213 protein-coding genes, 1 tRNA gene and 1 pseudogene (2 of these 215 cut by a window edge) are annotated in these 227,230 nt (G+C 71.5%); 121 read left to right on the top strand and 94 right to left on the bottom strand.

Features of this window, described 5'->3' with window-relative positions; genetic code table 11:
• On the bottom strand, positions 1-570 hold the 5' end (the start) of the coding sequence (gene aroA / locus HJC40_RS16875; RefSeq protein ID WP_374271991.1) for a 3-phosphoshikimate 1-carboxyvinyltransferase. It extends 654 nt beyond the left edge of the window; only the first 570 of its 1,224 coding nucleotides appear in the window; the start codon lies at positions 568-570; its stop codon lies beyond the left edge, outside the window.
• A gap of 137 nt (positions 571-707) precedes the next feature.
• On the opposite strand from aroA, the gene HJC40_RS16870 reads away from it, so the two are divergent.
• From HJC40_RS16870 to rsrA, 5 genes are all read left to right on the top strand, one after another.
• The gene (locus tag HJC40_RS16870; RefSeq protein ID WP_250002024.1) at positions 708-1,406 is read left to right on the top strand and encodes an SOS response-associated peptidase; all 699 of its coding nucleotides are present in this window, start codon (positions 708-710) and stop codon (positions 1,404-1,406) included.
• Between the two features lie 1,141 nt (positions 1,407-2,547).
• The gene (locus tag HJC40_RS16865) at positions 2,548-2,943 is read left to right on the top strand and encodes a WhiB family transcriptional regulator (protein ID WP_250002023.1); all 396 of its coding nucleotides are present in this window, start codon (positions 2,548-2,550) and stop codon (positions 2,941-2,943) included.
• 349 nt (positions 2,944-3,292) lie between these two features.
• Positions 3,293-3,895: an alpha/beta family hydrolase gene (locus HJC40_RS16860; protein WP_250002022.1), complete on the top strand. Its 603-nt coding sequence runs from the start codon at positions 3,293-3,295 to the stop codon at positions 3,893-3,895.
• A gap of 67 nt (positions 3,896-3,962) precedes the next feature.
• Positions 3,963-4,760: a sigma-70 family RNA polymerase sigma factor gene (locus HJC40_RS16855; RefSeq protein ID WP_308200909.1), complete on the top strand. Its 798-nt coding sequence runs from the start codon at positions 3,963-3,965 to the stop codon at positions 4,758-4,760.
• A gap of 6 nt (positions 4,761-4,766) precedes the next feature.
• Positions 4,767-5,054, top strand: coding sequence for a mycothiol system anti-sigma-R factor (gene rsrA / locus HJC40_RS16850; RefSeq protein ID WP_250002020.1), 288 nt, complete (start codon positions 4,767-4,769; stop codon positions 5,052-5,054).
• A gap of 81 nt (positions 5,055-5,135) precedes the next feature.
• On the opposite strand, the gene HJC40_RS46610 is transcribed toward rsrA, so the two are convergent.
• Positions 5,136-5,210 (bottom strand): 50S ribosomal protein bL37, encoded by a 75-nt coding sequence (locus HJC40_RS46610; protein WP_370657623.1) that lies wholly within the window; start codon positions 5,208-5,210, stop codon positions 5,136-5,138.
• A gap of 131 nt (positions 5,211-5,341) precedes the next feature.
• Here HJC40_RS46610 and HJC40_RS16845 point away from each other — a divergent pair, with 131 nt between their 5' ends.
• A complete protein-coding gene (locus tag HJC40_RS16845; RefSeq protein ID WP_250002019.1) occupies positions 5,342-5,560 on the top strand; it encodes a biotin/lipoyl-binding carrier protein in 219 nt (72 codons plus the stop codon).
• A gap of 81 nt (positions 5,561-5,641) precedes the next feature.
• Here the strand turns inward: HJC40_RS16845 and HJC40_RS16840 are convergent, their stop codons facing one another.
• Entirely contained in the window at positions 5,642-7,162 is a 1,521-nt protein-coding gene (locus HJC40_RS16840) for a tetratricopeptide repeat protein (protein WP_374271989.1), read from the bottom strand.
• Positions 7,163-7,323: 161 nt separating this feature from the next.
• On the opposite strand from HJC40_RS16840, the gene HJC40_RS16835 reads away from it, so the two are divergent.
• The 5 genes from HJC40_RS16835 to HJC40_RS16815 all read left to right on the top strand — a co-directional run bounded on the left by HJC40_RS16835 (position 7,324) and on the right by HJC40_RS16815 (position 13,601).
• The gene (locus HJC40_RS16835; RefSeq protein WP_250002086.1) at positions 7,324-8,361 is read left to right on the top strand and encodes an SIS domain-containing protein; all 1,038 of its coding nucleotides are present in this window, start codon (positions 7,324-7,326) and stop codon (positions 8,359-8,361) included.
• A 56-nt stretch (positions 8,362-8,417) separates the two neighbouring features.
• The gene (locus HJC40_RS16830) at positions 8,418-9,965 is read left to right on the top strand and encodes a PAS domain-containing sensor histidine kinase (RefSeq protein WP_250002018.1); all 1,548 of its coding nucleotides are present in this window, start codon (positions 8,418-8,420) and stop codon (positions 9,963-9,965) included.
• Between the two features lie 306 nt (positions 9,966-10,271).
• A complete protein-coding gene (locus tag HJC40_RS16825; RefSeq protein ID WP_250002017.1) occupies positions 10,272-11,966 on the top strand; it encodes a nitrite/sulfite reductase in 1,695 nt (564 codons plus the stop codon).
• Between the two features lie 151 nt (positions 11,967-12,117).
• Positions 12,118-12,879: a phosphoadenylyl-sulfate reductase gene (locus HJC40_RS16820; RefSeq protein ID WP_250002016.1), complete on the top strand. Its 762-nt coding sequence runs from the start codon at positions 12,118-12,120 to the stop codon at positions 12,877-12,879.
• Positions 12,861-13,601: a sirohydrochlorin chelatase gene (locus tag HJC40_RS16815; RefSeq protein ID WP_250002015.1), complete on the top strand. Its 741-nt coding sequence runs from the start codon at positions 12,861-12,863 to the stop codon at positions 13,599-13,601. Before HJC40_RS16820 ends, HJC40_RS16815 begins: the two co-directional genes overlap by 19 nt.
• Before the next feature lie 304 nt (positions 13,602-13,905).
• On the opposite strand, the gene HJC40_RS16810 is transcribed toward HJC40_RS16815, so the two are convergent.
• Together HJC40_RS16810 and HJC40_RS16805 are read right to left on the bottom strand one after the other, a co-directional pair.
• Positions 13,906-14,160: a WhiB family transcriptional regulator gene (locus tag HJC40_RS16810; protein WP_020513708.1), complete on the bottom strand. Its 255-nt coding sequence runs from the start codon at positions 14,158-14,160 to the stop codon at positions 13,906-13,908.
• A gap of 405 nt (positions 14,161-14,565) precedes the next feature.
• Positions 14,566-15,516, bottom strand: a complete 951-nt coding sequence (locus HJC40_RS16805; protein WP_250002014.1) for a diacylglycerol kinase family protein — start codon at positions 15,514-15,516, stop codon at positions 14,566-14,568.
• 52 nt (positions 15,517-15,568) lie between these two features.
• On the opposite strand from HJC40_RS16805, the gene HJC40_RS16800 reads away from it, so the two are divergent.
• Positions 15,569-15,964: a hypothetical protein gene (locus tag HJC40_RS16800; RefSeq protein WP_250002013.1), complete on the top strand. Its 396-nt coding sequence runs from the start codon at positions 15,569-15,571 to the stop codon at positions 15,962-15,964.
• Positions 15,965-16,002: 38 nt separating this feature from the next.
• Positions 16,003-16,695, top strand: a complete 693-nt coding sequence (locus HJC40_RS16795) for a FadR/GntR family transcriptional regulator (RefSeq protein ID WP_250002012.1) — start codon at positions 16,003-16,005, stop codon at positions 16,693-16,695.
• Positions 16,696-16,705: 10 nt separating this feature from the next.
• Here HJC40_RS16795 and HJC40_RS16790 read toward each other — a convergent pair whose 3' ends face one another.
• Both HJC40_RS16790 and sodN read right to left on the bottom strand, forming a co-directional pair.
• The gene (locus HJC40_RS16790) at positions 16,706-17,065 is read right to left on the bottom strand and encodes a trypco2 family protein (protein ID WP_221376011.1); all 360 of its coding nucleotides are present in this window, start codon (positions 17,063-17,065) and stop codon (positions 16,706-16,708) included.
• Positions 17,066-17,211: 146 nt separating this feature from the next.
• Positions 17,212-17,616 (bottom strand): superoxide dismutase, Ni, encoded by a 405-nt coding sequence (gene sodN / locus HJC40_RS16785; RefSeq protein WP_250002011.1) that lies wholly within the window; start codon positions 17,614-17,616, stop codon positions 17,212-17,214.
• A gap of 86 nt (positions 17,617-17,702) precedes the next feature.
• Here sodN and HJC40_RS16780 point away from each other — a divergent pair, with 86 nt between their 5' ends.
• The 3 genes from HJC40_RS16780 to HJC40_RS16770 all read left to right on the top strand — a co-directional run bounded on the left by HJC40_RS16780 (position 17,703) and on the right by HJC40_RS16770 (position 20,808).
• Positions 17,703-18,011 carry a S26 family signal peptidase gene (locus HJC40_RS16780; RefSeq protein ID WP_250002010.1) on the top strand — a complete coding sequence of 103 codons (309 nt, stop codon included), beginning with the start codon at positions 17,703-17,705 and terminating at the stop codon, positions 18,009-18,011.
• Positions 18,012-18,149: 138 nt separating this feature from the next.
• Positions 18,150-19,388, top strand: coding sequence for an NADP-dependent malic enzyme (locus HJC40_RS16775; protein WP_374271964.1), 1,239 nt, complete (start codon positions 18,150-18,152; stop codon positions 19,386-19,388).
• Positions 19,389-19,857: 469 nt separating this feature from the next.
• Positions 19,858-20,808, top strand: a complete 951-nt coding sequence (locus HJC40_RS16770; RefSeq protein ID WP_284043204.1) for a zinc-binding dehydrogenase — start codon at positions 19,858-19,860, stop codon at positions 20,806-20,808.
• Positions 20,809-21,489: 681 nt separating this feature from the next.
• On the opposite strand, the gene HJC40_RS16765 is transcribed toward HJC40_RS16770, so the two are convergent.
• Entirely contained in the window at positions 21,490-22,467 is a 978-nt protein-coding gene (locus HJC40_RS16765) for a chlorophyllase (protein ID WP_374271961.1), read from the bottom strand.
• A 171-nt stretch (positions 22,468-22,638) separates the two neighbouring features.
• On the opposite strand from HJC40_RS16765, the gene HJC40_RS16760 reads away from it, so the two are divergent.
• Positions 22,639-22,803, top strand: a complete 165-nt coding sequence (locus HJC40_RS16760) for a hypothetical protein (RefSeq protein ID WP_250002006.1) — start codon at positions 22,639-22,641, stop codon at positions 22,801-22,803.
• Positions 22,804-22,912: 109 nt separating this feature from the next.
• On the opposite strand, the gene HJC40_RS16755 is transcribed toward HJC40_RS16760, so the two are convergent.
• From HJC40_RS16755 to HJC40_RS16725, 7 genes are all read right to left on the bottom strand, one after another.
• Positions 22,913-24,028 (bottom strand): acetate/propionate family kinase, encoded by a 1,116-nt coding sequence (locus HJC40_RS16755; protein ID WP_250002005.1) that lies wholly within the window; start codon positions 24,026-24,028, stop codon positions 22,913-22,915.
• The gene (pta, locus tag HJC40_RS16750; RefSeq protein WP_250002004.1) at positions 24,025-26,097 is read right to left on the bottom strand and encodes a phosphate acetyltransferase; all 2,073 of its coding nucleotides are present in this window, start codon (positions 26,095-26,097) and stop codon (positions 24,025-24,027) included. The genes HJC40_RS16755 and pta overlap by 4 nt, the downstream gene beginning before the upstream one ends.
• Positions 26,098-26,159: 62 nt before the next feature.
• Positions 26,160-26,894: an AAA family ATPase gene (locus tag HJC40_RS16745; protein WP_250002003.1), complete on the bottom strand. Its 735-nt coding sequence runs from the start codon at positions 26,892-26,894 to the stop codon at positions 26,160-26,162.
• A complete protein-coding gene (locus HJC40_RS16740; RefSeq protein WP_250002002.1) occupies positions 26,884-27,063 on the bottom strand; it encodes a DUF6104 family protein in 180 nt (59 codons plus the stop codon). The genes HJC40_RS16745 and HJC40_RS16740 overlap by 11 nt, the downstream gene beginning before the upstream one ends.
• A 55-nt stretch (positions 27,064-27,118) precedes the next feature.
• Positions 27,119-30,862 carry a multifunctional oxoglutarate decarboxylase/oxoglutarate dehydrogenase thiamine pyrophosphate-binding subunit/dihydrolipoyllysine-residue succinyltransferase subunit gene (locus HJC40_RS16735; RefSeq protein ID WP_250002001.1) on the bottom strand — a complete coding sequence of 1,248 codons (3,744 nt, stop codon included), beginning with the start codon at positions 30,860-30,862 and terminating at the stop codon, positions 27,119-27,121.
• 119 nt (positions 30,863-30,981) lie between these two features.
• Positions 30,982-31,806, bottom strand: a complete 825-nt coding sequence (locus HJC40_RS16730) for an ABC transporter permease subunit (RefSeq protein ID WP_250002000.1) — start codon at positions 31,804-31,806, stop codon at positions 30,982-30,984.
• Entirely contained in the window at positions 31,803-32,723 is a 921-nt protein-coding gene (locus HJC40_RS16725) for an ABC transporter ATP-binding protein (RefSeq protein ID WP_250001999.1), read from the bottom strand. Before HJC40_RS16725 ends, HJC40_RS16730 begins: the two co-directional genes overlap by 4 nt.
• 184 nt (positions 32,724-32,907) lie before the next feature.
• Here HJC40_RS16725 and HJC40_RS16720 point away from each other — a divergent pair, with 184 nt between their 5' ends.
• The 7 genes from HJC40_RS16720 to HJC40_RS16690 all read left to right on the top strand — a co-directional run bounded on the left by HJC40_RS16720 (position 32,908) and on the right by HJC40_RS16690 (position 42,084).
• Positions 32,908-33,669, top strand: coding sequence for a GNAT family N-acetyltransferase (locus tag HJC40_RS16720; RefSeq protein WP_250001998.1), 762 nt, complete (start codon positions 32,908-32,910; stop codon positions 33,667-33,669).
• Positions 33,666-34,436, top strand: coding sequence for a 1-acyl-sn-glycerol-3-phosphate acyltransferase (locus HJC40_RS16715; protein WP_250001997.1), 771 nt, complete (start codon positions 33,666-33,668; stop codon positions 34,434-34,436). Before HJC40_RS16720 ends, HJC40_RS16715 begins: the two co-directional genes overlap by 4 nt.
• Positions 34,437-34,503: 67 nt before the next feature.
• On the top strand, positions 34,504-35,217 hold the full coding sequence (locus HJC40_RS16710) for a response regulator transcription factor (protein ID WP_250001996.1): 714 nt from the start codon (positions 34,504-34,506) through the stop codon (positions 35,215-35,217).
• 43 nt (positions 35,218-35,260) lie between these two features.
• Entirely contained in the window at positions 35,261-36,811 is a 1,551-nt protein-coding gene (locus tag HJC40_RS16705; protein WP_250002085.1) for a cell wall metabolism sensor histidine kinase WalK, read from the top strand.
• Between the two features lie 38 nt (positions 36,812-36,849).
• Positions 36,850-38,451 (top strand): S1C family serine protease, encoded by a 1,602-nt coding sequence (locus HJC40_RS16700; protein WP_250001995.1) that lies wholly within the window; start codon positions 36,850-36,852, stop codon positions 38,449-38,451.
• A 195-nt stretch (positions 38,452-38,646) separates the two neighbouring features.
• Complete coding sequence (locus HJC40_RS16695; RefSeq protein WP_250001994.1) at positions 38,647-41,826, top strand: cyclic nucleotide-binding protein; 3,180 nt, start codon at positions 38,647-38,649, stop codon at positions 41,824-41,826.
• Positions 41,827-41,868: 42 nt separating this feature from the next.
• Entirely contained in the window at positions 41,869-42,084 is a 216-nt protein-coding gene (locus HJC40_RS16690) for a hypothetical protein (RefSeq protein WP_184955172.1), read from the top strand.
• Positions 42,085-42,101: 17 nt separating this feature from the next.
• Here HJC40_RS16690 and HJC40_RS16685 read toward each other — a convergent pair whose 3' ends face one another.
• Positions 42,102-42,362, bottom strand: a complete 261-nt coding sequence (locus HJC40_RS16685; RefSeq protein ID WP_250001993.1) for a GNAT family N-acetyltransferase — start codon at positions 42,360-42,362, stop codon at positions 42,102-42,104.
• A gap of 130 nt (positions 42,363-42,492) precedes the next feature.
• On the opposite strand from HJC40_RS16685, the gene HJC40_RS16680 reads away from it, so the two are divergent.
• The 3 genes from HJC40_RS16680 (at position 42,493) to HJC40_RS16670 (ending at position 46,214) form a co-directional block, all read left to right on the top strand.
• On the top strand, positions 42,493-43,908 hold the full coding sequence (locus tag HJC40_RS16680; protein WP_250001992.1) for a glycosyl hydrolase family 18 protein: 1,416 nt from the start codon (positions 42,493-42,495) through the stop codon (positions 43,906-43,908).
• A 390-nt stretch (positions 43,909-44,298) separates the two neighbouring features.
• A complete protein-coding gene (locus HJC40_RS16675; RefSeq protein WP_250002084.1) occupies positions 44,299-45,153 on the top strand; it encodes a patatin-like phospholipase family protein in 855 nt (284 codons plus the stop codon).
• Complete coding sequence (locus HJC40_RS16670) at positions 45,153-46,214, top strand: 1-acyl-sn-glycerol-3-phosphate acyltransferase (protein ID WP_250001991.1); 1,062 nt, start codon at positions 45,153-45,155, stop codon at positions 46,212-46,214. The genes HJC40_RS16675 and HJC40_RS16670 overlap by 1 nt, the downstream gene beginning before the upstream one ends.
• A gap of 60 nt (positions 46,215-46,274) precedes the next feature.
• Here HJC40_RS16670 and HJC40_RS16665 read toward each other — a convergent pair whose 3' ends face one another.
• Positions 46,275-47,090: a hypothetical protein gene (locus tag HJC40_RS16665; protein WP_250001990.1), complete on the bottom strand. Its 816-nt coding sequence runs from the start codon at positions 47,088-47,090 to the stop codon at positions 46,275-46,277.
• A gap of 191 nt (positions 47,091-47,281) precedes the next feature.
• Here HJC40_RS16665 and HJC40_RS16660 point away from each other — a divergent pair, with 191 nt between their 5' ends.
• Entirely contained in the window at positions 47,282-48,430 is a 1,149-nt protein-coding gene (locus HJC40_RS16660; protein ID WP_250001989.1) for an FHA domain-containing protein, read from the top strand.
• Positions 48,431-48,434: 4 nt separating this feature from the next.
• Here HJC40_RS16660 and rocD read toward each other — a convergent pair whose 3' ends face one another.
• The 4 genes from rocD to HJC40_RS16640 all read right to left on the bottom strand — a co-directional run bounded on the left by rocD (position 48,435) and on the right by HJC40_RS16640 (position 52,086).
• Positions 48,435-49,658 carry an ornithine--oxo-acid transaminase gene (gene rocD, locus HJC40_RS16655; RefSeq protein WP_250001988.1) on the bottom strand — a complete coding sequence of 408 codons (1,224 nt, stop codon included), beginning with the start codon at positions 49,656-49,658 and terminating at the stop codon, positions 48,435-48,437.
• Positions 49,655-50,461: a dimethylargininase gene (gene ddaH, locus HJC40_RS16650; protein WP_250001987.1), complete on the bottom strand. Its 807-nt coding sequence runs from the start codon at positions 50,459-50,461 to the stop codon at positions 49,655-49,657. Before ddaH ends, rocD begins: the two co-directional genes overlap by 4 nt.
• 257 nt (positions 50,462-50,718) lie before the next feature.
• Positions 50,719-51,342, bottom strand: coding sequence for a hypothetical protein (locus HJC40_RS16645; protein ID WP_250001986.1), 624 nt, complete (start codon positions 51,340-51,342; stop codon positions 50,719-50,721).
• 135 nt (positions 51,343-51,477) lie between these two features.
• Positions 51,478-52,086 (bottom strand): ATP-dependent Clp protease proteolytic subunit, encoded by a 609-nt coding sequence (locus HJC40_RS16640; RefSeq protein ID WP_250001985.1) that lies wholly within the window; start codon positions 52,084-52,086, stop codon positions 51,478-51,480.
• A gap of 197 nt (positions 52,087-52,283) precedes the next feature.
• On the opposite strand from HJC40_RS16640, the gene HJC40_RS16635 reads away from it, so the two are divergent.
• Entirely contained in the window at positions 52,284-53,096 is an 813-nt protein-coding gene (locus HJC40_RS16635) for a DNA-formamidopyrimidine glycosylase family protein (RefSeq protein ID WP_250001984.1), read from the top strand.
• A 37-nt stretch (positions 53,097-53,133) separates the two neighbouring features.
• Here the strand turns inward: HJC40_RS16635 and HJC40_RS16630 are convergent, their stop codons facing one another.
• From HJC40_RS16630 to HJC40_RS16620, 3 genes are all read right to left on the bottom strand, one after another.
• Positions 53,134-54,540 (bottom strand): polysaccharide deacetylase family protein, encoded by a 1,407-nt coding sequence (locus HJC40_RS16630; protein ID WP_250001983.1) that lies wholly within the window; start codon positions 54,538-54,540, stop codon positions 53,134-53,136.
• 113 nt (positions 54,541-54,653) lie between these two features.
• Positions 54,654-56,024: an FAD-dependent oxidoreductase gene (locus HJC40_RS16625; protein WP_308200907.1), complete on the bottom strand. Its 1,371-nt coding sequence runs from the start codon at positions 56,022-56,024 to the stop codon at positions 54,654-54,656.
• A 23-nt stretch (positions 56,025-56,047) separates the two neighbouring features.
• Positions 56,048-57,211 (bottom strand): glutamate--cysteine ligase, encoded by a 1,164-nt coding sequence (locus tag HJC40_RS16620; protein WP_250001982.1) that lies wholly within the window; start codon positions 57,209-57,211, stop codon positions 56,048-56,050.
• A gap of 153 nt (positions 57,212-57,364) precedes the next feature.
• Here HJC40_RS16620 and HJC40_RS16615 point away from each other — a divergent pair, with 153 nt between their 5' ends.
• The 3 genes from HJC40_RS16615 (at position 57,365) to HJC40_RS16605 (ending at position 61,385) form a co-directional block, all read left to right on the top strand.
• On the top strand, positions 57,365-58,756 hold the full coding sequence (locus HJC40_RS16615) for a carbohydrate-binding protein (RefSeq protein WP_250001981.1): 1,392 nt from the start codon (positions 57,365-57,367) through the stop codon (positions 58,754-58,756).
• Positions 58,757-58,877: 121 nt separating this feature from the next.
• Positions 58,878-60,140, top strand: coding sequence for a chitinase (locus HJC40_RS16610; RefSeq protein ID WP_250001980.1), 1,263 nt, complete (start codon positions 58,878-58,880; stop codon positions 60,138-60,140).
• 33 nt (positions 60,141-60,173) lie between these two features.
• Positions 60,174-61,385 (top strand): chitinase, encoded by a 1,212-nt coding sequence (locus HJC40_RS16605; protein WP_250001979.1) that lies wholly within the window; start codon positions 60,174-60,176, stop codon positions 61,383-61,385.
• Between the two features lie 5 nt (positions 61,386-61,390).
• On the opposite strand, the gene HJC40_RS16600 is transcribed toward HJC40_RS16605, so the two are convergent.
• Positions 61,391-62,059: a DedA family protein gene (locus HJC40_RS16600; protein ID WP_250001978.1), complete on the bottom strand. Its 669-nt coding sequence runs from the start codon at positions 62,057-62,059 to the stop codon at positions 61,391-61,393.
• A gap of 105 nt (positions 62,060-62,164) precedes the next feature.
• Here HJC40_RS16600 and HJC40_RS16595 point away from each other — a divergent pair, with 105 nt between their 5' ends.
• From HJC40_RS16595 to HJC40_RS16570, 6 genes are all read left to right on the top strand, one after another.
• Positions 62,165-62,497, top strand: coding sequence for a PadR family transcriptional regulator (locus HJC40_RS16595; protein WP_250001977.1), 333 nt, complete (start codon positions 62,165-62,167; stop codon positions 62,495-62,497).
• Entirely contained in the window at positions 62,494-63,396 is a 903-nt protein-coding gene (locus HJC40_RS16590; protein WP_250001976.1) for a hypothetical protein, read from the top strand. Before HJC40_RS16595 ends, HJC40_RS16590 begins: the two co-directional genes overlap by 4 nt.
• Before the next feature lie 127 nt (positions 63,397-63,523).
• Positions 63,524-65,170 carry an alpha-amylase family protein gene (locus HJC40_RS16585; RefSeq protein WP_250001975.1) on the top strand — a complete coding sequence of 549 codons (1,647 nt, stop codon included), beginning with the start codon at positions 63,524-63,526 and terminating at the stop codon, positions 65,168-65,170.
• A 49-nt stretch (positions 65,171-65,219) separates the two neighbouring features.
• Positions 65,220-65,984, top strand: coding sequence for a 3-oxoacyl-ACP reductase FabG (gene fabG / locus HJC40_RS16580; protein ID WP_250001974.1), 765 nt, complete (start codon positions 65,220-65,222; stop codon positions 65,982-65,984).
• A 49-nt stretch (positions 65,985-66,033) separates the two neighbouring features.
• The gene (locus HJC40_RS16575) at positions 66,034-66,438 is read left to right on the top strand and encodes a hypothetical protein (protein ID WP_250001973.1); all 405 of its coding nucleotides are present in this window, start codon (positions 66,034-66,036) and stop codon (positions 66,436-66,438) included.
• A 2-nt stretch (positions 66,439-66,440) separates the two neighbouring features.
• Positions 66,441-67,904 carry a glutathionylspermidine synthase family protein gene (locus HJC40_RS16570; RefSeq protein WP_250001972.1) on the top strand — a complete coding sequence of 488 codons (1,464 nt, stop codon included), beginning with the start codon at positions 66,441-66,443 and terminating at the stop codon, positions 67,902-67,904.
• Positions 67,905-68,027: 123 nt separating this feature from the next.
• Here the strand turns inward: HJC40_RS16570 and HJC40_RS16565 are convergent, their stop codons facing one another.
• Complete coding sequence (locus tag HJC40_RS16565; protein WP_250001971.1) at positions 68,028-68,462, bottom strand: hypothetical protein; 435 nt, start codon at positions 68,460-68,462, stop codon at positions 68,028-68,030.
• Positions 68,455-68,820 (bottom strand): hypothetical protein, encoded by a 366-nt coding sequence (locus HJC40_RS16560; protein WP_250001970.1) that lies wholly within the window; start codon positions 68,818-68,820, stop codon positions 68,455-68,457. Before HJC40_RS16560 ends, HJC40_RS16565 begins: the two co-directional genes overlap by 8 nt.
• Before the next feature lie 67 nt (positions 68,821-68,887).
• Between HJC40_RS16560 and HJC40_RS16555 the strand changes: the two genes are divergently transcribed.
• Positions 68,888-69,793, top strand: coding sequence for a Gfo/Idh/MocA family protein (locus tag HJC40_RS16555; RefSeq protein WP_250001969.1), 906 nt, complete (start codon positions 68,888-68,890; stop codon positions 69,791-69,793).
• Here HJC40_RS16555 and HJC40_RS16550 read toward each other — a convergent pair.
• Both HJC40_RS16550 and HJC40_RS16545 read right to left on the bottom strand, forming a co-directional pair.
• Entirely contained in the window at positions 69,774-71,003 is a 1,230-nt protein-coding gene (locus tag HJC40_RS16550; protein ID WP_250001968.1) for a hypothetical protein, read from the bottom strand. The two genes, HJC40_RS16555 and HJC40_RS16550, sit on opposite strands and share 20 nt — an antisense overlap.
• Positions 71,000-71,509, bottom strand: a complete 510-nt coding sequence (locus HJC40_RS16545; RefSeq protein WP_250001967.1) for a SigE family RNA polymerase sigma factor — start codon at positions 71,507-71,509, stop codon at positions 71,000-71,002. The genes HJC40_RS16550 and HJC40_RS16545 overlap by 4 nt, the downstream gene beginning before the upstream one ends.
• A gap of 143 nt (positions 71,510-71,652) precedes the next feature.
• Between HJC40_RS16545 and HJC40_RS16540 the strand changes: the two genes are divergently transcribed.
• The 4 genes from HJC40_RS16540 to HJC40_RS16525 all read left to right on the top strand — a co-directional run bounded on the left by HJC40_RS16540 (position 71,653) and on the right by HJC40_RS16525 (position 75,198).
• Positions 71,653-72,270, top strand: coding sequence for a sigma-70 family RNA polymerase sigma factor (locus HJC40_RS16540; protein ID WP_250001966.1), 618 nt, complete (start codon positions 71,653-71,655; stop codon positions 72,268-72,270).
• A complete protein-coding gene (locus HJC40_RS16535) occupies positions 72,267-73,004 on the top strand; it encodes an anti-sigma factor domain-containing protein (protein ID WP_250001965.1) in 738 nt (245 codons plus the stop codon). Before HJC40_RS16540 ends, HJC40_RS16535 begins: the two co-directional genes overlap by 4 nt.
• Positions 73,005-73,078: 74 nt before the next feature.
• Positions 73,079-73,720, top strand: coding sequence for a fasciclin domain-containing protein (locus tag HJC40_RS16530; protein ID WP_250001964.1), 642 nt, complete (start codon positions 73,079-73,081; stop codon positions 73,718-73,720).
• Complete coding sequence (locus HJC40_RS16525; protein ID WP_250001963.1) at positions 73,720-75,198, top strand: molybdopterin-dependent oxidoreductase; 1,479 nt, start codon at positions 73,720-73,722, stop codon at positions 75,196-75,198. The genes HJC40_RS16530 and HJC40_RS16525 overlap by 1 nt, the downstream gene beginning before the upstream one ends.
• Before the next feature lie 6 nt (positions 75,199-75,204).
• On the opposite strand, the gene HJC40_RS16520 is transcribed toward HJC40_RS16525, so the two are convergent.
• A complete protein-coding gene (locus HJC40_RS16520; protein WP_250001962.1) occupies positions 75,205-75,495 on the bottom strand; it encodes a hypothetical protein in 291 nt (96 codons plus the stop codon).
• A 364-nt stretch (positions 75,496-75,859) separates the two neighbouring features.
• On the opposite strand from HJC40_RS16520, the gene HJC40_RS16515 reads away from it, so the two are divergent.
• The gene (locus HJC40_RS16515) at positions 75,860-76,237 is read left to right on the top strand and encodes a hypothetical protein (RefSeq protein ID WP_250001961.1); all 378 of its coding nucleotides are present in this window, start codon (positions 75,860-75,862) and stop codon (positions 76,235-76,237) included.
• A 10-nt stretch (positions 76,238-76,247) separates the two neighbouring features.
• Here HJC40_RS16515 and HJC40_RS16510 read toward each other — a convergent pair whose 3' ends face one another.
• Positions 76,248-77,159, bottom strand: coding sequence for an AraC family transcriptional regulator (locus HJC40_RS16510; protein ID WP_250002082.1), 912 nt, complete (start codon positions 77,157-77,159; stop codon positions 76,248-76,250).
• Positions 77,160-77,539: 380 nt separating this feature from the next.
• On the opposite strand from HJC40_RS16510, the gene HJC40_RS16505 reads away from it, so the two are divergent.
• Positions 77,540-77,896 carry an STAS domain-containing protein gene (locus tag HJC40_RS16505; protein ID WP_250001960.1) on the top strand — a complete coding sequence of 119 codons (357 nt, stop codon included), beginning with the start codon at positions 77,540-77,542 and terminating at the stop codon, positions 77,894-77,896.
• 66 nt (positions 77,897-77,962) lie between these two features.
• Here the strand turns inward: HJC40_RS16505 and HJC40_RS16500 are convergent, their stop codons facing one another.
• From HJC40_RS16500 to HJC40_RS16485, 4 genes are all read right to left on the bottom strand, one after another.
• Entirely contained in the window at positions 77,963-79,498 is a 1,536-nt protein-coding gene (locus HJC40_RS16500; protein ID WP_250002081.1) for an MDR family MFS transporter, read from the bottom strand.
• Positions 79,499-79,641: 143 nt separating this feature from the next.
• Positions 79,642-80,274, bottom strand: coding sequence for a TetR family transcriptional regulator (locus HJC40_RS16495; protein WP_250001959.1), 633 nt, complete (start codon positions 80,272-80,274; stop codon positions 79,642-79,644).
• A gap of 73 nt (positions 80,275-80,347) precedes the next feature.
• Positions 80,348-80,917, bottom strand: coding sequence for a dienelactone hydrolase family protein (locus tag HJC40_RS16490; protein WP_250001958.1), 570 nt, complete (start codon positions 80,915-80,917; stop codon positions 80,348-80,350).
• Positions 80,918-80,937: 20 nt separating this feature from the next.
• On the bottom strand, positions 80,938-81,738 hold the full coding sequence (locus tag HJC40_RS16485; RefSeq protein ID WP_250001957.1) for an alpha/beta hydrolase: 801 nt from the start codon (positions 81,736-81,738) through the stop codon (positions 80,938-80,940).
• A gap of 72 nt (positions 81,739-81,810) precedes the next feature.
• Between HJC40_RS16485 and HJC40_RS16480 the strand changes: the two genes are divergently transcribed.
• On the top strand, positions 81,811-82,140 hold the full coding sequence (locus HJC40_RS16480; protein ID WP_250001956.1) for a helix-turn-helix domain-containing protein: 330 nt from the start codon (positions 81,811-81,813) through the stop codon (positions 82,138-82,140).
• Here HJC40_RS16480 and HJC40_RS16475 read toward each other — a convergent pair.
• Both HJC40_RS16475 and HJC40_RS16470 read right to left on the bottom strand, forming a co-directional pair.
• Entirely contained in the window at positions 82,137-82,508 is a 372-nt protein-coding gene (locus HJC40_RS16475) for a VOC family protein (protein WP_250001955.1), read from the bottom strand. The genes HJC40_RS16480 and HJC40_RS16475 overlap by 4 nt on opposite strands.
• Positions 82,509-82,542: 34 nt before the next feature.
• Complete coding sequence (locus HJC40_RS16470) at positions 82,543-83,013, bottom strand: hypothetical protein (RefSeq protein WP_250001954.1); 471 nt, start codon at positions 83,011-83,013, stop codon at positions 82,543-82,545.
• Between the two features lie 49 nt (positions 83,014-83,062).
• Between HJC40_RS16470 and HJC40_RS16465 the strand changes: the two genes are divergently transcribed.
• Both HJC40_RS16465 and HJC40_RS16460 read left to right on the top strand, forming a co-directional pair.
• Entirely contained in the window at positions 83,063-84,238 is a 1,176-nt protein-coding gene (locus tag HJC40_RS16465; protein ID WP_250001953.1) for a serine hydrolase, read from the top strand.
• A 53-nt stretch (positions 84,239-84,291) separates the two neighbouring features.
• The gene (locus HJC40_RS16460; protein WP_250001952.1) at positions 84,292-84,654 is read left to right on the top strand and encodes an SgcJ/EcaC family oxidoreductase; all 363 of its coding nucleotides are present in this window, start codon (positions 84,292-84,294) and stop codon (positions 84,652-84,654) included.
• Here the strand turns inward: HJC40_RS16460 and HJC40_RS16455 are convergent, their stop codons facing one another.
• Positions 84,655-86,355, bottom strand: coding sequence for a CocE/NonD family hydrolase (locus HJC40_RS16455; RefSeq protein ID WP_250001951.1), 1,701 nt, complete (start codon positions 86,353-86,355; stop codon positions 84,655-84,657).
• A gap of 141 nt (positions 86,356-86,496) precedes the next feature.
• Between HJC40_RS16455 and HJC40_RS16450 the strand changes: the two genes are divergently transcribed.
• Entirely contained in the window at positions 86,497-88,179 is a 1,683-nt protein-coding gene (locus HJC40_RS16450; RefSeq protein ID WP_250001950.1) for a serine/threonine protein kinase, read from the top strand.
• Between the two features lie 4 nt (positions 88,180-88,183).
• Here HJC40_RS16450 and HJC40_RS16445 read toward each other — a convergent pair whose 3' ends face one another.
• The gene (locus HJC40_RS16445) at positions 88,184-88,678 is read right to left on the bottom strand and encodes a helix-turn-helix transcriptional regulator (RefSeq protein WP_250001949.1); all 495 of its coding nucleotides are present in this window, start codon (positions 88,676-88,678) and stop codon (positions 88,184-88,186) included.
• 193 nt (positions 88,679-88,871) lie between these two features.
• Between HJC40_RS16445 and HJC40_RS16440 the strand changes: the two genes are divergently transcribed.
• Positions 88,872-89,186 (top strand): hypothetical protein, encoded by a 315-nt coding sequence (locus HJC40_RS16440; RefSeq protein WP_250001948.1) that lies wholly within the window; start codon positions 88,872-88,874, stop codon positions 89,184-89,186.
• On the opposite strand, the gene HJC40_RS16435 is transcribed toward HJC40_RS16440, so the two are convergent.
• On the bottom strand, positions 89,164-89,949 hold the full coding sequence (locus HJC40_RS16435; protein WP_250001947.1) for an isocitrate lyase/phosphoenolpyruvate mutase family protein: 786 nt from the start codon (positions 89,947-89,949) through the stop codon (positions 89,164-89,166). The two genes, HJC40_RS16440 and HJC40_RS16435, sit on opposite strands and share 23 nt — an antisense overlap.
• Positions 89,950-90,019: 70 nt before the next feature.
• On the opposite strand from HJC40_RS16435, the gene HJC40_RS16430 reads away from it, so the two are divergent.
• A complete protein-coding gene (locus HJC40_RS16430; protein WP_250001946.1) occupies positions 90,020-90,994 on the top strand; it encodes a helix-turn-helix domain-containing protein in 975 nt (324 codons plus the stop codon).
• On the opposite strand, the gene HJC40_RS16425 is transcribed toward HJC40_RS16430, so the two are convergent.
• Positions 90,978-91,706, bottom strand: a complete 729-nt coding sequence (locus HJC40_RS16425) for a GAF domain-containing protein (protein ID WP_250001945.1) — start codon at positions 91,704-91,706, stop codon at positions 90,978-90,980. The two genes, HJC40_RS16430 and HJC40_RS16425, sit on opposite strands and share 17 nt — an antisense overlap.
• Positions 91,707-91,810: 104 nt before the next feature.
• A complete protein-coding gene (locus HJC40_RS16420) occupies positions 91,811-92,161 on the bottom strand; it encodes an STAS domain-containing protein (protein ID WP_250001944.1) in 351 nt (116 codons plus the stop codon).
• Between the two features lie 375 nt (positions 92,162-92,536).
• On the opposite strand from HJC40_RS16420, the gene HJC40_RS16415 reads away from it, so the two are divergent.
• The gene (locus HJC40_RS16415) at positions 92,537-93,250 is read left to right on the top strand and encodes a GAF and ANTAR domain-containing protein (protein WP_250001943.1); all 714 of its coding nucleotides are present in this window, start codon (positions 92,537-92,539) and stop codon (positions 93,248-93,250) included.
• A gap of 133 nt (positions 93,251-93,383) precedes the next feature.
• Here the strand turns inward: HJC40_RS16415 and HJC40_RS16410 are convergent, their stop codons facing one another.
• The 5 genes from HJC40_RS16410 to HJC40_RS16390 all read right to left on the bottom strand — a co-directional run bounded on the left by HJC40_RS16410 (position 93,384) and on the right by HJC40_RS16390 (position 96,222).
• Positions 93,384-93,890, bottom strand: coding sequence for a GNAT family N-acetyltransferase (locus HJC40_RS16410; RefSeq protein WP_250001942.1), 507 nt, complete (start codon positions 93,888-93,890; stop codon positions 93,384-93,386).
• A 310-nt stretch (positions 93,891-94,200) separates the two neighbouring features.
• Positions 94,201-94,362, bottom strand: a complete 162-nt coding sequence (locus HJC40_RS16405; protein ID WP_250001941.1) for a hypothetical protein — start codon at positions 94,360-94,362, stop codon at positions 94,201-94,203.
• A 250-nt stretch (positions 94,363-94,612) separates the two neighbouring features.
• Positions 94,613-94,684: transfer RNA gene (locus HJC40_RS16400), tRNA-Arg, on the bottom strand.
• Positions 94,685-94,747: 63 nt separating this feature from the next.
• Positions 94,748-95,410 carry a DUF305 domain-containing protein gene (locus HJC40_RS16395; protein WP_250001940.1) on the bottom strand — a complete coding sequence of 221 codons (663 nt, stop codon included), beginning with the start codon at positions 95,408-95,410 and terminating at the stop codon, positions 94,748-94,750.
• Positions 95,410-96,222 carry a DUF3105 domain-containing protein gene (locus HJC40_RS16390; protein WP_250001939.1) on the bottom strand — a complete coding sequence of 271 codons (813 nt, stop codon included), beginning with the start codon at positions 96,220-96,222 and terminating at the stop codon, positions 95,410-95,412. Before HJC40_RS16390 ends, HJC40_RS16395 begins: the two co-directional genes overlap by 1 nt.
• A gap of 85 nt (positions 96,223-96,307) precedes the next feature.
• On the opposite strand from HJC40_RS16390, the gene argS reads away from it, so the two are divergent.
• The 4 genes from argS (at position 96,308) to thrC (ending at position 101,805) form a co-directional block, all read left to right on the top strand.
• Positions 96,308-97,978 carry an arginine--tRNA ligase gene (gene argS, locus HJC40_RS16385; RefSeq protein ID WP_250001938.1) on the top strand — a complete coding sequence of 557 codons (1,671 nt, stop codon included), beginning with the start codon at positions 96,308-96,310 and terminating at the stop codon, positions 97,976-97,978.
• A 2-nt stretch (positions 97,979-97,980) separates the two neighbouring features.
• Positions 97,981-99,366, top strand: a complete 1,386-nt coding sequence (gene lysA, locus HJC40_RS16380) for a diaminopimelate decarboxylase (RefSeq protein WP_250001937.1) — start codon at positions 97,981-97,983, stop codon at positions 99,364-99,366.
• Positions 99,363-100,670, top strand: a complete 1,308-nt coding sequence (locus HJC40_RS16375) for a homoserine dehydrogenase (protein ID WP_250001936.1) — start codon at positions 99,363-99,365, stop codon at positions 100,668-100,670. The genes lysA and HJC40_RS16375 overlap by 4 nt, the downstream gene beginning before the upstream one ends.
• Positions 100,671-100,755: 85 nt before the next feature.
• Positions 100,756-101,805 carry a threonine synthase gene (thrC, locus tag HJC40_RS16370; protein WP_250001935.1) on the top strand — a complete coding sequence of 350 codons (1,050 nt, stop codon included), beginning with the start codon at positions 100,756-100,758 and terminating at the stop codon, positions 101,803-101,805.
• On the opposite strand, the gene HJC40_RS16365 is transcribed toward thrC, so the two are convergent.
• On the bottom strand, positions 101,791-102,249 hold the full coding sequence (locus HJC40_RS16365; protein WP_250001934.1) for a MarR family transcriptional regulator: 459 nt from the start codon (positions 102,247-102,249) through the stop codon (positions 101,791-101,793). The two genes, thrC and HJC40_RS16365, sit on opposite strands and share 15 nt — an antisense overlap.
• Before the next feature lie 147 nt (positions 102,250-102,396).
• Between HJC40_RS16365 and HJC40_RS16360 the strand changes: the two genes are divergently transcribed.
• Complete coding sequence (locus HJC40_RS16360) at positions 102,397-105,612, top strand: efflux RND transporter permease subunit (protein ID WP_250001933.1); 3,216 nt, start codon at positions 102,397-102,399, stop codon at positions 105,610-105,612.
• 66 nt (positions 105,613-105,678) lie between these two features.
• The gene (locus HJC40_RS16355) at positions 105,679-106,911 is read left to right on the top strand and encodes an MFS transporter (protein WP_250001932.1); all 1,233 of its coding nucleotides are present in this window, start codon (positions 105,679-105,681) and stop codon (positions 106,909-106,911) included.
• Here HJC40_RS16355 and HJC40_RS16350 read toward each other — a convergent pair.
• Positions 106,891-107,235 carry a hypothetical protein gene (locus HJC40_RS16350; RefSeq protein ID WP_250001931.1) on the bottom strand — a complete coding sequence of 115 codons (345 nt, stop codon included), beginning with the start codon at positions 107,233-107,235 and terminating at the stop codon, positions 106,891-106,893. The two genes, HJC40_RS16355 and HJC40_RS16350, sit on opposite strands and share 21 nt — an antisense overlap.
• A 64-nt stretch (positions 107,236-107,299) precedes the next feature.
• On the opposite strand from HJC40_RS16350, the gene thrB reads away from it, so the two are divergent.
• The 3 genes from thrB (at position 107,300) to HJC40_RS16335 (ending at position 111,999) form a co-directional block, all read left to right on the top strand.
• The gene (gene thrB, locus HJC40_RS16345) at positions 107,300-108,202 is read left to right on the top strand and encodes a homoserine kinase (protein WP_250001930.1); all 903 of its coding nucleotides are present in this window, start codon (positions 107,300-107,302) and stop codon (positions 108,200-108,202) included.
• A gap of 341 nt (positions 108,203-108,543) precedes the next feature.
• On the top strand, positions 108,544-110,700 hold the full coding sequence (gene rho, locus HJC40_RS16340) for a transcription termination factor Rho (protein WP_250001929.1): 2,157 nt from the start codon (positions 108,544-108,546) through the stop codon (positions 110,698-110,700).
• Between the two features lie 132 nt (positions 110,701-110,832).
• Positions 110,833-111,999: a nitric oxide synthase oxygenase gene (locus HJC40_RS16335; protein ID WP_250001928.1), complete on the top strand. Its 1,167-nt coding sequence runs from the start codon at positions 110,833-110,835 to the stop codon at positions 111,997-111,999.
• Here the strand turns inward: HJC40_RS16335 and HJC40_RS16330 are convergent.
• Both HJC40_RS16330 and HJC40_RS16325 read right to left on the bottom strand, forming a co-directional pair.
• Positions 111,983-112,612, bottom strand: coding sequence for an RNA ligase family protein (locus tag HJC40_RS16330; RefSeq protein ID WP_250001927.1), 630 nt, complete (start codon positions 112,610-112,612; stop codon positions 111,983-111,985). The two genes, HJC40_RS16335 and HJC40_RS16330, sit on opposite strands and share 17 nt — an antisense overlap.
• Entirely contained in the window at positions 112,609-113,088 is a 480-nt protein-coding gene (locus tag HJC40_RS16325) for an AAA family ATPase (protein ID WP_250001926.1), read from the bottom strand. Before HJC40_RS16325 ends, HJC40_RS16330 begins: the two co-directional genes overlap by 4 nt.
• A 262-nt stretch (positions 113,089-113,350) precedes the next feature.
• On the opposite strand from HJC40_RS16325, the gene rpmE reads away from it, so the two are divergent.
• Complete coding sequence (gene rpmE, locus HJC40_RS16320; RefSeq protein WP_250001925.1) at positions 113,351-113,575, top strand: 50S ribosomal protein L31; 225 nt, start codon at positions 113,351-113,353, stop codon at positions 113,573-113,575.
• A gap of 84 nt (positions 113,576-113,659) precedes the next feature.
• Positions 113,660-114,751, top strand: a complete 1,092-nt coding sequence (gene prfA, locus HJC40_RS16315) for a peptide chain release factor 1 (RefSeq protein WP_250001924.1) — start codon at positions 113,660-113,662, stop codon at positions 114,749-114,751.
• 32 nt (positions 114,752-114,783) lie between these two features.
• Here prfA and HJC40_RS16310 read toward each other — a convergent pair whose 3' ends face one another.
• Together HJC40_RS16310 and HJC40_RS16305 are read right to left on the bottom strand one after the other, a co-directional pair.
• A complete protein-coding gene (locus tag HJC40_RS16310) occupies positions 114,784-116,127 on the bottom strand; it encodes a PQQ-binding-like beta-propeller repeat protein (protein WP_250001923.1) in 1,344 nt (447 codons plus the stop codon).
• A 7-nt stretch (positions 116,128-116,134) separates the two neighbouring features.
• Positions 116,135-117,658, bottom strand: a complete 1,524-nt coding sequence (locus HJC40_RS16305; RefSeq protein ID WP_250001922.1) for a GGDEF domain-containing protein — start codon at positions 117,656-117,658, stop codon at positions 116,135-116,137.
• Between the two features lie 79 nt (positions 117,659-117,737).
• On the opposite strand from HJC40_RS16305, the gene prmC reads away from it, so the two are divergent.
• The 4 genes from prmC to HJC40_RS16285 are packed head-to-tail and all read left to right on the top strand — an operon-like array spanning position 117,738 to position 120,834.
• Positions 117,738-118,610, top strand: coding sequence for a peptide chain release factor N(5)-glutamine methyltransferase (prmC, locus tag HJC40_RS16300; protein WP_250001921.1), 873 nt, complete (start codon positions 117,738-117,740; stop codon positions 118,608-118,610).
• Positions 118,611-118,647: 37 nt separating this feature from the next.
• A complete protein-coding gene (locus tag HJC40_RS16295) occupies positions 118,648-119,292 on the top strand; it encodes an L-threonylcarbamoyladenylate synthase (RefSeq protein ID WP_250002080.1) in 645 nt (214 codons plus the stop codon).
• A gap of 1 nt (position 119,293) precedes the next feature.
• On the top strand, positions 119,294-119,887 hold the full coding sequence (locus HJC40_RS16290; RefSeq protein ID WP_308200906.1) for a phosphotyrosine protein phosphatase: 594 nt from the start codon (positions 119,294-119,296) through the stop codon (positions 119,885-119,887).
• A complete protein-coding gene (locus tag HJC40_RS16285; RefSeq protein ID WP_250001920.1) occupies positions 119,884-120,834 on the top strand; it encodes an L-threonylcarbamoyladenylate synthase in 951 nt (316 codons plus the stop codon). Before HJC40_RS16290 ends, HJC40_RS16285 begins: the two co-directional genes overlap by 4 nt.
• Here HJC40_RS16285 and HJC40_RS16280 read toward each other — a convergent pair.
• A complete protein-coding gene (locus HJC40_RS16280; RefSeq protein WP_250001919.1) occupies positions 120,806-122,275 on the bottom strand; it encodes an SDR family oxidoreductase in 1,470 nt (489 codons plus the stop codon). The two genes, HJC40_RS16285 and HJC40_RS16280, sit on opposite strands and share 29 nt — an antisense overlap.
• A gap of 80 nt (positions 122,276-122,355) precedes the next feature.
• Here HJC40_RS16280 and glyA point away from each other — a divergent pair, with 80 nt between their 5' ends.
• The 15 genes from glyA to HJC40_RS45280 all read left to right on the top strand — a co-directional run bounded on the left by glyA (position 122,356) and on the right by HJC40_RS45280 (position 134,483).
• Complete coding sequence (gene glyA, locus HJC40_RS16275; protein ID WP_250001918.1) at positions 122,356-123,645, top strand: serine hydroxymethyltransferase; 1,290 nt, start codon at positions 122,356-122,358, stop codon at positions 123,643-123,645.
• 63 nt (positions 123,646-123,708) lie between these two features.
• Positions 123,709-124,215, top strand: coding sequence for a hypothetical protein (locus HJC40_RS16270; RefSeq protein WP_374271930.1), 507 nt, complete (start codon positions 123,709-123,711; stop codon positions 124,213-124,215).
• A 209-nt stretch (positions 124,216-124,424) separates the two neighbouring features.
• The gene (locus HJC40_RS16265) at positions 124,425-124,658 is read left to right on the top strand and encodes an AtpZ/AtpI family protein (protein WP_250001917.1); all 234 of its coding nucleotides are present in this window, start codon (positions 124,425-124,427) and stop codon (positions 124,656-124,658) included.
• A 15-nt stretch (positions 124,659-124,673) separates the two neighbouring features.
• On the top strand, positions 124,674-125,468 hold the full coding sequence (gene atpB, locus HJC40_RS16260) for a F0F1 ATP synthase subunit A (protein WP_250001916.1): 795 nt from the start codon (positions 124,674-124,676) through the stop codon (positions 125,466-125,468).
• A gap of 79 nt (positions 125,469-125,547) precedes the next feature.
• On the top strand, positions 125,548-125,781 hold the full coding sequence (locus HJC40_RS16255; RefSeq protein WP_250001915.1) for an ATP synthase F0 subunit C: 234 nt from the start codon (positions 125,548-125,550) through the stop codon (positions 125,779-125,781).
• A gap of 25 nt (positions 125,782-125,806) precedes the next feature.
• The gene (locus tag HJC40_RS16250; protein WP_250001914.1) at positions 125,807-126,370 is read left to right on the top strand and encodes a F0F1 ATP synthase subunit B; all 564 of its coding nucleotides are present in this window, start codon (positions 125,807-125,809) and stop codon (positions 126,368-126,370) included.
• Positions 126,370-127,191 carry a F0F1 ATP synthase subunit delta gene (locus HJC40_RS16245; RefSeq protein WP_250001913.1) on the top strand — a complete coding sequence of 274 codons (822 nt, stop codon included), beginning with the start codon at positions 126,370-126,372 and terminating at the stop codon, positions 127,189-127,191. Before HJC40_RS16250 ends, HJC40_RS16245 begins: the two co-directional genes overlap by 1 nt.
• Before the next feature lie 82 nt (positions 127,192-127,273).
• Positions 127,274-128,923 (top strand): F0F1 ATP synthase subunit alpha, encoded by a 1,650-nt coding sequence (gene atpA / locus HJC40_RS16240; protein ID WP_250001912.1) that lies wholly within the window; start codon positions 127,274-127,276, stop codon positions 128,921-128,923.
• 2 nt (positions 128,924-128,925) lie between these two features.
• Positions 128,926-129,855, top strand: coding sequence for a F0F1 ATP synthase subunit gamma (locus HJC40_RS16235; protein ID WP_250001911.1), 930 nt, complete (start codon positions 128,926-128,928; stop codon positions 129,853-129,855).
• A complete protein-coding gene (gene atpD, locus HJC40_RS16230; RefSeq protein WP_250001910.1) occupies positions 129,855-131,297 on the top strand; it encodes a F0F1 ATP synthase subunit beta in 1,443 nt (480 codons plus the stop codon). The genes HJC40_RS16235 and atpD overlap by 1 nt, the downstream gene beginning before the upstream one ends.
• 172 nt (positions 131,298-131,469) lie before the next feature.
• A complete protein-coding gene (locus HJC40_RS16225; RefSeq protein ID WP_250001909.1) occupies positions 131,470-132,585 on the top strand; it encodes an LCP family protein in 1,116 nt (371 codons plus the stop codon).
• A 92-nt stretch (positions 132,586-132,677) separates the two neighbouring features.
• A complete protein-coding gene (locus HJC40_RS16220) occupies positions 132,678-132,959 on the top strand; it encodes a F0F1 ATP synthase subunit epsilon (protein WP_203381246.1) in 282 nt (93 codons plus the stop codon).
• An 8-nt stretch (positions 132,960-132,967) separates the two neighbouring features.
• Complete coding sequence (locus tag HJC40_RS16215) at positions 132,968-133,435, top strand: DUF2550 domain-containing protein (protein WP_250001908.1); 468 nt, start codon at positions 132,968-132,970, stop codon at positions 133,433-133,435.
• Between the two features lie 59 nt (positions 133,436-133,494).
• Positions 133,495-134,313, top strand: a complete 819-nt coding sequence (locus tag HJC40_RS16210; RefSeq protein ID WP_250001907.1) for a PhzF family phenazine biosynthesis protein — start codon at positions 133,495-133,497, stop codon at positions 134,311-134,313.
• A gap of 35 nt (positions 134,314-134,348) precedes the next feature.
• The gene (locus tag HJC40_RS45280) at positions 134,349-134,483 is read left to right on the top strand and encodes a hypothetical protein (protein ID WP_284043201.1); all 135 of its coding nucleotides are present in this window, start codon (positions 134,349-134,351) and stop codon (positions 134,481-134,483) included.
• Between the two features lie 48 nt (positions 134,484-134,531).
• On the opposite strand, the gene HJC40_RS16205 is transcribed toward HJC40_RS45280, so the two are convergent.
• On the bottom strand, positions 134,532-134,921 hold the full coding sequence (locus HJC40_RS16205; protein WP_250001906.1) for a VOC family protein: 390 nt from the start codon (positions 134,919-134,921) through the stop codon (positions 134,532-134,534).
• Positions 134,921-135,496 carry a cob(I)yrinic acid a,c-diamide adenosyltransferase gene (locus HJC40_RS16200; RefSeq protein ID WP_250001905.1) on the bottom strand — a complete coding sequence of 192 codons (576 nt, stop codon included), beginning with the start codon at positions 135,494-135,496 and terminating at the stop codon, positions 134,921-134,923. Before HJC40_RS16200 ends, HJC40_RS16205 begins: the two co-directional genes overlap by 1 nt.
• Positions 135,497-135,599: 103 nt before the next feature.
• On the opposite strand from HJC40_RS16200, the gene murA reads away from it, so the two are divergent.
• The gene (gene murA, locus HJC40_RS16195; protein WP_250002077.1) at positions 135,600-136,886 is read left to right on the top strand and encodes a UDP-N-acetylglucosamine 1-carboxyvinyltransferase; all 1,287 of its coding nucleotides are present in this window, start codon (positions 135,600-135,602) and stop codon (positions 136,884-136,886) included.
• Positions 136,887-136,911: 25 nt separating this feature from the next.
• Here murA and HJC40_RS16190 read toward each other — a convergent pair whose 3' ends face one another.
• Positions 136,912-137,256 carry a hypothetical protein gene (locus HJC40_RS16190; RefSeq protein ID WP_250001904.1) on the bottom strand — a complete coding sequence of 115 codons (345 nt, stop codon included), beginning with the start codon at positions 137,254-137,256 and terminating at the stop codon, positions 136,912-136,914.
• 139 nt (positions 137,257-137,395) lie between these two features.
• Here HJC40_RS16190 and HJC40_RS16185 point away from each other — a divergent pair, with 139 nt between their 5' ends.
• Together HJC40_RS16185 and HJC40_RS16180 are read left to right on the top strand one after the other, a co-directional pair.
• Positions 137,396-138,244, top strand: a complete 849-nt coding sequence (locus tag HJC40_RS16185; RefSeq protein WP_250001903.1) for a 3-hydroxyacyl-CoA dehydrogenase family protein — start codon at positions 137,396-137,398, stop codon at positions 138,242-138,244.
• Between the two features lie 47 nt (positions 138,245-138,291).
• Positions 138,292-138,615, top strand: a complete 324-nt coding sequence (locus HJC40_RS16180; protein WP_250001902.1) for a hypothetical protein — start codon at positions 138,292-138,294, stop codon at positions 138,613-138,615.
• On the opposite strand, the gene HJC40_RS16175 is transcribed toward HJC40_RS16180, so the two are convergent.
• From HJC40_RS16175 to HJC40_RS16145, 7 genes are all read right to left on the bottom strand, one after another.
• Positions 138,612-139,907 (bottom strand): hemolysin family protein, encoded by a 1,296-nt coding sequence (locus HJC40_RS16175; protein WP_250001901.1) that lies wholly within the window; start codon positions 139,905-139,907, stop codon positions 138,612-138,614. The genes HJC40_RS16180 and HJC40_RS16175 overlap by 4 nt on opposite strands.
• Positions 139,908-139,979: 72 nt before the next feature.
• A complete protein-coding gene (locus HJC40_RS16170; RefSeq protein ID WP_250001900.1) occupies positions 139,980-140,765 on the bottom strand; it encodes an ABC transporter permease in 786 nt (261 codons plus the stop codon).
• Positions 140,762-141,601 carry an ABC transporter ATP-binding protein gene (locus tag HJC40_RS16165; RefSeq protein ID WP_250001899.1) on the bottom strand — a complete coding sequence of 280 codons (840 nt, stop codon included), beginning with the start codon at positions 141,599-141,601 and terminating at the stop codon, positions 140,762-140,764. Before HJC40_RS16165 ends, HJC40_RS16170 begins: the two co-directional genes overlap by 4 nt.
• A gap of 76 nt (positions 141,602-141,677) precedes the next feature.
• Positions 141,678-142,439 carry a hypothetical protein gene (locus HJC40_RS16160; protein WP_250001898.1) on the bottom strand — a complete coding sequence of 254 codons (762 nt, stop codon included), beginning with the start codon at positions 142,437-142,439 and terminating at the stop codon, positions 141,678-141,680.
• Positions 142,426-145,026, bottom strand: a complete 2,601-nt coding sequence (locus tag HJC40_RS16155; protein WP_250001897.1) for an FtsK/SpoIIIE domain-containing protein — start codon at positions 145,024-145,026, stop codon at positions 142,426-142,428. The genes HJC40_RS16160 and HJC40_RS16155 overlap by 14 nt, the downstream gene beginning before the upstream one ends.
• A 57-nt stretch (positions 145,027-145,083) precedes the next feature.
• A complete protein-coding gene (locus tag HJC40_RS16150; protein ID WP_250001896.1) occupies positions 145,084-146,451 on the bottom strand; it encodes a hypothetical protein in 1,368 nt (455 codons plus the stop codon).
• 8 nt (positions 146,452-146,459) lie between these two features.
• A complete protein-coding gene (locus tag HJC40_RS16145) occupies positions 146,460-147,074 on the bottom strand; it encodes a DUF4126 domain-containing protein (RefSeq protein ID WP_250001895.1) in 615 nt (204 codons plus the stop codon).
• A gap of 70 nt (positions 147,075-147,144) precedes the next feature.
• Between HJC40_RS16145 and nucS the strand changes: the two genes are divergently transcribed.
• Positions 147,145-147,804: an endonuclease NucS gene (gene nucS, locus HJC40_RS16140; RefSeq protein ID WP_250001894.1), complete on the top strand. Its 660-nt coding sequence runs from the start codon at positions 147,145-147,147 to the stop codon at positions 147,802-147,804.
• Positions 147,805-147,814: 10 nt separating this feature from the next.
• On the opposite strand, the gene HJC40_RS16135 is transcribed toward nucS, so the two are convergent.
• Genes HJC40_RS16135 through HJC40_RS16125 form a run of 3 tightly spaced genes read right to left on the bottom strand, consistent with a single transcriptional unit; the run spans position 147,815 to position 151,474 of the window.
• The gene (locus tag HJC40_RS16135) at positions 147,815-149,308 is read right to left on the bottom strand and encodes a DUF6297 family protein (protein ID WP_250001893.1); all 1,494 of its coding nucleotides are present in this window, start codon (positions 149,306-149,308) and stop codon (positions 147,815-147,817) included.
• Positions 149,305-149,952, bottom strand: a complete 648-nt coding sequence (locus tag HJC40_RS16130; RefSeq protein ID WP_250001892.1) for an ABC transporter ATP-binding protein — start codon at positions 149,950-149,952, stop codon at positions 149,305-149,307. The genes HJC40_RS16135 and HJC40_RS16130 overlap by 4 nt, the downstream gene beginning before the upstream one ends.
• A gap of 31 nt (positions 149,953-149,983) precedes the next feature.
• Positions 149,984-151,474, bottom strand: coding sequence for an aldehyde dehydrogenase family protein (locus HJC40_RS16125; RefSeq protein WP_250001891.1), 1,491 nt, complete (start codon positions 151,472-151,474; stop codon positions 149,984-149,986).
• 193 nt (positions 151,475-151,667) lie between these two features.
• Here HJC40_RS16125 and HJC40_RS16120 point away from each other — a divergent pair, with 193 nt between their 5' ends.
• Both HJC40_RS16120 and HJC40_RS16115 read left to right on the top strand, forming a co-directional pair.
• Positions 151,668-151,958: a hypothetical protein gene (locus tag HJC40_RS16120; RefSeq protein ID WP_250002076.1), complete on the top strand. Its 291-nt coding sequence runs from the start codon at positions 151,668-151,670 to the stop codon at positions 151,956-151,958.
• 27 nt (positions 151,959-151,985) lie between these two features.
• The gene (locus tag HJC40_RS16115) at positions 151,986-152,786 is read left to right on the top strand and encodes an alpha/beta hydrolase (protein ID WP_250001890.1); all 801 of its coding nucleotides are present in this window, start codon (positions 151,986-151,988) and stop codon (positions 152,784-152,786) included.
• On the opposite strand, the gene HJC40_RS16110 is transcribed toward HJC40_RS16115, so the two are convergent.
• From HJC40_RS16110 to mce, 4 genes are all read right to left on the bottom strand, one after another.
• Complete coding sequence (locus tag HJC40_RS16110) at positions 152,783-153,937, bottom strand: AI-2E family transporter (protein ID WP_374271919.1); 1,155 nt, start codon at positions 153,935-153,937, stop codon at positions 152,783-152,785. The genes HJC40_RS16115 and HJC40_RS16110 overlap by 4 nt on opposite strands.
• Before the next feature lie 92 nt (positions 153,938-154,029).
• On the bottom strand, positions 154,030-155,568 hold the full coding sequence (locus tag HJC40_RS16105) for a Laminin subunit beta-1 (RefSeq protein ID WP_250001889.1): 1,539 nt from the start codon (positions 155,566-155,568) through the stop codon (positions 154,030-154,032).
• Positions 155,569-155,797: 229 nt separating this feature from the next.
• Positions 155,798-157,093: a DivIVA domain-containing protein gene (locus HJC40_RS16100; RefSeq protein WP_250001888.1), complete on the bottom strand. Its 1,296-nt coding sequence runs from the start codon at positions 157,091-157,093 to the stop codon at positions 155,798-155,800.
• Between the two features lie 283 nt (positions 157,094-157,376).
• Positions 157,377-157,850: a methylmalonyl-CoA epimerase gene (gene mce / locus HJC40_RS16095; protein WP_250001887.1), complete on the bottom strand. Its 474-nt coding sequence runs from the start codon at positions 157,848-157,850 to the stop codon at positions 157,377-157,379.
• Positions 157,851-157,939: 89 nt separating this feature from the next.
• Between mce and HJC40_RS16090 the strand changes: the two genes are divergently transcribed.
• On the top strand, positions 157,940-159,124 hold the full coding sequence (locus HJC40_RS16090; RefSeq protein WP_308200904.1) for an acetyl-CoA C-acetyltransferase: 1,185 nt from the start codon (positions 157,940-157,942) through the stop codon (positions 159,122-159,124).
• On the top strand, positions 159,121-160,074 hold the full coding sequence (meaB, locus tag HJC40_RS16085; RefSeq protein ID WP_250001886.1) for a methylmalonyl Co-A mutase-associated GTPase MeaB: 954 nt from the start codon (positions 159,121-159,123) through the stop codon (positions 160,072-160,074). Before HJC40_RS16090 ends, meaB begins: the two co-directional genes overlap by 4 nt.
• Before the next feature lie 7 nt (positions 160,075-160,081).
• On the opposite strand, the gene HJC40_RS16080 is transcribed toward meaB, so the two are convergent.
• Both HJC40_RS16080 and HJC40_RS45275 read right to left on the bottom strand, forming a co-directional pair.
• Positions 160,082-160,555, bottom strand: coding sequence for a hypothetical protein (locus HJC40_RS16080; protein ID WP_250001885.1), 474 nt, complete (start codon positions 160,553-160,555; stop codon positions 160,082-160,084).
• A gap of 148 nt (positions 160,556-160,703) precedes the next feature.
• Entirely contained in the window at positions 160,704-160,838 is a 135-nt protein-coding gene (locus HJC40_RS45275) for a hypothetical protein (protein WP_284043199.1), read from the bottom strand.
• A 201-nt stretch (positions 160,839-161,039) separates the two neighbouring features.
• Between HJC40_RS45275 and HJC40_RS16075 the strand changes: the two genes are divergently transcribed.
• From HJC40_RS16075 to HJC40_RS16065, 3 genes and pseudogenes are all read left to right on the top strand, one after another.
• Positions 161,040-162,713 (top strand): methylmalonyl-CoA mutase, encoded by a 1,674-nt coding sequence (locus HJC40_RS16075; RefSeq protein WP_250001884.1) that lies wholly within the window; start codon positions 161,040-161,042, stop codon positions 162,711-162,713.
• A gap of 163 nt (positions 162,714-162,876) precedes the next feature.
• A complete protein-coding gene (locus tag HJC40_RS16070; RefSeq protein WP_250001883.1) occupies positions 162,877-163,824 on the top strand; it encodes a tetratricopeptide repeat protein in 948 nt (315 codons plus the stop codon).
• A gap of 15 nt (positions 163,825-163,839) precedes the next feature.
• Positions 163,840-164,733, top strand: a pseudogene (locus tag HJC40_RS16065) (arginase family protein); the annotation flags it as partial.
• 1,324 nt (positions 164,734-166,057) lie between these two features.
• Here HJC40_RS16065 and HJC40_RS16060 read toward each other — a convergent pair.
• Positions 166,058-168,004: a penicillin-binding transpeptidase domain-containing protein gene (locus HJC40_RS16060; protein ID WP_250001882.1), complete on the bottom strand. Its 1,947-nt coding sequence runs from the start codon at positions 168,002-168,004 to the stop codon at positions 166,058-166,060.
• Positions 168,005-168,212: 208 nt separating this feature from the next.
• On the opposite strand from HJC40_RS16060, the gene HJC40_RS16055 reads away from it, so the two are divergent.
• Positions 168,213-173,144 (top strand): NAD-glutamate dehydrogenase, encoded by a 4,932-nt coding sequence (locus HJC40_RS16055; RefSeq protein ID WP_250001881.1) that lies wholly within the window; start codon positions 168,213-168,215, stop codon positions 173,142-173,144.
• Positions 173,145-173,363: 219 nt separating this feature from the next.
• Positions 173,364-174,080: a VOC family protein gene (locus HJC40_RS16050; protein WP_250001880.1), complete on the top strand. Its 717-nt coding sequence runs from the start codon at positions 173,364-173,366 to the stop codon at positions 174,078-174,080.
• Positions 174,081-174,297: 217 nt separating this feature from the next.
• Here HJC40_RS16050 and HJC40_RS45270 read toward each other — a convergent pair whose 3' ends face one another.
• Positions 174,298-174,423 (bottom strand): hypothetical protein, encoded by a 126-nt coding sequence (locus tag HJC40_RS45270; RefSeq protein WP_284043198.1) that lies wholly within the window; start codon positions 174,421-174,423, stop codon positions 174,298-174,300.
• A gap of 192 nt (positions 174,424-174,615) precedes the next feature.
• Between HJC40_RS45270 and HJC40_RS16045 the strand changes: the two genes are divergently transcribed.
• Positions 174,616-176,784, top strand: a complete 2,169-nt coding sequence (locus tag HJC40_RS16045) for a cation-translocating P-type ATPase (RefSeq protein WP_250001879.1) — start codon at positions 174,616-174,618, stop codon at positions 176,782-176,784.
• A 417-nt stretch (positions 176,785-177,201) separates the two neighbouring features.
• On the opposite strand, the gene HJC40_RS16040 is transcribed toward HJC40_RS16045, so the two are convergent.
• The 4 genes from HJC40_RS16040 to HJC40_RS16025 all read right to left on the bottom strand — a co-directional run bounded on the left by HJC40_RS16040 (position 177,202) and on the right by HJC40_RS16025 (position 180,519).
• On the bottom strand, positions 177,202-177,948 hold the full coding sequence (locus tag HJC40_RS16040; RefSeq protein WP_374271912.1) for a TetR/AcrR family transcriptional regulator: 747 nt from the start codon (positions 177,946-177,948) through the stop codon (positions 177,202-177,204).
• Positions 177,929-178,417, bottom strand: coding sequence for a thiol-disulfide oxidoreductase DCC family protein (locus tag HJC40_RS16035; RefSeq protein WP_250001878.1), 489 nt, complete (start codon positions 178,415-178,417; stop codon positions 177,929-177,931). The genes HJC40_RS16040 and HJC40_RS16035 overlap by 20 nt, the downstream gene beginning before the upstream one ends.
• A complete protein-coding gene (locus HJC40_RS16030; protein WP_250001877.1) occupies positions 178,414-178,836 on the bottom strand; it encodes a hypothetical protein in 423 nt (140 codons plus the stop codon). The genes HJC40_RS16035 and HJC40_RS16030 overlap by 4 nt, the downstream gene beginning before the upstream one ends.
• 246 nt (positions 178,837-179,082) lie before the next feature.
• Positions 179,083-180,519 (bottom strand): glycoside hydrolase family 3 N-terminal domain-containing protein, encoded by a 1,437-nt coding sequence (locus HJC40_RS16025; protein ID WP_250001876.1) that lies wholly within the window; start codon positions 180,517-180,519, stop codon positions 179,083-179,085.
• A gap of 128 nt (positions 180,520-180,647) precedes the next feature.
• On the opposite strand from HJC40_RS16025, the gene HJC40_RS16020 reads away from it, so the two are divergent.
• From HJC40_RS16020 to HJC40_RS16010, 3 genes are all read left to right on the top strand, one after another.
• Entirely contained in the window at positions 180,648-181,838 is a 1,191-nt protein-coding gene (locus tag HJC40_RS16020) for an ROK family transcriptional regulator (RefSeq protein WP_250001875.1), read from the top strand.
• Between the two features lie 142 nt (positions 181,839-181,980).
• Complete coding sequence (locus HJC40_RS16015) at positions 181,981-182,778, top strand: ABC transporter ATP-binding protein (RefSeq protein ID WP_374271909.1); 798 nt, start codon at positions 181,981-181,983, stop codon at positions 182,776-182,778.
• Between the two features lie 4 nt (positions 182,779-182,782).
• A complete protein-coding gene (locus tag HJC40_RS16010) occupies positions 182,783-183,676 on the top strand; it encodes a ribokinase (RefSeq protein ID WP_250001874.1) in 894 nt (297 codons plus the stop codon).
• 21 nt (positions 183,677-183,697) lie between these two features.
• Here the strand turns inward: HJC40_RS16010 and HJC40_RS16005 are convergent, their stop codons facing one another.
• The 4 genes from HJC40_RS16005 to HJC40_RS15990 form a co-directional block, all read right to left on the bottom strand.
• On the bottom strand, positions 183,698-184,585 hold the full coding sequence (locus tag HJC40_RS16005; RefSeq protein ID WP_250001873.1) for a methyl-accepting chemotaxis protein: 888 nt from the start codon (positions 184,583-184,585) through the stop codon (positions 183,698-183,700).
• Positions 184,585-185,118, bottom strand: a complete 534-nt coding sequence (locus tag HJC40_RS16000; protein WP_250001872.1) for a PAS domain-containing protein — start codon at positions 185,116-185,118, stop codon at positions 184,585-184,587. The genes HJC40_RS16005 and HJC40_RS16000 overlap by 1 nt, the downstream gene beginning before the upstream one ends.
• A gap of 62 nt (positions 185,119-185,180) precedes the next feature.
• Positions 185,181-185,534 (bottom strand): hypothetical protein, encoded by a 354-nt coding sequence (locus HJC40_RS15995; protein WP_250001871.1) that lies wholly within the window; start codon positions 185,532-185,534, stop codon positions 185,181-185,183.
• Positions 185,535-185,544: 10 nt separating this feature from the next.
• The gene (locus tag HJC40_RS15990; RefSeq protein WP_250001870.1) at positions 185,545-186,006 is read right to left on the bottom strand and encodes a DUF6232 family protein; all 462 of its coding nucleotides are present in this window, start codon (positions 186,004-186,006) and stop codon (positions 185,545-185,547) included.
• 56 nt (positions 186,007-186,062) lie between these two features.
• Between HJC40_RS15990 and HJC40_RS15985 the strand changes: the two genes are divergently transcribed.
• From HJC40_RS15985 to HJC40_RS15970, 4 genes are all read left to right on the top strand, one after another.
• Positions 186,063-186,836, top strand: coding sequence for an enoyl-CoA hydratase/isomerase family protein (locus HJC40_RS15985; RefSeq protein ID WP_250001869.1), 774 nt, complete (start codon positions 186,063-186,065; stop codon positions 186,834-186,836).
• A 39-nt stretch (positions 186,837-186,875) separates the two neighbouring features.
• Positions 186,876-187,511: a hypothetical protein gene (locus HJC40_RS15980; RefSeq protein WP_250001868.1), complete on the top strand. Its 636-nt coding sequence runs from the start codon at positions 186,876-186,878 to the stop codon at positions 187,509-187,511.
• Positions 187,512-187,537: 26 nt separating this feature from the next.
• Positions 187,538-189,130 (top strand): Hsp70 family protein, encoded by a 1,593-nt coding sequence (locus HJC40_RS15975; RefSeq protein WP_250001867.1) that lies wholly within the window; start codon positions 187,538-187,540, stop codon positions 189,128-189,130.
• Between the two features lie 66 nt (positions 189,131-189,196).
• Complete coding sequence (locus HJC40_RS15970; RefSeq protein WP_250001866.1) at positions 189,197-190,819, top strand: acetolactate synthase; 1,623 nt, start codon at positions 189,197-189,199, stop codon at positions 190,817-190,819.
• 12 nt (positions 190,820-190,831) lie between these two features.
• Here HJC40_RS15970 and HJC40_RS15965 read toward each other — a convergent pair whose 3' ends face one another.
• From HJC40_RS15965 to HJC40_RS15955, 3 genes are read right to left on the bottom strand one after another with little or no spacing between them, the layout of a single operon-like run.
• Positions 190,832-191,179 carry a PLD nuclease N-terminal domain-containing protein gene (locus HJC40_RS15965; protein ID WP_250001865.1) on the bottom strand — a complete coding sequence of 116 codons (348 nt, stop codon included), beginning with the start codon at positions 191,177-191,179 and terminating at the stop codon, positions 190,832-190,834.
• Positions 191,180-191,217: 38 nt separating this feature from the next.
• The gene (locus tag HJC40_RS15960; protein ID WP_250001864.1) at positions 191,218-191,535 is read right to left on the bottom strand and encodes a DUF202 domain-containing protein; all 318 of its coding nucleotides are present in this window, start codon (positions 191,533-191,535) and stop codon (positions 191,218-191,220) included.
• A 7-nt stretch (positions 191,536-191,542) separates the two neighbouring features.
• Positions 191,543-191,917 carry a YidH family protein gene (locus HJC40_RS15955; protein ID WP_250001863.1) on the bottom strand — a complete coding sequence of 125 codons (375 nt, stop codon included), beginning with the start codon at positions 191,915-191,917 and terminating at the stop codon, positions 191,543-191,545.
• 267 nt (positions 191,918-192,184) lie between these two features.
• Between HJC40_RS15955 and HJC40_RS15950 the strand changes: the two genes are divergently transcribed.
• From HJC40_RS15950 to ligA, 6 genes are all read left to right on the top strand, one after another.
• Positions 192,185-192,964 carry an electron transfer flavoprotein subunit beta/FixA family protein gene (locus HJC40_RS15950; RefSeq protein ID WP_250001862.1) on the top strand — a complete coding sequence of 260 codons (780 nt, stop codon included), beginning with the start codon at positions 192,185-192,187 and terminating at the stop codon, positions 192,962-192,964.
• A gap of 15 nt (positions 192,965-192,979) precedes the next feature.
• Positions 192,980-193,930, top strand: coding sequence for an electron transfer flavoprotein subunit alpha/FixB family protein (locus HJC40_RS15945; RefSeq protein ID WP_250001861.1), 951 nt, complete (start codon positions 192,980-192,982; stop codon positions 193,928-193,930).
• Positions 193,931-194,011: 81 nt separating this feature from the next.
• Positions 194,012-195,187, top strand: a complete 1,176-nt coding sequence (locus tag HJC40_RS15940; protein ID WP_250001860.1) for a cysteine desulfurase family protein — start codon at positions 194,012-194,014, stop codon at positions 195,185-195,187.
• A 74-nt stretch (positions 195,188-195,261) separates the two neighbouring features.
• Complete coding sequence (mnmA, locus tag HJC40_RS15935; protein ID WP_250001859.1) at positions 195,262-196,362, top strand: tRNA 2-thiouridine(34) synthase MnmA; 1,101 nt, start codon at positions 195,262-195,264, stop codon at positions 196,360-196,362.
• On the top strand, positions 196,355-197,347 hold the full coding sequence (locus HJC40_RS15930; protein WP_250001858.1) for a methionine synthase: 993 nt from the start codon (positions 196,355-196,357) through the stop codon (positions 197,345-197,347). Before mnmA ends, HJC40_RS15930 begins: the two co-directional genes overlap by 8 nt.
• A gap of 120 nt (positions 197,348-197,467) precedes the next feature.
• The gene (gene ligA / locus HJC40_RS15925; protein WP_374271900.1) at positions 197,468-200,047 is read left to right on the top strand and encodes an NAD-dependent DNA ligase LigA; all 2,580 of its coding nucleotides are present in this window, start codon (positions 197,468-197,470) and stop codon (positions 200,045-200,047) included.
• Positions 200,048-200,381: 334 nt separating this feature from the next.
• Here ligA and HJC40_RS15920 read toward each other — a convergent pair whose 3' ends face one another.
• Positions 200,382-202,853 (bottom strand): putative bifunctional diguanylate cyclase/phosphodiesterase, encoded by a 2,472-nt coding sequence (locus HJC40_RS15920; RefSeq protein WP_374271898.1) that lies wholly within the window; start codon positions 202,851-202,853, stop codon positions 200,382-200,384.
• Positions 202,854-203,347: 494 nt separating this feature from the next.
• On the opposite strand from HJC40_RS15920, the gene gatC reads away from it, so the two are divergent.
• The 3 genes from gatC (at position 203,348) to gatB (ending at position 206,762) form a co-directional block, all read left to right on the top strand.
• A complete protein-coding gene (gene gatC, locus HJC40_RS15915; RefSeq protein WP_250001857.1) occupies positions 203,348-203,647 on the top strand; it encodes an Asp-tRNA(Asn)/Glu-tRNA(Gln) amidotransferase subunit GatC in 300 nt (99 codons plus the stop codon).
• Between the two features lie 4 nt (positions 203,648-203,651).
• A complete protein-coding gene (gene gatA / locus HJC40_RS15910; protein ID WP_250001856.1) occupies positions 203,652-205,115 on the top strand; it encodes an Asp-tRNA(Asn)/Glu-tRNA(Gln) amidotransferase subunit GatA in 1,464 nt (487 codons plus the stop codon).
• A gap of 153 nt (positions 205,116-205,268) precedes the next feature.
• A complete protein-coding gene (gene gatB, locus HJC40_RS15905) occupies positions 205,269-206,762 on the top strand; it encodes an Asp-tRNA(Asn)/Glu-tRNA(Gln) amidotransferase subunit GatB (protein WP_250001855.1) in 1,494 nt (497 codons plus the stop codon).
• A 167-nt stretch (positions 206,763-206,929) separates the two neighbouring features.
• Here the strand turns inward: gatB and HJC40_RS15900 are convergent, their stop codons facing one another.
• The 3 genes from HJC40_RS15900 to HJC40_RS15890 all read right to left on the bottom strand — a co-directional run bounded on the left by HJC40_RS15900 (position 206,930) and on the right by HJC40_RS15890 (position 210,222).
• On the bottom strand, positions 206,930-208,546 hold the full coding sequence (locus HJC40_RS15900) for a metallophosphoesterase (RefSeq protein ID WP_250001854.1): 1,617 nt from the start codon (positions 208,544-208,546) through the stop codon (positions 206,930-206,932).
• Between the two features lie 62 nt (positions 208,547-208,608).
• Complete coding sequence (locus tag HJC40_RS15895; protein ID WP_250001853.1) at positions 208,609-209,787, bottom strand: PQQ-dependent sugar dehydrogenase; 1,179 nt, start codon at positions 209,785-209,787, stop codon at positions 208,609-208,611.
• Between the two features lie 63 nt (positions 209,788-209,850).
• Complete coding sequence (locus HJC40_RS15890) at positions 209,851-210,222, bottom strand: PH domain-containing protein (protein ID WP_250001852.1); 372 nt, start codon at positions 210,220-210,222, stop codon at positions 209,851-209,853.
• 63 nt (positions 210,223-210,285) lie between these two features.
• Here HJC40_RS15890 and HJC40_RS15885 point away from each other — a divergent pair, with 63 nt between their 5' ends.
• From HJC40_RS15885 to HJC40_RS15875, 3 genes are all read left to right on the top strand, one after another.
• Positions 210,286-211,371 carry a sialidase family protein gene (locus tag HJC40_RS15885; protein ID WP_250001851.1) on the top strand — a complete coding sequence of 362 codons (1,086 nt, stop codon included), beginning with the start codon at positions 210,286-210,288 and terminating at the stop codon, positions 211,369-211,371.
• Positions 211,371-211,640 carry a MoaD/ThiS family protein gene (locus HJC40_RS15880; RefSeq protein WP_250001850.1) on the top strand — a complete coding sequence of 90 codons (270 nt, stop codon included), beginning with the start codon at positions 211,371-211,373 and terminating at the stop codon, positions 211,638-211,640. The genes HJC40_RS15885 and HJC40_RS15880 overlap by 1 nt, the downstream gene beginning before the upstream one ends.
• A gap of 172 nt (positions 211,641-211,812) precedes the next feature.
• Entirely contained in the window at positions 211,813-214,452 is a 2,640-nt protein-coding gene (locus HJC40_RS15875) for an EAL domain-containing protein (protein WP_250001849.1), read from the top strand.
• Between the two features lie 12 nt (positions 214,453-214,464).
• Here the strand turns inward: HJC40_RS15875 and HJC40_RS15870 are convergent, their stop codons facing one another.
• Complete coding sequence (locus HJC40_RS15870; protein ID WP_250001848.1) at positions 214,465-215,481, bottom strand: LacI family DNA-binding transcriptional regulator; 1,017 nt, start codon at positions 215,479-215,481, stop codon at positions 214,465-214,467.
• A 309-nt stretch (positions 215,482-215,790) separates the two neighbouring features.
• On the opposite strand from HJC40_RS15870, the gene HJC40_RS15865 reads away from it, so the two are divergent.
• The 5 genes from HJC40_RS15865 to HJC40_RS15845 all read left to right on the top strand — a co-directional run bounded on the left by HJC40_RS15865 (position 215,791) and on the right by HJC40_RS15845 (position 222,197).
• A complete protein-coding gene (locus HJC40_RS15865; protein WP_250001847.1) occupies positions 215,791-217,077 on the top strand; it encodes an extracellular solute-binding protein in 1,287 nt (428 codons plus the stop codon).
• Between the two features lie 60 nt (positions 217,078-217,137).
• On the top strand, positions 217,138-218,118 hold the full coding sequence (locus HJC40_RS15860) for a carbohydrate ABC transporter permease (RefSeq protein ID WP_250001846.1): 981 nt from the start codon (positions 217,138-217,140) through the stop codon (positions 218,116-218,118).
• Positions 218,115-218,972 carry a carbohydrate ABC transporter permease gene (locus HJC40_RS15855; protein ID WP_250001845.1) on the top strand — a complete coding sequence of 286 codons (858 nt, stop codon included), beginning with the start codon at positions 218,115-218,117 and terminating at the stop codon, positions 218,970-218,972. The genes HJC40_RS15860 and HJC40_RS15855 overlap by 4 nt, the downstream gene beginning before the upstream one ends.
• A gap of 53 nt (positions 218,973-219,025) precedes the next feature.
• The gene (locus HJC40_RS15850; RefSeq protein ID WP_250001844.1) at positions 219,026-221,482 is read left to right on the top strand and encodes a glycoside hydrolase family 2 protein; all 2,457 of its coding nucleotides are present in this window, start codon (positions 219,026-219,028) and stop codon (positions 221,480-221,482) included.
• 124 nt (positions 221,483-221,606) lie between these two features.
• Positions 221,607-222,197 (top strand): GNAT family N-acetyltransferase, encoded by a 591-nt coding sequence (locus tag HJC40_RS15845; protein ID WP_250001843.1) that lies wholly within the window; start codon positions 221,607-221,609, stop codon positions 222,195-222,197.
• Positions 222,198-222,216: 19 nt separating this feature from the next.
• On the opposite strand, the gene HJC40_RS15840 is transcribed toward HJC40_RS15845, so the two are convergent.
• The 3 genes from HJC40_RS15840 to ilvD all read right to left on the bottom strand — a co-directional run bounded on the left by HJC40_RS15840 (position 222,217) and on the right by ilvD (position 226,053).
• A complete protein-coding gene (locus tag HJC40_RS15840; RefSeq protein ID WP_250001842.1) occupies positions 222,217-223,086 on the bottom strand; it encodes an MBL fold metallo-hydrolase in 870 nt (289 codons plus the stop codon).
• 134 nt (positions 223,087-223,220) lie between these two features.
• Positions 223,221-224,042 (bottom strand): collagen binding domain-containing protein, encoded by an 822-nt coding sequence (locus HJC40_RS15835; RefSeq protein WP_250001841.1) that lies wholly within the window; start codon positions 224,040-224,042, stop codon positions 223,221-223,223.
• A gap of 163 nt (positions 224,043-224,205) precedes the next feature.
• Complete coding sequence (gene ilvD / locus HJC40_RS15830) at positions 224,206-226,053, bottom strand: dihydroxy-acid dehydratase (RefSeq protein ID WP_250001840.1); 1,848 nt, start codon at positions 226,051-226,053, stop codon at positions 224,206-224,208.
• Between the two features lie 134 nt (positions 226,054-226,187).
• Between ilvD and HJC40_RS15825 the strand changes: the two genes are divergently transcribed.
• Positions 226,188-227,230, top strand: partial view of a putative bifunctional diguanylate cyclase/phosphodiesterase gene (locus HJC40_RS15825; protein ID WP_374271890.1) — the start only. 1,288 nt of this gene lie beyond the right edge of the window; 1,043 of the gene's 2,331 nt are visible here — the first part of the coding sequence; it begins with the start codon at positions 226,188-226,190; its stop codon lies off the right edge, out of view.

Genomic DNA, 227,230 nt, shown 5'->3' with positions numbered 1-227,230 from the left:
CAGCATGTGGGTCGTCATGCGCAGATGCGGGGCGGACGGCACCGGCGGCCCCTCGTGGCGCAGCACCAGCCCGTTGGCGAACCGCGGCGCCGACAGCAGCAGCCCCGACACGAACTGGCTGGACGCCGACGCGTCGATCACCGCCTCGCCCCCCTCGACCAGGCCGGCGCCGCGCACGGTCAGCGGCAGCCCGCCGATCGCCGACGCGTCGATCGACACGCCGAGCGACCGCAGCGCCTCGACGATCGGGCGCAGCGGCCGGTTGCGCGCCTGCGGGTCGCCGTCGAACTCCACCGAGCCCTCGGCCAGCGCCGCGGCCGGCGGCAGGAACCGCATGATCGTGCCGGCCAGCCCCACGTCGACCCGGGCCGGACCGCGCAGGGGCGCAGGCTCGACCAGCCACCGCTCGTCGTCGCTCGCGTCGAGCCCGATGCCGAGCGCCCGCAGACCCGCGGCCATCAGCTCGGTGTCCCGGGCCCGCAGCGGCCGCTCGATCACCGAGGGCCCGGTGGCCAGCGCGGCCAGCACCAGGGCGCGGGCCGTCATCGACTTGGAGCCCGGCAGCCGCACCGAGGCGGTGACCGGACCGGACGCGGACGGGGCCGACCAGGGGCGGGGTTGTGCTGTCACCGGGCCATTGTGCCGGGCCGGGCCGACAAAATCGGGGAGCGTTCCCGCACCACGGGACGGGTGTACCGTTCGGGGGCATGTGCGGGCGGTACGCGACGACCAGGACCGAAGCGGATCTCGAGGACCTGTTCGAGGCCGTGAGCGTCGTCGAGCAGCTCGGCCCCAGCTGGAACGTGGCTCCCACCAGCCCCGTGCCGGTCGTCCGCAATTCGCACTCGCACGACGCCCGCGTGCTCGACACCGCCCGATGGGGCCTCGTGCCGCCGTGGGCCAAGGACCTGCGCGCCGGCGCCCGCATGATCAACGCCCGCTCCGAGACGGTGGCGACGTCGCCCGCCTTCGCGCCGTCCTTCGCGCGCCGCCGGTGCCTGGTGCCGGCCGACGGCTGGTTCGAGTGGGTCCGCGACGGCAAGCAGCGGCAGGCCTACTACATGACGCCGGCCGACGGCGCCCCGCTGGCCTTCGCCGGTGTGTGGACCGCCTGGGGCCCCGACGCGACGCTCACCTGCAGCGTCCTGACCACGGCGGCGCTGGGCGGTCTGGCTCACGTGCACGACCGCATGCCGCTGATCCTGCCGCGCGACCGGTGGCCGGCCTGGCTGGCCGGCGGCGGCGACCCGGGCGAGCTGCTGACGCCGCTGTCCCCGGCCGAGCTGGCGGCCATCGAGGTCCGTCCGGTACGCCCCGACGTCGGCAACGTCCGCAACAACGGCCCGCACCTGCTCGAGCCCCCGCAGCCCCCCACGCCCGATCCCGAGCCCGCAACCCTCTTCTGAGCACAGTTGCGCCGTGCGGGTTGCGCCGTGCGGGTTGTGCCGTGCGGGTTGTGCCGTGCGGGTTGTGCCGTGCGGGTTGTGCCGTGCGGGTTGTGCCGTGCGGGTTGTGCCGTGCGGGTTGTGCCGTCCGGGCTGTGCCCTTCTGGCACCGGCAGCACCGCCTTCCTCAGGCTTCGCCCACGCTGGGATCCGAGCCACGGCCGCACCGCGACCCTTCCTTGGCGCCACTGTGTTGGCCGTCGTGCATCGAGCAACCGCTGGCGTCGTTGCCGGGTCCCCGCCTCGTCTCGGTCCGGCTGACGCTACGCCCGTCGGCTGGACTTGCGGCCGGTTGTCCACAGAGGCCGTTGTGAGGTGATTTCTGTTTGTGGACAAGCTGAACGGCTCGTGGCCGGGCTGGCGATCGGGGCAGCGCGGCCATGGCAGCTCTGCTAGTTTCCTCGCGCCTGGCTCTCTGAGTCGCCACTCGCCGCGCTGTGCCTATGCCTCGGCCGAGCCGTCGTCGGCCGTCGGCGGTCGGCGGATGCTTGCTCGGTGCTCGGTGCTCGGTGCTCGGTGCTCGGTGCTCGGTGCTCGGTGCCCGGTGCCCGGTGCCCGGTGCCCGGTGCCCGGTGCCCGGTGCCCGGTGCCCGGTGCCCGGTGCTCACGGGCGGCGGGCGCTCATAGCTCACGGGCGGCGCGAGCGGCAGGCTCTCACGGGCAGTGGGCGCGGGCGTTCACGGCTCACGGGCAGTGGGCGCGGGCGTTCACGGCTCACGGGCGGCTGGCGCGGGCGTTCACGGCCACAGGCGGCTGGCGCGGGCCGCGGGCCGCGGGCGTGGGGCTTCAGGCCTGAGGCGGCAGGCGTCGAGCGGGGCGGCGAAGTCGCTTCGGCGAGGCGGATCGGTCCGCTGTGGGCGGTCGGGTTGTGTGGCGCGTTCGTGGTTGGCGCTCGCTGGCAATTTGCTGAGGGTAACGTGATCAACTTTCAGATTTGCTGAATTTTGTCCGCATTTTTTACTGGCAACTTTGTTTCAAGATAGATAAGCCCCTTGTTCTGATCTCCTACCCTGCGATACAAAACTGCGCCGGAGTGGTGCGGGTTCGCACGGTGCGCGCCCGTTGCCACACGCAGTACCGGTCCCACGGGGGAGGTGGGCTGATGACACGGGCTCGTATGCCGCGTCCACATGAAGTAGCCATCGCGCGACGCGATCCGCGGTTGCTCGAGGCCATTCGCGAGCGACGCAGCGACGAAGCTTGGCGGACCCGCGGCGCGTGCCGTGCGGTCGATCCGGAGACGTTCTTTCCGGCGCCGAACGAACCGTCCGAGGGCGCGGTCTCGCTCTGCGGCACGTGCACAGTGCAAGGGCCGTGCCTGGCCTGGGCATTGCAGGTAGGCGACTGCCACGGCGTCTGGGGCGGCACGACGCCCCGCGAACGCCGGGCGATGCTCGTCGCCTGGCGCGAACGCGTCGGCCCGGGTGGCGAGCCGATAGACGACGACACCGACGAGGAAGATCGCCGGTTGCTCGACCTCACGCCGGTCAGCCGCTGACCGCCGCTCGCTGATCGTCACGCTCCACGGCGCAGCCACTCGTTGATCGTCACGCTCACGACGCAGCTGGTCGTCGATCGTCACGCCTACGACGCGCCGCTCGCTTGCCCCTGCCGCCCACACGGTCGGCAGGGGCGGCGAGGGCGCGATCGGGCTGTGCGGCGCCCGGATGCTGTGCGGCGCCCGGATGCTGTGTGGTGCCCGGATGCTGTGTGGTGCCCGGATGCTGTGCGGTGCCCGGATGCTGTGCGGCGCCTGGTGGCGGTGGCGGTGGCGGTGGCGGTGGCGGTGGCGGTGAACTGAACGGTGGTGTGGGTCCGGGGGGCTTTGCGGGCTGATTACATAAGGCGTGGACGACATCGAGATCGAGACGCCGCGTGGCCCGGCCCGGGTGCGCTTCGGTGAGACCGACGGCCCGGCCCTCAGCCTCCTGGTCCTGGGTCACGGGGCCGGCGGCGGAGTGGACGCGCCCGACCTCAAAGCCGTCCATGACGCCGCGGTGTCCAGCAGCGTCCGGGTCGCGCTCGTCACCCAGCCCTACCGCGTCGCCGGTCGGCGTGCCCCGGCCCCCGCCGGGCAGCTCGACGAGGCCTGGACGACCGTGGTGCGGCAGATCGCCGTACCGGGAATGCCCCTCATCGTGGGTGGCCGGTCGAGTGGCGCCCGCGTGGCCTGCCGGACCGCGGCCGGCCTGGGGGCCTCGGGCGTGCTGGCGCTGGCGTTCCCGCTGCATCCTCCGGGTAAGCCGGATCGCAGCCGCGCCGGGGAACTGCCCACCGATGTGCCGACGCTCGTGCTCAACGGGGACCGGGACGCCTTCGGGGTGCCCGCCGGCTCTGGCCCGGTCGAGGTGATCGTGCGGCCGGGCGCCACCCATGACCTGCGCAAAGACGTTCGCGGCACAGCCGATCGGGCGGTCGCCTGGATGCGTACGCATGGGTGGGCCCGATAAGGAATGCAAGTTGCGCCTTCGTGGTTGTAGACCCCGGGAAGCATGAACGTCGGAAGGGGTTTGACAGGTGCGAGCCGCAACGGAGTACCTGGACCGCGACGACCGGAAGGTCGATCGGGTGCGGGACCTTTTGGGTTCCCCCGAGTGGCCCGCGGCCGAACAGCCGCTCACGCCATCGGTGAGTGTCAGCACACCGGCGGTTTTCCAGGCCGTAGAAGGGGCACTACCCGTATCCTCGGCGGGGCGGTCGAGGGGAGAGCTCAGGGTGGCCCAGACAGAACGGACCGAGGAGCGCAGGGCGCGCTTCGAGCGGGACGCGTTGCCTTTTGTGGACCAGCTTTACGCTGCCGGTCTGCGGATGACGCGTAACCCGGCCGACGCCGAGGACCTGGTGCAGGAGACGTACTTGAAGGCGTTCTCCGCGTTTCACCAGTTCGAAGAGGGTACGAACCTCAAGGCGTGGCTGTACCGCATTCTCACGAACACCTATATCAACTCGTATCGGCGCAAGCAGCGTCAGCCGGTGCAGGCTCCCACCGAGGAGATCACCGACTGGCAGCTCGCCTCGTCCGAGTCGCACACGTCGGCCGGCCTGAAGTCGGCCGAGACCGAGGCGCTCGACCGGCTGCCCGACAGTGACATCAAGGAAGCCCTGCAGGCTCTGCCCGAGGACTTCCGGCTGGCCGTCTACCTCGCTGATGTCGAGGGTTTCTCGTACAAGGAGATCGCCGACATCATGGGCACGCCGATCGGCACCGTCATGTCCCGTCTGCACCGTGGGCGGCGCAACCTGCGCAAGACCCTGGAGCAGTACGCCGTCGACCGGGGCATCACCCGGACCGCTTCGGAACCGCAGGAGGCGTGACGCGTCATGAGCGGGCTGAACGATGAGGGCCACGACGCCGATTGCGGCATCGTGCTCAGTGAGGTCTACCTCTACCTCGATCTGGAGTGCAGCGAGGACCGCCGGTCGTTGATCCAGAAGCATCTGGACGACTGCGACGGGTGCCTGCGCGAGTACGGCATCGAGCACGAGGTGAAGGCGCTGGTGTCCCGCTCCTGCGGCGACGAGAAGGCGCCCCAGGAGCTGCGCGAGCGGCTCCGGGTCAAGCTCGACCAGCTCGAGGTTCAGGTGGAGACCCGGGAGTTCCTCCTGTAGGTCTCGCCGAACCCGTATTTCACGTCGAACGAGAAAGCCCCGCGGCACGCGCCGCGGGGCTTTCTGCGTCTGAACCTGGGCTCAGCTGTTTGGCCGCTTGCCGTGGTTCGCGCTGCTCTTCTTCCGAGCCTTCTTCTTACGGGACTTCTTAGCCATGGGTGACTCCCTGTTCGTACCGTGTTCCCGCGCCGATGGTAGTCGGCGCGTCCGCGCGCGCCGGACTCGCCCGACCGGAATCCGTGGTTTGATGACCCGGACCGACAGGCGCAACGCAGGAGGATTCATCGATGGCCGACGAGATCCGGGCCGAGATGGTGGCCAACGTGTGGAAGGTCGTCGCGTCGAGCGGCGACACCGTCGCCGAGGGCGACACGCTGGTGATCCTCGAGTCGATGAAGATGGAGATCCCGGTGGTCGCCGAGACCGACGGCACGGTGGCCGAGGTCGCGGTGCACGAGGGCGACGTCGTCCAGGAGGGCGACCTGATCGCCATCATCCAGGCCTGATCAGACTTCAGCCAGGCCTGATCAAACTTCGGCCAGGCCTGATCAGACTTCAGCCAGGGCTGGGCAGGACCGCCGAGCCGATCAGCCGCGGCGCCAGCGCAGCAGCAGCCGGCTGCGCGCGCGCTGGCGCGGCACGGCCGGGGCGCGGGTCATCGCCGTGGCCAGCTGCCGGGTGGACTGGTCGAGATCGGGAGCGGCCAGCGCGAGCTCGGCCAGCGACCGGGCCCCGGGCCGCGAAGCCACCTCGGTGAGCCGGGCGGTGACCACCCGGGCGACGTCGGCCCGCGCGGCCGGGTCGACCCAGGCCGCCACGATCACCGCGAACAGGGCCGCCTCGGTCACCCGGTCGAGGCCGCCGTCGGTCAGGCCGAGCAGCATCCGCCGGCGTTCCGAGTCGAGCCAGGCCTCCTCGGAGCGGTGGTGCAGCAGTCCCAGGCAGGCCCAGATCTCCGGTGCGGCCACGTCGGCCGGCGGGTGGGCCAGCAGCGCCATCAGGTCGGCCGGGGACAGCAGGATCAGCGGGAGAGCGGCGTCGTACGCGGCCGGGGGGTGGGCCCACGAGAGCGAGGCGACCTGCCGGAGCCGGCGCACCGCCTCGGGCGAGGGCTCGTCGGAGGCCGGGGCGTTGCCGCGGGGCAGCGGCGCGGCCGCCGGGGCCCCGCTCAGCCAGGACGTGTCACGGCAGCAGTCGGCCAGGTCGGTGTGCTCGTGCGACTCGTCGGGGTGGTCGCGGATGTAGTCGGCCAGCCGCACCAGGTGCATGAGGTCGCCGTCGGCGCGGTGGCGCAGCCGGTGGGCGGTGTGCACGGCGCAGTCGTAGTCGGGGTCGCGCTCCAGCGCCCGGTCGACCCAGCTCAGGGCGTCGTCCAGGCGGTCGTTGTCGGCCAGGGTGCCGGCGATGTCGGCGTACACGGAGAGGTCGTCGGGGTCGTGCGCCACCGCGCGCCGCAGGGCCGCGAGCGCCTCGGGCAGGCGGCCGGCGCTGCGGTAGGCGTACCCGAGCCAGATCTCGCCGAGCTTGGACGGGCGGACCCGGGCGCCGCGGGAGGCCCAGTCGACGGCCAGCTCGTGCTCGCCGACCCGGCGGGCCAGCGCGGAGCCGGCGCCGAGCAGCATGGCGTGCTCGGGATAGGCGGACAGCGCGTGCCGCACGACGGACAGATAGGGGCGCAGGGTGGGCGGGGCGGGCTCGGCCACCCGGGTGCACAGCCGCATGAGCACCTGGGCCAGCAGGCCGGGCTCGATGCGGACGCCCAGGGTGGCCTCGGCGACCCAGGGCACGCCGGCCCAGTCGGCCGCGGGTGACTGGCCGCTGGCCGCCGCCAGCAGCGGCAGGCCGTCCTCGGGACGACCGGCTGCGGCGAGCAGATGAGCCCGCGCGGCGAGCTTGCCGGGGGAGGTGTGCGGCCCGGCCCGGAAGAGGTCGAGACCGCCGCCGGGGCGGGCGGCCAGCCGTCCGAGCATCTCGTGCACCTCGGGCAGGGTGGGAGCGTGGGCGAGTGCTCCCGCGAGGTGATCGGCGGCTTTTTCCGGCTGGTCTGTCGCCAGGGCCGATCTCGCCTGTTCGAGAGCGCGGTCGGCGGCGCGGCGTACTTCCACGATGCAAGACAGTAGGGGAAAGAACCCTTTATGTCAGCAGGGGATCCGCTGCGCGTTCATGCTCGAAACGTTGACTCTGTAAGCTCTTTCTTGCAAGACTGCGCAGCAAACGCGCGCCGGGATGCTCATCATGGGAGGAACACGTGACACAGCGAGGCCAGGGGATGGCCGCGGACATCGCGGAACAACCGGGCGGATTCGCTCGGCTGCTCGACAGTGAGCACACCGGCGTGATCGCCGGGGTGGCGGCCGAGGTGGCCCGCCGACGGCCGCGCAACGTCGTCTTCGTGGCCCGGGGCACCTCCGATCACGCCGCGCTCTACGGGGCCTACCTCACCGAGATCCGGCTGGGCCTGCCGGTGGCCAGCGCCTCGCCCAGTGCGATCACGCTCTTCGGCGCGCGGCCGGACTTCACCGACACGCTCGTCGTCGGGGTCAGCCAGAGCGGCGGCTCGCCCGACCTCACCGGCGTGCTGCAGGTGGCCCGCGAGACCGGCGGCCTGACTCTGGCCGTCACCAACAACCCGGACTCGCCGCTGGCCCGCGCGGCCGAGCTGTCGATCGACGTGGCGGCCGGGCACGAGCGGGCGGTCGCGGCCACCAAGACGTACACCGCGGAGCTTCTCGCCCTGCTGCTGCTGATCGAGGGCATCCGCTCGGGTGACGGCAGCCTGCCGGCCGAGGAGCGGGCCGCGCTGGACAAGCTGCCCCAGCTGGCCGACGACGCGCTGGCCGACCCTACGGCGGACGACCTCGCGCAGCGTTACCGGTTCGCCTCCCGGATGGTGACGACCGGGCGCGGGTACGCCTACCCGACCGCCCGCGAGGCCGCCCTCAAGCTGATGGAGACGTCGTACCTGCCGGCGCTCTCGTTCTCGGGTGCCGACCTGCTGCACGGGCCGCTGGCCATGACCGACCCGGACGTGCCGGTGCTCGCGGTCGTCGGCGACGGGCCGGGCGGCCGGTCGATGCGCGACGTGGTGACCCGGCTGGGCGAACGCCGGGCCGACGTGGTGACGATCGGCGCGACCGACGTGCCCGGGGCGGCCGGCCGGCTCTCCGTGCCCGCGGTGACCGACGAGCGTTACAGCGTGCTGCTCGACATCCTGCCGCTGCAGAAGCTCGCGCTCTCGCTGGCGCTGGCCCGGGGCGAGGATCCCGACGCGCCGCGGGGACTCAAGAAGGTCACCAGCACTCTGTAGTACACGAGGTAGTACACGAGCGCTCCGTGGTAACACCGGCGTGGCACGCTTGCTGCGTGTCAACGTTGCGTGATCTGGCCGAGGAGCACACCGGCCTCGAGCCGGCCGACATCGACCACCTGCACCGCATCGCCGGTGACTGGCAGCTGCTGTCCGACCTCTCCTTCGCCGACCTGCTGATGTGGGTGCCGGTGAAGCGGGCGGACGGGCAGCCGCGCGAGTATCTCTGCGTCGCGCAGGTGCGCCCGACGACGGCGCCGACGGCCTACCAGGACGACCAGGTCGGCAAGATCGTCGGCGGTCCCGAGGTGGCCCATCTCGACATCGCCCTCGCTCAGGAGCGCATCTGGCGGGAGGGCGACCCGGTCTGGTACGGCGACACGCCCGCGCGGCACGAGGCCATCCCGGTACGCCTGCGCGACCCGAACGATCACGAAGAGGGCTACAGCGAGGTCATCGCCGTGATCGGCCGCGACACCAACCTGTCCACCGCGCGGACGCCCAGCCAGCTCGAGCTCAACTATCTGACCACCGCCGACGACCTGGCCCAGATGGTCGCCGACGGCACCTTCCCGCCGCCGCGGCACCCGGGCGAGACCACGTCGGCGCCCCGGGTCGGCGACGGCCTGATCCGGCTCGACGCGGGTGGCAAGGTCACGTACGCGAGCCCGAACGCGCAGTCCGCGTACCGGCGGCTCGGCTTCAACGCCCACCTGGTCGGCGAGGAGCTGTCCGCGCTGACCAGCCGGCTGGCCGCCGACCCGCTCGAGGGCAACGACGCGGCCGAGCGCATCCTCTCGGCGCTGCGCGGCGAGTCCCCGCCCCGGCAGGAGATGGAGGCCCGCGGCGCGACCGTGCTGATCCGGGCGCTTCCGTTGCTGCCGGCCGGGGTGCCGATCGGCGCGCTGGTGCTGGTGCGCGACGTGACCGAGGTCCGGCGCCGCGACCGCGCCCTGATGACCAAGGACGCGACGATCCGCGAGATCCACCACCGGGTCAAGAACAACCTGCAGACCGTGGCCGCGCTGCTGCGCCTGCAGGCCCGCCGGGTCGACGCGCCCGAGGCCCGGCACGCGCTGCAGGAGTCGGTGCGCCGGGTCGCGTCGATCGCGCTGGTGCACGAGACGCTGTCGATGTCGAGCGACGAGGCGGTCGAGTTCGACGGCATCGTCGACCGGGTGGCCACCGCCGCCACCGAGGTCGCGGCGACCAGCATCCCGGTCACGATGCGCCGCGAGGGCACGTTCGGCGTGCTGCCCGCCGAGATCGCCACCTCGCTGGTCATGGTGCTGAACGAGCTGCTGATCAACGCGGTGGAGCACGGCTTCCCGGCCTCGGAGGACGACGACGCCCCGCCGCCGGCCGACGACGAGAGCGGCGAGGTGGTCGTCTCGGCCCATCGCTTCCGCAAGCAGCTGCACGTCACGGTGGCCGACAACGGGCAGGGGCTGCCGGAGGGCTTCCGGGCCGACGACACCCAGCGGCTCGGCCTGCAGATCGTGCGCGCGCTGGCCACCGGCGAGCTGCGCGGCAGCATCGAGTTGCGCAACCGGGCCGGGGGCGGCACCGAGGCTGTGCTCGTGGTCCCGCTGGGCAAGCGCTAGCGCAAACTTGTTACGCCGTGTTTGCCGGGTGGCCGGTACCACACTCCCGGAATCTGGACCAGCCTGGCCCAGAAGGCTCCGGCGTGAGAGGCTAGCCGCATGACCGCTGCTGTTGACCGCCGCTTCGTGGCTCGTCGCCACGTCGACTACGGCCGCGTCCGCAGCGCGATGTGTCCGGCTTCCTGACGCCGCCCGATTTATTTTTCGGGCGCGCGAGACGCGCCGGCCACTCCTGACACTGATGTCGCGAGCCTCCAAGAGCCGTGAGCGTCTGAACGCGCCCACGAATCCCGGAGGATCGCCGACATGGCGCCCAGCAACACCCCAGCAGGCCCGGCCGCTCGCCCCCGCAAGGCGCGTGGCGAGGGTCAGTGGGCGCTCGGACACCGCGAGCCGCTGAACCCCAACGAGCGGATCAAGAAGGACGACAACCCGCTCAACGTCCGCGCCCGCATCGAGAACATCTACGCGCACACCGGGTTCGCCTCGATCGACCCGCAGGACCTGCGCGGCCGGTTCCGCTGGTGGGGGCTCTACACCCAGCGCAAGGCCGGCATCGACGGTGGTCGCACCGCCGTCCTCGAGCCGCACGAGCTCGAGGACGAGTACTTCATGCTCCGCGTACGCATCGACGGCGGCGCGCTGAACCTGGCCCAGCTGCGCACGATCGCGCAGATCTCGGCGGAGTTCGGCCGCGACACCGCCGACATCACCGACCGGCAGAACATCCAGCTGCACTGGATCCGCATCGAGGACATGCCGGAGATCTGGCGGCGGCTCGAGGCGGTCGGCCTGCAGACCACCGAGGCCTGCGGCGACTGTCCCCGCGTGGTGCTCGGTTCGCCGGTCGCCGGGGTCTCGGCCGACGAGGTGCTCGACGGGACGCCCGCGATCGACGAGATCCTCCGGCGCTACATCGGCGACCCGCAGTACTCGAACCTGCCGCGCAAGTTCAAGTCGCAGATCTCCTGGCTGCCCGACGGTCCCTACGAGACGAACGACATCTCGTTCGTCGGCGTCGACCACCCGCAGCACGGCCCCGGTTTCGACCTGTGGATCGGCGGCGGCCTCTCGACCAACCCGCGGCTGGCCGAGCGGCTCGGCGTCTGGGTGCCCATCGACGACATCCCCGACGTGTGGGAGGGCGTGGTCGGCATCTTCCGCGACTACGGCTACCGGCGGCTGCGCAACCGCGCGCGGCTGAAGTTCCTGCTGGCCGACTGGGGCGTGGCCAAGTTCCGCGAGGTGCTCGAGAAGGAGTACCTGGGCCGCGCGCTGACCGACGGCCCGCCGCCCGAGCTGCCGGCCAAGCCGATCGACCACATCGGCGTCCACAAGCAGATCGACGGGCGCAACTACATCGGAGCGGCTCCCGTGGTCGGTCGCACGTCGGGCACCCAGCTCGGCAAGCTGGCCGATGTCGTCGAGCAGCACGGCTCCGACCGGGTGCGCCTCACCGCGTACCAGAAGCTCCTGGTCCTCGACATCGCCGACGACCGGGTCGAATCGCTGATCACCGGGCTGCGGGACATCGGGCTCGAGGCGCGCCCGTCGGCCTGGCGGCGCGGCACGATGGCCTGCACCGGCATCGAGTACTGCAAGCTCGCGATCGTCGAGACCAAGGCCCGCGGCGAGGAGCTGGTGGCCCGGCTCGAGGAGCGGCTGCGCGACTTCGACGCCGAGATCTCGATCCACATCAACGGTTGCCCCAACGCGTGCGCCCGCACCCAGGTCGCCGACATCGGCCTCAAGGGCCAGCTGGTGATGAACGAGCACGGCGAGCAGGTCGAGGGCTACCAGGTGCACCTCGGCGGCGGGCTGGGCATGGCCCAGGGGCAGACCTCCGGCTTCGGGCGCAAGCTGCGCGGGCTCAAGGCCACGGCCGAGGAGCTTCCCGGGTACGTCGAGAAGCTGGCTCGCCACTACCTCGACGGACGCACCTCGAAGGACGAGACCTTCGCCGACTGGGTGCTGCGGGCCGACGAGGCGCTCCTCAAATGAGCGACGCCCGGTCGGCCCCGCTGTACTGCCCCTATTGCGGCGAAGAGGACCTCTATCCCAACGAGGCCTCGCACGGCGCGTGGGAGTGCCACTCCTGCGCTCGAGTCTTCACGGTCAAGTTCAACGGCTTGCTTTCCAAGGGAGTCAACCGATGACGGTAGTGGCCGCAACTTCCCTCAACCTCGTCAACCTGGGCGGCCCCACCGCCCAGGACCCCAGCCGCCGTTCCCGCGACGAGCTCGAGGCGCTGGCCCGCGAGGCCGGCCGTGAGCTCGAGGGCGCGCCCGCCGAGGTGATCGCCAAGTGGGCGACCGACACCTTCGGCGACCGGTTCTGCGTCACCAGCTCGATGGCCGACGCGGTCGTCGCGCACGTCTTCTCCCGGGTCGCCTCGGGCGTCGACGTGGTGTTCCTCGACACCGGCCTGCACTTCCCCGAGACGCTCCGGGTGCGCGACATCGTGGCCGCCACCATGGACGTCAACGTCCGCTCGATCCGCCCGCGCAAGACGGTCGGCCAGCAGGACGGGGAGTACGGTCCCCGGTTGTTCGCCCGCAGCCCCGACGAGTGCTGCTTCCTGCGCAAGGTCGAGCCGCTCGAGCGCGCCCTGGCCGACTACGACGCCTGGGCCACCGGCCTGCGCCGCGACGAGTCGCCGACCCGGGCCAACACGCCGGTGGTCGCGTTCGACGCCAAGAAGGGCAAGGTCAAGGTCAACCCGATCGCGGCGTGGACCCAGGCCGAGGTGGACCGCTACGTCAGCCGGTGGAACGTGCCGGTCAACGAGCTGTTCAAGAAGGGCTACGGGTCGATCGGCTGCTGGCCCTGCACCCGGCGCACCAAGGCCGGCGAGGACCCGCGGGCGGGCCGCTGGGCGATGTTCGAGAAGACCGAATGCGGCCTGCACGTCTAGCCGTCGTCCTGGTGGCCCACGGGAGCCGTGACCCGCGGGCCGCGGCTTCGACCGAGGCGCTGGCCCGGGCGGTGCGGCGGGCCCACCCGTCGTGGGAGGTGCACGCGTCGTACCTCGACCACGCCGGGCCGCGCCCGCTCGACGTGCTGGCCTCCCTGCCGGGGCGGCAGGCCGTGCTCGTGCCGCTGCTGCTGACCGAGGCCTACCACGGGCGGGTCGACGTCCCGGCGATCGTGGCCGAGGCCGCCGGGCTGCCGGTGGACGTGACGCTGGCCGGCGTGCTCGGGCCGACGCCTTCGTCCCCGGTCGTGCCCCCGGCCCTGCTGGACGGTCTGGAGCGGCGTCTCCCGCACGCGGGGCTGGACGCGGTGGTGCTGGCCGCCGCGGGAACGCGCAACGCGGCCGCCCGGGAGACGATCTCGTGGGCGGCGGAAGCCCTCAGCGCCCGTCTGAGCGTCCCGTGTGTCGCGGCGTATGCCTCGGCCTCTCCGCCGGACGCCGGGGTCGCTGTGAGCCGCCTGCGGGCCGACGGCGCCCGCCGGATCGGGGTGGCCGCCTATTTCCTCGCCCCGGGCTTCCTGTACGACCTGGCCGTGCGCTCGGCTCGTGAGGCCGGCGCCGTGGTGGTCGCTGATCCGCTGGGCGACGCACCGGATCTCGTACGCCTCGTCGCCTCGCGAGTGCTGGCGGCCACCGGCCGTGCGCTGCCCGCAGCCGCGTGAGTGTCGCGTGCCACGACTGTCAGTGAGGGTGCCCTGCACGGCAACGCACCGTCACCAACCGTTGCGCGCCCGGAGCGCTCCGCCCACTGTCGACGCTCCGTACCGGGAATGTCGACCATTCGTCGCGGCCCGCAATTTCGAGATCATTTCGTGGAATCTCGATGAAACCGAACGTGATCGCAATAGCGCGTTCGGCGAACCTCTCGGGAAGCTCTCAGGATTCGGCGCGCACAGTAATCGATCGGAAACAGCAAGACGCCCCGGTGCCGAACGGCCCGGGGCGCAAATGCTGTGGGGGATTGGTTCAGGCGGTAGGAGCTCCGACACGGAGGCCGCCGCGACGCTTCACGGCGCGACGCTCGTCTTCGCTCATCCCGCCCCAGACGCCGGCATCCTGTCCCGACTCGAGTGCCCACGAAAGGCATTCCGAGGTCACGGGACACCGCCGGCACACGGCCTTGGCCTGCTCGACCTGCAGGAGCGCGGGGCCGGACGTCCCGATCGGGAAGAACAGCTCCGGGTCCTCGTCGCGGCAGATCGCATCGTGACGCCAGTCCATGGCGGCAACACTCCTTGTTTCTGGCTGGGGTAATAAATGGCGTTACTGGTTTACCTATGCGTTCGCGATGGCGGCTGACGTCTGAGTGCCCGTCTGCTCGCCGTGCGTAGCAAGCTTTTGTTGTTACTGGATGCTGCTCGGCGCTTCTGGATTGAGAAACGCGCGCAACCAGCAACCGGTTACTTCTTATCGCTTGTGAATGCTTTCACGAACTCTCGCGATGTCAAGGGTAGCGCCCGAAGTTTCTCCGGGCGGGTGAGCTGGCTCACGCCCTCTTTGTCCGGATCTGAGGCTTGCGCCAGAGCCCGGTGACCAACGCTCCCATCAATGTAGTACGGTCCCCGGCCCGATGCCGAGCTTTTGACCGTGTTTCTGTAACGGATCGTGAGGTTGGCTACCCACTCGTCAGCAGATCACACGTAGCGCTTCGGGAACGGACACGAAGTGCACCTTCTGGCGCTCGCCCAGATAGTCCCCGTCCAGCTGGAACGGCTGGGGGCGGGAAGCGACGACCGTGAACTCGTCCTGGTCGTGCAGATGCAGCACATGCTTGCCGTGCGGGTCGCCCTTGCGCGTCGCCAGCTGGGCCATCGTGCGCGCGGTGCCGGTGACGGCGAGCCCGCGCAGGGCCATGACGTCGAGGCCGCGATCGAACGAGGCGCCGGGACTCGGATTGATCGGGCGGTCGCCGACGTAGGTCCAGGGCGCGGTGTTCTGGATGATCACGGTGCCCAGATCGGGCTCGGCCGGCTCGCCGGGCCGCTCGATGGACAACGGCGGGGACTTGCGGTCCTCACCGGTGAGCACCTGGTTGAAGATCGATCGGAAGTAGAGGCTGGGCGTCGACGTGCGGCCGCGCAGCCGGGCCTGCTCGACCCGGCGCACCACGGCGGCGTCGAAGCCCATGCCGGCGGCGAAGGTGAAGTAGCGGTCGTCGGCGCGACCGAGACCGATCACCCGGTGACGTCCGTCGCGCAGCCCGTCGAGGATCACGCTGGTGCCCTCGACCCAGTCGCGGGGCAGCCCCAGCGCGCGGGCGAAGACGTTGGTCGAACCACCCGGCACCACGGCCAGCGCGGGCAGCACCCGGGCACGGGGGCCGGTCAGCCCGCTCAGCACGGCCTCGGCGGTCATCAGCCCGTTGACCGCCTCGTTGACCGTGCCGTCGCCGCCGAGCGTGACGACCACGTCCACCCCGCTCCCGGCGGCGGCACGGGCGAGCGTCGCGGCGTGACCGCGACGGGTCGTGTACTCCACCGACAGGTCGACCGCGCTGCGCAGGGCCCGGACCAGGACATCTCGGCTGCGCTCGCTGGTGGTCGTAGCCTTGGGGTTGACCAGCAGTAACGCTCGCATGCGCGGCACTGTACCCAAGAGCCGCCCGAAACACTGTCGGTATGGTGCTTCCGTGACCGGTGAGAAGTCAGTCGTTGACAAGCCCGCGACGCTGGTGTGGGCGGTGTGGCTGGTCTATCTGGAGTGCGCCGCCCTGGCCGGGCTCACCGTCTACCTCATCGTCCTCGATCTGACGAGTTCGCCGGTCGACGTCGTGCCGGCTGTGGCGCTCACGGTCTTCGCTGCCCTCGGCGTGGCGGCCGTGTTCTTCGTCGCGCGCGCTCTCGGCCGGCGCCGGCGTGGCGCGCGCGGCCCGGCGATCGTCATCCAGCTCTTCACCATCGCCGCCGGTGGATTCCTGCTGCAGGTCGGCCCGTCCTGGCTCGGCGTCGTGCTGATGGCCCTCGGCGTGCTGATCGGTGTGCTGATCGTGCTGCCGCCGAGCACGAGAGCGCTCGGCATCGATTAATCGCCTCGATTCGGCGGCTCAGGGCCTACGCTGGGGATGTGACCGGATCATCGGTGCGTCCGCCGGCCTATCAACTGCTGGCGGACGAGTTACGAGCGGACATCACCTCGGGTCGGCTACAGCCTGGCGAGCGGCTGCCACCCGAGCCGGAGCTGTGCGTCAAGACCGGCGTCAGCCGCAGCACGGTGCGCGAGGCCCTGCGCCTGCTGGCCAGTCAGCACCTGATCGTCACGACCCGGGGCGTCACCGGCGGCAGCTTCGTCGCCCATCCCGACGCCGAGCAACTCGCCGACGCGCTGACCACAGGTTTCACCCTGCTGACCAACTCGGCCGGCGTGGGTCTGGCCGATCTGCTGGAGCTGCGCCGGGCGCTCGAGGTGCCGGCCGCGGGGCTGGCCGCGCTCCGCCGCGACGACGATCAGCTGGCCGAGATCCGCGGCGCGTTCTTCGACCCGGCGGTCGACGACCTCGAGACGATGCTCGCGGCCCACGCGGCGTTTCACATGGCTGTGGCCAAGGCCACCATGAACCCGCTCTTCGAGCTGGTGGTGCGTCCGCTCTACCACGCCACGTTCGGCGAGGACGTCACCGAGAACCTGCCGGCGGGCTACTGGCGCCAGATCGACGCCGACCACCGGCTGATCCTGGACTGCCTGCTCATGCGGGACGCGGAATCGGCGACCCGGGCGGCGGCGCAGCACCTGGACTACATCACCACGGTGCTGCACTGAGACTGCTCGATCAGGCCCCGGTACGCCGGGTGACCAGCCGGATCGTGGCTCGCTGACCGGTGGCCTCGGCGGCCGCCGACGTGGTCAGGGCGGTCAGCACCTTCCACGCGAAGGACGACTCGGCCGGCAGCTTGGCGCCGCGGACGGTCGTCACGGTGACCTCGACCGTCAGGGCGTCCTCGGTGACGGCGAACCGGCAGTCGAGCTCGGCCCCGCGGGTGGCGATGGCCAGCAGCATCGCGCAGGCCTCGTCGACCGCGATGCGCAGATCCTCGATCTCGTCGAGCGCGAAATGCAGCCGGGCGGCCAGACCGGCCGTCGCCGTCCGGAGAACGCCCAGGTAGCCGCCGTCGGCGGGCACGGTCAGCATCACGACGTCGTCGCCGATAGCCGGATCCGGAATTCTGTCCCTCACCTGAGTCACCGATCTCCTCCCAACGCCCAGCAGACTCTAGTCCCGGAGCGGACACGGCCGGTACGCCCGGTGGGCGTACCGGCCGTGTCGCCGGGCGCAGATCAGGCCTGCTTCGTCTCCCAGAAGATCTTGGAGATCTCCTCGATCTTGCCGAGGAGCTGGTCGGCGACGGCGGGGTCGACCGAGCCCTTGGCGCCGGACGCGCCGGCGAGCTTGGTGGCCTCGTTGAACAGCTGGTGCAGGTTCGGGTACTTCTCGAAGTGCGGGGCCTTGAAGTAGTCGGTCCACAGCACCCACAGGTGGTGCTTGACCAGTTCGGCGCGCTGCTCCTTGATGAGGATGGCGCGCGTACGGAACTCGGGGTCCGTGTTCGCCTGGTACTTCTCAGCGATGGCCTTGACCGACTCGGCCTCGATCCGGGCCTGCGCCGGGTCGTAGATGCCACACGGAAGGTCGCAGTGGGCGGTGACCACGGTTCGAGGCGTGAGGAAACGCGGAAGTCGCATCAGGACTCCTCCATATGAGTTTGCGATGATCCGTGGTTGACACTACCCCTTACCACCCGGCGGTAAAGCGATGGAGGACTGATGCCGTGAGTTGGCAACTACCGCTGTTCGCGGTGCTCGTCCGCGGACCTTCGATGGTTCCCACGCTGCGCGACGGTGACGCCCTGCTCGTCCGTCGTGGCGGCCGGGTGCGCGCGGGCGACGTGGTGGTCGCCCGGTTCCGGACCAGACCCGACCTGCTGGTGGTCAAGCGCACGGTAAGGCCTCAGGACGGCGGGTGGTGGATACAGGGCGACAACCAGCTGATCGAGGACGACAGCCGGGCGTACGGGGTGGCGGATGTCATCGGCCGGGTGTTATTGCGCTACTACCCGCGGCTCGGTCGGCTAGGTTAATGTCGCAACACCGCGGCGCACACTCGCGCCTCGCGGTTGCTTTTCACGGGTGATCCCCGCATCGCGTTCCGGTCCGGCGCCCTACTCGCCGTCGCGACCGCCTCGCCGACCTACGTCCCGATGCCGGTTGGAGTCCCCGTGTCCTACTTCAGTTTCGAGCTCGACCCCGCCCTGGCCGCCGATCCCGTCTTCGAGCTGCACAGAAGCGGCAAGATGGAGATCAGCCTGACCGTCCCGCTGGCCAGCCGCGACCACCTCTCGCTGGCCTACACCCCCGGTGTCGCCCGGGTCTGCGAGGCCATCGCCGACGACCCGTCGCTCTACGCCGACTACACCTGGACGGCCAACACCGTCGCCGTGGTCACCGACGGCTCGGCCGTGCTCGGCCTGGGCAACATCGGCCCCCGGGCCGCGATGCCGGTCATGGAAGGCAAGTCGATCCTCTTCAAACAGTTCGGCGGCGTCGACTCGATCCCGATCTGCCTCGACACCCAGGACGTCGAAGGCATCATCACGGCGGTCAAGGCGATGGCCCCCAGCTTCGGCGGCATCAACCTCGAGGACATCAGCGCCCCGCGCTGCTTCGAGATCGAACGCCGGTTGGACGCCGAACTCGACATCCCGGTCTTCCACGACGACCAGCACGGCACCGCGGTGGTCACGCTGGCCGCATTGCGGAACGCGGCCAAGCTGCTCGGCCGCGACTTCGGCGACCTGCGGGTCGTCCTGAGCGGAGCCGGGGCGGCCGGGGTTGCGATCGCCCGCATGCTCATCACGGCCGGCGTGGACGGCGCCAACGTCATCATCTGCGACTCGCGCGGCATCATCCACGCCGACCGCGGCGACCTCACCCCGATCAAGGCCGAGCTGGCCGCGACGACCAACTTCTCCGGTCGTACGGGTGGGATCGCCGAAGCCCTCATCGGCGCCGACGTGCTGATCGGCGTCTCGGGCGGGCACATCGAGGAACGCGCGGTCGCCGGCATGGCCCCCGGCGGCATCATCTTCGCCATGGCCAACCCCACCCCCGAGGTGGCGCCCGACGTCGCGCACCGATACGCGGCCATCGTCGCCACCGGCCGCAGCGACTTCCCCAACCAGATCAACAACGTGCTGGCCTTCCCCGGCATCTTCCGCGGGGCGCTCGACGTCCGGGCCAGCACGATCACCGAGCGCATGAAGGTGGCTGCCGCTGAGGCGATCGCCGAGGTGGTCTCGGACGACCTGCGCGCGGACGCGATCGTGCCGTCGCCGCTCGACCCGCGGGTGGCGCCGGCGGTCGCGGCCGCGGTGGCCGCGGCGGCCGAGGTGGACGGGGTTGCTCGCCGGTCGGCGCCGGTGGCGCCGCCGCAGCGTTCGGCGCCGCTGCCCGGGTAGGCGGGCCGCGGCCCCGTTCACCTCTCGAGGGGTGGACCGAGGCTTCGCCGGCTGTGGCGGAGGCGCTGATTGCGGCCCGGTTTCACTTCTCGGCCGGTCGACCGCGGCATCACGGCTGTGGCGGAGGCGCTGATTGCGGCCCGGTTCACTTCTCGGCCGGTCGACCGCGGCATGGCTGCTGCGGCGGAGGCGCTGACCGCCGTCGTTGAGCATCGGGTCACGAAGTGGGCTGCCCGCCGCGGCTTGGCCGGTTACCGGATCGGGCTCTTCCTCACCGAGGGAGGGCCCACCGCGCCTGCTTAGTATTTCGAGCTGTCGTGATCGTCCGCAGATCAGAGCCCACCCTCCCTGGGGGAGGCCCCCGCTGTCATTATCTCGGAAATCGCCAGCTCCGGCTGACGGCCTGTGGACAGTCCGAGACTGTGGAAAACGGCCGGATGATCGCCATCGGCCACTATGGTCTGTGCCTATGCGCGCCGCCTACGCCATAGCCTCCGACCCGACGAACCCCCGCTCCGCCCTGCGCGTGGCCGACCGGCCCGACCTCAGCCCGCCCGACGGCTGGGTTACGGTCGAGGTGCGGGCGGCTTCGCTCAACCAGCACGACATCTGGTCGCTGCGCGGTGTCGGCCTGCCCGCCGACCGGCTGCCGATGATCCTGGGCTGCGACGCGGCCGGCGTCGACCAGGACGGCAACGAGGTCGTCGTCTACCCCGTGGTCCCCGACGAGGCCGACCCGCGGGGTCTTTCCCTGCTCTCCGAGCGGCACCCGGGCACGCTGGCCGAGCGGGTCGCGGTGCCGCCGGAAAACCTGATCCCCAAGCCGGCCGGCCTGTCGTTCCTCGACGCGGCCTGCCTGCCCACGGCCTGGCTGACCGCCTTCCACATGCTGACGACGCGGGGCCGGGCCGACGAATGCTCGGCCGTGCTGGTGCAGGGCGCCGGCGGCGGGGTGGCCACGGCCGCGGTCGCCCTCGCGGTCGCGATGGGCAAGCGGGTGTACGCCACCAGCCGCGACCCGGGGAAGCGGGAGCGCATCGCCGAGCTGGGGGCCATCGCCGTCGAGCCCGGCGCCCGGCTGCCCGAGCGGGTCAACCTGGTGATCGAGTCGGTCGGCGCCCCCACGTTCGACCACTCGATGAAGTGCTGCGCGCCGGGCGGCCGCATCGTGGTCTGCGGCGCGACGGGCGGTCATCTGGCCACAGTGGATCTGCGCCGGGTCTTCGCCATGCGGCTCGACATACTGGGCAGCACGATGGGCACCGCCGCCGAGCTGGCCGCCCTGCTCAGCTTCCTGGTCGAGAACGACGTCCGCCCGGTGATCGACTCCACCTACGGCTTCAGCGCTGTCGCAGACGCCTTCGCCCGGCTCGAGTCCGGCGACATCTTCGGCAAGGTGGCGATCGACTTCCTGCACTGACAAGACCACGCCTCCGTACCCTGGCCGCGCCTCACAGCGGTGACGGCGCTCGATCGTAGTAGCGCTCGGTCGTGGCGGCCGGCGGTTGCGGCGGTCGGTCGTGGCGGCTGGCGGTGGTGGCGGTCGGTCGTGGCGGCTGGCGGTGGTGGCGGTCGGTCGTGAGTGGCGCCCGGCGGTGGTGGCGGCTGGCGGTGGTGGCGGTCGGTCGTGGCGGCCGTGGTGGCGCCCGGCGGTGGTGGCGGTCGGTCGTGAGTGGCGGCCGGCGGTGGTGGCGGCCGGCGGTGATGCCGCTCGGTCGTGGTGGCGCTCGGCCGTGGTGGCGCTCGGCCGTGGTGGCGCTCGGCCGTGGTCGAGTCAGCCGTGGCGGCGCCTAGGTCGTCGCGTACAGCCGCCAGTGCGGCCGGCGTCACGGGTCCGGGCGCTGAGCGTGCGTACGTCCGTTGATCTCGGATCCGCTGGAGCCACTTCCACGTCGGTCTGGCGGCGTGCGGTTTGCGCGCGCGGCCGATCCCGCCCCCTGAGCCCCGCGGTGGATTCGCGTGCGGTGGGGATCGGTTGGCGGTGCCTCCCGGATGTGACGGGGCGCCTGGCAAGCCATGACTTGGCAGGCGCGGGTGGCGCCTGGGCGTGTCGACACGACGAACAGGACGCAGTGTTACGGGCCCGTGCCGGTCGCGGGAACTACAGGCGGTTGGTCAGGGTGGCCAGACCGCCTCGGGTCGCGTCTTTCTGCAGGCGGGTGCGGGCCCGGTCGTCGCCGTAGAGGCTCCAGCGCCAGAAGTCGGTGCTGGTGGTGGCTATGACGTCGAGGGAGCGGCCGGCTGCTACGTGGCCGCCTTGGGTGACGGTGAGGAAGGCCTTGGGCCACGTGACCGCGTCGTAGGCGGCGCGGCCGTCGGCGTAGGCCACCGTGGCGTCCTGGCGGCCGTGCACAAAGAACAGCGGCGCCTCCGGGCCGGTGAACGGCTGGGGGAGCACCTGGCGTCCGGCCAGGACGACGCCGGCGCGCAGGCGCTGGTCTCGGTTGCCGCTGAAGAGGCCCAGCGTGGTCACGCCGCCGGCTGAGTGGCCGGCCGCCGCCACCCGGTTCTGGTCGATCGTGTCGCTCAGTTCGCTCAGCGTCTCGGTGATCACGTAGCTGGCGTCGGCGGGCTGATTGAGTACGTCGAGGACGTTGAGTTCGGCTGCGGCCGCGGACGTGTGGGGGTAGGCCGGTGCCGCGACGACGAAGCCGGCCCGGGCCCAAGTAGTCAGGAGCTCGCGGTAATCGGACGGCTTGCCGCCGAGGCCGTGGCTGAAAAGGATCAGCGGGAACGGGCCGTTGCCCTGCGGCGACCAGACGGTGGTCGGTAGCGGACGGCTGCCGCGTTGGAGTTTCAGAGTGCGAGTTTCTACGGCGAACGACCGTGTCGGCGCGGCCGTGCCGGGTGCGGCTGTGCCGGGTGCGGCTGTGTCAGGTGCCGCCGTCCCGGGTGCGGTCGGGCGAGGCGCTGTCGTTGTCGGCCCAGCGGTGCCGGGCGCGGCCGGGATGCCGGCGGCCGGCGGAAGGGTGGACGGCTGAGCATCCGACGGGTGATCCGCCGAGCAGGCGACGAGCGTGGCCAACGGGACCGTGACGGCAAGGGCGAGAGCGGCGAGACGGCGATGCACCCGTCCCATTGTGCTTCGGCCTCGGTGAGCAACCTGAAGAACCGACCGGAACAGCCGCCCGTGCGGGTGCGCGCTCGGCGCTCCCACGATCGGATGAATTTGCCGTGCGGCGGCTGTTTGTCCTGGTAGGGCCCCGACCGAGGTCAGCGTGACGTGCATCGTTTCGCTATGGTCTTGGCCATGTCTGACAACAGCGTCGACCCGAGCGGCAACACCGAGGCTTTCCGTGCCTTTACCCACAATGCTCCGCAGGAGCCCGCGGCCCCCTCGAAGACCCCACTGATCATCGGCGCCGTCGCCGTCGCCGTGGTGCTTCTCGCGCTGATCGTCTGGCTCGTCGCCTGACGGATCCCGCCGCGGGGTGGTTGACGAACGCCGGCCGTGAAGTGACCGCCGGGCGCCGCCGACGAAGTCTGCTTGGTGCTGACGGACTAGCGGGGCAAGGCGGGCGGCTTCAGCGGGGCAGGGACAGCGCCGTCCGGGACTGGTCGGCTATCTCCAGTTCCTCGTCGGTGGGGATCACGCAGACGGGGATGTGGGCGCCGGGCGGGGAGATGATCTCTTCGCGGCGGTCGTTGCGGTCGGGGTCGATCTCGATGCCGAGCGGTTTCAGGCCGGCCAGCGAGGACGCGCGCACCGCGGCCGCGTTCTCTCCGACGCCCGCGGTGAACGTGATGGCGTCGACCCGGCCGAGCACGGCCAGATAGGCGCCGACGTATTCGCGGATGCGGCGGCAGTAGATGTCGAACGCCAGCGTCGCGTCCTCGTCGCCGGCCTCGCGCCGCTCCAGCACGGCCCGCAGGTCGTTCTCGCCGGTCAGCCCGAGCAGGCCGGCGTGGCGGGTCAGCGACTCCTCGATCTCGTCGAGCGGCAGGCCGGCCACCCGGTGCAGGTGGAAGATCACCGTCGGGTCGAGGTCGCCGCTGCGGGTGCCCATCACCAGGCCGGGCAACGGAGACATGCCCATCGAGGTGGCGACGCTGCGGCCGCCCTCGACCGCGCAGGCGCTCGCGCCGTTGCCGAGGTGCAGGGTGATCACGTTGGTGGACGCCGGGTCGCGGCCCAGCACCTGGGCTGTGCGGCGGGAGACGTACGCGTGGGAGGTGCCGTGGAAGCCGTAGCGCCGGATCTGCCACCGCTCGGCCAGCGACCGGTCGATGGCCCAGGTGACCCCCTCGGGCGGGATCGTGGCGTGGAACGCCGTGTCGAACACGGCCACCTGCGGCACGTCGGGCAGCAGCTTGCGGGCCACCTCGATGCCGGTCAGCGCGGCCGGGTTGTGCAGCGGCGCCAGCGGCACGAGCGCTCCGACCCGCTCGACCACCTCGTCGTCGATGACGGTCGGACCGGTGAAGTCGGGGCCGCCGTGCACCACCCGGTGGCCGACCACGGCCAGATCGGAGAGGTCGATCTCGTCCATGATCCCCTGCAGGGCCGCGCGGTGGTCGGCGACCTCGCCGCCGTTCTCGCCGATGCGTTCCACCAGGCCCTTGGCGACCGTGTCGGCGCCGTCGAAGAGCCGGTACTTCACCGAGGACGAGCCGCTGTTGAGAACGAGCACCCGGGTCATCGCACCGCCGCCTGAATCGCTGTGATCGCCACCGTGTTGACGATGTCCTTGACCGTGGCCCCGCGGGACAGGTCGTTGACCGGCCGTCGCAGACCCTGCATGACCGGGCCGACGGCGACCGCGCCGGCCGACCGCTGGACCGCCTTGTAGGTGTTGTTGCCGGTGTTGAGGTCGGGGAAGACGAACACCGTCGCCTTGCCGGCCACTGTGCTCTCGGGCAGCTTGGTCGCCGCCACGGCCGGGTCGATGGCCGCGTCGTACTGGATCGGGCCCTCGACCGGCAGATCGGGCCGGCGTTCGTGGACCAGCGCGGTGGCCGCGGCGACCTTTTCGACGTCGGCGCCCGAGCCCGACTTGCCGGTGGAGTAGGACAGCATCGCGACGCGCGGATCGATGCCGAAGGCTGCCGCCGTCCGCGCCGAGGAGAGCGCGATGTCGGCCAGCTGGGCGGCGTCCGGGTCGGGGTTGACCGCGCAGTCGCCGTAGACCAGCACACGATCGGCGAGCAGCATGAAGAACACGCTGGAGGCCACCGACACGTCGGGCACCGTCTTGATGATCTCGAAGGCGGGACGGATCGTGGCCGCCGTGGTGTGGTTGGCCCCGGAGACCATGCCGTCGGCCAGTCCCTCGGCCACCATCATCGTGCCGAAGTAGTTGACGTCGCGGACCACGTCGTAGGCCAGGTCGAGCGTCACGGCGCGGTGTTTGCGCAGCTCGGCATAGCGTTCCGCGAAGTCGTCACGCCACGGGCTGGTCTCGGGGTCGACCAGCCGGGCCGCGCCGATCTCGACGCCCAGCTCGCGGGCCCGCCGGGTGATCTCGGCCGGGTCGCCCAGCAGCGTGAGGTCGGCGACGCCGCGCCGCAGCAGCGTCTCGGTGGCTCGCAGGATGCGCTCGTCGGTGCCCTCGGGCAGCACGAGGTGGCGGCGCTCGGCCCGGGCCCGATCGATCAGATCGTTCTCGAACATGAGCGGGGTGACCCGGCTGGAGCGGGCCACGTCGAGCAGGCGGGTCAGCGCCGCGGTGTCCACATTTTCCTCGAACGCGCCCAGGGCGGCCTCGATCTTGCGCGGGGTGCCCGTGCTGAGACCCGCCTGAATGTGGGTGGCCGCGGCGATCGTGTGGTAACTGTCGGACGCGACGACCAGCATCGCCAGGCCGGTGTTGAGCCGCTCGACGACCCGGACCACGCGCGGGTCGGGGCGCTCGCCCAGGGTGAGCACCAGGCCGGAGAGCGTGACGTTGCCGGCGGCGTGGGCCGCGCTGGCCGCGAGCAGCAGGTCGGCCCGATCGCCCGGCGTGATCATGAGCGCGCCGTCGGTCAGATGCTCCAGAACGGTGGGCACATGCGCGGCGCCGACCACGTAGTCGAGCACGTCGCGGTCGAGGGCGCCCTCGCCGCCCGAGAGGACGGTCGCGTCGAGCGCCGCGGCCACCTCGGCCACGGTCGGGGCGGCGATCGTGGCGATCTCGGGGATCGACCACATCGGCACCGGCAGGTCGCCGCCGTCGAGGGAGACTCCCGCGGCGACCCGGTTGGCGATCACGGCGACGACCGTGGCGTCGAGGTCGGCCAGGGAGTGGTAGGCGCTGCGGGCCGCCGCGGTCAGCGACTCGGCCCCGCGATCCTCGCCGCTGATCACCGGGATCACGACGCTGCCGAACTCGGTCGCCAGGCGGGCGTTGAAGCCGAGCTCGCGGGGCATCTCGTCGCGTTCCCCGGCGGCCGGCGAGAAGTCGCTGCCGATCACCACGACCGAGCCGGCCTGCCGCTCGAGCTCGCGGTAGCGCTCGACGATGCGGGAGATCAGCTCCTCCCACTTGCCGTCGGCGACCAGCGCGCTGGCCTCGGCGGTCGTCACCCCGTAGGAGTCGGCGTAGGGCGCGACCACCGGGTAGCGCTTGGTCAGCAGGGTGAGCAGCGGGTCGTCGCCGGCGCCGGAGACCAGTGGGCGGAACACCCCGATCCGCGCGACCTGCCGGGACAGCAGCTCGACCAGGCCCAGCGCGACCGTGCCCTTGCCGACGCCGGGGCCGAGACCCGCCACATAGACGCTTCGTGCCACGGCCTCAACCTACCGGCCCCCAGGTGCCGCCGCCGGGTCGAAAGCCCCAACTGTGGATGACGTCAGACACCGAGGTGCCGCAGGAACGCCTCGGGCGAGGCCAGGAAGCCGCGCCAGCTCGCCACGATGTCCAGGTCGGCCCATTCCGTACGCCGGATGCCGTGCGCGCCCAGTTCGAGGATCGTGGCGCCGGGCAGGGCGGTGAGCAGCGGCGAGTGCGTGGCCACCACGACCTGGGCCCCGTCGGCGCGCAGGTCACCCAGGCGGCTGAGCAGCCCCAGCGTCGAGGTGAACGAGAGCGGCGCCTCGGGCTCGTCCATCAGATAGAACCCGTACCCCCGGAACTTGCGCTCCAGAAGCTCCAGGAAACCCTCACCGTGGCTCTGCTCGTGCAGGTTCAGGTCGGGGTTGTCGCCCGGCAGGCTTTCCAGATAGGTGTACAGGCCATGGGTGGTCTCGGCCCGCAGGAAGTACGCGTTGGCCCGGCGACCCGGCGTACGGATCACCCGCAGCGCCTGCCCCAGCGGTGACTCGGTGACGCGGGTGGAGTGCATCGCACCGCGCGAGCCGCCTTCCGGGTTCAGCCCGTGCGCCGCGGCCAGCGCCTCCACCAGCGTGGACTTGCCCGATCCGTTCTCGCCGACGAGGAACGTCACGCCGGCCGGGATGTTCAGCCCGTGGTCGAGCACGGCCCGTACCGCCGGGATGGTGGCCCACCAGGCGCCCCGGTCGACCTCGGCGCCGGCGTCGAGCTCGACCCGCCGGATCGGGCGCGACTCGGCCGCCCTACTCCTCATCCTCGTCGTCGCCCCGGGCCAGCCAGGTCGCGAAGCGCTCGATGGGGGTCTCGAACTCGGGGTTGACGTCGACGAAGGTCCGCAGCTGGGCGCCCAGCCACTCCAGCGTCACGGTCTCCTCGCCACGCCGGTCGACGAGTTCCTCGATGCCACGGTCGGTGAAGTACATGACCGGATAGTAAAAGGGGGCGCTCCGCCGCAGCGGAGCGCCCCCAGTTCGAGCCTTACGGGCGGGGCAGAGCGGCCTCGATCAGCGCGGCCTGCTCGGCCTCGTGCATCTTGGCCGAGCCGACCGCGGGAGCCGCGGCGGCCGGGCGGGAGATGCGCCGCAGCCGGACACCCTCGAGGTGCTCGAGCAGGTTGAGCGCGACGAACGACCAGGCGCCCTGGTTGGCCGGCTCCTCCTGCACCCAGACGAAGTCCTCGGCGTTCGGGAACTGCGCCAGGATCGCCTTGAGCTCGGCCACCGGGAGCGGGTAGATCTGCTCCATCCGCAGGATCGCGGTGTCGGTGATGCCACGCTCGGCGCGGGCCTGGAACAGGTCGTAGTAGACCTTGCCCGAGCAGAGCAGCACCCGCTTGACGCCGTTCGGGTCGAGCGGCGTGCCCTTGACCCCCGCGTCCCCGATCACCGGCTGGAACGTGCCCTCGGTGAAGTCGGCGACCGACGACACGGCGAGCTTGTGCCGCAGCAGCGACTTGGGCGAGAAGACCACCAGCGGCTTGCGCTTGGCCGACAGGGCCTGGCGGCGCAGCAGGTGGAAGTAGTTCGCCGGGGTCGTCGGGTTGGCCACCCGCATGTTGTCCTGGGCGCAGAGCTGCAGGAACCGCTCGGGACGGCCGGACGAGTGGTCGGGCCCCTGGCCCTCCTGGCCGTGCGGGAGCAGCAGCACCAGCGACGACTGCTGGCCCCACTTCACCTCGCCGGACGAGATGAACTCGTCCACGATCGACTGGGCGCCGTTGACGAAGTCGCCGAACTGCGCCTCCCAGAGCACCAGCGCCTCGGTGTTCTCGACCGAGTAGCCGTACTCGAAGCCCATCGCCGCGTATTCGCTGAGCAGCGAGTCGTGGACGAAGAAGCGCGCGGAGCCGGTGGTCAGCGTGGACAGCGGCAGGAAGTCCTTGCCGGTCTTGGCGTCGACGATCGAGGCGTGCCGCGAGACGAACGTGCCGCGACGCGAGTCTTGGCCGGCCAGGCGGACGGTGACGCCCTGCTGCAGCAGCGAGCCGAAGGCCACCAGTTCACCGAAGCCCCAGTCGATGCCGCCCTCGGCGGACATCTTGGCGCGCCGCTCGAGGAGCTGCTGGACCCGCTTGTGCGGGGTGAAGCCCTCGGGCAGCTCCACGTGCGCCTCACCGACCGCGCGCACCGAGGCCGCGTCGACCGCGGTCTCGACCTCGGGCTCGGGCTCCTCGGAGATGACCCGGGGGCGCGGTGGACGGCCGGCCGCGTCGCGGGTCGCCTTGAAGACCTGCTCGAGCTGGGACTGATAGTCGCGCAGCTGCTCCTGGGCGTCGTCCACGGTGATGTCGCCGCGGCCGATGAGCTCCTCGGTGTAGAGCTTGCGCACCGAGCGCTTGGTGTCGATGATCTCGTACATCCGCGGGTTGGTCATCGACGGGTCGTCGCCCTCGTTGTGACCGCGGCGGCGGTAGCAGACCAGGTCGATCACGACGTCCTTGTTGAACGCCTGGCGGTATTCGAAGGCGAGCTTCGCGACCCGCACGACGGCCTCGGGGTCGTCGCCGTTCACGTGGAAGATCGGCGCCTGGATCATCCGGGCCACGTCGGTCGAATACATCGACGAGCGGCTGTACTCGGGCGCGGTGGTGAAGCCGACCTGGTTGTTCACGATCACGTGGACCGTGCCGCCCGTGCGGTAGCCGCGCAGCTGGGAAAGGTTGAGTGTCTCGGCCACCACGCCCTGGCCGGCGAACGCCGCGTCGCCGTGCACCAGCAGCGGGAGCACCGTGTAGCCGTGCAGGCCGAGGTCGAGCCGGTCCTGCTTGGCCCGGACGATGCCCTCGAGGACGGGGTCGACCGCCTCGAGGTGGGACGGGTTGGCCACCACGCTGACCGTGGTCGCGTGCTCGCCGTCCGGCGTCGTGTATTTCCCGGTCTGGCCGAGGTGGTACTTGACGTCACCGGAGCCGTGAGCCGACTTCGGGTCCATCTGACCCTCGAACTCGTTGAAGATCTTCTCGTACGGCTTGGCGACGATGTTGGCCAGCACGTTGAGCCGGCCACGGTGGGCCATGCCGATGACCATCTCGTCGAGACCGGCCTCGGCCGACGACTCGAGAACGGCGTCGAGCAGCGGGATCAGCGACTCGCCACCCTCCAGCGAGAACCGCTTCTGCCCGACGAACTTGGTCTGCAGGAAGGTCTCGAAGGCCTCGGCGGCGTTCAGCCGGTTGAGGATGTGCTTCTGCTCGTCCGAGTCCGGCTTGGTGTACTTGATCTCGATGCGGTCCTGGATCCAGCGCCGCTCCTCGGGGCCCTGGATGTGCATGTACTCGATGCCGACCCGGCGGCAGTAGGTGTCGCGCAGGACGCCCAGCACCTCGCGGAGCTTCATCCGCTGCTTGCCGGCGAAACCGCCGACCGGGAACGAACGGTCGAGGTCCCACAGCGTCAAGCCGTGCTGCAGCACGTCGAGGTCGGGGTGGCGGCGGATCTCGAACTCGAGCGGATCGGTGTCGGCCATGAGGTGGCCACGGACCCGGTAGGCGTGGATGAGCTCGACCACCCGCGCGGCCTTGTCGATCTGGCCCTCGCTGGTGCGGGCGACGTCGCGCACCCAGCGGACCGGCTCGTACGGGATCCGCAGCGAGGTGAAGATCTCGTCGTAGAAGTCGTGCTCGCCGAGCAGGAACTCGTGCATGGCCTTGAGGAACTCGCCGGACTGCGCGCCCTGGATGACCCGGTGGTCATAGGTGCTGGTCAGCGTGGTGACCTTGCTGATGCCGTGCTCGGAGAGCGTCTCGTCGCTCATGCCGGCGTAGGGCGCGGGGTACTCCATCGCGCCGACGCCGATGATCGCGCTCTGGCCGGCCATCAGGCGCGGGATGGAGTGCACCGTGCCGATGCCGCCCGGGTTGGTGAGCGAGATCGTCGTGCCGTTGTAGTCGTCCATGGTCAGCTCGTTGCGGCGGGCCCGCCGGACCACGTCCTCGTACGCCTGCCAGAACTTGCGGAAGTCCATCGTCTCGCAGTTCTTGATCGACGGCACGACGAGCGCGCGGGAGCCGTCCTTCTTGGCGAGGTCGATGGCGATGCCGAGGTTGATGTGTTCGGGCGCCACCAGCGCGGGCTTGCCGTCCACCTCGGCGAACGAGTTGTTCATCTCGCGGTGCTGCACGACCGCGCGGACCAGCGCCCAGCCGATCAGGTGGGTGAAGCTGACCTTGCCACCCCGCCCGCGGGCGAGGTGGTTGTTGATCACGATACGGTTGTCGACCATGAGCTTGGCCGGGACGGCGCGCACCGAGGTGGCCGTCGGCACCTCGAGCGAGGCGTCCATGTTCTGCACGATGCGGGCGGCGACGCCCCGCAGCGTGGTGACCTTGGCGCCCTCGGGAGCCTTCCCGTTCCCGGAGGCGGCGGGCTTGGCGGCCGGCGCGGGCTTGGCCGGCGCCGGCGTCGGCGCCGGCTCGGTCTTGGCGGCAGGCTTGGCAGCGGGAGCGGCGGGCACCGTCGGCTTCACGGGCGCGACCGTGGTGGCCGCCGGGGCGTCCGTGCCCGCCTTGGCCGCGGAGGCGGTCGCGTTGGCGGCCTTCGCCTCGTCGGGCGTCACGATCGAACCGGTGGCCATCGCGGGCTTGTAGTCGGCGAAGAAATCGTGCCAGGCCGGGTCGACACTCGCGGGGTCGGCCAGGTAACGCTGGTACATCTCGTCGACGATCCACTCGTTGGGACCGAAATCCGCGAGCGGGTTCTCGTGCGAAGTCTGCTGGGTCGACACTTCCGTGTTCGCCTCTTTCACCTTTTGATCGGCGTCACATGGGACGGGAAGGATTCGCCGTCAAGGCTACGCCGTGTGTGAGAACGAACTCCTCCCGCGTCAGGTGATGGGGGCCCGCGTCAGCTGATGTCGCGCCGCTTCGTCAGCCAGGTGCCGAGGAAGCCGGTGACAACCGCGTACCCGATCAGGACCACGGCGCCGACCCAGCGCGGCGGCGAACCGGGCAGGTCGGTGCCCGAGATCATGAGCTGGGACGCGGTGGTCGGCACCAGCACCTGCAGATTGTTGATCCACTCGGCGACGTACTCGCTGAGCAGGAAGAAGATCACGCTGATGGCCGAGGTGCCGACGACATAGGTGATCGCCAGGACCAGCGTCGCGGCGATCTGGCTGCGGATCAGCACGCCGGCGCCGACCCCGAGGATCGCCCACAGCACGAAGGCCAGCCCGTTCAGCCCGATCGCGCGCCACACGGCCGGCTCGCCCAGCTGGCTGGACAGCCCCAGATTGCTCATGATCGGCGGTACCACGATCAGGTTGAGCACCGTCGTCAAGAGCCACACGATCAGGCCGATGACGACGGCCGCGCCGAACTTGGCCAGGATGACCGCCTCGCGCCGCGGCGTCGTGAGGAACGTCGTGGTCGCCGTGAGGTGGAAGAACTCACTGGTCACGATGATCGCCGACAGCAACAGCACGATCAGCACGCCCATGAACTGGCCGCTGGTGTAGAGGTTGGTGGCCACGTTGATCGGCTCGAGCGCGGCCTCGATCTGCTGGCTCTGGGTGTCGGAGACCCCGGCGTCCGCGTCCGGCGGGGTGACGTTGGCGTTGGCCCAGTTGATCAGCACAGTGACCGCATACAGCGGCACCAGGATGATTCCCATGATCCACCACAGCGAGGTCGTGCGGATCTTGAACAGCTCGGCGTTGACCAGACTCATCGGATGCCCGCCTTTCCGGCCGTCAGCTGCAGGAAGACCTGTTCGAGATCGCCGCGCTCGGTGGCCAGCTCGTGCAGCTCGACCCCCGCGGTGAAGGCCGCGTGCCCGATCGCGGCCGCCTCGGCCCCGTGCACCAGCAGGCTGCCGTCGGAACCCGGGGTCACGGTCGCGCTGAGCCCCGAGAGAGCGGCGGTCAGCGCCTCGGCCTGCGGGGTGCGCACCCGCACCTGCACGCCGCCGCTGAGGTCGCCCAGCACCTCGTCGACCGGGCCCTGCCGGATCAGCTTGCCGGCCGCCACGATCACGACGTCGTCCGCGAGCAGCTGCATCTCGCCCAGCAGGTGGCTGGAGACCAGCACCGTACGGCCCTGGGACGCAAGCGTCTTGAGCAGGTCACGCATCCACCGGATGCCCTCGGGGTCGAGGCCGTTGGCCGGCTCGTCGAGGATCAGCACCTTGGGATCGCCGAGCATGGCGGCGGCGATGCCCAGCCGCTGCTTCATGCCCAGCGAGTAGCCCTTGAACTTGCGGTTGGCCGCCGGGGTCAGCCCGACGATCTCGAGCACCTCGTCGGAACGGGTGTCGGGCAGCCCGGCCGCGCGGCAGATCATGCGCAGGTGGTTGCGCCCGGTGCGGCCGCGGTGGGCGCTGGACGCCTCGAGCACCGCGCCGACCTCACGGACCGGGTCGGGCAGGTCCACGTACCGCTGGTGGCCGAAGGTCGCCGTGCCGGCGGTCGGCGTGACCAGACCGAGCAGCATGCGCAGGGTGGTCGTCTTGCCCGCGCCGTTGGGGCCGAGGAAGCCGGTGACCCGCCCGGACCGTACCCGGAAGGACAGGTCGTCCACGGCGCGCAGCTTCTTGTATTGCTTAGTCAGGTGGTCGACGACGATCTCGTCGGTGCCGGGCGCACTCATCGACGCCGCTCCTTCCCCCGGGGTGAGAGAGGTCAACTTACTAGGTCGGCGCGATCCGCGTGGCCCGCGTCGCGGCCGATCCGGATCCGCCCCGCGCGGGTCCGCACAAGGCGTTCATTTCACGGCCATGAATCTCCTCCTGGCCCGACATTCCATCGGCAGGTCCCGCCCTTACACACATCACATGGCTGTTCTGCTGACTGCCGCCGCCCCCACCGGGACCAGCGGCTACACCCTGCTCCTGGCCGAGGACCCCGAGGACGTGGCCGCTGCCCAGCGGCTGCGGCACGACGTCTTCGCCGGTGAACTCGGCGCCACGTTGCCCGCCACCCCCGACGGGCGCGACGTCGACGAGTTCGACGACTTCTGCGACCACCTGATCGTTCGCGACGACGCGACCGGCGCGGTGGTCGGCACCTACCGGATGCTTCCTCCCAAGGCCGCCGAGCGGGCCGGCCGGCGCTACGGCGACGGCGAGTTCGACCTGAGCCCGCTGAGCGCGCTGCGCGACCAGCTGGTCGAGACCGGGCGCTCCTGCGTGCACCCCGACCACCGCAGCGGCTCGGTGATCAACCTGATGTGGGCCGGTATCGCCCGGTACCTGCACCTGAACAACCTGCGCTGGCTGGCCGGCTGCGCCTCGGTGCCGCTGGACGACGGCGGCGTGCTCGCGGCCGGCGTCTGGGCCCGGGTGCAGGCCAAGCACCTGGCCCCGCCGGCCATGCGGGTCAGGCCGCGGCGCAGCTGGCTGGCCGGCACCGATCTGGTCGGCGATCCCCGGACGCAGCCGCCCGCGCTGCTCAAGGGCTACTTGCGACTCGGCAGCTGGGTGTGCGGGGAGCCCGCGTACGACCCCGACTTCAACTGTGCCGACTTCTACGTGCTGTTCTCGATGGACCGGATGGACCCGCGGTACCGCCGGCACTTCCTGGGAGCCACCCGATGATCGCCGGGCTCTGGCAACCGGTCTCCGGTTGCGGCGACCACTGCCGGGACTCGGCCGGCCGGTCCGCCCTCCCGGGCGTCACCACGCTGCGGATGATCGCCCTGGGCGCGGTGCTCGTGGGCGGGCTGGTCCTCGCGCCGCTGCTGCGGGGGATCGCCCTGCGGGGAATCGCCCGCTCGATGCTCGCGGTGCTCGGCATCCGGCTCGTCCGGCGCGGCCCGGCGTTGCGGCCGGGCAGCCTGATGGTCGCCAACCACGTCTCCTGGCTCGACATCCTCGTGATCATGGCGGTCGCGCCGGTGCGGCTGGTGGCCAAGGGCGAGGTGGGCGCGTGGCCGGGCATCGGGGTGCTCGCCGGGCTGTCCGGCGCCATCTTCATCGACCGGTCGCGGCCCAAGGCGCTGCCCGAGACGGTGGCCGAGGTGGCCGAGGCGCTGCGTTCCGGCCGTACGGTCGCGGCGTTCCCCGAGGGCACGACGTTCTGCGGCACCAACCAGGGCCGCTTCCGGCCGGCGCTGTTCCAGGCCGCGGTCGACGCGGGCGCCCCGGTCGTCCCGGCCTCGATCCGCTACGACTCCACCGCGGCCGCCTTCATCGGCGAGGACACCCTCGTCGATTCCGTACGACGGGTCGCCGCGCTACGGTCGCTGACGGTGACCCTGGTGACCGCTCCCGCGCTCCGTCCCGAGCCCGGGGCCGACCGCCGCATGCTCGCCCGCGCCGCGCAGGCCTCGATGGGAGGATCCGCGTACCGCCTGGCCGCCTGAAGGTTCTTACAGAAAACTTTCAGGCAGCGTGCAGGCAAGGGACAGCGCGCTGATAAACAATGGGCTCATGGCCGCCCAGACCCAGCCCAAGCAGAGCGAGGCGAAACTGCTCGTCGTCGAGGACGACGCGAACATCCTCGAGCTGCTCTCCGCCAGCCTCCGGTTCGCCGGCTTCGACGTGAGCACCGCGACGAGCGGCAGCGCGGCGGTCAGCGCGGCGAAGAACGCCACTCCCGACCTCGTCGTCCTCGACGTGATGCTGCCCGACCTCGACGGCTTCGAGGTCATCCGGCTCATGCGCGAGGGCGGCCAGCGGACGCCGGTGGTCTTCCTGACCGCCCGCGACGGCACCGACGACAAGATCCGCGGCCTCACCCTGGGCGGCGACGACTACGTCACCAAGCCGTTCAGCCTCGAGGAGCTCACCGCCCGCATCCGGGCGGTGCTGCGCCGCACGACCCAGGGCGACGAGGAGCCGTCGCGGCTGGTCTTCGCCGATCTCGAGCTCGACGAGGAGACCCACGAGGTCTACCGGGCCGGCCAGCGTGTCCAGCTGTCGCCGACCGAGTTCAAGCTGCTGCGCTACCTGATGCTCAACGCCAACCGGGTGCTGTCCAAGGCGCAGATCCTCGACCACGTGTGGAAATACGACTTCCGCGGCGACGACAACATCGTCGAGTCCTACATCTCCTACCTGCGTCGCAAGGTCGACAACGTTCAGCCGCGCCTCATCCACACTCTGCGCGGCGTCGGCTACGTGCTGCGCAAACCCGCGGTCTGAGCCGGCCGTGACCGCGACGCTGACCGAGCGGGTCCGCAACTCGATGCCGCCGCAGCCCAGCCTGCGGAAGGTGTCGCTGCGCATCAAGCTGGTGGCGTCGGTCCTCGTCCTGGTGTTCGCCGCGCTCACCGCGATCAGCGCGGCCAGCACCTACGCGCTGCACAATTACCTGCTCGACCGGCTCGACACCTCGCTGCGGATCTACGCCGAGACGATCGCCAAGGCCCGGCCCGGCTCCCAGATCCCGGTGCCGGGCGACTTCTATGTGTCCACCTCGTCGGTCGGGGGTGTGCGCTCCGACGGTCCCTGGATCGGCGACCGTGAGCTCGACCCGGCCGACCTGCCGCCGCTGATCAAGGGGCTCGACGAGCTCAACGCGGTGCTCAACGAGCCCTACACGGTGCGCTCGCCCAGCGGCGAGGTGCACTGGCGGGTGGTCGTGATCATCGACGAGAACAGCCAGGTGGTGCAGGTCGCCGAGAAGCTGTCGGTGATCGGGCTGGCGGTCAACCAGATGGTCTGGGTCGATCTGCTGGTCGGCGTGGGCGTGCTGATCGCGCTGGCCTCGATCGGGGCCGCGATCGTGCGCCAGAGCCTCGTACCGCTGCTGCAGATCGAACGCACGGCCGCGGCCATCGCGGCCGGCGACCTCACCCAGCGGGTGCCCGATCCGGAGGCCCGTGACGGCGAGCCGACCACCGAGCTGGGCCGGCTGGCCAAGGCGCTCAACGCGATGCTGGCCCAGATCGAGGCCGCGTTCAGCGCCCGCGCCGAGAGCGAGGCGGCAGCCCGCGCGGCCGAGGCGTCCGCGGTCGAGGCGGCCGACGCCGCACTGCTCTCCGAGGCCCGCGCGGTGCGCTCCGAGGGCAAGATGCGGCAGTTCGTGGCCGATGCCTCGCACGAGTTGCGGACGCCGCTGACCACCATCCGGGGCTTCGCCGAGCTCTACCGCCAGGGCGCCGTGACCGACCCCGGCGACGTGGCGCGGCTGGTGCGCCGCATCGAGGACGAGGCCGCCCGCATGGGTCTGCTCGTCGAGGACCTGCTGCTGCTGGCCCGGCTCGACCGGGAGCGCCCGCTCAACCTCGGCCCGGTCGAGCTGCCCGTGCTGGCCCTCGACGCCGTGCAGGCGGCCGAGGCGATGGCGCCCGAGCGCACGATCGAGCTCGACATCCGCGACCAGCCCGAGCAACTCGTGGCCTGGGGCGACGACGGCCGGCTGCGCCAGGTGATCGGCAACCTGATGACCAACGCGCTGGTGCACACCCCGCCCGACGCGACCGTGACGCTGCGGCTCCACGCCGAGCCCGGCGATCACGCGGTGGTCGAGGTGTCGGACACCGGGCCGGGACTGTCGGAGAAGCAGAAGGCGCACGTCTTCGAGCGGTTCTACCGCGCCGACGAGGCTCGCACCCGGCACACCGACCGGGCCGCCACCGGCACGGGTCTGGGCCTGGCCATCGTCGCGGCGATCGTCCGGTCACACCAGGGAACCGTCGAGGTGATCAGCGAACCGGGGCAGGGAGCGACGTTCCGGGTCACGCTGCCTACGGTGAATGCGGACAAAGGGTTCTCAGAAAACATCCAGGGCTAGCACAGGTCAGTACGAGCCCGAAGGGGCAAGGTGGGGGCATGAACGAGAACGAGACCGACCCGCGACCCGCGGACGCCTCCTCCGAGAGCAGCAGCCCGCAGCGGGGACAGTCCGAGGAGCCGACGGCCGCGCAGCCCGCTGCACCCCAGCAGCCGGCGCCGCCGCACGCCCCGCAGTGGGGCCAGCCGGTGTCGAGCGCTCCTCATCCCGGCGCTCCCCAGTCAGGCGTTCCGCACTCCGGCGTCCCCCATTCCGGCGTCCCGCAGTCCGGTGCGCCCCAGTGGCAGCAGTCGCCCTGGCAGCAGCCCGCCGGCTATCCGCAGCCTCAGCAGCCCGGCTACGGTCCGCCGGCCCAGGGCGGCTATCCCCAGCAGCCCTACGGCCAGCAGCCCGGCTATGCCGCGGCCGGCGGCTGGGCGGCCGGCACGCAGACCCAGACGCAGCCGCTCCCCGGCAGTGAGGGTCAGGCCTGGGGCGAGGGCCAGGCCTGGACTCCGGGCTCCGAGGGCCAGCCGGTCTGGGCCGCGCCCGTCGACCAGCAGCAGCCCCGGGGCACCGGTCGCGGCCGCAAGGTCTTCGTGGCCGGCGCGGCGGCGGTGCTGATCGCCCTGGGCGCCGGTGGCGTCGGCGCGGCCACGGCGCTGGCCTTCGACGACGACGGCACGTCCCCCTCGGTGCAGACCGGCAACTCGTCGGTCACCCGGGTGGTCGACCGCTCGTCGCTGGCCCAGATCGCCGCCGCTGTGCAGGACAGCGTCGTCTCGATCACCACCGGCAGCGGTGAGGGCTCCGGTGTGGTGATCTCCACCGACGGCTACATCGTGACGAACAACCACGTCGTGGCCACCGCTTCGGGCGACACCGTCACCGTGATCTTCGCCGACGGCAAGAAGGCGAACGCCTCCGTCGTCGGCACCGACCCCCGCACCGACCTCGCGGTGGTCAAGACCTCCGGCCTGTCCGACCTCAAGGCGTCCACGTTCGGCAGCAGCGCCAAGATGCAGGTCGGCGACACCGTGCTGGCGATCGGCAGCCCGCTGGGCCTCGAGGGCTCGGTCACCGCCGGCATCATCAGCGCCAAGGACCGCACCATCCAGTCCAGCGGCGAGGGTGGCCAGCAGGAGAGCCCGTTCGGCGGCGGCCAGCAGCAACAGCAGCAGGGCGCCTCGACCACGATGTCCGGCCTGCTGCAGACCGACGCGCCGATCAACCCCGGCAACTCCGGCGGCGCCCTGGTCAACACCAACGGCGAGGTCATCGGCATCAACTCGGCCATCGCCACCTCGGGCAGCACCGGCAACATCGGCCTGGGCTTCGCGATCCCCAGCGACAAGGCCAAGCAGGTGGCCGACGACCTGATGGCCGGCAAGAAGGTCAGCCACCCGGCGCTGGGCGTCAGCGTGAGCGAGGCCGAGAACGGCGGCGCGCTGGTGAGCAACGTCACGGCGGGTAGCGCGGCGGCCACTGCCGGGCTGCAGCAGGGCGACGTGATCACCGCGGCCGACGGCAAGACCATCAGCGACTCGGACGACCTGGTCGCGGCGGTCCAGTCCGGAGCGGTCGGTCAGAAGATGACCCTCGACTACACCCGTGGTGGCGAGAAGAAGCAGATCACGGTGACGTTGACCGAGGCCAAGTAGAGCTTTGCCCTTCCGCTGCGGCGGGTGGTGTGACGAGGGGGTCGTCACACCACCCGCCGTATTTTTGGCCGAGCGCTAATCTCCGACTTCCGGAGGAATCGGGTCATTTCGGCGCGGAGGACTCGCCATCGTGCTTGCCGAGCGCCTAATCTGCCATTCGCCATCGCGGTTCCCCCAGGCAGTGAGAGGCACCAGTTGACGTACGTCGAGACCCGGATGAACGTCTGGGAGGCGCTGGCCGGGCGCGGCCCGGGTGAGCCGTCCGGCCCGGCGGATCCCGGGTTGTGGGGCGCGGTGGTCGACCGCCTCAACCCGACGAGCGCGCGGCCGGTGCTGCGCGCCGGGGTCGAGTACGTCCAGCTCACCGATGCCCGCGGCGGCGACTACATCATGCTCCGCTCGCCCGACGACGGTGAGCGGGCCAGCTATCTGCGGCTCACCTCGGAGGAGTGGGCGCTCGCGCTGCTGATGGACGGCGAGCACACGGTGGCCCGGCTGGTCGCCGAGTTCGCCCGCATCGCCGGCCGCCTCGCCCCCGACCAGGTGCGTCGCGTGGTCGCCGACCTGGCCGGCAACCGCATGCTCGACGAGCTGCCGATGGACGCCTTCCGTCCCCTGCAGGAGCTCGCCCGCCCGCTGTCGGAGCGGGTCGGCAACTCGCTGCTGGCCGCCGCCCGGGGCCGCCGGACCCTGCTGCCCAACGTCGACGGCCTGGTCACGGCGCTCTACCGGGCCGGTGGACGGTTCCTCTTCGGCAAAGCGGCCGGCATCGTCACCGCCCTGCTCGCCGTGGTCGGCTTCGGCTTGTTCACCGCCACCTGGTTGCGCGGCAGCCGTTCGCTGTTCCTCACCTCGGACTCGTACGTGATCGGCGCCCTCACCCTCGTGCTGCTCAACCTGGTCGTGGTCGGCGTGCGCGAGTACGCCCGGGCGATGGCCGCCAAGCATTCCGGGCGTGAAGTGCCGGCGGCCGGCATCCTCTGGTTCGGCCTGCCCTCGCTGTTCGTCGACACCAGCGACGTCTGGATGGCCGGCCGCCGCGCCCGCCTGCTCGTCTCGGCCGCCGGCCCGCTGAGCGCGCTGCTGCTCGGCGGGGTGGCGCAACTGGCCGGCCTGGCCCTGCCGCCGGTGGCCGACCTGGCCTTCAAGCTCGCCTTCCTCTGCTATCTGAGCGCCTTCGTGCACCTCAGCCCGCTGCTGCCGCTCGACGGGCAGTACCTGCTGATGAACTGGCTCGAGGTGCCGCAGGTGCGCAACCGGGCGCTGGCCTGGGTCAGCGGCCGGCTGCGGGGCCGTCCGCCGCGCTGGGGCACGCTCGACCGCGAGGGCCGGCTCATCGCGCTCTACGGTTTCCTGGCCGTCTGCTGGCTCGCCGTCGCCGTCAACCTGGCCGTCCGGCTGTGGGAGGACAGGATCTCGGGCCTGGCCACCGGGCTGCTGCACGGCGGGCCGTTCGGTGTCCTGCTGCTGCTGGCCATCGTGCTCGGTCTGGCCGCCCCGGGGGTGTATTTCCTGCTCGGCCGGTTCACCCGGTGGTGGGCGACCTCCAAACTGCGCCGGGCCGAGAACGACCGCGAGGCCGACAGCCCGCGCCGGCTGGCCGCGTTGCGCGCCTCCGACCTCGGTGGACTGCCCGAGCCGGCGCTGCAGGGCCTGGCCTCCCGCGCCCGCTGGGTGCACCCGCCGACCGGCCGTCAGATCGTCACGGCGGGCGGCGCTCAGCAGGCCGTCTACGTGGTTGTCGAGGGCGCTCTCGAGGCGCGCCGGCCCGGCGACCCGCCCGGCACCATCCGTCACCACGTCGGCCCCGGCGCCGTCGTCGGCCTGGTCAACGCGATCACCGGCCGGTCGACCCAGCTCGACTGGCACACCGCGGGCACCACGCTGCTCTCGATCCCGACCGCGACGGTCGCCACCGTGGTCGGGCCGCTGCCCGGGCCCCCGCCACAGGACCGGGCCGAGGCCGAGGCACTGTTCGCGGACACGCCGGCGCTGGCCGGGCTCGCGGTCGACCAGCGGCTCGCCCTGATCGCCTCGGCGCACCCGGTCGACCTCGACCCGGGCGCGCCGGTCATCCTGCCCGGGCCGACCCACGCCGTGGTCGTCGAGTCCGGCGTGATCGCGCTGCCCGACGGCGTCGAGCTCCGGCGGGGCACCCTGGTCGGTCCGGTCGGCGACGGCAGCCCCGGCATGGTGGCCCAGACCATCACCCCCGTACGTCTGTGGGTGGTGCCCGATGCCTCCGACCTGCCGCCGCTGGTCGGCGCGACCCACCGGCCCGGCTCGCCGATGCCGGTCGTCACCGCCAAGGGCGCGCTGCGGACCGGGTCGTCCGCCGGCGGCGCCTATCCGCCGCTCACCGTGCCGCCCGGTCCGCCCGACGGCCGCGGCGACCCCGAAGTGGACGGTCGCTTCGAGCGCGGCCTCACCTGGCTGGTCGTCGGGGTGCTGACCACGGCGTTGTTCCTCACCGGCATGTCGTTCCGCCCCGGGCCGGCGTGGGCCGAGATGCCCGCCGACCGGGTGCTGCTCTCGATCGACGAGGGACTGGTGACCGCCACTCTCGACGGCGCCCCGCAGGGCCTCGACGGCGGCGCCCGGCGCTACCTCGACCAGGGTGAGGTGATCGACGTGCCGCCGCGCGCCTCGGCCACGCTGACCTTCCCCGGCGGCGCCACCGCCCTGCTCTGCGCAAACACCAAGGTCGGCATCGGCACGATCAGCACCCGCGGCGGCCGCGACCAGGCCCCGAGGGCGACGATCTCGCTGAGCACCGGCCGGGTGCTCGCCGGCACCGGCAGCACCAGCGGCGCGTACCAGCCGTTGGCGCTCACCGTCGACCGCAGCGGAGGCCAGGTCGGCAGCACGGGCGCGGCCTGGTACGCGGTCGAGCCGGCGACCCTGACCGTCTCGCGCGGCACGGTCGCGGTCGACGGCACGCCCAGCCCGGCCACCGGCGGCCGGCTCGCGTGCGCCGACGGCGTCCCGGTCGAGGCCCCGCCGTCCAGCAGTCCCGAGCCGGAGGAGAGCCTCGAGCCCCTACCGTCCGATGAGGAATCGCTCAATCCGTCGATCGTCCCGAGCGCCACGCCGCCGACGACCGGTAGTGTAATCACACCGTCACAGACCGCTGATCCGACCGACGACGACGAGCCGGCCCCCGACCCGACGCGCACCTTCACGACCCGGCCGACGACCAATCCGCCGCCCCCGACGACCCGGCCGACCACGGCACCGACGACGCGTCCGCCGGCCACGACTCCGCCCACCACGTCGAAGCCCGCCCCGGCGCCCACGACGATTGCACCCACCCCGACGCCGCCGGCCACGACTCCGCCCGCCGATCCGGAGTCGAGCCCGACCGACGACGACTGACGCGGGGCGTCGTCGCGGCGGCGCTCTTCGTCAGGAGGTTCGATGCTCTGCTGGTTCTGTGCCGAGTCGGCCCGGGCGAGCTGCCGCTTCTGCGGCCGCGGCGTCTGCGCCGAACACGCCCGTTTCGGCCCCTACCTGCTGCAGGTCAGCCGGTCTGAGACACGGCGGCGGGCCGAGGCGCTGGTGGTGGACGACGCGGTGCAGTGCGGCACCTGCCGGCCGCGACCGCACGCCGTGGCGATGCCCGAGTTGGACTGAGGCCATCGGGGCCCGGCTCAACCCGCCCAGTCGACCGGTGTGACCGTCCTGCCGAGCCAGTCGCGCCGGAGAAGTCCGTACCCGATGGTGTCGTGCGGTTCGCCCTGCTTCCCGGGCCAGGCCTCGCGGTAGTGCGCCTCCTTGACGAAGCCGTTCGCGAGGAACACGGCCCGCATCGCCCGGTTGTCGGCTCGCGTGGTGCCCTCGATGCGGGTGATCGCGGGCAGCAGCTCGAAACGGTCACGGGGTCGACCGCCCCGCCGGCGTGGAAGGGCCACTCCTCGCCGGCCAGGAAGGCGGCGAACTCGGCGGCATCGCCGGGCCGCACCGGCTCGTACGCGATCTCCACGCAGGCAATCTACCGGCGCAGCTATTTACAAATAAACTTAACAGTATTAATACTTGGCTATGCGCCGATCGATGATCTTTACTATGGCCGCGGTTCTCGCGGCCGGCGGGGGCACCGTCTACCTCGCGTCCTCCGCCAGCGCCGCGGCCGCGTGCGCGCCGGCGTGGAGCGCCACCGCTGTCTATGTGAAAGACAACGTGGCCTCGCAGAGCGGCCGCAACTACACCGCGAAGTGGTGGACGCAGAACGAAGCGCCGTCCACCCACAGCGCCCAGTGGGACGTCTGGATCGACAACGGCGTCTGCGGTGGCACCACACCCCCGACAACCCCGCCCCCGACAACCCCGCCGCCGACCACCCCGCCCGTGACGACGCCGCCCCCGACGACGCCGCCCCCGACGACTCAACCGCCCACCACGCCGCCGACCACCCAGCCCCCGGTCACCGGCCTGCCCAAGCGCGCGCTCATCGGCTACCTGCACGCCAGCTTCGCCAACGGCGCCGGCTATCTGCGGATGGCCGACGTGCCGGCGAACTGGGACATCATCAACCTGTCGTTCGGTGAGCCGACCACGGTCACCTCGGGCGACATCCGGTTCAACCTCTGCCCGGTCGCGGAGTGCCCGAGTGTCGAGAGCGAGGCCGCCTTCATCGCGGCCATCCGGGCCAAGCGCACAGCCGGCAAGAAGGTGCTGCTCTCGATCGGCGGCCAGAACGGCCAGGTGCAGCTCACCACCACCGCCGCCCGGGACAAGTTCGTCAGCTCGGTCGGCGCGATCATCGACAAGTACGGCCTGGACGGCGTCGACATCGACTTCGAGGGCCACTCGCTGTCGCTGAACACCGGCGACACCGACTTCAAGAACCCGACCACGCCGGTCATCGTCAACCTGATCGCCGCGCTGAGGAGTCTCAAGGCCCGGTACGGAGCGAACTTCGTGCTGAGCATGGCGCCCGAGACGTTCTTCGTGCAGCTCGGCTACCAGTACTACGGTTCCGGGCCGTGGGGCGGGCAGGACCCGCGCGCCGGCTCGTACCTGCCGGTGATCCACGCCCTGCGCAACGACCTCACCGTGCTGCACGTCCAGGACTACAACTCCGGCTCGATCATGGGCCTGGACAACCAGTACCACTCGATGGGCGGCGCGGACTTCCACATCGCGATGACCGACATGCTGCTCGCCGGCTTCCCGGTCGCCGGCAACACCGCCAACGTGTTCCCGGCGCTGCGCGAGGACCAGGTCGCGTTCGGCGCCCCGAGCTCGGTCAGCGCCGGCAACGGCTACGTCGCCCCGGCCGCGATCCAGCAGGCGGTCGGTTGCCTGGTGCGCGGGACGAACTGCGGCTCGTACACCCCGCGCAGCGGCACCAACCCGAACTTCCGCGGGCTGATGACCTGGTCGATCAACTGGGACAAGTTCTACAACTACGAATTCCAAAACCAAAATGGGGCGTATCTGAAGTCGCTCACCTGAGAATCGGGCAAGGACTTCAAGGTCAAAGGCTGGATGTCGTAGCTCGGCGGGGGTTCGGACCGCTGCTCCCGCCGAGGGCCCGGCTGGGGTGAGCAGGGCGCTGGCGCGCCCAGAACGCTCACCCCAACCGGGCGACCTGCGTGAGTGGTCACGCTCAAAGCGCAAGAACGGCACCCGCCTCAAGCCGCTGCTCCGGCCACAATCGTCGTCGCGGTCGCGGTCGCGGTCGCGGTCGCGGTCGCGGTCGCGGTCGCGGTCGCGGTCGCGGTCGCGGTCGCCGGGCTCCTGCGACGGCGACGGCGGTGGCTACGGCTACGGTGGCGAGCGGCGCGGTGGGCGATCCGGGTGCGGTCCTCAGCCGGTGGGGGAGCCGCGTGCCACGATGAAGCCATGGTCAACGGTCCGGTGGCGTTCGTGCTCGGTGGGGGTGGCGTGCTCGGCGCCGTCGAGGTGGGCATGCTGCGTGCCCTGTTCCGGGCGGGATTCCGGCCCGACGCGGTGATCGGCACCTCGATCGGCGCGGTCAACGGCGCCCTGGTCGCCTCCGACCCGAACGAGGCGGTGACCGATCGGCTCGTCCGCCTCTGGACCTCGCCCGAGGCGGCCACCGTCTACGGCGACTCGATCGGCCGGCAGCTGCGCCGGTTCGCGGCCCGCACCCACCTGCACTCGCCGCTGCCGCTGCGCCGGCTGCTGGAGAGCGAGCTGGGCGAGTCGTCGACGTTCGCCGACCTCAAGGTGCCGTTCCACTGCTGCGCGGCCAGCATCGAACGGGCCGCCGAGCACTGGTTCGACAGCGGCCCCCTGGTCGACGCCGTCCTCGCCTCGTCGGCCGTGCCCGGGCTGCTGCCCCCGATGGAGATCGGCGGAGAGCACTATGTGGACGGTGGGATCGTCAACTCGATCCCGATCGGCGAGGCCGTGCGTGTCGGCGCCAAGCTGATCTTCGTCCTCCAGGTGGGCCGGGTCGAGCGTCCGCTGGCCGTTCCCCGCCGGCCGTGGGAGGTCGCCCAGGTGGCCTTCGAGATCGCCCGCCGACATCGGTTCGCCCGGGAGCTGGCGTCGCTGCCCGATGATGTACGAGTGCATGTGCTTCCCACCGGCGGCGGCGAGAGCCGGGACGACACCCCCTGGGCCTATCGCGACCTGGCCGCCGTGGGCCGCCGCATCAGCCGCGCCTACACCGCGTCCCGCCGCTACCTGGCGGCCAACGTGTTGTCGCAGCCCGAGCCGGACGCGTCCTGATGCCGCTTCCCCCGGTCTGGGTGCGCCGCCTGGTCATCGCGCCCGCCGTCGTGGTGCTCGCCCTCGTGCTGCTCACCACGCTCCCGGTCTGGCTGGTGCTGGCGCTGATCGCCTCGCCGCTGGTGCCCGGTCACCTGCGCGTGCCCCGGCTGGTGCTGACCATCGTGCTCTATCTGCTCTGGGACGCGGCCGCCCTGATCGTGCTGGCCGGGCTGTGGGTGGCGTCCGGCTTCGGCCACAACCTCCGCGGCCCGGCCTTCCAGCGTGCCCACTACGTGGTGACCGGCCGCTTCCTGGCCATCCTGTTCTGGTTCGCCAAGTGGGCGCTGCACCTGACCGTCGACGTGGTCGGCACCGACCCGGACACGGCCCTGCCGGGCCGCCCCGAGATCGTGGTGAGCCGGCACGCCGGGCCGGGCGACTCGTTCGTCCTGATCCACGCGCTGACCAACTGGTTCGACCGGGAGCCGCGCATCGTCCTCAAGGCCACCCTGCAGTGGGACCCGGCCGTCGACGTGCTGCTCAACCGCCTGCCCAACAGGTTCATCTCACCCGGCCGCACCGGCACGTCGACGCTCGAGCAGCAGATCGGCGACACCGCCACCGGGCTGGACGACAACGACGCCTTCGTCATCTTCCCCGAGGGCGGAAACTTCACGCCCCGCCGCCGCACCAGCGCCATCGCCCGGCTCAAGGCGCGCGGCCTGGCCGACGCGGCCGAACGGGCCGAAAATCTGCGGCACCTGCTGCCGCCCAAGCCCGGCGGCCTCTTCGCGGCCATCGACGCCGCGCCCGACGCCGGGGTCATCTTCGTGGCCCACACCGGCCTGGACAGGATGATCACGGTGGCCGACGTCTGGCAGGAGCTGCCGATGGACAAGCGCCTGGTGATGAAGTTCTGGAGTGTGCCGCCCGAGGAGATCCCGGCCGGCGAGGAGGAGCGGGTCGCCTGGCTTTACGACTGGTGGGCCCGGATCGACTCGTGGGTCGAGGAGAACCGCCCGGCATTCCGGCCGCTCAGCACCGACTGGACCGCCCGGCGGTCACCCGCGGACGTCTGAGAAGCGCAGCAGAAAGCCCGGCCGGAACATCGTCCCGACCGGGCCTGGTGCGGAGGAGCGTCAGCTGCCGAGCGACTTGTAGAGGCTGTCCGGAGCCTCGGTCACCTCGGCGGCGGCCGGCTTGGCCACGCTGACCGGGGTGCCGTAATCGCTGTAGACGACCTTGAGCGGCTGAGCCGCCTGGCCGTTGACCGCCGGGATCTCGACGGTCATCTCGGAGAGCCGGCCCTGGTCGTCGGTGGTCGCGGTGAACGGCACCTTCTGGGCCTGGGCGCCGGTCTGGTCGACGGTCACCTGCGAGACGCCGGCCAGGCCGACCGCGTTGGTCAGGTCGAGCGTCCCGGCGTACGCGTTGGGGCCGGTGGAACGCACGTCGGTGGACGAGCTGAGCAGCTTCGACGTGTTGACCGGGTCGAGCTGGCCCGGGCGCAGTCCCACGTTGACGCCCTCGGGCAGCCGGGAGACGTCGACGTGGGTCCAGGTGCCGGCCTTGGTGAAGCCGGGGACCTGCAGGTAGAGATCCTGGCCGGCCAGGAGCGTCTTGATGTTGAGCTGGGCGTTCGGGCCGGTCGCGCTGAGCTCGGCCGTGCCGACACCCTGCGCCGGGTCGACCGCGCCGGTCAGCTTGAAGCCCTCGCCCGAGGTCGCGTTCAGCTTGAAGCTCGTGGTGCCGAGCTGCGAGGTCGCCTTGGTCAGCGCCTCGACCGCGGCCGGGTCGGCCGCGCTCACCGAGGCCGAGGCCGGAGCCGAGACCGGGGCCGAAGCCGCGCCGGACGGGGCCGTGCCCGACGACGTGCCGGAGTCGCAGCCGGCGATCGCCATCGCGGCCGTCGCCATCGTCGCGATACCCAGCCCCGCGAGCCGTGGTGTCCGCATGTCCGTCCCTTCAGCCCGGCCGGCCCTCGGAATGGGACCGGCTCTCGTCACCGACATCAATTCCCGAACGCCCGGAACGGCAAACGGACACGACGGACAACCGGACCGTCACAGAGGGGTGTCATACCGCTTGCGGCAAGCGCACGGCATGATTGCCGTTGCACATCATCCGCAGACCACCGGGAGGACCCGTGAGATTCGAGGTCAGCAAGGTCCTCGACGCGATCGAGGCGCGGCTCACCACTGATCCGGCACTCGCCCGTGCGGTGGTGGACCTGTCGGAGATCGTGCGATACGCCGATCTGGACGGCGGCCGCCCCGCCAGCTCCGTGCGCCTCGGCCTCGTCGTCGACGCCCTGGGCCGGCGGGTCGCCGAGGAGAACGTGCCGGTCTTCGTGGTGGCGCCGCGGGGCCTGCTCTCCGACACCGACCTGACCTCGAACGAGCGAATGGTCATCCGTCGCTGGGCCGACGACGGCAAGGTCGAGGTCGTGCCCCAGCTCGACGACCGGGTGTTCGAGGTGGCCGAGCTGCTCGGCCTGCCGGTGCTCACCCGCACGCGCGGCAACAGCGAGCGGTACCCCTGGGTCGACGAGCCGGGCCGCCTGCTGGCCGCGGTGGCCGGCGAGGGCGGCAGCACCGTGCTGATGGCCCGGGTCGGCCGGGGGGAGCCCCCGCAGCAGGCCGAGCGGTCGCCGCTGGGCGAGCGGCTGCTGGCCCGGGTGTGGAGCTGCCCCGAGCCCAACTGCACGAGTTTCGGCTCCGGCGGCGACCCGGACAGCCCGTTCGCCGACATGCGCACGTACACCAGCCCGGTGTCCCAGCCCCCGCCGGCGCTGCGCGGCGGCGTGCCGACCTGCCCCCGGCACGGCGCCCAGCTGCGCGATGCCGGCCAGCGGGCGGCCGTCGAGGTTCTCTCCGTCCGCATCGACGGCGTCATCCGGCGCCGGTTCGTGGTGTCGACCGACGAGCCGGTCGTGGTGGGCCGGGCCCCCGAGGGCGGGAACGGCGTCATGCTCGGCCAGTGGCTGACCGACGACGCCCGCAAGTGGATCAGCCGCGGGCACGTGCAGTTCACGCTGCGCACCGACGGCAACCTGACGGTGCAGGACATCAGCACCAACGGCAGCGGCGTGCGGCTCAACGGCTCGGCCAACGACGACGAGCGGATCGCCCTGCACCGCAGCGAGAGCCGCACCCTGGCCCCGACCGACGTGGTCGAGCTCTACGCCGGCATCCACGTGGGCCGGGCCAAGATGTGGGCCACCGGCGGCGTCGTCCAACCCGAGTCGGTGATGGCCGAGGCGCCGACGATGGCCCTCCGGAAGTTCGAACGCTGAGACCCTAGGCTCCGGCCTCCACCATGATCGCTGCCAGCTGGTCGACCGCCTGGTCGATCTCCTCGGCCGTCACGACCAGCGGCGGCGCCAGGCGGATCGTCGAGCCGTGCGTGTCCTTGGCCAGCACGCCGCGCTCGGCCAGCCGCTCGCACGCCTGCCGGCCGGTCAGCAGCGCCGGGTCGATGTCGACGCCGGCCCACAGGCCGCGGCCGCGCACGGCGACCACGCCCTTGCCGATCAGCGCGCCCAGCCGGGCGTGCAGCCGCTCGCCGAGCTCGGCCGAGCGTCGCTGGAAGTCGCCGGTGGCCAGCAGGCGCACCACCTCGCCGCCGACCGCGCAGGCCAGCGGGTTGCCGCCGAACGTCGACCCGTGCTCGCCCGGCTTGAGCACGCCGAGCACGGCACGGTCGGCGGCCACCGCCGAGACCGGCACGATGCCGCCACCCAGCGCCTTGCCGAGCACGTACATGTCGGGGACGACGCCCTCGTGCTCGATGGCGAACGTGCGGCCGGTGCGGCCGAGGCCGGACTGGATCTCGTCGGCGACCATCAGCACGTTGTGCTCGTCGCAAAGCGCCCGGACGGCCGCGAAATAGCCGGTCGGCGGCACCAGGACGCCGGCCTCGCCCTGGATGGGCTCGAGCAGCACGGCCACCGTGTGCGGGGTGATCGCCTCCCGCAGCGCGGCCTCGTCGCCGTAGGGCACGACGACGAACCCGGGGGTGTACGGCCCGAAGTCGGCCTTGGCGTCGGAGTCGGTCGAGAAGCTGACGATCGTCGTCGTCCGCCCGTGGAAGTTGCCGGCGGCGACGATGATCTCGGCCCGGCCGTCCGGAACGCCCTTGACCTGGTAGCCCCACTTGCGGCTCACCTTGATCGCGGTCTCGACGGCCTCGGCGCCGGTGTTCATCGGGAGCACCAGGTCCTTGCCGCAGAGCTCGGCCAGCGACCGGCAGAACTCGGCGAACTGGTCGTGCACGAAGGCCCGGCTGGTCAGCGTGATCCGATCGAGCTGGGCGTGCGCCGCGGCGATCAGCCCGGGGTGCCGGTGCCCGAAGTTCAGCGCCGAGTAGCCGGCGAGGAAGTCGAGGTAGCGGCGGCCGTCCACGTCGGTGACCCAGGCGCCCTCGCCCTCGGTGATCACCACGGGAAGCGGGTGGTAGTTGTGGGCGGTGTAGCGCTCGGCCTCGTCGAGCTCGGCCGGCGTCCTCAGGTCGACACTGGTCATCCGCGCACCTCCAGCGTGCAGCACTTGGGTCCGCCGCCGGCCTTGCGCAGCTCGGAGACGTCGACCGGGACGGTCTGATAGCCCGCGGCCTGCAGCTCGGCCGCGAGGTGGGTCGCCTGGACCGGCAGGACCACCGTGCGGCCGTCGCTGACGGCGTTGAGGCCGAGCACGGCGGCGTCCTCCTCGTTCGCGATCACCGCGTGCGGGTACAGCTGCCGGAGAACGGCCTGCGAACCGGGCGAGAAGGCGGACGGCAGGTACGCGACGTTGGTGTCGTCGAGCACGCACAGCGCCGTGTCGAGGTGATAGTAGGCCGGATCGACGAGCTGCAGCGAGATCACCGGACGGTGCAGGGCCTCCTGTGTCTCGGCGTGCGAGGCGTGCGCGGTGCGGAAGCCGGTCCCGGCCAGCAGCACGTCGCCGGCCAGCAGGATGTCGCCCTCACCCTCGTTGGTGTGCTTGGGCTCGATCACCTCGAAGCCGCGCTCACGGAACCAGGAAGCGTACGCGGGAGCCTCGTCGGCCCGCTCGGCGTCGCGGAACTGCACAGCCAGCACGCGACCGTCGACCACCGTGGCGCCGTTCGCGGAGAACACCATGTCGGGCAGCCCGGGCAACGGCTCGATCAGCTCGACCGTGTGGCCCAGCTCCAGATAGGTCTGCCGCAGGGTCTCCCACTGGCGGACGGCGAGCGCGTTGTCATAGGGCGCCGTGGGATCCATCCACGGGTTGATGCGATAGGTCACCGCGAAATGGGTGGGCCGGCACATGAGGTAGCGGCGCGGCGAAGCCGTGGTCGTCATGGCTGAAACGCTAGGCGTGCCGGACCGGCGAAGACCCCAGCTCAACCCTGCAAGCTGCTTTCGATCATTGCGTGCTCGGGGCCGGCGGCGAAGATTCGTTGCGACAGACCTCGAGGGTGGCCTGAACCAGGCCACCCTCGACGTCGAAGAGGTTGCCGGCGAACCGCCGGGCTTTTCCGGGGCGGGTCCGGTGGAAGCCGGACCCGGTTCCGATCAGTGCCTCGGGCGCATCGCCGTCGGCGAATATCTGGTACCCGTCAGAATCGGTCGGCAAACCGTGCGTCGAGCCACTCGCGAAGATTGTTCACGGGCTGCACATCGGTGCCGAGCCAGGAGAGCGAGCCGGTCAGCGCCAGCACGCCGAGCACGATCGCGCCGAGCGAGAGAACCATGCCGAGCAGGGCGTCGGTCTTGCCCGCGACGTGCCGCTTGCCGGTGGCGTGGATGCCGCTCAGCGACAGGACCAGGGCCAGGCCGGCGACGCCCAGGCCGTAGCCCAGGAGCGGGCCGGAGAGCACCAGCAGCACCGACGCCACGCCCAGGATCAGACCGAGGGTGGCGAGCAGGCTGGCGCGGGGCTTGGGGCCGGCCGGGGCGGCGGTCTCGCGGTCGACGGCGGCGGAGCCGGTCGGCCGGGCGCCCTCGGGACGGAACGGCGTGGCCGGCGGGGGAGGAGGGGCGACGGTGCGGTCCGCGTGCTTCGGGGCGGGTGGCAGGTCGGTCAGCGTGTCGGCGTCGTCGCGACGAGCGTGCACGGGACCGGGGCGTACCTCGGTCGTGTTGTCGTCACGGGGCCGGGCCACCGAGCCGGCACCGGCCGGGTGCTCGGGGGTCTCCGTGGTATCGCTCGTGGACTGGCGGGAGAACGTCGGGAGCCTCACGTCAGCACCTCCTTGACAGATTCGGGGATGCCCTGGTGTTACCCCGAACCGCTCGGAACGACACAACGGGCGCGTGGGAGGCCCCACGCGCCCGTGCCGTACCGGATGTTCTTACTGCTCAGAGGGTTTGACTGCTCAGACCAGCGAGGTCGTGTTGGTGACCTGGTTGGCCCGGCTGATCACGTGGTCCACGAGGCCGTACTCGCGGGCCTGCTCGGCGGTGAACCAGCGGTCGCGGTCGGAGTCGGCCTCGATCTCCTCGGGGGTGTGGCCCGAGTGGAAGGCGATCCGCTCGTTCATCACGTTCTTGATGTGCAGCATGCTCTCGGCCTGGATGGCGATGTCGGCCGCGGTGCCGCCGATGCCGCCGGAGAGCTGGTGCATCATGATCCGTGCGTGGGGCAGCGCGTACCGCTTGCCGGGGGTGCCGGCGCAGAGCAGGAACTGGCCCATCGAAGCGGCCATGCCCATCGCGATCGTCGCCACGTCGTTCTTGATGTACTGCATCGTGTCGTACACCGCCATGCCGGCGCTGATGGAGCCGCCAGGCGAGTTGATGTAGAGCGCGATGTCCTTCTCGCTGTCGGCCGAGGCCAGCAGCAGCATCTGGGCGCAGATGCGGTTGGTCACCTCGTCGTTGACCTCACTGCCGAGGAAGATGATCCGCTCCCGGAGCAACCGCTCGAACACCTGGTCATCGAAGGATGCGCCACCGCCCCGCATCGTCAACTCGTCAACACTCATGACAACACCCTCTCGCATCCGCCGCGGGACCTGTCACCCGACCGGCCGTTCCACGCGATTAAGTCTCCCCAGCGGGAGCCCCAGCTCCCAGCGATTCCCCTGTAGGCGAATCCGCTCACGGCAGAACCACCGCGCCGAACCGTCCCGATGTGAAGAGCCGGGCGTGGATCCGGGCGACCTGGGTACCGTTGCTCCCCGTGCCAGAGGGACACACCATTCATCGGCTCGCGGCTCGGCACCGGGAGCTCTTCGCCGGTCAGGTGCTGCGGGTCGGCAGCCCTCAGGGGCGCTTCACGGGCGGCGCCGTGCTGGTCGACGGCCGGCGGCTGATCGACACCGAGGCGTACGGGAAGCATCTCTTCCATCACTACGAGGGCGACCTCAGCGTGCACGTCCACCTGGGGCTGTACGGGAAGTTCACCGACGGGACGCCGCCGGTGCCCGAGCCGGTCGGGCAGGTGCGCATGCGCCTGGTCGCCGACGCGCACTGGCTCGACCTGCGCGGGCCGACCGCCTGTGAGGTGTTCGACCCGGGCCGGGCGCAGCTGCTGCGCGACCGGCTGGGCGCCGACCCGCTGCGCGACGACGCGGACGCCCGGTGGGCCGGGGAGAGGGTGCGCGCGAGCACCAAGGCGATCTTCGCCCTGCTGCTCGACCAGTCGATCGTCGCCGGGTGCGGGCTGATCTACGCCAACGAGGTGCTGTTCCGGGCGGGGCTCGCGCCGGGCACGCCGGGGCGGTCGATCGGCGCGGAGTGCTGGGACGAGCTCTGGACGGACCTGCGCGCGCTGATGAAGGAGGGCGTGCTCCGCGGGCGCATCGACACCGTGCACACGCGGCACACGCCCGAGGCGATGCGGCGGGCGCCGCGCGTCGACCGGCACGGCGGCGAGGTGTACGTCTATCGCCGGGCGGGTCAGCCGTGCCTGGTCTGCGGCACCGAGGTGGCTCGCGGCCCGATGGCCGGGCGCAACCTGTACTGGTGTCCGACCTGCCAACCGGCAGGCTGAGTCGGCCTGATCGAGGCCGGCGGCCGCAAAAGCTTGGTCAGCGCCGGGTGGCCGCCGGCGCCTCGGTGCTGTCCGGCTCGGGCGTGCCGGTCGGTTCCGGGTCGTCGGCGGCGGGCGGGGCGTCGGCCCGGTCGGCCGTGCGGTCGGGGATGCCGATCGCGAAGTTCTCGGTCAGCCAGGGCAGGAGCTGCTCGTACGCGGTGATGGTGGCCGGCTGGTTGAAGTCGTGCGACAACACGATCGACCCGGGCCGCACCTGCTCGCGGATGTCGTCGATCACCCGCTTGATGTGCTGCGGCTCGGTCTCCTTGTCGGGGTGGTCCCAGTCGCGCGGGTCGACCTGCCAGTAGAGCGAGGTCATCCCCGAGTCACCGGCGACGCCGACGAGACGGTCGGTGAAGTTGCCACCCGGGGCCCGGAAGAACGGGATCTTCGCGGCCGGGTCGGCGGCCAGGATCGCGGCGTTCGTCCGGTCCAGGTCGGCCTTGATCTCGGCCGGCTTGTCCTTACCGATCGTGAGGCTGTGGTCCCACGTGTGGTTGCAGAGCGTGTGCCCGTCCGCGACGATCTGGCGGACGATCTCAGGGTGCCGCTCGACCTGCGCGCCGACCACGCAGAAGACGGCCTTGACCTGGTACCGGTCGAGCAGCCGGAGGATCCGCGGCGTCTGCACCGGGTCGGGTCCGTCGTCGAAGGTCAGCGCGACGGTCTCGTTGCCCGTGGTGCGCAGCGACTGTCCCGGTCCGGCGCTGGGCTTCTCCGGGCCGGCCGGACCGGCCGCGTCGGTCGCCTCGGCGGCCGGGGGCACGCCGGGGACGTCGGCGGTCGGCTTGGGCGCGGCCTTCTCCGGCGTGCCCTTCCCCGGTGAGGCCGAGTCCTTCGACGATTCCTTGTTCTCCTTGGCCGGGGCGGCGGGGGAGGCGGGAGCGGTTGGCGCCGGGGCTTTGGTCTGGACGCCCGCGACCGCCTGGGCGGCCGCGTTCACCGCATCGATGCTGTCGCGCCTCTGCTCGGCCGGCAGGGCCAGGAGCAGGACGCCGACCGCGACCAGCGACGCCAGCAGCGCGCCCTGCCGGGTCCGGCCCAGCAGCAGCCAGGACTCGATCGGCAGGGTGCCGGGCGCACGGTGGCTGCCGGTGGCCGGCGGGCGTCCCGCAGCGGCGCGCTCAGCGGCCGGGCCACCCGCGGGCGGGCGGGTGACCGCATGACGGCCGCCGCGCGCCGGGCGTTGGTGGCGGGCCGACCGGCGCGGTGGTTCGGCCGAGGAGCGCTGGAGAGGTGTGGCGTCGAGCGCGTTCATGGTGACGCGCGGTCCATTGCGGACGCTCACGTCGGCCAGCGACTCGGGCCGGCGGTGCCGTCCGGTGGAGGTGGCGTACGCCGCGTCGGCCGCCCCGCCCGAGGCGTGATCCTGCGTCGGAATTCGGGGCGATTGCGGCGACATGCTGCATGCCTACCGTGCCTCATGATCATGCGCGAGACCGAATTGGTGGTCGTCACGCTACGCCGCGTGATAGTCCCTGGCAGCGCTCCGTGACTCGGGAACCACAAATACGGTCAAAGGCTGGCGTGTACCGCCTCGGTGGCCTTTCGGGCAGCGATCAGGATCGGATCCCACACCGGGGCGAACGGCGGCGCGTAGCTGAGGTCGAGGGCCGTCATGTCCTCGACGGTCATCCTGTTCCAGGTCGCGACCGCGAGCGCGTCGATCCGCTTGGCCGCCTCGGCGCGGCCCACGATCTGCGCCCCGAGCAGCAGGCCGGTGCGGCGCTCGGCGATCAGCTTGACGGTCATCAGCTGGGCGCCGGGGTAGTAGCCGGCCCGGCTCGTCGAGTCGACCGTGGCGGTGACGAAGGCGTACCCGGCCGCCTCGGCCTCTTTGGACGTCAGGCCGGTGCGGGCCACCTCGAGGTCGCACACCTTGGTGACCGCGGTGCCGATCACTCCGGGGAAGGTGGCGTAGCCGCCGCCGATGTTGATGCCGGCGACCCGGCCCTGCTTGTTGGCGTGGGTGCCGAGCGGCACGTGCACGGGCCGGCCGGTGAGCAGGTGGCGCGTCTCGACGCAGTCCCCGGCCGCCCAGACCCCCTCCAGCCCCTCGACCCGCATGCGCAGGTCGGTGCGGACGCCCCCGGTCGGGCCCAGCGGCAGGGACCCCTCACGGGCCAGCGCGGTGTTCGGGCGTACGCCCAGGCCCAGCACCACCAGATCGGCCGGCAGCGAGCCGCCCGGGGTGACCACCGCCCGCACCCGGCCGCCCGCGGTCTCCAGGCCGTCGACGTGCGCGTCGGTCACGACCTCGATGTCCATGCCGCGCATGGCCTTCTGCACCAGCGCGCCCATGTCGGGGTCGACGGTCTTGCCCATCGGCTGGGGCGACTTGTCGAGCAGCGTGACGTGCAGCCCGCGGTGCACCATGGCCTCGGCCATCTCGACGCCGATGTAACCGCCGCCGATCACCACGGCGTTGCGCGGTTTCGGTTCGCGGTCGAGCCAGGCGTGGATGGCCTCGCCGTCGCCGAGCGTCTGCACCCCGAAGACGCCCTGGTCGCGCACCCGCGCCCACTCCGGCATGACCGGCACCGCGCCGGTGGCGTACACCAGGTGGTCGAACGGCTCGCGGACCTCGCCGCCGCCGTCGAGGTCGTGGGCCAGCACCTCGCGACGGTCGAGGTCGATGCCGACCACCTCGTGGCGCAGCCGCACGTCGATGCCGGCCTTGCGGTGCTCCTCGGGCGTCCGGGCGATCAGCGCGTCCCGCTCCGGGACGGCGCCGCCGATCCAGTACGGGATGCCGCAGGCCGAGTACGACGTGAAGGACCCCCGCTCGAACACGACGATGCCCAGATCGCTCTCGCCCAGGCGCTTGCGGGCCTGCGAGGCGGCCGACATGCCGGCAGCGTCACCGCCGATGACCACCAGCTTCACCGGCTCAGCCTACGTCCGCCGGATCACTTCTCCGCGGTGTCGCCGCGGGTGAGCCGGGCGAAACGGTCCACCACGTCGGAGACCGAGCCGCCCTGGGCCAGGATCGCCCGCTGGCGGGCGGCCCCGGTGCCGTGCGAGCGCAGCCGGCCCATCAGCGTGGTCGCCGTCTCGAGGTCGCCGTGGCGTTCGAGCTCGGGCCGCACGTAGTCGAACAGCTGGCGCATCAGCCGCCAGGCCGGGCGTGGCTCACGGGTGGCCATGTCGATGTTCAGCCCCTCGAGGCCGTCGTGCGCGGCCCGCCAGTGCGCGGCCATCAGCAGCGGATGCGGCACGTCGGGGGCGGGCCGGCCCTCGCGCACCTCGTTCATCAGGGTGGCCACCAGGGCCCGGGCCAGGGCGGCGAGCAGCACCGCGTCCTCGGCGGTGGGCATGACGTCGCCCATCCGGATCTCGACGGTGGGGTAGTTCGCGGAGAGCCGGGCGTACCAGTAGAGCATTCCCTCGTCGAGCATCGCGCCGCTCGCGATCAGGTCGCCGATCAGCTGGTGATATTCGTCGACCGAGTGCAGATAGGGCGTGGGCCCGACGGTGGGCCAGCGCTCCCAGAGCAGGGATCGCCAGCTGGCGTAGCCGGTGTCGCGCCCGCCGGTCAGCGGCGAGTTGGTCGTGGCCGCGTGGAAGATCGGCAGCCAGGGCCGCAGGTGGTTGAGGATCTGCACGCCGGTCTCGTCGTCCGGGACGCTGACGTGCACATGCGTGCCGCACATGCCGGGGCCGGGGGAGAGGTCGCCGAAACGCTCGCGCATGCGGTGGTACCGCGGCTTGTCGACGAACCGGATGTGCGGCCCGGCGGCCGGTCCGGTGCCCATCGCGATCAGCCGGGCCCCGGCGGCCTCGGCGGCTGCGGCCACAGTCTGGCGCAGCCCGCTCAGCGCCTCGGTCAGCGCGCCCAGCTCGAGCTGGGGTGGGCTGGCCACCTCGATCTGGCTGCGCATCAGCTCGTGCTGGACGACCTCGCGCATCTCGGCCGGCACATGGTCGAAGACTTCCTCGACCGCCTCGACGGCGCGCGGCTCGACCGCGTCGACCAGCAGATACTCCTCTTCGACCCCGAGCGTGAGCAGATCGTTCGACTCGGCCTTCTCGGCCAGTGCGGGGTCAATGGTGGTCGAGTCCGCGGTGTCCATGCGCGGGCTGTACCCGGTCGTTGCCCCAGGGAAACTGTGCCGTTCGCAGGTGTGAACGGGCAATCGAGGAACGTCCATGTTGACAACACATTTGTAACAAGCGTGAAATCCGCTGAGAGCGCTCTCACATCACCCCCCGAAAGAAGGCGCATCATGACTCGACGGATACGCGGCCTGTTCGCGTCGGCCGCCGCGATACTCGCGGTCGCTGCCACCGCGGTCTTCACGGCCGACGCCAACGCGGCCGTTCCCAGCGCACCGCCCGGCATGTCGCTGGCGTTCAGCGACGACTTCACCGGCGCGGCCGGGACCGGGCTGAACCGGTCCAACTGGCTCTACGACATCGGGCACGGCTATCCCGGCGGCGCCTCGAACTGGGGCACCGGCGAGATCGAGTACATGACCGACTCGACGAACAACGTCTACCAGGACGGCAACGGCAATCTGGTGATCAAGCCGCTGCGCGACGCAGCCGGCAACTGGACGTCGGGCCGGGTCGAGACCCAGCGCACCGACTTCGCCGCGCCCGTCGGCGGCAAGGTCCGCATCGAGGCGCGGATTCAGCAGCCCAACGTCAGCGGAGCGGCGGCCGCCGGATACTGGCCGGCGTTCTGGGCGCTGGGGGCGGCGGCCCGGCCGGTCGGCGCGACGAACTGGCCGAGCATCGGCGAGTGGGACATCATGGAGAACATCAACGGCCGCGAGTCGGTGTTCGCCGCTCTGCACTGCGGCACCAGCCCGGGCGGTCCGTGCAACGAGACCACCGGCATCGGCAGCGGCGAGCGCGCCTGCAGCGGCTGCAAGACCGGTTTCCACACGTACGCGATCGAGTACGACCGCAGCACCTCGCCCGAGCAGCTGCGGTGGTATCTCGACGGCAACAACTACTTCACCCTGACCTCGAACTCGGTCGACGCCACCACCTGGAACAACGCGACGCATCACGGCATGTTCGTGATCCTCAACGTGGCCATCGGCGGTGGCTTCCCGGCTGCGTTCGGGGGCGGGCCGACGGCGGCCACCCAGCCGGGCGTCCCGATGCTCGTGGACTACGTGGCCGTCTGGCAGAGCTCGGGCGGCGGCACCACTCCGCCGACGACCACCCCGCCACCCACGACCACGCCGCCCCCCTCCGGTACCCGGGACGCCTTCGCGCGGATCGAGGCCGAGTCGTTCAACGCGTCGGCCGGCGTGCAGGTCGAAGCCTGTTCCGAGGGTGGTCAGGATGTCGGTTACATCGCCAACGGTGACTGGCTGCAGTTCAACAACGTCAACTTCGGTACGGGCGGCGTGCGCGACTTCGTCGCCCGGGTCGCGTCGGGCGCCGGCTCCGGGGTCAGCGGCCTCATCCAGGTGCGCCTGGACAGCCGCACCAGCGCGCCGATCGGCAGCTTCGCCCTCGGCGGCACCGGTGGCTGGCAGACCTGGCAGTCGATCCCCGGCAACGTCGCCAACGTGACCGGCACGCACACGGTCTTCCTGACCTTCTCGAGCGGCCAGGCGGCCGACTTCGCCAATGTGAACTGGATCCAGTTCCGTCGATAGAGCCACCTCCACCCGCGGGGCCGGACCTTTAAGGATGTTTAAGGTCCGGCCCTCTGGACTTTTACTGTTAACAGTCCTAATGATTGACGCATCTCATTGGGTTCGGGTGAAGGAGATGGCCATGAGGCGGTCCAGATCGGTAGTCCTGGCGACGGTCACGGCGCTCGTCGCCGGTGGCGCGGCGACCTACTTCACCAGCACGGCGTCGGCCGCGGCAGCCTGCGCGCCGGCGTGGAGCGCCACGCAGGTCTACGTGAACGGCAACACCGCCTCGCAGAACGGGACCAACTACTCGGCCAAGTGGTGGAACCAGAACGAGTCCCCGGCCACTCACAGTGGACAGTGGGACGTCTGGAAGAACGACGGCGCCTGCGGGGGTACGACCCCGACCACGCCGCCTACGACTCCTCCCACCACCCCGCCGACGACGCCACCGACGACCCCGCCCACCACACCGCCGACGACCACCCCGCCGTCGAACGGGCAGCTGCCGAAGCACTTCCTCACCGGCTACTGGCAGAACTTCGACAACGGCGCGGCCCCGCTGAAGCTCGCCGCCGTGCCGAACACCTACGACCTCGTCGCGGTCGCCTTCGCGGACGCGGCCGGCACGCCCGGCGCGGTCACCTTCAACCTCGACCCGGGGCTGGCCGGCGCGGTCGGCGGCTACACCGACGCCCAGTTCAAGGCCGACGTCGCCACGCTGCACTCGCGCGGCAAGAAGGTCGTCATCTCGGTCGGTGGTGAGAAGGGCACGGTCGCCGTCAACAGCGCCGCGGCCGCCACCGCGTTCGCCGACTCGGTGTACCGGCTGATGACCACGTACGGCTTCGACGGCGTCGACATCGACCTGGAGAACGGCCTCAACGCGACCTACATGGCTCAGGCGTTGCGCAGCCTGCGGGCCAAGGCGGGCGCCGGCCTCATCATCACCATGGCGCCGCAGACCATCGACATGCAGTCGGCGCAGTCCTCCTACTTCGCGCTGGCGCTGAGCATCAAGGACATCCTGACCGTGGTGTTCACCCAGTTCTACAACTCCGGCTCGATGCTCGGCTGCGACAACAACGCCGCGTACAGCCAGGGCACGGTGAACTTCCTGACCGCGCTGGCCTGCATCCAGCTGCAGAACGGCCTGCGTCCCGACCAGGTCGCGCTGGGCCTGCCGGCGAGCACCCGCGCCGCCGGTGGCGGCTACGTGGCCCCGTCTGTCGTCAACAACGCGCTCGACTGCCTGGCCCGGGCCACCAACTGCGGCTCCTTCCGGCCGCCGGCCACCTACCCGGCCATCCGGGGCGCGATGACCTGGTCGATCAACTGGGACGTCACCAACGGCAACGGCTTCGCCAACACCGTCAAGCCCCACCTCGCCACCCTCCCCTGATCCACCCCCACCCCCGTAGCAGGAGAAACCCCCTTGAAGCTGAGCAGGAAGTTGCTCATTCTCGGCACGGTCGCCGCAGCCGGTACGGCTGCCGCGGTGCTGCCGATGGCCGTCTCGAACGCGGCCGCCGCCTGTGCCCCCGCGTGGAGCTCGAGCGCCGTCTACGTCAAGGACAACGCGGCCTCGCAGAACGGCCACAACTACACCGCCAAGTGGTGGTCCCAGGGCGACTCGCCCTCGACCCACAGTGCACAGTGGGACGTCTGGGCCGACAACGGCGTCTGCGGCGGCGGCACCACGTCCCCGACCACGCCGCCGACCACGCCGCCCACCACGCCCCCGACCGGCCCGACCACGCCGCCGGCCACCGGCGCCAAGATGGTCGCGGCGCCGTACGTCTACCCCGGCTGGGGCAACCCGCCGGCGCCGTCGACGCTCGCCGGGACCGGCGTCAAGGCCTTCACGATCGCGTTCGTCCTGGCTGCCAACGGCTGCAACCCGGTCTGGGACGGCGAGAGCGGGCTGACCGGTGGCGTCCACGCGACCTACATCGCCCAGGCGCGGGCGGCCGGCATGGACATCGTCCCGTCGGTCGGCGGGTGGAGCGGCAACAAGCTCGGCCCCAACTGCGCGACCCCGGAGGCGCTGGCCGGCGCGTACCAGAAGATCATCGACGCCTTCCAGCTGAAGTCCATCGACATCGACATCGAGAACTCCGACGAGTTCGAGAACGCCGTCGTCCAGGACCGCGTCCTGAACGCGCTGAAGATCGTCAAGCAGAAGAACCCGTCGGTGAAGACGATCCTGACCTTCGGTACCTCGCCGACCGGCCCGAACTTCTACGGCACGCGGCTGGTGCAGCAGGCCAAGGCGCTCGGCGCCAACATCGACATCTTCACTCAGATGCCGTTCGACTTCGGCGGCGGCGCCGACATGTACGGCTCGACCGTGGGCGCCACCGAGGGCCTGAAGAATCTGCTGAAGACCACGTTCGGCTACACCGACGCGCAGGCGTACTCGCACATCGGCATCTCCGGCATGAACGGCCTGTCCGACCAGCAGGAGCTGACGAGCGTCGAGACGTGGACCCGGATCCGGGACTACGCGAAGAGCAAGGGCCTGTCCCGCTTCACCTTCTGGGCGGTCAACCGGGACCGGGGCTGCGCCGGTGGCGGTGTGGTCTCCAACTGCTCCGGCATCGCGCAGGGCGACTGGGCCTTCACGAGGATCAGCGCCGGCTTCTAGACGCTTTACCGCTCACTCGACGCGCGGCCGCTCCGTCCAGCGGCCGCGCGTCGCCTTTTCCGCACCTTCTTGACGACCCAGCTGCCGACCGAGAGCACGATGAGCGCCCAGATGGCGTAGTCGAAGTACTGGCTGTATTTCTCGAGGTCCTGCCAGCGCGAGCCGAGCGCGTAGCCGCCGCCCACGAAGATGGCGTTCCAGACGCCGCTGCCGATCGTGGTGAAGATCGCGAATTGGCCCAGGGGCATGTGGTTGGCGCCGGCCGGGATCGAGATCAGGCTGCGGACCACGGGCGCGCACCGTCCGAAGAGCACAGCCGCCTTGGCGTGCCGCTCGAACCAGCTGTCGGCCTTGTCGAGGTCGTCGGCGTCGACCAGGGGGATGCGGTCGAGCCAGCGGCGCAGCCGTTCCTCACCCAGGCCGTAGCCGAGCCAGTAGAGCAGGAGCGCGCCGCCGACCGAACCGGCGGTGGCCGCGACGAAGACGAGGATCAGGTTGACCCGGCCCTGGCTGGCCAGATAGCCGCCCAGGGACAGGACGATCTCGCTGGGAATCGGCGGTATGACGTTCTCGAGGGCGACGAGCAGGCCGACGCCCAGCTCGCCGAGCGACTCGATGACGGACGCGACCCATCCCGTCAGCCCACCCTGCTGGCTCAGACCCGATTCTGCCACCGCCCCTTCGTACCCGGCCAAGCTGAAACCAACCTGAAGCGTGACTGTCCCACTCGCTCCCGAAGAGGGGCCGCCATATACCGACGATCGGTATATGCTTCCGGCGTGAATGAGCCGACCTTCCTGATCCTCACGGCGCTCGCCGGCGAGTCCCAGCACGGCTATGCCGTGATCGAGGACGTCGAGCGGATGACCGGCGGCCGGGTGCGCCTGCGCGCCGGCACCCTCTACGCGGCCCTCGACCGTCTGCGCGGTGAGGGTCTCATCGAGGTCGATCGGGAAGAGGTCGTCCAGTCCCGCCTGCGGCGCTACTACCGGCTCACCGGGGCCGGTGAGCAGAGCCTCGCGGCCGAGACAGCCCGCCTGCGCGAGCAGGCCACCATCGCGGAGGGGCGTCTGCGCGCCCGCCGCGCCGACTTCGGGGGAGCCACCGCGTGACCATGCCCGAGATCCGCTACCGCCGCCTGCTCGCGCTCTATCCGCGCGACTTCCGCCGGGAGTACGAGGAGGAGATGCTCGGCGTCCTGATGGCCGACCCGCGGCCGGGCCCGGCGCAGGTCTTCGACGTGCTGCGCGGGGCGCTCGCCGCTCACCTGCGAGGGTCGGCCCGGGAGAGCCGGGCGGCCCGGGTGGTGCAGGTCTTCGGGGCGATGCTGCTGTTCGCGGTGGCGCTGCGCCGGGTCTCCGGTGGCGTGCGTGGGGCACTGCGCGACTATCTCGGCTCGGTTCCCGTCGACGCGGTGAGCTGGGTGCGGCTGGCCGGCTGGGGCGTCGTCCTGGTGGCCGCCTTCGTCGGGTGGCGGATGCTGGGCGCGGTCGGGGCGACAGCGGGGTTGGCCGGCGAGATCCTGTCCCCGGCTCGCTTCTATCTGGACACTCCGGCCTCGGTGCTGTGGGCCTTCTGGTTGATCGTCGCTGCGGTCGTGGTGCTGATCGCCGGGCTCGTCGCCGAGCGGGGCCGGGCCCGGCCGGCCGGCTGGGGGTGGGTCGCAGCGGCCGGGATGGTCCTGGTCGTGCAGGGCACGCTGATCTCCTACAGCTGGCGGTGGGCGGTGGCTGGGCTCGCAGTGGCACTGGTCGGCGCGGCGGTGCTCCGGCAGGAGCCGGGCCTGCGCCGCCGGCTGGCCTGCTGGGCCGCGCCGGTCATCGTGACGGTGCCGCTGGTGCAATGGGGCTTCGGCGGTTTCATCGAGTACAACATGCGGCATCCGGAGTCGACGCAGCTGATCGGGCCGCTGCAGTGGGCGGCGCTGGTGCTCGTCCCGGTCGCTGCCTTTGCGGGCGCGTCGGTGCTCGACCGCCGCGGTCTCCCGCCGGCGCCCGCGCGGCAGGGGTGAACGGTGGGCGCCGGGCCGGCGGATGACCGTACCGGCCCGGGGTCCCGTTGCAACCGGCCCGGTGCGGGCGAGTGGTGCACCGGGGTGTGCGGTTTCGGCATGTGGAGCATCGGTGAAAGAAAGAGGCATGACTGACCGGTGGTATCAGAAGGCCGTTGTCTACTGCGCCGACATCGACACGTTCGCCGACTCCGACGGGGACGGGTGCGGTGACATCCGGGGGATGATCGGCCGGCTCGACTACCTGGCCCGGCTCGGCGTCACCTGCCTGTGGCTCAACCCGATCCACCCGTCGCCCGACCGCGACGACGGCTACGACGTCACCGACTTCTACAACGTCGACCCGCGTTTCGGCAGCCTGGGTGACTTCGCCGAGCTGCTCCACCAGGCCGGCAACCTGGGCATCAAGGTGATCATCGACCTGGTCGTCAACCACACCTCCGACAAGCACCCGTGGTTCCAGTCGGCCCGCTCGTCGCCCGATTCGCCGTACCGCGACTGGTACGTCTGGTCGGACACCGAACCGTCCGACCGCAAGCAGGGCATGGTCTTCCCGGGAGAGCAGGACGAGACCTGGACCTACGACCGCACGGCGAAGAGCTGGTACTACCACCGGTTCTACAAGTTCCAGCCCGACCTCAACATCACCAACCCCGAGGTCCGCGAAGAGATCAAGAAGATCTGCGCGTTCTGGCTCCAGCTGGGCGTGGCCGGGTTCCGCATGGACGCCGTGCCGTTCATCATCGAGGAGACCCAGCCGGGCAACCCCAACGCCACCAAGGATCTCGACTTCCTCACCGACCTGCGGCAGTGGGTGCAGTGGCGCAAGGGCGACGCGGTGCTGCTGGCCGAGGCGAACGTCGAGCCCGACGAGCTGAACAAGTTCTTCGGCGACGGCGGCGGCTCGAACAACCGCATCCACATGCTGTTCGACTTCATGCTCAACACCCGGCTCATCCTGGCCCTGGCCCGCGAGGACGCGGAGCCGATCATCGACGGCCTGCGCGACACCCCCAAGCTGCCGGCCGGCGGGCAGTGGGCCACCTTCCTGCGCAACCACGACGAGATCGACCTGTCCCGGCTGACCGCCGAGCAGCGCGCCGAGGTGTTCGCGAAGTTCGGCCCCGAGCCCGAGATGCAGCTCTACGGCCGGGGCATCCGGCGGCGGCTGGCCCCGATGCTGGGCAACGACCGGCGGCACATCGAGCTGGCCTACGCCCTGCAGTTCAGCCTGCGCGGCACCCCGGTCCTGCGCTACGGCGAAGAGATCGGCATGGGCGAGGACCTGTCGCAGGAGGGCCGGCACGCCATCCGCACCGGCATGCAGTGGTCCCACCTGCCCAACGGCGGCTTCTCGGCGGCCAAGACCGGTGACCTGGTCCGTCCCGTGATCTCGGGTGGTGACTTCGGCTGGGAGCAGGTCAACGTCACCGTCCAGCGGCATGACCCGCGGTCGCTGCTCTCCTGGTTCGAGCGCATGATCCGGACCCTCCGCGAGGCGCCCGAGGTCGGCGCGGGCAGCTGCACGCACATCGATATTCCGGCCCCGACCAGTGTGTTGGTCCACCGGGCGGACGGCGAGACCGGCACGATGGTCTTCGTGCACAACCTGGGCACCGAAACGGCGACCCTCGATCTCAGCTCCCTCGCCGCCGAGGCCGAGGAGCCCAACGACGTCCTGGCCGATCAGGAGTACGCCGAGCTGGGCAAATGGGACAAGGTCGAGGTGGCCGGCTTCGGGTACCGATGGATCCGCCTACGGCGTACGCCGTGACGGCGGGTTAAAGTGCACTCTTAGTGCACATTGACTTACGGAGGATCGAGTGTCGCAGTCCGCTCCCACCCGCGTTGCCATCGTCACCGGAGCCGCCCGCGGCATCGGTGAGGCCACCGCTCGCCAGCTCGCCGCCGACGGCATGGCAGTCGCCGTCGTCGACCTGGACGAGGGCGCTTGCGCCAACACGGTGACCGCGATCCACGACGCGGGCGGGACGGCGCTCGCGGTCGGCGCCGACGTCTCCGACGCGATCCAGGTCAACTCGGCCATCGACCGGGTCGTCGCCGAGCTGGGCGCGCCGACCGTCCTGGTCAACAACGCCGGCGTGCTGCGCGACAACCTGCTCTTCAAGATGACCGACGACGACTGGGAGACCGTGATGGCGGTCCACCTGCGCGGCGCGTTCCTGTTCAGCCGGGCCGTGCAGAAGCACATGGTCGACGCCGGCTGGGGCCGCATCGTCAGCCTGTCCAGCACCTCCGCGCTCGGCAACCGCGGTCAGGCCAACTACGCCGCGGCCAAGGCCGGCCTGCAGGGCTTCACCAAGACCCTGGCGATCGAGCTGGGCCGGTTCGGCATCACGGCCAACGCGGTCGCCCCGGGCTTCATCGTGACCGACATGACCGCGGCCACGGCGGCCCGCGTCGGCGTCGATTTCGCCCAGTTCGAGCAGGCCGCGGTCGCTCAGATCCCGGTCGGCCGGGCAGGTCGCCCCGAGGACGTGGCGAACACCGTATCCTTCCTCGTCAGTGAGGGTGCCGGCTTCGTCTCGGGCCAGGTCATCTATGTTGCCGGAGGGCCCCGCGCATAGAGCGGAAGTTGCCGGGAGGCGCTACAAAGGGATGATGATGAACCGACGCATGAGCTCGCGTAGTGTGTCGCTGACCAGCACGTTCTTGCTCCTCGCGGCGGGCGGCGCAGCAGCGTGCGACAACGATGACGACTACCAGGACGCCGGTTTCTACTGCGCCGACGCCAACGGCACCGTCGTCGACGAGGACTACTGCGACGACAACGACAACAACGGCGGATCCGGCCTCGGCGTCCTTCCGTTCTTCATCTGGTATTCGTCGGCCTACCGGCCGGGCTACCCGGTCGGCTCCGTCCTGCCGGCCGGGGGCAACCGGTTCGCCTACAACGACCGGGCCGCCCGGCAGTCGTTCGGTCTTCCGGCCAGCGGCAAGATCGCCAACGGCACGGTGAAGACCAGCGTGGTCGGCAAGGGCGGCGCCGCCCGCGGCTCCGGCAAGAGCTCGGGCGGCTGAGCGTGCGACGTGTTCCGTACGGTCCGGTCCGCGACGGCTGGAAGCTCACCAACTACAGCCTCGGGCTGACCTACAACGACACCGAACTGCCCGACGGCACCATGGTGTCGTACTGGCAGGAGGGCCCCTACTACGACTTCACCACGGCCGAGATCGAGGAGCTCGAGACCGCCACCACGGCGATCTTCGAGATGTGCCTGGAGGCCGGTGACTGGATGGTGAAGCAGTGCCCGCGTCACACGGTGCAGGGTCGCAAGGACGGCTACTTCGCGTCGGTGTGCAACCCGTCGACGTGCTTCCTGGCCAAGATCGGCATACCCGAGTTCGCGCATGAGCAGATCATCCGGACCTGGTTCGACGGCGACGCCGAGACCTGGACGCATTACGACAAAGACCCCGAGATGCGCCTGCCGATGGAGACGCCGGACTACTCGCCGAGTGTCTACGGCCGCTTCGATCTCTGGTACAACGGCGCCGGGAGCACGCCCAAGCTGCTCGAGTTCAACGCGCAGACACCCACCTCGCTGGTCGAGAGCGCGGTCATCCAGTGGCACTGGGTCGACCAGACCGGCGTGACCAAGCACCCGTGGCGCCAGTGGAACTCGATCCACGACCGCCTGGTCGGCTGGCCCGCGGCCCCCGGTGAGCCGGGCGACCCGGGCGCCTGGCGGCGCAACATCACCAAGCTCCGCGAGGCCCGCACCTGGCTCCCCGAAAAGCCCAAGATCTTCTTCGCGTACGAGACGTCCGAGACCTCGGGCGAGGACCGGATGAACGTGGCCTACCTGATGGCCACGGCCGAGGAGGCGGGCTACCCGGTCGAGCTGATCGCGATGAGCCAGATCGGCTGGGACGTCGCCGGCGACCGCGTGGTCTTCGTGCCCGCCCCCGGCAAGGAACACCAGGCCGAGCCGATCGACGTCATCTTCATGCTCTATCCGTGGGAGTGGTTCTGGACGGAGGAGGGCGGCAAGGCCTTCTTCCGCAACATGGCCGACCCCACCAAGCACGGCACGGTCTGGATCGAGCCGCCCTACAAGGCCGCGCTGCTCGGCAACAAGGCCCTGCTGCCGGTGCTCTGGATGCTCTTCGGCGACCATCCGGAGCGCAGCAAATACCTGCTGCCGGCCTATTTCGCCGAGTCGTCCAAGGCGGCCTCGCTCACCAGTTACGCCAAGAAGCCGATCTGGGGTCGCGAGGGCGGTTCGGTCACGCTCGTGCGCGACGGGCAGACCATCACCGACAACCCTTCCGAGTACGGGTCGGACGGGCGCTTCGTCGTGCAGGAGCTGTGTGAACTGCCGTCCTTCGAGGGGCTCGAGGGCACGGTCCACCCGGTGATCGGTTCGTGGCTGATCGACGGCGAACCGGCCGGCATGGGCATCCGTGAGGGCCTCGGCGTCAACGGCCTGGTGACCAACAACCTGAGCTTCTTCGTCCCGCACACCATCGAGGCCGACGACTGACGCCTGCACCGCCGGTGGCGCCGGGCCGCGGCCCGGCGCCACCGGGAACGGTGTCAGGAAGAGGCGTCGCCGTCCGGCCGGGGCGGTGTCAGGAAGAGGCGTCGCCGCCCGGCCGCGGCGGTGTCAGGAAGAGGCGTCGCCCGGCCGGGGACGGTGGCGCCAGATCCACCACAGGCCGATGAAGGGCAGCACCAGCGGGACGTAGCCGTAGCCGCTGCCGAACTTCGACCACACCGTGTCGTCCGGGAAGGCGACCGCGTCGGCGATGCTCAGGAGGCCCACCGCGAGCACGCCGATCAGCTCGATGCTGCAGCTGACCAGGGCGATCAGCCGCCCCCGGATGCCGCCGACGGCCAGGCCGACCGTCGCCGAGAGGTAGACCAGGCCGGCGAACGCCGACAGCAGGTAGGCCAGCGGGGCCTCGTCGAAGTGCGTGCTGATCTGTACGAGGGCGCGGGCGCTGGCCGAGAGCGCGAAGATGCCGTACACCAGCAGGAGCACGCGGCCGAGGCCGGTGCCGAGGGCGGCGTCGCGGGGGCGGGTCGAGGAGTCAGGCACCGGTCACCGACGCGATCTGCTGCAGCCGCAGCACCAGAACCGGGATCACCAGGCAGGCGATGCCGAGGATGAGGCTGCCCCACCGGGTCGGTTCGAGGCGGGCCAGATAGGCGGCGACCGGCGTGAACGCGATCGTCGTGATCAGGTAGCCGGCGAAGGTGGCCGTGTCGCTCGGGCGGGAACCGTCGAAGAGGCCGACGACGGCGACCACGACCAGGACCGCGACCAGCGCGCTGAGCACCACGGCGGCCAGCAGGTCGAAGCGGCTCGGGGCGCGGTTGAGGGCGGAGCGCAGCAGATACCACGCCGCCAGCACCAGGGCGGCGATGATGGTCGCCACCGACAGAGGACCGTTCACCCGGCACAGCGTACTGATGGATCTCGGCCTGGTAGCTTGCGGCTCAAGCTCACGAGAGGCAGGCGACATGCGCTTCGGACTGTTCGGTACGGGACCCTGGGCGCATCTGGCCCACGCGCCCGCCTTGGCCGCCCACCCGGAGGCCGAGTTCGTCGGGGTGTGGGGGCGCAATCCCGACAAGGCCGCCGAGCTGGCCGGGGAGCACAGCGTCCGCGCCTACACCGATCAGGACGAGTTGATCGCCGACGTGGACGCCGTCGCGATCGCCCTGCCACCGGACGTGCAGGCCCCGCTCGCGCTGCGGGCCGCCCGGCAGGGCCGGCACCTGCTGCTCGACAAGCCGGTGGCGTTCACCAACGAGGAGGCCGCCGAGATCGTCGCCGCGGTCACCGAGCGCGGGCTGGCCTCGGTGGTGTTCTTCACCCGCCGCCTGTTCCCGCAGATCGCCGAGTTCGTCGCGGACGCGGCGGCGACCGGCGGCTGGACCGAGGCCCGGATCGACCACCTCGGCTCGATCTTCACCGACGACAACCCGTTCGGCGCGTCGCCCTGGCGCAAGGCGAGCGGCGGGCTGTGGGACGTCGGCCCGCACGCGCTCGCCCTGGTGCTGCCGGTGCTCGGCGCGGTGACCGAGGTGGCCGGGATGACCGGCCCGCGCGACATGACCCACCTGCTGCTGCGGCACGCGAGCGGCACGATCAGCAACCTCACCCTCTCGGTCGACGCGCCACCGGCCGCCGAACGCGAGGACGCCCAGTTCGCCGGCGAGGCCGGGGTGCGCCCGGTGCCCGACGCGCCGTGGTCGCCGACCGAGGCTCTGGGTCTCGCGATCGACCAGCTGATCGCCGCGGCCGCCGGTGGGCCGCCGGTCGAGCTGGACGTCCGCTTCGGGGCCGAGGTGACCGCCGTGCTGGTCGCCGCGCAGCAGGCGATCACCTCGGGTCGTACGGTGACTATCGGCAACGCCAGATGACCGGCACAGCCGGTTTCGACGGGTCGGCGACGCCGCTCAACGCTGTGCCGGCCACCGTCCGGGCGTCGTCGCTGACGTTCTCGATGAGGAAGTTGGCGGTGCCGTCCATGATCGGCGCCGGGTAGGCGGGAAGGCTCAGAACCTGGCGGCCGACGAACACTTTCGGCTCGGCCGCCATGAATTGCCCGTGGAACGTGCCGGCGACCTGCGTCTCCATCTGCCAGTCGGCCAGCTTCTGCCAGATGCGGGACCGCAGGTCGTACCGGTAGATCGGGGTGTCGCGAGCCTCGCCCCCGAGGAACCCCGCCGGGCTCGGCTCGGCCATCGGCAGGAACAGGGTGCCGTAGAGCCAGCCGTGGCTGAAGGCCATCGGCAGGAACCCGTCGGCCTTGCGGCCCTCGACCGTGGGCAGGCCGACGTATCCGGAAGTGCCGTCGGGCCACCACAGGTAGGCGCGCCCGCCGATCTCGCCGATGATCGTTCCGTCCGGCGCGATGTCGGTGACCGTCGGCTGAACGTTGCCGAGGCCGGCCGGCACGGGCAGGGGAGTGGGCTCGGCGTCCGGGGACGTCCACCGCACGGGCCGTCGTTGGCCCGGTGGGCCGCTCCGCCCGGCGATCACTCCGGCGTCATTGATCGCGTTCGCTTCGCCGGGAGCGCCGGCCAGCTTGCGGACCTCCCCGTTCTCGAGGACCCACGGGTCGGAGTTGCCTCGGGGATCGCTTCCGACCGCGACGCCGGAGCCGTTGACGTCGTTCATCCGGACCCCGGGGCTGCCCTTGCGGACGTCCCGCGGCCGCACGTCGGCCACGAGTTCGCCGTTGTGCCACAGGAGGACCGAGTGGCTGACGGGCGGGGTGGGAAGGTGCGCGTCGGACATGCCGACGAGCCAGGCGCCACTCGGGTCGCCACCACTGACCTCGGCGCTCTCGTGCGGCCCGGTCGGCAGCGGGCCGGCCGTGCACGCGGCCGGCAGGACCGGGTCGGGCGGCAGGTCGGGCCCCGGCCGCGGAGTCTGCTGCGTGGCCACCAGTACGCCGCCGGTCAGCGCGGCGACCAGCACCGCGGCCAGGGTCGAGCCGCCGGTCCACCAGCGGCGGCGCCGACGGCGGCCGTCGCGCATCGCCTTGCCCACGTCGATCGCGGACGGGCCCTCCGGGTCGCCGCCCAGCGGCCGCAGCACCAGGATGCCGTACTCCTCGTCGTTCACAGCGCACCTCCGACGCGGTCACCCAGGATCCGGCGCAGGGCGTTCAGCCCGTGCGACGTCTGGCTCTTCACGGTGCCCTCCGAGCAGCCGAGCAGCTGGGCCACGTCGGCGACCGAGCGGTCGCAGAGGAAGCGCAACACCAGGACGGCCTGCTGGCGGGCCGGGATCCGGTCGAGGGCGGCACGCAGCACCGCCCGCTCCTCCGTCGAAGCGGCCCCGGCGGCCGGGCCGGTCGGCCGGTCGGGGGGCACGTCTCGCAGGCTCACCCGCCACCAGCCCCGGCGCTTCTCGTCGAGGAACGCCCGTACGAGCATGGTGTGCACGTAGGCGTCGAGGTTCTCGACCTTCGCGATGCGCGGCCATTTCGCGTACAGCTTGGTTATGGTCTCCTGCACCAGGTCGTCGGCCTGGTGCTCGTCGCCGCCCAGCAGGAAGGCGACGCGCCGCAGGGCCGGGATCCGCCCGGAGACGTACTCGAGGTAGCCGGCGTCCGATTCGTCGTTCATCCCCGCTCCCGTCTTGTCGTCCATCAATAGACGGCGCCTTGCCGGTTGAGGTTGTAGGGAGAATCTCGGCCGCCCGACCAGTCTGCGGGTCCGGGCGCACCGAATCGGGGTTTGAATGGCGGCAACAGCGAGAGGCGGGTCCCATGGCGGAGCGCGGTGTCAGCCGTCGCCCGGAGCACCTGGCGGCGGTTCCGGGAACAGCGCCGCCTCCGGTGGAGGCGGGTGACCTGCTGCGTCAGGTGGCGCGTGGCGACGAGACGGCGTTCGGCAAGCTCTACGACCTCGTCGCCCCCCGGGTCTACGGCTTGATCCGGCGGGTGTTGCGGGACCCGGCGCAGGCCGAGGAGGTCGCCCAGGAGGCGATCGTCGAGGTGTGGCGCACGGCGGCCCGCTTCGACCCGGCGCGCGGCTCGGCCACCTCCTGGATCTTCACGATCGCGCACCGGCGGGCGGTCGACCGGGTGCGGTCCGAGCAGGCCGCGAGCGAGCGGACGATGCGGGCCGGGGCGGCGTCGGTCGACACGCCCTACGACGCGGTGGTCGACGAGGTCGCCGGGCGGCTCGAACGCCAGCAGGTGCGCCGCTGTCTGGACGACCTGACCGAGTTGCAGCGCCAGGCCGTGACGCTGGCCTACTACCAGGGCCATTCGTATCCACGGGTGGCCGAGCTGCTCGGCACGCCGCTGCCGACGGTGAAGACGAGGATGCGCGACGGGCTGATCCGCCTGCGCGACTGCATGGGAACGGGGGCCTCGGCATGACCACGGACATCCACACCCTGGTCGGCGCCTACGTGCTCGACGCGGTGGACGACATCGAGCGGGCCTCGTTCGAGCGGCACCTGCGCGAGTGCGACCCGTGCCGGGCCGAGGCCGGCGAGCTGAGCGAGACGGCCGCCCGGCTGGCCGACAACACCTGGTCGGTGCCGCCGCCGCGGCTGCGCACCGATGTCATGGCCGAGATCGGGCGGACCCGTCAGTTGCCGCCGGTGGTCGAGGGGTCGCGCGCGGCCCGGACGACTCCGCGCCGGTGGCGCTTCACCGCCGCGGCCGCCGCGGTGGTCGCCGCGATCGGCGCCGGTTCGGCCGTCTACGTGGTCCAGGACCAGCGCGTACGCGAGGGGCAGCAGGTCGCCGAGGCGGCCCGCGCGAACGAGGCCCGCGTCCGGGCGATCCTCGCGTCGCCCGACGTGGTGGTGCGCAAGCAGGCGGTCTCGACCGGGGGCCGGGTCACGGTGGCCACGTCGCGCCTGCACAACGCGGGCGTGGTGATGCTGTCGGCCGATGCCGCGCCCACCGACCGCGTCTATCAGCTCTGGACCATCCGGCCCGGCGGCGCGCCGCGGAATGCCGGGGTGCTGCGCGAGGGTCAGGCGGCGGACGTCGTGGTGCTCGAGGGGCTGCCCGGCGCGACCGACGTCGGTCTGACGATCGAGCCGCCGAACGGTTCGGCGACGCCGACGCTGCCGATGATCGCCGACGTCAAACTTGTTTGAGGTTCGACCAATCCGCTGCACGGTTCGCCACGAATCAGGAGTGAAGGTACATACTCCAAAGATAGGGACGAATCATGCGTGCAATGAAGTTCACCGCCCTCGCGGCGGCGACGCTGTTCTCGATCTCGCTGACCGCGTGCGGCAGCGACTCCTCCGACAGCGGTAGCGACACGGGGGCGGCCCCGGCCCCGACGGCCACCAGCGCGGCCCCGGCCAGCTCGGCGCCGATGGACATGATGACGACCTTCGGCGCCGGCTGTTCGGCCGTGCCGACGGACGCGTCGAACCCGGGCAGCTTCCAGGCCATGGCCCAGGTGCCGGTGGCCACCGCCGCGTCGGGCAACCCGCTGCTCTCCACGCTGGTGACCGCGGTCAAGAAGGCCGGACTGGTCGACTCGCTCAACTCGGCCGACGGGATCACCGTCTTCGCGCCCACCAACGACGCGTTCGGCAAGATCCCCAAGGCGACCCTGGACAAGGTGCTGGCCGACAAGAAGACCCTGACCAGCATCCTGACCTACCACGTCGTGCCCGGAAAGCTCGCCCCCGAGGCGCTGGCCGGCCCGCACAAGACCCTGCAGGGTGGCGAGGTCACGGTCAGCGGCAGTGGCGAGGACTTCAAGGTGAACGGCGACGCCTCGGTGATCTGCGGCAACGTGCAGACGGCCAACGCGACCGTCTACATCATCGACTCCGTCCTGATGCCGAAGAGCTGATGCGGCCCCTGGCGGGGGCGGTCGCCGGACTGGTGTCCGCGGGTTTCGGGGTGGCGGTGGCCGAGGTGCTGGCGGCCGCCACCCGGCCGGCGGCCGGGCCGCTGGTCGCCGTCGGCGGCGCGGTCATCGACGCGACGCCGACCGCGGTGAAGGAGTTCGCGGTACGCGAGCTCGGGACGAACGACAAGCCGGTGCTCCTCGGAGTCATCGCCCTGGTGGTCGCGGCCCTGGCCGCGGCGGCCGGGATCGCGGGCCGCCGCCGGCGGCTCGTCGCGGTGGCCGGGCCGGCGCTGCTGGGCCTGGCCGGCGCCGGGGCGGCGCTGTCCCGTCCGGCCGCTCAGCCCTACGACGTGGTGCCGTCCCTGGTGGGGGCGGCGCTGGCCGGGCTGGCGCTGTGGTGGCTGCTGCGTACCAAGCCGGACCCGTCCGGCGTACGGGTGGACCGTCGTGGTTTCCTGCGGGCTGCGGCCCTGGTGGCCGGGGGTGCGGTGGTGGCCTCGGGCGGGGCTGTGGCGGTGCGGCGCTCGGTCGGCGGGGCGCGAGCACGGGCCCGGGCTTCGGTGCGACTGCCGGCCGCGGCCGATCCCGGTCCGCCGGTGAACGCCGGGCTGCTCACGCCCAACAAGGACTTCTATCGGGTGGACACCGCGCTCACCGTGCCGCGGGTCGACCTCGACGGCTGGTCGTTGCGGGTGCACGGGATGGTCGACCGAGAGCTGCGGGTCTCGTTCGAGGACCTGCTCGACATGCCGCTGATCGAGCGGCCGATCACGATGACCTGCGTGTCCAACGAGGTCGGTGGTCCCTACATGGGCACGGCCAAGTGGCTCGGCGTGCCGTTGGCTCCGCTGCTGCGCTCGCTCGGGATCGAATCCGGCGCGCAGCAGGTGGTGGCCCGCTCGGTCGAGGGCATGACGATCGGCACGCCGGTGGCCACGCTGCTGGACGGGCGGGACGCGATGCTGGCGGTCGGCATGAACGGGGAGCCGCTGCCGCTCGAGCACGGGTTCCCGGTGCGGATGGTGACCCCCGGGATCTACGGGTACGCCGGCTCGTGCAAGTGGCTGGATTCGCTCGAGCTGACGACGTTCGACCAGTTCGACCCGTACTGGGTCTCGCGCGGCTGGGCGGCCGAGGCCCCGGTGAAGACCGGATCACGGGTCGACCGGCCCAAACCCTTCACCCGGCTCGACGCGGGGGTCGTGACCGTGGCCGGCGTCGCCTGGGCGCAGCGCCGGGGCATCAAGACCGTCGAGGTACGGATCGACGACGGGGAGTGGGCGACCGCCGAGTTGTTGCCGGTGCCGTCGGTGGACACGTGGGTGCAGTGGCGCTACTCGTGGCGCGCGACTCCGGGACCGCACTCGATCGCCGTACGGGCCACGGACGAGACCGGGGCCGTGCAGATCCAGGACCGGGCCACCCCGTTCCCCAGCGGAGCCACGGGGTGGCACACGATCAGCGTGACGGTCGCCTGAGCCTGCTCAGGGAACGGTGCGCTCGATGGCAGCGGCGCCGTCCCGCTCCAGTTCGACGCGGGCCCGCTCGACGTTCTCGGGGGTCGGGTCACGGCCCTCGGCGACGGCCAGGTCCTCCGGGTCCCAGGGCTGGTCGGCCCCGGTGCGTACGACCGGTTCCTGGCCCGGCTGCAGAAACTCGGGGGTGTCGGGGTCGGTGCCTCCGCCGGTGATGAACGCGTCGACCGCGACGTCGTCCTCGATGGCGTCGGCGACCTCCGGTGTCTCCTCCAGGGGCTGACGGATCTCGTCGGTCATGATGTCCTCCCACGCTTGGCTGCTCGGTCTATACCCCCTTGGTGCGTCTTCTGACCGAAGGTGTGGCGCGCATCCCGGTCGAGCGGCGTCCGCGTGCGGTGGACCGGTTCCGCGCAGATCGGATGGTGGAGTGCCGTCGTCGCACGTCGTACCGCTTGCGGAAAGGGACGATCATGCTGTCGCATGGGCAAACTGAGCGCTAACTGGACAGGGCCTGCGCGTTACGGATGGACGCTGAGTAGTGAGCCGAATACATTTTCGGCTTGACGTCTGTTTACAGCGGGCCGGTCGGAGGTATGCCGGTCCCGCCGCCGAGCGGGCGCGTGAGGGGGAGACGCATGACCGAGAGTCGGGGAGGGCGGTCGTGACGAGCCTGTCCGATGCCGAGCGGGACGCCTGTGACGTGATGCAGGCACTGGCCGGCCTGGCGTCCCTGCTGCGCCGTCCCGTCGCCGATGTGCCGGGGCTCGACCCGGGTGACCCCGCGGCCGAGGATGCCCGCCGTCTGCTGCTGAGCCTGGCCGAGGACGGCGGCGAGGCGGCCGTCCGCGTTCTGGCCTATCTGCGGACCCAGCGGGGGGCCGGCGACGGCGAGCTGGCGGCGGTTCCCGTCCGGCTGGGCCCGTGGCGTGAGTGGGTTCCGCCGCGCGGCCACATCTTCGGCCTGGCGCCGGCGCGCCCCGCTCCGAACGAGGTTGCGAACGAGGTTCCGCAGCCCCGCCGCAGCGACCCGGGCGAGTGAACGGCGGCCCTCACCGCGACGATCGCAGCGTCTCCGACGGGGACTCACCGAAGCGGCTCCGGTAGGACGAGGCGAACCGGCCCAGATGGGCGAATCCCCACCGATGGGCCACGGCCGCGACCGTCACCCGCGCGGGATCCGCTCGCCGCAGGGCCTCCTGCGCACGATCCAGTCGCACCTGCTGCAGGTAGGTCATCGGCGCCAGGCCCAGGTGGCGGCGGAAGCCCTCCTGCAGCGAGCGGACGCTCATGTTGGCCGCGCGAGCCAGGTCGGTCACGGTGAACGGGCGCTCGGGCTCGTTCTGGATGGCGTCGACGACCCGGCGGATGGCCCGGGGCGGGCCGGCGCTGATCGGGCCGGTCAGCTCGTCGTGATAGCGGTGCGGCAGGCACAGCAGCAGACCGTTCAGCACCGAACAGCGCAACTGCTCGGCGATCAGGGGCTCGTAGAAGAGGCTCCGGTCGTACGCGAGCTCGTCGCACAGGAGCCGGACCAGCCGGAGCCAGCTATGCCCCGGGCCGGTGGAAAGGTCCACCTCAGGGGGGAGGCACAGCGGTCCCTCGATCGGGTGACCCAGCAGCCCGGACAGTTCGTCCTCCAGGGCCTTGCGCTCGACCTTCACGGCCAGCTCGGAGGAGTTGGCCTCCCGGGTGGTGGAGACCGGGCTGCCGGGTCCGAAGACGACGCCGGTGAACGGGTCGGCGAACACCTCGCGCCCGGCGTGCCGGGCGTGCAGGCGGCCCAGCGTCGGCGTGGTGACGTGGTAGGCGTCCAACTCGGCCACCAGCAGCGTCACGGGGCTGGTGAAGCTTAAATGTCCTACCGTTAGAGGTCCGAGTTGGATCACTCCCACGCCTAGCTCGAAGTCGGCCACGTCCTCCGGCGTACCAACCGCCACCGGGTAGTAGAAACGATTTAGCATCAGGCGCGCCTCATCGATGTCCACCCTGCTGAAGGGGACTACTTCCGGCACTTCGGAGAAAATGTGGGCGGACCTCGGGGGGATGTCAACCATGCCGAAGTGAGTCCCATCGCATACGGTGAGTATTCGACCCCGGCATGCTGAACGTCAACGTTCCCGCCACGCTCTGACCGTTCCAGCACATTCAGGCCATATGAACTACTCTGGCGTTCCGCGCCTACGTGGCGTAACTTGCAGACCAGCGGATTGTTGTAGGAACGCGGTCGGAGAGCGGCGCCCGGGCAAGGCGTTCGACGCCCCCCAAGACTTTTGTGGTCGACGGTGCGCCCTCCACGCGGAAGGTCGGTGTCGGCCCGCTCGACGCCAGGAAGAGGGCAGCCGTGTATCTGCCGATCACCACGCGCCAGTTGGCCGATGGCACCGTCGAGATCGCCCCCAGCGGTGAGATCGACCTCGACAACGCCCACGTGATGCGGGACGCCGTCAACGACGTGCTGACCACCTCCACGCCGGGCAAGATCTGCCTCGACCTGCAACGCGTGATGCTGATCGACAGCATCGGCATCGGCATCCTGGTGGCCTGCTTCCATACGGCCGCCGCCAGCGGCATCAAGCTGGTGGTCAGCCACCCGAGCCCGACGGTGTACCGCCAGCTCTGGGTCTCGGGCCTGGTCGGTCTGCTGGGCTGCGCCGAGCCGCCTTCGCCGCGCACGTCGGTGGGCCTGCGCCCGTCCTGACCCCGACACCTTTGTGAACGAGACCGGGCCGCCCCTGCGAGAGGGACGGCCCGGGTCGCGTCGTGATCAGTGCAGTGGGATGCCGGTGGCGGCGGCCTCCTCCTGGGCCCGGCGCTCGTCGCCGCTCAGGGTCGACAGCGGCTTCTCCTTGATGAAGAGCACCGCGATCACGGCCAGGGCGGCGATCGGCGCGCCGATCAGGAACAGCTCCGCGGTCGCCGTGCCGTAGATGTCCTTGACGACGGCCAGCACCTGCGGAGGCAGCGTGCTCACGTCGGGCACCTCGGCCGTGCCGCCGTTGCCGGCCGCGGCGCCGAACTTCTCGGCGAACCCGGAGGTCACCTTGCCGGCCAGGACGGCGCCGAGGGCGCTCACGCCGATCGCCCCGCCCATGCTGCGGAAGAACGTCAAGGTCGAGGTGGCGGCGCCCAGCTCGGCCGCCGGCACGTCGTTCTGCGCGGCCAGCACCAGGTTCTGCATCAGCATGCCGACGCCGATGCCCAGGACCGCCATGTGGATCGAGATCATCAAAACGCTCGTGCCGGCGCCGATCGTGCTCAGCAGCAGCATGCCGATGGTCATGATGATCGCGCCGGCCACCAGGTAGATCTTCCACCGGCCGAATTTCGTGATGAGCGCTCCGGCGACCACCGAGGAGACCAGAAGACCGAAAATCATCGGCAGGCTCATGAGGCCGGCGACCGTCGGGGACTTACCCAGCGCGACCTGGAAGTACTGCGACAGGAACACCGTGCCGCCGAACATGGCCACGCCGACCAGCACGCTGGCGACGATGGTCAGGGTGACGGTGCGGTTGCGGAAGATGCCGAGCGGGATGATCGGTTCGTCGGCGCGGGACTCCACCCACACCGCCAGCGCCAGCAGCACCACACCGCCGGCCACGAACGCCGCGGTCTCCCCCGAGGCCCAATCGAAGTGCTGGCCCGCGAGCGTCGACCAGATCAGCAGGGTGCTGACCCCGGCCGTGATGAGGAACGCGCCCAGCCAGTCGATCTTCACCCCGGCCCGCCGTACGGAAGGAAGGTGGAGGGTCTTCTGCAGCAGCGCGATGGCCGCGAGCGAGAACGGCACGCCGATGAAGAAGCACCAGCGCCAGCCGAGCCACGACGTGTCGACCAGGACGCCGCCGATCAGCGGGCCGGCGATGGTCGCGACGCCGAAGACCGCGCCGAACATGCCCGAGTAGCGGCCCATCTCGCGCGGCGGGATGATCGCGGCGAGCACGATCGTGGCCAGCGCGGTCATGCCGCCGGCCCCGATGCCCTGCACGACGCGGCTGACGATCAGCACGCCGACATCGGGCGTGAAGCCGGCGATGAGCGAACCGGCCACGAACAGCGCCAGGGAGATCTGGATGAGCAGCTTCTTGTTGTAGAGGTCGGCCAGCTTGCCCCAGAGCGGGACGGTGGCCGTCATCGCGAGCAGCTCGGTGGTGACGATCCAGGTGTAGACGGACTGGCTGCCGTCGAGGTCGGCGATGATCCGCGGCAGCGCGTTGGAGACGACGGTCGAGGCCAGGATGGCCACGAACATGCCGAGCATCAGGCCGGACAGGGCCTGGACGACCTCGCCGCGCGACATCCGGCCGCTGTCCGCGGCGGGGGCGACGGCCTCGTCGACCGCCTCGGCCGTGACCGGCACGCCGCCGAGGGCGACAGCGTCCTCGGCGACGACGGCTTCGGCCCGGTCGGCCGGGTCCGGTCGATCGGACGGACTGGTCAATGTCATCGAATGTCCTCGTGGGTAGGAGCTGAGGTGGCGAGGCCAGTGGCCAGGACGCCGAAGGCCTCGCGGACGAGGTCGTAGAGGTCGCGGCCGTCCCCGGCGGTGGCCCAGCGCATCATCGCGGTGCGGAACGCGGCCCCGACCAGGGTGGCGGCCAGCTGCGGGAACAGGTCGCCGGTGGGCAGGCCGGTGCGGGCGGCGACCGCGACGACCGTCTCCTGTTCGGCGCACTCGCCCCGGGCCACCAGCACCGGCAGCAGCGACGGATTGCTCCGGATCACCCGCAGGCGGAGCAGCCAGAAGTCCCGTTCCCGCTGGATCTCGGCGATGTCGGCGCTGATCGCCTCGAGCAGTGCCGGCACCAGCGGGACGTCGGCCGGCACGGCCAGCAGGCGGTCGCGCATCGACGGCCCGTGCGGCAGCGGACCGCCGAGCAGGGCGTCGTCCTTGGTGGCGAAGTAGTTGAAGAACGTGCGCGGCGAGACGTCGGCCGCCTCGCTGATGTTCTCGACGGTCACGTTCTCGAGGCCGCGCTCGTCGGCCAGGCGCAGGGCGGCCGCCATCAGCGCAGCCCGGGTCTGCTGCTTCTTGCGATCGCGACGCGTCGGCGCCGCGGCTGGAGTCTGGGCCACCCCGGAAGGCTAGGGCCAGGTTTGCAGCGGCTGCAAACTTTTACGGAATGCAGTGATGCGCATTACGCAAGTTCTACGAGAGCCGGAGGAACTCCGCGCACCGGTGCCACACCAACTCGGTGGCCCAGGGGTCGTGATCCGGCAGGTCTTCATCCATCCACAGATGACTGACAGCGGGGTAGCGGTAGACCTCGAAGATCGCGCCGGCCGCCTCCATGCCGTCGATCCAGCGCTCGACGGCGGCGGCCGGCACATATTCGGGGTCCGGATCGGCGAAGTGCAACTGGGCGCGCAGTCCGGACCGGACCTGGCCGGCGGTGATCGCCGCGCCCGACAACAGCAGCACACCGGCGGTCTGCGGGCGTTCGGGCAGCAGCGCGTCCACCACACCCGTACCCATGGAGAACCCGACCAGCACCGTGCGCGGCGGCATGTCCCGCAGGGCCGTCCGGGCCCGGTCGACGATCTCGGACCAGCCCACCTTGTCGGCCAGCGCGGCGCCCTCGTCGACCGAGTCGGTGGCCGGCAGCCCGTACAGGTCGGGGGCCACGACGGTGTGCCCGGCGGCGCGCAGCCGCTCGGCGGCGGTGAGCACCGACGGTCGCAACCCGTACAGGGAGTGGAAAATCGCGACCGACGCCATACCGCCATGGTGCCGGACGGTCAGAACCGGCGGAGGAACTCTGCCGTCGAAGTCACAGCTTGGGACACGTACGGCTCGGTGTCGTAGAGATCGGTGTGGCGCTCGCAGTCGAGCCAGAGGGTCTCGTCGGCGGCCATCGCCTCGGCCAGTTCGGGCGAGCAGTAGTCGTCGCGCCGGCCGTGCACGATCAGGCTCGGCGGCAGCAGCGGCCGGATGCCGAGGACGTCCAGGGTCAGCAGGCTGTGCAACGACCCGCGGGTGACCCGGTTGGTCCAGTTGGCCGGGTGCGCCGAGTAGTACGCCCACGGTTCCTCACCCGGCATCGCCGCGTCCCCGTCGGCGGCCACGGCGGGCAGGAACTCGTCGTACCGGTCGATCAGGTCGGCCAGCGACTTCCGGTACGCCTCGACGCCCATCCGCTCGGCGAACCAGCGCGGGCTGTTGTAGGCACCGGCGATGCCCGCGACCGCGACGACCCGGGGATCGGTGGCGGCGGCGCGCATCGCGTACCCGCCGCCCAGACAGATGCCGACGAGAGCGACCTGGTATCCGGCCAACGACGTCACCGCGGCCCGTAGGTCGGCGAGTTTGCCCTGGCTGTCCTCGTGGTGCGGGCGGCCCTCGCTCTCCCCGAAGCCTCGATGGTCGAAGGCCAGCACGGTGAAGCCCTCGGCCGCCAGGCGCTCGGCGTACAGGCCGGTCACCTGCTCCTTCACGCCGGTGAACGGTCCGGTCAGGACGATGGCGCGGCGTCCGGTGGATCGGTGGACGACGCCGGAGAGGGCCAGGCCCTCGCTGTGGATGGTCACGCGTTCGGTCACGCGGCGACACTAGGCTGCGAGCAAGCGGGAGGGCCAGAAGGCACTTTCGCGTACCCATAGACGGGGGTGCTCGTGGACCTGGTCGTGCCCGACGTGCTCGAGAAGAGCTGTACCACCCGGCAGGCGCTGGAGCGGCTGGCCGCGAAATGGCGTGTGCTGCTGGTCTATTCGCTGCTGCCGGGGCCGCGCCGCCCGGCCGAGCTGCGGCGGCGGGTGCCCGGCATCACGCAGAAGATGCTGACCGAGACGTTGCGCGGCATGGAGGCCGACGGCCTGGTCGAGCGACGCGTGCTCAAGGAGTCGGCCCCCCAGCATGTCGAGTACGAGCTGACCGCGCTCGGGCGCACGCTCGAGGAGCCGCTCGCGGCTATCTGCCGCTGGGCCGCGCAGCACCCGGCCTAGTCGGGCACGCGCCGGCTGATCTTCAGGAGCAGGCCCTCGGGGGTGCGGACGTGGAGCTGCTCGCCGAAGTCGCGGTCGGTGCCCACCTCGTCGACCGGGATGCCGGCCCGGTGCAGCTGGGACTCGAGCTCGGCCAGCGGCATCGCCGCGTCGAACGTCAGCTCGACGGTGTCCTCGCCGCGGGCACGGTCGGGCGGCCGGCGGAGCAGGCCGATCTGGATCGTGCCGAGCTGCAGGAGCACCCAGTCGGTGTCCTCGCCGCCGTGGATGACCTCGCCGCCCAGCTGCCGGTAGAACGCGATCGACGCGGCCAGATCGTCCACGTGCAGCATCGGGCGGAGCAGCAGCCCCGGGTCTGTCGGTGTCATGCCGCCTCCTCACTCTCGCCCGAGGCTCAACGACTCAGTCGTTGAGCTGGGTGTGCTCGATCTCGGTGAGGGCGGCGGTGAGGATCTCACGCGGCGGCCGGGCGCCGAGCTGGTCGGCCAGCAGCAGGGCGGCGTGGCGGGCCAGCACGTCGGGCTTGGGCGCGGCCGTCTCGTCCTCGTCGAGCACGCCCAGGGCGGCGGCCAGCAGGTAGAGCACCACCTGCGGATCGGTGCCGGGATGCCAGGCCGCGGCCGACCGGACGCAGCCGGCCAGCACCTCACGGACCGCGTCGCTGTCGAGGCCGTCGGGGTGGCCCCGCTCGAGCAGCAGGCGGATGGCCGTGCCGAGGATGAGACCGGTCTGGGCCGCGTCGAGCGTGGCGAGCTCGGCGGTCGCCGCGTCGAGCGCGCCGGCGTCGTGCGCCTGCGCCGCGGTCACGGCGGCCGAGGCCGCGGCCGCGATGGGCCGGGCCGGAGCCGGCAGGTGCCGCCAGTTGTGATCCATGCGACGACGATAGCGGCGGCCACCGACAGGAAATGGCAGTGTGGGACCCATGTCGAGTCAACTCGAGCAAGCCATGGCCGCGCGGGTCCAGCGCGGTGACTTTCCCGGTCTCGTGGCCCTGGTGGCGCGCGGCGACGACGTGCGGGTCGAGACGGCCGGGGTCACCGAGTTCGGTGGTGACGTCGCGATGCGCCGCGACACCCCGTTCCGGATCACCTCGATGACCAAGCCGGTGCTCGCCGCCGTCACGCTGATGCTGGCCGAGGACGACGTGCTCGACCTCGAGGAGCCGGTGACGCGGTTCCTGCCCGAGCTGGCCGGCCGGCGGGTGCTGGCCCGTCCCGACGCCGCCCTCGACGACACGGTTCCGCTCGAGCGTCCGGTCACGATCGAAGACCTGCTGACCTTCACGCTGGGATTCGGCTTGGTCGTCGACGCCGAGGGCGAGGTCAACCCGCCCTATCCGATCGTCCGGGCCTGGCAGGATCTCGATCTGCGGCTGGCCGAGCCCGAGCCGCGCACCCGGCTGGGGCCCGACGAGTGGATCCGGCGATTCGGCACGTTGCCGCTGATCCACCAGCCGGGCGAGAAGTGGATGTACAACGCGGGCACGACGGTTCTGGGCGTGCTGCTCGCCCGCGCGTCCGGGACGACCCTGGGCGACCTCCTGCACGAGCGGCTCTTCGCCCCGCTCGGGATGCGGGACACCGGCTTCTGGCTGCCGGCCGAGCGGCTCGCCGGGCTGCCGGCCCACTATCAGACCGACCCCGGGACCGGCCGGCTCAGCCGCTCCGAGATCGAGCCGCTCGAGGCCTGGACCGAGCCGCCGGCGTTCCCCAACGGCTCGGCCGGACTGCTGTCCACCGCGGACGACTACCTGGCCTTCGCCCGCCTGTTGCTCGACGGGGGCGTGCACGGCGGCACCCGGCTGCTCTCCGAGAAGTCGGTCGCCGCGATGACCACCAACCACCTCACCGACGAGCAGATCGCCGGTGGTGGCGTCTTCCTCGACGGGGCCGGCTGGGGTTACGGGCTGGCCGTCACGGTCACCGGCGACGAGGTGAGCGGCCCCGGGCGGTACGGCTGGGCCGGTGGGTTCGGCACCGACTGGTTCACCGACCCGCGGGAGGGGTTGATCTTCATCCTGCTGAGCCAGGTGAGCGATCTGCTGTGGAACGGCGCTCTGCCCGAGCTGAGCAAGCTGGCGTACGAGAAGACTCCGTAAAGTGGGTGCCGGCCCCGCTCAAGAGCTGGGCGGGGCCGGCCTGGGGAGGCTCGATGACCAGTCTGGACGCGGTGACGGCCTGGATCGCCAACTATCGCCGGGCGTGGGAGTCCAACGATCCGCGGCACATCGCCGATCTCTTCGCCGAGGACGCGGCCTACTTCACCGAGCCGTTCGCCCAGCCCTGGCTCGGCCGCGACACCATCGTCGAACGGTGGCTGGCGATCAGGGACGAACCGGGCAGCACGACCTTCGAGTGGCATCCGCTGATCGTCACCGAGGATCTGGCGATCATCGAGGCGACGACGACCTATCCGGACGACGCCTACAGCAATTTGTGGGTGCTCCGGCTCGACAATCTGGGCCAGGCCCGTCAATTCACCGAGTGGTGGATGAAGCACCCCGACAAGAAATGATCATTCGGGTCCGGCGACCGGCAGAATGAGACGCGAGCGCGCACAGTGGGCGGTGTGATCCTGCGGCCGCATCATGTGGGCCACGGCCGGTTCGCCCGGGGTGCCCAGATTGCGGGCGAACCGGGGGAACGAACCACCCGAGATCTGCAGGCGCAGGCGGTGACCGGCCGCGAGCCGGTGGAAGCACGGGTCGAGCGTCAGCGTGAGGTGCTGTGGCCGACCGGCGGGCACGGCGGGATCGAGCCGCAGCAGGCGGTCCGAGAAGTTGTGCGAACGGCCGCGCCAGTCGACGTCGCAGAGCCGCACGAAGACGTCCGCGTGCGCCGGCTCGACGGCGAGAGCCAGTTCGAGGACGGGTGACCCGATCACGTCGACGGCCGTGGGCAGCGGCTCGGTGGTGAAGGTCAGCACGTCGGCGCGGGCTTCGAGAGCCCGGTTGTCCTTGACGCCCATCGAGCCGGTGAGCGTGCGCCCGCCGACGGTCGGCGTCGGGTCGGCCGGGTCGTACCGGAAGCTCACGGTCTCGTCGGTGGCCGGCGCGGGTGGGGGCACCGACACCGGCGGGGCGGCCGGATCACCCGGGCCGGGCGGGGGCGTGGCCGTCAGTGTCAACGTCCGGTCGGCGTGCAGCTGGAACACGGCCGGAGCCGACGGCGGGGGCCACGACGCCGGCCCGTGCCAGCGTCGCTCGCCGGTGCGGAAGACGTGGACCGGCGACCGGCGGGTGGCGGGGCCACCGGCCAGATGCTGGTCGAGCCACTCCAGGCTCTCGCGGGCCACGGTCGCCGCGCCCTGGATGCCGATCTGCAGGTGGGTCCACCCGCCGACGGTCAGGCCCACCTCGACGCCCCGGGCACTCAGGGCCGCGTACTGCTCCAGGGTCTGGTCGAGGAAGAGGTCCTGCCAGCCGCCGATCAGCAGCACCGGCGCCTCGACCCGGCTCAGCGCGCCGCCGGCCCGGTAGGGCAGCCACCAGGGATCGTCGCCGTCGGGGTGCGAGAGCCACTCGCGATACCAGGGCGCCCGGCCCCGCAGCACCGGATCGGCCGCGTCGGGCAGCGGCACCCCCCGCAGCGCGGGCCGCAGCCGCCGCGATGCCGACACCCCGTTGGCGCCCCGGCGCAGCAGCCCGCCGTCCTCCTGATGAGCGATCATGTCGCTCCAGCCGAGGAAGTCGCCGACCGTGAACGTGCCCGTCCCGAACACCGCCTCGCGGAAGTCGTGTGGACCGACATAAACGACGGCGGCTCGCAATTCCGGCGGCGGGTCCTGCATCAGCGCCCATTGGGCCCAGCCGAGGTAGGACGCTCCCAGCGTGGCCAGCCGCCCGTCGAACCACGGCTGTTCGCGCAGCCAGGCCACGGTGTCCTGACCGTCCGCGGCCTCCTGGGCCATCGGCTCGAACCGGCCGCCCGACCCGAACGTGCCCCGCACGCTCTGGATCAGCACGTGGTAGCCGCGCGCCGCGAACAACCGGCCGTTCATCGCCGACGAGGGAAAACCCCGTCCGTACGGCGTACGGAGGAGGACAGTCCCGCGGGGCCGGCCGGTGACCGGCGCGTAGTGGTCGCCCACCAGCACCACGCCGTCGCGCATCGGGGTGCGCACCGCCGCCACCACGTAGTCGTTCGCCGCCGCGCCCTGCCGCAGCAGCCGGCCGAGGGTGGCATCGGCGATTCGCTGCCGGACCGAGTTCGCCATGCCGCTCCTTGATCGATTTCCGGCGCCGCGGAGATCAATTCTTCCGGCGCCGCGAAAACCATAGGCGTAAAGCGAAAGCGAGCGCTATTCGAGGCTTGTTCGGATGTGCGATTTCCCGGCCGGACGGGCAGACTGCCACGGGTGGAAGTTCAGCAGGCGCTCGGCGGCCGCTACACCTTGCTGAGCGAACTCGGCCGAGGTGGCATGGCCGTGGTCTGGCGTGCCCGCGACGAGGTGCTCGGCCGGTCGGTCGCGGTCAAGGTGCTCGCCCAGGGATTCGCGCGCGATCCGCAGTCGCGCGCCCGCATCCGTGACGAGGCCCGCTCGGCGGCCACGCTGTCCCACCCCAACATCGCGCAGGTCTACGACTACGGCGAGGCCGACGAGGACGGCAACCCCCTCCCGTACGTGGTGATGGAGCTCGTCAACGGCCCGACCCTGCAGCAGCGGGTGTCGTCCGGGCCGCTGCCGCCGCGCAAGGTCTTCCGCATCTGTGGCGAGGTGGCCGCCGCGCTGGCCGCCGCCCACGAGGACGGCCTGGTCCACCGCGACATCAAGATGGCCAACGTCATGGTCACCCCGGCCGGCGTGAAGGTGGTCGATTTCGGCATCGCCGCCGTGGCCGGTCCCGCCGCGCCCGAGGACAGGCTCGTCGGCACCCCGGCCTACCTGGCGCCCGAGCGGCTCACCGGCGACGCGGTGGTGCCGGCCTCGGACGTCTACGCGCTCGGGGTGCTGCTCTACCGGCTGCTGGCCCACGGTTCGCCGTGGAGCGCCGAGACCACGACGCAGATGCTCGAGGCCCATGTCTACATCGATCCGGACCCGATGCCGCGGCTGCCGGGCGTCCCCACCGCCGTGGCCGAGCTGATCGACCGCTGCCTGCTCAAGGACCCGGCCGAGCGGCCGAGCGCGGGCCAGGTCGCGGCCGTCCTGGGTGACGCGGCCGAGGCGGCGGCGGCGGATGCCGTACGCGAGGACCACGAGCCGGCCGCGAAGGTGCCGCGGCCCTCGCCGCCCCGGGAAGCCCCGCGCTATCTGGCCCAGCCGACCGTCGTCGCGCGGCCCAACGACCGGCCGATCGTCGCGGGGGCCCCGGCGAGCCACGGCAACCTGGGGGAGTCGTCCCGCTTCGACCAGCCACGCAACTCGGCCTGGCCGGCCACCGCGCTCGACCGTCCGCCGCACGGATCACGCGGGCGCCCGGCCGCGGCCGCCGGCGGGACGGGCACCGTACGGAAGAAGTATCTCGTGGCCGGCGGCGCCGTGGCTGCTGTGGCCGTCGCCGCGCTGGTCACCTGGCTTGCCGGCGGCGACCCGGAGCCGGGCCGGCGGCAGCAGGCCGCCGACGTGCCGGTCTCGGTCGCGCCCAGCGTGACCGGCTCGTCCGCCGTCCGTCCCCCGGCCGCCACTCCGGGCCGCGGCGGCACGGCCCCCGTGATCACCGACGGCCCCGGTCGTCCGGCGATCGTGGGCAGCGGCCCGGCGCCGACCACCGCACCGCCCGCGGCCCAGCCGGTCCGGCCCAGCGCGAGCGAGCCGTCGGCCGAGCCGAGCCGGTCGACCGAGCCGACGTCGTCCCCGCCGGTGGCGCCGCCCATCGGGCAACGCCTCGAGTCGCCGGGTGGCGCGGCCTTCGCGACGTGCGAGCGCGGCAAGGCCACGCTGACCGCGTCCGAGCCGGCCGAGGGCTTCACGGCCCAGACCATCGAGGCCGGCCCGGCGCTCACCGCCCGGGTGCTCTTCACCGGGGCGAGAGCCAGATATCGGATGGCCGTGACCTGCGTGGGCGACACCCCCACCCGCGTGGTCCTGCCGCTGTGACGCGTCACCCGCGCAGGGTCTGACCGGGGCTGCGACCGTACGCGGCGCGGTACTCGGCCGCGAACCGCCCCAGGTTGGTGAAACCCCAGCGCCGGGCCGTCTCGCGCACGGTCACGCCGGGCCCGCCGGCCAGCAGTTCCTGGTGCACGCGGTCGAGGCGTACACGGCGCAGGTAGGTCGTCGGCGTGATCCGCAGATCCCGGCGGAAGGCGGTCTGCAACGCGCGGATGCCGACGCCGGCCGCGGCCGCGATGTCGCCCACCGTGAGGGGACGCTCGGGATGGTCCTCGATGAACGCGGTCGCCCGCCGCATCACCGCGGTGGCCGTCCCCGCCGGCAGACCGGTCATCGGGCTGGGGAAGACGGCGATCAACGTCGAGGTGGTCGTCCGGGCCAGTTCGACCGCCACGCCCAGCGGCAGTCGCAAGAGGACGAGAACGGATTCCTCGCGGTTGCGGGCCCGGACGTCGAAGCGTTCCGGTGTTCCGGTCAGTGCCATGAAGTCCCTTTCGCAGCCGCGTAGGGCGGCACGACTACCCGGGACCGACCTCGATGTAACGCTGCGCACACAAATCGGCACAGCGCCGTCCGCTCTGGTTCGGCGGTGCGATCCCGGGCACCCTCCGGTTAACCACCAGCCGGGGCCGGGTAGGACACCCACGGGCATGAGCCCGGAGGAAAGGGGAAGCGAGATGGCCAGGGACAACGTGAACACGGAGGCGGCCGAGGGTCAGCGCGACCGCCGGTTCCACAGCGGCACCCCCGCGCACCTCGACGACGACGAGCTGGCTCGCCGCACCGAGGAAGAGCGGGCCGACGCCGGAGTCACCGACTACAACGCGGGCGACGTCCCGCCGGCCACCGACGACCCGGTGCCGTTCGACCCGCAGGCCGACAACGACGAGCGGGACATCGAAAGTGTCACCGCCCGCCAGGAGGCCGAGGGCGAGAACGTCCCGCTCACCGCGGACAACCCGTTCCCGCCTACGCGGTACGCCGAGTCATGAGGTCGTTGAGCCACCCGTAGTCCAGGGCATCTGCGACGGCGGCGTACGTGCCGGTGGTCAGCGCCTCCTCGGCGGCCCGCCTCACCACCGCGTACGCCGCCTCGGCGACCACGGACCCCAGACTGACCCGGGCCACCCCGAGTGACGCCAACTCGGCCACGCCGGGTGCGCTCGCCGCCCCGGCCAGCACGTTCAGCGGCGCCGGGATCTTCGTGGCGAGCTGCCCCACGATCGCCGGATCCACCACGCCCGGCACGAAGATGCCGTCGGCCCCGGCCGCCAGGAAGGCCTCGGCCCGGCTCACCACCTCGGCGACGTCACCCCGGCCGCGCAGATAGGCGTCGAGCCGCGCGTTGATGAAGAGACCCGGCCCGGCGGCCTCGCGCGCCGCGGCCAGCCGCGCACACTGCTCCTCGACGCTGCGATGGCCGTCCTCGAGGTTGACGCCGGCCGCCCCCGCTGCGACGACCGCGCGCACGGTCGCCGCCACGTCGTCCGGTGTCCGGCCGCCCGACTCGATGTCCGCCGACACCGGCACCGACACCGCGCCGACGACCCGGCCCACCAGCGCGACCGCGTCGTCGCGCCCGAGCGCGTCCCCGTCCGGTGCCCCCAGGCTCCACGCCACCCCCGCGCTGGTCGTGGCGACTGCCCGCGACCCGGCCCACTCGGCGATCCGGGCGCTGGCCGCGTCCCAGGCGTTGACCAGCACGAGGGGCTTGCCCGGGACGTGCAGGGACCGAAAGGCTTCGCTGTTTTCCACGCGCTCAGTCTTCGCGAGCCGCTCCGGGATCCGTAAGGTTTGAGCCGCAGCTAAATCCCCGGAGCCGACCTTGGTCTCGATCGCCCTGTCCGCGACCTCAGCCACCCGCATCCGCTTCGCGGTGTCCTGCCTGTGGGAGGTCCTGGCCGCCGTGCGCATCCTGCGCAGCCCCGGCGTGCCCGCCCTGTACCGCCCGTGGGCCGACCGGACGGCTCTGCCGCCCGACGGTCTGCTGGCCGGCCTGGTCGCTCCCAGCGGCGGCTACACGCCCGACTTCCTGACCCCGCCCCCGGCCGGCCTGGCCGCCGACCTGGCCACCGAGCTGAGCGTCCTGCGCTCGACCCCGCCGGCTGTGGTCCGCGAGCACCTGGATCTTTCACCCGCCGCGCGATCCGCCGCCGTCGCCCTCCTCCACGCCGACCCGCCCACCGGCCTGCGCCGCCTGTCCGACGAGATCGAGTCCTTCTGGTCGACCGCCGTCGCCGCCGACTGGCCGCGGATGAAGTCCCTGGTGGACGCCGAGGTCCAGCGCCGAGCCCGGCGCCTGGCCGAGGAGGGCACCGCCGGCGTCCTGGACGACCTGCATCCCCGGGTCAGCTGGCGGGACGGTGTCCTGCGCATCGACCAGCCGCACTGCACGGCCGCGGACGTACCGACCGGCTCCGGCCTCGTCCTGATCCCGTCGGTCTTCGTGTGGCCCGGGGTCCTGAGCGTGTCCGGGGGTCCCGTCCCGCAGCTGGCCTATCCGGCCGGCGGCGTGGCCACGCTGTGGGAAGGCGGGGTGCAGGCCCCGGACGCGTTGAGCGCCCTGGTCGGCCGGGGCCGCGCCCGCATGCTGGTCGAGCTGGACGCTCCACTCTCCACAACGGAGCTGGCCCACCGCATCGGCATGACCCCCGGCGGCGTCTCCCAGCACCTGACCACCCTGCGGGCCGCGGGCCTGGTGACCACCCACCGCCGGGGCCGGGCTGTCGTCAACACGCGAACTCCCGTGGCCGACGCGCTGCTGGCCGCCGCCGGTCCCCCGGCTATCGCCGGTCGGTGATGACCGCCTGGGCCACGATGGGCAGAGGGGACCCGGTGTCGGCGGCCCGTAACCGCAGTGTGGCGTAGGCCAGGTCGCGCGTGCCGTGATCGGTGGCCACGATGATGCCGATGGCCTGCTGGATGATCGCGCGGACGGCGAACGCGTCGCTGAGCCCGTCGACCAGCTCGTCGCCGCCGGGATCGAGGCCGGGATGGTCGGACAGGCCCGGGGCGGCCTCGTCGTAGGTGGCCCAGACGGCGGAGGTCAGGACCGTCATGGCGATGGAGTCGTGGCCGTAGAGGTTGAGGGCGGCGACGGGCTCGCCCCGGCCGGCGAACAGCGGGATCGACAACGACGTGTGCAAGCCGAGGCGGTAGGCGGTGTCGCGGAAACCGGGCCAGCGCATCGTCTCGGCGATGTCGGCCACGCCGTAGGGCTTCGCGGTCTCCAGGGCGTCGAGGCAGGGTCCGGTCCGGTCGGCGTACTGGGCCTCGTCGACCGCGAGGGCGATGTCGTTGCTGGCGGCGACGGTCGTGTAGGCGTTCCCGCGCCGGGTCGTCACCGACGCATAGCTGACCGGCTCCACCCGTTGCGCGCTCAGCTTCGCGATCGTGACCAGTTGACTCTCGATGCTCGAATGGTCATCGGGCGTGCCGGCCAGGAGGACGAGCGTGCCGCTCAGCCGGCTCCGGCTCTGGGGGACAGGCGGTGTCGGCCGCTGCTGCGTCACTCCAAGACTCCTCCACTGCTCGTCACACCCGACCGCCTCTCGTCGATCCGGCAGGTGCTCGTCTCGTCAGACTCGACCGGATCAGATACCCGCCGTCGGCTGCTTCACGCCCGGCCGGCCAGAACGGCAGCCAATCCGGTGATCTGGAAGACCAGGGCACTGATGCCGTGTACGCCGCGAACAGAGAAGGCGCAGCCGGTGTCGTCGGCGCTGCGCACAGCGCCGAAAATCGTGTTGGCCCCGTCCGCGCCCAGGAACGCGACCCGGCTCAGATCGCAGCAGACCCGACGGTTGTGCCGGATGGCCTGCGTCAGGGCGGTGCGCAGCACGGGTGCGGTCTCCGCGTCGATCTCACCAGCCACATCGATGACGGCGACCGGCAGGTGCTGGACCCCGTCAGGGTGCTCCGTGTGGCGCGAGATCTCGATCAGGACCCTTCCGTCCGGACCGGTCACCGTGGCGGACGTTCCTGGTACGGAGGGGTTCTGGCCATCGGACGTCGCCGCTGCCGGCGACCATGCGGAGGAATGCCGTGAGGTGGACACAGTGCTCCCAGGTGACTGTGACGACAGAAAACCAAGGGCACGCGGCTTGACCCTCGCCCCAATCTAACGCCGATTCGGGCCGTAAACCCTCCGCGCGGCCAGTCAACCCGTTCGTGGTCGCCCCACGGACCGTTACGCTGGAGACTCTGCGACCGCCCGGCCACCACCGGGGGCGGTCCACCGGCGTCAAGAAGTGGCGCTCGTTCCTGGCCTGCTCAGACCAGGGGCAGCGATCCCTTCCGGCCCCGTGTGCAGTGCCGGGGCACGTACAGAGATGTGGCCCCCATGACGTCGTCCGAGCCGCTCGACCCGACTGCCGCTTTCGTCGAACTGGGCCGCATCAAACTCAGTGACACGAACCTCGACCAGATCCTCTCCCGCGTCGCCGAACTGGCGAAACGCAGCCTGCCGGGCGCCACGGAGGTGTCGGTGACCCTGATCCGCGGCGACCGGGCCACCACGGCGGCGTTCACCGGGACGCTGGCCTCGGATCTCGACGAGTGGCAGTACGAGAACGGCCACGGCCCGTGTCTCGACGCCTCCAACGACACGGCGACGCTGTCGCTGCCCGACATGGCCGGCGAGACCCGCTGGCCCGGTTGGACGGCCCGGGCTGTCCAGGCCGGCGTGGGCAGTTCCCTGTCCGTCGGACTCCCGGTCCAGGACAAGGTGACCGGCGCCCTGAACCTCTACAGCGTCGACGTGAAAGCCTTCGACGACGACGCCATCACGCTGGCCCAGACGTTCGCCGGTTACGCGGCCGTGGCCCTGGCCAACGCCCACCTCTACGACGCCACGGCGACACTGGCCCGCCACCTGCAGACCGCCATGGAAAGCCGCGCCGTCATAGAACAGGCCAAAGGCATACTCATGGCCGAACGCCACTGCACGCCCGCCGAGGCCTTCACCATCCTCAGCAAACTTTCCCAGGACACCAACCAGAAGCTGAGAGCAGTAGCCGAAGCCCTGGTAGCCACAGCAAACCCCACCAACAACTAACACCCGGACCACCACCCCAACCCCGACTCGGCTCGACTCGACTCGACGCGTTCCAGCCGCGCCTCTTCGCATCGCCGGCATCGGATTGACTTGAGTCCTTCTGATACCGCCACGAATTTCGACCCGAGTGGTACTAGATGGTGCGTTCGAAGAAACGCCAGTGATGCCGCATCTGGGGTGGGATTTCCGTCTCCTCATAGGGTTCACGCTCGATGAAACCGCGAGAGGCGTACAACGTCTGGGCATCGGCCATGAAGCGGGCCGTGTCCAGACGCACGACCTTGGCGGCGAAGACCTCGCGGGCGTCGGCGAGGAGTCGGTCCAGCAGCGCCGAACCGATGCCGAGACCCCGGCCCCGCGGATCCACGTACATGCGCTTGACCTCAACGATCCCAGGGGTGAGCGTGCGCAGCCCGGCAAGGCCGATCGGCTCGCCACCTTGTTCGGCGACGATCAAAAGGCCGGTTGGGAGCTCGTACGTGGCCAGCGATTCCCGGATCGTGCTCGGATCGGTCGGCGAATCGTCAAGGCCGTATTCCCGGCGGAGCCGGTCGATCCCCCATGTCAGGTAGTCGCCTATCAAAGCGACGAGCGCATCGCCATCCTTGCCGAGATCGGCTCGCCGCAGGCTGATGTCCATGATCCAACGATAGGCCCACGCCGTCGCCGCAAGCCTCCCTCATGGCCGCCCCCGACGAATCGCTTCCCGCACGCCACCGGCGACAAGGACAGTGGCTTCGCTTCCAGCTCCGATGGCCGCTTGACAGCACCGCCGAGACGCCACCCAGGCCGCCCACCGGCGAGGAACACCAACCGAGCCCGGCGACCACGTCAGGTCGCAGTCGAGCATCGGGAGATCCGGGAGCCAAAAGCGGCGAACCGCTGCCCGGCGCCCATTCGTCCATGAGCTCTTCTGGTGTACGAAAGTCGGACAGCAGGTCAATCAGCTATCACCGCTTCTTGCCGCGACGAAGCAGAGCCCATACCAGCAACCTGATGGCGAGCACCCAGAGAAGCAGGATCGCAAGGAACGGCGTCAACCAGAGCGGAAACCCACCGGTAGAGGCGTTCTCTTCAGCCGCCAGCGGCCCCAGTGCCGCAAGGATCTTCACAACGCGAGCGTAGATGAGCGAAACCGGTGCTGACAGACGGCTGATTTCGATGCCGGCCAGGCGACGCCCGTCGGGAGGAGGCGGTTGTCCCGCCACATCAACCACTGAAATCCCACGCCAAAACCATCAACAGCAACCACTGATGGGGGTCCGGGGGCATCCCCCGGCGTGGGGTCTGGGGCTCGGGCCCCAGGAAAGGATGCACAATCGCCAGGTCCGCGCTCTCTGCGGACAAGGATTGCCTCGATTGTGCCCCCGGCAGGATTCGAACCTGCGCTTTCGCCTCCGGAGGGCGACGCTCTATCCCCTGAGCTACGGGGGCTCAGTGGTTTCAGAGCCTAGCAGGAGGATCAGACGGGCCGCCAACCGGTATCCGGCGGCCCGCTCAGGATCCCTGGGTCTGCTTGAGGAGGCTGTCGATCAAAGCCAGTTCGCTCTGCTGGCCGGAGACCATCGTCTGGGCCAGCCAGTCGATGTTCTCGTCGTCGGAGAGCTCGATCGCCTCCTGCGCCATGTGGATGCCACCGAGGTGGTGGGCCCGCATCAGCGTCAGGAACTGCACGTCGAGGGCGTTTCCGGAGGCCTTGCGCAGGGAGTCGAGCTGCTCGGGGGTGGCCATGCCGGGCATCAGGCCGTTGACCACGGAGCCGGCCGAGTCGGGCATCCAGGCCATCGCGGGCTGGGTGCCGGTGGGGCTGAGGTCCCAGTCGCGCAGCCAGGCCTGCATGTAGCCGATCTGGCCGTGCTGGGTCAGGGCGATGTCACCGGACAGGGTGACGATGCGCGGGTTGGTCGAGTTGGCGTGGGCGAGCATCGACATCTCGACGGCCTGGGCGTGGTGGGTCGACATGTCACGCAGGAAGCCGGCTTCGGCCGAGTCGTTGCCGGGGTGCGTGAAGCGGGGGATCAGCAGGCCGGCGGCGACGCCGAGGAGCAGGCCGAGGATGAGGGCGGCGACGACCGGCCAGGGCCGCGAGCCGCGGGCCGGGGTGTCACCGCCGGGGGCGGCGACCGTGGCCGCCGCCCCCGGGTCGGTAGTGACCGACATCAGCTGCCGCTGCCCGCCGCGCCGGGCGCGCCGGCGGGGGCCAGCGGGCCGGTGGAGGTGTTGCCGCTGGAGCAGGCCGCGCCGGGCTCCATGCTGGAGACCAGGCGGGTGTCCTGGATGAACTGGTCGATCTTGCTGTCGTTGACGTCGTCGGTCTTGAACTGGTAGCCCCAGACCTGCACGGAGACGTTCTTGTCGAGGCCCGGGTAGGGCGACATGAGCGTGTACTCCTTGCCCTGGACCTTCTGCTTGAGCACCTCGACCTGGTCGGCCGGCAGGCCCTGCTTGTAGGTCACCCAGACGGCGCCGTGCTCGAGGCTGTGCACCGCGTGCTCGTTGGCGATGGGCTGGTCGTAGACGTCGCCCATGCAGTTCTGCCAGGCGCTGTTGTGGGCGCCGCCGACGGGCGGGCTCGTCACGTACTGCTGGGGGCCCTCTTTGTGGTCGCGGGCGTCGATCGCCGCGTTCTTCTGCTCGCGGTAGTTGGTCACGCCCGCGATGTCGGCGACCTTGTCCTCCCAGCCGCGGGAGCCCTTGACGGCGGCGAACACGCCGTAGCCGATGATGCCGACGGCGATCAGCACGACCACGCCGGCGACCGCGATGGGGCCCCACGGGCGGCTGCCCGCGACCTTGACCGGCGTGACCGGTTTGCGGCCCTTGCCGCCGCCCTTGCCGGCCGGCGTCTTGCCCGAGGGGCCTCGACCGGCCGCCTTCTTGGCAGCGGAAACGGGGGGCTTGCCCTGGCCGGAGGTCTTGTCGACCTTGACGGACTGCGGGACCCGCTCGGGACCCGGCGTGCTCATGCTCATCGTGCCTCGTCGATTCTTAAGAAGAAGGATGGCGGGGCTCGGGTGGCCGCCGAGCGTCGAAGTCTACCCCCGATAGCATGGTTGGGTGACTCCCGCCAAGCTTGCTTCCACCGTTCTCTCAGCTGCTCGTGCCGTGTTCGAGACCCGCGGCCTCGACGTCTCGGCGTTGCCCGCGACCACGGCGGTGGAGCGTCCGCGCAGCCCCGAGCACGGTGACTACGCCTCCACGCTGGCCTTGCAGCTGGGCAAGAAGGCCGGGGTGCCGCCGCGGGAGCTGGCCGCCGCGCTGGCCGAGGAGCTGGGCCGTCAGCCGGGCATCAAGTCGGTGGAGATCGCCGGGCCGGGCTTTCTGAACATCCGGCTCGAGGCGGCCGCCGCCGGCCTGCTGGCGCGCGACATCGTGCTGGCCGGCACCCGGTTCGGGCACACCGACACGCTGGCCGGTGAGCGCATCAACCTCGAGTTCGTGTCGGCCAACCCGACCGGGCCGGTGCACATCGGTGGGGTCCGGTGGGCCGCCGTCGGTGACGCCCTGTCCCGGGTCCTGCGGGCCGCCGGCGCGACAGTCGGCACGGAGTACTACTTCAACGACGCCGGTTCGCAGATCGACCGCTTCGCCCGGTCGCTGTACGCCAGCGCCAAGGGCGAGCCCGCGCCCGAGGACGGCTACGGCGGCGCCTACATCGCCGAGATCGCCACGGCCGTGGTCGCCGAGGCCCCCGATGTGCTGAAACTCGGCGAGCCCGAAGCGCTCGCGACGTTCCACCGGGTCGGCGTCGAGCTCATGTTCGCCGAGATCAAGCAGTCCCTGACCGAGTTCGGCGTCGAGTTCGACACCTACTTCAACGAGAAGGACCTGCACGACCGGGGCGAGTTGCAGGAGGCGCTCGACCGGCTGCGTGAGCAGGGGCACATCTTCGAGGCCGACGGCGCGACGTGGTTGCGGACGACCGAGTTCGGCGACGACAAGGACCGGGTGCTGCGCAAGTCGGACGGCGACTGGACCTACTTCGCGGCCGACTGCGCCTACTACCTCGACAAGCGCAAGCGGGGCTTCGACCGGGTCGTGATCATGCTGGGCGCCGACCATCACGGTTACATCGGCCGGATGAAGGCGATGTCGGCCTGCTTCGGCGACGACCCGGCGCAGAACCTCGAGATCCTCATCGGTCAGCTGGTCAACCTGGTGCGCGACGGCGAGCCGATGCGGATGAGCAAGAGGGCCGGCACGGTCATCACTTTGGAGGACTTCGTCGACGCCCTGGGTGTCGATGCCACCCGGTACGCCTTGGCGCGCTACTCGTCCGACTCGCCGATCGACATCGACATCGAGCTGTGGACCAGCGCGAGCCGCGAGAACCCGGTCTACTACGTGCAGTACGTCGCCGCCCGCACGTTCAACATCGCCCTGAACGCCGCCGACTCGGGCGTGACCCGCGGGGTGCCGGGCGACTTCCGTGCCGAGCTGCTCTCCGGGGAACACGAGAACGACCTGCTCAAGGCGCTCGGCGAGTATCCCGACACGGTGGCCCGGGCGGCCCAGCTGCGCGAGCCGCACCACGTCGCCCGGCTGCTGGAGAAGATCGCCGGGGCCTACCACCGGTTCTACGACGACCCGGCCTGCCGGGTGACCCCCAAGGGCGACGAGCCGGTCACCGAGGGGCACCGGGCTCGTCTCTGGTTGAACGACGCCACCCGTACGGTGATCGCCAACGGGTTGGGCCTGCTCGGCGTCTCGGCGCCCGAAAGGATGTAGGGATGCGAGCTCATGAGGCCGGGGCGCTGCACGGCGACCTCGGACAGCGGGGGCCGGCCTGGCTGCGCACGCCCCACGACGTGAACGCTCTGGTGCCGCAGCTGTGGCCGCGCACGGTGACCCGGTCGGAGGCCGGCCACCTCGAGATCGGCGGGGTGAGCGTGGCCGCGCTGGCCCAGGAGCACGGCACGCCGGCCTACCTGCTCGACGAGGACGACCTGCGTTCCCGCTGCCGTGACTTCGCCGGTGCGTTCGCCGGAGCCGACGTCTACTACGCAGGCAAGTCGTTCCTCTGCAAGGCCGTCGTGCGGGTCATCGACGAGGAGGGCCTCTTCCTCGACGTCTGCTCGGGCGGCGAGCTGGCGGTGGCGCTGGCGGCGGGTTTCCCGGCCGAGCGCATCGGCTTCCACGGCAACAACAAGTCGGTGTCCGAGCTGACCCGGGCGGTCGAGGCCGGGGTGGGCCGGATCATCGTCGACTCGATCCAGGAGATCGACCGGCTGAGCGCGCTCGCGGCCGAGGCCGGCACGAGGCCGAAGGTGCTGGTCCGGGTCACGGTCGGGGTCGAGGCGCACACCCACGAGTTCATCGCCACCGCCCACGAGGACCAGAAGTTCGGTTTCTCGCTGGCCGGCGGCGCGGCGTTCCAGGCCGCCGTCAAGATCCTCGACGAGGACGTGCTGGAGCTGCGCGGCCTGCACTCGCACATCGGCTCGCAGATCTTCGACACGAGCGGCTTCGAGGTCGCGGCCCGCCGGGTGCTCGAGTTGCAGGCGCAGATCCGCGACGCCCGCGGGGTCGAGCTGCCCGACCTCGACCTGGGCGGCGGCTTCGGCATCGCGTACACCACCCAGGACGACCCGAGCAGCGCCGGCGACCTCGCCAAACGCATCAACAAGATCGTCGAGTCGGAGTGCGAGGCGGCGTCGCTGCGCAAGCCCAGGCTCTCCATCGAGCCGGGCCGCGCGATCGTCGGGCCGTCCGTGTTCACGCTCTACGAGGTCGGCACGGTCAAGGACCTCGACGGTCTGCGGACGTACGTGAGTGTCGACGGCGGCATGAGCGACAACATCCGGACGGCGCTCTACGACGCCTCGTACTCGGCGACGGTCGCCGGCCGGGCCAGTGCCGCCGAGCCGATCCTGGCCCGCGTGGTGGGAAAGCATTGTGAATCCGGGGACATCGTCGTGAAGGATGAATTCCTGCCCGCCGACGTGCAGCCCGGAGATCTTCTCGCCGTGCCCGGCACCGGCGCCTACTGCCGGAGCATGGCCAGCAACTACAACCACGTCCCTCGGCCGCCCGTGGTGGCGGTGCGCGACGGCGCCTCGCGCGTGATCGTGCGGCGGGAGACCGAGGACGACCTGCTCGCATTGGATGTTGGATGAGCGCTTCAAAAGTCCGTCTGGCCCTGCTGGGCTGCGGCACCGTCGGTTCGGAAGTCGTGCGCCTGCTGCACGCCCAGGCCGAGGACCTGACCGCCCGGATCGGCGCCCCGCTCGAGATCGTCGGGATCGCGGTGCGCCGGCTCGGCCGCGAGCGCGGCGACCTGCCGATCGACCCGAGCCTGTTCACCACCGACGCGCTCGGCCTGGTCAAGCGGGACGACGTCGACGTGGTGATCGAGGTGGTGGGTGGCATCGAGCCGGCCCGCACCTGGCTGGTCGAGGCGCTGCGGGCCGGCAAGAGCGTCGTCACGGCCAACAAGGCGCTGCTGGCCGAGGACGGCGCGGCGCTGCACGACGCGGCCGCCGAGGGTAACGCCGACCTCTATTACGAGGCCTCCGTGGCCGGCGCGATCCCGCTGCTGCGCCCGTTGCGCGAGTCGCTGCACGGCGACCGCGTGACCCGGGTGACCGGCATCGTGAACGGCACGACCAACTTCATCCTCTCGTCGATGGACTCCACCGGGGCCGGCTTCAGCGAGGCGCTCGACGAGGCCACCGAGCTCGGGTACGCCGAGGCCGACCCCACCGCCGACGTCGAGGGTTTCGACGCCGCGGCCAAGGCGGCCATCCTCGCCTCGCTGGCCTTCCACAGCCGGGTCACCGCGGCCGACGTCTTCCGCGAGGGCATGACCGGGGTGACCGCCGGCGACATGGCCAGCGCGCGGGAGATGGGCTGCACGATCAAGCTGCTGTGCATCGCCGAGCGCGGTCTGGACGCCTCCGGCCAGGAGTCGGTGAGCGTACGGGTGCACCCGGCGATGATCCCGCGCAGCCATCCGCTGGCCGGGGTGGGCGACGCCTTCAACGCCGTCTTCGTGGAGGCCGACGCGGCCGGTCAGCTCATGTTCTACGGACGCGGCGCGGGTGGCATGCCGACCGCGAGCGCGGTGCTCGGCGACATCGTCGCGGCGGCCCGCAACCGCCTGTCCGGCACCCGCGCGCCGAGCGAGAGCAACTACGCCCACCTGCCGATCCGGCCGATCGGCGCGGCGGTGACGCGCTACCACATCAGTCTCGACGTGGCCGAGCGCCCGGGCGTCCTGGCCACCGTGGCCGGGGTCTTCGCCACGCACGAGGTGTCGATCGCGACGGTCCGGCAGTCAGGCCGTGCGGAGGACGCCAAGCTGGTGATCGTCACGCACGGCGCCCCGGACGCCAACCTGGCCGCCACGGTCGACGACCTGTCGCGGCTGGACATCGTGCGGTCGATCGCCAGCGTCCTGCGCGTCGAGGGTGGAGCCTGATCCCGACACGTGGGCATTCCGTCCCAAGATTCGGCAAACTTGGCACGCTAAGGCTGCTGAACCACAGACCGTGAGGAGTACAGCCATGTATCGGGGACTCATCGAGGCATATCGGGACCGCCTTCCGGTCACCGACAAGACCCCGGTGGTCACGCTGCACGAGGGCAACACGCCCCTGGTGCCGGCCCCGGTGCTGTCCGCGCGTACGGGTGCGGAGGTCTACCTCAAGGTCGAGGGGGCCAACCCGACCGGCTCGTTCAAGGACCGCGGCATGACCGTGGCCGTGTCCAAGGCCGTCGAGGAGGGCGCCAAGGCGATCATCTGCGCGTCCACCGGCAACACCAGTGCGTCGGCCGCGGCGTACGCGGCCCGCGCCGGGGTGACCTGCGCGGTGCTCGTGCCGCAGGGCAAGATCGCGCTCGGCAAGCTGGCCCAAGCGCTCGTCCACGGGGCCAAGCTGCTGCAGGTCAACGGCAACTTCGACGACTGCCTGGCGCTCGCCTCGAAGCTGTCCCAGGACTTCCCGGTGTCGCTGGTCAACTCGGTCAACATCTTCCGCCTGCACGGGCAGAAGACGGCGTCGTTCGAGATCGTCGAGGCGCTCGGCGACGCGCCCGACATCCACTGCCTGCCGGTCGGCAACGCCGGCAACATCTCGGCGTACTGGATGGGTTATCAGGAGGACAAGGAGGCGGGCAACAGCACCCGGCTGCCCCGCATGTTCGGTTTCCAGGCGTCGGGCGCCGCGCCGATCGTCTCGGGCCGGGTGGTCGAGGAGCCCTCCACGATCGCCACCGCCATCCGCATCGGCAACCCGGCCAGCTGGACCAAGGCGCTGGACGCCCGCGACTCCTCGGGCGGCCTGATCGCCGCCGTCACCGACCGGGAGATCCTCACGGCCTACCGGCTGCTCGCCCGCGAGGTCGGTGTCTTCGTCGAGCTGGGCAGCGCGGCCAGCGTGGCCGGTCTGCTGCAGCAGGCGGCCGACGGCAAGATCCCGGCCGGCTCGACGGTGGTCTGCACGGTCACCGGGCACGGCCTCAAGGACCCGGAGTGGGCGATCTCGACCGCGCCCTCGCCGACCACGATCCAGAACGATGTGCTGATCGCCGCCCGGGAGCTAGGCCTCGCCTGAGTCGGCCGCCTTCATGATCAGCGCCATCGCCTGAGCGACGACGTCGAGCTCCTCGGCTGAGAGACGGCTGAGGAGCGTACGCATCTTCTCCTGACCCGCATTGAAGATGCTCCCGATGAGATCCCGGCCCGCGCGCGTCAGCGCGATTCGGCGAACCCGCCGGTCGTGCGGGTCCTCCGCGCGTGCCACCAGGTCCTGCACCACGAGCCGGTCGATCATGCCGGTCAGCGCGGCCGCGCCGATCCCGAGCATCCCGGCCAGCTCGCTGCCCGAGACGGAGCCGTGGCGGGCGAGCAGCATGAGGATCTTGAGCTGCGACAGGGTCAGATGCGAGGAGAACAGCGGGTCGGCCCGATCCTCGGCAATCAAGTCCTGGAGCTGCTGCTGCGTGCCCATAATGTCGGCGATGAGCTGGTCTTTGTCAGGTACGGCTTCGTCGGCCACCGCCGCGGGACCCCTCCTCTGTGACGCGCTGATGGCCGGACTGCGTCCATCTGATGACGGACGGTACCAGTGCGCCCCGGCGGAAAACCATTTGTTCGTGTCGGGCAAACTATCAATGCTGGACGAACTTTTACCGGGGGAGCGCCCATGTCCTTCCTGACCCGGCTGAGCCTGGCCAACAGAGGCCTCGTGGCCCTGATCGCCATCGTCATCGCCGGCTTCGGCCTCGTTGCCATCCCGTCCCTCAAACAGCAGCTGTTCCCGTCGATCGAGTTCCCCGCGGCCTTCGTGACCGCGACCCTGCCGGGCGCCGGCCCGGAGGTCATCCAGGACCAGGTGACCGAACCGCTCGAGGACGCCGCCAAGGGTCTCGACGGCATCGACAGCGTCACCTCGACCACCCGTGAGGGTCTGGCCACGGTGACCGTCGCGTTCGTCTTCGGCACCGACATCGACGCCGCGGTCAACCAGCTCACGACCGCGGTCAACCGGGTGCAGCCGACCCTGCCCGACGACGTCACGCCGACGATCTTCGCGGGCGGCACCGACGACATCCCGGCGATCGTGCTGGCCGCATCCGGCGGCGGCGACGAGAGCGAGCTGCTCGACAAGCTCAACGACACCGTCGTGCCGGAGCTCAACGCGATCGACGGCGTGCGCGACACCCAGATCACCGGGGCCCGCGCGGCCCAGGTCGTGATCACGCCCGACCTGCCCAAGCTCACCGCGGCCGGGGTCAACCCGCAGGCGATCACCACGGTGCTCCAGCAGAACGGCATCTCGGTGCCGGCCGGCTCGGTGAACGAGGGCAGCCGATCGCTGACCGTGCAGGTCGGCAGCGCGCTCACCTCGGTCGACCAGCTCAAGCAGGTCTACCTGACCGGCTCCCGGGGCCCGGTGCAGCTCGGCTCGGTCGCGACCGTCGAGAGCAAGCTGCCGGCCGCCACCTCCTACACGCGCACCGACGGCGTCGACAGCCTGGGCATCGCGGTCACCGCGCGCCCCGACGGCAACCCGGTCGAGATCTCGCACGCCGTCCGGGACCAGCTGGCCGACCTCGAGAAGGCGTCCGGCGCCAAGCTGACCGTCGTCGTCGACCAGGCCCCGTTCGTCGAGCGGTCGATCGAGAGCCTCACCACCGAGGGCCTGCTCGGCCTGATCATGGCCGTGATCGTCATCCTGGTCTTCCTGCTCTCCATCCGTTCGACGCTGGTCACGGCCGTGTCGATCCCGCTGTCCGTGCTGATCGCCCTGATCGCGCTCTGGATCGGCGACTACACGCTCAACCTGCTCACCCTCGGCGCGCTGACCATCGCGGTCGGGCGCGTGGTGGACGACTCGATCGTCGTCCTGGAGAACATCAAGAGACATCTCGAGTACGGCGAACCGAAGGGCCACGCCATCATCGCGGCTGTCCGCGAGGTGTCCGGCGCGGTGACCGCCTCGACCCTGACCACGGTCGCGGTGTTCGCCCCGATCGCCCTGGTCGGCGGGTTCGTCGGCCAGATCTTCTCGTCGTTCGCGGTGACCGTGACCGTGGCCCTGCTGGCGTCGCTGTTCGTGGCGCTGACCGTGGTGCCCGTGCTGGCGTACTGGTTCCTCAAGCCTCCGCCGGCCGACGCCGACACCGAGGCGATCCGCCGGGCCGCCGACGAGAAGGAGCGGCGCAACCCGCTCCAGCGCGGCTATCTGCCGGTGATCCGGTTCGCCACCAAGCGGCGCTGGACCACGCTGACCATCGGCCTGGTCGTGCTCATCGGCACGCTCGGCCTGGCCACCCGGCTCGAGACCAACTTCCTCGACCAGTCGGGCCAGGACTCGCTGACCATCACCCAGGAGCTGCCGGTCGGCACCAACCTGGAGGCCACCAACACCGCGGCCAAGCAGGTCGAGGGCGTGCTGGCCGACACCGAGGGGGTCAAGACCTACCAGGTGTCGCTGGGCAGCGGCGGCGACTTCAACCCGTTCGCCGGCGGCGGCGGCGCGAGCACCGCCAGCTTCAACGTGGGCCTCGACGAGGACGCCGACGCCACCGAGCTGACCGATCAGCTGCGCGACAAGTTCGCCGCGATGAACGGCGTCGGCGAGATCAGCATCGGGGCCGACTCCTCCGGCCTCGGCGGTGGCAACGAGCTCTCGGTGCAGGTCAAGTCGGCCGACGCCGAGGCGCTCAGCAACGCCTCCGACCAGGTGCAGAAGACGATGACCGACTCGGGCCTGGTCGAGGTGAAGAGCTCGCTGGCGGCCAGCGTCCCGCGCCTCGACGTGGTCGTGAAGCGAGAGGCCGCCGCGCGCGCCGGGCTTACCGAGGCTGCCATCGCGCAGAGTGTCGCGGGCACGTTCCGCGCGGCTCCGGCCGGCCGGATGACGGTCGACGGCGCCACCCAGGACGTGGTCATCTCGTTCGGCGCCGCGCCGGCCGACCCGGCCGCGCTGCGGGCGTTGCCGCTGACCACGGCCCGCGGCCCGGTGCCGCTCAGCACCGTGGCCGACGTCAAGGAGGTCAACGGCCCCGAGGAGGTCACCCGCGTCGACGGCGACCGGACGGTCACCGTGACCGGCACCAACACCGGCTCCGACCTGGGCGCGGCCACTCGCGACCTGCAGAAGAAGATCGACGGGCTGACCCTGCCGGCCGGCGCCACGGCGACCATCGGCGGCGCCAGCGCCGACCAGGCCGAGGCGTTCCAGCAGCTGGGCCTGGCCGTGCTGGCGGCCATCGCGATCGTCTTCATCATCATGGTGGCGACGTTCCGCAGCCTCATCCAGCCGGTGATCCTGCTGGTCTCGATCCCGTTCGCGGCGACCGGCGCGATCGGCCTGCTGCTGATCACCGGCACCCCGCTGGGCGTGCCCGCGCTGATCGGTGTGCTGATGCTGGTGGGCATCGTGGTGACCAATGCCATCGTGCTGATGGACTTGATCAACCACTACCGCGCCGGCGGCATGGGCGTGCAGGAGGCGGTGATCGAGGGTGGCCGGCACCGTCTGCGGCCGATCCTGATGACCGCGATCGCGACCATCTTCGCGCTGATCCCGATGGCGCTCGGCCTCACCGGCGAGGGCGGCTTCATCTCGCAGCCACTGGCCATTGTGGTCATCGGCGGTCTGGTCAGCTCGACGCTGCTCACCCTGGTGCTGGTGCCGACGCTCTACACGATGGTCGAGAACAGCAAGGAGAAGCGCCGCCTCAAGCGCCTGGCCAAGCGGGGCTCGGCCCCGACGGCGCCGGAGCCCGGGCCGGTCGACCCGGACGACGACAAGGCCGACAAGCCGGAGCCGCAGTCGAGCGGCGCTCTGCGCGGCTACACCGACCAGTTCGAGGTGCTCAAGATGCCGAAGGGCCCCGAGACGGCGAAGTGACCAGCCCGGCTCCCGGGTGACCGGCGACCACCGGTCGCCCGGGACCGGACGGTAACGTCCGTGTACGTGGCAACAGCGTTCTCGGTCGTTACCGGCAACCGTGACTTCCGGCGGCTCTTCGCGGCCGAACTGGTCGTGTTCGGGGCCGACTGGTTCGTGATGGTCCCGCTGCTGGTGCTCCTGCCCGAGCTCACCGGCAGCGGGGTCTGGGGCGGCCTGGTGCTGGCCGCCGACACCGGCATCAACGCGCTGCTGCTGCCCTACACGGGCACGCTCGCCGACCGGCTCGACCGGCGGAAGATCCTGATCGTCGCCAATCTCGCAGCCTTCGCCGCCGTGCTGTTGCTGTTCACCGTCCGGTCGGCCGCGACCGCCCCGCTGGCCCTGGTGGCGATCGGCGCGGTCGCCGTGGCCAAGGCCTTCTACTCCCCGGCCGCCTCGGCCGCGCTGCCCAACGTGGTCGACAAGTCCGAGCTGGCCGCGGCGAACACCGTCTCGGGCTCGGCCTGGGGCACGATGACGATCGTCGGCGCGTCGCTCGGCGGCGTGGTCGGCGCGGCCTTCGGCCCGTACGTCTGCTTCGGGATCACCGCCGTCCTCCTGTTGCTCGGCGCGGCGCTGACCGCGACGATCCGCCGTCCGCTGCAGTCCGCCCGCGAGACCGGCGCGCCCGCGCCGCGCACCCGGCACGCGTTGCGCGAGTCGTTCGGTTATCTGCGCGAGAACCCGCGGATCCGGGCGCTGGTGACCGTCAAGATGGCCGCCGGACTCGGCAACGGCGTGCTCACCGTCTTTCCGCTCATCGCCGGCCTGCACGGCGCCGGGGTGCTCGGGGCCGGGTTGCTCTTCGCGGTGCGCGGGGCCGGCGCGCTGGCCGGGCCGTTCGTGCTCGGTCCGGTGATCCGCCGGCGGTCCTGGCTCTTCCCGGGGCTGGCGCTCTCGATGGCGCTCTACGGCCTGGGCTATCTCGGAGTCTCGGTGGCGCCGTGGTTTCCGCTGGTGCTGGCGCTGGTCTTCGTGGCCCACCTGGCCGGCGGAGCCAACTGGGTGCTGTCGAACTACGCGCTGCAGGGCGAGGTGCCCGACCGGCTGCGGGGGCGGGTCTTCTCGACCGACCTCATGCTGGCCACGCTGGCCATCGCGATCAGCCAGCTGGGGGCCACCGCGGTGGTCGACCTCGTCGACGAGCGGGTCATCCTGGCCGGCTGCGGGCTCGTCACTCTGCTCTATGCCGTCGGCTGGCGGATCGCGACCCGGCGGGTGGCGCCGGGTCAGCCCTCACCGCTCGGAACTGAATGACCGCACCGTGGCGAACGCGGCGATCAGCAGGCCCAGACCGGCCGCGAACAGCACCGCCAGCATGAAGCCGACGATGCTGCCGGCCAGGCCGACCTGGGTCATCGAGAAGCCCGTGCGGGCGACGATCTGGGTGAACGCGATGTTCCAGGCGATCGAGGCCAGCGTCTCGGCCAGCAGCACGATCAGCCCCGCGCGGGCGAACTGGTGGCTGCGCCCGGGCAGACGGCGGGCCGGCGAGGAGAGCACGACGAGCCCCGCGACCAGCACGGCGAGGACGGGGAGCTGGACCACGAAGAAGCCGACGAACGACCCGATGGCAATCACGGCGGAGAACCTACCTCCCGGGTGCGACAGTTCGATGACGACGATCAAGGCCTAGCATGTGGCGATGGGCCTGACCTTCGCCACCGATGCGGTGTCCGTGCGCACGCCGGCCACCAGCGCCAACCTCGGTCCTGGTTTCGACGCGCTGGGTCTCGCGCTGACGCTGTACGACGATCTCACCGCCCGGGTCACCGACGGTGGTTTCACGGTGACGGTGACCGGTGAGGGCGCCGGCGAGCTGCCCGGCGACGAGTCCCACCTGGTGCTGCGCGCGATGCTGGCGACCTTCGACGAGCTCGGCGGCCGCCCGCCCGGCCTCGCCGTCGAGTGCGTCAACCGCATCCCGCAGGCCCGCGGCCTGGGCTCGTCCTCGGCCGCGATCGTCGGCGGGGTGCAACTGGCCCGCGCCCTGGCCGGCGGCCGGCTCGACGACGAGGGCGCGCTCCGCATCGCCGCCCGCTTGGAGGGGCATCCCGACAATGTGGCGCCCTGCCTGCTCGGCGGGTTCACCATCGCCTGGACGGAGGGGGCGGGCGCCCGCGCGGTACGGCTGCCCGCGTCCAGCCGCGTGCACCCGACAGTCTTCATCCCGGCCGAACGCGGATACACGTCCTCGGCGCGCGCGGCCCTGCCGTCCGGGGTGCCGCACGCCGACGCGTCGTTCAACGCCGGCCGCGCCGCGCTTCTCACCCATGCCCTGACCACCGACCCGGGTCTGCTGTTCCCGGCCACCGAGGACCGTCTGCATCAGGGCTACCGGGCCGAGGCGATGCCCGGCACCGCGTCGCTCGTGGCCGCGCTGCGCTCGGTCGGAGTCGCCGCCGTGGTCAGCGGGGCGGGCCCGTCGGTGCTGGCGTTGACCGAGGTCCCGGCCGACTTCCACCCGGGAACATCGTGGCGCGCCGAGACGTTGGGCGTGGATGGCGACGGAGCTCTTGTCAAAGGGAGTATGGTGGAACTCGCCTAGCGGGGTCCTGTTGCCGCAGGTCGCACGAGTTGACTACGCTCAAGACCTATCACAGCAGACCAGCACAGCCGCGAAGCACGTGATCTGCGGTTCGGCGCGCACCCCCGAGACTCTAAAGGCCGTCTGGCCGTCTCACCTCTCACCAGGCACACGCCGAGCAGCAATCTCCGGGTCGCTGCACTCGCCGAGACCTACTCGTCAGCTCTTTGACGAGCAGGGACACCGTCGAGCTGCCGTGCTGCACAAACTCCCGCGTTGCTCATGCGAGGCGGGTACCGCGACACCCGGCCACCAGGCTGCAGAACCGGGAGTCCCGGGCTTTTTCCGACGGAAGGAATCCATTGAGCGACACCACCGACGTGACGTCGGGTGTTTCTGACGTCGCTGACGCCGGCGCCGGCACCACCGCGACCGCCACGAAGCGTCGCCGAGGCGGTACCGGGCTGTCCGCGATGCTGCTCCCCGAGCTGCAGAGCCTGGCCGCGTCCCTCGGCATCTCCGGCACCGCCCGGATGCGCAAGGGCGAGCTGATCACCGCGATCACCGAGCGGCAGAGCGGCGGCCCGGCCGCCGAGAGCGCCCCGCGTCCGCGCAGCCAGGCCGCCGCGGCGGCCAAGGCCGAGACCCCGGCGCCGGTCGTCGCCACGGCCCCCGTGGTCGCGACGGCTCCCGTGGTCGCGGCGGCCAAGATCGAGGCGCCCGTCGCCGCGCCGTCCGAGGCGCCCACCGGGCCGATCGACGCGCCGCAGTCCGCTGCCGCACAGCCGGAGACGGCTCCGGCCGTCGAGTCCGGCAGCCGGCGAAGCCGCGGTCGTGACCGCGACGGCGCCGCGCGCGAGCCCCGTGAGTCCCGCGAGCCGCGGGAGTCCCGTGAGACCGCGGCCACGGCGCCCTCGGCCACCACCGTCTCCCCGGCTGTCGAGCCGGAGACGACCGAGCGCGTCGAGCGCCCGGAGCGGGCCGAGCGCAACCGTGACCGTCAGCGCAACGACCGCCAGCGTGACGACCGTCCCCGTGACGATCGCCAGCGTGACGACCGGCCGCGCGACGACCGCCAGCGTGACGACCGGCCGCGCGACGACCGTCCCCGTGACGATCGCCCGCGCGACGACCGCCCGCGTGAGGACCGTGACCGTCAGCGCGACGACCGCCCGCGCAACGACAACCGTGACCAGGGTCGCGCCATCCCGAACGACGACGATGACGACAACGACGGCGACGGCGGCCGTCGCAGCCGTCGCAGCCGTTTCCGTGACCGTCGTCGCGGTCGTGGTGAGCGGGACGGCAGCGAGAGCGGCCAGCGCGAGAGCGGTCAGCGCGACAGCGGCGGCCGGGAGCCGCACGTCAACGAGGACGACGTGCTCGTCCCCGTGGCCGGCATCCTGGACGTGCTCGACAACTACGCGTTCGTGCGCACGACCGGCTACCTGTCCGGCCCGAACGACGTGTACGTGTCGATGTCGCAGGTCAAGAAGCACGGCCTGCGCCGCGGCGACGCGGTCACCGGCGCCGTGCGGGCCACCCCCCGCGACAGCGGCCAGGGCGACCAGCGGCGGGACAAGTACAACCCGCTCGTCCGGCTCGACACCATCAACGGGATGGAGCCCGACGAGGCCCGGCGCCGTCCGGAGTTCTACAAGCTCACCCCGCTCTATCCGCAGGAGAGGCTGCGTCTCGAGACCGAGCCGCACATCCTCACCACGCGCGTCATCGACCTGGTCATGCCGCTCGGCAAGGGCCAGCGGGCGCTCATCGTCTCGCCGCCCAAGGCCGGTAAGACGATGGTGCTGCAGGCGATCGCCAACGCGATCACCCACAACAACCCCGAGTGCCACCTGATGGTCGTGCTGGTCGACGAGCGGCCCGAAGAGGTCACCGACATGCAGCGCTCGGTCAAGGGCGAGGTCATCGCGGCCACGTTCGACCGGCCGCCGCAGGACCACACCACCGTCGCCGAGCTGGCCATCGAGCGGGCCAAGCGCCTGGTCGAGCTGGGTCACGACGTGGTCGTGCTGCTCGACTCGGTGACGCGGCTCGGCCGGTCGTACAACCTGGCCGCGCCGGCCTCCGGCCGCATCATGTCGGGTGGTATCGATTCGACGGCGCTCTACCCGCCGAAGCGGTTCCTCGGTGCGGCGCGCAACATCGAGAACGGTGGCTCGCTCACCATTCTCGCGACCGCGCTGGTCGAGACCGGCTCGATGATGGACACGGTGATCTTCGAGGAGTTCAAGGGCACGGGTAACGCCGAGCTCAAGCTCGACCGCAAGATCGCCGACAAGCGGGTCTTCCCGGCCATCGACATCGACCCGTCCGGCACGCGTAAGGAAGAGATCCTGCTCGGCAAGGAAGAGCTGGCGATCATCCACAAGCTGCGCAAGGTGCTGCACTCGCTCGATTCGGGCGCGGCCCTCGACCTGTTGCTCGACCGGCTCAAGCAGACCCGGACCAACGTGGAGTTCCTGATGCAGATCGCGAAGTCCACGCCGGGCGAGTAATCGCCTCAGCACCAGGGCGCGGCCTCTCGGCAACGAGGGGCCGCGCCCTTTTTGTCGCACAAGCTGTGTGTGTGATACCGGTCAGGGCTGTGCGAACCTCCCATTCCAACAGCAAAGTGGTGGGAGGCGCCGATGAATGTGCCCGGCTACCGGGACGTGCCGGTCGAAGCGTGGGACCCGGCCGCGCCGGCCGATCCCGGCGAGGCCGAGGACTTCCTGCGGCTGTGTTACACCGAGAACCCGCGGCTCGGCCCGGTCGAGCCGAGACTGGCCGTCGTCCGGGCCCAGATCGCCGCCACCGGCACCTATGTGCACACCACCGACGAGCTCGCCTACGGCGCGAAGCTGGCCTGGCGCAACGCGAGCCGGTGCATCGGCCGCCTCTACTGGCGCAGCCTCGTCGTCCTCGACCGCCGCCGGGCGCGGACCGCCGACGAGATCTTCTCGCTGCTGGTCACCCATCTGCGGACGGCCGGCGACGGCCCGATCCGACCGGTCATCAGCGTTTTCGCGGCGGCGCAACCCGGTCAGCCGTACGCCCGGGTGTGGAACGAGCAACTCATCCGGTACGCCGGATACCGCGGCGCCGACGGCTGTCCGATGGGTGATCCGCGGCAGGAGGAGTTCACCGACTCGATGCGGGCGTACGGGTGGCGCGGCAAGGGCGACCAGTTCGACGTGCTGCCGCTGGCGATCGAGACCCCGGGCGACGGCGTACGCCTTTACGAGCTGCCCGAGGCGGCCATCCGCGAGGTGCCGCTGACCCATCCCGAGTACGGCTGGTTCGCCGAACTGGGTCTGCGGTGGCACACGGTCCCGGCCATCTCGAACATGCGGCTCACGGTCGGGGGCGTGCATTACCCGCTCGCGCCGTTCAACGGCTGGTACCTGGGCACCGAGATCGGCGCGCGCAATCTGGCCGACAGCGACCGCTACGACATGCTGCCGGCGGTCGCGGCCGGGATGGGGCTGGACATGACCCGGGAGTCGACGCTCTGGCGCGACCGGGCGCTGGTCGAGCTCAACCGGGCCGTGCTGCATTCGTTCGAGCGGGCCGGCATCAAGATGAGCGACCACCACACGGAGTCGCGGCGTTTCCTCAAGCACCTGGCCAACGAGGAGAGGGCCGGCCGTCGGGTGCCCGCCGACTGGACGTGGATCGTGCCGCCGATGTCCGGCGGGATCACCCCCGTGTTCCACCGCTACTACGACGAGATGGACCTGCGCCCGGCCTTCTATCTCGACGAGGAGGCGGCCACGCTGGCCCGTCGGGGATGCCCGGTCAGGCAAACTCGTTGACCGGGAAGCCGGCGGACGAGTCGTCCCACCGGTGCCCGCCGTCCGCGGTCCGTCCGTGATCGGCCCGCACCCACGCGAGAACCTTGACGGCGAACTCGTCGGCCGGGATGCGGCCGGCCGCGCGGACGACGTACCCCTCGGAAGTCTGCGGGGTGCGCTGGGCGGCCCAGGCCGAGCAGGCCTCGGACAGGCTGCCGCCGCGGTAGAGCACCGGCACGACCGGCAGTTCCAGACGCTGGGCCCAGTCGACCGTGTCGTCCCAGCCGAGCAGGGTGTCGGTCTCGTCCCAGATGCCGAAGACGATGAAGACGCCGGGCAGGTCGCGGTAGGCGATGTCGCGCCGGGCCCACATCGACTCGCCGCAGACCCGCCAGTCGTCCGGGATCCGGTGCGACGTCATGGCCCACAGCGCCTTGGCCGGCCGCTCACCCGGTTGCGTCTCGGCGCCGGGGGACTGTCCGTAGATCGCGTCCCGGGTGAAGGTCAGGTTGCCGCCGTCGAGTTTCTCGGTCACCACCAGCTCACCGTCCAACCACGACAGATCGGACTGCACCGGGCCCCCGCCCCGGGCGCCGGGCGAGCCGGGCAGGTGGTGGGTGCGTGGGTATTTCACCGCTCGGCGTCCCGGGTGCCGGCGTTCCGGGTGCCGGCGTGCGGATGTCCGAGCGGCAGCGGGCGGCCGGCGAGGTAGCGGTCGTACAACCGGCGGATGCCGGCCTCGCCGACGTGGTCGACGGGGTCGCGGACGGCGTCGCGCCGGATGCATTCCTCCAGCGGCACACCGGTGAGGTCGTGCACCTCGAAGCTCGCCCGGTGCCGGGCGGCCAGTGCGGCCCATCGGCGTACGGTTTCGGCGCCGAGGTTGGTGTCGTCGACGACCACGCTCGTGCCCTTGGCCAGCAGCGCCTCGACGGCGCCCCGCTGGACGAGGGTGACCTGCGCCTCGGCCCGGTCGGTGTAGAGGCGCCGGCCGTGCAGCATGCGACGCAGATCGTCACGGTTGACCCGCACCACGTCCGGCTGGAGCTCGCGGGCGAACGTGGTCTTGCCGGACGCCGGCAGTCCCCGCGTGATCAGCAGTCTCGTCATGTCTCCGCGCCCCCGAGCAGACAATACCGGTGCCGGAGTGCCACAATGATCTCGGTCAAAACCGTCGGAAAGCGACGGGAATGTTCGGTCCGGGCCCCTTGTTGGAGCTCAGGTCACGCCGATTTCGCCTGGAAGCGGCGGCATGGCAGACTGGTACATCGGCCAGAAGGTTCCGGTTCACGCCCGAGCTCGTCGTCCTAGCGGGACGACGCGGTGCTGACAGCGACCCGGCGACCATTTCATCGAGAGGGACCGAGTAAAGATGAAGAGCGGAATCCACCCGGAGTACACGACCACTGAGGTCATCTGCTCCTGCGGCAGCACCTTCACCACCCGCAGCACCGCCAAGGGCGACGACATCCGCGTCGAGACCTGCAGCGCCTGCCACCCGTTCTACACCGGCAAGCAGCGCGTGCTCGACACCGCGGGCCGGGTCGCCAAGTTCCAGGCCAAGTACGCCAAGATCAACGCGGCGAAGAAGAAGTAACTGCTTCAACGGCGCCCGCCCCCGGCAATGCCGGGGCCGGGCGCCGTTCGCGTGTCGGAGCAAAGCTTATCTGGGGGGAGACCCGTGAGCAACGATCGGCTGACCAGCCTTCTCGAGGAGTACGCGCAGCTGGAGACGCAGATGGAGGACCCCTCCATCCACGCCGACCAGGCCCTCGTGCGCCGGGTCGGCCGGCGTTTCGCCGAGCTGGCACCGATCTATGCCGCCAACGCCGAGCTCGAGGCGGCCCGGGCCGATCTGGCCGCGGCCAAGGAGCTCGCGGCCGAGGACTCGGCGTTCGCCTCCGAGGTCGAGGCGGTCGCGGCCATGGTCGCGCCGCTCGAGGAGAAGCTCGGCGAGATGCTGATCCCGCGCGACCCGAGTGACGCCAAGGACGTGATCGTCGAGATCAAGGCGGGCGAGGGCGGCCAGGAGTCGGCGCTCTTCGCCGGTGACCTGCTGCGCATGTACACCCGTTACGCCGAGCGCCACGGCTGGATCGTCGAGGTGATCGACTCGCAGGAGTCGGACCTGGGCGGCGTCAAGGACATCTCGGTGGCGGTCAAGACCAAGGGCGTGCCCGAGGGCGGCCACGGGGTCTGGTCCCGGATGAAGTGGGAGGGCGGCGTGCACCGGGTGCAGCGTGTCCCGGTCACCGAGTCGCAGGGCCGCATCCACACCTCGGCGGCGGGCGTGCTGGTGCTGCCCGAGGCCGAGGAAGTCGACGTCGAGATCGGCCCCAACGACCTGCGGATCGACGTCTTCCGCTCGTCCGGGCCGGGCGGTCAGTCGGTCAACACCACCGACTCGGCCGTGCGCATCACCCACCTCCCCACCGGCACGGTGGTGAGCTGTCAGAACGAGAAGAGCCAGCTGCAGAACAAGGAGTCGGCGATGCGCATCCTGCGCTCCCGGCTGCTGGTGATGGCGCAGGAAGAGGCGAACGCGGCGGCCTCCGACTCGCGCAAGGCCCAGGTGCGGACGGTCGACCGCTCGGAGCGGATCCGTACCTACAACTACCCGCAGAACCGCATCACCGACCACCGCATCGGTTACACCGCCTACAACCTCGACCTGGTGCTCGGCGGTGAGCTCGACGCCGTGCTCGACGCGCTGGCCGAGGCCGACCGCGCGGCCCGCCTGGCCGGCGGCTCGGAGATCAGCCGCCGCCCCTGATCAGGGCTGCGTCTGATCAGGGGAGCGTCCGATCAGGGGAGCGCGTTGATCTCGTAGTCGTCGCCGTGGATGCAGGCCAGATAGCCGGGTTTCACCGAGCAGGGCGGCCCGCCGACCGCGGCGACCGTGCCGAGCAGCCACTGCCGGCCGGTCGTCAGATCCCACCGGGTCACCGCGGTGCGGTCCTGCGGTGACCGCGTGGAGCGCAGCACGATGGCCGAGCGCTGTTCCGTCTCGCTCCAGGCCAGGGTGCCCTCGACCGGTTCGCCGACCACCCGGCCGGTGGCCGCGTCGACCAGCTGCATGAGCCCGCCGTCGACGCCCTCGCTGACCACCACCCTGTCCCGGGTGAGCTGCCAGGCGTTGGCCAGGCCCTCGGCCCGCCAGAGTCGTGCGCCGGTGACCGGGTCGTACGCCGCGACGCCGCTGCCGTCGTTGATGCAGAGCGCGACGCCGCAGCCGGACGCGCCGCCGTCGGTGTCGGAGGCCTGCCACAACTTGGTCATCGTGTCGATGCGGTAGACGCTCAGGTCGAACGTCTCGGCCTGCGACCGGTTGACCACCAGGACGTCGCCGGTGCCGCTGAGGTCGTTGAAGTAGCCCTCCTCGGGACGCGGATAGACCCAGGGAATGCGGCCCTCGCTGACCAGCGCGCCGGAGGCATACGCGTAGATCTTGATCTGGCCGGTGTCGTCGGCCGTCACGATCTTCTCCGGCTGTTCGCCGCTCGGCAGCACCGACTGGTGGTCGACGCCCGAGGTGTCGCGACTCCAGATCGTGCCGCGGTCGCTCAGTCGGATCAGCCGCATCCGCGCCGGCTTGGCCCGCGCGTCGTACTCGGTCAGCAGCGCGGTGTCGCCGCTGACCAGGTACGGCTCACCGGTCGTCCGCCACAGCTCGGCCCCGGTCGCCGCCGAGAGCGCGACCGTCTCGCCGTGGATCTCGGCCTGGTAGGCCGAGCCGTCGTTGGGCGAGGGCAGCTTGACCAGCCGCGCCTGGGTCGGGATCAGCAGCATCCCGGCGGTCTCGGCCGGTTGCACGTAGCCGATCGCGCCGTCGATGGTGTGCCGCCAGCGGACCGCGCCGGTGGCCAGGTCGTGGGCGGTGAACGAGGTCGAGCCGTCGGCGATGCGGTACACGAAGACGGCGTCGCCGGTCAGCGCCGTGCCCTGGGCGTCCGCTATCCGGACGCTCCACAGCGGATGGACGCCCCGGTCCCGCGGCACCTCGGAGCCGGTGAGAGCCACCGCGCACAGGATCGCGGCCAGCACCACGGCCACCTGGCGGACGAGGCGGCGGTCGAGCCGGACCGGGCCGGTGGGCGCCGGCGGGTCGCCGTCGGCCGTGGGTATCTCGCCGAGCTCTATGGTGCTCATGGCCAGGTCAGGTCATCTCGGTGAGGGGACGGCCGGGCAGCCGGCTCGCCGCAGCCGCGGCGAGCGCGGCACTCAGCGTACGCCCGTTGGCGCCCACTTCGGACCAGCCCGCAGCCAGGCTGATCGGCGTGCCGGGCACCAGGATCTGCCAGTTCTCGGCGTTCGCGGCCGCGGCGATGCGCCGGGACACCTCGGCCGCCTGAGTCGTGCCCGCGCCCGGCAGCACCACCACGAACTCGTCGCCGGCGAACCGGGCCACGAAGTCGCCGCGGCGCATCACCCGGCTCAGCACCCCGGCTATCCGCTGCAGCACCAGGTCGCCGCAGTGCCGGCCGTGCCGGGCGTTGACCTCGGTGAAGCCGACCAGGTCGCAGACCCCGATGGCCGCGCGCTCGCCGCGGGCCAGCATCGTGGCGACGTAGCGTTCCAGCTGGCGGCGGTTGGGCAGCCCGGTCAGCGGGTCGGTGAGCGTCTCGTCGCCGTAGCGGCCGGCGTCGCGCTGGGTCTCCTGCGCGTCGAGCCGGGCCGCGACGCCGTCGAGATAGCCGTCGCGCAACCGGTCGATGCGCTGGGCGGCGAGCCGGAAAGCGTAGCGGTCGGCCGCGTGCGCGGCTGCGTGGTCGCCCGCGGCCGCGTGGCAGATGCTGCGCAACCGGGCGGGCTCGGCCGCGCCCAGGATCTCGGCCGAGACCGGCACCGAGTCGAGCATGGACAGAGCGACCTGGGGCCTGCCGTTGGCCAGGGTGAGGCAGACCGTGCCCAGGTGGCGCAGGTCGCGGGTGCGGATGCTGTCGCCGCCACGGGTGAGCCACTCGGCCGCGTCGGCGCCGGTCTCCTCGCCCAGGGCGGCCCGGCGGGCCAGCGAGTATCCGTAGGCCGCGCGGCTGCCCGGGCGGAGCTGGGCGGCGCCGATCGTCACGTAGCGGACCAGTTCGGCGTCGATGTCGCGCAGCACTCGCAGACAGCCGTCGGTGTCGCCCTGGTGGTCGAGCGAGACCGCGTTGCGCAGCCGGATGCCCGGCGCAGCGAAGATCTCGGGAGCCAGGCCGACCGCGGTGCCGACCTGCCGGGCCTGCTCGATCGCGGTCAGCGCGTGGCCGTGAAAGCCCAGATAGGAATAGGCCATGGCCAGGTCGTGCCAGCCCCAGGCGGTCTCGGAGTCGTTCTCCCGCACCGCGGCCAGCGCCCTCGACGCCTGCACCAGGTGGGTCACGCCACGGTCCAGGTTGCGCTCGAGGTGGGCGCCGAGCGCCGCGAACGCGTGCATCTGGCCGCGCAGATAGGGGTCGGGAATCTCTCGGACCGCGTTGTCGGCGGTCGTCATGGCGGCTGCGAAATCGGCCACCCGGCCCAGGTTGATGAGTACCCCGAACCGTTGGACCAGCGCGTACGCCCGAGTGATGGGATCGGTCGCGACGGCCAGCACGCCGTCGAGGATCGGCAACGCTTCCGCCGAGCGGCCGTTCTGCTGGAGCCGTCCGGCCCGGCGCAGCTCGTCGACGTTCTCCGCGAGTCGGTCCAGCCAACTCACCAGGCGCCTCCCACCCGTGCCGCGCGTCGAGCGCCGACCCGGCCGGTCGACGTCGCACGTGACGTCCGATGATTATGCCGTGCCCGACTTGGAAAACACCTCCCGATCTTGGGAGCGGACGTCGCTGAGCCGAGCGCTCGCGGCGGCGGTGGCCGATCTCGCGGCGGCCGGCGTGACATCACCCCGCGTCGATGCCGAGCTGCTGGCCGCGCACATCCTGGGCATCTCACGTGGGCGGTTGTTGCTCGTGGACTCGTTGCGCCCCGAGGAGCTGAGCCGGTTCACCGGGCTGGTGGCCGAGCGGGCCCGGCGCATCCCGCTGCAGCACCTGCTGGGCACGGCCGCCTTCCGGCACCTCGAACTCGAGGTCGGGGCGGGCGTCTTCGTCCCACGACCCGAGACGGAACTCCTGGCCGGCTGGGGGATCGGGCACACCGCGCCCGGCGCCACCGTGGTCGACCTGTGCAGCGGCTCCGGCGCGATCGCGCTCGCCGTGGCCGACGAGGCCGAGCCGGGCCGGGTCGTCGCGGTCGAGCAGTCCCCGGCCGCGCTGGCCTATCTGCGCCGCAACGCCGCCCGGTTCCCGGCGGTCGAGGTCGTCGAGGGGGACGTCACCGATCCGCACCTGCTTGCCGGCTCGCGCGGCCAGGTGGACGTGTTGCTGTGCAACCCGCCGTACGTGCCCGACGGCACCCCGGTGCCGCCCGAGGTCGCCGAGCACGACCCGGCCGCGGCGGTCTTCGGCGGCGGCGACGGGCTCACCGTCATCCGGCCGGTCATCGCGCTGGCCGCGGCCCTGCTCAAGCCGGGCGGGGTGGTCGGCCTCGAGCACGACGACGTGCATGGCGAGGCGGTTCCGGCGCTGCTGCGCGCCGACGGCCGGTTCGCCGAGGTGACCGCCCATGACGACCTGACCGGGCGCCCCCGGTACGCGACCGCCCGGCGCACCTGATCGATGCGGCGCGTCGCATGGCACACTGCACGGTGTGATGCTCTACGACTGCCGTACCACCGCGGACCGGGATCGCGGCATCGCCGCCGCCGTCGAGGCTGTCAAGAGCGGTGAACTGGTCGTGCTGCCGACCGACACGGTCTACGGGGTCGGCGCGGACGCGTTCACCCCGCACGCGATCACCTCGCTGCACCATGCGCGCAGCGTGACCAACCAGGTTCCGCCGCCCGTGCTGGTCGGCTCCCGGCACACGCTCGACGGCCTGGTCTACTCGCTGCCCAAGGCGGCGCGGGAACTGGCCGACGCGTTCTGGCCCGGCGCGCTGACCCTCTACGTCGAGCACTCGCCCAGCCTGCAGTGGGATCTGGGCGACACGGGCGGCCGGGTGGCCGTCCGCATGCCGCTGCACCCGGTGGCCCTCGAGGTGCTCCGCGCGGTCGGCCCGATGGCGGTCACGACGGCCAACAAGGTCGGGCAGCCGTCCCCGGCGACCGCCGAGGCGGCCCGCGACCAGCTCGAGTACTCGGTCCGCGTCTACCTCGAGGCCGGCGAGGCGCACGACCCGGCGCCGAGCTCGATCGTCGACGTCAGCGGTGAGGTGCCGCAGCTGCTGCGGGCCGGGGCGATCTCGCTGGAGAAGCTGCGCGACGTCGTGCCGGAGATGCTGGCGGCGGAGGCCTGACGTGACGCCCTTCACCGTCCTGCACGTCTGCATGGGCAACATCTGCCGGTCCCCGATGGCCGAGCGGCTGCTGGCCCGCGCCGCCCGCGACCGGGCCGGCGAGCAGGCCGACCAGTTGGTGCGCAGCGTCAGCGCGGGCACCGGCGGCTGGCACGAGGGCGAGGAGATGAACCCGCCCGCGGCCCGGCAGGTGCTCTCCCGGGGCGGCTCGGACGAGGGCTTCCAGGCCCGCAAGCTGCGCGGTGACTTCATCGACGAGGCCGACCTGATCCTCACGGCGACCGCCGACCAGTACGACTACGTGGTCGCGCTGCGCCCCGACGCGGCCGACCGCACGTTCGTCACCGGCGAGTTCGGGCGGCTGCTGGCCGGGGTCGACGCGGCCCGGCTGCCGGTGGCCGAGCCCAAGCCCGAGGCGGTACGCGCCCGCGGGCTGGCGATCGTCGAGGCCGTGCACCGGCTGCGCGACGGCGACGGCCCCCGCCCCGGCGACGACCTCGACGACCCCTGGGGCCGCGGCGACCAGACGTTCCAGCGCATCGGCGACGAGATCGAGGACACCACGGTCCCGTTCGCCGTGCTGCTGCTCCCGTGAGGCTGGTGCGGCCGGACGCCGACGGGCTCCGGCGGGCCGTCGAGGTGCTGCGGGCCGACTCGGTGGTCGCCTTCCCCACCGAGACCGTCTACGGCCTGGGCGCGAACGCCTTCTCCGAGAAGGCCGTCGGCGAGATCTACCGGCTGAAGAACCGGCCGTCCTGGAATCCGCTGATCGTGCACGTGGCCAACGTCGAGGCCGCCCGCGAGCTGACCGAGTCGTGGCCCGACGAGGCCAACGAGCTGGCCGCCCGGTTCTGGCCGGGACCGCTGACGCTCGTGCTCCCGCGGGCCCGTCACCTCGACGGGGTCGGCGCGAGCAACGACACCATCGCCATCCGCATCCCGGCCCACGAGGTGGCCCTGCGGCTGCTCGAGGCGTCCGGGCTCGCGCTCGCCGCGCCCAGCGCCAACCGCTCCGAGAGCATCTCGCCGACCACCGCCGAGCACGTGCTGCGCAGCCTGCCCGACGTGCCGCTGGTGCTCGACGGCGGCCCGGCGTCGTGGGGCATCGAGTCGACCGTGGTCGACCTGACCGGCTCCGGGGTCCGGCTGCTGCGCCCGGGCGCCCTCCCGCTGCGCGCGCTCCGCGACGTGGCCGGCCCGATCACTCTGCCCGGCGAAGGGCCGTCGGACGGGTCGGTCCGGTCGTCGCCCGGGCTGAGTCGCCGGCATTACGCGCCGCGGGCCACCCTGATGCTGGTCGACGACGTCCGTGACGTCGAGCGGCACGGGTCCGTGGGCGTGCTGACCTACGAGACGGTGGAGGTCGAGGGCGCCGAGGTCCTGTCCGGCGACCCGCGCGAGTACGCGGCCGACCTCTACGCCGCCCTGCACCGCCTGGACGACGCCGGGGTGACGACGATCCTGGTGCAGGAGCCGCCCCCGGGCGAGGACTGGCTGGCCGTCCGGGATCGCCTCACCCGCGCGGCCGCCAGGGCGACATAGTCTCGGCGCCCCGCGCGATGTTGCGGACCATGCCGGTGAAGATGAAGCCGTGGAAGGGCACGACAGCCGCCCAGTAGGCGTGACCGGCCAGTCCGCGGGGCAGGAAGACGGCCCGCTGACGATAGACGCTGCCGCCGTGGCCGTCGGGCGCGGCGGTCATCTCCAGCCAGGCCCGGCCCGGCACCCGCATCTCGGCCCGCAGCCGCAGCAGCTTGCCCGGCTCGATCTCCTCCACCCGCCACCAGTCCAGCGCCTCGCCGACCAGCAGGCGGTGGCGGTCGCGCCGCCCCCGGCGCAGCCCGACCCCGCCGACCAGCCGGTCCAGCCAGCCGCGGACCGACCAGGCCAGCGGGAACGAGTACCAGCCGTTCTCACCGCCGACGCCCTCGATGACCCGCCACAGGGCCTCGACCGGCGCCTTGACCTCGCGGCTGCGCTCGTCGACGTAGATGCTGCCGCCGGACCAGTCCGGGTCCGACGGCAGCGGCTCGGCCGCCGCGTCCCGGCCGGCCGCGTTCGACCAGCGGGTCTCCACGTTGGCGTCGCGGACCTTGCCCAGCGCGACCCGGACGGCCTGCTCGAAGCCGAGCGGCTCACCCGGCGCGTACTCGGCGATGTCGTTCTCGTGGGCCACCGCCTCGTGGATCAGGCTGGCCACCAGGGGGCGGGCGATCGCGTTGGGCACCGGCGTGACCACCCCGACCCAGTGGGCCGAGAGCCAGGGGCTGAGCGGGCGCAACGGCACGATCACCCGTCGCCGCAGCCCGGCGACGTGGGCGTAGCCCTGCATCATCTGGCCGTAGGTGAGCACGTCCTGGCCGCCGATGTCGAAACCCCGGTTGACCTCGGGCGGCATGGTGGCCGCGGCGATCAGGTAGCGCAGGACGTCCCGTACGGCGATGGGCTGGATCTTGTTGCGGACCCAGCGCGGGGTGACCATGACCGGCAGGCGCTCGGTCAGGTAGCGCAGCATCTCGAACGACGCCGATCCGGACCCGATGATCACCGGCGCCCGCAGCACCGTGGTCGGGACGCCACTGGCCAGCAGGATCCGGGCGACCTCGGCCCGCGAGCGCAGGTGCGGGGAGGGGTGGTCCTCGGGCGGCGGCTCGGGGCCGCCGAGATAGACGACGCGGGACACCCCGGCCGCCTTGGCCGCCGTCGCGAAGTTCTCCGCCGCCTGCCGGTCCAGCGTCTCGAAGTCCTTCCGGCCCAGCGAGTGGACCAGGAAGTACGCCACGTCGACGCCCTCCAGCGCGGCGGCGAGGGTCTCGGCCTTGTTCAGATCGCCCTCGGCCACCTCGACCTGCCCGGCCCAGGGCACGTCGCGCAGCCGGCCCGCGCCCCGGGTCAGGCAGCGCACCTCGTGGCCGGCCTCGAGCAGGCGGGGTGCGAGCCGCCCGCCGATATATCCGGTCGCACCGGTCACCAAGCAGCGCATAAACGCAGACTGTGCCCCCGGAGAGCACCCTGTAAGCCATATGCTCGAAACCGGCGACGTTGCCTACTCGGGGAGGGCACGTGGACACCTTCTGGGGGCCGGATTTCACCGCGCTCGAGCGTGCCGATCCGGAGATCGCCCACGTCCTGCTGGCCGAGGTGGAACGCCAGCGCGGCGGGCTGCAGCTGATCGCCAGCGAGAACTTCACCTCATCGGCCGTGCTGGCCGCTCTCGGCTCGACCCTGGCCAACAAGTACGCCGAGGGCTATCCGGGCGAGCGCTACTACGGCGGCTGCGCCGAGGCCGACCGGGCCGAGCGGCTGGCCGTCGAGCGGGCCAAGGACCTGTTCGGCGCCGACCACGCCAACGTCCAGCCGCACTCGGGCACGGCCGCCAACCTCGCCGCGTACGCGGCCCTGGCCGAGCCGGGCGACCCGGTGCTGGCGATGGAGCTGTCCCACGGCGGCCATCTGACCCACGGCAGCCGGGTCAACTTCAGCGGCAAGTGGTTCCACCCGATCGGCTACCGGGTCACCGCCGACACCGAACGGATCGACTACGACGAGGTCCGCGACCTCGCGCTGGCCCACCGGCCCAAGATGATCGTGTGCGGGGCCACCGCCTACTCCCGCCTGATCGACTTCGCCCGGTTCCGCGAGATCGCCGACGAGGTGGGCGCCTATCTGGTGGTCGACGCGGCGCACTTCATCGGGCTGGTGGCCGGCCGGGCCATCCCGTCGCCGGTGCCGCACGCCGACGTCGTCACCTGCACCACCCACAAGGTGCTGCGCGGTCCCCGCGGCGGCATGATCCTGTGCCGGGCCGAGCTGGCCCAGCGGATCGACAAGGCGGTCTTCCCGTTCAGCCAGGGCGGCCCGATGATGCACGTGGTGGCGGCCAAGGCGGTGGCCCTGCGCGAGGCCTCGCTGCCGGGTTTCCAGGCGTACGCGCGGCAGGTCGTCAAGAACGCCCAGGCCCTGACCGCGGGTCTGGCCGCCGAGGGCATGCGCCCGGTGTCCGGCGGCACCGACACCCACCTGGCCCTGACCGACCTGCGCGACCTCGGGGTGACCGGCCGCGATGCCGAGGCGCGGTGCGACCTGGCCCGCATCACGCTCAACAAGAACGCCATCCCGTACGATCCTCAGCGACCCGCGGTGGCCTCGGGCATCCGGGTCGGCTCGCCCAGCGTGACCACCCAGGGCATGCGTGAGGGCGAGATGCGCCAGATCGCCGGGCTCATCGGCGCCGCCGTGCGCAGCGATCCCGACACGGCGGCCGGGGCGTCCCGCCTGGCCGACGCCGCGGACGAGGTGGCCGGCCTGGTGCGCCGGTTCCCGGCGTACGGGCGGGCGGAAGTGATGGCCTGAGCGACCGCGCCCGGCCGGGCAGAGCGGTGGCCGGGCCGCAGTGGGCAAGCCGGGAGGCTCAGCGTGACGACCGAGACCGACGAATTCGAGCAGGAGCGGCAGCGGGCGCTGGCGTTCCAGCGGGAGCAGGCCGCCAAGGACGACGAGGACAACCGTCCGCTGCCCGATCTGCCGCCGCTGCCGGCCGACCCGCGCTGGCGGGTGGCGCACCTGCCGTTCCTCAGCGCCGTGTCGTTCGCGTTGCTGCTGTGCGCCGCGTCGGCCGGTTTCCTGAGCGGGGGAGCGCCTGCGGCTCTCGGCGCCGCGTCCGGCGTACTGATCGTGACGGTCAGCTTCACGATGTCGACGCTCGTCATTGCCTGGGCCGATACTGTGCGGCCGGCCCTGTTGATGCCGCTGGCCTTGTTCACCTACGTGCTGAAGTACAGCGCGCTGGGCGTGGTGCTGGCATTCGGGGTCTCGTCCGAATGGGCCGGTAAGGACGCGCTCGGCTGGGGAATCGTCGCGGGCGTCGTGGTCTGGACGGCGGTCCAGGCGTGGTGGTTCCACAAAGTGAGTCGCCCGAACTGATCGAGTAGTGACCGTTTCGCCTCGTCAGCGCACTAATCGTGGTTTGTTGACCACGAAACGGTGACGTGAACGGTTATGGCTTGTTGGGTTATGGCGAAGGGGGAGTACCGTGTCCTTCCAGTTGCGAGACCCCTGACGCCTGGACAGCTGCGGTTGTGCGGGGGGTCCCGCTTAGCCTCGCCTTTCCTGCTGATATCGTTCGGGCCGTCATGACCGGTCAAGAACCTCCCAGGAAACCCAGCGGTAACGACGACGAGACTCCCCCCGACACGGGCATGGGAATGACGGCGGTCGCTTACCTCATTTCGGGCATGTTGGTGTGGGGAGCGATCGGTTGGCTGGTTGATCACTGGGTCGGCACCAGAGGCATCTTCGCCGGAATCGGCGCGGTGGTCGGTGTCGGCGGCGGTGTCTACCTCATTGTGCGCCGTCTCGGCGCCTGACAGGAAAGGGCTACGGTGATCGGACAGTCGTTGGTCCTCGCCTCGGAAGTTCCATTCCCCCCGAGCGTCGAGGACTTCTATCTGCCCAGCATCGTGCCGTGGAACGCGCACGACAGCTACTGGTTCACCAAGATCACGGCTCTGCTGTGGGTCTCGGTGGCGGCGATCATCATCTTCTTCCTGGTCTCGTACCGGAAGCCGCAGCTGGTGCCGACCAAGAAGCAGTGGCTCGCCGAGAGCATCTACGGCTTCGTGCGCAACAACATCGCGGTCGACATGCTCGGCAAGCGCGGCGTCAACTTCGCGCCCTACCTCACCACGCTGTTCGTCTTCATCCTGGTGATGAACTTCTGGGCCATCGTGCCGCTCGCGCAGATCTCGCCGAACTCGCACATCGCGTTCCCGGCCATCCTCGCGGTCATCAGCTACGTCATGTTCATCTACATCGGCATGAAGCACCACGGCGGCCTCAAGTACTTCAAGCACGCGCTCATCCCGCCGGCGCCGTGGTTCATCCTGCCGCTGCTGATCCCGATCGAGTTCTTCTCGACCTTCCTCGTGCGGCCGTTCTCGCTCGCCGTCCGTCTCTTCGCGAACATGTTCGCCGGCCACATGCTGTTGCTGGTGTTCACGCTGGGCGGCTTCGCGATGCTGAACGCCAACATCTGGTTCGCGCCGTTCTCGCTCGTCTCCTGGGTGATGACCATCGCGCTGACCTTCCTGGAGTTCCTGGTCATCTGCCTCCAGGCCTACGTCTTCACGGTGCTCACCGCCAGCTACGTCCAGGGCGCGCTCGCCGACGAGCACTGAGCTGTATCCCGCACCACCCCGCATCACCCCGTTTGTCGTCCCGCGTGAACGTCACGCGAGATACCAGGAGGATCCTGAAATGCTTCTCGCCGAAGTTGTCGGTAGCACCGCTGCCATCGGTTACGGCCTCGCCGCCATCGGCCCCGGCATTGGTGTTGGTCTGGTCTTCTCGGCCTACATCCAGTCGACTGCTCGTCAGCCGGAGTCTTCCCGCCTGACCCTGCCGTACGTCTGGATCGGCTTCGCCGTCATCGAGGCGCTCGCCCTGCTGGGCATCGCCTTCGGCTTCATCTGGGCCAGTTCCCCCGCCTGACGTGCAGCCTCGTTAGGAGGTGTCCATGATCACCGAAGTTCTGACCATTGCCGCCGAAGAGGGCGCCACGGAGCACAACCCGATCATCCCGCTGTGGCAGGAGATCGTCGTCGGCACCATCGCCTTCGTCATCCTGTGCGCCGTGCTGATGAAGTTCGTCTTCCCGATGATGGAGAAGACGTTCGCGGCCCGGGTCGACGCGATCGAGGGCGGCATCAAGCGCGCCGAGACCGCCCAGGCCGAGGCCAACCAGCTCCTCGAGCAGTACAAGGCCCAGCTGGCCGAGGCTCGTACCGAGGCCGCGCGCATCCGCGACGAGGCCCGGGCCGACGCCGAGGGCATCCGTCAGGACATCCTGGCCAAGGCCCGCGAGGAGTCGGACCGCATCATCGGCGCCGGCCAGGAGCAGCTCACCACCCAGCGCGAGAGCATCGTGCGGGAGCTCCGCTCCGAGATCGGCACGCTGGCGGTCGACCTGGCCGGTCGGATCGTCGGTGAGGCACTCGCCGACGAGGCCCGCAGCCGGGGCACGGTGGACCGCTTCATCAACGAGCTCGGTGCGACCGGCTCGGCGGGCGGGCGGCGCTGATGGCGTCGAGCGTCAGCCAGCAGTCCTACGCCACCGCGGCGGAGAAGCTGACCGGGGCGACCCGCACGGCCACGGCCGCGCAGGTCGCCACGGTCGCCGACGAGATCCTGTCGGTGGCCGCGCTGCTCCGTACGCAGCCGCGGCTGCGCCGGGCCCTGACCGACCCGTCGCGCAGCGGCGCCGACCGGGGCGAGCTGCTCCGGTCGCTGCTCTCCGGCAAGGTCAGCCAGATCACCGCGGACGCGCTGGCCTCGCTCGTGTCGGGCCGGTTCTCCCGGCCGGGCGAGCTGCTGGACGCCGTGGAGCGGCTCGGCGTCGACGCCCTGCTCGACTCGGCGCAGCGCGACGACAAGCTGGCCGAGGTCGAGGACGAGCTGTTCCGCTTCGGGCAGATCGTCTCCGGCAACTCGCAGCTGGCAGTCACGCTCAGTGATCCAGGTGCGCCGATCGACCGCCGCGTTAAGCTGGTGACCGACCTGCTGAAAGGCAAGGTCCAGCTCGCCACCGCGCGGCTCATCGAGGTTGCGATCGCGGGCCTCGGCGGCCGCGGCTTCGAGACCTCGCTGACCCGGCTGGTGGAGTGGACCGCCGCGAAACGCGACCGCGAGGTGGCGTACGTGACGGTGGCCAAGCCGCTCACCGAGGCGGAGGAGCAGGCCCTCGCCGGCAAGCTGGCCACCATGTACGGCCGGCAGGTCTCGCTGAAGGTCGACGTCGATCCCGCGATCATCGGCGGCGTCAGCGTCCAGGTCGGCTCCGACCTCTACGACGGCACGATCCTGCGCCGGCTCAACGCCGCCAAGCAGGCTTTCGCGAAGTAGTTTTCCCTCGGTCAGCGGCAACGCGGACTGAGCAGCCCCCTCGGTGGCGGGAACGTCCCGAGCTAGACAGAGAAGGCAGAGGATGGCCGAGCTGACCATCTCCTCGGACGAGATCCGGGGGGCGCTAGAGCGCTACGTCTCGTCCTACACGCCCGAGGTCTCCCGCGAGGAGGTCGGCATCGTCTCCGATGCGGGCGACGGTATTGCGCACGTCGAGGGTCTGCCCTCGACGATGGCGAACGAACTGCTCGAGTTCGAGGACGGCACGCTGGGTGTGGCCCTGAACCTCGACGTCCGCGAGATCGGCGTCGTGGTTCTGGGTGACTTCACCGGCATCGAAGAGGGCCAGCAGGTCAAGCGCACCGGCCGCGTCCTCTCGGTCCCGGTCGGCGACGCCTTCCTCGGTCGCGTGGTCGACCCGCTGGGCCGACCGATCGACGACCGCGGCGAGCTCGTCAACGAGGGCTTCCGCGAGCTCGAGCTCCAGGCCCCCAACGTGATGAACCGCCAGCCGGTGAAGCAGCCGCTGCAGACCGGCATCAAGGCGATCGACGCCATGACGCCGATCGGCCGCGGCCAGCGCCAGCTGATCATCGGCGACCGCAAGACCGGCAAGACCACGGTCGCGATCGACACGATCATCAACCAGCGGGCCAACTGGGAGTCGGGCGACCCGACCAAGCAGGTCCGCTGCATCTACGTCGCCATCGGTCAGAAGGCGACCACCATCGCCAGCATCCGGGGCACCCTGGAGCAGAACGGCGCGCTGGCTTACACGACGATCGTCGCGGCCCCGGCGTCCGACCCGGCCGGCTTCAAGTACATCGCCCCGTACACCGGCTCGTCCATCGGACAGCACTGGATGTACAACGGCAAGCACGTGCTCATCGTCTTCGACGACCTGACCAAGCAGGCCGAGGCCTACCGCGCGGTCTCGCTGCTGCTGCGCCGCCCGCCGGGCCGCGAGGCCTACCCGGGTGACGTCTTCTACCTGCACTCCCGGCTGCTCGAGCGCTGCGCCAAGCTCTCCGACGAGCTGGGCGCCGGCTCGATGACCGGTCTGCCGATCATCGAGACCAAGGCCAACGACATCTCGGCCTACATCCCGACGAACGTCATCTCGATCACCGACGGCCAGATCTTCCTGGAATCCGACCTGTTCGCCTCGGGTGTCCGCCCGGCGATCAACGTCGGTACCTCGGTGTCCCGGGTCGGCGGATCGGCGCAGGTCAAGGCCATGCGCTCGGTCTCCGGCCGGCTCCGCCTCGACCTGGCCCAGTTCCGTGAGCTGGAGGCCTTCTCGGCCTTCGCCTCCGACCTGGACCGCGCGTCGCGGGCCCAGCTCGACAAGGGCGTACGCCTGGTCGAGCTGCTCAAGCAGCCGCAGTACTCGCCGTACTCGGTGGTCGACGAGGTCATCGTGATCTGGGCCGGCACCACCGGCCAGCTCGACGACATCCCGGTCGGCGACGTGCGCCGGTTCGAGCAGGACTTCCTGGGCTGGATCAAGCGGCACCGCAGCGACACCTACACGGCGATCGACTCGACCGGCCTGCTCTCGGACGACGACGTCGAGAACCTCAAGAGCGGCGTGACCGAGTTCAAGGAGCTCTTCAAGCGGGGCGAGACGGGGTCCTCGGTCAACGAGGACCCGGCCGAGCCGCTCGAGGACGGCCGCCAGACGCGTGAGACGGTGACCCGCGAGGTTCCCCGTCCGGCCGAAGGCCAGTAGCCATGGCCGGTCAGGTACAGGCTCTCCGGCGGCGCATCCGCACCGTCAAGTCGACCAAGAAGATCGCCAAGGCGCAGGAGCTGGTGGCCACCAGCCGCATCGCCAAGGCTCAGGAGCGGGTCACCGCGTCCAAGCCCTACGCCGAGGCGATCACCCAGGTCCTGACCGCCCTGGCGTCCAACGCGACGATCGACAACCCCCTGCTGGTCCCGCGTGAGCGGGTCCGGCGGGCGGGCATCCTGCTCATCACCAGCGACCGCGGCCTCGCCGGCGCCTACAACGCCAACGCGATCCGCACCGCCGAGCAGCTGATCTCGCGCCTCAAGGCGGACGGCAAGGAGACGGTGCTCTACGTCGTCGGCCGTAAGGGCGTCGGCTACTACCGGTTCCGTAACCGGCCGATCGAGGCCAGCTGGACCGGCTTCTCCGAGCGGCCGTCGTTCTCCGACGCCAAGACGATCGGTGACGCGTTGCTGGAGGCGTTCGTCGCCGGCGCCGACGACACCGACGAGACCTACGGTCCGGACGGCATCCGGGGCGTCGACGAGCTGCACATCGTCAGCACGCAGTTCCAGTCGCTGATGACGCAGAGCGCGGAGGCGCACTTCCTGGCTCCCATGCAGGTCGAGGAGCGCGAGGTCGAGCCCGGGCTGCGTCCGGCCTACGAGTTCGAGCCGGACGCCGACGAGCTGCTGGACGCGCTGCTGCCGAAATACCTCAACACGCGGATCTACGCGGCGTTGCTGTCCTCGGCGGCGAGCGAGTCGGCATCGCGCCGGCGGGCGATGAAGAGCGCGTCGGACAACGCGGACGACCTGCTCAAGCGGTACACGCGCGAAATGAACTCCGCGCGGCAGGCCGCGATCACCCAGGAAATCAGTGAGATCGTCGGCGGCGTCGAGGCGCTGTCCTCGGCAGGAAGTGATATGTGATGACTGCTGTAGCTGAGCCCACCAAGACGGAGACCGGTGTCGGCCGTGTCGTCCGGGTCATCGGCCCGGTCGTCGACGCCGAGTTCCCCCGGGACGCCATGCCCGACATCTACAACGCGCTGCACGTCTCGGTGACCCTGTCCGAGGGCACCAAGACGCTGACGCTGGAGGTCGCCCAGCACCTGGGTGACAACATCGTCCGCGCGATCTCGATGCAGCCGACCGACGGCCTGATCCGTGGCGCCGAGGTCTCCGACACCGGCGCGCCGATCTCGGTGCCCGTCGGTGACGTGACCAAGGGCCACGTGTTCAACGCCCTCGGCGAGGTGCTCAACGCCGACCCGTCGACCCTGGACATCCAGGAGCGCTGGTCGATCCACCGCAAGCCCCCGGCGTTCGCCGACCTCGAGCCCAAGACCGAGATGCTGGAGACCGGCATCAAGGTGCTCGACCTGCTCGCGCCGTACGTGCGTGGTGGCAAGATCGGCCTGTTCGGTGGCGCGGGCGTGGGCAAGACGGTGCTCATCCAGGAGATGATCATCCGGGTCGCCCGCAACTTCGGTGGTACGTCGGTGTTCGCCGGCGTCGGTGAGCGCACCCGTGAGGGCAACGACCTCATCCTGGAGATGGAGGAGGGTGGCGTTCTCGACAAGACCGCCCTCGTCTTCGGCCAGATGGACGAGCCGCCGGGCACCCGCCTGCGGGTCGCGCTGAGCGCCCTGACCATGGCGGAGTACTTCCGCGACGTCCAGAACCAGGAGGTGCTGCTCTTCATCGACAACATCTTCCGGTTCACCCAGGCCGGTTCCGAGGTCTCCACCCTGCTCGGCCGCATGCCGTCGGCCGTGGGCTACCAGCCCACGCTGGCCGACGAGATGGGCGAGCTCCAGGAGCGGATCACCTCGGTCAAGGGCAAGGCGATCACCTCGCTGCAGGCGATCTACGTGCCCGCCGACGACTACACCGACCCGGCGCCGGCCACCACGTTCGCCCACCTGGACGCGACGACCAACCTCGAGCGGTCGATCTCCGACAAGGGCATCTACCCCGCCGTCGACCCGCTGGCCTCCAGCTCGCGGATCCTGGCGCCCGAGTTCGTCGGCACCGAGCACTACACGGTCGCCCGTGAGGTGCAGCGGATCCTGCAGAAGTACAAGGACCTGCAGGACATCATCGCCATCCTCGGTATGGACGAGCTCAGCGAAGAGGACAAGGTCACGGTGCAGCGGGCTCGCCGCATCGAGCGCTTCCTCTCGCAGAACACGTACGCCGCCGAGCAGTTCACCGGCGTCGCCGGCTCGACGGTCCCGCTCAAGGAGACCATCGAGGCGTTCAAGAAGATCAGCGAGGGCGAGTACGACAACTTCCCCGAGCAGGCCTTCTTCATGTGCGGTGGCCTCGAGGACCTCGAGAAGAACGCGCACGAGCTGATGAAGGGCTGATCCAGCCCGTTCAGCTGTCTCAGCATTGCCGGAGCCGCGCCGACCGTAAAGGTTGGCGCGGCTTCGCTGTTTCGTGACGTAACTTTGTCCGTTTTGCGGTAGTTGTAGCGCCGGGAGTACACCTCATCTGGTTACTCTTGACCATCAGTCGGGTGAAGGGGAGCACGTGGCGATGTCTTCGAAACGCACGCCCCTGTGGGCCCGGCTCTGCGCCGTCTTCGGATGTGTGCTGATGGTGGTCGCCGGTGGCGCCCTCGTGGCCCAGCAGGTGCTGGTCTCGCGCTATGCCGGCGCCGTCGAGACCCAGAATCTCTTCGGGGACCCGGCCGTCGCCGGCACCCCGCAGCGGGTCTCCGAGATCAAGGGGCCGCTCAACATCCTGCTGGTCGGCATCGACCCGCGCACCGACGAGCAGACCCCGCTGTCCGACTCGATCATCGTGGCCCACATCCCCGAGGATCTGAGCCAGGCCTACCTGTACTCGATCCCGCGCGACCTCGTGGTCGACATCCCGCCGTTCGAGAAGACCGGCTTCCGGGGTGGTCGCTCCAAGATCAACGCCGCGATGGGGTACGGCAGCTCGGTCGGCAACGGCAAGCACGACGTGGTCCAGGGTTTCGACCTGCTGGCCAAGACCGTCGGCAAGCTCACCGGCATCCAGAAATTCGACGCCGGCGCGATCATCAACTTCAACGGCTTCAAGGCGATCGTCGAGGCCATGGGCGGCGTCACCATGACGATCGACCAGAACGTCAAGTCGGAGCATCTGCAGCCCAACGGCAAGCCCCGCCCGCGCCTGTCCCGCTGTGCCGACAACTCGTGCGCCCATCCCTATTACGGTCCCCAAGCCGAGTACAAGAAGGGCACCTACCACCTCAAGGCGTGGCAGGCCCTCGACTACGTGCGTCAGCGCTACGGGTTGCCCCGCGGCGACTACGACCGTCAGCGTCACCAGCAGCAGTTCATCAAGGCGATGGCCAGCCAGGCGCTCAGCAAGAACGTGATCACCAACCCGGCCAAGCTCGACAAGGTGCTCAAGGCGGCCGGCAAGGCGCTGATCTTCGACGGCAACGGGCACGGCGTGGTCGACTGGGCGTTCGCGTTGAAGAACCTGCGCTCCGACGACATGACGCTGATCAAACTGCCCGGCAGCTCGATCATCGTGAACGGCGACTACCGCGGCGAGGAGCTGGCGCCCAGCGCGAAGGATTTCTTCGCCTCCGTCCGCCAGGACCAGGTGCGCAGCTTCATCTTCCGCAATCCCGAATACATCAACACCAACGGCTGACGCCTGTGGTGGTGACCACCCCCAGCCATCGCGGCCCGGGGTGCCGTCTAGACTTCACCCAATAGTTGAAGCAGCCTGAACAGGGAGACAGCGTGGCCAACCAGCTGCCCGTCAAGGTCGTCGCCGTCGAGGAGCGTGTCTGGTCCGGCGAGGCCGAGATGCTCGTCGCACGCACCACCGAGGGTGAGATCGGTGTGCTGCCGGGTCACTCGCCGCTTCTGGGCCTGCTCAAGGAGCCGTCGCAGGTGCGGGTCAAGCTCGCCGGTGGCGAGCAGCTCACCTATGACGTGTCCGGTGGGTTCCTCTCGATCGACGCCGACGGCGTGACCGTCCTGGCCGAGAGCGCCACGCCCGCCACCCCCGAGTCCCACTGACGCCGACGATGCGGGTTCTGGAAATCTTCGGAATCTGCGTCGTCGCGCTGCTCGCGCTTCTGTTCCTGGTCTTCATCCGCCGCCGGCTGCTCAAGTTCGGCGGCGGCACCATCCGGCTGCAGATCCGCGTCAGCACGCTCGTCCCCGGTCGTGGCTGGTCCACCGCGATCGGCCAGTTCGCCGGTGGCGAGCTGCGGATCCACAGGCTGTTCAGCTTCGCCTTCCGGCCCAAGCGCACGCTCGACCGCGCGTCGACCGTGGTCGAGGGCCGTCGCGACCCCGAGGGCCCCGAGCGGCTCACGATGCCCGGTCACTGGGTGATCCTGCGCCTGGCCACCACCCTCGACGAGCTCGAGATCGCGATGGCCTCGACGACTGTGACCGGCTTCCTCTCCTGGCTCGAGGCCGCGCCGCCGGGTCAGCCGGGCAGCGTCGCGCCCCGCCCGGCCATCCGCCCCGACCCGATCGAGCAGTGACGGCCGCGTCGCCCCGATTGGCTCTCGCGACCCGGGCCGAGGTCTCCTAGCGTCGAGTCATGCGTATTCGAATCGTCGACGCCTTCACCGACCGGCCGTTCGCGGGCAATCCCGCCGGGGTGGTCGTGCTCGACCAGCCGCAGTTCCCCGACGAGCAGTGGATGAGCCGGGTCGCCGCCGAGGTCAATCTCTCCGAGACCGCCTTCGTCCACCCCCTCCCGGCCGGGGACGAAGCCGACTACGCGCTGCGCTGGTTCACCCCGGCGGTCGAGGTGGCCCTCTGCGGCCACGCCACCCTGGCCACCGCCCAGGTCCTGCACAACGACGGCGCCACCAAGGGCACGGTACGGTTCGCCACCCGCAGCGGCGTGCTCACCGCCACGGCCGGGGACGACGACTGGTTCACGCTCGACTTCCCGACCGCGCCGCTGACGCCCGTCGCCGCCGACCCGGCGCTGGCCGACGTGCTGGGCGCGTCGCCCGTCTCGGTCCACCACACCGGCCCGAACACCGACGATCTGCTCCTCGAACTGCTCGACGAGGCGGCCGTGCGCGAGCTGACCCCCGACCTCGCCACGCTGGCCGGATATGAGCAGCGGGGCGTCATCGTCACCGCCCGCGCCGACGATCCGGCCGGCGGCTACGACTTCGTCTCGCGCTTCTTCGGGGCCGCGGCTGGGGTGGGCGAGGACCCGGTCACCGGCAGCGCCCACACCGCGCTGGCGCCGTTCTGGTCGGCCCGGCTGGGCGGTCGCACCGACCTGGTCGGCTATCAGGCGTCGGCCCGCGGCGGCTTCGTGCGGGTCTCCCTGCGCGGCGACCGCACCCACCTGACCGGCCGGGCGGTCACGGTGATCGACGGCTCCCTGCTGGTCTGACTCAGCGGACCGGCTCAGCAGGCCGGCTCGGCCGGGTGGGCCGGGACTGGGTCGGCCGGGTGGGCCGGGACTGGGTCGGCCGGGTGGGCCGGGACTGGGTCGGCCGGGTGGGCCGGGACTGGGTCGGCCGGGTGGACCGGGACTGGCTCAGCAGGGCGGGCCGGGACTAGGTCGGCCGGGTGGACCGGGACTGGCTCGGCCGGGTGGACCGGGGTGGCTCAGTCGGGCGGGCCGGACTGGAGCTCGACCTCGAAGCCCCAGGCGTCCTCCAGATAGGCGGCGTACGAGTCGGGGCCGCCGGCCCGGGGATGGGCGTCGGGGAAGAGCAGCGCCCAGCCGTGCGACGCCGACTCGGCGGTCAGCCGGTCGACCTCGGCGCGGCTGCCGGCGTCGAAGGCGAGGTGGTTGAGGCCGGGCGCGAGCCGGTCGTGCACGTCGCCGGAGAGTGCGGGGGACTGTTCGAGCACCAGGTAGACCCCGCCGCTGATCCACGAGCGGCCGCCCGGCCAGTCCTGATGGAGCTTCCAGCCGAGCTCGCCCAGCAGCCAGCCCCAGGGCCCGGCCGCCCCCTCGAGGTCGGGCACCCAGAGCTCGACGTGGTGCAGCATCAGGCCGCGCCGCCGCCCGGCACCCATTTCACGTCGCCGCCCGGGTTGGCCACGCGGGAGAGGATGAACAGCAGGTCCGACAGGCGGTTCAGGTACTTCGCGGGCAGATCGCTGGTCCGCTCGGGGTCCGACCGCAGCAGCGCCCAGGTCGACCGCTCGGCCCGCCGGGCCACCGTGCGGGCCACGTGGAGCAGCGCGGCCCCGGGGGTGCCCCCAGGCAGGACGAAGCTGTCCAGGGCCGGCAGCTGCTCGTTGAACCGGTCGCACCAGCCCTCGAGGCGGGTCACGTACTCCTCGGTGATCCGCAGGGGCGGGTACGGCGGGTTCTCGGTCTCGGGGTTGCAGAGATCCGCCCCGACGTCGAAGAGGTCGTTCTGGATGGCGGTGAGCACCTGCCGGAGGTCGGTGGGCAGGTCGCCGAGGGCCAGCGCCACCCCCAGCGCGGCATTGCACTCGTCGGCGTCGGCGTACGCCACGATCCGCGGATCGGTCTTGTCGGCGACCTCGTTGTTGCCGAGGCGGGTCTGCCCGGCGTCGCCGGCTCGGGTGTAGATGCGGGTGAGGTGAACGGCCATCCGCTGAGCCTAATCGCCCGGTCCGGCCGGTCCCGGCGGGTCGGGCCGCCCGGTGACGTCAGACCGACCCCGACGGACGTGGGCCCGGGTGGCGGCCAATACCATGGCCCGCGTGGATGTGATCAGGGTGAAGGGCGGCGTCCCGCTGACCGGCGAGGTCACCGTGGGCGGTGCGAAGAACTCGGCGCTCAAGCTGATGGCGGTCGCGCTGCTCGCGCCGGGCCGCAGCGTCGTCGAGAACGTTCCGCGCATCACCGACATCGCGATCATGGCCGAGGTGCTGCGGCGGCTGGGCTGCGAGGTCACCCTGACCGGTGGCCAGGCGACGATCGACGTGCCGGCCGACCCGGGCAGCGAGGCCGACTACGACCTGGTGCGGCGGCTGCGGGCGTCGATCTGCGTGCTCGGCCCCCTGCTGGCCCGGACGGGGTACGTCCGGGTCGCCCTGCCCGGCGGCGACATGATCGGCTCGCGCGGTCTCGACATGCACGTCTCCGGTCTGGCCCGGATGGGCGCGGAGATCTCGGGCGAGCACGGCTTCGTCATCGCGTCGGCGCCCGGCGGCCTGCGCGGCAGCAAGATCTGGCTGGACTTCCCGAGCGTCGGCGCCACGGAGAACCTGCTGATGGCGGCCGTGCTGGCCCGGGGCGTCACCGAGATCGACAACGCGGCCCGTGAGCCCGAGATCGTCGACATCTGCGAGATGCTCATGGCCATGGGCGCCAAGATCGACGGCGCCGGCACCTCGACGCTCACCATCGAGGGCGTCGACGAGCTGCAGCCGGTGCGGCACCGGACCATCGGCGACCGGATCGTCGGCGGCACCTGGGCGTTCGCCTCGGCGATGACCCGGGGCGACGTCACCGTCCAGGGGGTGCGGCCCGAGTTCCTCGACCTCGCGCTCGACAAGCTGGTCACCGCGGGCGCCACCGTCGATCCCGGGGACAACCAGTTCCGGGTACGCATGACCGACCGGCCGAAGGCCGTCGACATCGTGACCCTGCCGTTCCCGGGCTTCGCGACCGACCTGCTGCCGATGGCCCTCGGCCTGGCCTCGGTCGCCGAGGGATCGTCGCTGGTCACCGAGAACATCTTCGACGGCCGGTTCATGTTCGTGAACGAGATGGTGCGCTTGGGCGCCGACATCCGCACCGACGGCCACCACGCGGTCGTGAACGGGCGGGACAGGCTCTCCGGGGCGCCGGTGCGGGCGACCGACATCCGGGCCGGCGCGGGACTCGTCATCGCGGGGCTGTGCGCCGAGGGCGTCACCGAGGTCGGCGAGGTGCACCACATCGACCGGGGCTATCCCGACTTCGTCTCCGACCTGGCCAAGCTGGGGGTCGAGGTCGAGCGGGCCGATGTGCCCGAGCCGACGTTCGACTTCTGAGACACGCCGTCTTCCGGGACCCGCCCTACAGAGCCAGCCGGCGGGCTTCCTCGAGCTGCTCGGCGAAGACCAGCACGACGGTGCGCCCTTCCCGGTCGTACGTCCGGGTGGCTCTGATCCCGGCGTCGCCCAGCCGCCGGCGGATGTCGTCGGCGACCTCGGCGTCGGCCGTGACGGCGGCCGGGCAGAGCAGGCCGTAATCCTCGTACTCGGCGTATTCCGGCTCGCCGAAGATGGAGAGGCCGGCGACGTCGGGCTCGCGCACGGTCGTCCACTGCAGGCCCATCCGCCAGAAGACGGCGCCGAGAAAGCCGACCAGGCCGACGGCGATCAGCGGCCCGATGAGATACCAGCCGTTGCCCGACGCCATGGGCACAGTCTCGCACCGCTCCGCGACCTTTTTCCGGCGAATTGCCCCGATCGAGGCGGCACCCCTGGGCTGAGTCTTCGTTCAGGAACCCCGTTAGGGTGGGCTAGTTGTTTCCGGCGTCACAGAGGGGTGCACTTTCATGGCGGGTCGTTTGGCGGTCATCGGCTCCGGGCTCATGGGTTCCGGCATCGCGCAGGTCTCGGCGCAGGCCGGCTGGCAGGTCACCATGCGCGACGTGGACGACGCGGCGACGGGTCGCGGCATGGCGGCGATCCGCGACTCGCTGAGCCGGTTCGCGGCCAAGGGCCGGATCACCGAGGAGGAGGCCGAGGCGACGCTCGCCCGGATCACTCCCACCACCGACCTCGACGCCGCCGCGGAGGCCGACGTGGTGGTCGAGGCCATCTACGAGAAGGTGGAGGCCAAGCACGAGGTCTTCCGCGCCCTCGACAAGATCTGCAAGGCCGACGTCGTGCTCGGCACCAACACCTCGGCCATCCCGATCACCCAGATCGCCACGGTGACCGCCCGGCCCGAGTCCGTCGTCGGCATCCACTTCTTCTCGCCGGTGCCCATGATGAAGCTCGTCGAGCTGGTCCGGGGCTATCAGACCTCCGACGAGACGCTGGCCACGGCCCGGGCCTACGCCGAGGAGGTCGGCAAGACGTGCGTCGAGGTCAAGCGTGACGTCGCCGGCTTCGTCTCCAACCGGCTCTTCTCGGCGATCCTGGTCGAGGCGATCAGCCTGGTCGAGTCGGGCGTGGTCAGCGCGGCCGACCTCGACACGGTGATGAAGCTGGGCTTCGGGCACGCGATGGGCCCGCTGGCCACGGTCGACCTGACCGGCCTCGACGTCATGCTCAACGCGGCGAGCAACATCTACCGGGACACCGCGGACGAGAAGTTCTTCCCGCCGGAGTTGCTGCAGCGCATGGTCCAGGCCGGTGACCTGGGCCGGAAGAGCGGCAAGGGCTTCTACACGTACTGACCTGCCTTACCATGCCTTTAGCGACAAAGCGGGCATGGGGGTATGGCATGACGACACGCGCTGCTCCGGCGCCGGAGGACATGCAGTGGGCGCTCGCCGAGGCGAGCAAGGGCGCGCTGGCCGTCGCGCCGGGCTGGTTCCGGTCGTGGGGCACGACGGAGGACCGGTGGTCGGCCATCAACGTGCGGTCGGCCACCCAGGTGGTGGTCAACCACAGCCGCGAGGACGACCGGCACCCGAACAGCTGGACGGTGCGCGCGGTCTTCGGCACCCACACGGTCGAGCTGCGGGTCGGCCCGTACGACTCGATGGATCAGGCCGTGCTGGTCGCGCACGCCGTCCTGTCGGTCGCCTTCAACGACGCGAGCTAAGAGGCCTGCTCCTGCTCCTCGCGGTCGCGCTGGGCCACGCGCAGCCGTACCTTGGTGATCGCGCGGCCGGTGACCTCCACGACCTCGGCGCCGTGGCCGTCGATCTCCACGATCTCGCCCGGCTCGGTGGGGATGTGCCCCAGGTGGGCCAGCACGAGGCCCGCGACGGTGGTGTAGTCGCCCTCGTCCAGGTTCTCGACGTCGACCCCGATGTCGGGCAGGTCATGGATCGGGAAGGTGCCGGGCAGCAGCATCGCGCCGTCCGGTTCGCGGATGATGCCCTGCACGTCCCGGTCGGTCTCGTCGTAGATCTCGCCCACGACCTCCTCGACCAGATCCTCCATGGTGATCATGCCGTCGATCGCGCCGCGCTCGTCGACCACCAGGGCCAGTTGCTGACGCTGCAGACGCATCTGGCGCATCGCGTCCGACACCTTGAGCGTCTCGGGCAGGAACAGCGGCGCGTACATGTGGCGGCGCACCGGACCCTCGGCGTTCACCAGGTCGCGCAGGTGCACGATGCCGAGCACGTCGTCGAGCCCCATCGGGCCGGTGACCGGCGCCCGGGAGTGGCCGCCGGCGATGAGCTGGGTCAGAGCCTCGGCCGAGGGCGCCTCGGCCGAGACGACCAGGACGTCCCGGCGGGGCACCAGGATCTCCCGCAGGATCCGGTCGGCGATCTCGAACGCGCCGCTGATGATCGTGCGCTGTTCCGGCGTGAACTCCTGCTGCTGGGTGACCAGGTCGCGGATCTCCTCGGTGGTCACCTCCTCGCGTCCGGCCTGCGGGTCGTTGCCGGTGATGCGCACGACCAGGTCGGTCGACTTGCCGAGCAGCCACACCGCCGGGCGGGACAGGGCGGCCAGCATGTCGAGCGGACGGGCCACGGCCATCGCCCAGCCCTCGGTGCGCTGCATCGCGACCCGCTTGGGGGCGAGCTCGCCGACGACCAGCGTGAAGAAGGTCAGCACGATGGTGACGAGCACGATCGCCACCGGGTTGGCCGCGGTGCCCAGGAAGCTGAGCGGGCCGGTCAGCGGCTTGGCCAGCGACACCGCGGCCGAGGCCGAGGCCAGGAAGCCGGCCAGCGTGATGCCGATCTGGATGGTCGCCAGGAACCGGTTGGGGTCACGGGCCAGCTTGGCCAGCGTCCGGCCCGTGCGGGACTGCCGCTCGAGCCGTTGCAGCTGGCTGTCGCGCAACGAGATCAGCGCCATCTCGCTGCCGGAGAAGGCCGCGTTGAGCAGCACCAGCACGATGACGAGGACGATCTGCCAGCCATATCCGCCCATGGCGGCGACCAACTCCTTAGCTCAGGGATACGCCGGTTTACCCGCCGGCGCCCGGCATCAAGCGTCTCAGACTCAGCCGTCGCGCTTTGTCGTCCATTTGAACGTCACCAGACAGAGGACGAGAGCGAGCACGCACCACACGCCGAGCACGATCGCGACCCGGGGCAGGTCGAACGAGCCGCCGGGCTCCTGCGCGCCGAACGACTCCGGCAGGAAGACCGAGCGTAGACCCTGGCACAACCACTTGAGCGGGAAGAGCCCGGCCACGGTCTGCATCCAGCCGGGCAGGCTGGTGAAGACGAAGAAGACGCCGGAGATGAACTGGAGGACGAGCGCGACCGGGGTGACGACGGCGGGCGCGCTGCGACCGGTGCGGGCGACGGAGGAGAAGGCCACCCCGCAGAGGGTGCAGGCGGTGATGCCGAGTGCCGAGACCCACAGGAAGGTGAGCCACTTGGCCCCGCTGTCGGGCAGGTCGAGGCCGAAGAAGAGGGTGGCCACGGCCAGCAGGATCACCGTCTCGAGCACGGCGATGAAGCCGACCATCAGCACCTTGCCGGCGAAGTAGACCCACTTGGGCATCGGGGTGCCCAGGAAGCGCTTGAGCACGCCGCGGTCGCGCTCGGCCGGGATCTGGATGGCCAGCGACTGGAAGCCCGCGGTCATCAGGCCGGTGCCGATCATGCCGGTCACGAAGTACTGGGTGAAACCGACGCCGGCGCCGATGTCCCCGGTGAAGATCGACCCGAACACGACGATCATGATCGCCGGGAAGGCCAGCGTGAAGACGACCTGCTCGCGGCTGCGCAGGAACTGCCGGACCTCCAGAACCCCCTGGTGATAGCCGAGCGAGGTCACGCCACGTCTCCGATCATCTCGAGGTAGACGTCCTCCAGCGACGGGCGCGACACCGTCAGCGCCGGCACCTCGCCCCCGAACTCGGCGGCCAGCTCGCTCACGACCCGGGTCGGGGTGGCGGTCCGGGTGCTCGCCGGGGCGCCTTCGGCCGTACGCCAGGAGACCGTGGCCTCGGCCGACTCGCGGTGACCGAGGCGGGCCGGGCTGTCGACCGCGATGAGCCGGCCCCGCGCGATCACCCCGACCCGGTCGGCCAGCGCCTCGGCCTCCTCCAGATAGTGCGTGGTCAGCACGATCGTGGTGCCGCCGGTCCGCAGCTCGCGGATGAGCTGCCAGAACTCGCGGCGCGCCTCCGGGTCGAAGCCGGTGGTCGGCTCGTCCAGGAAGAGCAGCTCCGGCCGGCCGATGATGCCGAGCGCGACGTCGAGGCGGCGCTTCTGTCCACCGGAGAGCGTGTGCGTACGGGCCCGCGCCTTGTCCTTCAGCCCGACCCGCTCGATCACGGCGACCGGGTCGTCGGGCCGGGGGTAGAAGCGGGCGAAATGCCGGACGACCTCGCCCACGGTGAGCTCGTCGAACTCCCCGGTGCCCTGCAGCACTATGCCGACGCGGTCCCGCGCCGTCGCGGTGCCGGGGTCGGCACCGAGCACGCTGACGTCGCCCGAGTCACGCTTGCGGTAGCCCTCGAGGATCTCCACGGTGGTCGTCTTGCCGGCGCCGTTGGGGCCGAGCAACGCGAAGATCTCACCGCGGGGCACGTCGAGGTCGACCCCGTCGACGGCGACGGTGCCCTGGTAGGTCTTGCGCAGGGCGCGCACCCGGATCGCCGACTCCATGCCCCTGACCGTAGAGGCAGCGGCGCGATGTCGCTGTCCGGCGAGGGTCGCTCCTCAGGCGCCCGGCCGGGCCGGCTCAGCGGGTCGATGCGAAGGCCAGCGACATCAACGTCGCCGCGACCATGCCGCCCAGCAGCGTCAACCCGATGCCGCCGATGTCCAGGCGCGCCTGCAACCGCCGATGCGCGAACAGCGCCGCCACCGGCACCCCGGCCGAGGGCGCCACGAGGAACGCCAGCCAGCCCAGCGCGCGGATCACCGCGCCGCCCCAGACCCCCGTGCTGCCGAACGTGACCAGACCCGAGCCGACCAGTCCGGCCAGCGCGGCCACCACCGCCCCGACCAGGGGCAGCAGCGGCAACGCCCAGCGCGGCAGCGCCCGCCGGCCGGCCGGGCGGATGGTGTGGTCGATGCGTTCGGCCGCCTGGGCCAGCAGGGTCCGGGGCGACGGGCGCGCCGTGCCCGGCGCCGTCGACGAGGCCGGCGACGACGCGGCGCTCGGCAGCGCCACCCGCGGCAGCGACTCCACCGGCGCGGGCTCGGGGAGTTCGCCCAGCGAGCGCATCCGCAAGCCGCGGGCCTGCCGCAGCTGGTCCCACAGCCGGGCCGCCTCCCGGTCCACGTCGAGCACCTGCGCGGCCGCGGCCCCGGCCCACCGGTCGGCCGAGAGCGCGTCGCCCTCGGCCCGGGCCAGCTCACCCGCGGCCTGCGCGGCGCTCTCCTGATAGGCCTGCTCGGCCTGGCTGAGCGCGGCGTCCCGGCGGCGGGTCGCCTCGGCCAGGGCGCTGACCATCAACTGGTAGTCCCGTCCGATCGGCTGGCGGTCACGTGTGGTCACTGTTCACCTCGTACGGGACGATGACTTCCGGGGTGCGGTGCACCGAGCGGTCGAAGAACAGCGCCCGGCGGGTGCGCGGATACCAGGCCGGACCGCCGGGCTGGGGATGCAGCGGGGCCAGGTCGGCGCCCTGCACGTCGAGCGCCACCCACGCGCCGACCGGGTCGAGCCGGGCGCCGAGACCGCCCAGCGAGTCCCGCAGCCGGTTCACCGAGCGCCACCAGCCGAGCACGTGGGTGCGCTGTTCCGGGCCGTCGGTGAGCAGCCGCCGGAGCGCGGCCGGGTCGGCGCTCGCGTCCAGCGCGTAGCCGATCACGTAGTGCGGGACCGGCCGGTCGGCGAGGTCGGGCAGGTCGGCGCACCAGTCGGCCGACGGCAGTTCCGCCATCAGCCGGGCGGCCGGACGGGATGCGTCGGCGTCCAGGCAGACCAGGCTGAAATGGGCCGGGCCCTGGGCGGCGAGCGACAGCGCCGCGGCCGCGAGCACGTCGCAGGCCTCGTCGGTACGGGTTCCCAGGACGGCCAGGTTGCGACCGGGCATGCGTCCCAGGCGCAGGCGGGCCGGGCGAGCGGCCACGTCGATCCGTTCGCCCAGCACGGCTCCGGGCGAGGACCCGACGGGCGAGGCGACGGTGGGCACCGGGCCGGCCGGGCGGCACGTGTCCGGCAGCCGGGGAACCGCGTCGCCGTCGAAGAGCCGGGGCTCCTCGCAGCCGTCGGGGCGGTCCCGCCAGAGCCGTCGTTGCAGACTGCGCCAGACCAGGCGGTCGCCCGCGTCCGGCAGCCGGACGATCTGGTTGGCGCCGGACGTGCCCGACTGGGTGTTCACCACCGCGTGGAAGCGGGGGATGACCGCGGCGGCCAGGTTGTCGTCGGCCAGGATGCGACGGGCCTTGGGCAGGGCGATCCGGAGCGTGAACTGTCCGATCAGGCCGGAGCGGCCCCACAGCGCCTCGATGCCCGAGACGTCCTGCGACGCCAGGATGAGGTGGATGCCCTGCGAGCGTCCCCGGCGGGCCAGGTCCTCGAGCAGGGTGACCGCCTCGTCGGCGACCGCGTCGCGGCCGGCCAGCAGCACCTGGAACTCGTCGATCACCGCGACGATGCGCGGCCAGTGTCCGGTCGGGTCCTCGGCACGCAGCTCGGCCAGTTTGGACGCGTCGAACCGCTTGGCCGCCTGGGCCCGCGTCCGCAGCTCCTCGCCGAGGTGGCGCAGCATCGCGAGGCCGAACTCGCGGTCCCCGTTCACGTTGATCCCGGCCAACCGCACCTGGGGCAGCCAGCTGGAGTCGCGCGGCCCCGGCACGAAGCGGGCGAACGACACGCCCTCCTTGAAGTCGAGCAGGTAGAGCGCGAGCTCGTCGGGCCCGTAGCGGGTGGCCAGCCCGGCCAGCCAGGCGTAGATCAGGTTGGTCTTGCCCGAACCGGACGGCCCGCCGATCAGCGCGTGCGGCGGGTCGTCGCCGAGCGGCACCTCGATGAGCGAGCCGTCGGTGCTGTCGCCGATCGGGGCGGCGAGCCCGTGCGCGGACGACTCGGCCCACAGCTCGCGGGGTTCCAGGTCGGCCAGGCGGGCCGGTGGCGGTCCCGCGCGCAGTCGCTCGGCGACGCCGCGGCAGAAGGCGGCCACCCGTTCGGGCGGGGGCGGTGGGTCGAGCCGAATCTCCAGATCGCCGGTGAGGTCGCAGGTGGCGGTGCGGTCGCGCACCCGGAGGCGGCGCACGCTCGGGTGCTCGGCCAGGTCGAGGCCCCGTACGACGAGGTGGACCCCGCACGAGACGCCGGTGCGCACGATCCGGTCGAGCTGGGCGCGCTGGGCGTTGGTCAGCTCGCCGGCCGTGGCGGCGTCGGCGAGCAGCACGACCACCCGCCACGGCTCGGCCCGCGGACCGATGGTGGCCGCGGTCAGGTCGGCCAGCGACTGGTGCTCGCCGGCCAGCACCGTCTCGTTGACCCGGCAGATGTGCTCGACCAGCTCGTCGAGGGTGGCGCCGAGGCTGCCCGGCCCGATGAACGAGATGCCGAGCGGCGCGAACGAGGCCAGCGTGCCGCCCAGGTGCTCGGGGTCGTAGACGGTGAGCTGCACGTCGCCGGGCCGGCTGGTGCCGAGCGCGCGCAACAGCACGCCGGTGATCACCGCGTCGGCCTCGGCGGCCGGCCCGGCCAGGTTGAGGTGGGCCGCGTCGAGGAACGGGATGAGGGCCGGCAGGGCGGCGGTGTCGTCCAGCGTCAGCGTACCGATGCGCAGCAGGCCGGGGCGGGCGCCGGGCTCCGGTTCGGTCGGCGACCACATGCGCCAGGGCAGGCCGGCCGCCCCGCCGGCGCTGAGCGCGGCCAGGTGGCGCACGTTGCCGGCGAGCCGGGACGACTCGAACTGGAACCGGCGTTGGACGTCGCGGCGGGCGGCGTCGCGGGCCTCGGCCAGCTGGTTGAGGCACGTCGCGTACGCGTCGCGGACCAGCTGCCGCCGGTTCTGCGTCTCGCCACGGGCCGACTCGGCCTCGGCCAGCACCGCCCGGGCAGCCCCGCGCGCCTCGGCGAGTTCCTGCCGGACGGCGGCCACCAGCGCGTTGCGTTGGCTACCCACACGACCCCCAGAATTGCACGATGGGGGATTTTACCGATTTCCTCCCGTATCGGTCGGTTATGTGCTGCGTGTCGGCGCGGTCCGGTTATCGCCCGGCCGGGCCACCCCACGCGCGTCGCCGCTGGTCAGCTCCGTCCACAGTCGAGCGGCGACCAGGTCGGCGCCCTCGTTGTGCCAGCGTCGCAGCGTCCCGCGCGGCACGTAGCCGCGCATCCAGTCGACCGCCTGCCGGGCGTCGCGCTCCAGCCCGTCGGTCCGCATCCCCCGGGCGTACGGGTTGAGGCCGAGCACCGTGCAGAAGTGCAACGCGTTGTAGTGCCGCCACTCGTCGGTGGTGTCGAAGGACCCGGCCGGACGCAGGCTGTCGACGCTGTCCCGCAGCACCGCCCGCAGCTCGGTGGCCCGTTCCAGCGGCTGGTCGAGCGCCCGGCCGGTGAGCCGCCGGTCCACGGCGGGCAGGTCGGCCAGCGGGCTGCGCATCAGCCGGCCGAGGTCGCCGTAGTTGTCGAGCGCCTGCCGCGCGTACCGCAGGAAGTCGTCCTCGGCCGTGGCCCGCAGCCGGCGGCGCGACCAGCGCCGGGGAAGCGCCTCGGCCAGCAGCAGCAGCGCCGCCCTGTTCCGGCGCAACGGCTCGTCGCCGCGGAAGGCGACCAGGTCGAGCGCGCGGTGTGCCGGCCCGCCGAGCCCGGCCGCGGTCATCACCGCGGCCAGCACCGCGAACTGGAGGAAGGACAGAACCGGCTCGTCGTCCACCGCCCACACGGTGACCGCGACCGGCCCGCCCACCAGCACCGTCACCACCAGGGCGGCGGTCGCCGAGCGGATCAGGTCGGGGCGCAGCCGTTCGCCGGTGTCGGCCGCGTCGGCCACCGCGACCAGGAAGCCCAGCATCAGCAGATCGAGCCCGATCGCGGCCACGACGAGACCGGCCGGGAGGACCGGGCCGGACGGGCCGAGGTCGACCGGCAGCAGCAAGGCGGCCAGGGCCAGGGCGTACAGGGTGGCGGCGACCGCGAGCGCCGCGGTGAGCATCGGCGGGCGCACCTGATCGCGGAACCGCCAGAGCAGCACCAGACCGCCGAGCAGCGGAGCCACCACGACCAGCCGGCCGGCCGCGGGCAGGGCCACGGCCATCACCAGGAAGACGCCGCCCAGGATCATCCAGCCGAGGTCGATCTGGCGGCGTTCGGGCACCGAGGACGGCAGCAACGCGACCGCGGCGCCGGCCCAGAGCAGGGCGGGCGCGCACAGCAGCACCTGCGCGGCGACACCGTCGGGGTCCACAGTCCACACTGCGACCCCGGCGGCGTACGCCAGAAGCGCGCCCGCCGCCCGCAGCGCCGCCGGCCGCATCGGGTCGCGGCCGGCCAGATAGCAGGCGGCCCACCACGTCAGGGCGAAGGCGGGTACGGCGATCGCGGGCACCGGAAGAGTCAACCAAACACTTGTGGCGCGCCGGAACCCGAAAGTGACCGGCGACGCCGGCGACGCCGCACCACCCAGATCCCGGCCAGGACCATCACCACCAGTCCGACCAGGACCAACACCGGCAGCAGGATGGCCAGAACGGACATCACCACGCTGCCGACGTCTTCCGCCGTGCTGGCCACGGGCGCCCCGAACCCGGCGGTTGTGGCGTTCACCACCGGTCGCGAGGCCGCCTTGACCCCGTGCACGACAAGCGCGATGACCACCCCGGCGGCGATCGGGACCCACTGGTGCGAGCCGAAGAACGAACCAGGGTCGCTGACCGTGACCGTCTCGGAGGACGACCCGGCGCCGAAGGCGAGTCCGCCCGCGGTGGGCCGCACGACGGTCTGCACCACGTCGTTCACGTGGTCGACCACCGGCACCTTGTCGGCGACGACCTCGATGGCCAGCAGCACTGCCAGGATCAGCAGGGTCCAGCCGTTGGACAGCCAGCTCCAGCCGGTCGGCAGGTCGATCGTGTCGGTGTAGCGGGCGAGCAGGCCCATCGTGAGCAGGGGGATGTAGGCATTGAGCCCGGCGGATGCGGCCAGGCCGGTGCCGGTGAGCGCTTCGAGCACGGCTCCAGGATGACAAACCCCTGCGAACGCCGCTTGGCCCGCGCGCCGGCCGTGACGGTACTGTCGTCCGGTGCGCCTGGTCATCGCGAAGTGCTCGGTCGACTATGTCGGCCGGTTGTCCGCCCACCTGCCCACGGCCGTCCGGCTGGTGATGGTCAAGGCCGACGGCTCGGTCTCCATCCACGCCGACGACCGCGCCTACAAGCCGCTGAACTGGATGAGCCCGCCCTGCAAGCTGCAGGAGGCGCCCGGCGTCTGGAAGGTCGTCAACAAGGCCGGCGAGGAGCTGCGGATCACCCTGGAGGAGATCTTCCAGGACACGTCGTACGAGCTGGGGATCGATCCCGGCCTGGTCAAGGACGGCGTCGAGGCGCACCTGCAGGAGTTGCTGGCCGCCCACCCCGAGACGTTCGGCGAGGGCTGGACCGTGGTGCGCCGCGAGTTCATGACCGCGATCGGCCCGGTCGACCTGCTCTGCCGGAACGCCACCGGCGGCTCGGTGGCCGTCGAGGTGAAGCGGCGCGGCGACATCGACGGCGTCGAGCAGCTGACCCGCTACCTCGAACTGATGAACCGCGACCCGCTGCTCGCGCCGGTGCAGGGCGTCTTCGTGGCTCAGGAGATCAAGCCGCAGGCCCGGGTGCTCGCCACCGACCGCGGCATCCGTTGCGTGGTCGTCGACTACGACAAGCTGCGCGGCATGGAACGGGACGAGCTCACACTCTTCTAGTGCGACAGCTCTAGTGCGACAGCTCGGTACGGTCGTCGCCGGTCGTGCCGGACAGGTAAAAACGGGCGCCGGCCACGCCGAACACCGCCTGCACCAGCACCGTCGTCCAGGACAGGCTGCCCTGGCCGATGGCGATCCAGGCCGGGATGCCGAGCAGCAGCAGGTCGGGGCCCATCACCGCGTTGACCAGCGGACCCGTTGACAGCGTGCCCATCGGGGTGTCCAGCGGCAGCAGTTCGTTGCGGACGAAGCCGACCCGGGCCCGGTGCACCGCGGCGGCCGCGCCGACCGGGGCCAGGGTGAGGCCCAGCGCCCACCACGGGCCGGACGCCAGGTTGCCCAGCAGGTCCAGCAGGGTCAGCGTGCCGACCGCCCACAGGCCGGCCAGGACTCCGGGCATCCACAGCCGCTGCAGCACGGCCTGCCGGGACGACAGGCCGAGCAGTCGCAGCAGCACCGGGTTGCCCGCGTCGGTCTTGACGTTGCCGGCGGCCGTCAGGCCGGCGACCAGGCAGCCGAGCAGCACGGCGGCGCCCAGCACCCAGCCGGGCGCGCCACCCAGCAGCACCGGCAGGGCCGCGCCCAGCGCCAGCCAGAGCAGACGGCTCCGGCGCCGGAGCGTCAGCAGCAGGTCCTGGGCGACGAGCACGGGAAGCCTCGGGAACAGGCGGGTCGACCGCAGCCGGCGGCGGGCCCAGTAGCGCCGCTCGATCATGTCGGTGAGGAACGACGGCTCGATGCCGAACGCCGTGTCGAAGAGCGTGCCGGCCGTGCGCGACGCGTCGAGGATGCGATCGCTCGGCGTGGCCGCGAGCCCGCGGATGACCAGGGCGAGCGCGACCAGCACGACCACGCCCAGAACGCCCACGATCGGGGCCAGCGTCGTGACGGCGGGCCACTGCTCGATCGTCCGGGGCCGGTCGAGGGTCGTGCTGGTGACCAGCCCGGCCAGCCCGGCCGCGAGGATCAGGCCGGCCAGCCGGTCGAGCACGTCACCCCACCGCCCGCCCGCCTGGGCCGCCGTGGCCACCAGCAGCAATGTGAGCCCGATCAGCCCGCCCCCGGCGACCAGCAGGGCCACCTCGTCGCCGGCCTCGGCCCGGGGCGCGGCGTGGCCGACGATCGCGAGCCCGGCCAGGGCGCCGATCACCACGGCGACGATCCCGGCGATGCGCAGCGAGGGCAGCAGGAGCCGGCGCCGGCTCACCGGGGCGGGCAGCAGCCACGAGGCGGCCGGGCGGCTGAGCGCGAGCGGACCGAACCGGCGCAGCGCCAGATAGAGCGGCCCGTAACACACCGCGATCAGGGAGCCGGCGGCCAGCGCGGAGGTGTCCGGCGCCGGGGGCCAGAAGATCGCGGCGACCTGCCGGTGCAGCATGCCGCCGATGATCGCTACGGAGAGCACGCCCACGTAGAGGCTGCTGAGGGTGGCTCCGCGCTCGCGGTGGGCGGACTGGGTGCGGCTGATCCAGCGCCGGACGGGAGCCAGCGGGACGACGGTCATGGCGTGACCGCGCTGAGCGACTCCATCGTGGTGACCGTCGCGCCCGAGGCGGCCGCGAAGGAGTCGTCGTGGCTGGCCATCAGCAGCGAGCCGCCGCCGGCGACGTAGTCGGCCAGCAGTCCGGCCACGTCGGCCCGGCCCTCGCGGTCCAGACGCTGCTCGGGCTCGTCGAGGATGAGCAGGGAACTGGGCCGCAACAGGGCGATGGCCAGCACCAGGCGCTGCTTCTGGCCGGAGGACAGCGACGGCGGGATCGCGTCGACGTGCCCGCCCAGGCCGAACCGTTCGAGCGCCTCGTCGACGCCGGCCTGATCCGGGTCCTGACCGTGGGCCCGGCAGACCAGCTCGGCGTGCTCGCGGGCGGTGAGACCCGGATACCACGTCGGGGGCTCGACCGTGGTCACCACGGCTCGCCAGAACTCGGGGGTGGCGCCCGGGTCGCCGCCGAAGACGTGGATCGTGCCCTCGTCGGGTTGCTGCAGGCCGCTGACGCAGCGCAGCAGGGTCGATTTGCCGATCCCGTTCTCGCCGACGACGCAGACACCCGCGCCGGCCGGCACGGTCAGGTTGACACCGACCAGGACGGGCGTGGAGCCATAACCGACATGCAGGCCGTCGACCTCGACAGCGGGGTGATCCACCACTTGACGGACGCTAGCAGTCGCCGTCCGCGGCTCACTTCCGGCCGTACAAAATCCGCAGGGTCTTGACGATGTTGGCGACCTGCGCCGGGGTCCGTTCGAAGGTCATCGCCGGAAGGAGCGACGGGCCTCGCCGTACGGTGATGGACTTCGCCCGGCTGAACTCGCGCAGCCCGTCCTCGCCGTGGATGCGGCCGAAGCCCGACTCGCCCACGCCGCCGAACGGCAGGTTGCCCATGCCGACGAAGGTCAGCGTCGAGTTGACCGCCACCATGCCCGAGCGCAGCCGGCGGGCGATGCGCAGAGCGTTCTTCTTGCCGAAGACCGCGCCGCCGAGCCCGTACGCGGTGTCGTTGGCCTTGCGGACGGCCTCGTCGGCGTCGGCCACCTTGGTGATCGTGAGCGTCGGCCCGAAGGTCTCGTCGCGGATCTCGCGGGAGTCGGCCGGCACGTCGACGAGGACGGTGGGGGAGACGTACGGGGCCCGCACCGCCTCCGGCCCGCCGAGCACCGCCGTGCCGCCCTGGGCCAGCGCGTCGTCGATGTGATCGCGGATGATGTCGAGCTGGCCGGGCATCGTTATCGGACCGATCTCCTCGCCGGTGCGCAGCTTGCCGGCCTTCTCCACGACCGCGCTGACGAAGGCGTCGTAGATCGGGGCGACCGCGTAGGCCCGTTCGATGCCGATGCAGGTCTGCCCCGCGTTGGTCATCGCTCCCCAGACCGCCGCCTCGGCCGCCGCCGGGATGTCCGCGTCGGCGTCGACGATGAGCGCGTCCTTGCCGCCGGCCTCGATCACCGCCGGCACCAGATTTTCCGCGCAGGCGGCCAGCACCTTCTTGGCCGTGGCGGTCGACCCGGTGAAGGACATCTTGCCGACGCCGGAGCGGCAGAGCGCGGCGCCGGTGTCGCCGAGACCGTGCACGGCCTGGAGCACGGGCTGCTCGGGCACCACCTCGCCGAACGTGTCGACCAGCCACTGGCCGACGATCGGGGTGTACTCGCTGGGCTTGAGGACCACGGCGTTGCCGGCGGCCAGCGCGCCGCTGATCGGGCCGACCGGCGTGAGGATGGGATAGTTCCACGGCCCGATGACGCCGACCACACCGTACGGCTGGTATTCCAGGTGACCGGAGTGCTCGGTGAGCAGCAGCCGGGTGCGGACCTTGCGCGGGCCGAGCACCCGCTTGGCGTTGCGGGCGGCCCAGTCGACGTGCTCGACCGCGGCGGTGGCCTCGACGATCGCGTCGGCGTCCGGCTTGCCGGTCTCCAGGCTGGTCAGCCGGGCCAGCTCCTCGATGCGGCGCACGATGAGCGAACGCCAGCGCAGCAGTCGCTCGCGGCGGCCGTCGTAGCCGAGCGACTGCCACCAGAGCGCGGCCTCCCGGGCCCGGCGGACGGTCTCGTTCACCGCCTCGGCGTCGGCGACCGGCACCCGCCCCGCCTCCGCGCCCGAGGCCGGGTTCGTGGAGATCAGGACGCCGTCCTCGACAACCGGCATTCCAGGCACACGGGTAGCCGTCATGAACGTGAGTCTAATTCTCTTGTTATCCGCGAGTCATCAGTTGGTTTCCCGGCCCGGTCGTTGATTTTCCGGCCCGGTCCCGTTGGTTTCCCGGCCCCGATCCGGCGCGACGGTGATCGAGCTCACCCGTACGCTGGTAAAGGTGAGTCCTCGCCGCAACCATCCCCGCCGCCGTGACGCCGGCGGCGAGCCGCTGCGGGGACTGACCGACGAGCGGGTCCGCAAGGGCATCGAGGGCGTTCAGCAGTGGCAGGACGGCGAGTGGATGGTGCGGTCGATCTTCGGCGGGGCGGCCGCGAAGACCTACCGGTGCCCCGGCTGCCTGCAGGAGATCCGTCCCGGCGTGGCCCACGTGGTGGCGTGGCCGATCGACGGCCGGGGCGACGAGTCCGACCGCCGCCACTGGCACACCGGTTGCTGGAAGGCCCGTGACCGTCGCGGCCCGGCGGTCGAGCGCTCGCGCAACGCCCCGCGTTATGGATAGGCCGGGCACCATGGAGGATCTTGAGGTATGACGCAACCGATCCGTGCCAACTCGATCCTGCCGGCCCACCGCGAGGACATCGAGTTGCAGACCGCCGACGGGCTCACCCTCGTCGGTGAGCTGGCCCGGCCGCTCGACCGCGAGCCGGTCGCCACGGTGGTCTGCCTGCACCCGCTGCCCACCCACGGCGGCATGATGGACAGCCACGTCTTCCGCAAGGCGGCGTGGCGGTTGCCCGCGCTGGCCGGCCTGGCCGTGCTGCGCTTCAACACCCGGGGCACGTCCAGCGTGCGCGGCACCAGCGGGGGCGTCTTCTCGAGCGGCGTCGACGAGAAGTACGACGTGGCCGCCGCGATCGAGTTCGCGGAGTTCGCCGACCTGCCCCACATCTGGCTGCTGGGCTGGTCGTTCGGCACCGACCTCACCCTGATGCACGGTCTCGACCCGGCCGTGGCCGGCGCGATCCTGCTCTCGCCGCCGCTGCGCTTCTCCCAGCCCCGCCATCTGGCCGCGTGGGCCGCCGAGGGCAAGCCGCTGACCGCGATCGTCCCCGAGTTCGACGACTATCTGCGCCCGGCCGAGGCCACCGAACGGTTCGCCGCCGTGCCGCACGCCGAGGTCGTGCCGATCGCCGGCGGCAAGCACCTGTGGGTCGGCGACGCCGAGAAGGTGCTCGACGAGATCGTGAGCCGGGTGGCCCCCTCGGTCGAGGTGCCTCTGCCGCGCACCTGGGACGGTCCGATGGAGACGGGCGACATGAACGCCTACGCCAACCGCACGACCGCCGCCTTCGCCGACGTCCCGATGCCCCGGGCCGACCAGCGCTAGCTCGCCTCCTGGCTGGGGACGATCACCTCGCGCATGATCAGCTGGATGGCGGCGACCATCGGGATCGCCACCAGCGCGCCCACGACGCCGAAGAGGGCCACGCCCAGCAGGGCGGCGACCACGGCCGCGACGTCGCTGACCTTGACCGAGCGGCGCATCACGTTCGGATAGATCAGGTAGTTCTCGATCTGCTGGTAGAGCAGGAAGAACACGGCGCAGACGATGCCGTCGGTCAGGGACGAGGCGAAGCCGACCAGGCTCACGACGACCGCGCCGAGCGTGGCGCCGATCTGGGGGATGAGGTCGGTCACGGCCACGACCACGGCCAGCGCGAACGGATAGGCCAGGCCGAGGATGACGGCCAGCAGCCAGGTGCTGGCCCCGGCCAGCACGGCGATCGAGATGGCCCCGACCATGTACGCCCCGACCTTGGTCAGGATCTCGTCGGTGAGCAACCGCACCCGCACCCGTCGCGAGGCCGGCACGAGGGTGTAGCCGGTCTCGCGGATGCGGTCGAACGACGCCATGAAATAGATCGTCAGCACCAGCACGGTGAGCAGGTTGAAGACCGTGCCGGCCAGCACGCGGCCCACGCCCACGACACCACCGACCGCGTTGCCGACCGTGCCCGCGTTGAGCGCGCTGGTGACCCGGTTGACGATGTCGTAGCGCTGCACCAGCTCGTTGATCGTCTCGCTGCGCTGGAGGCTCTGGATGTAGCCGGGCACGTTCTGGACCAGCTCGGTGGTCTGGCTGATCAGCGGTGGAACCAGCGCGACGATGCCGCCCGTGAGCAGGCCGACCACGGCGAGCGCGACGATGGCGACGGCGAACCCGCGCGGGACACCCCAGCCGCGCAGCCGGACCACCGCCGGGTTGAGCCCGATCGCGAGGAAGAGCGCGATGAAGATCAGGACCAGGATCGACGCCGCGTTCCGCAGGCCCAGGAAGATGGCGTAGGCCAGGATCAGGCCCAGGCCGCCGAGCAGGCCGATCATGAACGGGTTGCGCCGGTCGAGCGGCGGCCCGGGGCGGCCGAAACGGCCCGCCAGGTGTTCCTCGGCGCCCTTGTCGAGCGACTCGTCGTCGCCCGGCTCCGGGGCCTCCAGCGATAGATCGTCGTCCCTGGCCACCGGATCCTCCACACGCATGGGAGCCGGTGTGATCCCCGCCGGCCGCACAGTCTCGGCGGCGACGTTATCGCTGCGGGGCACGGGCCGCCACTCTCGCGGCCCGGCGCGCGCTATTCCGTGTCGGCGCCCACCCGGGAGGCCGGTGGAACGGTCACCTTGGCCGAGGCGCTGACCTTGCCGGAGCCGGCCGCGTGCTGGCCGGTCGGCTTGTCCGCCACCGGCTGGCCGGCCGGATTGTCGACCGCGTGCTGGCCGGTTGCCTTCTCGACCGCGTGCTGGCCGGTCGCCTTGCCGCCCAGGTGCTGGCCGGCCGCCGGGTCGGCGGCGTGCTGGCCGGTCGGCTTGTCGGCCGCGTGAGCGCCGCCGGGAGCGTCGTCGCCGGCGTCGTCGGCCGGGTCCTCGTCGTCGGGGGAGGCGGCGGCGGCCATCACCGCGGCCGCGGCCAGCTCGGCCACCCGCTTGGCCTCTCGCTGCACCTGGCGGCGGACGTCGGTGGCGTGCCGCTCGGCGGCCTCACCGGCTCGCTTGGCCTCGACCAGCCGGGCCTGCTCGACCTCGAGCTCCTTGCGGGTCGTGACGAGGCGCTTCTGCACCTGGTCGGCCTCCTCGGCGCCGGCCCGGGCGCGGCCCTGAGCGGCGGCCAGATCACGCTCGGCCTCGGCGACCTGGGCCCGGGCCGCCTCGAGCCGGCGGCCGGCCTCGGCGATCTTCTCCTGCTGGGTGGCGATCTCCTTGCGCGCCGCGGTGGCCTGCTCGTCGGAGCGGCGCAGCACCTCTTCGGCGTACCGGTCGGCCTCGCTGCGCAGGTCGGCGCACTGCTTTTCGACGCCGGCGCGCATCTGGGCGAGCTCCTGCGCGGCGGCCTGGCGCTTCTGCCCCAGATCCTGGTCGATCGCCGCCCGCTGCTTGGCGTGCTCGCGCTCGGCCGCGGCGCGCAGGGCGTTGATCTCCTGCTGGGTCTTGTCGCGCAGCGCCTTGATCTCCTGCTCGGCCTGCATGCGGGTGGATTTGACGTAGCCGTCGGCCTCGGCGCGGGCCCGCATGGCCTGCTGCGCGGTCTGGTCGGTGAGCTGCTGAGCATCGGCCCGCGCCCGGACCAGGGTGTTCTCCGCCTCGCCCCGCATCTGCTCGGCCGACTGCCGAGCGGCGACCAGCGCCTTTTCCGAAGCGGCGCGTTTCGCGGCGTCGGCGCGTTCCTCCTCGGCCCGGCGGGCGGCCAGCGCGATCTCGAAGTCGCGGATGCCGTTGTGCGCGTGCGCCTCGGCCTCGGCCCGCACCCGCTCGGCCTCGGCCAGGCGGCCGGCGATGTCGTCGGTGGCGGACGCCTTGATCGCCTCGGCCTGCTCCTCGGCGAGCGCGAGGATCTGCTCGACCCGCGGACCGAGGTGGCGGAACGAGACCTCGGCGCCCAGACCGTTCTGCTTGCGGACCTGGACGACTTCCTGCTGGAGCCGTTCGATCTGCGCGTTCATGGCCTGCATCTGCGAATACGCCTGCTCGCGCTCGGCTGCGAGCGCCGCGATCTCGTTCTCGGCCCGGGCGACGTACCGTTCGACCTGCTTCTTCTCATAACCCCGCAGAGCGATGTCGAAGCTGGGTTCGGTGGCCGCGTCTCCGCCGAGACCAAGAATTTCACCGCCGTGCGACATGCTGTCCATCCTCACATACGCATCGTCCGGCCTCGGGGGGATACACACCCTCGCGAGCGGAGTATGCGGCTAGTTGTGATTTGTCTGACCCGGCTTGCGAAAGCGAGAACGAGTCAGGCCGTACCGGAGAAACTCCGATACGGCCCGCATCGACAGGATGACGACCGGGCGAGAACCACGGTCGCGTACCCACCAGAAGGTCGCCACCGCTGCCGCGCCGGTCGGCGGATCAGGAATTCGTCTTGGCCGCCACCGGCTTGTCGGTGTCGGGCTTGGGGGCCTCGGGACCGCGCGGAGCGGGCGTCTCGGCCGGCTTGGCCGCCGTCTCGGCCGCGGCCTTGGCCGCGCCGACACCCGGAACGAGGCCGGAGAGGCCGGAGAGCATCTGACCGAGCTGGTTGGTGACCGCGTCCTTCTGCCGGGTGAGGTCGTCGACCTCGCGCTTGGCCGCCTGGGTCGTGTGCTGGGCCTCGGAACGGGCCTCGGTGAGCAGGCGCTGGGCCTCGGCCCGGGCGTCGCCGACCGTCTTCTCGGCCAGGGCGCGGGCCTTGTCGGTGGTCTCGGCGGCGTTGCGCTCGGACTCGACGCGGCGCTGCTCGGCGCGCTGGGAGATCTCCTTGGAGCGGTCCTCGGCGGCGCGGGCGCGCTCCTCGGCCTCGGCCACCATCTTCTGCGTGGCGTTGACCTGGGCGGCGTGCCGCTGCGACTCCTCGCGCTCGGCCTTCTCGCGGCGCTCGGCGATCTCGAGCGCGAGCGCCTGCAGGTCCTTGTCGCGCTTGTCGCGGGCGTCGGTCAGCAGCTTGGTGGCCTCGGCGCGCTTCTCCTCGGCCTCGCGGGAGGCCTTGGCCCGCTGCTGGGTGATCTCGCGCTCGGCGGTCGCGCGCAGCGACGCCACCTCGCGCTCGACCGTCGACTTGAGCTCGGCGACCTCGTGCGCGGTGACCGTCCGCAGCTGCTTGGTCTCACGGTCGGCGTCGGAGCGCAGCGTGTCGGCCTCGCGGCGGGCCTGCACCCGGGCCTCGGCCGCCTCACGCTCGGCGTGGGTGCGCACCTGGCCGGCCTCGCGCTCGGCGGTGGCCTTCATCGCGGCGGCCTCGGCGCGCGCCTTGTCGGTGATCTCGCGAGCCTCGAGGCGGGCGGCGGAGAGGATGCCCTCGGACTCTCGCTTCGCCTCGCTCCGGTGATCGTTCGCCTGTTCCTCGGCCAGCCGCAGGATCTGCTCGACCCGGGTGCCCAGCCCGGAGAGCGTCGGCCGATTGTTCTCCTCGAGCAGCTTGTTGCTGTCGGCGAGTTTCTGCTCCACCGCGTTGAGCCGCTGCTCGGCCTGGCGCAGCCGGCGTTGCGCGTCGTTCATCCGCTGCTCGGCCTCGCCACGGGCCTGCTCGGACTGGTTGAGCGCGGCGACCAGGCGGCCGAGGTGGGCGTCCACCTGCCCGCGGTCGTACCCGCGGAGCACAACGGTGAAATCGTGCTGGGAGTTCGCGGTGTCGAAGAACGCCAAATTCTGATCCTGCTGCTGGGGCATTGGGCCATCCTGGCGAAGACGCACGAGCCACGCAAGACCGGACGGGCATCGGAAAGGACACGTAGATCAGCTTTGAGCAGGCCCGGGATCGTTCAGGTCCACCGTTCGGCCGGAGCACGTCACCCGGGCGGCGGCCCAGGTTCGGCCCGTCGTCACCTGCTGTATCCGGGGTACGGCAGCTGATCGTCGCGCACCGGCCGGGAGCGCCGGCCGTTCCGCCTCGTGATCCTGCCAGCCGGTCGCCGCCGCGTCAGGATGATTCATCCTCAAGGGGTACAAAGGGTCAGTCCGCCGCCGGCTCCACCAGTTCCACCAGGACGCCGCCGGCGTCCTTGGGGTGCACGAAGTTGATCCGCGACCCGGCGGTGCCCCGGCGCGGGGAGTCGTAGAGCAGGCGCAGCCCGTGGGCGCGCAGGGCGGCCGAGGCGGCCTCGACGTCGGCCACGGTGTAGGCCAGTTGCTGCAGGCCGGGGCCGCTGCGATCGAGGAACTTGGCGATCGCCGAGTCGGGCCGGGCCGGGGCCAGCAGTTGCAGGCGCGGGCCGTCGCCGTCACCCACCTCCAGCATCGCCTCCCGGACGCCCTGCTCCTCGTTCGTCTCCTCGTGCACACAGCGCAGACCGAAGACGTCGGCGTAGAAGCGCAGCGCGGCGTCCAGGTCGGGCACGGCGATGCCGACGTGGTCGACGCGCAGCAGGCCGACCTCGCCGGATGTGAGATTCTCGGGGACACGGGCACTAGGTGGAAGCTCGCTCATCCTATTAGTCTTGCCTAAACGGCCGTTAAGGCCATCGAGGGGTCCCCCCGACGTCCCTCGCCCGCCCCGGCAGATCGGAAGCGAAGACCGTGGTCAGCTCGGTGATCGTGAGCGGCGCCCGCACCCCCATGGGCCGCTTGCTCGGCAACCTCAAGAACCTGCCGGCCACGACGCTCGGCGGCTACGCGATCGAGGCCGCCCTGCAGCGCGGCGGCGTCCGCCCCGACCAGGTGCAGTACGTGATCATGGGTCAGGTGCTCCAGGCCGGCGGCGGGCAGATCACCGCCCGGCAGGCCGCGGTCGCGGCCGGCATCCCGATGACCACCCCGGCCCTCACGGTCAACAAGGTGTGCCTGTCCGGCCTGGACGCCATCGCGCTGGCCGACCAGCTGATCCGGGCCGGTGAGTTCGACATCGTCGTGGCCGGCGGCATGGAGTCGATGACCAGCGCGCCCCACCTGCTGTTGACCCAGCGCCAGGGGGTCAAGTTCGGCGACGTGCTGGTGCGCGACCACACGGCGTACGACGGCCTGATCGACCCGTGGGACGGCACCTCGATGGGCGAGTCGACCGAGCGCAGCGGCGTCCGGCTCGGCATCACGCGGGCCGAGCAGGACGCGTTCGCCGCGCTCAGCCACCGGCGCGCCGCGGCCGCGCAGCGCGAGGGCCGCTTCGCCGAGGAGATCGTCCCGGTCAAGGCGGGCCAGCGGGCCGACGACACGGTCGTCGACACCGACGAGGGCGTCCGCCCCGACGCGACGGCCGAGTCGCTGTCCAAGCTGCGTCCGGCGTTCACCCCGGGCGGCACGATCACCGCGGGCAGCTCGTCGCCGATCTCGGACGGCGCGGCGGCGGTCGTGGTCATGAGCAAGGAGCGGGCCGAGTCGCTCGGGCTGCGCTGGCTGGCCGAGATCGTCGCGCACGGCAACGTCGCCGGTCCGGACAACTCGCTGCAGTCGCAGCCGGCCAACGCGATCAAGCACGCGCTGGGCAAGACCGAGCTGACCGTCGACGACCTCGACCTGATCGAGATGAACGAGGCGTTCGCCCAGGTCGTGATCCAGTCGATGCGCGAGCTCAAGGTCGACGAGGAGATCGTCAACGTCAACGGCGGGGCGATCGCGCTGGGCCACCCGATCGGCATGTCGGGGGCGCGGCTGGTGCTGACGCTGGCGCTCGAGCTGCAGCGTCGCGGCGGGGTCTACGGCGCCGCCGGCCTCTGCGGCGGTGGCGGTCAGGGCGACGCGCTGATCATCAAGGCTGCCCCGGCGTGAGCCCGAGGTACGACGTCGGCGCGCTGGTCGGCAAGGCGCGGGACGGGGACGCGCGCTCGGTCGCCCGGCTGATCACCCTGGTCGAGAACGGCGACCCGGCGCTGCCCGAGGTGGCCGCCGCGCTCGCCCCGTACGCGGGTTCGGCTCAGGTCGTTGGTCTCACCGGCTCGCCCGGCGTGGGCAAGTCGACCACCACCAACGAGCTCGTCCGGGCGCTGCGGGCGGCCGGCAAGCGGGTCGGGGTGCTCGCCGTCGACCCGTCCAGCCCGTTCACCGGTGGGGCGATCCTCGGCGACCGCATCCGCATGCAGGACCACACCACCGACCCGGGCGTCTACATCCGCTCGATGTCGAGCCGGGGCCAGCTGGGCGGCCTCTCCGCCGCGACCCCGCAGGCCGTCCGGGTGCTCGAGGGCGCCGGCTGCGATGTGGTCGTCGTCGAGACGGTCGGGGTGGGCCAGGCCGAGGTCGAGATCGCGTCGCTCGCCGACACCACGCTGGTGCTGCTCGCGCCGGGCATGGGCGACGCCATCCAGGCGGTCAAGGCGGGCGTGCTCGAGGTGGCCGACGTGTTCGTGATCAACAAGGCCGACCGGCCCGGGGCCGACGCCACCTACCGCGACATCCAGGGCATGCTCGGCCTCGGTGAGCGCGCGCCGGGCGACTGGCGGCCCCAGGTCGTCCGGGCGACGGCGGTGCGCGGCGAGGGCATCGACGACGTGGTGGCCGCGATCGGCAAGCACCGCGACTGGCTCGAGACGACCGGCCACCTGCGCACCCGCCGGGAGCGCCGGGCCGCCGTGGAGGTCGAGGCGATCGCCCTGGGCACGTTGCGCGCGCGCATCGGTGACCTGCGCGAGGGCGCCGCGCTGACCACGCTCGCCGCCGCGGTCGCGCAGGGGGAGATCGACCCCTACGCGGCCGCCGACGAACTGATCAAGGGGCTCTGACCCGGCCTCAGACGAGGACGTCGAGAGCGTGGTAGAGCCGCGACGTGGTCGTGTCGATCTGCGCCAGCCGCGCGGCCGGCAGACCCGAGGTCACCGCGACCCGGCGCTCGGCCGCGGCCCGGGTCAGCAGCACGCCGACCTGCGACGAGGTGCGGTCGAGCACGGCCTGGCGGGCCAGGTCGGCGAACGGGTCGGCCTGGGCCGGCTTCTCGTTGCCGCGCGTGGTCTTGACGGTCATCGTCGCCGTCCGCACCGCCGTGGCGGCGTCCCGCGCGAGACTGTCGGCGTACGCGGCGGTGGGCTGGACGGCGGCCACCGCGGGCACGGCCGGCTCCCGCACCTGCATGACGGCCGGGGCAGCCTCCGACGGCTTCACCGCGGCCGCCAGGGCCGTCGACTGCAGCACCGTCGACTGCAACAGAGGGTGAAGGTAGGTGGCCGTAGTGCCGGTCTCCCGGGGAAACGTGATGGGGTTGACCATGTCGCCCCTCCTCTCGTGACGATGACGTGTTCCCAGCTTAGAGCGTTGCCGAGCGGTTGCCGACCGGGTGAACGGAGGGATCGGGGCTGCCGGAACGGCCGTCGGCCGAATGCCTACGGAAAGTGACCGAAAAACCCTCAAGAAGCTGTCAGCTGGGCGCGACCGCATGGGCCGCGTCGCCGAGCAGTTCGAGGAGGGACGACCGCCACGCCTCCGGGGTGAACTCGCCCGGCCGCACCCGCCGGGCGGGCACCGCGCGCGAGGCCCGGCGGCCGGAGCGCACGGTCTACGAGATCACCGACGAGGGCTCGGCGACCATGAAGCGGCGCCGAGGCCGCCTGGCTGCGCGGGGTGGTGGCCGATCTGGACTCCGGCACGCTGACCTGGGACGCCCGGCTGATCCAGGCCACGCTCGAGAACTTCGGCCAGACCCGGCACGATTGACCTTAGCGATCGTTCAGGGAATGCCTCTAGGATGTCGGTCATGGACGCAGCCGACATCGCCGCCGGGCGGGAGCGCTGGCAGCGGCGTTACGACGCCGCGCGCAAGCGGGACGCCGACTTCACGACCCTCTCCGGTGCGACGGTCGAGCCCGTCTACGGGCCGCCGGCGGGAGCGGGCTACCCGGGCTTCGACCGGATCGGCTGGCCGGGCGAGTTCCCGTACACCAGGGGTCTCTATCCGACCGGCTATCGCGGACGGACCTGGACCATCCGGCAGTTCGCGGGCTTCGGCAACGCTCGGCAGACCAACGAGCGCTACAAGATGATCCTCGCCGCCGGCGGTGGCGGGCTGAGCGTCGCGTTCGACATGCCGACTCTGATGGGCCGCGACTCCGACGATCCCCAGTCGATCGGCGAGGTCGGGCACTGCGGCGTCGCGATCGACTCGGCCGCCGACATGGACGTGCTCTTCGACGGCATCGATCTCGAGAAGACCACGACGAGCATGACCATCTCGGGCCCGGCCGTGCCGATCTTCTGCATGTACCTGGTGGCGGCCGAACGGCAGGGCGCCGACCTGCACCGGCTCGACGGCACGCTGCAGACCGACATCTTCAAGGAGTACATCGCGCAGAAGGAGTGGCTCTTCCAGCCCGAGCCGCACCTGCGCCTGATCGGCGACCTGATGGAGTACTGCGCGCGCGAGATCCCGCGCTACAAGCCCCTGTCGGTCAGCGGTTACCACATCCGTGAGGCCGGCTCGACCGCCGCGCAGGAGCTGGCGTACACACTGGCCGACGGTTTCGGCTACGTCGAGCTCGGGCTGAGCCGCGGTCTGGACGTCGACCAGTTCGCGCCCGGGCTGAGCTTCTTCTTCGACGCGCACATCGACTTCTTCGAGGAGATCGCCAAGTTCCGGGCCGCCCGCCGCATCTGGGCCCGGCACCTGCGCGACGACTACGGCGCCACCAGTGAGAAGGCGCTGTGGCTGAAGTTCCACACCCAGACGGCCGGCGTCTCGCTCACCGCTCAGCAGCCGGTCAACAACGTCGTCCGTACGGCGGTGGAGGCGCTCGCCGCCGTGCTGGGCGGCACCAACTCGCTGCACACCAACGCCCTCGACGAGACGCTGGCCCTGCCCACCGACGAGTCGGCCGAGATCGCCCTGCGGACCCAGCAGGTGCTGATGGAGGAGACCGGGGTGGTCAACGTGGCCGACCCGCTCGGCGGGTCGTGGTATCTGGAGGAGCTCACCGACCGCATCGAGGCCGAGGCGGAGGAGATCTTCACCCGCATCCGCGAGCTGGGCGAGGACGGCACCATCACCGCGGGCATCCTGCGCGGCATCGAGGACGGCTGGTTCACGGCGAACATCGCCGAGGCCGCCTTCGTCTACCAGCAGGCGGTCGAGAAGGGTGAGAAGCGGACCGTCGGGGTCAACGCCCACACCGGCACGGTGGCCAAGGAGCTCGAGATCATGCGGGTGTCGCACGAGGTCGAGACCGAGCAGCGGCGGGTTCTCGGCGAGCGGCGAGCCGACCGTGACCCGGCCCGGGTCAAGGCCGCCCTCGACCGCATGATCGGCACTGCCCGCTCCGGCGAGAACATGATTCCCGCCATGCTCGACGCCGCGCGCGCCGAGGCGACGCTGGGGGAGATCTGCGACGCACTCAAGGCCGAGTGGGGGATCTACCGCGAGCCTGCCCGGTTCTAGGAACTAACCGGACGAACGGGACCCTTTTCCGCCGGGCGGCGGCGGGCCCTTGCGCAACCGCGCGCCGCCGTCGAGGATCAGCGCAACGCGCTCCTGTGACGTCCGATATCAGCTGCCCCGCGGCGCGGCGGAGCGCCTCGTCAGCGTGCGAGACTAGGTAACCATGAGCGACCCACGGACCACTCCGTCGATCTTCACCCGCGGCGCGGTCGATCTCAGCGCGCTGCGCGCCCCGGCCCCGTCCCCGGCGAAGACTCCCGCGCCCGCCGAGGGCGCCTCGCGCACCGCCGACGACAGCCCGTCGGCCACCATCCCGGGCGGCCTTCCCGGCGGCGTCGGCCCCGAGACGATCATCGACGTCACCGAGGCCAACTTCCAGACGACCGTGCTCGAGCGTTCGCTGAGCACCCCGGTCATCCTCGACTTCTGGGCCGACTGGTGCGAGCCCTGCAAGCAGCTGTCGCCCATCCTCGAGCGGCTGGCCCAGGCCGGCGGCGGCTCGTGGGTGCTCGGCAAGGTCGATGTGGACGCCAACCCGCGTCTCGCTCAGGCGCTGCGCGTGCAGGGCATCCCGATGGTCGTCGCCGTGGTCAACGGCCAGCTGGTCGAGGGCTTCACCGGCGTGCTGCCGGAGTCCCAGGTGAAGCAGTACGTCGACGCGGTGCTCAAGGCCGGCGGCGTGGCGGTCGAGGCCCCGGAGGACCCGCGCCTCGACGCGGCCGACGACGCGCTGATGGTCGGCGACCTCGACGAGGCCGAGGCGGCGTACCGCAAGATCCTGGCCGAGCACCCGGCCGACGCGGCCGCCGAGTCCGGCCTGGCTCAGGTCGAGCTCTACCGCCGCATCTCCGGCGCCGACCCGACCACCGCCGTGGCCAAGGCCGACGCCTCGCCCGACGACATCGACGCCCAGCGGCTCGCCGCCGACGTCGAGGTGCTCAGCGGCGAAGCCGACAAGGCCTACGCGCGCCTGGTCGCCCTGGTCAAGCGGACCGCGGGCGACGAGCGTGAGGCCGTCCGCAAGCACCTGCTCTCGCTGTTCAGCGTGGCCGGCCCCGACGATCCCGCGGTGGCCGGAGCCCGACGCGCCCTGGCCAGCGCCCTCTTCTAGGCAGGGAGCCGCCCCGTGCGCCGCATAGCCGTCCTCGACGCACCGTCCAATCTCGGTCTGCGGCCGCCGACCGTGACATCGGTGCCGGGGTGCGCCAAGGCGCCCGGGGCCCTCCGCGACCATGGCCTGATCGCCAAGCTCGACGCCCGCGACGCCGGCTGCCTGACCCCGCCCCGCTACGACGCCGGGGACTGGCGGCCGGGCGACGGCGTGGCCATGGCCCCCCAGATCGCGGCCTACTCGCGCGCGCTGGCCGACCGGATCGGCGCGATCCTCGACGCCGGCGAGTTCCCGGTCGTGCTCGGCGGCGACTGCTCGATCGTGCTGGGCTCCGGCCTGGCCATGAACAGGCTGGGCGAGGCGGTGGGCGGGCGCATCGGCCTGGTCTTCGTCGACGGCCACTCCGACTTCCGGCACCCCGGCAACGCCTCCTATGTGGGCGCGGCCGCCGGGGAGGATCTGGCCCTGGTGACCGGCCGGGGCCAGGCCGACCTGGCCGCGATCGAGGGCCGCCGCCCGTACTTCCGCGACATCGACGTCGTGGTCATGGGCATCCGCGCCCAGGACGAGTACCGCCTCGACCTGCAGGCCGCGGGCATCGTCACCCGCCCGGTGCCGGCCCTGCGCGCCGAGGGCGCGGCCCGCAGCGCGCAGTGGGCCCGCGACCAGCTGGTCGACTGCGCCGGCTACTGGGTGCACGTCGACGTGGACGTCCTCGACCCGGCCGTGATGCCGGCGGTCGACGCGCCGTCACCCGGGGGCATCGCCTTCCCCGAGCTCGAGCTGCTGCTGGCCGGGCTGGTCGAGTCCCCGCACTGCCTGGGCGTCGAGATCACGGTCTTCGACCCCGACTACGACTCCGACGGCTCGTACGCGGCCGAGATCGTCAACGCCGTGACGGCCGGCCTGGCCGCGGCCCACACGGTGTCCGCGCGCCCCGACCTGATCGCCGCCCGGGCCGACCTCAACCGGCCCGAGGGTGCGCCGTCGCTCGTTCCGGCGCCCCGGGCCGAGCCCGCCGACGCTCCCGCCGAGCCGGCGGCCGACCTCGACCACGACTTCGATCACGTCGCCGCCGACGCGGGGCACGACGATGCCGGCTCGGTCGACGGCGGTCCGTCCGTTCCCGACGACTTCGATCACGCAGCCGCCGACGCCGACCGGGCAGAGCCTGCTGACGACCCCCGAGCCGAACCTCTGGATGACTCCCGAGCCGCTTTCGTCGACAACCCGCTGGCCGCGTCGGTCGATGACGGCCGAGCCGAGTCTGTCGACGAGCCCCGTGCCGAGCCTGTCGACGATGCTCGTGCCGAGCCGGCCGGGCGTCCCGAACGCGCTGAGGCCGTCGGCGGTCTCCGTCGTCCCCGGCTCGCGGACCGCCTGAACGGTCTGGATCTCACCGCCGGCTTTCAACGGCCGCAACGAGCGGCCGGTCTGAACCGGTCCGGTTCGCCGGGCAACGGCGGGGACGGGTCCGAGGAGGCGGGCGGTCTGAACCGGGACCGGCTGGCCGGCGGTCTGAACCGCGACGGGCTTGTGGGAGGTCTGAACCGGGACCGGCTTGCGGGCGGCTTGAACCGCGACCGGCTTGTGGGTGGCCTGAGCTCCATTTCCGGCGGCGCAGAGGGCTCCGTTTCCGACGGCGCAGAGGGCTCAGCCTCCGACGGCGCGGCGCTCGACGAGGAGCGCTTCGCCGAGGAGAGGGAGCGGCAACATCGACGTGCCGCGGCCGCGGACGACAGCGTCTCGCTGGCCGCCGCCGGCATGTCGGACGGTCTGCCCGGGGCACCCGACGAGGTCGCGATCCCCGCCACCACGCTCCTCGGCGTCGAGGAGGGGGACGAGGTCCCCGCTCAGGATGCCGGCTTCCCCCGTGCCGACCCGGATCCCGGGCCGGCCGACGACGATGCCGCTTGGTTCGATGCCGGCTCCCCGCAGGCCGACGAGAACGGGCAATTCCGGGGGACGGACGAAGAGGCCGAGGGCGACGAGGCGACCGACGACTGGGCCGACGAGCCGGCCGGGTCCGACCCGGACGACCACGACCTCGGCCGGCGCGTGCCGCGCCCGCTCGGCCAGGCGCCGCTGCTCGACTCCGAGCCCCTGCCCGCCACCCGGCCGGGGATGTTGCGTCCCCGGTCGGCCGAGGAGCGGGAGAGCTTCTCGTTGCCCGTGCAGCGCCCGGCCTTCGAGCTCGGCTCCGGGGAGCCGGCCGACATCGCCTGAGGGCCGGTCAGCCCTTGGCCAGGTTGCGCAGGAAGCGTTCGACCACGGGGACCGCGGCCTCCGAGCCCGCGCCGCCCTTCTGCACCATGACCGCGAAGGCCACGTCGCCCTGGTAGCCGATGAACCAGGAGTGGGTGTCCTCGGTGGCCTCGCTGAACTCCGCCGTTCCGGTCTTGCCGTGGACGGCGCCGCCGGGGACGTCGTTCAGCGCCGTGGCCGTGCCCGCGGTGACCACCTCGCGCATCATCTTGCGCAGGGCGGTCACGGCGGCCGGGTCGAGCTTGGCGCCGTCGGCGGCCGGCGCCGCGGGCGCGGGGTCGGCCACCAGACGGGGCTGCTTGAACTGGCCGCGGGCGAGGGCGGCGGTCGCGCTGGCCATGGCGAGCGGGCTGACGGCGGTGGCGCCCTGGCCGAACGTCGCCGCGGCGAGCTCGGTCGGGGTGTCGGCGGGCGACAGCTTGCCGCTGAACGCCTCGACGCCCAGATCCCACTTACCGCCCAGGCCGACGGCCTCGGTGGCCGCTCGCAGGCCGTCGGCGCCGAGCTTGCCCGACAGCCCGACGAACGCGGTGTTGCACGACTTGGCGAAGTCGATGTGGAACGGCACCGTCCCGAGTGCCTCGTCGTGGCTGTTCTTGAACTGCCGGCCGGCCACCGTGGCCGTCTTGGGGCAGGCCACCGGGGTGTCCGGGGTCGCCACCTTCTTCTGCAGGATCCCGTACGCCGAGACCGCCTTGAACGTCGAGCCGGGCGCGACCTTGCCGGTGAGGGCGGTGTTGACCGTGGCGCCGTCGGGCCCGTTGGCCACGGCCAGCACCGACGAGTCGCTGACCTTGACGGCGACCAGCGAGGTGGGCTGCTTCTCACCGGCCAGGGCCTGGTCGGCCGCGAGCTGGGTCGGCACGTCGAGAGTGGTCTTGACCGGTTTGCCGGCAACCGGGGCGGTCTTGAAGAGCTCGCGGGCCGGCGCGCCGTCGGTCTCGGTGGTGCCCGTTTCGGTGCCGGTGGCGACGACGACCGAGACGCCGGGCGTGCCGCGCAGCGCGGCGTCGTACTTCTGCTGGAGGCCGCCGTGCCCGACGGTGTCGCCCTGGGTGAGGGTCTGCGGGCTCTTCTCGATGTCCTCGGCCGTCGCCTCGTCGACCGTGCCGAGCAGCGCCCGGGCGAAGACGCGGGTGGGCGCGAGCGGACGCTCCTGCTTGTCGAAGACGGTGCCTTCGAGCGCGCGGAGGCCCGTACGGATCTTGTTGTAGTCAGGCTCGCGCAGCGTGATCAGGTCGACGAAGTCGGTGGGGTCGGCGTTCTTGAGCCGGTCGGCCAGGTCGGCCGTGTCGACCGTGACGCCGATCTTCTTGAACTCGGCGGCCAGGCCGGCGCGCAGCTTGGCCAGGTCGGTGACCCGCTGCGGCTCGACGCCGATGGTGATCACGGTGCGCGGCGTGACGATCGGCTTCCCGGCGGCGTCGAGGATGCTCGCCCGGTCTCCGGACAGCCGGCGTACGCCCAGCTTGTCGCCACTCTCGAGGTCGCTGTGCAGGACCGTCGGCTCCCAGATGACCCGCCATCCGTCGGCGTTCCGCTTGGTCAGCCGCACGGTGCTCTGATTCGACCATTTGACGTCGCCGGGCAGCGTCCAGTCGAGCTTGACGGTGCTGGTCGCGTCGTCGCCGGTGGTCTTGGGCTCACCCTCGGCGGTGACAGTGAGCGGCTGTTTGGCCAGGTCGCCCGAGACGGTCTTGATCTGGGTGAGCACGTCGGGGGCGGCGATCTTGCCACCATCGGCGCCGACGAATCCGACCTTGCTCAGGTCGCCCCCGCGCCACCCGGCCAGGAAGTCGTCGAGCGTGCCGTCGGGGCCGTCCCCCGAACATCCCGCCAGAACGCCTGTCATCAGGGCCAACGCGGCGGCTGCGGCCGTCGCGCGGCGCACGGACCGGTACGGACCGCGGTGCATGGGAACCTCTTTCGCCGGGTAACGGGCGGAACCTAGGTGACGGTAGTGAACGAATGCCCGTTCCGCCGACCCGGGCTCGCGATTCAGGTCGAACGACCGTCCGGGGCCGGCCGTCGGTACCGCGCCTGTCCTGGCCCCCCGCGGGGTTCTAGTCTGTCCTCGACACGTTCGAACCCACAATGTCGTGGGTGAGGGGAGCGCCTGAGCCATGGCTGTCGCCGATGAGGCAGCGACCGAATCCGATGCCGACCACGACCTCATAGCCGGACCGGGCCTGGCCCTGACCGGCCGTCTCGGCGCCAGCGCCGAGGAGGGCGAGCTAGACGAGACGCTCCCGAACGGGGAGCGGCTGGTCGCCCAGGCCGTGGAGGTGGCCGGTGACGACCACTCCACCGCCTCGCTGGTCGGGCGTTTCTGGCGGTTCGCGCCGGACGAGGAGCTGGTCGGTCTCACCCCGCAGGAGATGTACGACGCCGCGATCGGTCACCGTGAGCTGGCCGCGACGCGCCTGCCGGGAGAGCTGAAGCTCGCGATCACTCCGCCGACCGGGTCGGAGTGCCACACCATCCTGCAGATCGTCACCGACGACATGCCGTTCCTGGTCGACTCGGTGATCGCCCTGCTCGCCGCCCATCAGCAGCAGGTCCACCTGCTGGTGCACCCGCTGATCGTGGTGCGCCGCGAGCCGCTGGGCGCGCTGGCCGAGCTCGCCGCCGACGTCGAGCCCGACGACGCGATCGACGGCGATCTGGTGGAGAGCTGGATCCGCATCGAGATCGACCCGATCCGCAACGGCGACGCCCGCGAGCAGCTGCTCAACGAGGTGCGCCGGGTGCTGACCGATGTGCGGGACGCGGTCGAGGACTGGCACCGCATGCGGCAGCGCGCGCTGGTGATCGCCGACGAACTGGCCGCGCACCGCGGCTCCGAGCGCCGGCTGCCGGTGCCCGACAAGGACGTCACCGACTCGATCGAGCTGCTCAAGTGGCTCGCGCACGACCACTTCACGTTCCTCGGCTATCGGGAGTACCGCCTGGACGGCGACGTGCTGACCGGTGTTCCCGGGACGGGTCTGGGCATCCTGCGCGGCGACAGCACCCCGCGCAAGCTGTCCACGATGACCGACGAGGCGTTCCGGCGCGCCCTCGAGAAGCGCCTGCTGGTGATCACCAAGGCCAACTCGCGGGCCACCGTGCACCGCTCGGCCTATCTCGACTACATCGGCGTCAAGGTCTTCGACGACGCGGGCGAGGTGATCGGCGAGCGCCGGTTCCTGGGCCTGTTCAGCTCGTCGGCCTACCGCACCAGCGTGCGCGAGCTGCCGGTGGTCAAGCGCAAGGTCCGTGAGGTGCTCGACCGTTCCGGGCTGTCGCCGCGCGGCCACTCCGGCAAGGACCTGTTGCAGATCCTCGAGACGTACCCGCGCGACGAGCTGTTCCAGATCAAGACCGATGACCTGTACGAGGCGGTGATCGGTGTCCTGCGGATGGCCGGTCGCCGGCAGCTGCGGCTGTTCCTGCGCCGCGACGGCTACGGCCGGTTCATCTCGTGCCTGATCTACCTGCCGCGCGACCGGTTCACGACCGGCAACCGGCTGCGCATGCAGGAGATCCTGCTGCGCGAGCTGAACGGGGTCGGCGTCGACTACACGACCCGGGTGACCGAGCGGATGCTGGCGCGGGTGCACTTCATCGTGCGCACCGACCCGGCCGACCCGCCGGGCCAGGTCGATCCCAACGCGCTGGCCGAGATGCTGGCCGACGCCACCCGCATGTGGGACGACGACTTCTCGCTCGTGCTCGAGCGCAAGCTGGGCGAGGAGACAGCGCGCGAGCTGTTCGCCCGGTACGCGACGGCCTACCCCGAGAGCTACAAGGACGGCCACACCCCGTACGAGGGCATGCAGGACCTGTCGAAGCTGGAGCTCCTCGAGGAGGAGGGGCAGCTCGAGATGCACCTCTACCGCAAGCGCCGGCTCGGGCGCACCGGGGAGCGCGAGCCCGACGACCACGACGTCCGGTTCAAGGTCTACCGGTACGGCGAGCCGATGGTGCTCTCGGCGGTGCTGCCGGTGCTGCACTCGCTGGGCGTGCAGGTGGTCGACGAGCGGCCGTACGAGATCCGCCGCAGCGACGGCCGGATCTACCTTTACGACTTCGGGCTGCGACCGCCGGAATCGCACCATGAGCTGGCCGAGGTGCGGCCGCAGGTGGAGAACGCCTTCGCGGCGGCCTGGCGGGGCGAGGCCGAGGTGGACGGGTTCAACGAGCTCGTCCTGCGGGCCGGCCTCACCTGGCGTCAGGTGGTCGTGCTCCGGGCGTACGCGAAATATCAGCGTCAGGCCGGCTCGGTGTTCTCGCAGCGCTATCTCGAGTCGACCTTCATCGCCTATCCGGAGATCGCGCGCCTGCTCGTCCGGCTGTTCGAGACCCGCTTCTCCCCGGGGCTCGAGGCCGGTGAGGCCGAGCGCGCCCGGACAGCGACCGACCTGGTCGGGCGGATCACCGCGCTGCTCGACGACGTGGAGAGCCTCGACCAGGACAGGATCCTGCGCTCCTACCTCACGCTGATCCAGGCCACCCTGCGCACCAGCTTCTTCCAGCGCGGAGCGGACGGGCGCCCCAAGTCGTACGTGGCCTTCAAGCTCGACCCGCAGGCCATCCCCGACCTGCCGCAGCCGAGGCCGAAATACGAGATCTTCGTGTACTCGCCTCGTTTCGAGGGCGTGCACCTGCGGTTCGGCGCGGTGGCCCGCGGCGGTCTGCGCTGGTCCGACCGGCGCGAGGACTTCCGCACCGAGGTGCTGGGTCTGGTCAAGGCCCAGGAGGTCAAGAACGCGGTGATCGTGCCGGTGGGCGCGAAGGGCGGCTTCGTGCTCAAGCAGAAGCCGGGCGACCGTGACGAGGCGGTGGAGTGCTACAAGCGCTTCATCACGGCGCTGCTGGACGTCACCGACAACATCCTCGGCGGCAAGATCGTGCCGCCGCCGGACGTCGTGCGCCACGACGGCGACGACCCCTACCTGGTGGTCGCGGCCGACAAGGGCACGGCGACGTTCAGCGACATCGCCAACGAGATCTCGGTGGCCAAGGACTTCTGGCTGGGTGACGCGTTCGCCAGCGGCGGCTCGGCCGGCTACGACCACAAGAAGATGGGCATCACCGCGCGCGGTGCCTGGGAGTCGGTCAAGAAGCACTTCCGCGATCTGGGCGTCGACACCCAGTCGGAAGAGTTCACCGTGGTCGGGGTGGGCGACATGTCCGGCGACGTGTTCGGCAACGGCATGCTGCTCAGCGAGCACATCCGGCTGGTGGCCGCGTTCGACCACCGGCACATCTTCCTCGACCCGGCGCCGGACGCGGCCACCTCGTACGCCGAGCGCCGCCGGCTGTTCGAGCTGCCGCGGTCGTCGTGGGACGACTACGACCGGTCGCTGATCAGCCCCGGCGGCGGGATCCATCCCCGTACGGCGAAATCGATCCCGGTGTCGCCCGAGGTGCGCGCCGCGCTCGACCTGGGCGAGGCGACCAGCGTCAGCCCGGTGGAGCTGATGCGGGCGATCCTCGGCGCGCCGGTCGACCTGCTGTTCAACGGCGGCATCGGCACCTATGTGAAGGCGGCCACCGAGACCCACGCCGAGGTCGGCGACAAGGCCAACGACGCGATCCGGGTCAACGGCCAGGACCTTCGCGTACGGGTGGTCGGCGAGGGCGGCAACCTGGGCCTCACCCAGCGCGGGCGGATCGAGTTCGCCCGGGCCGGCGGGCGCGTGTTCACCGACTTCATCGACAACTCGGCCGGTGTGGACTGCTCCGATCACGAGGTCAACATCAAGATCCTGCTCGGCGGCGCGGTGGCCGACGGCGAGATGACCCGGCCCGAGCGCGACGAGCTGCTCGCCACGATGACCGACGAGGTGGCCGCGCTCGTCCTGCGCGACAACTACGAGCAGGCCACGGCGCTGGGCAGTGCCCGGGCCCAGGCCCACTCGCTGCTGCCGGTGCACCGGCGGATGCTCGACGAGCTGGAGCACAGTGGTCGGCTCAACCGCGAGCTGGAGGCGCTGCCGACCGACGCCGAGCTGGCCGCCCGCTACGAGGCGGGCGACGGGCTCACCGCTCCCGAGTTCGCGGTCCTGCTCGCGTACGCCAAGATCAGTCTCGAGCGGGAGGTGCTGGCCGACGAGATCGTGGACGAGGCCTGGACCAACGAGGTGCTGTCCCGCTATTTCCCGACCCCGCTGCGGGAACGGTACGCGGGCCGCATGACCGGCCACCGGCTGCGCCGCGAGATCATCACCACCGCACTGGTCAACGAGGTGGTCAACCGCGGCGGCACGTCCTTCGTCTACCGGGCGATGGAGGAGAGCGGCGCGTCGGCGGCCGACGTGATCCGGGCGTTCACCGTGGTCCGCGAGGCCTACGGGCTGGCCGACATCTGGGCCGCGGCCGAATCCCTCGACAACCAGGTGCCGACCGACGCCCAGACGCTGGTCCTGCTGGAGTCGCGGCGCCTGCTCGACCGGGCGGTGCGCTGGCTGGTCAGCACCCGCCGGTCGCCGATCGACGTGGCCGGCGAGATCGGCAAGCTGCGCGCGGGCGTGCAGTCGTTGCTGCCCCAGCTGCCGTCGGTGCTGCTGGGCCTGGAGCGGCGGTCGATGGACGAGCACATCGCGACCCTGGTCGACAAGGGCGTGCCGATGGAGCTGGCCGAGCGGGTGACGTGGTGCAACTACGGCTTCGGGCTGCTCGACATCCTGGAGACCGGGGCGCTCACCGGCCGGTCCCCGCTCGAGGTGGCGAACGTCTACTTCGCCCTCTCGGAGCGCTTCCACATCGACCAGCTGCTGTCGCACATCTCCCGCCTGCCTCGCGGCGACCGCTGGCAGACGCTGGCCCGCATGGCGCTGCGCTACGACCTGTACGCCGCGCTGGCCGCCCTCACCGGCGAGGTGCTCCAGTCGACCCCGTCGGACGCCTCGGCCGACGAACGCGTCTCGGAGTGGGAACGGGTGAACGCCGCCTCGATCGCCCGGGCCGCCAACGCGATGGGCGACGTGGCCGACACCCCGGCCGAGCTGGCCGCCCTGTCGGTCCTGCTCCGCCAGATCCGTACGTTGGTGAAGACCTCGGCCGCCTGACGAGCGAGGGGACGGTCCGCCCGGCGCGGACCGTCCCCTTCTCGTCGGTCACCGTCAGGCGATCTGGCGGAGGTCGTTGCCGTAATCGAAGACCGGCATGGGCCGTCGCGTAATCGGGCTGCGCGCCGACGGCGGTGGCGTCGGCTGATCGGTTGGGGCCGAGCGATGATCGGCTATTTCCATGGGCGATGGACCGTGCGTGACGCCTAGGAAGGAGCCATGACCAACGAGGTGACCGTTCCCCTGCTGCCCTGCGCGTCGATCGACGACATCGAGGACTTCTATCGGGTTCTCGGCTTCAGCACCACGTACAAGCAGCGCAGACCCAACCCCTGTGTGGGCCTGCGACGGGAAGACCTGAACCTGCAGTTCTTTGAGATCGCCGGGTTCGACCCGGAGCAGTCCTACGGCTCCTGTCTCGTGATCACCCCGGACATCGCCGGACTGCACGGGGCTTTCGCTGCCGGCATGCGGGCCGCGTACGGCAAGGTCCTGGTGTCCGGCATGCCGCGGATGACCCGGCCCAGGGCGCGGAAGAACGCCGACGGGGTGGGCGGGTTCAGCGTGATCGACCCGGGCGGCAACTGGATCCGCGTCTTTCAGGCAACCACGACACCCGCGCCGGCGCCCGCACCCGCCGGACGTCTCGCCAAAGCGCAGGCCAACGCCGTCGTGCTGGCCGACTCCAAGGGTGACATCGGCCAGGCGGCCCGCATTCTCGACAGCGCGTTGGCCCGCCCGCAGGCCGACGATGACCCGGTCGCGCACGTAGAGGTGCTCGTCTACCGCGCGGAGCTGGCGCTGGCGCTCGACGACCGGGAAACGGCAGCGGAGATGCTGGCCCGGGTCGAGCACGTCGCGCTGAACGCGGACGAGACCGGAAGGGCGGCGCCGACCTTCGAGATCGCGGCCGACCTCACGGCCGCGCTGCGCTGAGTGCGGGGTGCAGGGGAGAGCCCGAGCCGGCCGCGCTCGCTCGCGGGCGGCCGCTCCCGGTCAGGGAAGGCCGACGGTGGTCCCGGTACCGGCGATGAGGACGCGGATGCCGTAGTCGAGGGCCTCGTCCGGCTTGCGGTAGCCGTCGCTCACGCGCAAGGCGGCGAGCAGGGTCGGGAGCCCGGCCAGAGCCGCCAGCTCGGCGTCACCTGGACCTCTACTCGGCGGCGGTGCTCTGCGAGCCTCCGATCGTGCTCGGGCCGCCGCTGGGCGGGGCCGGCATGACGCGCGCCCGCCAGGCGATCGCGGCCGATCGGCCCGGTACGGCGTTCGCCATCTTCATGCGCGAGATCGCGGCATTGCGGTCGCCGACAGGGCCACGTCGCCGAGCGCGCCGCGCCGGCCCTGGTCACCGAGGCGATCTCCGTCTTTGTGCTGGCCCATCCCACTCGGAGCCGTGCCTGAATCACTCCCGCGCTGCCGTCCGGCCGACCGCGTCCGGGACGGGTACCCCCGAGGGGTATAGGGTAGGGGCATGGAACGCGTGATTGAGCTGGAGATCGGTGGGATGACGTGCGCGGCGTGCGCCAATCGCATCGAGAAGAAGCTGAACCGGATCGACGGGGTGACCGCGACGGTCAACTACGCGACCGAGAAAGCTCGGGCCACCGTGCCGGCCAGGCTCGGCCCCGCCGACCTGATCGCCGTGGTCGAGAAGACGGGATACACCGCGGCCGAGCCCCGGCCCGAGCCTGAGGAGACCCCGGCCGCGCCGGTGCGGGACGCGCTCCGGGACCGGCTGCTGATCTCGGCGGTGCTGAGCGTGCCGGTCGTCGTGCTGGCGATGGTTCCGGCCTGGCAGTTCGACTATTGGCAGTGGCTGTCGCTGACGCTCGCCGCGCCGGTCGTGGTCTATGGCGGGTGGCCGTTTCACCGGTCGGCGTTCGTCAACCTGCGGCACGGCGCGGCGACCATGGACACGCTCGTGTCGATGGGCACGCTGGCGGCGTTCGGCTGGTCGCTGTGGGCGCTCTTCATCGGCGACGCGGGCATGCCCGGCATGACACACCCGTTCTCGCTCACCGCCCGCGAGGGTGACGCCATCTACCTCGAGGCCGCCGCCGGCGTCACGACGTTCCTGCTGGCCGGGCGCTATCTGGAGGCGCGGGCCAAGCGCCACGCCGGAGACGCCCTGCGGGCCCTCCTCTCGCTGGGCGCCAAGAACGTCACCGTCGTCGAGAACGGCGCCGAGCGGGTCATTCCCGCTGCCGACCTGACGCCGGGTGCGCTTTTCCTCGTACGCCCGGGGGAGAAGGTCGCCACGGACGGGGTGGTCGAGGAGGGGGCCTCGGCTCTCGACGTCAGCCTGCTGACCGGTGAGTCGGTGCCGGTGGAGGTGAGGCCGGGCGATCCCGTGACCGGCGCGACGATCAACGCGGGCGGACGGCTCCTCGTGCGGGCCACCAGGGTCGGCGCCGACACGCAGCTGGCGCAGATGGCCCGGCTGGTCGAGGAGGCTCAGAACGGCAAGGCGGCGGTGCAGCGCCTGGCCGACCGGGTGTCGGGCGTCTTCGTGCCGGTCGTGATCGCCCTGGCCCTGGGAACGCTCGGCTACTGGCTCGGCACCGGCCAGGGCGCGACGGCCGCCTTCACCGCCGCGGTGGCTGTGCTGATCATCGCCTGCCCGTGTGCGCTGGGCCTGGCCACGCCGACCGCGCTGCTGGTCGGCACCGGGCGGGGCGCCCAGCTGGGCATCCTGATCCGCGGGGTCGAGGCGCTGGAGTCCACCCGCAAGGTCGACACGATCGTGCTGGACAAGACGGGCACGGTGACCACCGGCCGGATGTCGGTGTCGTCGGTCGTGCCGGCCGATCCGTCGGTGTCCGAGGCGGAGGTGCTGCGGCTGGCCGGGGCGGTCGAGGCCGCGTCCGAGCATCCGATCGGCCGGGCCATCGCCGACGCCGCGCGGAACTCGCTCGCCGGACCGGACCGGGTGGCACTGCCGCCGGTCTCCGATTTTCAGGCCACGGCCGGAGTAGGCGTTCGCGGAACGGTCGAGGGGCGCCGCATCACGGTGGCCGCGGGGGCCCCGGCCGGCGCGGACGACGCGGCCACCTGGGTCGAGGTCACCGCGGACGGCGTCGTGCTGGGCCGGCTGGCCCTGGCCGACTCGGTGCGGCCGACCAGTGCGGCCGCGGTGGCGGCCCTGCGCCGGCTCGGGCTCACGCCGCTGCTGGTCACCGGCGACTCGCCGGCGGTGGCCGCGCACGTGGCCGCCGAGGTCGGCATCACCGAGGTGCAGGCGGGCGTGCTGCCGGCGGGCAAGGTCGACGTCGTCAAGCAGTTGCAGGCCCGGGGCCGGTCGGTGGCCATGGTCGGGGACGGGGTCAACGACGCGGCGGCGCTGGCCCAGGCCGATCTCGGGCTGGCGATGGGCGCGGGCACCGACGTCGCCATCCAGGCCTCGGACCTCACGCTCGTCCGGGGAGATCTGACCGCGGCGGTGGACGCCGTCCGGTTGTCCCGGCGCACGCTCGGGATCATCCGCGGGAATCTGTTCTGGGCTTTCGCGTACAACGTCGCGGGCCTGCCCCTGGCGGCCGCCGGCCTGCTCAACCCGATGATCGCCGGGGCGGCGATGGCCTGCAGCTCGGTCTTCGTCGTGCTGAACAGCCTGCGGCTGCGGACGTTCCGAGCCGCCTGAGATTCCGCACGGCCGGTCTGATCGACTGGGTCCGCCGTGGTTGGCAGCGCGGTTCAGCGCCGCCGGCCGCGCGGTCCGACGTCGCCGACGGTGTGCGCTGCGTGGTCTGGCGGCCGCCGACAGCGTGAGCCGGGTCGCGGCGGATCGCTCCCGAAATCCACTGCCGCGCCCGGCTCACTGTCTGCGTCGCGAGGACTCGAACTGGTCCCGAAGCCCGAGTCGGTTCGCGACGTCCCCAGACCCACCTGCGGACATGACGCTACGTGCCGGCAGGCGGACGGTGGAAGATTCCCGTACACGAAATAGCCGTTCGGTCACCACGAAACGGGCGACAGATCCGGCTTTTCCCGACACTGAGGGATAAAGACCGGTGGACGACTACTCACCGTTAAGCTGACCATGCACTACGGATGGTGATCAGTCGTCCTTGCGAACCGTCTCGATGAGCGCGAGCACCTGACGCAGAGCGGGCCGCAGCACCCGCAGCCGCGAGAGCGACACCAGCCGGTCGATCAGCGGAACGGCGCCGTCGATCAGCCGCCGCGTGCGCCGCTGCCCGGGCGACTTGTCGTACACCCAGAAGAGGACCACGCCCATCCACCCCAGCCACAGCAGCTCGGGCAGCTCCTTGCGCAGCTCGGGGTCGAGCTTCGCGGTCGACCCGTCCACGACCTCGCGGAAGATCGCGATGGCGGCCTCCCGGGCCGGCGCCGACTCCCGCGAGAACGGGCTGAGCGGCGACGTCGGCTCGGCCGCCGTCTTGAAGAACGTCGCGGCGAACGAGTGGTACGGCGCGTTGACGTCGATGCCCGCGTGCAGAACCCCGCGCAGCCGGGGCGCCAGCTCCTTCTCGGTGGCCAGGATCGGCCCGGCCGCGGCGTGGTGGGCCGCCTGGTTGCGGTCGTAGAACCCCTGGATCAGGTGTTCCTTGGAGTCGAAGTAGTAGTACGCGTTGCCGACCGCGACGCCCGCCTCCTTGGCGATGACCCGCATGGTCGTCTCGGCGTACCCCCGCTCGCGGAACAGCCGCAGAGCGGTCTCGAGGATCAGCTGCCGCGTCTGCTCGCCCCTCGCTCGCCGCGGTTTCGCCGTGCCCGCCTCGGTGCCCGCCTCGGTGGGGGCGTCCGGCTGCGGCTCGGCGGGTTCAGCGGCAGCGGTCGTCACACCCGTCACCGTAGTACCCCGCCTCCGTCGCGCCCGTTTCCAGCCCGTCCCGGTCGGGGCCGGCGGATCTCGTACGGTTCCGGACCGCCGACGCCGCCGCGATGAACCGCCGGGCCGTCGGCAGCAGGGCAGGTGAACTGATCCGCTCGGCCATCCCGCGGTAGTCCGCGAGCGCCCACAGACAGGCCACCCAGGCGCCGTCGCCGACGTAGACCGACCCGTCGTCCCCGATCACCGTCACGTCCCGCAGCGTCGCCTGGTGGTCGAGCCCGGGAAACCGCCCGCGTGCCTGCTCGGACCCGGAAGGCACGAACTCCAGGGGTACGAGTTGAGCGCGCCCCTCCAGCCAGCGGCGCGCCGCCCGGCAGATCGGGCACCCGGCGTCGTACAGGACGGTGAACCGCTCGATGCGCTCACCCGTGCGGGCCCGGCCGCCCCCTCGTCCGGCCGGGCCCGCTGCCTCGGTCATGCCCGCGCCGGCGGCGGCTGCTGCGGGTGGAACGGCAGGCGGCCCGCCGGGGGCAGCGGCGGCGCGACCTGCTGCTGGCGCAGACGTCCCCGCCGGTAGCGCCCGAGGAAGAACACGTTGAGGAAGTGCAGGACCCCGAGGACCAGCAGCACCAGCCCGACCTTGCTCGACAGCGTCTCCAGCGCCTGGCTGGTGTCGGTGATGGTCTGGCCGGAGCGCATGGTGACCGTCACGTAGCCGAGATTCAGCAGGTAGAAGCCCATCACGAGCAGTTGGTTGATCGCCCGGGCCAGCCTCTCGTCGGCGAAGACGTCGGCCAGGAAGACGAGCCCGTTGCGGGACAGCGTGGTCGCCACCCAGACGGTGAGCCCCACGCTGACCAGCAGATAGACGAGGTACATCCACACCTTCGGGTCCATCGGACCGCCTTTCTCGAACATGTTCAACTTTGCCGCCTCAGCGTACGGCGGTTAGTTGAACATGTTCAAGAGGTGTGACGTGGTGATCAGTTCGAAGATCGTTTCGGGGTGGTGTGGCCTCCGCCGCCTCCCCCGCCCACTCAAAGGGCGGGTCGATGACGCTACGGGTTCTCAGCGCACCGCCCGGCCGTCGTCCACAGGGGGCGACGGCCGGGCGGCGATGTTGTCCACAGGCGTTGGCGTCGCCTACGAGCCGGTCAGGCCGAGCGCCTCGGCGGCGGCCCGCCCGTTCGCCGCGCTCGCCCCGTGCGTCGTCACGAAGGCCCGCACCCGGGCCGGCCGCCACGCCGACGGCCACCCCATCTCGACCACTCCGACCGCGTGCCCGGCCGCGAGCTCCTCGACGAGCGCCCGGCTGGCCTCCTTGCGATGGGTGTGCCGCCCCACGACCACGATGGGCCGCGCCCCCGCCCGCGCCGCCAACTCCGACGCCGAAGCCGTGTCGGCCACCACCTCGACCTGTTCGATCCCGTCCAGGTGGGGGGCCAGGCCCCACGGCACGCGGCCCTCGGCGATGGAGTATCCGGACACCAGCTGTACGACCAGCGGCGCGCCGAGCTCGGTCAGCGACCCCTCCACCCGGACGGCCCGGCGGGCAGCGGCCAGGCCCAGGCCGTCGTCATGGCTGAGGACCGCGCGGTGCTTCGCCGTCCAGTTCGCCAGCTCGGCCGTACGGGAGACCGCCTCTTCCAGCCGTGCCCCGGGGACGCCGGCCGTGATCTCGGCCGCGACCGCTTCGACCAGGGCGGCGTCGACCTGCGCGCCGATGCACAGCAGGTCGGCCCCGGCGGTGAGGGCGCGCACCGCGGCCTGCGGGATGCCACCGGCCGAGGCGGCGGCGCCGGCCATCTCCAGCGCGTCGGTGATGATCGCGCCGCGGAAGCCGAGCTGGTCGCGCAGCAGGCCGTTCAGCGCGGCCGAACTGAAGGTGGCCGGGTCGTCGCCGGTCAGGGCGGGCACCCGGATGTGGGCCGACATGACCGCCTGGGCCGTGGCGGCCACCGCGGCGAAGGGTGGCAGGTCGCGGGTGCGCAGCACGTCGAGCGGGACGTCGACGGTGGGCAGTGACAGGTGCGAGTCGCTGACCGTCGCGCCGTGGCCGGGGAAGTGCTTGGCGCAGGCGGCGACGCCGGCCGACTGCAGGCCCTCGACGGCGGCCAGGGCGTGCCGGGCCACCAGCCGCGGGTCGGCGCCGAAGGACCGCGTGCCGATGACCGGGTTGTCGTCGGCCGTGTTGACGTCGACCGTGGGGGCGAGGTCGAGGTTGATGCCGGCGGCGACCAGGTCGGCGGCGATCGCGGCGTACACCGCGCGGGTGAGTTCTTCGTCGTCGACCGCGCCGAGGGCCGCGTTCCCCGGGTACGGGCTACCCGTGCGATGACCCAGCCGGGTGACGTCCCCGCCCTCCTCGTCGATCGCGATCAGCGCGTCCGGGCGGCCCTCGCGCAGCTGGGCGGTGAGCCGGGCGACCTGCGCCGCGTCGGTGACGTTCGTGCCGAACAGCGTGTGACCGGCCAGGCCCTCGTCCAGCAGGCTGACCGCCCAGTCCGGCGCGGAGCCGCCGGGAAAGGCGGCCAGCAGGGTGCCGAGTGCGAGACGGCGGAGTCCGGGGTCGATCGCCATGGTGTCCTTCCGGTGACGTAAGTCTGGTCTGCACACCGTGCGAGCTGCCATGATCGCTCGGTGCCGGTCCCGATGACGGGCGCCGCCAACTTAATAGGAAACAATCCTAAATACTAGGGGAACCTGCCATGGCCTCCACCCGCCTTCCGGGCACACCCCGGCTGCTGCGCGCGCTCAACGACCGCGCGGCGCTGGAACTGCTGCTCAGCCGCGGTCCGCTGACCCGGGCCCAGCTCGGCGAGATGACCGGGTTGAGCAAGGTCACCGCATCCCAGCTGGTGGAGCGTCTCGAGCAGCGCGGCCTCGTGCGGCGGGTCGGTGAGCAGGCGGGCGGCCGTGGCCCCAATGCCCAGTTGTACGCCGTGACGCCCGGCAGCGCCCACGTCATCGGGGTCGACGTCGGCCCCGATCGGGTGGTCGCGGCCTGCGCCGACATCACCGGTTCGATCATCGGCCGGGTCGAGCAGTCGACCAAGGACACCGACGACCCGGTCGGCGTGGTGCACAACGCCGTGGTCCAGGCCGCGACCGACGCCGGCACCGACATGTCGTCCGTACGCCGGGTCGTGCTCGGCACGCCCGGCCTGGTCGACCCCGAGACCGGCGAGATCTCGTTCGCCTGGGACCTGCCCCGCTGGCACCGCGGGCTCCTCGACGACCTGCGCCGCGACCTGCACACCCCGGTGGTCTTCGGCAACGACGTCAACATGGCCGCCGTGGCCGAGTCGAGCTCCGGGGCCGCCGCCGGCGTCAGCGACTTCGTCCTCATCTGGATCGGCCGCGGCGTCGGCCTGGCCAGCGTCATCGACGGCCGCCTGCATCAGGGCCACTCGGGCGCGGCCGGTGAGATCGGTTACCTGCCGGTGGCCGGGGCCGAGGTGCCGCGGCACACCGGGCGCAAGGCGACCAAGGGGGGCGTGCGGGGCGCGTTCCAGAGCATCGCGGGCGCCGACGCGGTCAAGGCGATCGGCAAGAAATACGGCTTCCGCGGCGCCGAGGCGGCCGACGTGGTGCGCGCGGCGGTCGAAGCCGGACCGGCCGGTGAGCCGGTGCTCGACGAGCTGGCCGACCGGCTGGCCCTCGGGGTGGCCGCCACCTGTGTGATCCTCGACCCGCCGCTGGTCGTGCTGGCCGGCGAGGTGTCCCAGGCCGGTGGGGCGGCGCTGGCCGCGCGGGTCGAGAACGAGGTGGCCGCGATCACCCTGGTCAATCCCAAGGTCGTGATCACCGGAGTGGAGGCCGAGCCGGTGCTGCACGGCGCCCTGCACACCGCGCTCGGCGCCGTCCGGGACGAGGTGTTCGGCTCCACCACCGGCTGAGACCGGCGACGCGCTGAGGGCCGACCACCGGCTGAGACCGGTGACGGCTGCGTGGTTGGATGGAAGTGTGCGAGAGCCTGCCGTGACTCAGCCCGTAGTTACTCAGCCCGTCGTGACTCAGCCTGCCATGATCCAGCCTGCCATGATCCAGCCCGATGACGACACCGTGATCGCCTTCGACAAGGTCAGCGTGATCCGGGGCGGAAGCCATCTGGTGCGCGGCCTGTCCTGGCAGGTCGAGTTGGACGAACGCTGGGTGATCCTGGGCCCGAACGGCGCCGGCAAGACCACGCTGCTCAACCTCGCCTCGGGCCGGCTGCACCCGTCCCGCGGCACGGCGTGGGTGCTCGGTGAGCGCCTCGGGCGGACCGACGTCAACGAGCTGCGCACCCGCATCGGTCTCGCCACCGGCCAGTTCGCCGAGCGGGTGCCGCCGGGGGAGCGCGTGCTCGACGTCGTGGTCACCGCCGCCTGGTCGGTGGTGGGGCGCTGGCGCGAGTCGTACGACCCGCAGGACGAGGCGCGCGCCCGGCAGCTGCTCGATCAGCTCGGCATGGGCCTGCTGGCCGAGCGCGACTTCGGCACCCTGAGCGAGGGCGAGCGCAAACGCACCCTGATCGCCCGCGCGCTGATGACCGATCCCGAGCTCATGTTGCTCGACGAGCCCGGCGCCGGGCTCGACCTCGGTGGCCGGGAAGACCTGATCGCCCGGCTGACCGAGCTCGCCCTCGACCCCGACTCGCCGGCCATGGTGCTGGTCACCCATCACGTCGAGGAGATCCCGCCCGGCTTCACCCACGGCCTGCTGCTGCGGGAGGGCACGATCGTGGCGGCCGGTCTGCTCGGCGAGGTGATGACCGCGGACAACCTTTCCAAGACGTTCGGGCTACCGCTGATCGTCGACCGGTTCGGCGACCGCTACGCGGCCCGGGCGGCCTGACGCCATGGCACCGAACATCGTGGTGGCCGGCAGCGCCAACATGGACCTGGTCGGGCTCGCTCCGCGCCTGCCCCGGCCGGGCGAGACGGTGCTCGGCGACGACTTCGTGATGATGGCCGGGGGCAAGGGCGCCAACCAGGCGATCGCCGCGTCTCGCGCCGGCGGCCGGACGGTCTTCCTCGGCGCGATCGGTTCCGACGCCTTCGGGGTCAACCTGAACGCCCGCCTCAACGGCGCCGGCGTCGACATGCAGCACGTCCGCACCACTTACGGCCCGTCCGGCGTCGCGGTGATCATGGTGGACCGCGAGGGGGAGAACTCGATCCTGGTCGCGCCCGGGGCCAACAACACGTTCGTCGGCCTGACCGAGGCCGAGCAGGCCGCGATCGCCGCCGGCGACGTGCTCCTCTGCCAGCAGGAGATCCCGGTCGAGACGGTGGTGGCGGCGGCCCGCGCGGCCCGGGCCGGGGGCACCCGCATGATCCTCAACGCGGCGCCCGCCCGCGAGCTGCCCGACGAGTTGCTGGCCGACATCGACCTGCTGGTGGTGAACGAGGTCGAAGCGCTCATGGTGGCCGGCGGCGAGACGATCGACGTGCCCAAGCTCCTCAGCCTTGTGCCGCGCGTGGTGCTGACGCTCGGTGGCAGCGGCTCGCGCTACGCCGACCGGGAGGGGCGGGACGAGACTGTGCCCGCCTTCCACGTCGAGGTCACCGACACGACGGCGGCCGGGGACGCGTTCACCGGGGCGCTCGCCGTGGCCTGGGGTGAGGGCCGCGACCTGGTCGAGGCGGTGCGCTGGGCCAATGCGGCCGGCGCGGCCTGCGTACGCCGGGTCGGCGCCTCCAACGCGCTGCCCACCCGCGACGAGATCGACGAGGTCTTCCGCGCCGGCTGACCGGGCCACCGCAGAGCTGCCTCAGGCCTGCCGGGCCGTGCTCACGAAGCGGTTGACCTCGGAGCGCAGCACCTCGGCCAGCTGGGACAGCCCGGCCATGCCGTGCGCGCTGCCCCCGTCGACGGCGGCGGCGATGCCGTTCACCAGCCCGCTCATCTCCCGGATGCTGGTGGTCACCGTCTCCAGCACGGCCACCGCGTCGGCGGCGACCTCCTGCACGGTGTTCACCTGACCCATGATCTCGTCGCTGGACGCGCTCGTCTCGGCGGCCAGGGTCTTCACCTCACCCGCGACCACGCTGAAGCCGCGCCCGGCCTCCCCGGCCCGGGCCGCTTCGATGGTGGCGTTCAGCGCGAGCAGGCGGGTCTGCTTGGCCACCTGGTTGATCAGATCGACCGCCGTACGGATCTGGTCGGACGCGGTCCGCAACGAGGTCACCGTGGCCAGGCCCCGCTCGGCCTCGGTGACCGCCTCACGCGCGAAGTCGGCCAGGCTGTTGGTGGACGCGCCCATCTCGGTGGCCGCCGTGGCGACCTGCTCCGAGACGGTCAGCACGGCCGACTCCAGCTCGTCGGCCAGGGCAACGCGGGCCTGGGCCGCCTCGGCCACCCGGGCCGCGGTCCGGCTCATGGCCACGATCGAGGCGGAGATCTGCTCGGCCGCCGACCGGAACGCCCCGGACAGGCCGCGGGTCAGGATGCGCCGGTGGAAGCGGCCCTCGGCGGCGGCGGCGGAGGCCGCGCCGGCCTCGCGGACGAAGGCGTCGCTGATGTCGAGCAGGTTGTTGAGCGCGATCCGGGCCGCCACGGCCTCGGCCGAGTCCCCGATGGACGGCAGACGGGCCTCGAGATCGCCGGCCGCGGCCCGGCGGCAGACCTCGGTGATGGCGATCAGTACGGTGTCGGCCATCAGCGGGCTCCGCTGGTCAGGTCCCAGATGAACTCGTCGTAGGTGCGACCGCCCAGCTCGGCCTGCAGCGCCCGCCAGCCCGCCTCGACGGCGGCCGGCTTGGACGCCTGCTGCTGCTCGGCCGAGCGGATGCGGTCGTAGAGCCGGCTGACCTGAGCCACCACGGCGGGCTCGGGCAGCCGCCGGTTGGAGTGATAGCCGACCAGCTTGCCGTCGGCCGAGAACGACGGCGTCACGTGCGCGAAGACCCAGTAGTGGGCGCCGTCCGAGGCCATGTTCACGACGTACGCGAAGATCTCCTCGCGCCGCCCCAGGGTGTCCCAGAGCAACTTGAACACGGCGCGAGGCATGTCCGGGTGCCGGATGATGTTGTGCGGCTGCCCGATCGCCTCGTCCTCGGTGAGCGCCGAGGTCCGGAGGAAGACCTCGTTGGCGTACGTGAGGACACCGCGCGGATCGGTCTTGGTCACGATGATCTCGTCCGCGCCGAAGGTTCGCTCGACGCCGGTGGGACGCTGCGTGGTCGTTCGCATGGTAGGTCGATCGTCACCGACGACCGGGCGCCGGCGGGGCCGATTCGGCGAAAGTCCGACGATCAGCGGGCGACGCGGCGGGCCCACAGCACGAGCGGCACCTGCAGCGGCAGCCGTCCGAAGGCGATCGCCCGCCGGGCCGGCGAAGCGTTCCGCCAGTCCACGGCCATCTGGACGTTGGCCGGGAAGACGCCGACGAACAGCCCGGCCGCGGCCAGGGCGCCGGCGCGACGCGTCCTGGGGTGGGCGACCGCGGCGGCGACGGCCAGCTCGGCCACACCGCTCAGATAGGTCCAGGTGCGGCGGCGGCCGGGCAGCGAGCGCGGCACGATCGCGTCGAACGGGCGGGGTGCGGCGAAATGCAGCACTCCCATGCCGGCGAGCATCCCGGCCAGAGCGGCGGCGTCCTTCTTCATCGGTCGGAGCCTACCGGCGGGTGGCCGGTTCGAGCGCGCGCTGCAGGGCGCGGTAGATGCGGCCGAAGCGGGCCGCGTCCGGCGTGCTCAGCAGGAGCAGGTCGCCGGTCGGCGTCCGGGCCCAGATCTCGCGCACCCGGCTGCCCCGGTCGTAGGAACGGTCGACCCGCTCGAGCAGCACGTCGGCCAGCGGCGCGACGCCCAGGCCGACGAGCACGCCCCCACCGATCAGGGCGATCGTGGTGGCGGTCGAGGCGTCGATGACCAGCGCGATGACGACCGCCAGCAGGCCGACCGCGACGGGGGTGAGGATGGCCAGGCCGACCGCGCCGCGCCCGGCGATCGTGCCCCAGGACCGCCGGCCACGCGTGTGCCACACCTGGAGCAGATCGTCCAGGCGCAACTCGCGGCCGCCGATCCGGACGCCGGTCGAGGTGATCGAGACGTCGGGGTCCCGGTAGTACGTGGTCATCGTCTCTGTTTCTACCCGTCGTAGGCTGACCTGAACCAACACTCAGGGAGGCGTGCGTGGGCGAGTTCGTGACGCTGGAGACCACCGACGGCATCGGCACGATCCGGCTGGATCGGCCCCCGATGAACGCCCTCAACACCCAGCTGCAGGAGGAACTGCGGGCGGCCGCGCAGGCCGCCACCGCCGACGAGCAGGTCAAGGCCGTCGTCGTGTACGGCGGGGAGAAGGTCTTCGCGGCCGGTGCCGACATCACCGAGTTCACCGAGGTCGGCTATCCGGAGATGGCGGTCCGGGCGGCCGCGCTCTCGAGCGCGTTCGACGCCGTGGCGCGCATCCCCAAGCCGGTCGTCGCCGCCATCACCGGGTACGCCCTGGGTGGTGGCTGCGAACTGGCGCTGGCCTGTGACTGGCGGGTGGTCGCCGACGACGCCAAGCTGGGCCAGCCCGAGATCAAACTGGGCATCATCCCCGGCGCGGGCGGCACCCAGCGGCTCGCGCGGCTGATCGGCCCGGCCCGGGCCAAGGACCTGATCTTCTCGGGCCGCATGGTCGATGCCGAGGAGGCGCTGCGGATCGGGCTGGCCGACCGGGTCGCTCCCGCGGCCGAGGTCTACCGGACGGCCGTGGCGCTCGTTCACCCGTACGTGTCCGGGCCTTCGCTGGCTCTGCGGGCCGCGAAGCTGGCGGTCGACGGCGGCCTGAACACCGACCTGGCCTCCGGTCTGGCCCTGGAGTCGCAGCTCTTCGCCGGCCTGTTCGCCACGGCCGACCGGGTCGAGGGCACCACGGCGTTTGTGGAGAAGCGTAAGCCCACATTTACTGGGCGTTAGCCCTCGACCACATCGACCACGTGCCATAAAGTCCGACGGGTGGAACCGGTTCCGGTCACGCGCAAGGTGCGGCGCATCGTGCGCATGGCCGTCGCTCTGGTCATCGGCCAGGCGATGCTGTGCGCGCTGATCGGCTGGCTGACTTTCGGCCGCGGCGCCTCGGAACCGGTCCGCTCGCCGGGCTCCTCGGTGGTCGATCAGCTGGCCGCGCCGCCGCTGACCGAGCCGGCGCGGCCCAGCCCCCGGGCGGCGATCGTCGCGACCACGCGGGCGCGCGAGCCGGTGCCGGCTTCGGCCCGCCCGGCCTCCCGCCGGTCGACGGCGGCCACCGTCGCGCCCTCGCCACCGGCCACCACGGTCACGACGCCGGCCACAACTGCCCCGACGCCGGCCACGACTGCCCCGACGACCCCGGCCACTCAGGAACCCGTGTCGCTCGTCCCGCCGGCCGCTCCCGAGTTGGACACACCGGCGCCCTCGCCGTCCGCGGTCTCACCGTCGCTGTCCCCGACGAGCGCCACGCCGTCGCCCGGCGCCTCGTCCGCCCTGGTTCGCCAACCGGTGCGGGCGGGTGACGAATGCCGCCCGGTGGGTGCATACGGGCGAACCGCGAAGGGCGAGCCGGTGCGCTGCGTCCGCGAGTGGGGCCACCGGCCGCGCTGGAAGATCGTGTAGCCACCGGCACCGCCTAGACTCAGGGCATGGCCATCGACCAAGGTGAGCCGAAGCACGCCCTGGGAGTGGACTTCGGCACCTCGAACACTGTCGCGGTGGCGCGCTGGCCCGACGGCCGCGCGCGCCCGATTCTGGTCGACGGATCGCCGCTGCTGCCCTCGGCGGTCTTCGCCGAGCCGGACGGCTCGCTGGTGGTCGGCCGCGACGCCGTGCACAGCGCGCGCATCGACCCGGTCCGTTTCGAGCCGAACCCCAAGCGCCGCATCGACGACGGGCTGGTGCTGCTGGGCGAGCAGGAGTTCCCGGTCGTCGAGCTGATCTCGGCCGTGCTGGCCCGGGTGGCCGAGGAGTGGCGGCGCGCGGTCGGCCAGGTCGATCCCGATGTCACCCTGACCTGCCCGGCCACCTGGGGCGCGGCCCGCCGGTCCCTGCTCGCCGACGCCGCCGCCCGGGCCGGGCTGGCCGGTGCGCGGCTGGTCGCCGAGCCGGTCGCCGCGGCCACCTACTTCGCCGAGGTGCTGGGCCGCGACGTGCCGATCGGCTCGGTCGTGGTCGTGCACGACTTCGGCGCCGGCACGTTCGATGCGAGCGTGGTCGCCCGTACGGCCTCCGGTTTCGAGGTCATGGCCGTCGACGGCCGCGACGACATCGGCGGTCTCGACGTCGACGCCGCCATCGTCGAACACCTGCGGACGAGCGAGTGGCAGCGGTTGCTCGAGCCCTCCACGTCCCAGGAGAGGCGGGCCCAGCGCCAGCTCTGGGAAGAGGTGCGGATCGCCAAGGAGCGCCTGTCCCGGGCCCAGTCGGCCGACTTCGTGGTGCCGCTGCTCGACACCGAGGTGCACCTCACCCGCGACGAGCTCGAGAAGCTGGCCCGGCCGGTGCTCGAGCAGACCGTCCGGGTCACCAAGGGCCTGCTCGACTACGCCGACCTGCCCGACGGGCGGCTGGCCGGGGTCTTCCTGGTCGGCGGGGCGAGCCGCATCCCGCTGGTGGCCACGCTGCTGCACCGCGAGCTGGGCGAGGCCCCGGTGGTCATCGAGCAGCCCGAGCTGGTGGTGGCCGAGGGCAGCATCCTGGCCGACGCGGCGATGCTGGCGACCGGTGCGGCGGCCCCGGGACCGACCTCCGAGCTGCGGCTGGTCTCGACCGGGCGGGCCGAGACGGCGACCGTACGGGTGGCCGCCGCGTCGGTGCGGGTGCCGGGCACGACCGGGTTGCAGCCGCCGGTCGACCCGTGGCCCGACGCCGACCACAGCAACTGGGTGCCCGACCCGCACGCGACCGTGCCCCAGCCCAAGCCGGTGTTCACGCCGCGCCCGGCGCCTCAGCACCCGATGCCCGCGCGGCCGAGCCCTCCGCCGCTGAACACTCCCCGGCCGTTCTCGGCACCGCACACCGTCTATCGGTCGCCGACCCAGGTGTCCCAGGCCGTCCGCCGCGGCAAGCGGCGTCCGGGCCGGTTCGTGCGCACGCTGCAGGTGCTGCTGAGCATCGTCGCGATGATCGGGGTGCCGCTGGTCGCGCTGGTGTTCGCCTACGGGTACGGCAACGCCAACCCGATCGACGCGGATGTCGAGAACCTGATCGACGATCTCCGCCGGCTCCTCGGGATCTGAGGGTCGATCATCGGTGATCGTGCCGGGTAGCGTGCGTACACCGGCACCGGCGTGAGGGGAACAGGCATGGCAGAGGTTGTCGAGGGACACGGCGGCGAGCTGGCGCTGGCGGCCCTGCGGTCGTTCGGGGTCGAGGAGATGTTCACCCTCTCCGGCGGGCACGTGTTCCCGCTCTACGACGCCGCGCACAAGACCGGCTTCCCGATCTACGACGTACGCCACGAGCAGACCGCGGTCTTCGCGGCCGAGGCGGTCGCCAAGCTGCAGCGCCGGCCCGGCCTGGCCGTGCTCACCGCCGGCCCCGGCGTCACCAACGGCATCTCCGGCCTGACCAGCGCCTTCTTCAACGCCTCGCCGGTGCTCGTGCTGGGCGGCCGGGCGCCGGCGTTCCGCTGGGGGTCGGGCAGCCTGCAGGAGTTCGACCATGTGCCGCTGGTCGCCCCGATCACCAAGTACGCCGGCACGGTGGGCGACACCGACGCCATCCCGGGCGAGATCCGGGCCGCCCTGACCGCCGCGCTGACCGCCCATCGCGGTCCGGCCTTCCTCGACCTGCCGCTCGAGGTCGTCTTCTCGACCGGTGAGGCCCCCACGCCCGGCGACCCGGCCGTCCCGGTGCTCGAGGCCGACCCCGACGAGGTGTCGCGGGCCGCCGCCCTGCTGGCCGGGGCCGAGCGCCCGGTGCTGATCGCCGGTTCGGACGTGTGGGGCGGCAACGCGATCGCCGAGCTGCGGGCGGCCGCCGAGGCGTTGCAGGTGCCGGTCTTCACCAACGGGATGGGCCGCGGCGCGCTGCCGCCGTCGCACCCGCTGGCCTTCGCCAAGGCCCGGCGGCCCGCGCTCAACGAGGCCGACGTGGTCTGCGTGGTCGGCACGCCGCTCGACTTCCGGCTCGGCTTCGGTGAGTTCGGCGCGGCTCAGGTCGTGCACATCGTGGACGCGCCGAGCCAGCGCGCGACGCACGTGGAGACGGCCGTGTCACCCGCCGGCGACCTGCGGCGCATCCTCGCGGCGATCGCCGGACATCCGGGCGACCGGGCCGACCACACCGAGTGGATCTCGGGGCTGCGCTCGGCCGAGGACGCCGGCAAGGCGCGCGACGCCGAGGCGATGGCGGCCGAGACCGACCTGATCAAGCCGGCCCGCGTCTACGGCGAGCTGCGCAAGGTGCTGGCCCCGGACGCGGTGACCATCGGCGACGGCGGCGACTTCGTCTCGTACGCGGGAAGGTATCTCGAACCGGCCCAGCCCGGCACGTGGCTCGACCCGGGGCCGTACGGGTGTCTCGGCACCGGCATGGGCTATGCGATGGGCGCCCGGGTGACCTACCCCGACCGCCAGATCTGTGTGCTGCTCGGCGACGGCGCCGCCGGTTTCTCGCTGATGGACGCGGAGTCACTGGTCCGGCAGGGGCTTCCGGTCGTGATGGTGGTCGGCAACAACGGCATCTGGGGCCTCGAGAAACACCCCATGCGAGCCATGTACGGCTATGACGTCGCCGCCGACCTGCAGCCGGGGCTGCGCTACGACGATGTGGTCAAGGCGCTGGGCGGCGCGGGGGAGACCGTCGAGAAGGCGTCCGGCATCGGCCCGGCCCTCGAGCGCGCCTTCGCCGCCGGGGTGCCCTACCTGGTCAACGTGCTGACCGATCCCGGCGACGCCTATCCCCGTTCGTCGAACCTCGCCTGACCGGCCGGGCCCTCAGGGCTTGTCCGGCTCCTCGTGGTTGTTGATGTCCTTCTCCCACTGGGCGAGCATCTCGCGCTCGCGGCGGGACTGCTCGGTGTCGACCGAGCGCAGGAAGTCGGGGTCGTCGTCCGGCGCGGCCGGGGCGCGGCGCCGGCGCGGGACCGTGCCCTCCTCGGGCGCGGGCAGCGGACGGCCCCAGACGAAGTAGGCGAGCGGGCCCAGCACGGGAATCAGAAGAATCACCAGCACCCACACCGGACGCGGCGCGTTGCGGACGCGGGCGGCCGACAGGCAGCTGATCAACGACAACACGAAAAGCACCAGCTGCACGGCAGCGAGGAGGATGAACAACCGGACCATGTGGCAATGATGACGCGCGCGGAGCGTTCCGGCGACGATCAGAGCATGACAACCAGACTCGCGAGGGCGGCCAGGGCCACGGTGGTCACCGCGTACGCCGTGATCGTGCGTCGTCCGGGGTGCGGTGGGCGCCGGCCCAGGCCGCGGGCCCGGCGATAGGCGAGCGCGACCAGGATCGACCAGCCGAGGCCGCCGAGCGCCGCGCCGATCCACTGCGGAGCGCCGGCGTCGGGGTGGAAGGCCGGTCGGGCGGCGAGCAGCCCGACGACCGAGGCCGACAGGACGGTGCGCCGCCAGGCGAGCCGGGTGCGCTCGGCCGAGGCGCCGTGATCGGGCGTCCAGTCAGGCGGGCTCACCGCCGGATCACAGCACGACCGCGACGATCAGGACGACTGCTCCCAGCGCCACGACGACGGCCAGGAACGCGGGGAACTTCGAGGCGGGCAGTTCCTCGCCGAGCCGCATGGCGCGTTCGGTGCTCGCCCAGTGGTGCACCGCGCGCAGGGCCACCACGGCTCCGAGCACCAGCAGGGCGACGGCGATGATCTCGCGCAGGTGGGCCACGGGCAGCGGCGGCAGAAACTGCGCGCAGCCGAGGCCGCCGGCGATCAGGGCCAGGCCGGTGCGGATCCAGGCCAGGAACGTCCGCTCGTTGGCCAGCGAGAACCGGTAGTCGGGCGTGCGGCCGACCGCCGGAGTCCTCTCCGGGTCGATCCATTGCCGCAGGCCACCGAGCATGCAGCGATTATCGACCGCCGAGGTGAAGAAGGCGGGCTCTCCGATTGCCGAGTTGGTCACTTCGTCAAACCGCAGCCCGGTCACACGACGATGGGTGTCGACGCACGGGCGGGACGGCGTGGTGGACGATGGGCAGGGACGGAGGCCTTCGAAGCGGTGAGGTGAGTCACTCCCAGTGGTGGACACCCCTAAACTACCGACGGGTAACCTGTCGGAAAGGCGTCCGGCCGCAACGGTGCGTTGACAACAGGAGGTCGTAGGAACGCGATGAATATCGTCGTACTGGTCAAGCAGGTGCCCGACTCCGGTGCCGAGCGCACCCTGAGCGCGAGCGACAACACCGTCGAGCGTGCCTCGGCGAGCAACGTCATCAACGAGATGGACGAGTACGCCATCGAGGAAGCCCTCAAGATCAAAGAGGCGCACGGCGGCGAGGTCACCGTGCTCACGATGGGCCCCTCCGGTGCGACCGAGTCCATCCGCAAGGCGCTTTCGATGGGTCCCGACAAGGCGGTCCACGTGCAGGACGACGCGCTGCACGGCTCGTGCGCCGTCGCCACGTCCAAGGTCCTGGCCGCCGCCCTGCGCACCCTCGACGCCGACCTGGTGCTCTGCGGCGCCGAGTCCACCGACGGCCGCGTGCAGGTCATGCCCCACATGCTCGCCGAGCGTCTCGGCGTCGCCGCGCTCACCGGCGCGCGCAAGCTCACCGTGGACGGCTCGCAGCTGACCGCCGAGCGGCAGACCGACGAGGGCTACGAGGTCGTCACCGCGGCCACGCCGGCCGTCGTCAGCGTGTGGGACACCATCAACGAGCCGCGCTACCCGTCCTTCAAGGGCATCATGGCCGCCAAGAAGAAGCCGGTGCAGACGCTGTCGCTGGCCGATCTGGGCGTGGCCGCCGACGAGGTCGGCGCGGCCGGGGCGACCAGCCAGGTGCTGGAGTACTCGAAGCGCCCGCCGCGCACCGCCGGCACCAAGATCACCGATGAGGGCGACGGCGGCGCACAGCTGGTCGCGTACCTCACCACCGAGAAGTTCGTCTGAGGGGATTGAACAGACATGGCTGAAGTCCTGGTCGTCGTCGAGGCCTCGCAGGCTGCCGGCGTCAAGAAGGTCACCCTCGAGATGCTGACGATCGCCCGCACGCTGGGCTCGCCCAGCGCGGTGGTCTTCGGTGACGCGGCCGCGCTCACCGACAAACTCGCCGAGTACGGCGCGGAGAAGATCTACAACGCCACCGGCGACGACGTCGAGAACTTCCTGGTGGCGCCCAAGGCCACCGCCGTCGCGGCGCTCGTCCAGCAGGTCCAGCCGGCCGCCGTGCTGCTCGCCTCCACCCAGGAGGGCAAGGAGATCGCCGGCCGCCTCGCCGTCAAGCTCGACAACGGCCTGCTGACCGACGCGGTCGACGTGGCCGCCGACGGCACGGCCACGCAGGTGGTCTTCGCCGGCGCCGGCATCGTCAAGTCGAAGGTCACCCGTGGCCTGCCGATCGTGACGATCCGGCCGAACTCCACGACTCCCACCCCGCAGCCGGCCACCCCGGCCCTGGAGCAGCTCACCGTCGCGGTCTCCGAGGGCGACAAGCTGACCAAGGTCGTCGAGCGGGTGACCGAGCAGAAGGGTTCGCGTCCCGAGCTCACCGAGGCCTCGATCGTGGTCTCGGGCGGCCGCGGCGTCGGCAACGCCGACAACTTCAAGCTGGTCGAGGAGCTCGCCGACCTGCTCGGCGGCGCGGTCGGCGCGTCCCGCGCGGCGGTCGACTCCGGTTACTACCCGCACCAGTTCCAGGTGGGTCAGACCGGCAAGACCGTCTCGCCGCAGCTGTACGTGGCCCTCGGCATCTCGGGCGCCATCCAGCACCGGGCCGGCATGCAGACCTCGAAGACGATCGTCGCGGTCAACAAGGATGCCGAGGCGCCGATCTTCGAACTGGCCGACTACGGCGTGGTGGGCGACCTGTTCAAGATCGTGCCGCAGGCCGCCGACGAGATCCGCAAGCGCAAGTAGATCCGCCTTCTCCCCGCACGGCCCGGCCCTCAGTGCCGGGCCGTTCGGCGTTTCCGGAACGAGGCATAAGCTTGGTTCCTGATGGCCTACTTGGATCACGCCGCGACCACGCCGATGCTCGACGAGGCCCTGGCGGCATATGTGGCGGCGGCCCGCGAGGTCGGTAACCCGTCGTCCCTGCACGCCGCCGGACGGCGTGCCCGGCGTCTGGTCGAGGAGTCGCGCGAGCGCATCGCGGCGGTCCTCGGCGCCCGTCCCTCCGAGGTGATCTTCACCAGCGGCGGCACCGAAAGCGACAACCTCGCGGTCAAGGGCATCTTCTGGGCGCGACGGGCCGGTTCGCTGAGCCGCGGCCGCGTGGTCGCGTCGGCGGTCGAGCACCACGCCGTGATGGACGCGGCCGAGTGGCTCGGCACGCACGAGGGCGCCCAGCTGAGCTGGCTGCCGGTCGACGACGCCGGCCGGGTGGACCCGGCCTCGCTGGCCGAGCTTCTGACGGCGTACGCGGACGAGATCGCCGTCATCAGCGTGCAGTGGGCCAACAACGAGGTCGGCACGGTGCAGCCGGTGGCCGAGCTGGCCCGGATCGCCGCCCAGGCGGGCATCCCCCTGCACACCGATGCCGTGCAGGCCATCGGGCAGGTGCCGGTCGACTTCGCGGCCACCGGCGCCGCGGCCATGACGATCACCGGGCACAAGGTCGGCGGGCCGGTCGGGGTGGGCGCGCTGCTGCTCGGCCGCGATGTGAATTGCGTCCCGTTGCTGCACGGCGGTGGCCAGGAGCGTGACGTCCGCTCCGGCACCCTCGACACGGCCGGCGTGGCCGCGTTCGCCGCGGCCGTCGAGACGACGGTCAAGAGCCAGGCCGAGTACGCCCGCCGGGTCGGCGACCTGCGGGACGAGCTCGTGGCCCGGGTCCGCGCCGCGGTGCCCGACGCGATCCTCAACGGCGACCCGGTCGATCGGCTGCCCGGCAACGCCCACTTCAGCTTCCCCGGCTGCGAGGGCGACGCGCTGCTGTTGCTGCTGGACGCGCAGGGGGTCCACTGCTCGACCGGATCGGCCTGCTCGGCCGGCGTGGCCCAGCCCAGCCACGTGCTGATCGCGATGGGCGCCGACGACGACCGCGCCCGCTCCTCGCTGCGGTTCACCCTCGGCCACACCAGCACCCGGGCCGACGTCGACGCGCTGCTGGCCGCCCTGCCCGGCGCGGTCGAGCGGGCCCGCCGGGCCACCGCCTGGAAGACGCCTCGCTGACGCTGTCCACCGGTTGTCCACAGGCGGCGGCCGGGCCGTCCGGTTCTCGCGGCCGCCCGGATAGTCTTGTCGGCATGCGAGTTCTTGCGGCTATGTCGGGCGGGGTCGATTCCGCCGTCGCCGCCGCGCGCGCCCACGACGCCGGCCACGACGTCACCGGGGTGCATCTGGCGCTGGCGCGTAACCCCCAGACCTATCGCACCGGGGCACGAGGCTGCTGCACGCTGGAAGACTCCCGCGACGCGCGCCGGGCCGCCGACGTGATCGGCATCCCCTTCTACGTCTGGGACATGGCCGAGCAGTTCCACGCCAACGTCGTCGACGACTTCGTGGCGGAGTACGCGGCCGGCCGCACGCCCAACCCGTGCCTGCGCTGCAACGAGAAGATCAAGTTCGAGGCGGTGCTCGACCGGGCCGTCGCGCTGGGCTTCGACGCGGTGGTCACCGGCCATCACGCGCGCCTGGGCGACGACGGCCTGCTGCGCCGCAGCGTCGACGACGGCAAGGACCAGTCGTACGTTCTGGCCGTGCTCACCCGATCGCAGCTCGACCGGGCCGTGTTCCCGCTCGGCGACTCGACGAAGGCCCAGGTGCGTGAGGAGGCGGCCCGCCGCGGCCTGGCCGTCGCCGACAAGCCCGACTCCCACGACATCTGTTTCATCGCCGACGGCGACACCCAGGGCTTCCTGCAGCGCCGGCTGGGCGACGCGCCGGGCGACATCGTCGACGGGCGCACCGGCGAGCGGCTCGGCCGCCACAACGGCGCGTACGGCTACACGGTGGGCCAGCGCAAGGGCCTCGATCTGCGCGTGCCGGCGGCCGACGGCCGTCCGCGCTACGTGTTGTCGATCACCCCGGTGACCAACACGGTGACCGTCGGCCCCCGCGAGGATCTCGAGGTCGACACGGTGACCGCCGAGCGCACGATCTGGCACGGTGCTCCCACTCCGGTCGAGTGCGACGTGCAGCTTCGGGCCCACGGCGAGGTCGTGCCCGCGGTGGTGACCGTCGAGGACGGCGCGCTGACCGCCCGGCTGCGGTCGCCCGCCCGGGGCGTCGCGGCCGGTCAGGCGATCGTGGCCTACCAGCGTTCGGCCGACGGCGACATCGTGCTCGGCTCGGCCACCATCGCGGCCGGCGTGGCCTCCGAGACTCTGGCGGCGGCGCGTGCCTGACTTCCCGTGGACGCCCGGCTCGGCCACGGGCGTCGGGTCGCTGCCCGGCACCGATGTGGCCGAGGCCCAGCGCGTCGTCTTCGGCGAGCTGCCCGACCTGCCCCACCTGGTCGAGCTGCCCGCGCGCGGGCCGGGCGCCGACCTCATCGGCCGCAGCGCGGGCTTCCTGGTCGACCTGCCGGTGCAGGTCTACGCCGGGCGCTGGCAGGTCGCGCCGCGTCCCGGCAAGGATCTGCGGCGCACGGCCGACCTGCTCGAACGCGATCTCGACCAGCTCACCGAGCAGGGCGACCGCTATGCCGGCCCGCTCAAGCTGCAGTCGGCCGGTCCGTGGACCCTGGCCGCGAGCATCGACCGGCAGATCGGCGGCGGGCTGCTGCGCGACCCGGGCGCGGTCCGCGACCTGACCGACTCGCTGGCCGAGGGTCTGCGGCGGCACGTCGACGAGGTGCGCAAGCGGCTGCCCCGGGCCGAGGTGCTGCTGCAGATCGACGAGCCGTCGCTGCCGGCGGTGCTGGCCGGGCGGGTGCCGACCGAGAGCGGGCTGAGCGCCTATCGGGCGATTCCCGAGCCCGACGCGGCCTCGGCCCTGCGCGTGATCGCCGAGGCGGTAGGCGTTCCCGTCATCGCGCACTGCTGCGCTTCCGACGTGCCCCTCGGCGTCTTCCGCGCCGCCCGGGCGGCGGCCGTCGCGCTCGACCTGTCGCTGATCAAAGACCTCGACCCGCTGGGTGAGGCCCTCGAGGCCCGGCTGGGGCTGTTCGCCGGGGCCGCGCCCACGACGCTGCCGGCCCGGGGCATCGACGCCAAGGCGGTGGCCTCCCGGGTGTCGACGCTGTGGAAGCGGCTCGCCTTCCCCGCGGCCCAGTTGCCGCGGCAGGTGGTCATCACTCCGGCCTGCGGGCTGGCCGGCGCCTCCCCGGATGACGCCCGGGCCGTGCTGACGGCGTGCCGTGAGGCCGCCCGGCGGTTGTCCGAGGTCTGAGCCCTCCTGCGCCTGCTCGGCTGCCCTTTTCGTCGGCGGCTGCCCCGGTCGTCGTGCCGGGCCGAAAATGTCAGAGGTGGCGACTACCGTTCCTCCTAGTTCTCGAACACGGAGGTTCCGGTGCCCAAGAAGGCGGAGTCCCAGCAGATCGCCGATGCTGAGCTCAGTGCTGCTGGTGTTGAGCCCAGTGCTGCCGATGCTGAGCCCAGTGTTGCCGATGCTGAGCTCAGTGCTGCTGGTGTTGAGCCCAGTGTCGTTGAGCCCAGTGCTGAGCAGATTGCCGCCGCCGGCAAGGATCCGACGCCCGAGGCGAGCCAGCGGCACGCCGAGCTGAGCGACGAGGTGAGCGGTCACCAATACCGCTACTACGTCCTCGACTCGCCCACGATCGCCGACGCCGACTTCGACAAGCTGCTGCGCGAGCTCGAGGCGATCGAGGAGGAGTTCCCCGCGCTGCGGACGCCCGACTCCCCGACGCAAAATGTCGGCGGCACCTTCTCCACCCTGTTCACCTCGGTCGAGCACGCCGAGCGCATGCTCTCGCTCGACAACGTCTTCGACGACGAGGAGCTCGGCGGCTGGGTCGAGCGCACGCTGCGCGACGCGGGCGGTCCGGTCGAATTCATCTGCGAGCTCAAGGTCGACGGCCTGGCGATCAACCTGACGTACGAGAAGGGCCGGCTCGTCCGCGGCGCCACCCGCGGCGACGGCCGGACGGGCGAGGACGTGACGTCCAACGTGCGCACGATCCGCGAGATCCCCGAGCGGTTGCAGGGCGACGATCTGCCCGAGCTGCTCGAGGTGCGCGGCGAGATCTACTTCCCGGTGTCCGCGTTCGCCGACCTCAACGCGTCGCTGGTCGAGCAGGGCAAGGCCCCGTTCGCCAACCCGCGCAACGCGGCCGCCGGCAGCCTGCGGCAAAAGGACCCCCGCGTCACCGCCTCGCGCGGGCTGCGCATGGTCGTGCACGGCATCGGCGCCCGTCGCGGGTTCACGCCGACCTCCCAGTCGCACGCCTACGAGGCGCTGCAAGCGTGGGGCCTGCCGACCAGCCCCCGGTGGAAACTGGTGGACGACATCGCCGGCGTCCGGGACTACATCGCGTATTACGGCGAGCACCGCCACGACGTCGAGCACGAGATCGACGGCGTGGTGATCAAGGTCGACTCGGTCGCGATCCAGGGCCGGCTGGGCTCGACGTCGCGGGCGCCGCGCTGGGCGATCGCCTTCAAATACCCGCCCGAGGAGGTCACCACCAAGCTCCTCGACATCGACGTCAACGTCGGCCGCACCGGCCGGGTCACGCCGTTCGCGGTGCTCGAGCCGGTCAAGGTCGCCGGGTCGACGGTCGCGCTGGCCACGCTGCACAACGCGCGCGAGGTCGAGCGCAAGGGCGTGTGGATCGGCGACACGGTCGTGCTCCGCAAGGCCGGCGACGTCATCCCCGAGGTGCTCGGCCCGGTCATCGACCTGCGGCCCGACGACGCCCGCCCGTTCGTGATGCCGACGCACTGCCCGGCCTGCGGCACCGAGCTGGCGCCGGCGAAAGAGAGCGACATCGACATCCGCTGCCCCAACACACGGTCGTGCCCGGCACAGCTGCGCGAGCGGGTGTTCCACCTGGCCGGCCGCGGGGCGTTCGACATCGAGATGCTGGGCTACAAGGCCGCCCAGGCACTGCTCGACTCCGGCGTGATCAGCGACGAGGGCGACCTGTTCGCGCTGACCGAGGATCAGCTGAGCCAGTCCCCGTTCTTCGTCAACCAGGACGGCACCCTGGGCACCAACGCCGTCAAACTGCTGGAAAACCTGGCCGGCGCCAAGGACCGCCCGCTGTGGCGGGTGCTGGTCGCGCTGTCGATCCGCCACGTCGGCCCGACCGCCGCGCAGGCACTGGCCCGCCAGTTCGGCTCGATGGAGGCCATCGAGGCCATCGTCGCCGCCCCGCCCGGCAGCGCCGAGGAGGCCGCCGCGGTCGGTGCCGCCGCCCTCGACAGCTCGGTCGCCTCGACCGCCGCCGACGTCCTGGCGGCGGCCGCGACCAAGCCGTCCACAGACACCACCTCCAGCGGCCCGGATGCCGCCGCATCCGCTCCCGTTCCCGGCCCTGACGGCGCTGCCATTGCCGGCGCCGACTCCTCTGCCGGTGTCGACGGCGGTGCCCCGGCCGGTGTCGACGGGGACTCGGTTGGCGGCGCTGACGGGGATTCCGTTGCAGCGGCCGAGGGTGACGACGCGGCCGGCAAGGCCGGCAAAAAGCCCAAGGCCGCGCCCGACGTCTTGTCGACCGTCGAGGGCGTCGGCCCCACCATCGCGGAGAGCTTGCGCGAGTGGTTCGCCGTCGACTGGCATCGCGACATCGTCCGCAAGTGGCGCGAGTCCGGCGTCCGCATGGCCGACGAGCGAGGCGACGAGGGCCCACGCCCGCTCGAGGGCCTCACGCTCGTGGTCACCGGCACGCTCGCTTCGTACTCCCGCGATCAGGCCACCGAGGCCGTGACGTCCCGCGGCGGCAAAGTGAGCGGCTCCGTCTCCAAGAAGACGGCCTTCGTCGTGGTCGGCGACAACCCCGGCAGCAAATACGACAAGGCCCTGTCGCTCAAGGTCCCGGTCCTCGACGAGCAGGGCTTCGACGTCCTGCTGTCCGACGGCCCCGACGCCGCCCGCGAGGTCGCCGAGTTCGCCCCGGAGGCCGGCTGACGACCGAGTCCGAAGGCGGCCCACCGCCGGCACCGGGCGCGTGGCGATTGCTTCTGGGGTCGCTCGCGGCCGGGGCGGTGGCGATTGCTTTTGGGGTCGCTCGCGGCCGGGGCGGTGGCGATATCTCCTGGGGCGGCCCGCCGTCGGGGCGGTGCGGTATGTGCTGGGGCGCCTCGTGATCGGCGGTGGTTGCGAGTGCCGCCGGAGTTGCTGGCGACGTCTGACGGAACGCCGGCGGCACTGCTGAACGCGCGCGTGGCGATGGTTTCAGGGCGACCGCGCGGCCGGCGGCCGAGGGTTGGTTGGCGGGCGCTGTTGGGGCCGCTGACGGCGTCTAGCGGAGAGCGGCGGGGCGCACGGGGCGATAGCGGCTCAGCCAGTCGGCCAGGTCGGGGGCCGGCATGGGGCGGGCGTGGAACCATCCCTGGGCCGCGTGGCAGCCGGCTTCGGCTAGCAGGCGCCAGGTTCGTTCGTCCTCCACGCCCTCGGCCACGGCTCGCAGGCCCAGAGCCTCGGCCAGGTCGATCACCGAGCGCACGATGGCGGCGTCGCCCCGGTCGGCTGCCATGCCCAGCACGAAGGACCGGTCGATCTTCACCTCGGCCAGCGGCAGGCGGCGCAGGTGTTGCAGGGACGAGTAACCGGTGCCGAAATCGTCCAGCGAGATGGCGATGCCCATCCGGTCCAGGCGGGTGATCGTGCTGAGCACCCGGTGCGGGTCGGCCATCAGGGCGCTTTCGGTGATCTCCAGCTGGAGCAGTTCGGGCGGGACGTCGTACTCCCGCAGCAGACCGTCCACCCAGTCGGCGATGTCGCTGGCGTGCAGGTCGCGCACGCTCACGTTGACGGCCGCGCGCAACGGCCGGCCGGCGTCGCGCCACGCGGCCAGCTGGGCCACCACCTCGTGCAGCACCCGGCTGGTCAGCAGGCGCATCACCGGGGTCGGCTCGGCCACCCGGATCAGCTCCTCGGGGCCGACCAGCCCGCGCTCCGGGTGCCGCCAGCGGAGCAACGCCTCCACGCCGACCACCTCGCCCGTCGCGATGGCGATCTGTGGCTGGTAGAAGAGCATGATCCCGTCGTCGGGCGAGTCCCGGCTCAGCGCGTGCCGCAGGTCGGCCAGCAGCGTCAGGCGGTCCGGTGTGTTCTGCGGGGCTTCGGGGCTGTAGAAGGCGACCTGGTCGCCGCGCTGCTTGGCGTCGTACATCGCGGCCTCGGCCTCTCGCAGCAGCGTCGCGCCGTCGCCGCCGGGCTCGCGCTGCAGGGCGATCCCGATCGAGGCGCTCACGTCGACGGGCACGCCGTCGAGGGCGAAGGGGCTGTTCAGCGCCTCGGCCAGGTGGTCGGCGACGCGGCGGGCCGCCGGTGGGCCGTCGACCCGGGTGGCCAGCACCGCGAACTCGTCGCCGCCCAGACGTACGACCAGATCGTGCGCGGGTACGACCTCGGCCAGGCGATGCCCGACCTCGGTGAGCAAGCGGTCGCCGACGCCGTGGCCGAGCGCGTCGTTGACCGTACGGAATCGGTCCAGATCGAGGACCAGCAGAGCCAGCCGTCGTCCCTTGGCCTGCGACAGCACGGCCGCGTGCAGGGCGCGCCGGTTGGGCAGGCCGGTCAGGGCGTCCACCCGGGCGGCCCGCTCGAACTCGCCGGCCGAACGAACCATCCGGTGCACCGCGTGCAGCGCCAGCAACACCAGCGGTACGAAGGCCAGCCCGACCTGGGCGGTGGCCAGCACGACCGGCCCGAGCAGCAGCAACGCGCCCGTGCCGAGCACCTCGACGCCGGCCCGCCGCAATCGCCGCAGCCGTTGAAGCCGCCGCAGGCGGGGCCCCGGCCGGTCGGCCATCACACGCCCGACGACCGCCGCCAGCCCGTAGCGGGCCAGGATCCAGGCGCCGGCCGCCGCCACCGTCAGCAGCGCGTCACCCCAGTCGAGTCCTGGCCCGACCCGGAGCGACACCAGCGACGTGACGATCGCGGCCGCGCCGAGAGCGACCGCGTGCTGCACGGCCAGGTGCAACGTGCGCGGCGCGGTGTGCCGCATCCGGATGCCGGCCACCGCGACGGCGACCAGCTGCACCGCCAGCGCCGGCCCGTAGCCCCAGGCCAGCGCGATCGCGAAGGTGAAGCAGATGGACGGCAGAATGACCGAACTGGCCCGCCGGTTGGCCACCACATAGGGTCGCGCGTCCACGACTACGGCCAGAAAACCCATCAACCAGTACGCGCCGGGGAGCGCCGCGAACGTCCCGTGCTGCAGCGCCCACAACGCTCCGTCGACCACTGCCACCGCCACGCCGGTGACCAGAAGCGCCCGGCGGCGTCGCGGGTCCCGCCGGGGACCGGGCCCTTCCGTCCCGCGCCGGAAGCGGCTGCGCCCGCGGCCGGAAGGTTCCCGTTCCGAGGTCAGATCGTCGAACTCGGAACCCTCGTAGAATTCGGAAACGGTTGACCGCCGACTATCGGCCGACGATTCCTCCGAGCCGTTTCCCCACTCCTCGTACGGGCCGTTGCGGCTGTCGATGAAGTCCAGGGCACCCTGATTGCGGGCCGCCTGTTCCTCGCGGTTCGGCCAGTGCTTGGAGAAGCCGTCCTGACTGTCGATGCGGCCCGAAGCGCCTTCCTGGCGGTCCGGGCGATCTGTGGAGAAGCCGTCCCGGCCGTCGATGCGGGCAGAGTCGTCCTGGTCATGAGCGGTCTGCTCGGAGCAGCTCTCCCAGTTGCCGGCCCGGCGGATCTCCGGCTCGCGGCGGGCGGAAGACGCCGAGCTCGCCGCGGTATTGCGGGGGCGTGCGGCGTCCATGCGACCTCCACCATGGCTCGAAAAACCGACCGTTCCCACGATAGATCCACATGGGCGATTAACCGCAAAACATCTTTGCCGTTATCAAATTGGCATAAGCCCTCAGTCGTGCATTAAACATAAATTCCCCCATTCGAGCGACACTCTCGCTGGGCGCTGGGCGCTGGGCGCTGGGCGCTGGGCGCTGGGCGCTGGGCGCTGGGCGCTGGGCGCTGGGCGCTGGGCGCTGGGCGCTGGGCGCTGGGCGCTGGGCGCTGGGCGTCGGGCGTCGGGCGTCGGGCGTCGGGCGTCGGGCGTCGGGCGTCGGGCGTCGGGCGTCGGGCGTCGGGCGTCGGGCGTCGGGCGTCGGGCGTCGGGCGTCGGGCGTCGGGCGTCGGGCGTCGGGGGACGTCGAGCCGGGCCCGGGGTGACTTGGAGCGTCCCGGCGGTCGGGTGGTTCGGGGAGCGAAATAGACTTCACCGGTCCGCGTCGCATTCGAGAAAGTAGGGGCAGGATGGCCGCCATCTCCCGCGAAGAGGTCGCGCATCTGGCGCGCCTGTCGCGGCTCGCCGTGACCGAGGAGGAACTCGACCGGTTCGCGGGGCAGCTCGATGTGATCTTGCAGTCCGTGGCCCGGATCGGCGAGGTGGCCGCCGACGACATTCCGCCCACCTCGCACTCCGTGCCGCTGACCAACGTGTACCGCGACGACGTGCCGACGCCGTGCCTCACGCAGGAGGAGGCGCTGTCCGGCGCCCCCGACGCGTTCGAGGGCCGCTTCCGTGTGCCGCGCATCCTGGACGAGGAGGACTGACGCCGTGTCTGACCTGACGAAAATGTCGGCGGCTCAGCTCGCCAAGGCGATCGCCGGCAAAGAGGCCTCGGCAGTCGAGGTCGCCACCGCCCACCTCGACCGCATCGACGCCGTCGACGAGCGGGTGCACGCTTTCCTGCACGTCGACCGTGAGGGCGCGCTCGCCGCCGCCGAGCGGGTCGACAAGGGCGAGGTGACCGGGCCGCTGGCCGGCGTGCCGATCGCGGTCAAGGACGTCATCGCCACCAAGGGCGTGCCGACCACGGCCGCCTCGAAGATTCTCGAGGGCTGGCGGCCGCCCTACGACGCGACGCTCGTCGAGCGGCTGCGCGCGGCCGGCACGGTCATGCTGGGCAAGACCAACATGGACGAGTTCGCGATGGGCTCCTCCACCGAATACTCCGCGTACGGGCCGACGAACAACCCGTGGGACCTGGGGCGCATCCCGGGCGGCTCGGGTGGTGGCAGCGCCGCCGCTCTGGCCGCGTACGAGGCGCCGCTCGCCATCGGCACCGACACCGGCGGCTCGATCCGCCAGCCGGGCGCGGTCACCGGCACGGTCGGCGCCAAGCCCACCTACGGCGGCACTTCCCGTTACGGCCTGATCGCGTTCTCGTCGTCGCTGGACACGCCAGGACCGTGCGCCCGCAACGTCGAGGACGCGGCTCTGCTGCACTCGGTGATCGCCGGCCACGACCCGCGCGACTCCACCTCGATCCCGCAGCCGGTGCCCGACGTGGTCGGCGCGGCCCGGCTGGGCGCCTCCGGCGATCTGAGCGGGGTCAAGCTGGGCCTGGTCAAGGAGTTCGCCGGCGACGGGTCGGAGCCGGGCGTGCTGAGCGCGTTCCACGAGGGGCTCGAGGCGCTGGTCAAGCTGGGCGCCGAGGTCGTCGAGGTCTCCTGCCCCCACTTCGAGTACGCGCTGCCCGCCTACTATCTGATCGCCCCCAGCGAGGCGTCGTCCAACCTGGCCCGCTTCGACGGCGTGCGTTACGGCCTGCGCGTCGGTGACGACGGCAACCGCTCGCTCGAGGAAGTCATGTCGCTGACCCGCGAGGCCGGGTTCGGCCCGGAGGTCAAGCGGCGCATCATCCTGGGCACCTACGCGCTGTCCAGCGGCTACTACGACGCCTACTACGGCCAGGCCCAGAAGGTCCGCACGCTGATCACACGGGACTTCCAGTCGGCGTTCGAGCGGGTCGACGTGCTGGTGTCGCCGACCACGCCCTTCGTGGCTTTCCCGTTCGGGTCGCGCACCTCGGACCCGTACCAGATGTATCTGGCCGACCTCTTCACGATCCCGACCAACCTGTACGGCGGTCCGGCCATCTCGGTGCCGTGCGGGCTCTCCGAGGGGTTGCCGGTCGGCTTCCAGGTGATGGCCCCGACGCTGGCCGACGACCGGATGTACCGGGTGGCGGCAGCGCTCGAGTCCGCCGTCGGAACCCTCACGCCGCCGGCCCTCTGACGTGCGAAGCCCGGGGCTCAGGCCCCGGGCGTCGGTCATCGGAATTCCGTCGGTGGGGCCCACTAGTCTGGACCCTGTCGAATCGCCGATCGCCGTTACTCATCTCCGCCGAACAGACGGTCCCTGTCAGTAGATAGCCTGGGAGCTCACCGCATGACCACCACCGCGCTGCCCACATACGAGGACGCCGTCGCGCGTTACGAGCCGGTCATCGGCCTGGAGACGCACGTCGAGCTGGGCACGGCCACCAAGATGTTCTGCGGCTGCCGCACCGAGTTCGGCGCCGAGCCGAACACTCAGGTCTGCCCGGTCTGCCTGGGCCTGCCGGGCGCGCTGCCGGTGGCCAACCGGGCGGCGATCGAGGCGACCATCCGGATCGGTCTCGCGCTCAACTGCGACATCGCTTCGTGGTGCCGCATGGCGCGGAAGAACTACTTCTACCCCGACATGCCGAAGAACTTCCAGACCTCGCAGTACGACGAGCCGCTGTGCGTCGAGGGCTACGTGGACGTCGAGGTCGACGGCAAGCAGTACCGGATCGGCATCGAGCGGGTGCACCTCGAGGAGGACACCGGCAAGTCGCTGCACGTCGGTGGTGCGACGGGCCGCATCCACGGCGCCACCGAGTCGCTGGTCGACTACAACCGGGCCGGCATTCCGCTGGTCGAGATCGTCACCAAGCCGGTGCCGGGCATCGGCGCGCTCGCGCCCGAGGTGGCCAAGGCTTATGTGAGCGAGCTGCGCGACATCATCCGCTCGCTCGGCGTCTCCGACGTGCGCATGGAGCAGGGCTCGCTGCGCTGCGACGTCAACACCTCGCTCAACAAGCCCGGCGAGGAGTGGGGCACGCGCACCGAGACCAAGAACGTCAACTCGCTCCGCTCGGTCGAGCGCGCGGTCCGCTCCGAGATCATCCGGCAGTCGGGCCTGCTCGACGAGGGCATCCGCATCTTCCAGGAGACCCGCCACTTCCAGGAGACGACCGGCGACACCCGGCCGGGCCGCTCCAAGGAGACGGCGACCGACTACCGTTACTTCCCCGAGCCCGACCTGGTGCCGATCGCGCCCGACCAGGCCTGGGTGGCCGAGCTCAAGGCCGCCCTGCCCGAGCGGCCGAGCGTCAAGCGGGCCCGGCTGGCCGAGGACTGGGGCATCAGCGCGATCGACATGCAGTCGGTGGCCAACGCGGGCGCCGTCGAGCTGATCGAGGAGACGATCGCGGCCGGCGCCTCGCCCGCGGGCGCGCGCAAGTGGTGGATGGGCGAGCTGGCCCGCCGGGCCAACGAGACCGGCGTCGACCTGTCCGCCGTCGGCGCGACGCCGGCCCAGGTCGCCGAGCTGCAGAAGCTCGTCGAGGGCGGCAAGCTCAACGACAAGCTGGCCCGGCAGGTGCTCGAGGGCGTCGTGGCCGGCGAGGGTGACCCGGCCGCCGTCATGGCGTCCCGCGGTCTCGGGGTCGTCTCCGACACCGGCGCGCTGACCGCCGCGGTCGACGAGGCGATCGCCGCCAACCCCGACATCGCCGCCAAGATCCGCGACGGCAAGGTCGCCGCCGCGGGCGCGCTCGTCGGCGCGGTCATGAAGACCACCCGCGGCCAGGCCGACGCCAAGACCGTCCGCGACCTGATCCTCGAGCGCCTGAGCTGACGGCGCCTGAGCCGAAAAGCCTGCGCTGACGGCGCCTGAGCTGACGGCGCCTGAGCTGACGGCGCCTGAGCTGACGGCGCCTGAGCTGACGGCGCCTGAGCTGACGGCGCCTGAGCTGACGGCGCCTGAGCTGACGGCGCCTGAGCGTCAGGTCCGGTGGCGCGGGGTCAGCGGCTGGGTTCGGACTGTGGGGTTGCCGGGCTGGAGGGTGACGGCGTCTCCTCCGGCTCGGCGCCGACGACGTTGCGCTGCATCTCCACGTTGGACTGGCCGGTGCCGCCCAGCTGGATGTCGTCGTAGGCCTTGAGCTGCCTGTTCTCGTCGAAGTAGAGCACCGACAGGCTCAGCGGCGTCGGCTCCTCCTTCTCGAGCCCGCGCAGCCCGGCGCCGCCCGTGGAACCCTCGACCATGAGGCGCGTGACCACCGGCGGCTCGTCGCCGGCCGACGGCGCGGGAGCCGGGGATACCGAGGGCGCCGGTTGCGGCGCCGGCAACAGGGTCACCTCGCGCTGATGCCGGTGCCCGGCCAGCACCAGCGGCACTACGCCGGAGAGCGGCGGGGCCATCGCCGGGTCGTGGACGAGCGCGATGTCGACCGGCTTGCCGGCGGCGCGGACCGTGTCGGCCAACTGGCTGCCGGCCCGCAGCAGCGGTGACTGCGCCGGGTCGTCCGCGTTCGCCGCCGGGGTCTCGTTCTTGTCCGGTGTGAACTCCGGGTCGCCGATGCCGGCGATGGTCAGGCCGTCCACCGTGGTGACCTTGTTGTCGAGCACGATCGCGTTGCGCTGGCGGGCCACGGCGGTCTGGATCGAGGCCGAGTCGTGGTTGCCGCGGACCCAGATGTACGGGACTCCGACCGAGGGGATCGACGAGGCGTAGCCGGTCTCGGCGGTGCTGCCCCAGTCGACCAGGTCGCCGGTGTCGATCACGGCGTCAATCTCGAACGTCTGCACCACCGTGCGGATCAGGCCGAAGGCCGACGGGCTCAGGTGCAGGTCGGAGACGTGCAGGATGCGGGTCGTGTTGGCCTCCGGCTCGTACACGGGAAGCGACGACACCGTCGTGTAGAGCCGGCTCACGTTGCTGACGATCTGCCGCAGTTGCTCCGAGTAGCGGCCGTAGTTGTCGGCGATCCGGCGGGCGTCGCCGACCACGGCGGGCGCGTTGACCAGCAGACCCTCGTACCGAGGCTCGGCGATCGAGTCGGGCCGCAGGGTGGTCGCCGCCAGCCCGAGACTCCCACCGGTCACCAGCAGGGCCGTCACGCCCGAGGCGGCGACCCGGCGCACGTTCCGGAAGATCAGCGCGCTCAGCACCAGAGCGCTGAGCACCGCGATGGCGAGCGTGCGCACGCCCAGCCGGATGACGCCGTCGCGCACGTCCTCGACCGCGTTCTCGCCGGCCGAACTGATCGCCGTCGGGTCGTCGATCAGGGCCTCGGTACGGTTCTGGTCGAGCGCGGCCAGGTTGACCGTGAGATGGAGCGGGCCGTCGTGGCTGTCGAGGTGCAGCGACCCGAGCGGCGGCAGGTCGACCTCGGTGCCGCCGAGCACCGACGGGCTGATCGACATCTCGGCGCGGAAGGGCCCCACGGCGACGTTGGCGTGCGCGAACAACATCGTGCCGACGACCGCTCCGCCCACACTGACGAGGGCGATCATCGCGGCGACCAGCGAACGCCTCGTCCACCGGCTGCGGCGGACGGCCCCGGAGGAGCGGCGGACGGCGCCGGAGGTACGGCGGACCGCCGACAGGAGGCGCCGCCAGGTCGTCTGTTCGCTCATCGCCGGCTCACCTGCCCCGCCCCGTCGTACGCCAAACCGTGTGCCCTGCCACCGTGGCACGGTCAGCTCCGGCCCGCCCCGCCGTCCGAGAAGACCAGTCGGATGATCCGGTCGTCCTCGGGGCCGGGGTCGCCGCCGTCCTCCTGGTTCGACGTGCCGGCCCACAGCGACCCGTCGGGCGCGGCGACCAGCCCTCGCAACCGGCCGTACTCGCCGGTCAGCACTGACTGCGGGGTGCCCAGCACCGTGCCGTTGCCGGTGACGTTGAGCAGGTAGACCCGCTGGCCGAGCTGGCACGCGGTGGCCACCGTCTGCTCGAGCACGGCCACGCCGGAGCACCCCGACTCGGCCGTCGTCCAGCTGAACATCGGGTTGGTCAGCTTGGCGTCGGTGCCCGCGCCGTCGCTGCGTGGCCAGCCGTAGTTCTTGCCCTTGGCGATCACGTTGAGCTCGCCCGCCTTGGTCTGGCCGCTCTCGCTCGCGTACATCCGCTTGGTCTTGTCCCAGGCGATGCCCTGGACGTTGCGGTGGCCGGAGCTCCAGACCAGGCTGTCCTTCACCGGGTTGCCGGGGGCGGGCTTGCCGGCCACGGTCATCCGGAGGATCTTGCCGCCCAGGCTCTTCGGGTTCTGCGCCTGGGTGCCGGTGGGCGTGCCGTCGGCGGTGCCCGCGTACAGGAAGCCGTCGGGACCGAAAGCAAGCGCGCCGCCGTTGACGGTGCCGGAGCGCGGGATGCCGGTGAGGATCGGCTGGAGCTTGCCGCCCAGCACCAGCTTGCCGACACGATTGTCCTTGGCGGTGGAGTAGTACACGTACACGGTCTTGTCGGTCTTGTAGTCAGGGGAGACCGCGATGCCCAGCAGACCGCCGTCGCCGGACGCCCGCACCTCGGCCAGGCGCTGCGCCTCGGTGACGGCCAGCCCCTTCGCGTCGGACTCGGGCCCGACCTTGAGGATGCGACCGGTGTCGCGCTCGGTGACCAGGCCCGAGCCGTCGGGCAGGAACGCCATGCCCCAGGGCACGTCCAGGTCTTTGGCCAGGACGGTGACCGCGACCTCCTGGCTGCCGCCACCCGGATCGTCGGGACCGGCCGACGACTCGTCGGACGACGGGGCCGGCAGGTTGGGCGGCGCCCCCTGCTGATCGGGATCGGGCGGGCCGAAGCTGCATGCCGAGGCGAGCCCCAGCACGGCGGCCAGCGCCAGCGCGGCGCCGCGGACCCGGCGGGAACGCACGATCACTCGACCTCCTCGAGACTCGACGCACCCCAGGGTAGCGAGATCAGCTGAGAAGCCTCCGGAGGATCAGTCGGAGTGACCGATCTGCTGCCCGCCGGCCGCCAGCACCTCGGGCAGGTTGTCGGTGGTGACGGCGGTCAGCCGGATGACGTTGCCGTTGTCGAGCAGGGCGGAGATCTGGCCACTCGGATCGGGGGCCAGCTCGGTGACCCGTTGCCACGGCACCTTGGTGCTGCCGACGAGGGCGCGGACGCGCAGCGCGTCGGGGAAGACGTCGGTGCCCGCGCGCCAGGCCCACAGGAAGAACACGGCCGGGATGAGCAGGATCGGGGTGAGCTCCCACCGGGCGCCGGCGAGCGGGATGCCGCCGACGAACGCGAGCGCGGCGGCGACCATGAGAGCGCCGGATTTGCGGACGCGCAGGACGGGCTTGGGCACGGTTCATTGTCCCACCCGGTCTGTGCGACGTTTCTGTCGGACCCGGCGCGCATACTCAAGGCCATGACAGTGCTTCTCGCGATCGGAACGCAGAAAGGCCTGTTCCTGGCCTCCAGCGACGACGAACGCCGGGCCTGGCACGTCGGCCCGGCTCAGTTCCCCGGCACGGCGGTCTACACGATCGGCGTGGACACCCGCGGCCCTCGCCCACGCCTGCTGGCCGCCGTCGACAGCTCACACTTCGGCCCGAGCGTCGCCGTCAGCGACGACCTCGGCGTCACCTGGCGGGAGCCCGAGTCGGCCCCGATCGCCTTCCCGCAGGACGCGGGGGCGGCGATCGAGCGGGTCTGGCAGCTCGTGCCCGGCCCGGCCGCCGAGCCCGGCGTGATCTATGCGGGTTCCCAGCCGTCCGCCCTCTTCCGTTCCACCGACGGCGGGCGCTCGTTCGAGCTGGTCCGCGGTCTGTGGGACCACCCGCACCGCACCGAGTGGGGCGCGGGCTTCGGCGGGCAGGCGATCCACACGATCCTGCCGCACCCCGACGACCCGTCCCGCCTGCTGGTGGCCATGTCGACCGGCGGTGTCTACCGCTCCGGCGACGGCGGCGCGACCTGGTCGCCGGCCAACCGGGGCATCAAGGCGTACTTCTTCCCCGACCCGTGGCCCGAGTTCGGCCAGTGCGTGCACCGGGTGGCCCGGGACGCCGGCGATCCCGATCGGCTCTACGCGCAGAATCACCATGGCGTCTACCGCTCGTCCGACGGTGGCGACAGCTGGCAGTCGATCGCCGACACGCTCCCGTCCGACTTCGGCTTCCCGATCGTCGCCCACCCGAGCCGGCCCGGCACGATCTGGAACTTCCCGCTCATCGCCGACAGCGAGCGCCATCCCACCGAGCTGCGCTGCCGCGTCTACCGCTCGACCGATGCCGGTGACAAGTGGGAGCCGCAGCACGAGGGTCTGCCCGACGGGCCCTATTACCCGGTCGTGCTGCGCGACGCGATGTGCACCGACAACCACGATCGCGCCGGCGTCTACTTCGGCACCCGGGCGGGCGAGGTCTTCGCGAGCAACGACGAGGGCGAGAGCTGGACGACCGTGGCCGCCCACCTGCCCGACGTGCTCTCCGTCCGGGCGGTGCCGGTCTGATGCCGGTGCTGCTGGTGCCGGGCGTGCTGCGGGCCGAGGCCGGCGGCGCGTCACGGCTCGAGATCGCCGCCGCCGGCACGCTCGGCGCGGTGCTGGCCGAGGTGGGCGAGCGCTGGCCGATGCTGGCCCGGCGCATCCGCGACGAGCAGGGCGTCGTCCGTCGCTACGTCAACGTCTTCGTGGACGGCGAGAAGGCCGGCGTCGAGACCCCGGTCGGTGCGGGGTCCGAGATCCAGGTCCTCCCGTCGGTCGCCGGTGGCTGCGTCTGACCGGCATCGTCCATGATCGACACCGGACCGCGTCCATAACCGATGATCGCGACGTGCGGAGGTGCATTACCCAGCCGTAACCTGTTCGAGGGATCGTCGTTGTCCGATGCAGCGACCCTTCGAGCCCGCCCGACCCCCTTCATCCGACGACAATCCCGGAGGATCCGTCGACGTGGCAGTGCCGCCTCGCACGCACACCGCCCGGCCCCGCCGCCGGGCCATGTCGCTGGGCGTCCCCGCCGCCGCGGCCGTGGTGCTGCTGGCCGGGGTGGCCGGTGTGGTCTCCGTCCCGCTGGCCCTGGCCGTGGGCGTCGGCGGCTGCGGCTCGTGGGCCACGTTCCACCTGGTCCGGGCCGCGCTCTCGATCCACCACGCCGACCGGTCGTTCGTCGCCTGCCGCGGCGCCGGGTTCGTCGGCATGGGCGCGCTCGCCGCGGTCGTCGCGGTGCTGTTCACTCTGCTCGCGCCCCCGGCCACGGCGGTCTGGGTGATCGTGGCCTTCGGCCTGGCGGCCGCCTGCTACGCGACCGGCACCCTGCTGCTGCCCGGCTCGGGCAAGGGCTGGATGGTCCATTCCCGGCGCGCCTTCGACGGCCTCGGCCTGGGCGTCAGCCTCGCCTTCGCGGCCTATCTGCTGACCCCGGCCGGCCTGACCCGTCCGGCCGCTCTGCCGGTGATCCTGATCGGCGCGACCGGCGCCGCCGTCGTCCTCGTCGCCATGCTGCGGGGCTGGCCGGCACGCTGGCCGGCCGTCCGCTGTGGCATCGGCTCGATCCTGGTGCTGAGCGGTCTCGGTTCGATCGCGACGCTGCTCGCGGCCGAGGCGACCGGCGCCGCGGGCGGAACGGCCCTGGCCCTGGCCGGCCTGCCCATCGTCGCCGGCCTGGGCCTGACGGTCGAGGGCGGCTCGCGGCGCGACCTGCCGCCGGTGCCGCTCGAGCCGCGCAACCCCGACCAGTATCTGGCCAGCTATCCGCTGCTCGCCGTTCCGGCCGGGGTGGGCGTCGTGGCCGCGATCTGGCAACTGGTCGTCGGCCGGGAGTTCGACTCGACCAGCATCATCCTCGGTATCGCCATGGTGACCGTGCTGGCGATGCGCGAGCTTCTCGTGGTGCACGACATCCGGCGCTACGCGGGCCAGTTGCAGACCGCCGAGGCCCACTTCCGGTCCCTGGTGGCCGGGGCGACCGACCTGACTCTGGTGCTCGACGAGCAGCTGCGGATCACCTGGCAGTCCCCGGCCGCGTCGCGCCTGTTCGGGCTGACCGACGACGAGGTGGTGGGTAACGCCTTCGTCGACCTGATCCACCCGGACGACGTCGAGGACGCCCGCGAGGCGATCGACGCGGTGCTGGCCGGTGAGGACGCCGACGGGCCGCCCGCGCTGGTCACCGCCCGGCTGCGCGACGGCGCCGCGATGTGGCGGGAGACCGAGTCGACGATCTCCGACCAGCGCGCCGTGCCGGAAGTGGCGGCGCTGGTGGTGCACGTGCGGGACATCGGCGACCGGCGGCACCTGGAAAAGACGCTGCACAAGCTGTCGTACACCGATCAGCTCACCGGTCTGGCCAACCGTCGTGCGCTGATGCGGGAGCTGCTGGCCCATCGCCGCCGGGCCGGTCAGCAGGGCACCCTGCTGGTGATCGACCTGCACGGCCTGGCCGAGATCAACGACGCGCGGGGCCGCGAGACCGGCGACGCCGTGCTGATCGAGGTGGGCCGGCGCCTGCGCGGCCTGCTCGGCGCCGACGACCTGCCGGCCCGGCTCGGTGGCGACGAGTTCGCGGTGCTCACGTCGGACAGCGCCGTGCTGGCCTACGCGCTGGCCGCCCGGATAGCCACCGCGGTGGCCGAGCCGCTGCAGCTGCCCGGCTCGATCGTCGAGCTGCACACCAGCATCGGCCTGGCCGAGCTGGCCGACGGGGCCGACTCGGACGAGGTGCTGCGCCACGCCGACCTGGCCCGCCGCCGCGCCCGTCAGCTCGGGCTGGACCGCGTGGAGTGGTACGACCCGGACGTCGAGATGAAGCTCGACCGCCGCATGGACCTGGAGCGCGAGGTGCTCGGCGCGGCCGACCGGGGCGAGCTCGACCTGGTCTTCCAGCCGGTGGTCGACCTGCGCGACGACCAGCCGGTGGGCGTCGAGGCGCTGCTGCGCTGGCGGCACCCGCACCTCGGCACGATCCTGCCCAACGAGCTGCTGCCGATCGCCCGGGCCGTGGGCATCTCGGCCGAGCTCGACGAGTGGGTGCTCGACGCCGCCTGCAAGCATCTGGCCACCTGGACGGGCGGCGACAACGGGTTCTGGCTCTCGGTCAACGTGTCCCCGCGGGAGCTGCTGACGGCGCGTTTCCCCGACCGGGTCGCGTCGACCCTCCAGAGGTACGCGGTGGCGCCCGAGCGGCTGGTGGTCGAGGTGGCCGAGGCGTGGATCGCCGAGGACGTGCCCGCGGTCGTGGCCTCCCTGGCCGGACTGCGCAAGCTCGGCGTCCGGGCCGCCCTGGACGACTTCGGCGCCGGTCAGGCCTCCCTGTCCCACCTGCGCCGGCTTCCGGTCGACATGCTCAAACTGCACTCCTCGCTGACCAACACCGGCCCGCAGGCCACCGCGGGCAGTGGGCCCGCGGTGATCGACGTCGTGGTCAGCCTGGGCCGTCGCCTCGGTCTGGAGATCGTGGCCAAGGGCCTCGAGACGTCGGAGCAGTGCGAGCGCGCGGCCAAGGCCGGCTGTCTCTACGGCCAAGGCTTCGTGCTCGGTCACCCGGCCCCGGCCGAGCGGATCGAGGCCTACCTGGAGACCCACCGTCCCTGAGACGCGCCGGCGTCAGGCGCGCGGCGGGGCGGTGCTCCCGCGCGGGGTCAGATGGGCTGTGCCGGCCTCGACGTTGCCGACCGGCTTGCCGTCGATGGCGGCCAGCAGCTCGCGGGCGGCGTGCGCCCCGTACTCGGCGATGTCCCGCGACAGCGCCGTCAGCGGCGGATGCACCAGGCTGCACAGCGGGGAGTCGTCCCAGGCCACGATGGACAGGTCACCCGGGACGGCCAGGCCCATCTCCTGCGCCACGGCCAGGCCGGCCACGGCCATCACGTCGTTGTCGTAGATGACCGCGGTGGGCCGGTCGGCGCCGATCAGGAGCCGCCGCGTCGCCCGGCCGCCCTCCTCGCCCGTGTAGTCGGACGGCATGGTCACGGCCTCGTTGAGCCCCAGGGCGGTGCAGATGTCGTTGAACGCCCGGGTGCGCGTCTGGGTGTGCAGCAGGTCGGGCAGACCGCCGACCCGGGCTATCCGGCGGTGGCCGAGCGCGACCAGATAGCGCACCGTCTCGGTGATCGCGCCGGCGTCGTCGGACCACACCTGGGCTATCCGGCCGGTGTCGCCGGGGCCGCCGATGACGACCGCGGGCAGCTGCAGCTGGTGGAGCACGGGGATGCGCTGGTCGTCCTCGCGCAGGTCGGTGACGATCACGCCGTCGATGCGGCGCTCGCCCCACCAGCGCCGGTAGACCTCGATCTCCTGCTCCGGGGTGGCGACGACCTGCAACGTCAGCGCGTACGAGCGGGCGGCCAGCTCGGCCTCGAAACCGCTGATCAGACCCATGAAGAACGGCTCGATGCTGAGAATGCGGGCCGGCCGGCAGAGGGTCAGTCCCACCGCGCGGGCGCTCGCCCCGGACAACGCCCGGGCGGCGCTGTTGGGGTTGAAGCCGATCTCCTGAGCGATCGCCACGATGCGCTGGCGCGTCGCCTCCGAGACGCCGGGCTGGCCGTTCAGCGCGTAGGACACAGCGCCTTTCGACACGCCCGCCCGCCGTGCGATGTCGGCGATCGTGGGCCGCTTCACTCGGTCTCCTCTGTTCCTGCCGAGCCTACCGGCGGAGTTTACCGGTGCCGGAATCGGTAGAGCGCTCTCACACGGATCTCCCCGGAGATGAACAGTTGGCTGGGGCGCACATTGATCGGTTAAGTGTCGGCGGCCACAGTCACTTTTGTAAACAGTGATGGCCCATAAAGTCCGGATCATCCCGCTTAAAGAGTACTGACAACGCTGCCAGATCAAGCTTGTAACACGGTATTGACAGTCATGAGAGCCCGTCATAGCGTCTCTCCAACTTATCCGGTTCAGTAAATTTCTCTCCTCTATGGAGGCGTCATGAGACGGACTGTGCGGGCAGCTGTCGCGGGTGCGGCGGCATCGCTGTTGATCGCGGGCTGCAGTGGGCAGAGCCTTGAGGGCAACGACGACAAGAGCAGCGCGACCGGCGGTCAGACCACGCTCAAGGTGGCGTTCTGGGGCGACATGGGCCTCGATGCGCTGAAGGCCAAGTACGAGAAGGAACACCCGAACGTCAAGATCGTGCTGAACACCGGCGAATTCAACGCCCAGCACGAGGACCTGCAGAAGAAGCTGGTGGCCGGCTCGGGCGCCCCCGACATCTCGGCGGTCGACGAGGGCTTCATCGTCCAGTTCCGCAACCAGGGCGACAAGTTCGTCAACCTGCTCGACAAGGGCGGCGCCGACTTCCAGTCGAAGTACCTCGACTGGAAGTGGAAGGCGTCGATGTCGGCCGACGGCAAGCAGATCGGCCTCGGCACCGACGTCGGCGGTCTGGCCATGTGCTACCGCAGCGACCTGTTCGAGAAGGCCGGCCTGCCCAAGGACCGCGACGCCGTCTCCAAGCTGTGGCCCTCGTGGGACAAGTTCATCGAGGTCGGCAAGCAGTACACCAAGGCGACCGGCAAGAAGTTTGTCGACTCGGGCACCAACATGTTCAACCCCGTGCTCGCGCAGCAGCCGGTCGGCTTCTACAACGACCAGGAGCAGCTCGTGATGGACGGCGGCCCCAAGGTCGCGTTCGACGTGAGCATGAAGACGATCGACGCCGGCATCTCGGCCAACCTGGTCAGCTTCCAGGCCAACTGGAACACCGGCTTCAAGAAGGACCAGTTCGCCGCGCTGGCCTGCCCGGCGTGGATGCTCGGCCACATCCAGGAGACCGCGCCCGACCAGAAGGGCAAGTGGGACATCGCCGCGATTCCGGGCGGCGGCGGCAACTGGGGCGGCTCCTGGTGGACCATCCCGTCGCAGGGCAAGAACATCGACGCCGCGGCCGACTTCGTGAAGTGGATGGTTCAGCCGGAGCAGCAGATCGAGGTCTTCAAGACGGTCGGCAACCTGCCCTCGCAGCCGGCCCTCTACAAGGACCCGGCGGTGCTGGACTACAAGAAGGAATTCATGAGCAACGCGCCCACCGGCCAGATCTTCGCGGCCACCGCGGAGAACCTGAAGCCGCAGTACCTGGGCAAGAAGAACGGTCCCACCCGGGTGGCGGTCGAGAACGTCATCCGCCGGGTGCAGCAGGGCGGGCTCAAGTCGGACGCGGCCTGGGCGGAAGCGGTCAAGCAGGCCGAGAAGGTCGCCAAGACCGGCAAGTCCTGAACCGAGTAGTCCCGACGGCGGGGCGGCGTCACGCCGCCCCGCTCTCCCCTAGGAGTGGCCGTGTCCCTCACTGAGCTCCGGCCGGCGGCCCGGCAACCGGCCCCGCCGCCCCCGCCCGGCCAGGCCAAGCATTGGCTCTACCGGTTCGACACCAAGACCATCCCGTACATCTTCATCTCGCCCTTCTTCATCCTCTTCGCGATCTTCGGCGTCTTCCCGCTCATCTTCAACGGGATCGTCGCGCTGCGGAACTGGCGGCTGGACGACCCGACGCTGACCGGGTGGGCGGGCTTCGCCAACTTCTCCCGGCTGCTGAGCGACGAGGACTTCTGGAACGCGCTGGGCAACACGTTCGGCATCTTCATCCTCTCCACCGTGCCGCAGCTGCTGATCGCGCTGATCATCGCCAACCTGCTCAACCGCAAGCTCCGGGGCAACACCTACTGGCGGATCGGCATCCTGCTGCCGTACCTCACGCCGGTCGTCGCCTCGACGCTGGTCTTCGCGATCTTCTTCGCCCGGGACAACGGCCTGGCCAACTGGTTCCTGTCGCTGGTCGGCTTTGGCCAGGAGGCCCCGCTGGACTGGCGGGCGCAGAAGTGGAGCGCCTGGATCGCCATCGCCGCGATGGTCAACTGGAAGTGGATCGGCTACAACGCGCTGCTCTACCTGTCGGCGATGCAGGCCATTCCCCGGGACGTGTACGAGGCCGCGGCGGTCGACGGCGCGAGCCCGTGGCGACAGCTGTGGAAGATCACCGTACCGATGATCCAACCGGTCGTCGTGTTCACCGTGATCCTGTCGACCATCGGCGGGCTGCAGCTCTTCAACGAGCCGATGATGTTCGACGAGAACCCGCAGTCGGCCGACGGCGGCTCGGCCCACCAGTTCCAGACCATCGCGCAGCTGATCTACAAGGTCGGCTGGAAGGACCTCGACCTCGGGTACGCCGCGGCCATGTCCTGGGCGCTGTTCCTGATCATCCTGATCGTGGCCGGCATCAACACCTTGCTCACCAAGCGCATCGGAGGGGACCGGTGACGACAACGGTCGCGAACCGGGCGCCGCAGGACACCCGCGGCAGCTGGCTGACGTACCTCGGGCTCGGCATCGCCCTGCTCTTCTCCGCCTTCCCGGTGTACTGGATGTTCGTCATCGCGACGAGCACCGACGAGGCGGTCGCCGCGTTCCCGCCGGCCCTGCTGCCGGGCGGCGAGTTCCTGGCCAACGTGCGGGAGGTCTTCACCCTCAACGAGGTCTACTTCGCGGCCTCGCTGATCAACAGCGTGCTGGTGTCGAGCGTGATCACCGTGGCCACGCTGTTCTTCTGCTCGCTGGCCGGCTTCGCCTTCGCCAAGCTGCGCTTCAAGGGCCGCAACGGGCTGATGGTCGTGGTCATCCTGACCCTGACCGTGCCCAACCAGCTCGGCATCGTCGCGCTCTACATCGTGATGGGCAAGCTGGGCTGGAACGGCACGCTGCTCGCGGTCATCGCGCCCAGCCTGGTCAGCGCGTTCGGCGTCTTCTACATGCGGCAGTTCATCGCCCACGCGGTGCCGGACGAGCTGGTCGAGGCGGCGCGCATCGACGGCGCGCTGACCCTGCGGGTGTACTGGAACATCGTGCTGCCGGCGATCCGCCCGGCGCTCGCGGTGCTGGGCCTGCTCACCTTCGTGATGGCCTGGAACGAGTTCCAGTGGCCGCTCATCCAGCTCAACGGCACCGATTTCCCGACCTCGATGGTGGCCCTCTCCGACCTGGCGAGCGGCAACTACGTCATCTACCGGCGGGTGCTGGCGGGCGCGTTCCTGGCGACCGTTCCGCTGATCGTGCTGCTGTTGATCGGCGGACGCCAGATCGTCCGAGGGATCATGGAAGGCGCCGTCAAGTCCTGAGCGACCGCGGCCGGATCAGGTGGGCTGAGCCGGGCGGGCTGATAAGGAGAATCGTGACCTCGTACCAACCTCTTCACGAAGGCTGGACCCTCTCGGGCGCCGACCTCGCCGGCATCCCGGCCGTGGTGCCCGGCTGCGTGCACACCGACCTGCTGCGGGCCGGTCGCATCGAGGATCCGTACCTGGACGAGAACGAGACCGAGCTCGCCTGGATCGGCCGCACCGACTGGGAGTACTCGACCAGCTTCATCGCCGAGCCGGGCGGGCGGACCGACCTCGTCTGCGCCGGCCTCGACACGGTGGCCTCGATCGAGCTGAACGGTTCGCCCGTGGGCGAGACGGCCAACATGCACCGGGGCTACCGCTTCGACGTCGGCTCGCTGCTGCGCGACGGCGTCAACGACCTGACGATCAAGTTCACGAGCGCTTACGCGTACGCCGAGGCGGAGCAGCAGCGTCTCGGGAACCGCCCCAACGCGTACCCGGAGCCCTTCAACTTCATCCGCAAGCAGGCCTGCAACTTCGGCTGGGACTGGGGTCCGACGCTGGTGACGGCCGGCATCTGGCAGCCGATCGGGCTGGAGACGTGGTCGGTGGCCCGGCTCGCCGAGGTACGCCCCCAGGTGACCGTCGACCGCGGCACCGGCCGGGTCGAGTTGCGCGTACGTCTCGCCCGCGCGGCCGAGGAGCCGGTGACGATCACCGCCGAGGTGGCCGGCCGGAGCGCCCGGGCGACGGTCGACGGCATCGAGGCGCTGCTGATCCTCACCGTGGACGACCCCGGCCTGTGGTGGCCGCGCGGCTTCGGCGACCAGGCCCGTTACGACCTCGGCGTGACGCTCACGTCGGCCGACGGCTCGGTCCTCGACACCTGGGAACGCAAGATCGGTTTCCGCAGCGTCCGCATCGACACCGCCGGAGACGGCTACACCGTGATCGTCAACGACGTGCCGGTGTTCGTCCGCGGCATCAACTGGATCCCCGACGACGTCTTCGCCGACCGGATCACCCGCGGGCGGCTCGCCACCCGGTTCCGGCAGGCCGCCGAGGCCAACGTCAACTACCTGCGCATCTGGGGCGGCGGCCGGTACGAGTCGTTCGACTTCTACGACCTCGCCGACGAGATGGGCTTCCTGGTCGGTCAGGACTTCCTGTTCGCCTGCGCCGCCTACCCCGAGGAGGAGCCGTTCCGCTCCGAGATCGAGGCCGAGGCCCGCGAGAACGTCGTCCGCCTCGCGTCACACCCCAGCCTGGTCGTCTGGACCGGCAACAACGAGAACCTGTGGGGCTACGAGGACTGGGGCTGGAAGGCCGAGCTGAACGGCCGGACCTGGGGCTCGACCTTCTACTACGACCTGCTGCCGCGCATCGTCGGCGAACTCGACCCGTCCCGCCCGTACTGGCCGGGCAGCCCGTACTCGGGCACGCGCGACCGCTACCCGAACGACCCGGTCCACGGCACCACGCACATCTGGGACGTGTGGAACACCGACGACTACACCAAGTACGCCGCCTACCGCCCGCGCTTCGTCTCCGAGTTCGGCTTCCAGGCCCCGCCGGCGTTCTCGACGCTGCGCCGCTCGATCTCGGACGAGCGGCTGGCCCCGGACTCGCCCGGCATGGCTCACCACCAGAAGGCCGTCGGCGGCGACCAGAAACTCGAGCGCGGTCTGGCCAACCACCTGCCCGCCCCGCGCGACTTCGACGACTGGCACTTCCTGACCCAGCTCAACCAGGCCCGCGCGGTGGCCTTCGGCATCGAGCACTTCCGGTCGCTGCGCCCGCTCTGCCAGGGCACGATCATGTGGCAGCTCAACGACTGCTGGCCGGTCACCTCGTGGGCGGCGGTCGACGGCGACGGCCGCAAGAAGCCCCTCTGGTACGCGATGAGGGATGCCTACGCCGACCGGTTGCTGACCTTCCAGCCGCGTACGGGTGCCCCGCTGACCGCCGGCGGCCCGCCCCCCGGTCTCGAGCCCGGCGCGGTCGTCCCGCCCGAGGGCCCGCCCGCACTGGTGGCCGCCAACGACAGCCGTACGCCGTGGGTGGTCTCGACCACCGTGACCCGCCGCGACCTGACCGGCGCCGTGCTCGCGTCGGCCCTCCTGGAGGCGACCGTGCCGCCGGGTGAGAACGTCACGCTGGCGCTGCCCGCCGAGCTGTCGGCGCCCGGCGACCCCACCACGGAGTTCCTCGCCACCGACGCCGGCCCGACGTGGTTCTGGGCGCTGGACAAGGACATTCCGTGGCCCGCCGCCGACTACGACGCCGACGTCACCCACGACGGCGACACCACCACGGTCACGGTCCGGGCGACGTCGCTGCTGCGCTCGCTGACCCTCTTCCCGGACCGCCTCGACCCCGCCGCCGAAGCGGACCGGGCCGCCGTGGACGTCCTGCCCGGGGAGTCGGTGACCTTCACCATCCAATCCGGACACAAGCTGGACGAGGAGGCCCTGGTTTCCCGCCCGGTCCTCCGCTGCGTCAACGACGTGGCCGCACCGCGCTGAGCCCCGCGCCTGTTCCGGATCGACAACCGGCCCCGCTTCGGTTGCCGGAACAGGCGCAGCCACCCACGAGCCGTCCTCCGCCGGCGACCGGCGCGGTTGATCGTCGCGCCCTAGGATCCGGTCCATGTCGGACGTCATCACCACCGCCCGTTTCGTCTGGCCGATCGGGGACGGGATAGTCCTGATCCCGAGAACCCTGGCGATCGCCGACGCCTACCACGCCTTGTTCCTCGCCAACCACGTCCGCCTGGCTCAGTGGTCGCCCGGCCCGGACGAGCCGACCCTCGAGGCCACCCGGGCCTCCGCGGAGCGCGCCGGGCGGGCCTGGCTCGACGGCACCCGCCTGCCCCTGGCGATCGGTGTCCCGGCCCGCAACGGCCACCGCCTGGTCGGCGCCCTGACCCTGACCATCGACGCGCCCGAAGCCACCGGCGAGGTGGGGTTCTGGCTCGACGCCGCCGCCGAAGGACGGGGACTGATCACCAGCGCCCTGACCGCCGTCCTCGGCCACGCGTTCGGCGAACTGCGACTCCACCGCGTCGAGATGCGCACCCTGACCACCAACGACCGCAGCCGGCGCCTGGCCGAACGTCTCGGCTTCACCCTCGAGGGAGTCCTGCGCGAGGCGGCTGCCTTCCCGGACGGCCACCGCGACGTCGCCGCCTACGCCCTGCTGGCCCGAGATTTCCACAACCGGACGACAGTGCCCGCCTGACCCGAATGACTGTGGGCGTTCACGCCGGCACCACCTCGATCTGCGCCGCGCCGGCGTCGTCGGTCACTTCGCCGGCCAGCTCCGCGGCGACCGCGTCCGCGCCGAGACCGATCATCCAGCTCAACGGGGCGCCGGGCAGGAAGCGGGTCATCACGGCGGTCAGCTCCTCGCGTTGCGCGTCGGTCAGAGTCGGCGCCCCGGCGGCCAGACGACCGACCGTTGCTCGGTACATCATGAGATATCGCCGCTGGTCGGCCAGCATCCCGACGTCGCCGGGCGCGCCATGGCCCGGATACAGGACCGCGCCGTCGAGCGCACCGGTGAGCGTGTCCAGGGCCGCGAGCCAGCTGCGGGTGTGCCCGTCGGCCGTGTACGGGTGGGTGCCGTGGAAGGCCAGGTCGCCGATGAAGGCATGGTGGTCGAGGGTGAGGTAGGAGTCGGCCTCGCTCTCCGCAGCACCGACAGTGTGCAGCGTGAAGCGCAGCCCGCCCAGCTCGACCACATCCCCCGTGGACAGCCGCCGGTCCGGGACCCGGTGCCGGTCGGGCCATTCGTCGCCGTACACCGGCTGCCATTGCACACGTTTCGCGTCGGCGATCCGAGCGATCGTGTCGGCCACCTCGGCGGCCGCGTACACCGGCACTCCGTCGCCGGCCAGCACCGGCAGGCCGTTGAAGTGGTCCGGGTGCGCATGGGTGACGAAGACGCCCAGCAACGGCTTGTGCAGCGCAGCGATCCGGGCGGAGAGCGCACGGACGTCGGACAGCAGCAGGTTCGCGTCGACAAGAACGACACCCTCGGCGGTCTCGATCACATAGCTGTTGACGAACAGACCCGGCTCTGCGGCGGTGTACGTGTGGACGCGGTATTCAGACGTGCGGTCGGACATGGTGGCGGTGTTCCCTTCGGCGTCCAGTGGTGATCCGACGCTAGATCGACGCCCGCTCGACCGACAGAAGGCACTTCGCGGTGCCCTCCCAGCGATTCCGGGCGGGCCTGCCCGATCCTCGGGGAAGTGCTCGCTCAGTACAGGGCGGCCGCCGCGGCCGGGGTGCCGAGGGTGATGTCGTGGTCGGCGTGGTCGCCGGTCAGTTCGACGCGGGTGGCGACCGGGGCGTGGCCGCTCGCGGCGACCGTGTAGACGCCCGGTGGCAGGTCGCGCAGCTCGTACCGGCCCTGCTGGTCGGTCGTGGCGGCGCCGGCGACGCGGCCGGTGCGGTCGACCGCGACGACCGACGCCTCGGGGATGGGATGACCCGAGCCGGCCGCGCGGACGTTGCCGGTGAGCGTGCCGCCCACGGCCAGGGCCAGGTCGACCGGGCCGGGCTCGTTGGGGGAGACCGCGCGGGACGCCGGCCGGGCGTGGGCCGCCGTGGCGGTCAGCGTGTATTCCGGGCCGTCCAGGCCGGGCAGCTGGTAGCGGCCGTCGGCGCCCGCGGTGGTCGTCGCGACGACCTCGCCGCGCGGGTCGGTGAGGGTCAGCGTGGCGCCGGGCAGGCCACGGCCGGCCCGGTCGGTGACGCGGCCGGTGATCTGGCCGGCGCCGGCCAGCGACAGCACCCGGCGGATCTCGCCGGCGGCCACGTTGATCACCGCGGCGGCCGGCTGGTGGCGGTCGGCCGCGCAGATCAGCAGGAACGAGCCGCCGGCGTGCATCACCATGCGATAGGTGCCGTCGTCGGCGGTGACCGCGCGGGCCAGTTGCTGCCCACCGAAGTCGGTGATCGTCAGCGTGGCGCCGGGCAGCGGCAGCCCGCCGGGGCCGTCGATGCGGCCGCGGACGATCGCCTCGCCGGGGCCGGCCGGGGCGGTGGCGGGATCGTCGGTCAGCTGAGCTGTGTCCATGGCGGGCGTCCGTTCGAGGCTGGGCCCGGAACAGCCGGGCCTCACCTGTCGACCAACGACGCATCCCACCGGAAGTTGCCCTCCGGGAAAGATCGAACTCGTACGGGACGCGGCCACGAGAAAGGCCGCGCACCCGATGGGTGCGCGGCCTCGAAGGCAGGGCCTACTCGGGCACTCGCCGGTAGGCGCCGTCGCTCGCGCTGGTCGCCATCGACGCGTAGGCGCGCAAGGCGGCCGACACCGGACGCTGGCGGTCGACCGGGGAGTACGGCTTGGCCCGCCGCTCCTCCTCGTGCCGGCGCTGAGCCAGCTCCTCGTCGCCGACGTGCAGCGAGATGCTGCGGCCGGGGATGTCGATGGTGATCTCGTCGCCGGTCTGGACCAGCGCGATCAGCCCGCCGGCGGCCGCCTCGGGCGAGACGTGGCCGATGGACAACCCGCTGGTGCCGCCGGAGAACCGGCCGTCGGTGATCAGCGCGCACGCCTTGCCCAGGCCCCGGCCCTTGAGGAAGCTCGTCGGGTAGAGCATCTCCTGCATGCCGGGCCCGCCCTTGGGGCCCTCGTAGCGGATGACCACCACATCGCCCTCGACGACCTCCTTGCCGAGGATGCCGTCGACCGCGGCGTCCTGCGACTCGTAGACGCGGGCCGAGCCGGTGAACTTCCAGATCGACTCGTCGACGCCGGCCGTCTTGACCACGCAGCCGTCGGGGGCGAGGTTGCCGAACAGGATCGCCAGGCCGCCGTCGACGGTGTAGGCGTGCTCGACCGAGCGGATGCAGCCGTTCTCGCCGCTGGTGTCGAGCGTCGCCCACCGGTTCTCCGTGCTGAACGGCTGGGTGGTGCGCACGCCGCCGGGGGCCGCGTGGAAGAGCTCGAGCGCCGCCTCGGACGGGCTGCCGCCGCGGATGTCCCACTCGGCGAGCCAGGAGGGCAGATCAGGGGAGTGCACCGAGCGGACGTCGGTCTTGAGCGAGCCGCCGCGGTGGAGCTCGCCCAGCAGGGCCGGGATGCCACCGGCGCGGTGCACGTCCTCCATGTGGTATTTCGGGCTGTTCGGCGCGACCTTGGCCAGGCACGGCACCCGGCGCGAGATCGCGTCGATGTCGGCCACGCTGAAGTCGAGCCCGGCCTCGCGGGCGGCGGCCAGCAGGTGCAGCACCGTGTTGGTGGAGCCGCCCATGGCCACGTCGAGGGCGACGGCGTTCTCGAAGGCGGACCGGTTCGCGATGTTGCGCGGCAGGACCGACTCGTCGTCGTTCTCGTAGTACTCCTTGGCGATCTGGACGATCAGCTCGCCGGCCTTCTCGAACAGCTGCTTGCGCGAGGCGTGGGTGGCCAGGGTCGAGCCGTTGCCCGGCAGGGCCAGCCCGATCGCCTCGGTGAGGCAGTTCATCGAGTTCGCCGTGAACATGCCCGAGCACGACCCGCAGGTCGGGCAGGCCGAGCGCTCGATCGTGTCGAGCTGGGCGTCGGTGACCTTCTCGTTGGCGCTGGCGCTCATCGCGTCGACGAGGTCGAGCTTCTCGTGCACGATGCCCTCGATGGCGACCGTCTTGCCGGCCTCCATCGGGCCGCCGGAGACGAAGACGGTCGGGATGTTGAGCCGCAGCGCGGCGATCAGCATGCCGGGAGTGATCTTGTCGCAGTTCGAGATGCAGACCAGGGCGTCGGCGCAGTGCGCGTTGACCATGTACTCCACCGCGTCGGCGATCAGCTCGCGGCTGGGCAGCGAATAGAGCATGCCGCCGTGACCCATCGCGATGCCGTCGTCGACCGCGATCGTGTTGAACTCGCGGCCGACCCCGCCGGCCTCGGCGATCGAATCGGCGACCAGGCCGCCGAGGTCCTTGAGGTGCACATGACCCGGTACGAACTGGGTGTAGCTGTTGGCGATGGCCACGATGGGCTTGCCGAAGTCGTCGTCGGTCATCCCGGTGGCGCGCCACAAGGCACGCGCGCCGGCCATGGTCCGACCGTGGGTCGAGGTCCGGGAACGCAGGTCAGGCATCCCCTCAGTGTGCCACCGTCGGCGGTAAGGACCGCCAACTCCGTCCACAGGCCGGGATTTCGCCCTCGGGAAACCCCCGGGAAAGACCCGCCGGAGGGCTCGTTAAATAGATCAGCATCGGGCAGAGTGTTCCCGTGCCATCACCGTCCGGCGTGGAGCTGGCCGGGCTCGCGAGCCTTCTCGTCGCGGTCCCGGCTGTCGCCGTGCTCGGCAACTCCGGGCGCCGGCACACGGGCGCGGCCCGCCGGGCCCATCTCGCGCTGGCCGCGGGTGGCGCCATCGCCGCCGGGGCCGCGCTGGCCGGCCTGCTCAGTGTGCTGATGACCACGACCGCGCCGCCCCGGATGGCGCTCGGCACCGCGGTCGCCGCCGGCACCGCCATCGGCATCCTGATCCTGCTGATCGGCACGGCGATGCTGCCGGGCGCGGCCGAAAATCCCGGCGCGGCCCTGCGCCACCTGCTGGACGGCCTGGTCATCGCCGCGGCGATCTGGTTCGCCGGCTGGGTGCTGATCGCCGAGCCGACCCGCATCCTGGGCGACGCGACCCCGATGGCCTGCCCGTCGGTGCTGATCCCGACCGGCCTGGCGGTGCTCTCGCTCGGTCTCACCATCGTGCTCGCGCTGCACGCCCACCGGCCCCGGCTGACCACCGTACGGGTGGCCGGCGGGGTGACCCTGGTCGCCGCGGCCGCGGTCGCCCTGGCCGGCGGCATCTGCCAGGACGCGGACGGCGCCGCGCTGGCCGGCGCGCTGCTGCTGCCGACCGGCCTGTTCGTCATCGCGCGAGCGGTCAAGGTGGCCGACCGGCCGGTGACCGTGGTGGGCGACGTCACCGACCGCAGCACGGCCTACGCGGTGGTCCCGATGCTGGTGATGGTCGTCGCCCTCGGTTACCACCTGATCCGGGGCGGCGACTTCGACCTGTACGGCTTCGTGGGCGCCGCCGTCGAGGGCCTCGCGCTGGTCGGCCGGCAATATCTGGCCCTGGGCGACGTGCGCCGCTACACGCTGGAGCTGCGCTCGCGCGAGGCCCACTTCCGCGAGCTGGCGCACACCGATCCGCTGACCGGGCTGGCCAACCGCCGCGGTCTGCAACGGGCTCTGCGCGACAGCGGTGAGTCGCTGGTGCTGGTCGGCATCGACCTCGACGGCTTCAAGACGGTCAACGACATGCG

The sequence above is a fragment of the Actinoplanes sp. M2I2 genome, assembly GCF_023544445.1.
In the GTDB taxonomy this organism is placed as follows: Bacteria; Actinomycetota; Actinomycetes; order Mycobacteriales; family Micromonosporaceae; genus Actinoplanes.
Note: the sequence above shows the minus strand (reverse complement) of the source record. Positions and strands in the feature narration are given on the sequence as shown.

Coding starts and splice junctions, on each gene's coding strand:
- HJC40_RS16870 (WP_250002024.1), top strand. CDS start 708: ATGTGCGGGCGGTACGCGACGACCAGGACCGAAGCGGATCTCGAGGAC.
- HJC40_RS16865 (WP_250002023.1), top strand. CDS start 2,548: ATGACACGGGCTCGTATGCCGCGTCCACATGAAGTAGCCATCGCGCGA.
- rsrA (WP_250002020.1), top strand. CDS start 4,767: ATGAGCGGGCTGAACGATGAGGGCCACGACGCCGATTGCGGCATCGTG.
- HJC40_RS16845 (WP_250002019.1), top strand. CDS start 5,342: ATGGCCGACGAGATCCGGGCCGAGATGGTGGCCAACGTGTGGAAGGTC.
- HJC40_RS16835 (WP_250002086.1), top strand. CDS start 7,324: ATGGCCGCGGACATCGCGGAACAACCGGGCGGATTCGCTCGGCTGCTC.
- HJC40_RS16825 (WP_250002017.1), top strand. CDS start 10,272: ATGGCGCCCAGCAACACCCCAGCAGGCCCGGCCGCTCGCCCCCGCAAG.
- HJC40_RS16820 (WP_250002016.1), top strand. CDS start 12,118: ATGACGGTAGTGGCCGCAACTTCCCTCAACCTCGTCAACCTGGGCGGC.
- HJC40_RS16815 (WP_250002015.1), top strand. CDS start 12,861: ATGCGGCCTGCACGTCTAGCCGTCGTCCTGGTGGCCCACGGGAGCCGT.
- HJC40_RS16810 (WP_020513708.1), bottom strand. CDS start 14,160: ATGGACTGGCGTCACGATGCGATCTGCCGCGACGAGGACCCGGAGCTG.
- HJC40_RS16805 (WP_250002014.1), bottom strand. CDS start 15,516: ATGCGAGCGTTACTGCTGGTCAACCCCAAGGCTACGACCACCAGCGAG.
- HJC40_RS16790 (WP_221376011.1), bottom strand. CDS start 17,065: ATGCTGACCGTGCCCGCCGACGGCGGCTACCTGGGCGTTCTCCGGACG.
- sodN (WP_250002011.1), bottom strand. CDS start 17,616: ATGCGACTTCCGCGTTTCCTCACGCCTCGAACCGTGGTCACCGCCCAC.
- HJC40_RS16770 (WP_284043204.1), top strand. CDS start 19,858: ATGCGCGCCGCCTACGCCATAGCCTCCGACCCGACGAACCCCCGCTCC.
- HJC40_RS16765 (WP_374271961.1), bottom strand. CDS start 22,467: ATGGGACGGGTGCATCGCCGTCTCGCCGCTCTCGCCCTTGCCGTCACG.
- HJC40_RS16760 (WP_250002006.1), top strand. CDS start 22,639: ATGTCTGACAACAGCGTCGACCCGAGCGGCAACACCGAGGCTTTCCGT.
- HJC40_RS16755 (WP_250002005.1), bottom strand. CDS start 24,028: ATGACCCGGGTGCTCGTTCTCAACAGCGGCTCGTCCTCGGTGAAGTAC.
- HJC40_RS16745 (WP_250002003.1), bottom strand. CDS start 26,894: ATGAGGAGTAGGGCGGCCGAGTCGCGCCCGATCCGGCGGGTCGAGCTC.
- HJC40_RS16740 (WP_250002002.1), bottom strand. CDS start 27,063: ATGTACTTCACCGACCGTGGCATCGAGGAACTCGTCGACCGGCGTGGC.
- HJC40_RS16730 (WP_250002000.1), bottom strand. CDS start 31,806: ATGAGTCTGGTCAACGCCGAGCTGTTCAAGATCCGCACGACCTCGCTG.
- HJC40_RS16725 (WP_250001999.1), bottom strand. CDS start 32,723: ATGAGTGCGCCCGGCACCGACGAGATCGTCGTCGACCACCTGACTAAG.
- HJC40_RS16720 (WP_250001998.1), top strand. CDS start 32,908: ATGGCTGTTCTGCTGACTGCCGCCGCCCCCACCGGGACCAGCGGCTAC.
- HJC40_RS16715 (WP_250001997.1), top strand. CDS start 33,666: ATGATCGCCGGGCTCTGGCAACCGGTCTCCGGTTGCGGCGACCACTGC.
- HJC40_RS16710 (WP_250001996.1), top strand. CDS start 34,504: ATGGCCGCCCAGACCCAGCCCAAGCAGAGCGAGGCGAAACTGCTCGTC.
- HJC40_RS16705 (WP_250002085.1), top strand. CDS start 35,261: ATGCCGCCGCAGCCCAGCCTGCGGAAGGTGTCGCTGCGCATCAAGCTG.
- HJC40_RS16700 (WP_250001995.1), top strand. CDS start 36,850: ATGAACGAGAACGAGACCGACCCGCGACCCGCGGACGCCTCCTCCGAG.
- HJC40_RS16690 (WP_184955172.1), top strand. CDS start 41,869: ATGCTCTGCTGGTTCTGTGCCGAGTCGGCCCGGGCGAGCTGCCGCTTC.
- HJC40_RS16680 (WP_250001992.1), top strand. CDS start 42,493: ATGCGCCGATCGATGATCTTTACTATGGCCGCGGTTCTCGCGGCCGGC.
- HJC40_RS16675 (WP_250002084.1), top strand. CDS start 44,299: ATGGTCAACGGTCCGGTGGCGTTCGTGCTCGGTGGGGGTGGCGTGCTC.
- HJC40_RS16670 (WP_250001991.1), top strand. CDS start 45,153: ATGCCGCTTCCCCCGGTCTGGGTGCGCCGCCTGGTCATCGCGCCCGCC.
- HJC40_RS16665 (WP_250001990.1), bottom strand. CDS start 47,090: ATGCGGACACCACGGCTCGCGGGGCTGGGTATCGCGACGATGGCGACG.
- rocD (WP_250001988.1), bottom strand. CDS start 49,658: ATGACCAGTGTCGACCTGAGGACGCCGGCCGAGCTCGACGAGGCCGAG.
- ddaH (WP_250001987.1), bottom strand. CDS start 50,461: ATGACGACCACGGCTTCGCCGCGCCGCTACCTCATGTGCCGGCCCACC.
- HJC40_RS16640 (WP_250001985.1), bottom strand. CDS start 52,086: ATGAGTGTTGACGAGTTGACGATGCGGGGCGGTGGCGCATCCTTCGAT.
- HJC40_RS16630 (WP_250001983.1), bottom strand. CDS start 54,540: ATGTCGCCGCAATCGCCCCGAATTCCGACGCAGGATCACGCCTCGGGC.
- HJC40_RS16620 (WP_250001982.1), bottom strand. CDS start 57,211: ATGGACACCGCGGACTCGACCACCATTGACCCCGCACTGGCCGAGAAG.
- HJC40_RS16615 (WP_250001981.1), top strand. CDS start 57,365: ATGACTCGACGGATACGCGGCCTGTTCGCGTCGGCCGCCGCGATACTC.
- HJC40_RS16610 (WP_250001980.1), top strand. CDS start 58,878: ATGAGGCGGTCCAGATCGGTAGTCCTGGCGACGGTCACGGCGCTCGTC.
- HJC40_RS16585 (WP_250001975.1), top strand. CDS start 63,524: ATGACTGACCGGTGGTATCAGAAGGCCGTTGTCTACTGCGCCGACATC.
- HJC40_RS16575 (WP_250001973.1), top strand. CDS start 66,034: ATGAGCTCGCGTAGTGTGTCGCTGACCAGCACGTTCTTGCTCCTCGCG.
- HJC40_RS16555 (WP_250001969.1), top strand. CDS start 68,888: ATGCGCTTCGGACTGTTCGGTACGGGACCCTGGGCGCATCTGGCCCAC.
- HJC40_RS16545 (WP_250001967.1), bottom strand. CDS start 71,509: ATGAACGACGAATCGGACGCCGGCTACCTCGAGTACGTCTCCGGGCGG.
- HJC40_RS16540 (WP_250001966.1), top strand. CDS start 71,653: ATGGCGGAGCGCGGTGTCAGCCGTCGCCCGGAGCACCTGGCGGCGGTT.
- HJC40_RS16535 (WP_250001965.1), top strand. CDS start 72,267: ATGACCACGGACATCCACACCCTGGTCGGCGCCTACGTGCTCGACGCG.
- HJC40_RS16530 (WP_250001964.1), top strand. CDS start 73,079: ATGCGTGCAATGAAGTTCACCGCCCTCGCGGCGGCGACGCTGTTCTCG.
- HJC40_RS16525 (WP_250001963.1), top strand. CDS start 73,720: ATGCGGCCCCTGGCGGGGGCGGTCGCCGGACTGGTGTCCGCGGGTTTC.
- HJC40_RS16520 (WP_250001962.1), bottom strand. CDS start 75,495: ATGACCGACGAGATCCGTCAGCCCCTGGAGGAGACACCGGAGGTCGCC.
- HJC40_RS16510 (WP_250002082.1), bottom strand. CDS start 77,159: ATGCTAAATCGTTTCTACTACCCGGTGGCGGTTGGTACGCCGGAGGAC.
- HJC40_RS16500 (WP_250002081.1), bottom strand. CDS start 79,498: ATGTCGCGCGGCGAGGTCGTCCAGGCCCTGTCCGGCCTGATGCTCGGC.
- HJC40_RS16490 (WP_250001958.1), bottom strand. CDS start 80,917: ATGGCGTCGGTCGCGATTTTCCACTCCCTGTACGGGTTGCGACCGTCG.
- HJC40_RS16475 (WP_250001955.1), bottom strand. CDS start 82,508: ATGACACCGACAGACCCGGGGCTGCTGCTCCGCCCGATGCTGCACGTG.
- HJC40_RS16470 (WP_250001954.1), bottom strand. CDS start 83,013: ATGGATCACAACTGGCGGCACCTGCCGGCTCCGGCCCGGCCCATCGCG.
- HJC40_RS16465 (WP_250001953.1), top strand. CDS start 83,063: ATGTCGAGTCAACTCGAGCAAGCCATGGCCGCGCGGGTCCAGCGCGGT.
- HJC40_RS16460 (WP_250001952.1), top strand. CDS start 84,292: ATGACCAGTCTGGACGCGGTGACGGCCTGGATCGCCAACTATCGCCGG.
- HJC40_RS16455 (WP_250001951.1), bottom strand. CDS start 86,355: ATGGCGAACTCGGTCCGGCAGCGAATCGCCGATGCCACCCTCGGCCGG.
- HJC40_RS16445 (WP_250001949.1), bottom strand. CDS start 88,678: ATGGCACTGACCGGAACACCGGAACGCTTCGACGTCCGGGCCCGCAAC.
- HJC40_RS16440 (WP_250001948.1), top strand. CDS start 88,872: ATGGCCAGGGACAACGTGAACACGGAGGCGGCCGAGGGTCAGCGCGAC.
- HJC40_RS16415 (WP_250001943.1), top strand. CDS start 92,537: ATGACGTCGTCCGAGCCGCTCGACCCGACTGCCGCTTTCGTCGAACTG.
- HJC40_RS16410 (WP_250001942.1), bottom strand. CDS start 93,890: ATGGACATCAGCCTGCGGCGAGCCGATCTCGGCAAGGATGGCGATGCG.
- HJC40_RS16395 (WP_250001940.1), bottom strand. CDS start 95,410: ATGTCGGTCACTACCGACCCGGGGGCGGCGGCCACGGTCGCCGCCCCC.
- HJC40_RS16390 (WP_250001939.1), bottom strand. CDS start 96,222: ATGAGCATGAGCACGCCGGGTCCCGAGCGGGTCCCGCAGTCCGTCAAG.
- lysA (WP_250001937.1), top strand. CDS start 97,981: ATGCGAGCTCATGAGGCCGGGGCGCTGCACGGCGACCTCGGACAGCGG.
- HJC40_RS16375 (WP_250001936.1), top strand. CDS start 99,363: ATGAGCGCTTCAAAAGTCCGTCTGGCCCTGCTGGGCTGCGGCACCGTC.
- thrC (WP_250001935.1), top strand. CDS start 100,756: ATGTATCGGGGACTCATCGAGGCATATCGGGACCGCCTTCCGGTCACC.
- HJC40_RS16360 (WP_250001933.1), top strand. CDS start 102,397: ATGTCCTTCCTGACCCGGCTGAGCCTGGCCAACAGAGGCCTCGTGGCC.
- thrB (WP_250001930.1), top strand. CDS start 107,300: ATGGGCCTGACCTTCGCCACCGATGCGGTGTCCGTGCGCACGCCGGCC.
- HJC40_RS16335 (WP_250001928.1), top strand. CDS start 110,833: ATGAATGTGCCCGGCTACCGGGACGTGCCGGTCGAAGCGTGGGACCCG.
- HJC40_RS16325 (WP_250001926.1), bottom strand. CDS start 113,088: ATGACGAGACTGCTGATCACGCGGGGACTGCCGGCGTCCGGCAAGACC.
- rpmE (WP_250001925.1), top strand. CDS start 113,351: ATGAAGAGCGGAATCCACCCGGAGTACACGACCACTGAGGTCATCTGC.
- HJC40_RS16310 (WP_250001923.1), bottom strand. CDS start 116,127: ATGAGCACCATAGAGCTCGGCGAGATACCCACGGCCGACGGCGACCCG.
- HJC40_RS16295 (WP_250002080.1), top strand. CDS start 118,648: ATGCTCTACGACTGCCGTACCACCGCGGACCGGGATCGCGGCATCGCC.
- HJC40_RS16280 (WP_250001919.1), bottom strand. CDS start 122,275: ATGCGCTGCTTGGTGACCGGTGCGACCGGATATATCGGCGGGCGGCTC.
- HJC40_RS16265 (WP_250001917.1), top strand. CDS start 124,425: ATGACCGGTCAAGAACCTCCCAGGAAACCCAGCGGTAACGACGACGAG.
- HJC40_RS16255 (WP_250001915.1), top strand. CDS start 125,548: ATGCTTCTCGCCGAAGTTGTCGGTAGCACCGCTGCCATCGGTTACGGC.
- HJC40_RS16250 (WP_250001914.1), top strand. CDS start 125,807: ATGATCACCGAAGTTCTGACCATTGCCGCCGAAGAGGGCGCCACGGAG.
- HJC40_RS16245 (WP_250001913.1), top strand. CDS start 126,370: ATGGCGTCGAGCGTCAGCCAGCAGTCCTACGCCACCGCGGCGGAGAAG.
- atpA (WP_250001912.1), top strand. CDS start 127,274: ATGGCCGAGCTGACCATCTCCTCGGACGAGATCCGGGGGGCGCTAGAG.
- HJC40_RS16235 (WP_250001911.1), top strand. CDS start 128,926: ATGGCCGGTCAGGTACAGGCTCTCCGGCGGCGCATCCGCACCGTCAAG.
- atpD (WP_250001910.1), top strand. CDS start 129,855: ATGACTGCTGTAGCTGAGCCCACCAAGACGGAGACCGGTGTCGGCCGT.
- HJC40_RS16225 (WP_250001909.1), top strand. CDS start 131,470: ATGTCTTCGAAACGCACGCCCCTGTGGGCCCGGCTCTGCGCCGTCTTC.
- HJC40_RS16215 (WP_250001908.1), top strand. CDS start 132,968: ATGCGGGTTCTGGAAATCTTCGGAATCTGCGTCGTCGCGCTGCTCGCG.
- HJC40_RS16210 (WP_250001907.1), top strand. CDS start 133,495: ATGCGTATTCGAATCGTCGACGCCTTCACCGACCGGCCGTTCGCGGGC.
- HJC40_RS16205 (WP_250001906.1), bottom strand. CDS start 134,921: ATGCTGCACCACGTCGAGCTCTGGGTGCCCGACCTCGAGGGGGCGGCC.
- HJC40_RS16200 (WP_250001905.1), bottom strand. CDS start 135,496: ATGGCCGTTCACCTCACCCGCATCTACACCCGAGCCGGCGACGCCGGG.
- murA (WP_250002077.1), top strand. CDS start 135,600: ATGGCCCGCGTGGATGTGATCAGGGTGAAGGGCGGCGTCCCGCTGACC.
- HJC40_RS16190 (WP_250001904.1), bottom strand. CDS start 137,256: ATGGCGTCGGGCAACGGCTGGTATCTCATCGGGCCGCTGATCGCCGTC.
- HJC40_RS16185 (WP_250001903.1), top strand. CDS start 137,396: ATGGCGGGTCGTTTGGCGGTCATCGGCTCCGGGCTCATGGGTTCCGGC.
- HJC40_RS16180 (WP_250001902.1), top strand. CDS start 138,292: ATGACGACACGCGCTGCTCCGGCGCCGGAGGACATGCAGTGGGCGCTC.
- HJC40_RS16175 (WP_250001901.1), bottom strand. CDS start 139,907: ATGGGCGGATATGGCTGGCAGATCGTCCTCGTCATCGTGCTGGTGCTG.
- HJC40_RS16165 (WP_250001899.1), bottom strand. CDS start 141,601: ATGGAGTCGGCGATCCGGGTGCGCGCCCTGCGCAAGACCTACCAGGGC.
- HJC40_RS16135 (WP_250001893.1), bottom strand. CDS start 149,308: ATGACCGTCGTCCCGCTGGCTCCCGTCCGGCGCTGGATCAGCCGCACC.
- HJC40_RS16125 (WP_250001891.1), bottom strand. CDS start 151,474: ATGACGGCTACCCGTGTGCCTGGAATGCCGGTTGTCGAGGACGGCGTC.
- HJC40_RS16115 (WP_250001890.1), top strand. CDS start 151,986: ATGACGCAACCGATCCGTGCCAACTCGATCCTGCCGGCCCACCGCGAG.
- HJC40_RS16110 (WP_374271919.1), bottom strand. CDS start 153,937: ATGCGTGTGGAGGATCCGGTGGCCAGGGACGACGATCTATCGCTGGAG.
- HJC40_RS16105 (WP_250001889.1), bottom strand. CDS start 155,568: ATGTCGCACGGCGGTGAAATTCTTGGTCTCGGCGGAGACGCGGCCACC.
- HJC40_RS16100 (WP_250001888.1), bottom strand. CDS start 157,093: ATGCCCCAGCAGCAGGATCAGAATTTGGCGTTCTTCGACACCGCGAAC.
- mce (WP_250001887.1), bottom strand. CDS start 157,850: ATGAGCGAGCTTCCACCTAGTGCCCGTGTCCCCGAGAATCTCACATCC.
- HJC40_RS16080 (WP_250001885.1), bottom strand. CDS start 160,555: ATGGTCAACCCCATCACGTTTCCCCGGGAGACCGGCACTACGGCCACC.
- HJC40_RS16075 (WP_250001884.1), top strand. CDS start 161,040: ATGGACGCAGCCGACATCGCCGCCGGGCGGGAGCGCTGGCAGCGGCGT.
- HJC40_RS16070 (WP_250001883.1), top strand. CDS start 162,877: ATGAGCGACCCACGGACCACTCCGTCGATCTTCACCCGCGGCGCGGTC.
- HJC40_RS16060 (WP_250001882.1), bottom strand. CDS start 168,004: ATGCACCGCGGTCCGTACCGGTCCGTGCGCCGCGCGACGGCCGCAGCC.
- HJC40_RS16055 (WP_250001881.1), top strand. CDS start 168,213: ATGGCTGTCGCCGATGAGGCAGCGACCGAATCCGATGCCGACCACGAC.
- HJC40_RS16050 (WP_250001880.1), top strand. CDS start 173,364: ATGACCAACGAGGTGACCGTTCCCCTGCTGCCCTGCGCGTCGATCGAC.
- HJC40_RS45270 (WP_284043198.1), bottom strand. CDS start 174,423: ATGAAGATGGCGAACGCCGTACCGGGCCGATCGGCCGCGATCGCCTGG.
- HJC40_RS16045 (WP_250001879.1), top strand. CDS start 174,616: ATGGAACGCGTGATTGAGCTGGAGATCGGTGGGATGACGTGCGCGGCG.
- HJC40_RS16035 (WP_250001878.1), bottom strand. CDS start 178,417: ATGACCGAGGCAGCGGGCCCGGCCGGACGAGGGGGCGGCCGGGCCCGC.
- HJC40_RS16030 (WP_250001877.1), bottom strand. CDS start 178,836: ATGGACCCGAAGGTGTGGATGTACCTCGTCTATCTGCTGGTCAGCGTG.
- HJC40_RS16025 (WP_250001876.1), bottom strand. CDS start 180,519: ATGGCGATCGACCCCGGACTCCGCCGTCTCGCACTCGGCACCCTGCTG.
- HJC40_RS16020 (WP_250001875.1), top strand. CDS start 180,648: ATGGCCTCCACCCGCCTTCCGGGCACACCCCGGCTGCTGCGCGCGCTC.
- HJC40_RS16015 (WP_374271909.1), top strand. CDS start 181,981: ATGATCCAGCCCGATGACGACACCGTGATCGCCTTCGACAAGGTCAGC.
- HJC40_RS16010 (WP_250001874.1), top strand. CDS start 182,783: ATGGCACCGAACATCGTGGTGGCCGGCAGCGCCAACATGGACCTGGTC.
- HJC40_RS16005 (WP_250001873.1), bottom strand. CDS start 184,585: ATGGCCGACACCGTACTGATCGCCATCACCGAGGTCTGCCGCCGGGCC.
- HJC40_RS16000 (WP_250001872.1), bottom strand. CDS start 185,118: ATGCGAACGACCACGCAGCGTCCCACCGGCGTCGAGCGAACCTTCGGC.
- HJC40_RS15995 (WP_250001871.1), bottom strand. CDS start 185,534: ATGAAGAAGGACGCCGCCGCTCTGGCCGGGATGCTCGCCGGCATGGGA.
- HJC40_RS15990 (WP_250001870.1), bottom strand. CDS start 186,006: ATGACCACGTACTACCGGGACCCCGACGTCTCGATCACCTCGACCGGC.
- HJC40_RS15975 (WP_250001867.1), top strand. CDS start 187,538: ATGGCCATCGACCAAGGTGAGCCGAAGCACGCCCTGGGAGTGGACTTC.
- HJC40_RS15970 (WP_250001866.1), top strand. CDS start 189,197: ATGGCAGAGGTTGTCGAGGGACACGGCGGCGAGCTGGCGCTGGCGGCC.
- HJC40_RS15965 (WP_250001865.1), bottom strand. CDS start 191,179: ATGGTCCGGTTGTTCATCCTCCTCGCTGCCGTGCAGCTGGTGCTTTTC.
- HJC40_RS15955 (WP_250001863.1), bottom strand. CDS start 191,917: ATGCTCGGTGGCCTGCGGCAATGGATCGACCCGGAGAGGACTCCGGCG.
- HJC40_RS15950 (WP_250001862.1), top strand. CDS start 192,185: ATGAATATCGTCGTACTGGTCAAGCAGGTGCCCGACTCCGGTGCCGAG.
- HJC40_RS15945 (WP_250001861.1), top strand. CDS start 192,980: ATGGCTGAAGTCCTGGTCGTCGTCGAGGCCTCGCAGGCTGCCGGCGTC.
- HJC40_RS15940 (WP_250001860.1), top strand. CDS start 194,012: ATGGCCTACTTGGATCACGCCGCGACCACGCCGATGCTCGACGAGGCC.
- mnmA (WP_250001859.1), top strand. CDS start 195,262: ATGCGAGTTCTTGCGGCTATGTCGGGCGGGGTCGATTCCGCCGTCGCC.
- HJC40_RS15920 (WP_374271898.1), bottom strand. CDS start 202,853: ATGGACGCCGCACGCCCCCGCAATACCGCGGCGAGCTCGGCGTCTTCC.
- gatC (WP_250001857.1), top strand. CDS start 203,348: ATGGCCGCCATCTCCCGCGAAGAGGTCGCGCATCTGGCGCGCCTGTCG.
- gatB (WP_250001855.1), top strand. CDS start 205,269: ATGACCACCACCGCGCTGCCCACATACGAGGACGCCGTCGCGCGTTAC.
- HJC40_RS15900 (WP_250001854.1), bottom strand. CDS start 208,546: ATGAGCGAACAGACGACCTGGCGGCGCCTCCTGTCGGCGGTCCGCCGT.
- HJC40_RS15885 (WP_250001851.1), top strand. CDS start 210,286: ATGACAGTGCTTCTCGCGATCGGAACGCAGAAAGGCCTGTTCCTGGCC.
- HJC40_RS15880 (WP_250001850.1), top strand. CDS start 211,371: ATGCCGGTGCTGCTGGTGCCGGGCGTGCTGCGGGCCGAGGCCGGCGGC.
- HJC40_RS15865 (WP_250001847.1), top strand. CDS start 215,791: ATGAGACGGACTGTGCGGGCAGCTGTCGCGGGTGCGGCGGCATCGCTG.
- HJC40_RS15845 (WP_250001843.1), top strand. CDS start 221,607: ATGTCGGACGTCATCACCACCGCCCGTTTCGTCTGGCCGATCGGGGAC.
- HJC40_RS15840 (WP_250001842.1), bottom strand. CDS start 223,086: ATGTCCGACCGCACGTCTGAATACCGCGTCCACACGTACACCGCCGCA.
- HJC40_RS15835 (WP_250001841.1), bottom strand. CDS start 224,042: ATGGACACAGCTCAGCTGACCGACGATCCCGCCACCGCCCCGGCCGGC.
- ilvD (WP_250001840.1), bottom strand. CDS start 226,053: ATGCCTGACCTGCGTTCCCGGACCTCGACCCACGGTCGGACCATGGCC.